This is a genomic window from Arthrobacter sp. GmRoot5-12, from assembly GCF_059739365.1.
On record NZ_AP046056.1, the window covers coordinates 454242 to 683590 of the forward strand.

199 protein-coding genes, 2 tRNA genes and 1 riboswitch (2 of these 202 cut by a window edge) are annotated in these 229349 nt (G+C 66.6%); of the genes, 90 read left to right on the forward strand and 111 right to left on the reverse strand.

All coding sequences use genetic code 11. The annotated features are described in order from the left end of the window. The 4 genes from AC6JAM_RS02045 to AC6JAM_RS02060 all read left to right on the forward strand — a co-directional run. A protein-coding gene (locus AC6JAM_RS02045) for an acyl-CoA carboxylase subunit beta (RefSeq protein ID WP_018770091.1) crosses the window boundary here: on the forward strand, window positions 1-1397 show its 3' portion. Its footprint begins 187 nt before the window's first position; the window shows 1397 of its 1584 coding nt (coding positions 188-1584); its start codon lies off the left edge, out of view; it ends in the stop codon at window positions 1395-1397. After that, window positions 1397-1648, forward strand: coding sequence for an acyl-CoA carboxylase subunit epsilon (locus AC6JAM_RS02050; RefSeq protein ID WP_018770092.1), 252 nt, complete (start codon window positions 1397-1399; stop codon window positions 1646-1648). Before AC6JAM_RS02045 ends, AC6JAM_RS02050 begins: the two co-directional genes overlap by 1 nt. A gap of 68 nt (window positions 1649-1716) precedes the next feature. Next, on the forward strand, window positions 1717-3402 hold the full coding sequence (locus AC6JAM_RS02055; RefSeq protein ID WP_497933901.1) for a DUF885 domain-containing protein: 1686 nt from the start codon (window positions 1717-1719) through the stop codon (window positions 3400-3402). A 182-nt stretch (window positions 3403-3584) separates the two neighbouring features. After that, window positions 3585-5033, forward strand: coding sequence for a dicarboxylate/amino acid:cation symporter (locus AC6JAM_RS02060; RefSeq protein ID WP_018770094.1), 1449 nt, complete (start codon window positions 3585-3587; stop codon window positions 5031-5033). A 93-nt stretch (window positions 5034-5126) separates the two neighbouring features. Here AC6JAM_RS02060 and AC6JAM_RS02065 read toward each other — a convergent pair whose 3' ends face one another. Beyond that, complete coding sequence (locus AC6JAM_RS02065; RefSeq protein ID WP_497933902.1) at window positions 5127-5687, reverse strand: hypothetical protein; 561 nt, start codon at window positions 5685-5687, stop codon at window positions 5127-5129. 162 nt (window positions 5688-5849) lie between these two features. Here AC6JAM_RS02065 and AC6JAM_RS02070 point away from each other — a divergent pair, with 162 nt between their 5' ends. From AC6JAM_RS02070 to AC6JAM_RS02095, 6 genes are all read left to right on the forward strand, one after another. Then, entirely contained in the window at window positions 5850-6524 is a 675-nt protein-coding gene (locus tag AC6JAM_RS02070; protein WP_056393552.1) for a TetR/AcrR family transcriptional regulator, read from the forward strand. 18 nt (window positions 6525-6542) lie between these two features. Beyond that, window positions 6543-9065 (forward strand): MMPL family transporter, encoded by a 2523-nt coding sequence (locus AC6JAM_RS02075; protein WP_497933904.1) that lies wholly within the window; start codon window positions 6543-6545, stop codon window positions 9063-9065. Window positions 9066-9074: 9 nt separating this feature from the next. Then, a complete protein-coding gene (locus tag AC6JAM_RS02080; RefSeq protein WP_497933906.1) occupies window positions 9075-9719 on the forward strand; it encodes a Maf family protein in 645 nt (214 codons plus the stop codon). Between the two features lie 129 nt (window positions 9720-9848). After that, window positions 9849-11660: an acetyl/propionyl/methylcrotonyl-CoA carboxylase subunit alpha gene (locus tag AC6JAM_RS02085; RefSeq protein WP_051081389.1), complete on the forward strand. Its 1812-nt coding sequence runs from the start codon at window positions 9849-9851 to the stop codon at window positions 11658-11660. An 18-nt stretch (window positions 11661-11678) separates the two neighbouring features. Continuing rightward, a complete protein-coding gene (locus tag AC6JAM_RS02090; RefSeq protein WP_018770100.1) occupies window positions 11679-12116 on the forward strand; it encodes a YybH family protein in 438 nt (145 codons plus the stop codon). Between the two features lie 43 nt (window positions 12117-12159). Next, window positions 12160-12891 carry a glutamine amidotransferase gene (locus AC6JAM_RS02095; RefSeq protein ID WP_497933909.1) on the forward strand — a complete coding sequence of 244 codons (732 nt, stop codon included), beginning with the start codon at window positions 12160-12162 and terminating at the stop codon, window positions 12889-12891. Between the two features lie 58 nt (window positions 12892-12949). On the opposite strand, the gene AC6JAM_RS02100 is transcribed toward AC6JAM_RS02095, so the two are convergent. Continuing rightward, a complete protein-coding gene (locus tag AC6JAM_RS02100) occupies window positions 12950-14359 on the reverse strand; it encodes an MFS transporter (protein WP_018770102.1) in 1410 nt (469 codons plus the stop codon). Between the two features lie 278 nt (window positions 14360-14637). Between AC6JAM_RS02100 and AC6JAM_RS02105 the strand changes: the two genes are divergently transcribed. Genes AC6JAM_RS02105 through AC6JAM_RS02115 form a run of 3 tightly spaced genes read left to right on the forward strand, consistent with a single transcriptional unit; the run spans window position 14638 to window position 19815 of the window. Continuing rightward, the gene (locus AC6JAM_RS02105; protein ID WP_018770103.1) at window positions 14638-16050 is read left to right on the forward strand and encodes an MFS transporter; all 1413 of its coding nucleotides are present in this window, start codon (window positions 14638-14640) and stop codon (window positions 16048-16050) included. Between the two features lies 1 nt (window position 16051). Then, window positions 16052-18259 (forward strand): molybdopterin oxidoreductase family protein, encoded by a 2208-nt coding sequence (locus tag AC6JAM_RS02110; protein ID WP_497933912.1) that lies wholly within the window; start codon window positions 16052-16054, stop codon window positions 18257-18259. After that, entirely contained in the window at window positions 18256-19815 is a 1560-nt protein-coding gene (locus AC6JAM_RS02115) for an FAD-dependent oxidoreductase (RefSeq protein ID WP_497933913.1), read from the forward strand. The genes AC6JAM_RS02110 and AC6JAM_RS02115 overlap by 4 nt, the downstream gene beginning before the upstream one ends. A 20-nt stretch (window positions 19816-19835) precedes the next feature. Here the strand turns inward: AC6JAM_RS02115 and AC6JAM_RS02120 are convergent, their stop codons facing one another. Beyond that, entirely contained in the window at window positions 19836-21251 is a 1416-nt protein-coding gene (locus AC6JAM_RS02120; protein WP_056393538.1) for an NAD(P)H-quinone dehydrogenase, read from the reverse strand. A 103-nt stretch (window positions 21252-21354) separates the two neighbouring features. Here AC6JAM_RS02120 and AC6JAM_RS02125 point away from each other — a divergent pair, with 103 nt between their 5' ends. Together AC6JAM_RS02125 and AC6JAM_RS02130 are read left to right on the forward strand one after the other, a co-directional pair. Then, entirely contained in the window at window positions 21355-22173 is an 819-nt protein-coding gene (locus tag AC6JAM_RS02125; RefSeq protein WP_018770111.1) for a purine-nucleoside phosphorylase, read from the forward strand. A 56-nt stretch (window positions 22174-22229) separates the two neighbouring features. Then, a complete protein-coding gene (locus tag AC6JAM_RS02130; protein WP_056393535.1) occupies window positions 22230-23978 on the forward strand; it encodes a phospho-sugar mutase in 1749 nt (582 codons plus the stop codon). A gap of 71 nt (window positions 23979-24049) precedes the next feature. Here the strand turns inward: AC6JAM_RS02130 and nirD are convergent, their stop codons facing one another. Beyond that, window positions 24050-24430, reverse strand: coding sequence for a nitrite reductase small subunit NirD (gene nirD / locus AC6JAM_RS02135; RefSeq protein ID WP_018770113.1), 381 nt, complete (start codon window positions 24428-24430; stop codon window positions 24050-24052). Window positions 24431-24702: 272 nt separating this feature from the next. Here nirD and nirB point away from each other — a divergent pair, with 272 nt between their 5' ends. The 6 genes from nirB to AC6JAM_RS02165 all read left to right on the forward strand — a co-directional run bounded on the left by nirB (window position 24703) and on the right by AC6JAM_RS02165 (window position 31783). Next, the gene (nirB, locus tag AC6JAM_RS02140) at window positions 24703-27345 is read left to right on the forward strand and encodes a nitrite reductase large subunit NirB (protein WP_018770114.1); all 2643 of its coding nucleotides are present in this window, start codon (window positions 24703-24705) and stop codon (window positions 27343-27345) included. A 2-nt stretch (window positions 27346-27347) separates the two neighbouring features. After that, window positions 27348-28379, forward strand: a complete 1032-nt coding sequence (gene cobA / locus AC6JAM_RS02145; protein WP_018770115.1) for a uroporphyrinogen-III C-methyltransferase — start codon at window positions 27348-27350, stop codon at window positions 28377-28379. Between the two features lie 14 nt (window positions 28380-28393). Then, window positions 28394-29560, forward strand: coding sequence for a uroporphyrinogen-III synthase (locus AC6JAM_RS02150; protein ID WP_497933917.1), 1167 nt, complete (start codon window positions 28394-28396; stop codon window positions 29558-29560). A gap of 225 nt (window positions 29561-29785) precedes the next feature. After that, entirely contained in the window at window positions 29786-30658 is an 873-nt protein-coding gene (locus tag AC6JAM_RS02155; RefSeq protein WP_026265906.1) for an FAD-dependent oxidoreductase, read from the forward strand. An 89-nt stretch (window positions 30659-30747) separates the two neighbouring features. After that, a complete protein-coding gene (deoC, locus tag AC6JAM_RS02160) occupies window positions 30748-31467 on the forward strand; it encodes a deoxyribose-phosphate aldolase (RefSeq protein ID WP_018770118.1) in 720 nt (239 codons plus the stop codon). Window positions 31468-31519: 52 nt separating this feature from the next. Beyond that, on the forward strand, window positions 31520-31783 hold the full coding sequence (locus AC6JAM_RS02165; protein ID WP_018770119.1) for a hypothetical protein: 264 nt from the start codon (window positions 31520-31522) through the stop codon (window positions 31781-31783). A gap of 81 nt (window positions 31784-31864) precedes the next feature. Here the strand turns inward: AC6JAM_RS02165 and AC6JAM_RS02170 are convergent, their stop codons facing one another. Both AC6JAM_RS02170 and mfd read right to left on the reverse strand, forming a co-directional pair. Then, the gene (locus AC6JAM_RS02170) at window positions 31865-32677 is read right to left on the reverse strand and encodes a metal-dependent hydrolase (RefSeq protein ID WP_018770120.1); all 813 of its coding nucleotides are present in this window, start codon (window positions 32675-32677) and stop codon (window positions 31865-31867) included. 6 nt (window positions 32678-32683) lie between these two features. Then, entirely contained in the window at window positions 32684-36448 is a 3765-nt protein-coding gene (gene mfd, locus AC6JAM_RS02175; protein WP_497933919.1) for a transcription-repair coupling factor, read from the reverse strand. A 296-nt stretch (window positions 36449-36744) separates the two neighbouring features. Here mfd and AC6JAM_RS02180 point away from each other — a divergent pair, with 296 nt between their 5' ends. Genes AC6JAM_RS02180 through AC6JAM_RS02190 form a run of 3 tightly spaced genes read left to right on the forward strand, consistent with a single transcriptional unit; the run spans window position 36745 to window position 39017 of the window. After that, window positions 36745-38250, forward strand: a complete 1506-nt coding sequence (locus AC6JAM_RS02180; protein ID WP_056393527.1) for an SDR family oxidoreductase — start codon at window positions 36745-36747, stop codon at window positions 38248-38250. 44 nt (window positions 38251-38294) lie between these two features. After that, window positions 38295-38792 (forward strand): DUF2505 domain-containing protein, encoded by a 498-nt coding sequence (locus AC6JAM_RS02185; RefSeq protein WP_018770123.1) that lies wholly within the window; start codon window positions 38295-38297, stop codon window positions 38790-38792. A gap of 3 nt (window positions 38793-38795) precedes the next feature. Next, entirely contained in the window at window positions 38796-39017 is a 222-nt protein-coding gene (locus AC6JAM_RS02190; RefSeq protein WP_056393524.1) for an SCO4848 family membrane protein, read from the forward strand. Between the two features lie 90 nt (window positions 39018-39107). Here AC6JAM_RS02190 and sufU read toward each other — a convergent pair whose 3' ends face one another. The 9 genes from sufU to AC6JAM_RS02235 form a co-directional block, all read right to left on the reverse strand. Continuing rightward, entirely contained in the window at window positions 39108-39557 is a 450-nt protein-coding gene (gene sufU / locus AC6JAM_RS02195; RefSeq protein WP_018770125.1) for a Fe-S cluster assembly sulfur transfer protein SufU, read from the reverse strand. Window positions 39558-39580: 23 nt separating this feature from the next. Beyond that, the gene (locus AC6JAM_RS02200; RefSeq protein ID WP_026265910.1) at window positions 39581-40906 is read right to left on the reverse strand and encodes a SufS family cysteine desulfurase; all 1326 of its coding nucleotides are present in this window, start codon (window positions 40904-40906) and stop codon (window positions 39581-39583) included. A gap of 542 nt (window positions 40907-41448) precedes the next feature. Next, the gene (locus AC6JAM_RS02205) at window positions 41449-44022 is read right to left on the reverse strand and encodes a helix-turn-helix domain-containing protein (RefSeq protein WP_235509879.1); all 2574 of its coding nucleotides are present in this window, start codon (window positions 44020-44022) and stop codon (window positions 41449-41451) included. A 70-nt stretch (window positions 44023-44092) separates the two neighbouring features. Further along, the gene (locus tag AC6JAM_RS02210; RefSeq protein WP_082581843.1) at window positions 44093-46729 is read right to left on the reverse strand and encodes a helix-turn-helix transcriptional regulator; all 2637 of its coding nucleotides are present in this window, start codon (window positions 46727-46729) and stop codon (window positions 44093-44095) included. Window positions 46730-46937: 208 nt separating this feature from the next. Then, window positions 46938-47543, reverse strand: a complete 606-nt coding sequence (gene pth / locus AC6JAM_RS02215) for an aminoacyl-tRNA hydrolase (RefSeq protein ID WP_018770129.1) — start codon at window positions 47541-47543, stop codon at window positions 46938-46940. A 108-nt stretch (window positions 47544-47651) separates the two neighbouring features. Further along, on the reverse strand, window positions 47652-48266 hold the full coding sequence (locus tag AC6JAM_RS02220; RefSeq protein ID WP_018770130.1) for a 50S ribosomal protein L25/general stress protein Ctc: 615 nt from the start codon (window positions 48264-48266) through the stop codon (window positions 47652-47654). A 225-nt stretch (window positions 48267-48491) separates the two neighbouring features. After that, the gene (locus tag AC6JAM_RS02225) at window positions 48492-49472 is read right to left on the reverse strand and encodes a ribose-phosphate diphosphokinase (protein ID WP_018770131.1); all 981 of its coding nucleotides are present in this window, start codon (window positions 49470-49472) and stop codon (window positions 48492-48494) included. Between the two features lie 2 nt (window positions 49473-49474). Further along, on the reverse strand, window positions 49475-50953 hold the full coding sequence (glmU, locus tag AC6JAM_RS02230; RefSeq protein WP_018770132.1) for a bifunctional UDP-N-acetylglucosamine diphosphorylase/glucosamine-1-phosphate N-acetyltransferase GlmU: 1479 nt from the start codon (window positions 50951-50953) through the stop codon (window positions 49475-49477). 104 nt (window positions 50954-51057) lie between these two features. Beyond that, window positions 51058-51129, reverse strand: a tRNA-Gln gene (locus AC6JAM_RS02235). A 132-nt stretch (window positions 51130-51261) separates the two neighbouring features. Here AC6JAM_RS02235 and AC6JAM_RS02240 point away from each other — a divergent pair. Next, a complete protein-coding gene (locus tag AC6JAM_RS02240) occupies window positions 51262-51888 on the forward strand; it encodes a TetR/AcrR family transcriptional regulator (RefSeq protein ID WP_018770133.1) in 627 nt (208 codons plus the stop codon). 108 nt (window positions 51889-51996) lie between these two features. Here the strand turns inward: AC6JAM_RS02240 and AC6JAM_RS02245 are convergent, their stop codons facing one another. The 5 genes from AC6JAM_RS02245 to AC6JAM_RS02265 form a co-directional block, all read right to left on the reverse strand. Further along, on the reverse strand, window positions 51997-53820 hold the full coding sequence (locus AC6JAM_RS02245) for an ABC-F family ATP-binding cassette domain-containing protein (protein WP_018770134.1): 1824 nt from the start codon (window positions 53818-53820) through the stop codon (window positions 51997-51999). Between the two features lie 37 nt (window positions 53821-53857). After that, the gene (locus tag AC6JAM_RS02250) at window positions 53858-54835 is read right to left on the reverse strand and encodes a 4-(cytidine 5'-diphospho)-2-C-methyl-D-erythritol kinase (protein ID WP_056393518.1); all 978 of its coding nucleotides are present in this window, start codon (window positions 54833-54835) and stop codon (window positions 53858-53860) included. Next, window positions 54832-55704 carry a 16S rRNA (adenine(1518)-N(6)/adenine(1519)-N(6))-dimethyltransferase RsmA gene (rsmA, locus tag AC6JAM_RS02255; protein ID WP_018770136.1) on the reverse strand — a complete coding sequence of 291 codons (873 nt, stop codon included), beginning with the start codon at window positions 55702-55704 and terminating at the stop codon, window positions 54832-54834. The genes AC6JAM_RS02250 and rsmA overlap by 4 nt, the downstream gene beginning before the upstream one ends. Window positions 55705-55817: 113 nt before the next feature. Then, the gene (locus tag AC6JAM_RS02260) at window positions 55818-57011 is read right to left on the reverse strand and encodes a resuscitation-promoting factor (protein ID WP_497933921.1); all 1194 of its coding nucleotides are present in this window, start codon (window positions 57009-57011) and stop codon (window positions 55818-55820) included. Between the two features lie 257 nt (window positions 57012-57268). Beyond that, on the reverse strand, window positions 57269-58174 hold the full coding sequence (locus AC6JAM_RS02265) for a TatD family hydrolase (protein WP_018770138.1): 906 nt from the start codon (window positions 58172-58174) through the stop codon (window positions 57269-57271). Window positions 58175-58338: 164 nt separating this feature from the next. Between AC6JAM_RS02265 and AC6JAM_RS02270 the strand changes: the two genes are divergently transcribed. Genes AC6JAM_RS02270 through AC6JAM_RS02280 form a run of 3 tightly spaced genes read left to right on the forward strand, consistent with a single transcriptional unit; the run spans window position 58339 to window position 63485 of the window. Next, entirely contained in the window at window positions 58339-59439 is a 1101-nt protein-coding gene (locus AC6JAM_RS02270) for an AAA family ATPase (RefSeq protein WP_018770139.1), read from the forward strand. Window positions 59440-59448: 9 nt separating this feature from the next. Further along, window positions 59449-60960, forward strand: coding sequence for a DUF58 domain-containing protein (locus AC6JAM_RS02275; protein WP_268002820.1), 1512 nt, complete (start codon window positions 59449-59451; stop codon window positions 60958-60960). Next, on the forward strand, window positions 60957-63485 hold the full coding sequence (locus AC6JAM_RS02280) for a transglutaminase TgpA family protein (RefSeq protein WP_495635487.1): 2529 nt from the start codon (window positions 60957-60959) through the stop codon (window positions 63483-63485). Before AC6JAM_RS02275 ends, AC6JAM_RS02280 begins: the two co-directional genes overlap by 4 nt. 60 nt (window positions 63486-63545) lie before the next feature. Here AC6JAM_RS02280 and AC6JAM_RS02285 read toward each other — a convergent pair whose 3' ends face one another. After that, a complete protein-coding gene (locus AC6JAM_RS02285; RefSeq protein WP_478222128.1) occupies window positions 63546-65045 on the reverse strand; it encodes an NAD-dependent succinate-semialdehyde dehydrogenase in 1500 nt (499 codons plus the stop codon). A 181-nt stretch (window positions 65046-65226) separates the two neighbouring features. Beyond that, window positions 65227-66102, reverse strand: coding sequence for a 16S rRNA (cytidine(1402)-2'-O)-methyltransferase (gene rsmI / locus AC6JAM_RS02290; protein ID WP_056393510.1), 876 nt, complete (start codon window positions 66100-66102; stop codon window positions 65227-65229). Window positions 66103-66148: 46 nt separating this feature from the next. Here rsmI and AC6JAM_RS02295 point away from each other — a divergent pair, with 46 nt between their 5' ends. Continuing rightward, complete coding sequence (locus tag AC6JAM_RS02295) at window positions 66149-67876, forward strand: dolichyl-phosphate-mannose--protein mannosyltransferase (RefSeq protein ID WP_497933923.1); 1728 nt, start codon at window positions 66149-66151, stop codon at window positions 67874-67876. A gap of 67 nt (window positions 67877-67943) precedes the next feature. Next, on the forward strand, window positions 67944-69773 hold the full coding sequence (locus tag AC6JAM_RS02300) for an AMP-dependent synthetase/ligase (RefSeq protein ID WP_495635486.1): 1830 nt from the start codon (window positions 67944-67946) through the stop codon (window positions 69771-69773). Here AC6JAM_RS02300 and AC6JAM_RS02305 read toward each other — a convergent pair. Both AC6JAM_RS02305 and AC6JAM_RS02310 read right to left on the reverse strand, forming a co-directional pair. Continuing rightward, window positions 69764-71092, reverse strand: a complete 1329-nt coding sequence (locus AC6JAM_RS02305) for a TIGR01906 family membrane protein (protein WP_497933924.1) — start codon at window positions 71090-71092, stop codon at window positions 69764-69766. The genes AC6JAM_RS02300 and AC6JAM_RS02305 overlap by 10 nt on opposite strands. A gap of 124 nt (window positions 71093-71216) precedes the next feature. Then, the gene (locus AC6JAM_RS02310) at window positions 71217-72209 is read right to left on the reverse strand and encodes a stage II sporulation protein M (RefSeq protein ID WP_497933925.1); all 993 of its coding nucleotides are present in this window, start codon (window positions 72207-72209) and stop codon (window positions 71217-71219) included. Window positions 72210-72297: 88 nt separating this feature from the next. Here AC6JAM_RS02310 and AC6JAM_RS02315 point away from each other — a divergent pair, with 88 nt between their 5' ends. Beyond that, complete coding sequence (locus AC6JAM_RS02315) at window positions 72298-73098, forward strand: RDD family protein (protein WP_056393501.1); 801 nt, start codon at window positions 72298-72300, stop codon at window positions 73096-73098. Window position 73099: 1 nt separating this feature from the next. Here AC6JAM_RS02315 and AC6JAM_RS02320 read toward each other — a convergent pair whose 3' ends face one another. The 4 genes from AC6JAM_RS02320 to AC6JAM_RS02335 all read right to left on the reverse strand — a co-directional run bounded on the left by AC6JAM_RS02320 (window position 73100) and on the right by AC6JAM_RS02335 (window position 76636). Further along, the gene (locus AC6JAM_RS02320) at window positions 73100-74338 is read right to left on the reverse strand and encodes a L,D-transpeptidase (protein WP_134164538.1); all 1239 of its coding nucleotides are present in this window, start codon (window positions 74336-74338) and stop codon (window positions 73100-73102) included. A gap of 63 nt (window positions 74339-74401) precedes the next feature. Next, complete coding sequence (gene ahcY, locus AC6JAM_RS02325; protein WP_134164539.1) at window positions 74402-75868, reverse strand: adenosylhomocysteinase; 1467 nt, start codon at window positions 75866-75868, stop codon at window positions 74402-74404. A gap of 75 nt (window positions 75869-75943) precedes the next feature. Further along, the gene (locus AC6JAM_RS02330; RefSeq protein ID WP_018770151.1) at window positions 75944-76171 is read right to left on the reverse strand and encodes a Trm112 family protein; all 228 of its coding nucleotides are present in this window, start codon (window positions 76169-76171) and stop codon (window positions 75944-75946) included. Between the two features lie 78 nt (window positions 76172-76249). Then, on the reverse strand, window positions 76250-76636 hold the full coding sequence (locus AC6JAM_RS02335) for a DUF3499 domain-containing protein (protein WP_026265913.1): 387 nt from the start codon (window positions 76634-76636) through the stop codon (window positions 76250-76252). A 117-nt stretch (window positions 76637-76753) separates the two neighbouring features. Between AC6JAM_RS02335 and AC6JAM_RS02340 the strand changes: the two genes are divergently transcribed. After that, window positions 76754-77266: a metallopeptidase family protein gene (locus tag AC6JAM_RS02340; RefSeq protein WP_018770153.1), complete on the forward strand. Its 513-nt coding sequence runs from the start codon at window positions 76754-76756 to the stop codon at window positions 77264-77266. A 19-nt stretch (window positions 77267-77285) separates the two neighbouring features. Here AC6JAM_RS02340 and AC6JAM_RS02345 read toward each other — a convergent pair whose 3' ends face one another. From AC6JAM_RS02345 to AC6JAM_RS02355, 3 genes are read right to left on the reverse strand one after another with little or no spacing between them, the layout of a single operon-like run. Continuing rightward, entirely contained in the window at window positions 77286-79010 is a 1725-nt protein-coding gene (locus tag AC6JAM_RS02345) for a DUF5719 family protein (protein ID WP_134164541.1), read from the reverse strand. After that, complete coding sequence (locus tag AC6JAM_RS02350; protein WP_134164542.1) at window positions 79003-82371, reverse strand: glycosyltransferase family 2 protein; 3369 nt, start codon at window positions 82369-82371, stop codon at window positions 79003-79005. The genes AC6JAM_RS02345 and AC6JAM_RS02350 overlap by 8 nt, the downstream gene beginning before the upstream one ends. A 29-nt stretch (window positions 82372-82400) precedes the next feature. Then, entirely contained in the window at window positions 82401-82934 is a 534-nt protein-coding gene (locus tag AC6JAM_RS02355) for a WhiB family transcriptional regulator (RefSeq protein WP_018770156.1), read from the reverse strand. A 392-nt stretch (window positions 82935-83326) separates the two neighbouring features. Here AC6JAM_RS02355 and AC6JAM_RS02360 point away from each other — a divergent pair, with 392 nt between their 5' ends. Then, complete coding sequence (locus AC6JAM_RS02360) at window positions 83327-84028, forward strand: TIGR03089 family protein (RefSeq protein ID WP_018770157.1); 702 nt, start codon at window positions 83327-83329, stop codon at window positions 84026-84028. 14 nt (window positions 84029-84042) lie between these two features. Here the strand turns inward: AC6JAM_RS02360 and AC6JAM_RS02365 are convergent, their stop codons facing one another. Next, a complete protein-coding gene (locus AC6JAM_RS02365) occupies window positions 84043-84603 on the reverse strand; it encodes a GtrA family protein (RefSeq protein WP_134164543.1) in 561 nt (186 codons plus the stop codon). A 174-nt stretch (window positions 84604-84777) separates the two neighbouring features. Between AC6JAM_RS02365 and AC6JAM_RS02370 the strand changes: the two genes are divergently transcribed. The 4 genes from AC6JAM_RS02370 (at window position 84778) to manA (ending at window position 89541) form a co-directional block, all read left to right on the forward strand. After that, entirely contained in the window at window positions 84778-85974 is a 1197-nt protein-coding gene (locus AC6JAM_RS02370; protein ID WP_497933926.1) for a 5-(carboxyamino)imidazole ribonucleotide synthase, read from the forward strand. Next, window positions 85971-86555 carry a 5-(carboxyamino)imidazole ribonucleotide mutase gene (gene purE, locus AC6JAM_RS02375; protein ID WP_018770160.1) on the forward strand — a complete coding sequence of 195 codons (585 nt, stop codon included), beginning with the start codon at window positions 85971-85973 and terminating at the stop codon, window positions 86553-86555. Before AC6JAM_RS02370 ends, purE begins: the two co-directional genes overlap by 4 nt. Window positions 86556-86565: 10 nt before the next feature. Beyond that, a complete protein-coding gene (locus AC6JAM_RS02380) occupies window positions 86566-88215 on the forward strand; it encodes an LCP family protein (RefSeq protein WP_018770161.1) in 1650 nt (549 codons plus the stop codon). 81 nt (window positions 88216-88296) lie between these two features. Further along, complete coding sequence (gene manA, locus AC6JAM_RS02385; RefSeq protein ID WP_497933927.1) at window positions 88297-89541, forward strand: mannose-6-phosphate isomerase, class I; 1245 nt, start codon at window positions 88297-88299, stop codon at window positions 89539-89541. Window positions 89542-89619: 78 nt separating this feature from the next. Here manA and AC6JAM_RS02390 read toward each other — a convergent pair whose 3' ends face one another. After that, window positions 89620-90675, reverse strand: a complete 1056-nt coding sequence (locus AC6JAM_RS02390) for a lipid II:glycine glycyltransferase FemX (RefSeq protein WP_018770163.1) — start codon at window positions 90673-90675, stop codon at window positions 89620-89622. An 88-nt stretch (window positions 90676-90763) separates the two neighbouring features. Continuing rightward, window positions 90764-91786: a class II fructose-bisphosphatase gene (glpX, locus tag AC6JAM_RS02395; RefSeq protein ID WP_018770164.1), complete on the reverse strand. Its 1023-nt coding sequence runs from the start codon at window positions 91784-91786 to the stop codon at window positions 90764-90766. 225 nt (window positions 91787-92011) lie between these two features. On the opposite strand from glpX, the gene AC6JAM_RS02400 reads away from it, so the two are divergent. From AC6JAM_RS02400 to AC6JAM_RS02420, 5 genes are all read left to right on the forward strand, one after another. Next, window positions 92012-92692, forward strand: coding sequence for a DUF4245 domain-containing protein (locus tag AC6JAM_RS02400; RefSeq protein WP_497935878.1), 681 nt, complete (start codon window positions 92012-92014; stop codon window positions 92690-92692). A gap of 9 nt (window positions 92693-92701) precedes the next feature. After that, complete coding sequence (locus AC6JAM_RS02405) at window positions 92702-93316, forward strand: carbonic anhydrase (RefSeq protein WP_018770166.1); 615 nt, start codon at window positions 92702-92704, stop codon at window positions 93314-93316. Window positions 93317-93403: 87 nt separating this feature from the next. Further along, window positions 93404-94831: a class II fumarate hydratase gene (locus AC6JAM_RS02410; RefSeq protein ID WP_018770167.1), complete on the forward strand. Its 1428-nt coding sequence runs from the start codon at window positions 93404-93406 to the stop codon at window positions 94829-94831. A gap of 129 nt (window positions 94832-94960) precedes the next feature. After that, entirely contained in the window at window positions 94961-95626 is a 666-nt protein-coding gene (locus AC6JAM_RS02415) for a TetR/AcrR family transcriptional regulator (RefSeq protein ID WP_488314878.1), read from the forward strand. Beyond that, entirely contained in the window at window positions 95623-97344 is a 1722-nt protein-coding gene (locus AC6JAM_RS02420; protein ID WP_488314879.1) for an MDR family MFS transporter, read from the forward strand. The genes AC6JAM_RS02415 and AC6JAM_RS02420 overlap by 4 nt, the downstream gene beginning before the upstream one ends. A 22-nt stretch (window positions 97345-97366) precedes the next feature. Here the strand turns inward: AC6JAM_RS02420 and AC6JAM_RS02425 are convergent, their stop codons facing one another. Together AC6JAM_RS02425 and AC6JAM_RS02430 are read right to left on the reverse strand one after the other, a co-directional pair. Then, entirely contained in the window at window positions 97367-97837 is a 471-nt protein-coding gene (locus AC6JAM_RS02425; protein ID WP_056393485.1) for an NUDIX hydrolase, read from the reverse strand. A 42-nt stretch (window positions 97838-97879) separates the two neighbouring features. Further along, entirely contained in the window at window positions 97880-98425 is a 546-nt protein-coding gene (locus AC6JAM_RS02430; RefSeq protein ID WP_478222141.1) for a prepilin peptidase, read from the reverse strand. Window positions 98426-98484: 59 nt separating this feature from the next. Between AC6JAM_RS02430 and AC6JAM_RS02435 the strand changes: the two genes are divergently transcribed. Both AC6JAM_RS02435 and AC6JAM_RS02440 read left to right on the forward strand, forming a co-directional pair. Then, entirely contained in the window at window positions 98485-99285 is an 801-nt protein-coding gene (locus AC6JAM_RS02435) for a hypothetical protein (RefSeq protein WP_056393483.1), read from the forward strand. 36 nt (window positions 99286-99321) lie between these two features. After that, entirely contained in the window at window positions 99322-99969 is a 648-nt protein-coding gene (locus AC6JAM_RS02440; protein WP_497933928.1) for a GNAT family N-acetyltransferase, read from the forward strand. Window positions 99970-100326: 357 nt separating this feature from the next. On the opposite strand, the gene phoH2 is transcribed toward AC6JAM_RS02440, so the two are convergent. Both phoH2 and AC6JAM_RS02450 read right to left on the reverse strand, forming a co-directional pair. Beyond that, window positions 100327-101745 (reverse strand): RNA 5'-3' helicase PhoH2, encoded by a 1419-nt coding sequence (gene phoH2, locus AC6JAM_RS02445; RefSeq protein WP_018770175.1) that lies wholly within the window; start codon window positions 101743-101745, stop codon window positions 100327-100329. A gap of 239 nt (window positions 101746-101984) precedes the next feature. Beyond that, window positions 101985-102746, reverse strand: a complete 762-nt coding sequence (locus AC6JAM_RS02450) for an isoprenyl transferase (protein WP_018770176.1) — start codon at window positions 102744-102746, stop codon at window positions 101985-101987. 148 nt (window positions 102747-102894) lie between these two features. Here AC6JAM_RS02450 and trhA point away from each other — a divergent pair, with 148 nt between their 5' ends. Next, window positions 102895-103638, forward strand: coding sequence for a PAQR family membrane homeostasis protein TrhA (trhA, locus tag AC6JAM_RS02455; RefSeq protein WP_497933929.1), 744 nt, complete (start codon window positions 102895-102897; stop codon window positions 103636-103638). A 41-nt stretch (window positions 103639-103679) separates the two neighbouring features. Here the strand turns inward: trhA and AC6JAM_RS02460 are convergent, their stop codons facing one another. Together AC6JAM_RS02460 and mca are read right to left on the reverse strand one after the other, a co-directional pair. Further along, on the reverse strand, window positions 103680-104021 hold the full coding sequence (locus tag AC6JAM_RS02460) for a hypothetical protein (RefSeq protein ID WP_026265917.1): 342 nt from the start codon (window positions 104019-104021) through the stop codon (window positions 103680-103682). Window positions 104022-104119: 98 nt separating this feature from the next. Beyond that, on the reverse strand, window positions 104120-105025 hold the full coding sequence (gene mca, locus AC6JAM_RS02465) for a mycothiol conjugate amidase Mca (protein ID WP_497933931.1): 906 nt from the start codon (window positions 105023-105025) through the stop codon (window positions 104120-104122). Window positions 105026-105153: 128 nt separating this feature from the next. On the opposite strand from mca, the gene AC6JAM_RS02470 reads away from it, so the two are divergent. Both AC6JAM_RS02470 and greA read left to right on the forward strand, forming a co-directional pair. Then, window positions 105154-105612, forward strand: a complete 459-nt coding sequence (locus AC6JAM_RS02470; RefSeq protein WP_134164548.1) for a DUF4307 domain-containing protein — start codon at window positions 105154-105156, stop codon at window positions 105610-105612. Between the two features lie 152 nt (window positions 105613-105764). Beyond that, window positions 105765-106259, forward strand: coding sequence for a transcription elongation factor GreA (gene greA / locus AC6JAM_RS02475; RefSeq protein WP_018770181.1), 495 nt, complete (start codon window positions 105765-105767; stop codon window positions 106257-106259). 131 nt (window positions 106260-106390) lie between these two features. Here the strand turns inward: greA and AC6JAM_RS02480 are convergent, their stop codons facing one another. Genes AC6JAM_RS02480 through AC6JAM_RS02495 form a run of 4 tightly spaced genes read right to left on the reverse strand, consistent with a single transcriptional unit; the run spans window position 106391 to window position 110590 of the window. Then, window positions 106391-107008 (reverse strand): rhomboid family intramembrane serine protease, encoded by a 618-nt coding sequence (locus AC6JAM_RS02480; RefSeq protein WP_497933932.1) that lies wholly within the window; start codon window positions 107006-107008, stop codon window positions 106391-106393. 9 nt (window positions 107009-107017) lie between these two features. Next, the gene (ilvA, locus tag AC6JAM_RS02485; RefSeq protein ID WP_018770183.1) at window positions 107018-108256 is read right to left on the reverse strand and encodes a threonine ammonia-lyase; all 1239 of its coding nucleotides are present in this window, start codon (window positions 108254-108256) and stop codon (window positions 107018-107020) included. A gap of 3 nt (window positions 108257-108259) precedes the next feature. Further along, window positions 108260-109591, reverse strand: coding sequence for an AI-2E family transporter (locus AC6JAM_RS02490; RefSeq protein ID WP_200953198.1), 1332 nt, complete (start codon window positions 109589-109591; stop codon window positions 108260-108262). A 36-nt stretch (window positions 109592-109627) separates the two neighbouring features. After that, complete coding sequence (locus AC6JAM_RS02495; RefSeq protein ID WP_497933934.1) at window positions 109628-110590, reverse strand: aldose 1-epimerase family protein; 963 nt, start codon at window positions 110588-110590, stop codon at window positions 109628-109630. A 98-nt stretch (window positions 110591-110688) separates the two neighbouring features. Between AC6JAM_RS02495 and galT the strand changes: the two genes are divergently transcribed. Continuing rightward, complete coding sequence (galT, locus tag AC6JAM_RS02500; RefSeq protein WP_497933935.1) at window positions 110689-111846, forward strand: galactose-1-phosphate uridylyltransferase; 1158 nt, start codon at window positions 110689-110691, stop codon at window positions 111844-111846. After that, window positions 111843-113033, forward strand: a complete 1191-nt coding sequence (gene galK / locus AC6JAM_RS02505; RefSeq protein WP_056393473.1) for a galactokinase — start codon at window positions 111843-111845, stop codon at window positions 113031-113033. Before galT ends, galK begins: the two co-directional genes overlap by 4 nt. 106 nt (window positions 113034-113139) lie before the next feature. Here the strand turns inward: galK and AC6JAM_RS02510 are convergent, their stop codons facing one another. The 28 genes from AC6JAM_RS02510 to AC6JAM_RS02645 form a co-directional block, all read right to left on the reverse strand. After that, window positions 113140-114057, reverse strand: a complete 918-nt coding sequence (locus AC6JAM_RS02510; protein ID WP_056393472.1) for a Bax inhibitor-1/YccA family protein — start codon at window positions 114055-114057, stop codon at window positions 113140-113142. 151 nt (window positions 114058-114208) lie between these two features. After that, window positions 114209-114922 (reverse strand): ABC transporter ATP-binding protein, encoded by a 714-nt coding sequence (locus AC6JAM_RS02515; protein WP_018770189.1) that lies wholly within the window; start codon window positions 114920-114922, stop codon window positions 114209-114211. Then, on the reverse strand, window positions 114909-115856 hold the full coding sequence (locus tag AC6JAM_RS02520; RefSeq protein WP_018770190.1) for an ATP-binding cassette domain-containing protein: 948 nt from the start codon (window positions 115854-115856) through the stop codon (window positions 114909-114911). The genes AC6JAM_RS02515 and AC6JAM_RS02520 overlap by 14 nt, the downstream gene beginning before the upstream one ends. Next, on the reverse strand, window positions 115853-117100 hold the full coding sequence (locus AC6JAM_RS02525; RefSeq protein WP_018770191.1) for a branched-chain amino acid ABC transporter permease: 1248 nt from the start codon (window positions 117098-117100) through the stop codon (window positions 115853-115855). The genes AC6JAM_RS02520 and AC6JAM_RS02525 overlap by 4 nt, the downstream gene beginning before the upstream one ends. Beyond that, window positions 117097-118104 (reverse strand): branched-chain amino acid ABC transporter permease, encoded by a 1008-nt coding sequence (locus AC6JAM_RS02530; protein WP_018770192.1) that lies wholly within the window; start codon window positions 118102-118104, stop codon window positions 117097-117099. The genes AC6JAM_RS02525 and AC6JAM_RS02530 overlap by 4 nt, the downstream gene beginning before the upstream one ends. Window positions 118105-118260: 156 nt before the next feature. Further along, window positions 118261-119493 (reverse strand): branched-chain amino acid ABC transporter substrate-binding protein, encoded by a 1233-nt coding sequence (locus AC6JAM_RS02535; protein ID WP_056393470.1) that lies wholly within the window; start codon window positions 119491-119493, stop codon window positions 118261-118263. Window positions 119494-119735: 242 nt separating this feature from the next. Continuing rightward, window positions 119736-119809: transfer RNA gene (locus AC6JAM_RS02540), tRNA-Leu, on the reverse strand. A 110-nt stretch (window positions 119810-119919) separates the two neighbouring features. Further along, complete coding sequence (locus AC6JAM_RS02545) at window positions 119920-121386, reverse strand: NAD(P)/FAD-dependent oxidoreductase (protein WP_134164553.1); 1467 nt, start codon at window positions 121384-121386, stop codon at window positions 119920-119922. 34 nt (window positions 121387-121420) lie between these two features. Further along, the gene (locus AC6JAM_RS02550; protein ID WP_018770195.1) at window positions 121421-122830 is read right to left on the reverse strand and encodes a S8 family serine peptidase; all 1410 of its coding nucleotides are present in this window, start codon (window positions 122828-122830) and stop codon (window positions 121421-121423) included. A 3-nt stretch (window positions 122831-122833) separates the two neighbouring features. Further along, window positions 122834-123781, reverse strand: coding sequence for a Ppx/GppA phosphatase family protein (locus tag AC6JAM_RS02555; protein ID WP_497933936.1), 948 nt, complete (start codon window positions 123779-123781; stop codon window positions 122834-122836). After that, window positions 123778-124449 (reverse strand): DUF501 domain-containing protein, encoded by a 672-nt coding sequence (locus tag AC6JAM_RS02560; protein ID WP_018770197.1) that lies wholly within the window; start codon window positions 124447-124449, stop codon window positions 123778-123780. The genes AC6JAM_RS02555 and AC6JAM_RS02560 overlap by 4 nt, the downstream gene beginning before the upstream one ends. A 27-nt stretch (window positions 124450-124476) precedes the next feature. Further along, window positions 124477-125157: an FtsB family cell division protein gene (locus AC6JAM_RS02565; protein WP_488314883.1), complete on the reverse strand. Its 681-nt coding sequence runs from the start codon at window positions 125155-125157 to the stop codon at window positions 124477-124479. 137 nt (window positions 125158-125294) lie between these two features. Next, window positions 125295-126575, reverse strand: a complete 1281-nt coding sequence (gene eno / locus AC6JAM_RS02570) for a phosphopyruvate hydratase (RefSeq protein WP_018770199.1) — start codon at window positions 126573-126575, stop codon at window positions 125295-125297. A gap of 118 nt (window positions 126576-126693) precedes the next feature. Then, entirely contained in the window at window positions 126694-127266 is a 573-nt protein-coding gene (locus AC6JAM_RS02575; RefSeq protein WP_018770200.1) for a MazG nucleotide pyrophosphohydrolase domain-containing protein, read from the reverse strand. A gap of 61 nt (window positions 127267-127327) precedes the next feature. Continuing rightward, window positions 127328-128464, reverse strand: a complete 1137-nt coding sequence (locus AC6JAM_RS02580) for an adenosine deaminase (protein WP_018770201.1) — start codon at window positions 128462-128464, stop codon at window positions 127328-127330. A 53-nt stretch (window positions 128465-128517) separates the two neighbouring features. Next, on the reverse strand, window positions 128518-129243 hold the full coding sequence (locus tag AC6JAM_RS02585; protein ID WP_018770202.1) for a DedA family protein: 726 nt from the start codon (window positions 129241-129243) through the stop codon (window positions 128518-128520). Between the two features lie 134 nt (window positions 129244-129377). Further along, the gene (locus tag AC6JAM_RS02590; RefSeq protein ID WP_018770203.1) at window positions 129378-130007 is read right to left on the reverse strand and encodes a DedA family protein; all 630 of its coding nucleotides are present in this window, start codon (window positions 130005-130007) and stop codon (window positions 129378-129380) included. Window positions 130008-130013: 6 nt separating this feature from the next. Then, entirely contained in the window at window positions 130014-131330 is a 1317-nt protein-coding gene (locus AC6JAM_RS02595) for a thymidine phosphorylase (protein WP_144600472.1), read from the reverse strand. Next, complete coding sequence (locus AC6JAM_RS02600) at window positions 131327-131734, reverse strand: cytidine deaminase (protein ID WP_144600474.1); 408 nt, start codon at window positions 131732-131734, stop codon at window positions 131327-131329. The genes AC6JAM_RS02595 and AC6JAM_RS02600 overlap by 4 nt, the downstream gene beginning before the upstream one ends. 5 nt (window positions 131735-131739) lie before the next feature. Continuing rightward, window positions 131740-133065, reverse strand: a complete 1326-nt coding sequence (locus tag AC6JAM_RS02605; RefSeq protein WP_497933937.1) for an ABC transporter permease — start codon at window positions 133063-133065, stop codon at window positions 131740-131742. Then, window positions 133062-134456 (reverse strand): ABC transporter permease, encoded by a 1395-nt coding sequence (locus tag AC6JAM_RS02610; protein ID WP_056393460.1) that lies wholly within the window; start codon window positions 134454-134456, stop codon window positions 133062-133064. Before AC6JAM_RS02610 ends, AC6JAM_RS02605 begins: the two co-directional genes overlap by 4 nt. Beyond that, entirely contained in the window at window positions 134449-136020 is a 1572-nt protein-coding gene (locus AC6JAM_RS02615) for an ABC transporter ATP-binding protein (protein WP_018770208.1), read from the reverse strand. Before AC6JAM_RS02615 ends, AC6JAM_RS02610 begins: the two co-directional genes overlap by 8 nt. A gap of 179 nt (window positions 136021-136199) precedes the next feature. Next, complete coding sequence (locus tag AC6JAM_RS02620; RefSeq protein WP_018770209.1) at window positions 136200-137309, reverse strand: BMP family lipoprotein; 1110 nt, start codon at window positions 137307-137309, stop codon at window positions 136200-136202. A 254-nt stretch (window positions 137310-137563) separates the two neighbouring features. Beyond that, a complete protein-coding gene (locus tag AC6JAM_RS02625) occupies window positions 137564-138580 on the reverse strand; it encodes an NADP-dependent oxidoreductase (protein ID WP_268002802.1) in 1017 nt (338 codons plus the stop codon). Continuing rightward, entirely contained in the window at window positions 138577-139008 is a 432-nt protein-coding gene (locus tag AC6JAM_RS02630) for an organic hydroperoxide resistance protein (protein WP_018770211.1), read from the reverse strand. Before AC6JAM_RS02630 ends, AC6JAM_RS02625 begins: the two co-directional genes overlap by 4 nt. A gap of 43 nt (window positions 139009-139051) precedes the next feature. Next, window positions 139052-139486 carry a MarR family winged helix-turn-helix transcriptional regulator gene (locus tag AC6JAM_RS02635; RefSeq protein WP_497933938.1) on the reverse strand — a complete coding sequence of 145 codons (435 nt, stop codon included), beginning with the start codon at window positions 139484-139486 and terminating at the stop codon, window positions 139052-139054. Window positions 139487-139630: 144 nt separating this feature from the next. Next, window positions 139631-140848: an amidohydrolase gene (locus tag AC6JAM_RS02640; RefSeq protein WP_018770213.1), complete on the reverse strand. Its 1218-nt coding sequence runs from the start codon at window positions 140846-140848 to the stop codon at window positions 139631-139633. Window positions 140849-140947: 99 nt separating this feature from the next. After that, window positions 140948-142081: a mannose-1-phosphate guanylyltransferase gene (locus AC6JAM_RS02645; RefSeq protein ID WP_018770214.1), complete on the reverse strand. Its 1134-nt coding sequence runs from the start codon at window positions 142079-142081 to the stop codon at window positions 140948-140950. A gap of 276 nt (window positions 142082-142357) precedes the next feature. On the opposite strand from AC6JAM_RS02645, the gene sdhC reads away from it, so the two are divergent. The 5 genes from sdhC (at window position 142358) to AC6JAM_RS02670 (ending at window position 146759) form a co-directional block, all read left to right on the forward strand. Further along, window positions 142358-142738 carry a succinate dehydrogenase, cytochrome b556 subunit gene (gene sdhC, locus AC6JAM_RS02650; protein WP_081620212.1) on the forward strand — a complete coding sequence of 127 codons (381 nt, stop codon included), beginning with the start codon at window positions 142358-142360 and terminating at the stop codon, window positions 142736-142738. Between the two features lie 3 nt (window positions 142739-142741). Continuing rightward, a complete protein-coding gene (locus tag AC6JAM_RS02655) occupies window positions 142742-143203 on the forward strand; it encodes a succinate dehydrogenase hydrophobic membrane anchor subunit (RefSeq protein WP_018770216.1) in 462 nt (153 codons plus the stop codon). 108 nt (window positions 143204-143311) lie between these two features. Further along, on the forward strand, window positions 143312-145111 hold the full coding sequence (sdhA, locus tag AC6JAM_RS02660; RefSeq protein ID WP_497933939.1) for a succinate dehydrogenase flavoprotein subunit: 1800 nt from the start codon (window positions 143312-143314) through the stop codon (window positions 145109-145111). 1 nt (window position 145112) lies between these two features. Beyond that, a complete protein-coding gene (locus AC6JAM_RS02665; protein ID WP_134164564.1) occupies window positions 145113-145895 on the forward strand; it encodes a succinate dehydrogenase iron-sulfur subunit in 783 nt (260 codons plus the stop codon). A gap of 90 nt (window positions 145896-145985) precedes the next feature. Further along, window positions 145986-146759 carry an alpha/beta hydrolase family protein gene (locus AC6JAM_RS02670; RefSeq protein WP_018770219.1) on the forward strand — a complete coding sequence of 258 codons (774 nt, stop codon included), beginning with the start codon at window positions 145986-145988 and terminating at the stop codon, window positions 146757-146759. 25 nt (window positions 146760-146784) lie between these two features. Here the strand turns inward: AC6JAM_RS02670 and AC6JAM_RS02675 are convergent, their stop codons facing one another. After that, window positions 146785-148086: an ABC transporter substrate-binding protein gene (locus AC6JAM_RS02675; RefSeq protein ID WP_134164565.1), complete on the reverse strand. Its 1302-nt coding sequence runs from the start codon at window positions 148084-148086 to the stop codon at window positions 146785-146787. 304 nt (window positions 148087-148390) lie between these two features. Between AC6JAM_RS02675 and AC6JAM_RS02680 the strand changes: the two genes are divergently transcribed. Beyond that, the gene (locus tag AC6JAM_RS02680) at window positions 148391-150679 is read left to right on the forward strand and encodes a hypothetical protein (protein WP_497933940.1); all 2289 of its coding nucleotides are present in this window, start codon (window positions 148391-148393) and stop codon (window positions 150677-150679) included. 45 nt (window positions 150680-150724) lie between these two features. Here AC6JAM_RS02680 and AC6JAM_RS02685 read toward each other — a convergent pair whose 3' ends face one another. The 10 genes from AC6JAM_RS02685 to glyA form a co-directional block, all read right to left on the reverse strand. Further along, a complete protein-coding gene (locus AC6JAM_RS02685) occupies window positions 150725-151696 on the reverse strand; it encodes a YihY/virulence factor BrkB family protein (protein ID WP_018770222.1) in 972 nt (323 codons plus the stop codon). 58 nt (window positions 151697-151754) lie between these two features. Further along, window positions 151755-152459, reverse strand: a complete 705-nt coding sequence (locus tag AC6JAM_RS02690) for a 2'-5' RNA ligase family protein (RefSeq protein ID WP_081620213.1) — start codon at window positions 152457-152459, stop codon at window positions 151755-151757. Between the two features lie 4 nt (window positions 152460-152463). Then, window positions 152464-153507: a tryptophan--tRNA ligase gene (gene trpS / locus AC6JAM_RS02695; RefSeq protein ID WP_018770224.1), complete on the reverse strand. Its 1044-nt coding sequence runs from the start codon at window positions 153505-153507 to the stop codon at window positions 152464-152466. 15 nt (window positions 153508-153522) lie between these two features. Continuing rightward, window positions 153523-154356, reverse strand: coding sequence for an exodeoxyribonuclease III (locus AC6JAM_RS02700; RefSeq protein ID WP_018770225.1), 834 nt, complete (start codon window positions 154354-154356; stop codon window positions 153523-153525). Between the two features lie 10 nt (window positions 154357-154366). Continuing rightward, window positions 154367-154930: a hypothetical protein gene (locus tag AC6JAM_RS02705; protein WP_026265924.1), complete on the reverse strand. Its 564-nt coding sequence runs from the start codon at window positions 154928-154930 to the stop codon at window positions 154367-154369. A 77-nt stretch (window positions 154931-155007) separates the two neighbouring features. Next, window positions 155008-155853 (reverse strand): ABC transporter permease, encoded by an 846-nt coding sequence (locus AC6JAM_RS02710; RefSeq protein ID WP_144600486.1) that lies wholly within the window; start codon window positions 155851-155853, stop codon window positions 155008-155010. Then, a complete protein-coding gene (locus tag AC6JAM_RS02715; protein WP_497933944.1) occupies window positions 155850-156734 on the reverse strand; it encodes an ABC transporter permease in 885 nt (294 codons plus the stop codon). Before AC6JAM_RS02715 ends, AC6JAM_RS02710 begins: the two co-directional genes overlap by 4 nt. Further along, window positions 156727-157668: an ABC transporter ATP-binding protein gene (locus AC6JAM_RS02720; RefSeq protein WP_497935880.1), complete on the reverse strand. Its 942-nt coding sequence runs from the start codon at window positions 157666-157668 to the stop codon at window positions 156727-156729. The genes AC6JAM_RS02715 and AC6JAM_RS02720 overlap by 8 nt, the downstream gene beginning before the upstream one ends. Before the next feature lie 161 nt (window positions 157669-157829). Next, window positions 157830-158732 carry a bifunctional methylenetetrahydrofolate dehydrogenase/methenyltetrahydrofolate cyclohydrolase gene (locus tag AC6JAM_RS02725; protein ID WP_018770230.1) on the reverse strand — a complete coding sequence of 301 codons (903 nt, stop codon included), beginning with the start codon at window positions 158730-158732 and terminating at the stop codon, window positions 157830-157832. A gap of 3 nt (window positions 158733-158735) precedes the next feature. Continuing rightward, the gene (gene glyA, locus AC6JAM_RS02730; protein WP_056393445.1) at window positions 158736-160034 is read right to left on the reverse strand and encodes a serine hydroxymethyltransferase; all 1299 of its coding nucleotides are present in this window, start codon (window positions 160032-160034) and stop codon (window positions 158736-158738) included. A gap of 146 nt (window positions 160035-160180) precedes the next feature. Beyond that, window positions 160181-160266, reverse strand: a riboswitch (ZMP/ZTP riboswitch). 43 nt (window positions 160267-160309) lie between these two features. On the opposite strand from glyA, the gene purU reads away from it, so the two are divergent. Beyond that, on the forward strand, window positions 160310-161170 hold the full coding sequence (gene purU / locus AC6JAM_RS02735; protein WP_018770232.1) for a formyltetrahydrofolate deformylase: 861 nt from the start codon (window positions 160310-160312) through the stop codon (window positions 161168-161170). 98 nt (window positions 161171-161268) lie between these two features. Further along, a complete protein-coding gene (locus AC6JAM_RS02740) occupies window positions 161269-161787 on the forward strand; it encodes a gamma carbonic anhydrase family protein (protein ID WP_018770233.1) in 519 nt (172 codons plus the stop codon). A 16-nt stretch (window positions 161788-161803) separates the two neighbouring features. Here AC6JAM_RS02740 and AC6JAM_RS02745 read toward each other — a convergent pair whose 3' ends face one another. Together AC6JAM_RS02745 and AC6JAM_RS02750 are read right to left on the reverse strand one after the other, a co-directional pair. Then, window positions 161804-163540, reverse strand: a complete 1737-nt coding sequence (locus tag AC6JAM_RS02745; RefSeq protein WP_497933946.1) for a flavin monoamine oxidase family protein — start codon at window positions 163538-163540, stop codon at window positions 161804-161806. Beyond that, on the reverse strand, window positions 163537-164967 hold the full coding sequence (locus AC6JAM_RS02750) for an amino acid permease (RefSeq protein ID WP_018770235.1): 1431 nt from the start codon (window positions 164965-164967) through the stop codon (window positions 163537-163539). Before AC6JAM_RS02750 ends, AC6JAM_RS02745 begins: the two co-directional genes overlap by 4 nt. Before the next feature lie 214 nt (window positions 164968-165181). Between AC6JAM_RS02750 and AC6JAM_RS02755 the strand changes: the two genes are divergently transcribed. Continuing rightward, window positions 165182-166801 carry a PucR family transcriptional regulator gene (locus AC6JAM_RS02755; protein ID WP_134164626.1) on the forward strand — a complete coding sequence of 540 codons (1620 nt, stop codon included), beginning with the start codon at window positions 165182-165184 and terminating at the stop codon, window positions 166799-166801. A gap of 6 nt (window positions 166802-166807) precedes the next feature. Here AC6JAM_RS02755 and AC6JAM_RS02760 read toward each other — a convergent pair whose 3' ends face one another. Then, window positions 166808-167665 (reverse strand): nitrilase-related carbon-nitrogen hydrolase, encoded by an 858-nt coding sequence (locus AC6JAM_RS02760; protein WP_497933947.1) that lies wholly within the window; start codon window positions 167663-167665, stop codon window positions 166808-166810. Between the two features lie 239 nt (window positions 167666-167904). Between AC6JAM_RS02760 and AC6JAM_RS02765 the strand changes: the two genes are divergently transcribed. From AC6JAM_RS02765 to AC6JAM_RS02780, 4 genes are all read left to right on the forward strand, one after another. Next, complete coding sequence (locus AC6JAM_RS02765) at window positions 167905-169095, forward strand: ROK family transcriptional regulator (protein ID WP_018770238.1); 1191 nt, start codon at window positions 167905-167907, stop codon at window positions 169093-169095. A 131-nt stretch (window positions 169096-169226) separates the two neighbouring features. Further along, window positions 169227-170789, forward strand: a complete 1563-nt coding sequence (gene mmsA, locus AC6JAM_RS02770; protein ID WP_018770239.1) for a multiple monosaccharide ABC transporter ATP-binding protein — start codon at window positions 169227-169229, stop codon at window positions 170787-170789. A gap of 44 nt (window positions 170790-170833) precedes the next feature. Then, on the forward strand, window positions 170834-172120 hold the full coding sequence (mmsB, locus tag AC6JAM_RS02775) for a multiple monosaccharide ABC transporter permease (protein WP_018770240.1): 1287 nt from the start codon (window positions 170834-170836) through the stop codon (window positions 172118-172120). A 46-nt stretch (window positions 172121-172166) separates the two neighbouring features. Continuing rightward, window positions 172167-173261 (forward strand): substrate-binding domain-containing protein, encoded by a 1095-nt coding sequence (locus AC6JAM_RS02780; RefSeq protein ID WP_026265927.1) that lies wholly within the window; start codon window positions 172167-172169, stop codon window positions 173259-173261. A 173-nt stretch (window positions 173262-173434) separates the two neighbouring features. Here the strand turns inward: AC6JAM_RS02780 and AC6JAM_RS02785 are convergent, their stop codons facing one another. Beyond that, complete coding sequence (locus tag AC6JAM_RS02785) at window positions 173435-174469, reverse strand: AAA family ATPase (RefSeq protein WP_497933950.1); 1035 nt, start codon at window positions 174467-174469, stop codon at window positions 173435-173437. A 145-nt stretch (window positions 174470-174614) separates the two neighbouring features. Here AC6JAM_RS02785 and AC6JAM_RS02790 point away from each other — a divergent pair, with 145 nt between their 5' ends. The 7 genes from AC6JAM_RS02790 to AC6JAM_RS02820 all read left to right on the forward strand — a co-directional run bounded on the left by AC6JAM_RS02790 (window position 174615) and on the right by AC6JAM_RS02820 (window position 182699). Continuing rightward, window positions 174615-176075: an ABC transporter permease gene (locus tag AC6JAM_RS02790; protein ID WP_497933951.1), complete on the forward strand. Its 1461-nt coding sequence runs from the start codon at window positions 174615-174617 to the stop codon at window positions 176073-176075. 2 nt (window positions 176076-176077) lie between these two features. Continuing rightward, complete coding sequence (locus AC6JAM_RS02795; protein ID WP_497933953.1) at window positions 176078-176785, forward strand: ABC transporter ATP-binding protein; 708 nt, start codon at window positions 176078-176080, stop codon at window positions 176783-176785. A 120-nt stretch (window positions 176786-176905) separates the two neighbouring features. Next, window positions 176906-177976 (forward strand): Gfo/Idh/MocA family protein, encoded by a 1071-nt coding sequence (locus tag AC6JAM_RS02800; RefSeq protein WP_134164573.1) that lies wholly within the window; start codon window positions 176906-176908, stop codon window positions 177974-177976. A 208-nt stretch (window positions 177977-178184) separates the two neighbouring features. Next, the gene (locus tag AC6JAM_RS02805) at window positions 178185-179153 is read left to right on the forward strand and encodes a hypothetical protein (protein WP_497933955.1); all 969 of its coding nucleotides are present in this window, start codon (window positions 178185-178187) and stop codon (window positions 179151-179153) included. 88 nt (window positions 179154-179241) lie between these two features. Continuing rightward, window positions 179242-180639 carry a hypothetical protein gene (locus tag AC6JAM_RS02810; RefSeq protein ID WP_497933957.1) on the forward strand — a complete coding sequence of 466 codons (1398 nt, stop codon included), beginning with the start codon at window positions 179242-179244 and terminating at the stop codon, window positions 180637-180639. A gap of 282 nt (window positions 180640-180921) precedes the next feature. Continuing rightward, the gene (locus AC6JAM_RS02815) at window positions 180922-182190 is read left to right on the forward strand and encodes a serine/threonine-protein kinase (RefSeq protein WP_497933960.1); all 1269 of its coding nucleotides are present in this window, start codon (window positions 180922-180924) and stop codon (window positions 182188-182190) included. Beyond that, window positions 182187-182699: a hypothetical protein gene (locus AC6JAM_RS02820; RefSeq protein WP_495635465.1), complete on the forward strand. Its 513-nt coding sequence runs from the start codon at window positions 182187-182189 to the stop codon at window positions 182697-182699. The genes AC6JAM_RS02815 and AC6JAM_RS02820 overlap by 4 nt, the downstream gene beginning before the upstream one ends. A 93-nt stretch (window positions 182700-182792) precedes the next feature. Here AC6JAM_RS02820 and AC6JAM_RS02825 read toward each other — a convergent pair whose 3' ends face one another. Beyond that, window positions 182793-185012, reverse strand: coding sequence for an NADP-dependent isocitrate dehydrogenase (locus AC6JAM_RS02825; protein WP_497933961.1), 2220 nt, complete (start codon window positions 185010-185012; stop codon window positions 182793-182795). A 328-nt stretch (window positions 185013-185340) separates the two neighbouring features. Between AC6JAM_RS02825 and AC6JAM_RS02830 the strand changes: the two genes are divergently transcribed. Both AC6JAM_RS02830 and AC6JAM_RS02835 read left to right on the forward strand, forming a co-directional pair. Continuing rightward, complete coding sequence (locus tag AC6JAM_RS02830; RefSeq protein WP_018771793.1) at window positions 185341-186306, forward strand: trypsin-like serine peptidase; 966 nt, start codon at window positions 185341-185343, stop codon at window positions 186304-186306. Beyond that, a complete protein-coding gene (locus AC6JAM_RS02835; RefSeq protein WP_497933963.1) occupies window positions 186290-186463 on the forward strand; it encodes a hypothetical protein in 174 nt (57 codons plus the stop codon). The genes AC6JAM_RS02830 and AC6JAM_RS02835 overlap by 17 nt, the downstream gene beginning before the upstream one ends. A 61-nt stretch (window positions 186464-186524) precedes the next feature. Here the strand turns inward: AC6JAM_RS02835 and purH are convergent, their stop codons facing one another. Continuing rightward, window positions 186525-188210 (reverse strand): bifunctional phosphoribosylaminoimidazolecarboxamide formyltransferase/IMP cyclohydrolase, encoded by a 1686-nt coding sequence (purH, locus tag AC6JAM_RS02840; protein ID WP_497933965.1) that lies wholly within the window; start codon window positions 188208-188210, stop codon window positions 186525-186527. Window positions 188211-188353: 143 nt separating this feature from the next. On the opposite strand from purH, the gene AC6JAM_RS02845 reads away from it, so the two are divergent. Beyond that, window positions 188354-189706 (forward strand): MFS transporter, encoded by a 1353-nt coding sequence (locus AC6JAM_RS02845; protein ID WP_018771795.1) that lies wholly within the window; start codon window positions 188354-188356, stop codon window positions 189704-189706. Window positions 189707-189769: 63 nt separating this feature from the next. On the opposite strand, the gene AC6JAM_RS02850 is transcribed toward AC6JAM_RS02845, so the two are convergent. Beyond that, a complete protein-coding gene (locus AC6JAM_RS02850; RefSeq protein WP_497933966.1) occupies window positions 189770-190720 on the reverse strand; it encodes a putative endonuclease domain-containing protein in 951 nt (316 codons plus the stop codon). Window positions 190721-190840: 120 nt separating this feature from the next. Next, window positions 190841-191434: a phosphoribosylglycinamide formyltransferase gene (gene purN, locus AC6JAM_RS02855; RefSeq protein ID WP_497933968.1), complete on the reverse strand. Its 594-nt coding sequence runs from the start codon at window positions 191432-191434 to the stop codon at window positions 190841-190843. A 39-nt stretch (window positions 191435-191473) separates the two neighbouring features. Here purN and AC6JAM_RS02860 point away from each other — a divergent pair, with 39 nt between their 5' ends. Beyond that, window positions 191474-191905: a hypothetical protein gene (locus AC6JAM_RS02860; RefSeq protein ID WP_497933969.1), complete on the forward strand. Its 432-nt coding sequence runs from the start codon at window positions 191474-191476 to the stop codon at window positions 191903-191905. Window positions 191906-191919: 14 nt separating this feature from the next. Here AC6JAM_RS02860 and AC6JAM_RS02865 read toward each other — a convergent pair whose 3' ends face one another. Together AC6JAM_RS02865 and AC6JAM_RS02870 are read right to left on the reverse strand one after the other, a co-directional pair. Then, on the reverse strand, window positions 191920-193236 hold the full coding sequence (locus tag AC6JAM_RS02865) for a cell division protein PerM (protein WP_497933971.1): 1317 nt from the start codon (window positions 193234-193236) through the stop codon (window positions 191920-191922). Window positions 193237-193672: 436 nt separating this feature from the next. Continuing rightward, window positions 193673-194527, reverse strand: coding sequence for a DUF2382 domain-containing protein (locus AC6JAM_RS02870; protein WP_056393412.1), 855 nt, complete (start codon window positions 194525-194527; stop codon window positions 193673-193675). Window positions 194528-194785: 258 nt separating this feature from the next. On the opposite strand from AC6JAM_RS02870, the gene AC6JAM_RS02875 reads away from it, so the two are divergent. Continuing rightward, window positions 194786-195943 carry a glycosyltransferase family 4 protein gene (locus tag AC6JAM_RS02875; RefSeq protein ID WP_497933973.1) on the forward strand — a complete coding sequence of 386 codons (1158 nt, stop codon included), beginning with the start codon at window positions 194786-194788 and terminating at the stop codon, window positions 195941-195943. Then, window positions 195940-197310, forward strand: a complete 1371-nt coding sequence (locus tag AC6JAM_RS02880; protein ID WP_497933976.1) for a UDP-glucose dehydrogenase family protein — start codon at window positions 195940-195942, stop codon at window positions 197308-197310. The genes AC6JAM_RS02875 and AC6JAM_RS02880 overlap by 4 nt, the downstream gene beginning before the upstream one ends. An 18-nt stretch (window positions 197311-197328) precedes the next feature. On the opposite strand, the gene AC6JAM_RS02885 is transcribed toward AC6JAM_RS02880, so the two are convergent. Next, window positions 197329-198192 (reverse strand): HAD hydrolase family protein, encoded by an 864-nt coding sequence (locus AC6JAM_RS02885; RefSeq protein ID WP_056393407.1) that lies wholly within the window; start codon window positions 198190-198192, stop codon window positions 197329-197331. Between the two features lie 276 nt (window positions 198193-198468). Here AC6JAM_RS02885 and AC6JAM_RS02890 point away from each other — a divergent pair, with 276 nt between their 5' ends. From AC6JAM_RS02890 to AC6JAM_RS02905, 4 genes are all read left to right on the forward strand, one after another. Next, window positions 198469-198738 (forward strand): GlsB/YeaQ/YmgE family stress response membrane protein, encoded by a 270-nt coding sequence (locus AC6JAM_RS02890; protein WP_056393405.1) that lies wholly within the window; start codon window positions 198469-198471, stop codon window positions 198736-198738. A 203-nt stretch (window positions 198739-198941) separates the two neighbouring features. Beyond that, on the forward strand, window positions 198942-201074 hold the full coding sequence (locus AC6JAM_RS02895) for a putative bifunctional diguanylate cyclase/phosphodiesterase (protein WP_018771806.1): 2133 nt from the start codon (window positions 198942-198944) through the stop codon (window positions 201072-201074). A 227-nt stretch (window positions 201075-201301) separates the two neighbouring features. After that, window positions 201302-204211 (forward strand): response regulator, encoded by a 2910-nt coding sequence (locus AC6JAM_RS02900; protein ID WP_497933977.1) that lies wholly within the window; start codon window positions 201302-201304, stop codon window positions 204209-204211. After that, a complete protein-coding gene (locus AC6JAM_RS02905) occupies window positions 204208-205116 on the forward strand; it encodes a GGDEF domain-containing response regulator (protein WP_056393401.1) in 909 nt (302 codons plus the stop codon). The genes AC6JAM_RS02900 and AC6JAM_RS02905 overlap by 4 nt, the downstream gene beginning before the upstream one ends. A gap of 3 nt (window positions 205117-205119) precedes the next feature. On the opposite strand, the gene AC6JAM_RS02910 is transcribed toward AC6JAM_RS02905, so the two are convergent. Beyond that, window positions 205120-205524 carry a hypothetical protein gene (locus tag AC6JAM_RS02910; RefSeq protein WP_018771809.1) on the reverse strand — a complete coding sequence of 135 codons (405 nt, stop codon included), beginning with the start codon at window positions 205522-205524 and terminating at the stop codon, window positions 205120-205122. Between the two features lie 222 nt (window positions 205525-205746). On the opposite strand from AC6JAM_RS02910, the gene AC6JAM_RS02915 reads away from it, so the two are divergent. Continuing rightward, window positions 205747-206298 (forward strand): dihydrofolate reductase family protein, encoded by a 552-nt coding sequence (locus AC6JAM_RS02915; RefSeq protein ID WP_018771810.1) that lies wholly within the window; start codon window positions 205747-205749, stop codon window positions 206296-206298. A gap of 2 nt (window positions 206299-206300) precedes the next feature. On the opposite strand, the gene AC6JAM_RS02920 is transcribed toward AC6JAM_RS02915, so the two are convergent. Both AC6JAM_RS02920 and mmuM read right to left on the reverse strand, forming a co-directional pair. Beyond that, the gene (locus tag AC6JAM_RS02920; protein WP_497933980.1) at window positions 206301-206651 is read right to left on the reverse strand and encodes a DUF3846 domain-containing protein; all 351 of its coding nucleotides are present in this window, start codon (window positions 206649-206651) and stop codon (window positions 206301-206303) included. A 54-nt stretch (window positions 206652-206705) separates the two neighbouring features. Further along, window positions 206706-207650, reverse strand: coding sequence for a homocysteine S-methyltransferase (gene mmuM, locus AC6JAM_RS02925; protein ID WP_497933982.1), 945 nt, complete (start codon window positions 207648-207650; stop codon window positions 206706-206708). Between the two features lie 117 nt (window positions 207651-207767). On the opposite strand from mmuM, the gene AC6JAM_RS02930 reads away from it, so the two are divergent. Genes AC6JAM_RS02930 through AC6JAM_RS02940 form a run of 3 tightly spaced genes read left to right on the forward strand, consistent with a single transcriptional unit; the run spans window position 207768 to window position 209770 of the window. Beyond that, window positions 207768-208217 (forward strand): hypothetical protein, encoded by a 450-nt coding sequence (locus tag AC6JAM_RS02930; protein WP_497933983.1) that lies wholly within the window; start codon window positions 207768-207770, stop codon window positions 208215-208217. Further along, window positions 208214-208963, forward strand: coding sequence for a cyclase family protein (locus AC6JAM_RS02935; RefSeq protein WP_497933985.1), 750 nt, complete (start codon window positions 208214-208216; stop codon window positions 208961-208963). Before AC6JAM_RS02930 ends, AC6JAM_RS02935 begins: the two co-directional genes overlap by 4 nt. A gap of 30 nt (window positions 208964-208993) precedes the next feature. Continuing rightward, entirely contained in the window at window positions 208994-209770 is a 777-nt protein-coding gene (locus tag AC6JAM_RS02940) for an IclR family transcriptional regulator (protein ID WP_497933987.1), read from the forward strand. A 7-nt stretch (window positions 209771-209777) separates the two neighbouring features. Here AC6JAM_RS02940 and AC6JAM_RS02945 read toward each other — a convergent pair whose 3' ends face one another. Next, on the reverse strand, window positions 209778-210551 hold the full coding sequence (locus AC6JAM_RS02945; protein ID WP_497933989.1) for an IclR family transcriptional regulator: 774 nt from the start codon (window positions 210549-210551) through the stop codon (window positions 209778-209780). 153 nt (window positions 210552-210704) lie between these two features. Continuing rightward, on the reverse strand, window positions 210705-212150 hold the full coding sequence (locus AC6JAM_RS02950; RefSeq protein ID WP_497933991.1) for an amino acid permease: 1446 nt from the start codon (window positions 212148-212150) through the stop codon (window positions 210705-210707). A gap of 285 nt (window positions 212151-212435) precedes the next feature. Between AC6JAM_RS02950 and AC6JAM_RS02955 the strand changes: the two genes are divergently transcribed. Together AC6JAM_RS02955 and AC6JAM_RS02960 are read left to right on the forward strand one after the other, a co-directional pair. After that, complete coding sequence (locus tag AC6JAM_RS02955; protein ID WP_497933992.1) at window positions 212436-213488, forward strand: homoserine dehydrogenase; 1053 nt, start codon at window positions 212436-212438, stop codon at window positions 213486-213488. Next, on the forward strand, window positions 213481-214899 hold the full coding sequence (locus AC6JAM_RS02960; protein ID WP_497933993.1) for an aldehyde dehydrogenase family protein: 1419 nt from the start codon (window positions 213481-213483) through the stop codon (window positions 214897-214899). The genes AC6JAM_RS02955 and AC6JAM_RS02960 overlap by 8 nt, the downstream gene beginning before the upstream one ends. On the opposite strand, the gene AC6JAM_RS02965 is transcribed toward AC6JAM_RS02960, so the two are convergent. Next, window positions 214883-215398 (reverse strand): Lrp/AsnC family transcriptional regulator, encoded by a 516-nt coding sequence (locus AC6JAM_RS02965; protein WP_144600536.1) that lies wholly within the window; start codon window positions 215396-215398, stop codon window positions 214883-214885. The two genes, AC6JAM_RS02960 and AC6JAM_RS02965, sit on opposite strands and share 17 nt — an antisense overlap. A gap of 125 nt (window positions 215399-215523) precedes the next feature. Here AC6JAM_RS02965 and AC6JAM_RS02970 point away from each other — a divergent pair, with 125 nt between their 5' ends. Beyond that, entirely contained in the window at window positions 215524-216159 is a 636-nt protein-coding gene (locus tag AC6JAM_RS02970; RefSeq protein ID WP_268002777.1) for an HAD hydrolase-like protein, read from the forward strand. Between the two features lie 100 nt (window positions 216160-216259). Further along, window positions 216260-217387 (forward strand): 23S rRNA (uracil(747)-C(5))-methyltransferase RlmC, encoded by a 1128-nt coding sequence (gene rlmC, locus AC6JAM_RS02975; RefSeq protein WP_268002776.1) that lies wholly within the window; start codon window positions 216260-216262, stop codon window positions 217385-217387. Between the two features lie 12 nt (window positions 217388-217399). On the opposite strand, the gene AC6JAM_RS02980 is transcribed toward rlmC, so the two are convergent. Further along, window positions 217400-218023, reverse strand: a complete 624-nt coding sequence (locus AC6JAM_RS02980) for an FMN-binding negative transcriptional regulator (protein WP_478222177.1) — start codon at window positions 218021-218023, stop codon at window positions 217400-217402. A 19-nt stretch (window positions 218024-218042) separates the two neighbouring features. Next, a complete protein-coding gene (locus AC6JAM_RS02985; RefSeq protein ID WP_056393382.1) occupies window positions 218043-218969 on the reverse strand; it encodes a DMT family transporter in 927 nt (308 codons plus the stop codon). On the opposite strand from AC6JAM_RS02985, the gene AC6JAM_RS02990 reads away from it, so the two are divergent. Continuing rightward, window positions 218968-220377 carry an aminotransferase-like domain-containing protein gene (locus AC6JAM_RS02990; RefSeq protein WP_268002774.1) on the forward strand — a complete coding sequence of 470 codons (1410 nt, stop codon included), beginning with the start codon at window positions 218968-218970 and terminating at the stop codon, window positions 220375-220377. The two genes, AC6JAM_RS02985 and AC6JAM_RS02990, sit on opposite strands and share 2 nt — an antisense overlap. 131 nt (window positions 220378-220508) lie before the next feature. Then, window positions 220509-221288 carry a hypothetical protein gene (locus AC6JAM_RS02995; RefSeq protein WP_268002773.1) on the forward strand — a complete coding sequence of 260 codons (780 nt, stop codon included), beginning with the start codon at window positions 220509-220511 and terminating at the stop codon, window positions 221286-221288. Here the strand turns inward: AC6JAM_RS02995 and AC6JAM_RS03000 are convergent. The 3 genes from AC6JAM_RS03000 to AC6JAM_RS03010 all read right to left on the reverse strand — a co-directional run bounded on the left by AC6JAM_RS03000 (window position 221285) and on the right by AC6JAM_RS03010 (window position 224214). After that, window positions 221285-222115 (reverse strand): SDR family NAD(P)-dependent oxidoreductase, encoded by an 831-nt coding sequence (locus AC6JAM_RS03000; RefSeq protein WP_056393378.1) that lies wholly within the window; start codon window positions 222113-222115, stop codon window positions 221285-221287. The genes AC6JAM_RS02995 and AC6JAM_RS03000 overlap by 4 nt on opposite strands. A 114-nt stretch (window positions 222116-222229) precedes the next feature. After that, window positions 222230-223633, reverse strand: a complete 1404-nt coding sequence (locus tag AC6JAM_RS03005; protein ID WP_018771829.1) for a GntP family permease — start codon at window positions 223631-223633, stop codon at window positions 222230-222232. A 35-nt stretch (window positions 223634-223668) separates the two neighbouring features. Further along, on the reverse strand, window positions 223669-224214 hold the full coding sequence (locus tag AC6JAM_RS03010; protein ID WP_056393373.1) for a gluconokinase: 546 nt from the start codon (window positions 224212-224214) through the stop codon (window positions 223669-223671). Between the two features lie 192 nt (window positions 224215-224406). Here AC6JAM_RS03010 and AC6JAM_RS03015 point away from each other — a divergent pair, with 192 nt between their 5' ends. After that, window positions 224407-225141, forward strand: coding sequence for a FadR/GntR family transcriptional regulator (locus tag AC6JAM_RS03015; protein WP_497933998.1), 735 nt, complete (start codon window positions 224407-224409; stop codon window positions 225139-225141). A gap of 57 nt (window positions 225142-225198) precedes the next feature. Here AC6JAM_RS03015 and AC6JAM_RS03020 read toward each other — a convergent pair whose 3' ends face one another. From AC6JAM_RS03020 to AC6JAM_RS03045, 6 genes are all read right to left on the reverse strand, one after another. Then, on the reverse strand, window positions 225199-226155 hold the full coding sequence (locus tag AC6JAM_RS03020) for a plastocyanin/azurin family copper-binding protein (RefSeq protein WP_134164598.1): 957 nt from the start codon (window positions 226153-226155) through the stop codon (window positions 225199-225201). Window positions 226156-226594: 439 nt separating this feature from the next. Then, on the reverse strand, window positions 226595-226798 hold the full coding sequence (locus tag AC6JAM_RS03025; RefSeq protein ID WP_009372930.1) for a cold-shock protein: 204 nt from the start codon (window positions 226796-226798) through the stop codon (window positions 226595-226597). Window positions 226799-226999: 201 nt separating this feature from the next. Beyond that, window positions 227000-227347 (reverse strand): PRC-barrel domain-containing protein, encoded by a 348-nt coding sequence (locus AC6JAM_RS03030; protein ID WP_495635449.1) that lies wholly within the window; start codon window positions 227345-227347, stop codon window positions 227000-227002. After that, the gene (locus AC6JAM_RS03035; protein ID WP_495635448.1) at window positions 227334-227744 is read right to left on the reverse strand and encodes a hypothetical protein; all 411 of its coding nucleotides are present in this window, start codon (window positions 227742-227744) and stop codon (window positions 227334-227336) included. The genes AC6JAM_RS03030 and AC6JAM_RS03035 overlap by 14 nt, the downstream gene beginning before the upstream one ends. After that, entirely contained in the window at window positions 227741-228967 is a 1227-nt protein-coding gene (locus tag AC6JAM_RS03040) for an Nramp family divalent metal transporter (RefSeq protein WP_497933999.1), read from the reverse strand. Before AC6JAM_RS03040 ends, AC6JAM_RS03035 begins: the two co-directional genes overlap by 4 nt. 10 nt (window positions 228968-228977) lie before the next feature. Next, window positions 228978-229349 carry the 3' portion of a hypothetical protein gene (locus tag AC6JAM_RS03045; RefSeq protein WP_497934000.1) on the reverse strand. It continues 168 nt past the right edge of the window, so 372 of the gene's 540 nt are visible here — the last part of the coding sequence; its start codon lies off the right edge, out of view — the gene reads right to left on this strand; the stop codon is at window positions 228978-228980.

The following is a 229349-nucleotide window of genomic DNA, read 5'->3' on the forward strand; positions in this document are numbered from 1 at the left end:
TGCACCGCTCCACCGCCTTCGGCATGGAGAAGAAGAAACCCCTGGGCGATGGCCTGGTCTCCGGCTACGGCACCGTCGACGGCCGGCTGGTGGCGGTGTACAGCCAGGACTTCACTGTCTACGGCGGATCGCTGAGCCAGGTCAACGGCGAAAAAATCGTCAAGGTGCAGGAGTTCGCGCTCCGCAACGGCTGCCCCGTCGTCGGCATCCTGGACGGCGGCGGCGCCCGCATCCAGGAAGGCGTGGCCTCGCTGGCCATGTTCGCGGACATCTTCCGCAACAACGTCCACGCCAGCGGCGTGGTGCCGCAGATCTCCCTGATCATGGGGCCTTCCGCCGGCGGCGCCGCCTACTCCCCGGCCCTCACCGACTACGTGGTGATGGTGGACAAGACCTCGCACATGTTCATTACCGGCCCCGACGTCATCAAGACCGTCACCGGCGAGGATGTGGACATGGAAACCCTGGGCGGCGCCCGGCAGCATAATGCCACCACCGGAACGTCCGCCTACCTGGCCTCGGATGAGACCGACGCCATCGAGTTCGTGCGCGAACTGCTGGACTTCCTGCCTTCCAACAACCTCTCCGAGGCACCGGTGCTGGGGCACCAGCAGGAGCTGGAGGTCGACGACGACGACCTCGCCCTGGACACGCTGGTTCCGGATTCCGCCAACCAGCCCTACGACATGCGCGCCGTCGTCGAACAGATCGTGGACGACGGGCACTTCCTGGAGATGCAGGCCCTGTACGCCCCCAACGTGATGATCGGCTACGGCCGGGTGGAGGGCCACACCGTGGGCATCGTGGCCAACCAGCCGCTGCAGTTCGCCGGCACCCTGGACATCGCGGCGTCAGAGAAGGCCGCCCGGTTCGTGCGGCACTGCGACGCCTTCAACATCCCCATCATCACCCTGGTGGACGTCCCCGGGTTCCTCCCCGGCAAGGACCAGGAATTCCAGGGCATCATCCGCCGCGGCGCCAAGCTCCTCTACGCCTACGCCGAGGCCACTGTTCCCAAGCTCACCGTCATCACCCGCAAGGCCTACGGCGGCGCCTACATCGTGATGGGCTCCAAGAAGCTCGGCGCCGACCTGAACCTGGCATGGCCCACGGCCCAGATCGGTGTGATGGGCGCGCAGGGCGCGGTGAACATCCTCTACCGGCGCGACCTCGCCGCGGTCGCCCAGGACGGCGGCGACGTTGAGGCCCGCCGCGCCGAGGTGATCCGCCAGTACGAGGAAGAACTCCTCAACCCGTACCAGGCAGCCGAACTGGGTTACGTGGACGCCGTCATCGCCCCCTCCGATACCCGGATCCAAATCATCAAGGGACTGCGTGCCCTGCGCGACAAGCGCGCCAGCCTCCCCGCCAAGAAGCATGGGAACATCCCGCTGTGATGGCCACCGAAAATACCGGGACCGGGCCGGCCGCCGACGCCGCCGAAGCGCTTGCCGCCCCGCTGCTCTCTGTGGTCAAAGGACAGCCGAACGCCGAGGAACTGGCCGCACTGACCGCCGTCGTCCTCTCCCTTGGCGGCGCCGAACCTGCACGTGCGGACAAACCGACCGTTCGGCACTGGGTGCGCCGGCAGCAGCTCAAGCTCGAACCCACGCCCGGTCCCGGCGCCTGGAAACGAAGCCGCGGCTGAGTCCCGGGCGTGGATCCCCGGCGGCGTGGGCCCAGGCCTCGGCGCAGTCCGGGCGATAGTCTCGTCATGTGACTACAGACACTGCACCCGCCGCGCGCCCGCACACCCGGATCGACGCCGTCGCGGACAACTACACGGACACCCTCATCAGGCTCAACCCGACCTTCGCCACCACCCTTGGCCTGCCGGGCCATGAAACGGAGTACCAGGATTTCTCCCCCGCCGGCATTGCCGGATTCGCGGAGGCGGCGCGGGAGGCCCTGGTTGCCCTGGAGGGCCTGGAACCGGAAGACGACGTGGACGCCGTCACCCTGGACGCCATGCGGGAACGGCTCGGCCTGCAACTGCTGATCCACGCCTCCGGCTGGGAATACGCGGACCTGAACAACATCGCCTCCCCGGCCCAGGACATCAGGGCCATCTTCGACCTCATGCCCACCGGCACCGAACAGGACTGGGAGCACATGGCCGGGCGCGCCCACAACGTGCCGGCCGCCATCAGCGGCTACACCGAATCCCTGCGCATGGCCAGGGACTCCGGCCGGGTGGCCGCTGCCCGCCAGGTGCGGACCGTCATCGAACAGGTGACCAAGTACGCCGCCCCGGACGGCTTCTTCGCCAAACTGGCCGCAGAGGCCACCACGGCTGACGGGCCACTGCCCGCTGCGCTGCAAACTACGCTCGACGCCGGTGCTGACGCCGCCCGGGGTGCCTACGCCCGGCTGGCAGAATTCCTGCGCACCGAACTGCTCCCCGCCGCGCCTGAGAAGGACGCCGTGGGCAGGGCCCGCTACGCCCTGGCCTCCCGCTCCTTCCTGGGGGCGGAAGTGGACCTGGAAGAAACGTACGCCTGGGGCGTCGAGGAACTGGACCGCCTCATCGCGGAACAGGAGCGCGTTGCGGACACCATCAAGGCAGGCGCCACCATCGCCGAAGCCAAGGACATCCTCAACAACGACCCCTCCCGGCAACTGAAAGGCACCGAGGCGCTCCGGGAATGGATGCAGGGCCTCTCCGACAAAGCCGTTGCCGAACTCGCCGGAGTGCACTTCGACATCCCCGACGTCATGAAGAAACTCGAGTGCCGGATCGCTCCCACCGACGAGGGCGGCATCTACTACACCGGCCCGTCCGACGACTTCAGCCGCCCCGGCCGCATGTGGTGGTCCGTCCCCGCCGGCGAGGACACGTTCACCACCTGGGCAGAAACCACCACCGTCTACCACGAGGGCGTCCCGGGCCACCACCTCCAGGTGGCCACCGCAACCTACCGCCGCGAGCTGCTGAACAAATGGCGCCGGAACGTCTGCTGGACCTCCGGCCACGGCGAAGGCTGGGCACTCTACGCGGAAAAGCTCATGCAGGAACTGGGCTACCTCAACGATCCCGGCGACCACATGGGCATGCTGGACATGCAGCGCATGCGCGCCGCCCGCGTGGTCTTCGACATCGGCGTGCACCTCGAACTCGAGATGCCCCAACGCTGGGGATCCGGCACCTGGACCGCGGACAAGGGCTACGGCTTCCTCAAGGAAAACCTCCCCATCAGCGAAGGCCAACTCAACTTCGAGTTCACCCGCTACCTCGGCTGGCCGGGCCAGGCCCCCTCCTACAAAGTAGGCCAGCGCCTCTGGGAACAGATCCGCGCCGAACTTGAGGCCCGGCCCGGGTTCGACCTCAAGGAGTTCCACACCAAGGCCCTCAACATCGGCTCCGTTGGACTCGACACGCTCCGCCGGGCGCTGCTCTCGTAGTCTCCCCCCTTCGGGGGGAGGGCAACAGGAGACATTAAGCACACCCGGGGCGGGAATAAGTAACATAGGCCGCCGCCTGCCTTGTGTTTGCTCGGTTTGCCGGCTTCCTGCGTGAGCGTGGGCGCGTAATATTTCTCAATGTTCGTTCGTCGTGGTATGCGGGGTGGCTCTAGCGTAGTCGGGTGAGCACTCAGACAAGCACCCCGTCCCCCGCAGGGAAGACCGGATTCCAGCTGCCCAGGTGGGCGGGCTCGTTCGGCTTCCAGATCATCGCCGCCCTCATCGTGGGCCTTGGCCTCGGCCTGCTGGCCAAGTACACCGGCAGTACCAAGGCCAACCCCAACGCCCTCGGCGCCACCCTGCAGACCATCGGCTCAAGCTATGTGTCCCTGCTGCAGACCGCCGTGGTCCCGCTGATCTTTACCGCCGTCGTCAGCTCCATCTCCAACCTGCGCCAGGTGTCCAACGCCGCCAGGCTGGCCTGGAACACGCTCCTGTGGTTCGCCATTACGTCCCTGATCGCCGTGCTGATCGGCATCGGCCTGGGCGTGCTGCTGCAGCCCGGCGCCAACACCGGCATCAGCGGGGAAGCCAAGTACACCGGCAAGTCCGGTGACTGGTGGGCCTTCCTGGTGGGCCTCTTCCCCAAGAACTTCCTGGGCCTGGGTGCCAGCTCCACGGTCGGCGATTCCGGCGCCGTCACCACCTCGGTCAGCTTCAACGTCCTTCAGATCCTCGTGATCGCCATCGCCGTGGGCGTCGCCGCGCTCAAGGTGGGCAAGGCTGCGGAGCCGTTCCTCAACCTCAACGCCTCAGCCCTTGCCGTGATCCAGAAGGTCCTGTGGTGGATCATCCGCATCGCGCCGCTGGGCACCGTTGGCCTCATCGGCAACGCCGTGGCCGTCTACGGCTGGGACACCATCGGCTCGCTTGGCAAGTTCACCGTGGCCATCTACGCCGGCCTGGTCCTGGTGCTGTTCGTCGTCTACCCCATCCTGGTCCGCAGCCACGGACTGTCCATCAAGCAGTACTTCTCCGGCGTGTGGCCCGCCGTCCAGCTGGCCTTCGTGTCCCGCTCGTCCGTGGGAACCCTGCCGCTGACGCAGCGCGTCACCGAACGCAGCCTGGGCGTCCCCCGCGCCTACGCCTCCTTCGCCGTGCCGCTGGGCGCCACCACCAAGATGGACGGCTGCGCAGCCATCTACCCCGCGATCTCGGCAATCTTCGTGGCCCAGTTCTTCGGCATCCAGCTGGACTTCAGCCAGTACCTGCTGATCGCACTGGTTTCCGTCCTCGGTTCCGCCGCAACCGCCGGCACCACCGGCGCCGTGGTGATGCTCACCCTGACGCTCTCCACGCTGGGACTGCCGCTGGCCGGCGTCGGACTCCTCCTGGCCATTGATCCCATCCTGGACATGGGGCGCACCGCTGTGAACGTGGCCGGCCAGGCCCTGGTTCCCACCATCGTGGCCAAGCGCCAGGGCATCCTGGACGAATCGCTGTACAACGCACCCCGCAACGGGACCCCGTTCGTGGATGACAGCGACGCCGATGCTGCCGCCGGCGAAACCGCTACCGACGGCACCAGCGCCGACACCGCACCCCGCGAACTGCAGGATGCAAAGGCGTAAGGCACAGCAGCAAGGAAAGGCGTCCCCGGGAGATTCTCCCGGGGACGCCTTTTTGCAATCAGGGCTGCGCGTATCGCTCAACAACAGTGATGGTCAGTGCCAGCCACCTCCGATTACCCCGTTCTGGATGGCTTTCGTCACGGCGTCGGCTTCAGCCCGGGTCAGCTTTCCATCCGCTACAGCCTTGTCCAGGCGGGACTTGAGTCCGGCTGCATGTTCGGCCTCTTCCTCGCTGCGGATCTCCTGCAGCGCTGCGGTCACCTTCGCTTCATCGATGCCCAGCGATGCAGCAAGGGACTTGGCGAGTGCAGCCTCGCGGGCGGCAGGATCCGGCTTCTGGCCCTCGGCCGGCGGCGTGGTGGGCTTGCTGGCTTCGCGGAAGGCCTTCAAGGCGTCGGCCACCTTGGCTTCATCAACGCCCAGCTTCGCTGCCAGCGCCGAGGCCTGCTCCATCCCATGGCCGCCGCGGCCGCCGTGCCTGCCCATGCCATCGGGGGCGCTGCCGGTAGTTCCGTCAGCGGCAGCACTGGAACCCGCGCTGGGTGTGGGAGTGGGAGTCGTGGTCGCGGATGCCATGCCGGCCACGCCGATTCCGGCACCAAGCGCCAGCGCTGCGGCCGTTAGGCCCACGGTCATCTTCTTCGTGCGTCTCATGTCGTGTCTCCTGATTCGCCGTCAACTGACGGCTCCTGGGATTCGCCTCGGGCGAGGCATACCAAGCATCCGGCGCAAGGATCAGGAAGGGCTGTCGGGAAGCTATGGTTCTCCTGTGAATTTAAGTTGCATTGAGTGCAAACTTGCACGTAGTGTAAGTGCGTGACATCACCCGTTGCCCCGCCGGACGAACCCGCCGCACCTTCCCGGCGCGAGCTGAACAAGGCCGCCACCCGCCAGGCGATCACCGACGCCGCACTGGAACTCCTGCGCTCCAAAGGCCCCGGAAACTTCACGGTGGAAGACATCGCCGACGCCGCGGGGATCTCGCGCCGCACCTTCTTCAACTACTTCAGCAGCACCGACGCCGCCCTGGCCTCCATCGTCCATGGCTTCCTGGACAACGCGATTCAGCAGTTGCGCCTCCGCCCGGCGGACGAGCCCATGCTGGAATCCGCCCAGGCCGCGCTGATGGCCCTTGCCGACCCCAAGGCCGTGGCGCCGCTGGCGGAACTGTTCACGCTGACCCAGCAGAGCCCGCTGATGTCGCACCCGGAACTCGAGGCGTGGGACCACTGCCGGGCGCAGGTCTTCACCGTCGCCCGCGAACGCCTCGCCGGCACCCCCGGCGCCCAGGACGAGCTTTATGTCCACGCCCTGGCCGGCTCGATCATCTCCTGCGGAAAGGCCGCCATGGAGGTGTGGTTCAGCCGCCGCGGTCCGGACCTGACACCCGCATCCCTGGCCGAGCTCCGGCAGTTGCTCATCGATGCCATGGCCCTGCTGGCCACCGGCTTCAACACCCCCGCTCCACCATCCGCCACCCGTTCCTCCTGATCAGATCGGTTCACCCGCATGGCATTGCTCCTCTACCGCCTCGGCAAGTTCTCCTACCGCCGGCGCTGGCTTGTCATCTCCCTGTGGCTCGCCGTGCTGGTGGCCGTGGGCGGCTCGGCCGCGGCATTCCACGGCACCCTGTCCAACAACTTCCAGATTCCCGGGACCGAAACCCAGCGGATTGCGGACAAGCTCAAGCAGGAGCTGCCCTCGGCCTCCGGCGGCAGCGCCACGATCGTTTTCGAAGCCCCGGACGGCGGCTTCACGGCCCAAAGCCGGACGGCCGTGACGGAGGCGCTGAAGAAGCTCCAGACCCTCCCCGAGGTGCGTGGCACGGTGGACCCGTTCGCCACCCAGGCACAGGTGGACCAGGCCGGCAAGGCCATCACCGACGGCGAACAGCAGCTGGCAGCCGGGCAGGCACAGCTGGACGCCTCCCGGGCCCAGCTTGAAGCCGGCAAGGCGCAGTTGGCGGCAGCCGAGCAGCAGCTCACCGCCGCCGGGGCGCCGGCAGCACTGATTGAAGCCCAGCTTGGCCAGCAGAAGGCAGCGCTGGCCCAGGGCCAGGCCAAGCTGGACGCCGGCGCCCAGGAACTGGCGGCCAACAAGGCCAAGCTGGAACAGGGCAAACGGCAGGCCCAGGCAGCATCAGCCATCCGCTTCGTGTCCGGGGACAACAAGGCCGCCGTGGCACAGGTGCAGTTCAAGACCTCCATCAACGGGCTGGCCCCGGCCGTGCGCAAGCAGGTGCAGGAGATCGCCCATGAGACCTCCGCGGCAGGCGTCACGGCGCTGGCCAGCAAGGAAATCACCGAGGACATTTCGGCACTGTTCGGCACTGCGGAAATCGTCGGCATCGCCGTTGCGGCGCTGGTCCTCATCCTCATGCTGGGTACGCTGATCGCCGCCGGGCTGCCCCTGCTGATGGCCATCATCGGCGTCGGCGTGGGCGTCGGCATCACGTTCGCCCTTTCCGGCCTTTTCGACATGAGCTCCATCTCGCCCATGCTGGCCCTGATGCTTGGCCTCGCCGTCGGCATCGACTACTCGCTGTTCATCGTCAACCGGCACCGCACCCAGCTCCTTGCCGGCATGGATGCGGAGGAGTCTGTTGCCCGGGCCAACGGCACGTCCGGCAACGCCGTGGTCTTCGCCGGCCTGACCGTGATCATCGCCCTTGCCGCCCTGGTGGTCCCCGGGCTGCCCTTCCTCGCCGTCATGGGCCTTGCGGCAGCGGGAACCGTGGCCGTTGCGGTGCTCGTGGCCATCACCCTGACCCCTGCCATGCTGTCCCTGATCGGACGGCGCATCATCTCCCGGCGGGCCTGGGCCAAAGCCGAAGCCCACAACGCCGAACCGGACCACGAAACGGCCGACCTCGCCGCCGATAAGGAACGCAGCACCCGCGGGTGGGGCGGCCTGGTCACCCGGCACCCGTGGGTGGCACTGATCGCGGGCATCCTCCTGCTGGGCACCCTTGCGCTGCCCGCCACCCAGCTGCAGCTGGCCCTGCCGGACGGAGGCTCCGAACCCGTGGAGTCAGAGGCCTACCAGGCCTACGACCTCACCGCCCGCAGCTTCGGCGAAGGTGTCACCGGACCCATCGTGGCCGTCGGCGAGTTCCCCGCGGACCTGGACGAAGCCCAGGCCCGGAAGCTGCAGTACGACATCGCGGACAAGCTCCGTGCCGTGGACAATGTGGTGGCAGCCGTGCCCGTCGCCCTCAGCGGGGACCGCCGGACCGCCGTGTTCCAGGTCATCCCCAAGGAGGGCCCGGCCAGCGCCACCACCGTCAAGGTGGTCTCCGAGCTCCGCGGCCTCAACGGGGAGATCCAGTCCGACTACGGCGTGCTTATGGGACTGACCGGGCAGACCGCCGGCAACGTGGACGTCTCCACCAAGCTTGGCGACGCCCTGCCGCCCTACCTGGCCATCGTCGTCGGACTTTCCCTGATCCTGCTGCTGCTGGTGTTCCGGTCCATCGTGGTCCCGCTGCTGGCCACGGGCGGCTTCCTGCTGTCCCTGTCCGCCGCCTTCGGTGCCGTGGTGGCGGTATACCAGTGGGGCTGGCTGGGGAACATCTTCGACGTGGCCAACCCCGGCGCCGTGCTCAGCTTCCTGCCCATCATCCTGATCGGCGTGCTGTTCGGCCTGGCCATGGACTACCAGGTGTTCATCGCCTCCGGCATGCGCGAGGCATACATGCACGGATCGTCCGCCAAGGAAGCGGTCAGGGTGGGCTTCCGGCACGCGGCCGCCGTAGTCACCGCGGCCGCGATCATCATGGTCAGCGTGTTCTCCGGCTTCATCTTCAGCCACCTCACCATGGTCCGGCCGCTGGGCTTTGCCATGGCCTTCGGCGTACTGTTCGACGCCTTCGTGGTCCGCATGACCATCGTCCCGGCCGTAATGTACCTGCTGGGCGCCAGGTCCTGGTGGCTGCCGCGGTGGCTGGACAGGATCCTGCCGGACGTGGACGTGGAGGGCGCCAAGCTCAACAGGGGCCAGGCAGCACCCGCCTCCGGCGAGCTGGTCCACTAGGCTGAAGCCGTGCTCCATCTGATTCTCGCCTCCCAGTCCCCCGCCCGCACCAAGCTCCTGGCCGAGGCCGGCATCCGGCACACCGTGCTGGTCTCCGACGTCGACGAGGCCGCAGTGCAGGCGCGGTACGGCGTCACGGACCCGCACGACACCGCGCTGCTGCTGGCCCGCGCCAAGGCCGAGGCCGTCGCGGCGCTGCCGGAAGCGGACGGCGCCCTGGTGCTGGGCTGCGACTCGGTCTTTGAATTCGACGGCGAGGCGCACGGCAAGCCCTACAACGCCGACGTCGCCCGCGAGCGGATGCTCCGGATGAGCGGCAGCGCGGGAGTGCTGCACACGGGCCACTGGCTGGTGGACTGCAGGGACACGGACGACGACGGCGGCAGCGGCCGCGGCTCGGGCGCCACGGTGGGGGCGGTCGCCTCAGCCGAGGTTTCCTTCCTGGAGATGGACCCGGCAGAGATCGACGCCTACATCGCCACCGGAGAGCCGCTCCACTGCGCGGGCTCCTTCACCATCGACGGCCTGGGCGGCGCCTTCATCCGGAAGGTCGACGGCGACCCGCACGCCGTCGTCGGCCTTTCCGTCTCCACCCTGCGCGGGCTGCTCGCGTCCGCCAACGTGCGCATTACGGACCTCTGGCCCCGGCGGTAAATCGCCCGGTTTCCACACTGCTTGTAGCTTCCCTACAAAGGACGGCCGGTTTACACGCGGATTCCGCAAGTAATATCGGCGGAACCTCCAAAAGCGCGCTAGGCTCCCTGAAGGAAAGAAGGAGACGCCTTGTCAGCAAATTTGGAGCAGTCCGCAGGTACTACACAGCCGAGCCTCACAAAGGTGCTGATCGCCAACCGCGGCGAAATCGCCGTGCGCATCATCCGGGCGGCCCGGGACGAGGGCATTGCCTCCGTGGCCGTTTACGCAGATCCGGACCGGGACGCGCTGCACGTCCGGCTGGCTGACGAGGCGTACGCCCTGGGTGGCACCACCGCGGCGGAGTCCTACCTGGTGATGGACAAGATCATTGACGCCGCCCGCCAGTCCGGCGCCGACGCCATCCACCCCGGCTACGGCTTCCTGGCCGAAAATGCCCAGTTCGCCGCACGGGTGATCGAGGCCGGCATCACCTGGATCGGCCCCTCCCCGGAGGCAATCTCCGCCTTGGGTGACAAGGTCCAGGCCCGGCACATCGCCGAAAAGGTGGGCGCCCCGCTGGTTCCGGGCACCGCCGACCCCGTTGAGTCCGCGGACGAAGTCCTGGACTTCGTGGACCGCCACGGCCTGCCCGTGGCCATCAAGGCTGCCTTCGGCGGCGGCGGACGCGGCATCAAGGTGGCCCGCACCCGGGAAGAAATCCCGGAACTGTACGAATCCGCCGTCCGTGAGGCCACCGCAGCCTTCGGCCGCGGCGAATGCTTCATCGAGCGCTTCCTGGATGCCCCACGGCACGTGGAAACCCAGTGCCTGGCCGACGCCTACGGCAACGTGGTGGTGGTGTCCACCCGCGACTGCTCCCTGCAGCGGCGCAACCAGAAGCTCGTGGAGGAAGCCCCGGCACCGTTCCTCACCGAGGACCAGAACCGGCGCCTCTACGAATCCTCCAAGGCCATCCTGAAGGAGGCCGGCTACCTCGGCGCCGGAACCTGCGAATTCCTGGTAGGCCAGGACGGCACCATCTCCTTCCTCGAAGTAAACACCCGCCTCCAGGTGGAGCACTGCGTGTCCGAGGAAGTCACCGGCATCGACCTGGTGCGCGAACAGTTCCGGCTGGCCAGGGGCGAGGAACTGGGCTACGGCGATCCCGAGGTCCGCGGACACTCCATCGAATTCCGCATCACCGGCGAGGATCCGGGCCGCAACTTCCTGCCGGCCCCCGGCACGGTCCGCGTCCTGAAGAACCCCACCGGTCCCGGCGTGCGCGTGGACTCGGGCGTGGAACAGGGCGACGTGATCAGCGGGAACTTCGACTCCATGCTGTCAAAGCTGATCATCACCGGCGCCACCCGGCCGCAGGCCCTCCAGCGTGCCCGCCGCGCCCTGGAGGAGATGGTGGTGGAGGGCATCCCCACCGTCATCCCGTTCGACCTCGCAGTTGTGTCGGACCCCGCTTTCGCCCCGGCCGAGGGCCCGTTCAAGGTCCACACCCGGTGGATCGAAACCGAATTCAGCAACAACCTTCCTGCCTGGACGCCGGATGCCCCAACCGATGCAGACGGCTCCGCAGAAGACCGCCAGCGCGTCGTGGTCGAGGTGGGCGGCAAGCGGCTGGAGGTGGTCCTCCCCGCATCCCTGGGCACGCCGGGCACTGCAGCAGGCGCCGCCGCCAAGCCGGGCAAGTCCAAGAAGCGGTCCCGCTCCGCCGGTCCCGCGGCTGCCACCGGCAACGCCCTGACCTCCCCCATGCAGGGCACCATCGTGAAGGTGGCCGTGGCGCACGGGGACGTTGTGTCCGAAGGTGACCTGGTGGTGGTCCTCGAGGCCATGAAGATGGAGCAGCCCCTCACCGCACACCGGTCCGGGACCATCACCGGCCTGACGGCAACGGCGGGCGAAACGGTGTCCGCGGGCGCCATCATCGCCACCATCGAAGACTAGAAAGCAGTCCCGGCAGCCATGCTCGCACCCAGCTTCCAGGAAGAAGTGGACCGCTACCACCAGGCGGTTCCCGAAATCACCCGGGGCAACCCGGCCCCCATCAAGGAGCTCTACTCCCGCCTTGACGACGTCACCCTGGCCAATCCCTTCGGCGGCATAGCGCGCGGCTGGGCCCAGGTGGAGGCCCGGCTTGACCAGGCGGCGCGGCAGTTCCGCGACGGCGAGATGCTGGGCTTCGACACCGTCACCTCCTACACCGCCCGCGACACCGCCTACCTGGTGGAGACCGAGCACTTCCGGGCACGGCTGGACGCGGCGGCCGCCACCGAGGAATTCGCGCTTCGCGTGACCAGTATCTTCCGGCGCGAGGAAGGCTACTGGAAGCTGGTGCACCGCCACGCCGACCCCGCAGCCCGGCCACAGTCCCGCCGGTCGCTAACCCAGCCCGCCGGCTGAGCCGGTGCTGGCAGGGGGCGCCGCCAGGATGCAGACTTAGCTCATGCTGCCTTTCCTGCTCCTCGCCTCCCGCCCGGAAGACGCTGCCGCGGAGGAGGAATATGCCGCCTACCTGAGGTACGGCGGGCTTGAGGAACGGGAGCTGCGCCGGGTCAGGCTCGAGGCCGCTCCCCTGCCCGCGCTGGATCTTGCGGATTATTCCGGCGTCATCGTGGGCGGCAGCCCGTTCACGTCCAGCGATCCGCCGGAGCAGAAGAGCCCGGTCCAGCACCGGGTGGAGCGGGAGTTGTCCGGCCTCCTGGACCAGCTGGTGGCCCGCGACTTTCCCTTCCTGGGCGCCTGCTACGGGGTGGGGACGCTGGGCCGCCACCAGGGCGCGGTCATCGACAGGACCTACGGCGAGCCTCTGGGCGCCGTGGAAATCGAGCTGACGGATGCCGGGCTGCAGGATCCCCTGCTGCAGGGCATGCCCCGGACCTTCACGGCCCTGACCGGCCATAAGGAAGCGCTCAGTTCCCTGCCACCGCACGCGGTGCTGCTGGCGCGCTCAGCCACCTGCCCCGTGCACATGTTCCGGGTCAAGACCAACCTTTATGCCACCCAGTTCCATCCCGAACTGGACACCGACGGGCTGGTGACCCGGATCGACATCTACCGGCACGCCGGCTACTTTCCGCCCGAATCCGCCGAGGAGCTGATGGCGGCCGCACGCCAATTCACGGTCACCGAGCCCATGGCCGTGCTGAAGAACTTCGTGGCGCGCTACGCACGGTGAGCATGAAAATGCCCGGCGGGCCGGATGGCCGCGCCGGGCATTTTCGGCACCCGAAGCGTCAGGCCACGTTGTTCTCGTAGTCCAGGTCGCGGGTTTCGCGGGTAAGGAACAGCGCAATCAGGGTGAGCACGGCCATGGCCGTCAGGTAGACACCCACCAGGACAGGGCTGCCCTTGGCCGCTTCCCACAGGGCCACGGCGATGAACGGTGCCACCGCAGCGCCCAGGATGCTGGAGAAGTTGTAGCTGATCGCCGAGCCGGTGTAGCGGACGTTCGTGGGGAACAGCTCCGGCAGCAGCGCTCCCATGGGCCCGAAGGTGAGGCCCATGAGGGAGAACCCGAGGATCAGCAGGCCCATGGTGCCCACAAAGCCACCGCTGAACAGCGGAACAAACAGCAGGCCGAACACGAAGATGCCCGCGGTGACGGCGAGGAGCATCTTGCGCCGGCCGTATTTTTCGGCCAGGGGTCCGGAGACCAGGGTGAAGATGCCGAAGAAGACGACGCCGGCAATCAGCATCCAGAGGAAGTCGTTGCGGGTGTAGCCGAGGCCTGGAACGAACGCGGCAGCAGCGGCGTCAGACATGGGCTTTCCGGCCTTTTCGGCCGCGGCCTTGGCACCTTCGAGGGTTGGCTTGGTGCCGTAGGTAAGGGTGAACGTGGTCATCAGGTAGAAGAGCACGTACGTGGCCAGCATGATGAAGGTGCCCAGGATCAGCTGGCGCCAGCTGGTCTTGAAGACGCGGCCAAGCGGCAGCTTGGCCACCTCCTTGGATTCCAGCACCTTGGTGAAGGCGGGGGTTTCGATCAGCTTGAGCCGTACGTACAGGCCCAGGATCACCATGACGGCGCTGAGCAGGAACGGGACGCGCCAGCCCCACGCCTGGAAAGCTTCCGGCGTCAGGGTGTAGCTCGCAACCAGGAAGATGACGTTGGCGATGATGAAGCCGATCGGGGCGCCCAGCTGCGGGAAGGTGCCGTAGATGGCCCGCTTGTTGGCAGGGGCGTTCTCGGTGGCCAGCAGCGCGGCCCCGCTCCACTCCCCGCCGAGCGCAAGGCCCTGGGCGAAGCGCATGACCACCAGCAGGGCCGGTGCCCAGAATTCCCAGCCCGGAACCAGCGCGGTGGGGAGGCAGCCGATGAGGAAGGTGGCAATACCCATGGTCAACAGCGACGCCACCAGCGTGCCCTTGCGGCCGAACTTGTCGCCGAAGTGCCCGAAGACGATGGAGCCGAGCGGCCGGGCGATGAATGCCACGCCAAAAACGGCGAAGGAGCTCAGCAGCTGGGTGGTTTCGTTCGCGCCCGGGAAGAAGAGCTTCGGGAAAACGAGCACGGCGGCAGTGGCATAGACGTAGAAGTCGTAGAACTCCACTGTGGTGCCGATCAGGCTGGCCACGATGACGCGGCCGCGGGAGTTCACCGGCTGGTGCGAACCAGGCACCGTGGTGGTATCGGTGGATGACATAGGTAAACGCTTTCGTGAGACCGGCCGGGCACAGGCAGGGCTGCCTCCCGGCTCGAATAGTTAGAGTTCGATCTTACTTCGCCACGTCCAGTCAATGGACGAAACGTCCACCATTCGGACGTGTGTTGCATGTCTCACACTGCGGTCCGGCAGGCCGCCTCACGCCGCCGGGCCGGACCGGATAGGCAAAAGTCACAGCGCGTTAACAAACATCGACCGTCCGTGAAACGCGCCGTCCCTACCTTTGAGGAACAACATCCCCCTGAAGGAGGTAACCCGTGACTGTTGACCGCACCGTCGATGCCGGCGTACAGCCCGGCTCTACCCGCACCACAGACACCCCTGCCCTTGAATTCCGCCCCGGCCGCTGGATCGCCAACTGGGATGCCGAGAACAAGGAGCAGTGGGAAACCGCCGGCCGCGCCATCGCCCGCCGCAACCTGAACTGGTCCATCTTCGCCGAGTTCCTCGGCTTCGTTGTCTGGCAGCTGTGGTCCATTGTGGTGGTCCAGCTGCCGGCCGCCGGCTTCACATTCTCCACCTCGGAGATCTTCTGGCTCATCTCCATGCCCAGCCTCGTGGGCGCCACCCTCCGCATCCCGTACACCTTCATGGTTCCCCGGTTCGGCGGACGCAACTGGACCATCGTGTCCGCCCTGCTGCTCCTGATCCCCTCCACCGGCCTGGCGCTGTGTGTCTCCAACCCGGAGACGCCCTTCGGCGTCATGCTGCTCGTGGCCGCACTGGCCGGCTTCGGCGGCGGCAACTTCGCCAGCTCCATGGCGAACATCACTTTCTTCTACCCGGCCAGGGAAAAGGGCTGGGCGCTGGGCCTGAACGCCGCAGGCGGGAACCTGGGCGCCGCCGTCGCACAGCTTGCCGTTCCCATCGTGATCACCCTGCTGGCCGCCGGCACCGTCAACCTTCCCATGGCCGGCTGGATGTGGGTTCCCTTCATCCTTCTCGCAGCGTTCGGCGCCTTCAAGTACATGAACAACCTCACCAGCGCCAAGGGTGACGTGGCCGGCTCGGTCGCTGCGCTCAAGGAACCGCACCTGTGGATCATGGCGCTGCTGTACATCGGCACCTTTGGCTCATTCATCGGCTTCGCCGGCGTGTTCCCCAAGCTGATCAAGGACTACTTCCCCGCGTTCTCCTCCATCGGAGTAGGCACCGTGGCCCTGTCCCTTGCATTCCTGGGCCCCCTGGTGGGCTCGCTGGCCCGCCCGTACGGCGGACGCATGGCGGACCGCATGGGCGGGGCCCGGATGACCGTCACAGCCTTCGCTTCCATGGCCGTCATCACCCTCACCATGATCTGGACCCTGCCGCTGAAGAACTTCTGGCTCTTCCTGGTCCTCTTCCTGATGCTGTTCACCGCCAGCGGCTTTGGAAACGGTGCCACCTACCGGATGATCCCCGTCATCTTCGCCACCTCCAGCCGGGCCGCACGCAACGGCGCCAGCTCCGTGGCAACCCAGCGCCTGGCGTCCTCGGCACTCGGGCTGATCTCAGCGATCGGCGCCTACGGCGGCTTCGTCATCCCCCAGGTCCTGAACGCTTCCAGCACCGCCAGTGGCTCCTACACCCCGGCCTTCTACGGATTCGTTGCCGCCTACGTGGTGATGCTGCTGGTCTGCTGGACCTGCTACATCCGCAACGCCGGCCGGAACGCGATGGGACACGTCTAACATGACCAAAAGCGCCGACACGCACTGCCCCTACTGCGCCCTGCAGTGCGCCATGACGCTCACGTCCCCTGCGGACCTGGCCCCGGCTGCCCAGCCGGGGCCAGGCCCCGTGCCTGCACCGAATCCCGCGCCCGCACTGGAGGTTGCAGGCCGGGACTTCCCCACCAACCGCGGCGGCCTCTGCCGCAAAGGGTGGACCTCCCCCACGCTCCTGAACCACGCGGGCCGGATCACCGAGCCGCTGCTGAAGGGACCCGACGGCGTCCACCGGCCCATCGGCTGGGACCAGGCCCTGGACCTTGCCGCCCAGGCAGTGAAGGACGCCCGCGCACGCCACGGCGCGGACGCCGTCGGCGTCTTCGGCGGCGGCGGACTCACCAATGAGAAGGCCTACCAGCTGGGCAAGTTCGCCCGGCTGGCCCTGGGCACCTCACGGATCGACTACAACGGCAGGTTCTGCATGTCATCCGCCGCGGCCGCCGGAATGCGGGCGTTTGGCGTGGACCGCGGCCTGCCCTTCCCGCTCGAAGCCCTGGACACCGCCAACACCATCCTGATGCTGGGGTCAAACGTTGCCGAGACCATGCCCCCGTTCGTACAGCACCTGCGCGGAGCCCGCGACGCCGGCGGGCTGGTGGTGGTTGACCCCCGCCGCTCCGCCACGGCAGCCTTTACGGCGGACGGCGGCGGCCTGCACCTCCAGCCGCTGCCGGGCACCGACCTTACCCTGCTGCTGGGCCTCTCCCACGTGGTCATCCACGAGAACCTGGTGGACACCGCCTACATCGAAGAGCGCACCTCGGGCTACAGCGCCGTAGTCCGCAGCGTCAACGCCTTCTGGCCCGAACGCGTCCAGTCGTTGACCGGCGTCCCCGCGGAACTGATCCGGCAAACCGCCCGCATGCTCGCTGCCGGGGCACGGGAAGGCGGAAGCTACATCCTCACCGGACGCGGCGTGGAACAGCACGTGGACGGCACCGACACCGCAACCGCGGCCATCAACCTCAGCCTCCTCCTGGGCCTGCCGGGCTCCGCCCGCAGCGGGTACGGGACCCTTACCGGCCAGGGCAATGGCCAGGGCGGCCGCGAGCACGGCCAGAAGGCGGACCAGCTCCCGGGCTACCGCAAGATCACCGACCCGGCTGCCCGCGCACACGTCGCGGCCGTCTGGGGCGTTCCGGAGGAGACCATCCCCGGACCCGGCCTGCCCGCCGTGCAGCTGCTGAAGTCACTGGGAAAGCCCGACGGCGTCCGGTGCCTTTTTGTGCATGCCTCCAACATCGCGGTGGCAGCTCCCGACGCCAACGCCGTCATCGAAGGGCTGCGGAGCCTGGACTTCCTGGTGGTCTGCGACTTCTTCATGTCCGAAACCGCCGCGGAGGCGGACCTTATCCTTCCCGTGCTGCAGTGGGCGGAGGAGGAGGGGACATTGACCAATCTGGAGGGCCGCGTCCTGCGCCGCCGCCGTGCCATCTCACCTCCGGCTGGTGCCCGGAGCGAGCTGTGGATCATGGCCCGCCTCGCCGAGCGGCTGGACGCCCCGTCCACCTACAGCGAGGATCCGGAGACGGTCTTCGAGGAACTGCGGCGTGCCTCCGCCGGGGGCCTGGCAGACTACTCGGGCATTGACTACGCCATGCTGGACCGCGGGGAGGCCGCCTACTGGCCCTACCCGGCCGGCAGCAGTGGAACGCCGCGGCTGTTCGCCAGCCGTTTCGCCCACCCCGACGGCAAGGCCGTGATGGTCCCGGTGGTGCCGCGCCGCCGTCGTATTTCTGCCGGCGATGGCGGGACCTCCGGAGACCCCGCCGGCAAAGCCATGACCCTCATCACCGGCCGGCTCCTGGAGCATTACCAGTCAGGGGCCCAGACGCGGCGGGTGGCCGAACTCGTCGCCGCACAGCCCGAGGCGAGGGTGCAGATCCACCCCTCGGCGGCAGCCGCCATGGGCATCGCCGCCGGTTCGCTGGTCTCCGTGGCGAACGTGCGCGGCGAGGTGGTGTGCCATGCGGAGCTGAGCACAGCCATCCGCCCGGAGACAGTGTTCCTGCCCTTCCACTTCCCCGGCTCCGAAAGCGCCAACCGCCTCACCGAAGCCGCCACTGATCCCATCTCCGGGATGCCCGAATTCAAATTCAACACCGTATGGGTCCGGCCCGTGGCCGCACCCGATTCCGCCCGCATGCTGCAAACGACGGAGGCCTCATGAGCGAGCAGATTGTCATCGTGGGATTCGGCCCCGTGGCCGCCAGGCTGGTGGACGAGCTCCTGCCCGCCGTGCGCGCAGGGCAGGTCCAGGTCACCGTGCTCGGTGAGGAACCCGAGGCAGCCTACAACCGCGTCCTGGTGGCCGACCTCGGCGTCGGCCGGACCACCGCTGACGCACTGGCCCTTGCCGATGCCGCCGAGCTGGCCGCGGACGGCGTGGACGTCCGCCTGGGCGTGCGGGTCAAGCGCGTGGACAGGCCACGGCAGCAGGTCCTGCTTGCTGAAGGAGCACCCGTGCACTACGACCGGCTGGTGTTCGCCACCGGATCCCGGCCTGTCATTCCCAACCTCACCGGCATCAACCCGGATCCTTCCTCCCCCGTGCTTCCCGCCGGCGTCACCGCGCTGCGGGACCTTCGCGACGCCGCTGTCCTGCGGCAGGCGGTGGACGGCGGCAAGCGCGTAGTGGTCCTGGGCGGCGGCGTCCTGGGCCTGGAAACGGCGCTGGCCGCAGCGGAGGAAGGCGCCACCGTCACGGTGGTCCACAACGGCCCGCACCCCCTGGGGCGCAGCATCGACCGTGCCGGCGGGGCCGTCCTGGCTGCAGGGCTGCGGCGTTGCGGGGTCCGGGTGGCGGGCAACGCCCGTTCCACCGGCGTTGAGCACAACGCGCCCGACGGCGGTTTCTCGGCTTTGCTGCTGGACGACGGGCAGGCGATTGACGGGGACCTCCTGGTCATTTCATGCGGGGTGCGTCCCCGGACGGAGCTGGCCGACGGCTGCGGGCTGGCCACTGGCACCGGGATCCTGGTGGACCACCGGCTGCGGGCGCACCACGAACCGCATATCTTTGCCATCGGCGACTGCGCGGAGGTCCACTGCCCCGATCCGGGCTGCGCCGCATGCCGGAACGCCACGGGGCCCTCCGGCCTGGTGGGCCCTGGCTGGCGGCAGGCCGAGTGGCTGGCGGGCTACCTGATCCTGCTGTCCTCCGGTGGGGTGGAGGAGGCGGAACTGCTGTCCGCGCTCCCGCCGGAACAGCCCGGCGTCGTGGTGCTGAAGGCCCGCGGCCTGAACATGGCCGTGGCCGGGGACAACGACGCGGATCCGTGGGACGAGGAAGCGCTCACGGCGGGCGCGGCCAACGGCAGGGCTCGCCTGCAGGTGGCCCAGTGGGCTGATCCTGAGCACGGCCGGTACGTCAAGATGACCACCCGAGGCGGAGTGCTCGAAGGCCTGGTGGCGGTGGGCATGCCCCGCACGGCGGCCGAGCTGGTGGGACTCTTCGAACGCGGCGCCGAACTGCCTGCCGACCGGTCGCTCCTCCTCCGCCTGGACGGGCCGGACCAGCTGCCGGGCGCAGCCGCGGACCCGGCCGGGACCGTGTGCCGGTGCGCCGGAGTCAGCGGGTCCACCATCACGGGCGCCGTGGCCGACGGCTGCTCCACGGTGGCGGACGTTTCCAAGGCCACCCGGGCGGGCACAGGATGCGGTGGCTGCCATGAGGACATCAAGGGCCTCATTGAACGGCATTTCCGAGCGGTGCCGGCAGCCTGACCGGGGCTGCCGGCCCCTCGTTACATGTGGACGTGCAGGCGGCGGGCGGCTTCGGAGATGGATCCGGTCAGCGACGGGTACACCGTGAAGGTGCTGGCGACGTCGTCAACGTGCAGCTTCTGCTTGACCGCGATGGAGATCGGGAAGATCAGCTCCGAGGCGTTCGGCCCCACCACCACGCCACCGATCACCGTGCCGGAACCCTTCCGCGCAAAGATCTTGACGAACCCGTCCTTGGCGTTGCGCATCTTGGCGCGGGCGTTGCTGCGCAGGGAGAGCTTGACGACGTCGGCCTGGTACTTGCCGGACTCGATCTCGGCTTCGGATACGCCAACGTTGGCGATTTCGGGCGAGGTGAAGATGTTGGATGCCACCTGGTGGAGCTTGAGCGGGGTCACGCCGTCGCCCATGAAGTGCGCCACCGCGATGCGGCCCTGCATGGCGGCCACGGAGGCCAGCGGCAGGACGCCCGTGCAGTCACCGGCGGCGTAGATGTTCGGGGCCGTCGTGCGGGAGACGCCGTCCACCTTGATGTGGCCGCTCTCGCTGACGGCGACGCCGGCCTCCTCGAGGCCCAGGCCTGCCGTATTGGGGATGGACCCCAGGCAGAGCAGGCAGTGGCTGCCGGTCACCGTGGAGCCGTCGGAAAGGGTCACCACCACGCCGTTGTCGGTGCGTTCCACGGTCTGGGCACGGGAACGGGACAAAACCCGGACCCCGCGGCGTTCGAAGACTTCCTCCAGGACCACGGCGGCGTCAACGTCGGAGCCGGGCAGCACGCGGTCGCGGCTGGACACCAGGGTGACCTTGGAACCAAGGCCGTTGTAGGCGGAGGCAAACTCCGCGCCGGTAACACCGGACCCCACCACGATGAGCTCCTCGGGCAGCTCGTCCAGGTTGTAGATTTGCGTCCAGTTCAGGATCCGCTCACCGTCGGGGCGGGCGGTCTCCAGCTCGCGCGGGTGTGCGCCCACGGCCAGCAGGATGGTGTCCGCCTCTACAGTCTCGGTGCCGTCCACCGTCATGACCTCGATGGTGTGGGTGTCCAGCAGCCGGCCGGAACCCGCAATAATCCGCACGCCCAGCTTTTCCAGGCCGTCCCGGATGTCCTGGGACTGGTTGCGGGCAAGGTTGAGGAGGCGGTCGTTGATGTGCTTGAGGTCTGCTCGCATCACCGGCACGAAGTCGCCGCCGTCGACGTCGAACTTCACTCCCAGCTCGCCGGCCTCTGCCACGCGGGTCATCAGGTCGGCCGTGGCAATGAGGGTCTTGGAGGGAACCACATCGGTCAGCACGGCGGATCCACCCAGGCCCGCGCGTTCGATGATGGTGACCGTCGCCCCGAGCGAGGCGGCCACCATGGCGGCTTCGTATCCGCCGGGACCACCTCCCAGGATTGCGATCCGGGGGGAGCTGAAATCTGGATGCGTAGTCACAGTCATCCATTCTCGCCCATTTGCCGCTGACCACCAAGAAAACAGGGCGCTCTCCGGGCCGGCCGTGACGGGGGCAACACGGGCGGCACGATAACTTGTACTGGTGAGTACAACAGACTTCCTGAACACGGACCCGTTTGCCGCCGCACGCGCCGCAGCGGACTACATCGCCGAAGAGACAGGCGTGGACCGGCACGACACTGCCCTGGTCCTCGGCTCCGGGTGGGGCGAGGCCGCCGACCTCATCGGCGAAACCACCGCCACCCTGTCGGCCGAAGAAGTCCCCGGCTTCCATGCCCCCGCCGTGGAAGGCCACGTGGGCACCATCCGCTCCATACTGACGCCCTCGGGAAAGCGCGCCCTGGTCCTGGGCGCCCGCACGCACTACTACGAGGGCAAGGGCGTCAGGGCAGTCGTCCACGGAATCCGGACCGCGGCGGCCGCCGGGTGCAGCACCCTGGTCCTCACCAACGGCTGCGGCGGACTCAACGAGGACTGGGCCCCCGGCACCCCGGTGCTGATCAAGGACCACATCAACCTCACCGCGTCCTCACCGCTGGAAGGCGCCACCTTCGTGGACCTTACCGACCTGTACTCGCCGCGCATCCGCGGGCTGGCCCGCGAGGTGGACCCCACCCTGGACGAGGGCGTGTATGCACAGTTCCCCGGCCCGCACTACGAAACACCGGCCGAGGTGCAGTACGCCAAGCGGATCGGTGCCGACCTGATCGGCATGTCCACGGCGCTGGAAGCCATCGCCGGGCGGCACTCCGGGATGGAAGTGTTCGGAATTTCGCTGGTCACCAACCTCGCGGCCGGGATCAGCCCCCAGCCGCTCAGCCACCAGGAAGTCATCGAATCCGGCCAGGCAGCCGGCCCGCGCATCTCCAGGCTGCTGGCCGATATCATCGCCCGGCTCTAACGGATCAGGCGCCAGGGTGCGTCACGGGCACGGGCAATGACGATAGCGTTAGGCCCATGACGTCTTCCGATGCCGAACTTCGCCTGCTCACCGAAGCCCGCGAATGGGCTGCCCAAGACCCGGATCCCGCAACGAAGGCGCTGCTCCTTGAGCTTGTCCGCCTTGTTGAGGACGGCGATCCCGCGGCCCGGCAGGAACTGGAAGACAGCTTCCGCGGAACGCTCCAGTTCGGCACGGCAGGGCTGCGCGCCGCCCTGGGCCCGGGGCCGAACCGGATGAACCGGGTGGTGGTGCGCCGCGCCGCAGCGGGACTCGCGGCCTTCCTGGGGGACGCCGCAGCCAAGGCCGCCCCCGGCACCCGCCCGCGCGCCGTCGTCGGGTATGACGCCCGGCATAACTCGGATGTCTTCGCGGCCGAAACCGCGGCAATCTTCACCGCGGCCGGCATCGAAACCTTCCTGCTCCCGGCGCCCCTCCCCACTCCCCTGCTGGCGTACGCCGTCCGCGCCCTGGACTGCGACGGCGGCGTCATGGTCACCGCCAGCCACAACCCGCCCCAGGACAACGGGTACAAGGTGTACCTGGGACGGCATGCTGTGCCGGCAGACGGCGACGGCGCCCAGATCGTGGCGCCCTACGACGCGGAAATCGCTGGCCGGATCAGCGCCGTGGGGCCGCTGGAATCCATCACGCTGGCAGAGGGCGGCTGGACCGTCCTGGACGGTTCGCTGGCAGCCGGGTATGAGCGGGCGACGGCGGCACTGGCCATGGCGGACCGCTTCCCCGCCCGGGACCTGCGGATAGTCCTCACCCCGCTGCACGGCGTCGGCGGCGGGACTGCGCTGGACGTCCTGGAAGCGGCAGGTTTCAAAGATGTCACCGTGGTGGCTGAACAGGCCGAACCGGACCCTGATTTTCCCACCGTAAGTTTCCCCAACCCGGAGGAACCCGGCGCACTGGACCTGGCCCTCGAGGCGGCCGCGCAGCTGGACGCCGACCTCGTGATCGCCAATGATCCCGACGCCGACAGGGCAGCCGTGGCGGCAAAGGACCCCGATACGGGCGCCTGGCGGATGCTCCGGGGCGACGAAGTGGGTTCCCTGCTGGGCGCCCACATGGTGGCCCGGCTCGCGGACGGCACCGCCGGCGCGGACGCTGACGGCCGGGGCGTCTTCGCCAATTCGATCGTTTCCTCACGGCTGCTGGCCCGCATCGCCGCCGCGGCCGGCTTCGCCCATGAGGAAACACTGACCGGGTTCAAGTGGATCTCCCGGGTTCCCGGGCTGGTCTACGGCTACGAGGAGGCGCTGGGGTACTGCGTTGCCCCGGAGCTGGTGAAGGACAAGGACGGCATTTCCGCCGCCGTCCTGATCGCCGAACTCGCGGCAGCGGCCAAGGCCGCAGGCAAGACGGTCTTCGACACCCTGGATGAGCTGTACCTCCAGCACGGCCTGCACGCCAGCGACCAGCTAAGCATCAGGGTTGCGGACCTGGGACTCCTGGACGCCATGATGAACCGCCTGCGGGTTTCGCCGCCGGAATCGTTCGGACAGTCCGCTGTGGAGGTCTTCACGGACCTGGCTGAAGGCAGCGCGCACCTGCCGCCCACCGAAGGGCTGCTCTACATCACCCGAAACCTGACCCGTGTCATCATCCGGCCCAGCGGCACCGAGCCCAAGCTCAAGTGCTACCTCGAGGTGATCCACCAGGTGGGGTCCGCCGCGGAACTGCCGGCAGCGCGCCAGGCCGCGCGTGCCTCGCTGGACGAGGTCCTGCACGACGTCAGCGAAGCGCTGGGCCTTTAGGAACTGCCGGTTAAACACCAAAGGGCGCCTGGGCCACTGAAGGCCCGGCGCCCCCTTAAGGGGTGCGGGTGTTACAGCTGCACCTCGACGATGCCGTCGGTGACCCGGGTGCTGAATGCTGCCAGGCGCAGGCCCGGTGTGGTGAAGCATTCGCCGGTCTCAAGGTCGTAGACCTCCTTGTGCAGGGGGGAGGCGATGGTGGGCCGCGTTCCCTTCGAGCCCAGGATGCCGCGCGCCATGACGTGGGCTCCGGTGGCCGGGTCCTCGTGTGCCACGGCGAAGACTTCGCTGGGGCCGGTGCGGAACAGCGCCACCTGCCGGCCTGCCACCAGTGCAGCCTCGCCCCAGGCTGGTTCGAGGTCCTCCACCGCGCAGACACGGTGCCAGCCGGTGTGGAATCCAGCGATGTCAGATTCGGCGGCGAGCGCCCCAAGTTCCAGTGTTGCCGTCATGTCCGGCTCCTTTCCCTGTGCCTGTTGTCCTTGCACGGCTGCTTTTGCGGCCGTTTCCAACGCTAGGGTCCGGGTGTTTCAACGGGGTGCGGTGAATGTGTCCGGCGCGTAAAAGAGACCTAACCCGCCCGGAAATGCGCTCGTGATGCAGAAGTTAAGTTGGCGAAACAAATGGGAAACTGAAGCGAAACTGCGTCTCCCTAGTCTGGATGGACAGCTCGTCAGAGAAGGCTGCAGGAAAACTGCCTGCGGCCCATGCGAAAGGCCCATCAGTGACCGAACAGACTTCAAGCACAGAGACTCCGCGCCGCATCGTCGTCGCCGGCGGCGGCCCCGCGGCCCACCGTTTTGCGGACGCAATGCATGCCCGCGGCCTCGATGGCTGGCATGTTACGGTCCTCACCGAGGAAGTCCACCTCCCCTATGACCGGGTGGCGCTGTCCAAAGCCCTCACCGACAACGACGTCGACCTGACGCTCGGCACGGCGTCCATGTGGGACCACGCCGGCCTGGACCTGAAGACCGGCGAGCGCGTCGTAAAGATCAACGCCGAAGCGAAGACGGTGGAAACCGCCGCCGGCAACAGCTACCCCTACGACGAACTCGTAGTCGCCACCGGCTCGAATGCGGCCCGCCTGCCCATCCCCGGCGCGGAGCACACGCACGTCTACCGCACGCTTGAAGACGTCTGGGCCATCAACAAGGCCATCGCGGAGCTCACGGAGAAGCTCGGCCGCAAGGTCAACGCCGTCACTATCGGCGGCGGGCTCCTGGGCCTCGAGTCAGCTGCCGGCACCGAGCAGCTCGGCGCCAACCCGATCGTCATCGACGGTTCCCAGTGGCTGATGGCCACCCAGCTCGACGAGGGCGCGGGCCAGGCCATGGGCAGGCTCATCAAATCCAAGGGTTTCGAAGTCCACGGCGGGGTCTTTCCCTCGGAGGTACTTTCCGACGACGACGGCCAGGTCACCGGGGTGCTGATGGCCGACGGCCGCGTCATCGACGCCGACATCGTGATCGTCGCCATCGGCGTCCGTCCCCGCGATGAACTCTTCCGCGCCGCCGAGGGCGAGGAACAGGTATTCAGCCTGGGTCCCCGCGGCGGCGTGGTCATCAACGACTACTGCGAAACCGAAGTGCCCGGCATCTGGGCCATCGGTGAAGTGGCCAACTACGGCGGCATGTGCCTGGGCCTGGTGGCGCCGGCCAACACCATGGCGGAGATCGTGGCCGACCGGCTGCACGGCGGGGATGCCACCTTCCCGGGCTTCGACACCGCCACCAAGCTCAAGCTGTCCGGTGTGGACGTGGCCAGCTTCGGTGACGCGTTCGCCAAGACCGAGCACGCCCTGGAAATCGTCTATGCCGACCCGGCCCGCGGCGTCTACCAGAAGATCGTGACCACGGATGACGCCAAGACCCTCCTGGGCGGCATCTTCGTCGGCGATGCCTCCCCTTACATGAGCCTGCGCCCGCTCCTGGGCCGCGAGCTCCCGGCCGAACCGGGCGCCTTCCTGAGCGCGGCCGGCGGTGGCGAGGCGCCGGAGACCGAACTGCCGGATGACGCCACGCTGTGCTCCTGCAACAACGTCACGGCCGGAACCATCCGTGACACCATCAATGCCTGCGGCGCCTGCGAGGGCAACGCCCCGGTCCAGGAACTGGGCGAGTTGAAGGGCTGCACCCGGGCCGGCACCCAGTGCGGCTCCTGCGTCCCCATGCTGAAGAAGCTGCTGGAAACCGAGCTGACCAAGTCCGGTGTGGAGGTCTCCAAGGCCCTCTGCGAGCATATCGAACTGTCCCGCCAGGAACTGTTCGACGCAATCCGCGTCCTGGGGCTGACCTCCTTCGAAGAGATCATGGCCAAGTACGGCACCGGCGCCGGCTGCGACATCTGCAAGCCGACGATCGCCAACATCCTGGCCAGCCAGAACAGCGCCTACGTCCTGGACGCCGGCCGCGGCACCCTGCAGGACACCAACGACCGCGCCCTGGCCAACATGCAGAAGGACGGCACCTACTCGGTGGTCCCCCGCATCGCCGGCGGTGAGATCACCCCCAAGAAGCTGGGCGTCATTGCGGCCGTGGCCGAGAAGTACGGCCTGTACACCAAGATCACCGGCGGCCAGCGCATCGACATGTTCGGCGCCCGGCTGGAGCAGCTGCCGGAGATCTGGAAGGAACTGGTGGACGCCGGCTTCGAGTCCGGCCAGGCCTACGGCAAGAGCCTGCGGACCGTGAAGTCCTGCGTCGGTTCCACCTGGTGCCGCTTCGGCGTCCAGGATTCGGTGGCCATGGCCATCAAGCTGGAACTGCGCTACCGCGGCCTGCGCAGCCCGCACAAGCTCAAGATGGGTGTTTCCGGCTGTGCCCGCGAATGCGCAGAGGCGCGCGGCAAGGACGTGGGCGTGATCGCCACGGCCGACGGCTGGAACCTGTACGTGGGCGGCAACGGCGGAGCCACCCCGGCCCACGCCCAGCTCCTGGCCAAGGACCTGGACGACGAAACCCTGATCAAGTACATCGACCGCTACTTCATGTACTACATCCGCACCGCGGACCGCCTGCAGCGCACGGCCCGCTGGCAGGAGGAGCTCGACGGCGGCATCAAGCACGTTGAGGACGTGGTGGTGAAGGACACCCTGGGCATCGCCGAGGACCTTGAGGCCGCCATGGCCAAGCACGTGGACACGTACGTGGATGAATGGGCAGACACCCTCAAGGACCCCGAACGCCTGCGCCGGTTCCGCTCCTTCGTCAATGCCCCCGACCAGAAGGACGACTCCATCACCTTCGTCCCGGACGAGCGCGGCCAGATGCGCCCCGCCACTCCGGAGGAAAAAGGCAAGGTCCTGATCGGGGCTTCCATCCCGGTCCGCTCCGCCACCACGGAAACCCCTGGAAACGAGGCATAGCCATGCAGCTCAGTATCGACCTCACCGGCCGGAACGTCCTGGTGGCCGGCGCCCCCGACGCCGCGCGGCAGGCGGTGCGGCGGTACCAAGCCGCGGGCGCCGTCGTGCACCGCCTTGGCAGCCCCGAAGAGGCGCGGCTCGTCCACCTGCCGGAGCGGCTGTTCCTGGTCGCCGCCGTCGAGGACGGACAGCCCGGCTGGGACGCCTTCCTGGACCGCTGCCGGAAGACCGGCATCCCGGTCGCGGCCGAGCCTGCTGCGGGACCCGCCGGACACGTCACCCTGGTGGGCGGCGGCCCCGGCACGAGCGACCTGCTCACCGTGGCGGCGGTCAAGGCACTCCGCGATGCCGACGTCGTGTTCTACGACCGACTGGCGCCGTACCAGGAACTGCCGCGGCTGACCTCCGCGGAACTCGTGGACGTCGGAAAGAAGCCTGGCCACCACAAGGTCAGCCAGTCTGACATCGAAAAGCTGATGGTGGAAAGTGCCCTTGCCGGCAACAACGTGGTCCGCCTCAAGGGCGGGGACCCCTACGTCTTTGGCCGCGGCGGCGAGGAAGTTGCCGCCTGCGTGGCAGCCGGCGTCAAAGTGCACGTCATCTCCGGCGTCACCAGCGCCATCTCGGTCCCGGCCGCAGCAGGCATCCCGGTGACCCACCGCGAAGTCAGCCACATGTTCACCGTGGTCTCCGGGCACGCCCCGCTGACGGAGAAGGAGCACCACCACCTGGCCGGTCTGGGCGGCACCATCGTGGTGCTCATGGGCATCGGCACCCTCCACCAGCTGGCGGCAGGTCTGCGCCGCGCCGGGATGCGCCCGGACATGCCCATGGCCGTGGTGGAGCGGGGCTACCGGCCCGGCCAGCGCACCACCATCGCTGACCTCGGCACCATCACCTCCGCCGCTGCCGGCTGCAGCAACCCGGCAGTGCTGGTCATCGGCGAGGTGGTGCGGGTGGCTGAAGCGAACCGTGACCACGCCGGTGCCGCCGCAGACCTGGACAGGCTGGCGGCCTCGCTGCTGGGATCATGAAAGGATTGACCCCCATGACTGCACTTGCACCGGCTGAACCAGCCCAGGCCGCACCGACGACGCAGGCCGAAGAAGCCACCGATGCCGCGGAGTCGCCCTTGGAAGGGTTCCGCATCGGCGTCACCTCGGACCGGCGGTCGCGCGACCTGATCGAGGCCCTGGAGCGCCGGGGTGCCGAAGTGCTGCATGCGCCGGCGCTGAAGATCGCCCCCGTCCAGGAGGACATGCACCTCATCGAGGACACGCGGGCCATCATCGCCGCCAAGCCGGACCTGTGCATCGCCACCACCGCCTACGGCATGCGCCGGTGGTGCGAGGCCGCTGACTCCTTCGGGATCGGCGACGAACTGCTGGAAACGCTGGGAAACTGCCGCATGTTCGTCCGGGGGCCCAAAGCCCGCGGTGCCGTGCGCGCGGCCGGCCTTGCCGACGTCGGCATCAGCAGCGACGAAACCACCGCCACGCTGGTGGACATGCTGCTCACCGAAGGCGTCCGGGGCAAGACCGTCGCCATGCAGCTGCACGGCTACACCGACGTCCGCCAGATTGAACGCCTGCGGATGTCCGGCGCCACGGTCCTCACCGTCACGCCCTACCGGTGGGTCAAGCCCGACGGCGAGGACAGGCTGCCGCGCCTGATCGAGGCCGCCTGCAGCGGGAACCTGGACGTCCTGACCTTCACCAGCGCCCCAGCCGTGGACGCGATGTGGAGCACCGCCCACGAAATGGGCCTGTACAAGCAGCTGGTGGAAAGCCTGAAACTGAACGTCACCACCGCCGTGGTGGGTCCCGTGACGGCACAGCCACTCCTGGACGTGGGCGTGACGCCGCTCATCCCGGAACGTTTCCGCATGGGGGCCCTCATCCGGCTGGTGTGCGAGCACCTGGCCCTGAACCATGTCCGGCGGCTGGACACCCGCTCCGGGAACATCGAGCTTCGCGGCCGCAGCCTGCGGATCGACGGCCAGGCGGTGGAACTGGCACCCGCTCCCCTGCTGCTCCTGCGCGCCCTGCTGGGTGCCGGCGGCGCTGTCCTGTCCCGTGAATCCCTCTCCGACCTGCTGGAACTCCGGGGTTCCGTGCACGCACTGGACATGACGGTCAGCAGGCTGCGTTCGTCACTGCCGGACGGAAAGCTCATTGAAACGGTAGTCAAGCGCGGGTACCGGATCCGCGTCTAAGGAACGCCTGTGCCGGCCACTTGTGCGCCGGGAATGGCGGATTGTGTCCGCCGGCCGGTGAATGAGAGGTGGGTCACGGGTTCTGTTACCGGCCGGTAAATACTGGCGAACACGGGCCCGGTAAACAGCAATGGGTGGGTAACACAACCGAAAAAGCAGGCCCCTACGCTGGGTTCCATCATGAAGTTCCGGCCGGTTCCCGGCCGCCAGCGAAAGGGCCAGCACATGTCCGCTCCGGCACCCTCAACGTCCACCTCCGCCGCAACCCGCATCGTCATCGCCGGCGCCGGCCCCGCCGCCCAGGCCCTGGTGGCCCAACTGGACCGGGCACGGTTCGCCGGCACCATCACCGTGCTGAGCAACCGCGATGACACCCCGGCGGAACTGCTGGAGCTGGCCATGCTCCCCCAGGTCTCCGTCCGCTTTGGCCAGCCGGCCAGCCACATCGATGCTGCCAAGCGCACCGTGGCAACCGCCGACGGCATGGAATTCGCCTACGACCAGCTGGTCATCGCCACCGGTTCGGCACCCGTGGCCAACCCGGTGGACGGCGCCGCGCAGTGCCTGAGCTACTCCACCATCGATGACGCCCCGCGCATTGCGGACGGAGTGCAGGAAGTCACCCGCGAGCTGGGCCGCCGCCCCGTGGGGATCCTGGTGGGCACCGGGGCAGCGGCAGGGCAGGCCGAAGCGGTACTCCGGGCCAAGGGGGTGCGGCCAATCCGCACCACCGCCCGGCCCGCGGCCATCATCCCCGCCGTCGTTTCCGGAGGGGCCGGTTCCCCCCTCGCCGCCTCCGCCGTGGTCTTTGAAGACGGCAGCAGCATGACCGGCGACCTGGTGGTCCTGGCCGAGGAGCGGGTATCCCGGGACGGCCTCGCCGCCAGCGCGGGCCTGCGGACGGCCGCCGGCGGCGGCATCGAGATCAGCAGGGACTTCCGGACGTCCGTGCCGGGGATCTGGGCGATCGGCGACGCAGCAGCGTTCGACGGCGTGCGGCTGGGGCTGCTGGTGGCCGCCGCGTCGGCGGCAGGTGCCTGTGCCACCCAGTTGCTGACTGCCGCGGCTGCAGCGCCGGTTCTTCAGGCTGCCGCCTGAGCGGCCGCCACCGGCGCCGTGCGCTGTGACAAGATGGTTCCCGAAACCGAGTCAACGCCGGGCCCACAAGGCCCTTCGAGAGGACCATCATGAGCAACGAAGCCACCGTTCACGCAGGAACCGCTGATCCGGCCGGGACCGCGAACATCGCCTCCTACATCGACCACACACTGCTCAAGCCCGAAGCCTCGGAAGCTGACGTGCTGAAGGTCTGCGCGGAGGCAGCCGAGTACCGGTTCAAGTCGGTCTGCGTCAACCCCATCTGGGTCAAGACCGTCACCAAGGCGCTCAAGGGCTCCGGCGTCCTCACCTGTTCCGTGGTGGGCTTTCCGCTGGGGGCCACCCCTACAGACGTGAAGTCGTTCGAGGCCCGCGGCGCCGTGCTGGACGGCGCGGACGAGGTGGACATGGTGATCAACATTGCCGCCGCGAGGGCCGGTGACCAGGGCGCCTTGACCGAGGACATCGCCGCGGTGGCCGAGACGGTGCACGCCGGCGGCGCCATCCTGAAAGTCATCATCGAAACAGCCCTGCTCACGGATGAGCAGAAGGTGCTGGCATGCCGGGCGGCCGTTGAGGCCGGGGCGGACTTCGTGAAAACCTCCACGGGCTTCAACGGTGGCGGCGCCACCGTTGAAGACGTGGCCCTGATGCGCCGCGCGGTGGGCCCTGACCTGGGGGTCAAGGCCTCCGGCGGCGTACGGTCCCTGGCCGACGCGCAGGCTATGATTGCAGCAGGTGCAACACGAATTGGTGCCAGCTCCGGGATTGCCATCGTCAAGGGTGAACAGGGTTCAACCGCTTACTGACCGGACCCGGAAGCGGCCGCAGACCAAGCCCCGCGGGGCCGAGGAGGAACATATGTCCAGCCAGATCAACGCGTCCAGCCGGGACTCGGCGTCGAACCAGGACTCCGTCCGGACCCCGCAGAACGAGAACAACCTCGCCACCAGCGTCATCCTGTTCGCGGTCTGCTTCGTGCTGTTCCTGGGCGCCATCTACTCGCTGTCCTTCCTCAGCCTGGGCAACCCGTGGCCCATGGCCGCCTGCCTGGCCCTGTTTGCGCTGGCCTTCTGGATCCCGCAGACCATCCTGGGCCGGTCCGACTCTGCGGGCGAGCACTAACACCCACTCCATACAGCAAACAACGGACCGGCGGACTTTTCCGCCGGTCCGTTGCTGTTTCCCGCTGAAGGGTGTTGCCTGCTAGAACCAGAGCCTGATCCAGGCGCCCGCGGCAGCCGCCGCACGGCCCCAGTGCTGTTGGGCGATGGCCCAGCCGGCCATCGACATGCCCACCATGGCGTACGCGCTGACCGGGATCAGCACCAGCCACTCCCGCTTGGAACCGGCACGCCCCAGCAGGGGAAGGGACAGGGCGCCGTTGGCCCGCCAGACGTTCCGCAGCAGGGGCAGCCGGCGCAGTATTTTCGGCGGCCGGACCACCAGCGGCCACAGCAGCGGCACTCCTCCGGTGGTGATGAGGTCGCCCACGATGTGCACCACCACCCCGATCAGCATCGAGGTGGGCAGCCAGGTCCACTGCCCCGGCGCGTATACGGTGACCAGGCCCGCCATGACCAGCGCGAAGATCCAGTTGGAGATAAAGCCGCTTTTGGGAAAGAGCTTCAGCGCCTTCGCCGCAATGTTGATCAGGAACATGCACAGCAGCCCGGCCCCCACGGACAGGCGGCCCCAGCCGGTGTCCAGGTGCACCTGCGATGCCAGGCCGGCGAGGAAGACAAAAACCGCGGCACCAAGGATGGAGTGCGTTCCCTGCCGGTGGCCCCCGCTGGCGTTCTCGATGCCGCGCGCAATCACGTTGGACAGCGGCGGCAGCGAGTGGGCCACCGTGCTTGCCCGGTGGTCCCAGTCGCACACCAGTGCCGTGCCCGCGGTGGCCATGCCGCCGATGAGGATGCCCGTGGGATCCAGCGGGTACCAACCCAGGGTGTAGGGGCCGGTGGACGCAACAGCTACCCACGCCGCGGCTCCAGACGCGGCGTGGTGTCCTCCCATCACGTGCTAGCCGCTGACTGCCGGGGCGGCGAGCGGGGCGTCGGAGAAGATATTCCGGATCACGCCGTTGGCCCATTCCAGGATCTCGGCGTCCTGCAGATCCCGTCCGCCGATCCGTGCCGTCTTGGGCTTGGGGATGAGGACGGCGTCGAGTGCGGGTTTGGACTGCGATCCGGGGTACATCCGGTTCAGGCGCATGATCTTGGATTCCGGGAGCGAGGCCGGGGAGAACTTGATGAAGTTGCCCTGCAGAGCGACGTCGGACAGGCCGGCTTCGCGCGCACCAACACGGAAGCGTGCCACCGCCACCAGGTTCTGGGCGGGCAGCGGAAGTTCACCGTAGCGGTCAACGAGCTCGGCCTGGACCTCGTCGATGGCCTCATTGGTGATGGCCGCCGCGAGCTTCCGGTAGGCCTCCAGGCGCAGCCGTTCGCCGGGGACATAGTCGTGCGGCAGGTGGGCGTTGACCGGCAGCTCGATCTTCATCTCCGCGGCCTTTTCTTCGGCCTCGCCCCGGTAGTCCGCCACGGCCTCGCCCACCAGCCGGATGTACAGGTCAAAGCCCACTCCCTGGATGTGGCCGGACTGTTCGCCGCCGAGCAGGTTGCCGGCACCGCGGATTTCGAGGTCCTTCATGGCCAGCTGCATGCCGGCGCCCAGTTCGTTGTGCGCGGCCACGGCCTTGAGCCGTTCCAGCGCCACCTCGCCCAGCGGCTTCTCTGACGGATACAGGAAGTAGGCGTAGGCGCGTTCACGGCCACGGCCCACGCGGCCGCGGAGCTGGTGCAGCTGGGACAGGCCGTACTTGTCCGCGCCGTCCACGATCAACGTGTTGGCGTTGGAGATGTCCAGGCCTGTCTCGATGATGGTGGTGCACACCAGCACGTCGAAGCGCCGCTCCCAGAAGTCAACGATGATCTGCTCCAGGCGGCTCTCCGACATCTTGCCGTGCGCCACCTCCACCCGTGCCTCGGGCACCAGCTCGCGGATCCTGGCGGCCGTCCGCTCGATGGTGGACACCCGGTTGTGGACCAGGAACACCTGGCCTTCACGCATCAGCTCGCGGCGGATGGCGGCCGAGGTCTGCTTGTCCGTGTACGGGCCCACGTAGGTCAGCACGGGGTGCCGTTCCTCCGGCGGGGTGGCCAGGGTGGAGGTTTCCCGGATGCCGGTGAGGGACATCTCCAGGGTGCGGGGAATCGGGGTGGCACTCATGGCCAGGACGTCCACGTTGGTGCGCATCTTCTTCAGCGCTTCCTTGTGCTCCACGCCGAACCGCTGTTCCTCGTCCACGATCACCAGGCCCAGGTCCTTGAACTCAAAGTCCTTGGCCAACAGCCGGTGCGTGCCGATCACCACGTCCACGGCACCGCTCTTCACACCCTCCGCCGTCTCCTTCGCTTCCTTGGCGCTCTGGAACCGGGACAACGGCTTAACCCGCAGCGGGAAGCCGGAGAAGCGTTCGGTGAAGGTCTCGTAGTGCTGCTGGGCCAGCAGGGTGGTGGGCACCAGCACCGCCACCTGTTTGCCGTCCTGCACCGCCTTGAAGGCAGCGCGCACCGCGATCTCGGTCTTGCCGTAGCCCACGTCGCCGGACACCAGCCGGTCCATGGGAATCTCCCGCTCCATGTCCGCCTTGACCTCGTTGATGGTGGTCAGCTGGTCCGGCGTCTCCACGTACGGGAAGGCCTCCTCCAGTTCCCGCTGCCAGGGCGTGTCGGGTCCAAACGCGTGGCCACGGGAGGCCATGCGGGCAGAGTACAGCCGGATCAGTTCGCCGGCGATCTCCTTGACGGCTTTGCGGGCCTTGGACTTGGTGCTGGCCCAGTCCGCGCCGCCCATCTTGCTCAGCACGGGGGTTTCGCCGCCCACGTAGCGGGTCACCTGGTCCAGCTGGTCCGTGGGGACGAACAGCCGGTCGCCGGGTGCGCCGCGCTTGGCCGGCGCGTACTCCAGCACCAAGTATTCCCGGACGCCGTCGCCGCCGCCGGCCACCTTGCGCTGGATGAGTTCCACGAACCGGCCAATGCCGTGCTGTTCATGGACCACGTGGTCCCCCGCCACCAGTTGCAGGGGATCGACGGCGTTGCGGCGCTTGGAGGGCATCCTCCGCATGTCCTTGGTGGACCCGGCGGAGGTCCGTCCCAGCAGGTCGGCTTCGGTGAGCAGGCCCAGTTTGAGGCCGTCCAGGACAAAACCACGGCCGACGGCGGCAGTAGTCACCTCGATGATGCCCGGCTGGGGTTCGTGGTCCAGGCTGTCCACCCGGGCACAGGGAATGTCGTTCTCATGGAACAGCTCGGCCAGGCGCTGGGCCGGCCCGGGCCCTTCCGTGGCCACCACGATCCGCCACTGGTCGCGGACGTGCGAACCGATGAACTCCATCATTTCCGCCACGTCGCCCTGGTAGCCCCGCGGCTCCCGGGCATGCAGGTTCAGCACGTCGATCTCGGGCAGCAGCTCCGCGTCCTGCGCCAGTGACGTAATCGACCACCAGGACACGCCGTGCTCCAGCGAGGAGGTGCGCGTTTCCGCCAGGGACCGGAAGCTGGCAGAGTGCAGCGCCGCACTCGCCTGCGAGCTGAGGTCCAAAGGTGCCGCACCGCCGTCGGACGCGGTGGACCATGCCGCTTCGAGGAACTCCTCGTTGGTGGCGGCAAGGTCGTGGGCCCGGGTGCGCACCTTCTCCGGCTCGATCAGCACGGCGATGGAGTCGGCAGGCAGCTGGTCAACGAACGGAACCATCGCATCCACCAGCACCGGCGCCAGGGATTCCATGCCCTCCACGGCGATTCCGCCGGCGATCTTCTCCAGCATGTCCGCGGCGGCCGGAAGCTGGGACTTCAGCGTGGCGGCGCGGGACATGACGGACGGGGTGATGAGGATTTCCCGGCACGGCGGGGCATGCAGTTCGGTGGGGTGGTGGACGCCCGGGGCGGACAGCGAGCGCTGGTCGGCCACGGCAAACCAGCGCATCTGGTCCACTTCGTCCCCGAAGAACTCCACCCTGATGGGGTGGTCCTCGGTGGGCGGGAAAACGTCGATGATGCCGCCGCGGACGGCGAACTCACCGCGGTGCGTCACCATGTCCACACGGGCGTACGCGGCGTCGGCAAGGCTCTTCACGACGTCGGAGAACGGCACCTCCTGGCCCACCTTCAGCGTGACGGGAACCAGGTCGCCCAGGCCCGCCACCACCGGCTGGACCACGGCGCGGACCGGCGCGACGACGACGCGGAGCCGGCCCGCCGTCGAGCCTTCCGGGTGCGCTGGATTTTCCGGATGGGCCAGGCGGCGCAGCACGGACAAGCGGCGGCCTACGGTGTCCGAGCGCGGCGACAGCCGCTCGTGCGGGAGGGTCTCCCAACTGGGGAACTCGGCCACCGAATCCGCGGGCAGGTAGGCGCGCAGGGCCGCAGTGAGGTCCTCCGCCTCCCGGCCGGTGGCAGTGACGGCCAGCACCACGCCCGGCTCCATACCGCCCGCCTGTTCCGCCTTGGCCGCCAGCCCGTCAGCCATCTCCGCGAGCAGCACCGGACGAAGTCCCGGAGGAGCGCTGATCTGGTAGTCCTGTCCGCGGACGGCGAATCCCCGGGCAGCCTCGGCGCGGACCCGGGCGAACGTCTGGTCCGGCGCCAGGGCACGGCGCAGCCCGTCCAGCGACGGGGCGGTACTGGTCTTGGCGGGCCGGGCCGTGCCTGTCCTGGACGTGCCCGTGCTGGATGTGCCTGTGCTGGATGTGCCGGCGGCGGACTGGCCGGGAAGACTCATGGCAGAAGCTCCTGTGGTGTTCATCGAGGGTCGCAGGCAACGCGAAAACCCGAAATTCGCTGCGAATCCCGGGTACTCCCAGCCTACAGCGCAGGAACGACATGGCAGCGCGGCGCCCACAGGCCTAGGCTGGCAGGGCCGGACAGTTGCCTTTTCGGAGCCCCTTAGTTCGGAGCCCTGTTGTTTGGAGCCGGGTAGTTCGGAGCCGCCGCCCGTCCGGACGGGCCGCGGCTCCGAACTACCAAGAACCAAGCCAGGCCGGTACGAACAGGGGCCAGGACCATACAGGAGCCAGCATGACTGCAATGAGCGCCCAGCCAGCACCAAAGACTGTCCTTGTCACCGGGGCCACCGGTTACATCGGCGGCCGCCTTGTGCCCCGGCTTTTGGAAGCAGGCCACACCGTCAAGGTGCTGGTCCGCTCGCCGGACAAGATCGCCGGCGTGCCCTGGCGGGACAAAGTGGACGTGGTGGAAAGCAGCCTGGACGACGGCGACGCCCTCCGCGACGCCCTGGCCGGCGTCGAGGTCTTCTACTACCTGGTGCATTCGATGGCCGCCGGCGCGGGATTCGAAGCCAAGGAAAAGGCCATGGCCAGGACGGCCGCGGATGCTGCAGCGGCCGCGGGGGTCCGCCGGATCGTCTACCTTGGCGGCCTGCACCCCCAGGGGGTGGAGCTGTCCACCCACATGCGGTCACGGGAGGCGGTGGGCAAGGTCTTCCTGGACAGCCCGGTGGACGCCGTAGTGTTCCAGGCAGGCGTGGTGATCGGCTCCGGCTCCGCCTCCTTCGAGATGATCCGGCACCTCTCCGAAACGCTGCCCCTGATGCCGGCGCCCAGCTGGGTGCGCAACAGGATCGAAGCCATCGCCGTGCGTGATGTCCTCTACTACCTGGTGTCCGCAGCGTCGCTGGAGGGCCCCATCAACCGCACCTTCGACATCGGCTGCCGGCAGGTGCTGACCTACGCGGGGATGATGCAGGAGTACGCCGCCGAAGCGGGCCTGCCCTACCGGGTGGTGCTGGCGCTGCCGGTACCGGCACCCAAGCTGGCAGGCATGTGGGTGGCCCTGACAACACCCATCCCGCTCTCCATGGCCGTGCCGCTGGTCCAGTCCCTGCAGCATGACGCGGTGGCCAACGAACACGACATCGACCAGTACATTCCCCAGCCCGACGGCGGCCTGACCCCCTACCGCACGGCGGTGGCCCTGGCGCTGGGAAAGGAGCGGGACGGCCAGGTGGAGACCACCTGGGCCAACGCCGGTGCCGACTCCGATCCGCTTCCCAGCGACCCCGATTGGTCGGGGCACAAGGTGTACATCGACGAGCGGACCTTCCACGGCGATGTGGACCCGGCCCACGTCTGGACGATCATCGAGGGCATCGGCGGGCGCAACGGCTGGTATTCCCTGCCCCTGGCCTGGCAGGTCCGCGGCTGGCTGGACAAACTGACCGGCGGCGCAGGCCTGCTGCGTGGCCGGCGGCACCCGCACACCCTGGCCATCGGCGAAGTGGTGGACTGGTGGCGGGTGGAGCAGATCGACCGGGGCAGGCTCCTGCGGCTGCGGGCCGAGATGCGGGCGCCGGGACGGGCCTGGCTGGAGCTTTCCGTGGAGCCCGACGGCGCGGGCAGCCGCTACCGGCAGCGCGCCATCTTCTTCCCCAAGGGATTGAGCGGACGGCTCTATTGGCTCGCCGTGCTTCCGTTCCACAGCCTGATCTTCCCGGCCATGGCCCGGAACATCACCGCTGCCGCCCAGAAACTTGCCGATGCGGAGCCCTCGCCGGTCACCCCGTAGGATGTTGGAGGCGTAAATCCTTTCCCCAAATCCCAGGAGGACCCATGGCGCTGAGCGCAACCACAACCCTTCCGCACTCCGTTGACAGCGTTGCTGCTGTGCTGGTGAACGAAGATTTCCAGCGCCACGTCAGCCAACTGGTAGGCGGCACCCTGGAGTCCTTCAGCGTGGACGGTGACATCGCAGGGGCCTTCAACGCCACCTCGGTGCGTACCCTCCCCACCACGCGCCTGCCCGAGATTGCCCGCAAGTTCGTGGGTGAGCACCTGAAGGTGACGCAGGTTGAAAACTGGGAGGCCCCGGCCGCCGACGGCTCCCGCCAGAGCAACATTTCGCTGAAGATCGCCGGCGCCCCGGTGGATGTCACGGCCGTCCAGCGCCTGGTGGCCGATGCCGGTGGAACCCGGGTGGAGCTTGAGGGCGCCGTTAAGTCCTCTGTTCCGTTCCTGGGCGGCAAGATCGCCGACGCCGCCGAACCCATGGTGGCCAAAGCCCTGAACCTGCAGGCCGCACAGGCTCAGGCCTGGCTGGAAAGCCACTAACCCATGCAGCTTCCCGTCCTCGCAGCGCTGGTCCTCATCGTCGCCGGCGTCTGGTCGCTGGTGGTCTGGCCGCAGTTCCTGCGCCGCGTGATGAAGGATCCCCGCGCCCGCGATGCGGCAGGAAAGGCCACCAAATTCCTGACCGTGCACGTGGTGCTGGTGAGCATCTCCATGGTGCTGGGACTCGCCACAGCGGTGATCGGTGTTCTCGGCCTGCTGGGCTGAACCAGCCGTTCCACGGCGCGAAAACAGCCCGGACCTTACTCCTGTTGGAGCAAGGTCCGGGCTGTTTCCGTCTGGCCTGGGTTGCCTGGCCTAGGCTGCCTGGTTAAGCGCGTCCTCCGCAGCAACCCAGGAGATCATGGCGCACTTGACCCGGGCTGCGTAGCGTGCCACTCCTTCGAACGCTGCCGCATCCCCAAGCAGCTCAGGATCAGCATGGACCTTCCCACGGGACCTCAGCACCTCCCGGAAGCTGTCGATAATTTCGTGCAGTTCAGCCACGGTCATGCCTTCGGCGAGGTCGCTGAGGACGGACGCCGAGGCCATGGAAATGGAGCAGCCGGCGCCGTCCCACGCCACCTGTGCCACTTTCCCGTCCTGGACGGCGAGCCGGAGTGTGACTTCGTCGCCGCACACGGGGTTGAGCTGGTGCGACTGCCCGGTGGAGGTGCCTTGGGGCGCTTCGGTCGCGGCGAGCCCGCTGCCGTGGCGGGCCTTCGAATGGTCCAGGATGATCTGCTGGTACAGCTGGTCAAGGCTCATGGTGTCACCTTTCGTCTTCTCCGCTATGCGCGGAAGTAGGCCCGGACGCCGGCAACGGCTTCAAGGAAGCGGTCCACGTCGTCCGTGGTGTTGTAGAGGTAGGCGCTGGCCCGGGTCGTGGCGGTCAGTCCAAGCCTGCGGTGCAGCGGCTGGGCGCAGTGGTGTCCCACGCGGACGGCGATTCCCCGGGAGTCCAGGAACTGTCCCACGTCATGGGCGTGGACGCCTTCGACGTCGAATGCGGCAAGGCCGATCCGTTCCTTTCCGGCTGCCGGGCCCAGGACCCGGACGCCGGGAATGGATTCCAGCCCCGCCACCATGCGCTGGCCCAGTGCGGCCTCCCACGCATGGATCCGGGCCAGCCCGGTTTCCGTCAGGTAGTTCGCTGCGGCCGCCATGGCTACCGCCTGGGAGATGCGCTGGGTGCCCGCTTCGAAGCGCTGGGGCGCCGGGAGGTACTCGGCCCGCTCCATGGTGACGGTAGTGATCATTGACCCGCCGGTCAGGAACGGCGGGAGGATGTCCAGCAGCTCCTGCCGCCCGTACAGCACGCCAATCCCCGTGGGGGCGAGCATCTTGTGGCCGGAGAAGACCGCGAAGTCCACGCCGAGTTCCTTGACGTTCAAGGGCAGGTGGGGAGCCGACTGGCAGGCGTCCAGGACAACCAAGGCGCCGGCCGCATGCCCGAGGGCCGTCAGTTCCGCTACCGGGTTGATGATTCCCAGGACGTTGGAAGCGTGGGTGAAGGCCAGGACTTTGGTACGCGGGCCGATAATCCCGGCGGCCTGGTCCATGCGAAGGCTGCCGTCATCTCCGATGGGGATGTACCGGAGGGTGGCTCCTGTGCGGAATGCCAGCTCCTGCCATGGAATCAGGTTGGCATGGTGTTCCATCTCGGTCACCACGATGTCATCCCCGGGCCCCAGGGACAGCTCCCCGAGCCGCTGGTCGCCGCGGCCCTGGGCAGCCCACAGTCCGGCATTGGACAGCGCATAGGAGAGGAGGTTCAGTCCCTCCGTCGCGTTCGAGGTCCAGATGGTTTCCTCGTAGTCCGCACCGATGAAGTCGGCGATGGTTTGGCGGGCGTCCTCGAAGACTTCGGTGGCCTCAACCGCAAGATGGTGGGCGCCCCGGTGCACGGCAGCGTTGCGCTGCTCATAGAATTCCTGCTCGGCTTCGATGACGCTCACGGGGTTCTGGGATGTGGCCCCGGAGTCGAGGTAGACCAGCGGCTGTCCGTTCACCAGTTGATTGAGGACCGGGAAGTCATTGCGGATGCGCAGCACCTCGGCGTTGTCCATGACAGGTACGGCACGTTCCAGTGTGGCTGGCGTTGATACTACGGCCAAAACGAACTCCTTGGGCTGCCCATGTCTGACAACCCAATTGTCCCACACACGGCTGTGGCGGCCGCCCGGAAGGGGCGGCCGCCACCGCTGCCCCGGGCTTCGGCCGAGGGAGTAAAGGGCCGGCGACGGCTGGGGGGAGAGTCTCGGTCTCAGAAGACTCTGACGTCGCCGGCCCCGTCTTGACCCGGTCCCTGGGGACCGGAAGTTGAGAGGGCCTCACTGTCCTGATTGGCTGCTCTTCGGCTTCCGGCCTGCCGCTTTGCTTTGCCTCCTTAAGTAAATCCCGTGGGGCCCTTACGTACACGAGTAGGGTGTACTCGAATCCAGGCGGGTGCACTACCGGGTTGGCGCTCCTGCGCACCCTCCGGGCGGGATGGTTGGCGGGCTTGGGTACGACGGCGTCCCGGCGGTGCTTCCCGGGTGGAAACACCGTGGGCAGCGGGTGGCCGGGGGCAGGGATTTCGACGTCGGGCGGTCAGCAGGGATTCCGATGCCCGACTGGCAGCACGGAGGCACGGCAAGGCCGGTTTGGGAGGCCAGGCCTACTTTGGCAGGGCCGCTTCCAGCTCATCGCGGCTGCGGACGCCGAGCTTGACGTAGGTGCGGTAGAGGTGGCCCTCCACGGTCCGGACGGAGACCATGAGCCGCTGTGCGATCTCGCGGTCGGTCAGGCCCTGCACGGCCAGCTCCACGATGTCCTGTTCGCGCCTGGTGAGGCGAACGGTGGGCGCCGCGGCGATGAAGCGTCCTTCACGGAACCGCTCGCCCAGTTCGTGGTCGCACTTTTCGCGCTGGGCCACGGCCTGGCGTGAGCGCCGGCGTTCACCGGCCTGCTCCAGCACCGTGCTGGCACGGGCATAGGCTTCGCGGGCCAGGTTGACAAAGCCTGCCTCCTCCAGCGAGGCAGCTGTTGCCATGAGGGTGTCGCCGTCGGCATTTTCCCAGGCGGTGGCCAGCGTCAGAAGAGCTTCTGCCCACCGGCCTTCCACGTCCCGGGCCGCCGCCTGCACCATGGGCACCACCGAGGGGTCGCCCAGGTCCCAGCACATGGCCAGGACCTGGAGCAGGTTTCCCTTCCGTGCGGAGGCCTGGGTGGTGGTCATCAACGTCTGCAGTGCGGCCAATCCCTTGCCGTCGCGGGCCAGGTATTCGGCGGCAGCGGCCATGTAGGCCTCTGCCAAAAGATCATGCGCCGGCCAGCCGGCGTCGGCGTCCTTGTGATCCTGTTCAAGGCGCTGTGCCTGTTCCGTGTCGCCCAGCCGGGCCGCGGCGTAGAAGCCGAGGGCCGTGCCGAACCGGTACAGCTGCAGCGGGTCGTTGAGCCTCAGCGCCTCAACAGCGGGCAGCAGGACCTGATAAGCGCGTTCCATCCTCCCCTGCCGCAGCAGCGAATACCCCCGCAGCAGCTGGAGGCTCCCGTTGAAGGTGGCCGCGCCAAGCGTGTGTCCGGCCGCGTAATGGTCGATCTCGCGCTCTGCCGGCTCCCATTCACCCATGGCCAGGTAGTCGGAGACGAGCCTTCCCAGCACGAACTCAGGGAAGAAGAACAGGCTGCCTTCGAGCGGGGGAAGTTCCGAGGCTGCCAGCAGTGCGGCCTCCAGCCCCTGCACGGGGCGTCCCGCCGAGCCGAGGGCGTGGGAGAGAAGGCCCTCAGCCAAGGCGCGGAGCGGTTCTCCGGCTTCTGCCGGGGGGCGCTTCCGCATCGTGTCCACTTCGTCGTTCAGCGCCGGGAAGTTCACCTCGGCACCGAGGTGGAGCAGGTGCAGGAGCCCTTCCTGCCAGCTCCTTTCGCCGTCGCTGGAGAGCGGGACGTTCTTTTCGACGTCGTCCGCGATCATCCCCAGGGGATGGCCGATGGCCAGGTGGGCCGAAACCCGGAGCAGCAGGACGGCCGGTCCCTGGGGATCATCGGCCAGCCGGAGCCAGCACTCGTCAAGGAGTGCCGCGGCCCCGGTATAGGCGCCCTCGTTATACAGGGCCCGCGCCTGGATGGCCTGGGCAAGCGGAACCATGGCGGGGTCGTGGATACGGGACGCAATGGACCGTGCACTGTCGTTGCGGAACCGCAGCAAGGCTTCCTTGGCCGCGGCCAGCATCTCGTCGTCGCTGACCCTGACGCCGCACTCCAGGGCCCACTCCACTGCCCGCAACCGGCCCTCCCCGCGCAATTGGGTGGGGTCCTGGTGGGCCCTAACCTTCTCCAGCAGCTGGAGGCTGCGGGAGACCGACACGGTGTTCCGGATGGCGCCGGCGAAGAGTCCGTTCCAGATGGAAAGCTCCGCCGGGATGCCGGGGGCTTCGACGATGATCTGCTGGTCCAGCAGGGACCGGACCACGGCTGCCCCGCTGATGTCTTCGATGACCTTCCTGCCCACCGGCCCGGCAAGGGCAATGAGCTTCAGTGCTTCCTGCTCTTCGGTCCGGCGCCGGAGATGGTCTTTGGCCACCACGCCTGCGAGGCGGTCCCCATCCGCGGGCAGCGGGCCCAGCAGCATCCAAATTCCGTTGCGCTTGGCGAGGACGCCGGCCTCGGCGGAGTCGTGCAGCAGGGCGTCGAGGATCCGGGGATTGCCGCTTGATGCGTTCCAGATGGAGTCCACCGTTGCAGCCGGCACGGTCCCGTCGAGGACGTGGTCCAGGACTTCTTCAATCTGTTCACGGTTGAGGGGCCGGAGGTCCACGCGTTCGGCCAGGCCGTCGTACCAGAGCTGGTCGAGCGGCTGTGGGAGACCCGGCCGTGGCCGGGCGGCAGCGAGCACCGTTGCCCATCCGGCTGAAATCACCTCGGCCAGCACCCCCGCGGAAGCATCATCGAGGTGGTGGGCATCGTCCACCGCCAGCAGGACCGCTCCCCCGCTGCCGGCCTTGAGCTTCTCAAAGTAGGACCACATGGAACGCAGCACCGCGACCGGCGAGACGGACTCCTCGGCGCTGAGTTCCCCCGTATAGGGTGTCAGGACTCCGAATGGCACTCCGGCCAGGGCCGAACTGGCGTGGATGCGCAGGATTTTCATGTTTCCGGCCAGGCGCTCGGTCACGGCGTCAGTGACGGCCGACTTTCCGATGCCCGGGCCGGCCATGATGAAGACGGCCCGGTGGGTTCCGTTCCGGACCATGGTGCAGATGCGGTCCACCGGCTCGCGGCGGCCGGTCAGGAGCCGGTGTGCAGTCGCCGGCTTGTGGCCATTAGACGAGTCCAGTCAGATCACCCCTTGAAGTTACGCCAAGCTTGGTGAAGACCTGGTACAGGTGGCCTTCCACGGTGCGCACGGAAACACCCATTTCCATGGCGATGTCACGGTTCGAGACGCCGCGGCCGGCCATGCGGGCAATCTGCCGTTCCCGGCTGGTCAGCAGCGGGCTTCCGCTGCTGGGAACAATGGGAAGGTTGGCCACGGTGGCAGCCAGGATGTCCAGCCGGGCCTGCGCAGTCCTCGCCGAAAGGGCATCCCCGTCCTGCCGGGCAAAGTCCACTGCCAGCGCCATGCACCTGGCCTCGACCGCATCGAGTTCGAGCGTGGCTGCAATTTCACCGCCGGCAAGGAGGGTTTTGGCATCCTTTGTCCTGCTGCCGACTGCGATCAGCCGCGAGACATCGGCCAGCGGTCCCTGCCGGCGGCCTGCGATCTCCTCCAGGAGGCGGAAGTCGGCGTCGCTGCCGTTCACCGTTGCTGCCAGCAGGTAGATGCCGGCCACTGTGTGCCTGCCCGCCTCCAGGTTCCGGCGGGCCCCTTGTTTCAGCGCTGCCACTGCCTCGGAGTCGCCCAGCCAGCGCCCCGCCACGAGCGAACAAAAATCGATAATGCTCTCCGTGGCAAATCCTGCCTTGCCCGGCGCCCTTTGCAGTTTGGTGAGGTACTTGCGGGCGAACGCGGCGTTGCCGGTCTGGGCGTACGCCAAAGCCGTGGCTGCGTAGGCGGTACGCAGTGCGGCCTGGACAGGCTGCAACTCCAGCTGGGCGGCGGCCGAGATCAAAGGCTCCAGGGCGGTCTCGCCGCGCCCGGAAAATACAAAGGCCACGCCTGCTGCGAGTTCGGTGGCGGCGCTGCGGTATGGAAGCCGGTGGGGTTGGCCCGTGCTGAATGGGCTGAGGAGGTCGATGCAGCGGCGCCACTGGCCAGCCATCAGTGCGACGAAGTAGGCCTCCCTGGCGTAGCGCTCGCGCAGGCCCACGACGTGCGAGGCGTCCGTGAGCTGGCCGCCGAGCTTTCGCATGAGGCCCAGCGCGTCCATCTCGCGCCCGGTCATGGCCAGCGCGCCCATCAGGATGATCGCGCACTGGAGCCGGAACCCGGTGTCCGGATTGCCTGCGGGATCGGCAGCCCGCTCGAGCGCCGGGATCATGGCGGCGTAATCGCCGGCATGGGCCTGGTATTCGAATTCACTCAACGAGATACGGTTTGCCGCCACCGCTGCCGCTGCCGGCCAGGAGGAGTTGTTGTCCGCTTTCCCGAGCCGTTCCCGCGCCGCGGCGAGCAGTTCCCGGACTTTGCCCGCACGCTCCGGAATGCAGAGCATGACCCGCGCTTTGGCGGCCACCACTTCGGCGTACTCCAGGGGATCCAAAGCCTCGAGTTCAGGCTGGGAGATGCCATCCAGGGCGGAAAGCGCCTGGACCGGCATGTCCAGCTGCAGGTACGCCGCAGCCTTTTGCCGCTGCGCCGATGCCCACCCGGCGTCGGTCCTCTGCACCATCTCCGCGTACGTCAGGGCAAAACGGGGGTCGAAGAGCTGGACTGCGGCCTGGGCGGCCGCGAGTGCCAACTGCGGGCTCAGCTCGGCCTCGCACTCATGGGTCCACGCGGCGAAAGACATCAATTCTTCCACCGTCATGGCTGCCGGGTCCGGCTCCTGGCCGCCCAGCAGGACGCTGCGCAGCTCCCGCCGGCGGGAAATGCTCAGCCAGGTCCGGACTACGTCACCGATGTACTTCTCCCGCAGCGACACCCAGCGGTGCTCGGAGTCGTCGATCTCCAGCAGGCCGCCGTCTTCCATGTCCGCAACCACGTCCGCGCCATAGATGGCGGTAAGGGCGGCCAGTTCCACCCGCCGGGCACAGGAAAGCATTTCGATGACGTCCCGGGTTTCGGGTGTCTCCCGCGACCAGCGGGACCGGACGATGTCGTCAAGGCTGGCGGCGCCGTCGAGCACCACTTTGTCCCGCAGCGTCCAGACCGAATCGGACAGGACCAGGTTTCCGGAGAGCTGCTGTTCGGTGACCAGCGCTTTGAGCAGCAAGGGATTTCCACCCACCATCTGGTGGTAGGTGGTCACCAGGGAAGAGGCGACGCGGTGGCCAAGCAGGGAAAGGAGCACCTGCCGGGTTTGGAGTTCGTTGAGGTTGTTGAGCCGCACTTCCGTGAGCTTCCGCTCCGTCAGCAGCCAGTGGAAGTCTGCCGGCAGGTCGCTGGCGTTGGGGGCCACAGCGATGATCTTTGCCGTGCCGGTCAGCAGGACATTCAACAGCACCCCCGCACTCATGTCGTCGATGCAGGCCGACGTGTCCAAAGTGATGACGCAGGGCCTGCCGGCGGCGTCGCTGCGGATCAGGGAGGTTATGCCACGGAGGATGGCGGTGGGCGAGCCCATGTAGGCCTGCGGGAGCCGGGCCAGCAGGAAGGAGAGGCAGCCGTACGGGGTGCTGGGACCGGAGGGGCCGCTCCGGAGTTGCAGCGACCAGACATCGGGACCCAGGTCCGCAACGGCAGCGCGCGCCAGGGAGGACTTGCCCACGCCTCTGGCTCCGGTGATGACAACGCCCAGGGAGTTTTCGCTGGTCAGTGCGGTGCGGACAGCATCCAGGTTGGCGCTTCGTGCAGGCATGGACCATTGCTGGCCCTCCGGCGCCGCGGAGGTTGGTGTGGGCAGCCTGTCACCCTGAGGTGTTGACCCACGTCCCCAGCTGAGTGGCTCGATTGACATGAACTTTTCCCCTACATCCTGCAATAGCGGGATGTAGCCCCATTGCTCCCCCGCATAGGAAGAAGAGTACCCCCTGCCACAGACAAGGAAACAGGGTCAAAAGGAACTTTTACGATTCCAGCTGTTGTGATCCCGATTTGGCCGGGTGGAACCTCTGCTGGGCAGCCGTCAATCCATCGCGCAACAGGGACTCGACGGCGTCGGCGGCATCGTCCAGCAGGAAGGGCAGTTCCTTGTGTTCCGCGGTGCCGAAATCACGCAGCACGTAATCGGCTGTGTCCATCCTGCCAGGCGGCCTTCCCACCCCCACGCGGACCCTGAGGTAGTCCTTGGTACCCAGGGCCTTGGAGATGTCCCGCAACCCGTTATGGCCGCCCTCGCCGCCGCCGAGCTTGAGCTTGACGGTGTTGAACGGAATATCGATCTCGTCATGGACAGCCACCACGTGGTCTGCGGGGATCCCGTAGAAATTGGCCAGGGCGGAGACCGGGCCGCCTGAAACATTCATGTAGCTCATCGGTTTCGCAAGGACCACGCGCGGGCCGCCGATCCCCAACCGGCCTTCAAGGACCTGCGCGCGGGCTTTGTGGGTCTTGAATCCGGCGCCGATGCGGCCGGCCAGTTCATCGAGCACCATCTGGCCTACGTTGTGCCTGTTGCCTTGGTACTGGGCGCCTGGGTTGCCGAGGCCAACGATCAGCCAGGTATCTGTCATGGAGTCAATCCTATTGGGGGCGGTTACGCGGAAATGGAACGGCGGTGTGCGGACATGACAGTGGCCGGACCCGTGGGGGTCCGGCCACTGTCGTGAATTGCGGAGAAATTACTCTGCTGCGGCTTCTTCTGCTGCGGGAGCTTCTGCTGCTTCGCCGGCAGCTTCGGTTTCTGCTTCCTCGGCGATTTCGATGGCTTCGGAGATGTTCACCACGAGGGCTTCGGGGTCGGTCAGCAGGGCGGAACCCTTGGGCAGGACCAGGTCGGAAGCGTGGATGTGCTCGCCGGCGGCGCGGCCTTCGATGCTGACGACGACGGACTCGGGCAGGTGGGTTGCCTCGGCCTCGAGGGACACAACCGTCAGTTCCAGGTTGTGGACGGTGCCGGGAGCGGTTTCGCCTTCGACGTGGACCGGAACGTCAACCGTGACCTTCTCGCCCTGGCGGACGGTCAGGAGGTCGATGTGCTCGATGATCTGCTTTACGGGATCGCGCTGGACGTCCTTGACCAGGGCCAGGTGGCCCTCGCCGTTGATGTCCAGGGACAGCAGGGCGTTGGCGGTGCGGACGGCCAGGGTGGTGGCCTTTGCCGGCAGGGTGACGTGGATGGGCTCTGCGCCGTGGCCGTAGATGACGGCGGGGATCAGGTTGTTCATCCGGGCGCGGCGGGCGTAGCCCTTGCCGAATTCGGTGCGCAGTTCTGCTGCGAGCTTCTGCTCAGACATGGATATCTCCTTGAAGACTAAACGGTGTTCAGCAAGGGCGGAGGTCTGGTGTGACCTTCAACGCCGGGCGCCGGAGGGCGGCCCTTCAAGAAGGCAGTCCTTCAACCGAAGGACTGATCAGACCCAGTCGATAACGGAGGCTATGCCCTCCCTCGCCAAGGTATCGCTGACCAGCTTACCAGCGCCGGGGCCGTTTCCTGAAAACGTCCCCGGCCTGGTGCGGGGCTATGCCTTGCCGTCGAAGAGGCTGGTGACCGAGCCGTCGTCGAACACTTCGCGGATGGCCCTGGCGATCAGCGGTGCGATGGAGAGCACTGTCAGCTGCGGGAAGCGCTGGGAGGACGTCAGCGGGAGGGTGTTGGTGACCACCACTTCGCGTGCGCCGGACTCGGAGAGACGGCGTGCGGCCGGATCCGAGAAGACGGCGTGCGTGGCGGCGATGATGACATCCTTGGCGCCGGCGTTCTTCAGGACCGTGACGGCGCCGGAGATGGTTCCGCCGGTGTCGATCATGTCGTCGATCAGGACGCAGGTGCGTCCCTCGATCTGGCCCACCACGGTCTTGGAGACAGCCTGGTTGGGGACGGTGAGGTCACGGCTCTTGTGGACAAAGGCCAGGGGCGCGCCACCCAGGCGCTCAGCCCACTGTTCCGCGACCCGGACCCGTCCGGTGTCCGGGGAGACAACGGTGATGTTGTCGGCAGCGACACGGGTGCGGATGTAGTCGGCCAGGAGCGGAATGGCCATCAGGTGGTCAACCGGCCCGTCGAAGAAGCCCTGGATCTGGGAAGTGTGCAGGTCCACACTCATGATGCGGTCCGCGCCGGCGGTCTTGTAGAGGTCGGCAACGAGGCGGGCGGAGATGGGCTCGCGGCCACGGCCCTTCTTGTCCTGCCGGGCATAGGGGTAGAACGGCGAAACCACGGTGATCCGCTTGGCGGAGGCCCGCTTCAGCGAATCGATCATGATCAGCTGTTCCATGAGGTGGTTGTTCAGCGGTGCGGGGTGCGCCTGGATCACGAACGCGTCGGTGCCGCGTACGCTCTCGCCGGCCCGGACATAGATCTCGCCGTTGGCGAAATCGTAGGCATCAACGGGAAGGAGGTCAGTGCCGAGTTCCTTGGCGATCTCCCGGGCAAGCTCCGGATGGGCCCGCCCAGTGGCGAGCACCAGCTTCTTCTCGCCGTGCGCCGTAATTTCACTCATGGTTACTTGCCCTCTTCTGTAGATGCCGGGGTACTTGAGGAGTCATTGATGGCCGCCTGGGCCAGTTCAGCGGAGCGGGTTCCCGGGCGGTGCGCGGGGACCCAGCCTTCGGCGTTGCGCTGGGCGGCAACGCTGAGCACCAGCGCGCCCGCCGGCACGTCCTTGCGGATCACCGCGCCGGCGCCGCTGTAGGCGCCGTCCCCCACGGTGACCGGGGCAACAAAGACGGTGTTGGAGCCTGTACGGACGCCCGAGCCGATGACCGTGCGGTGCTTCTTCTCGCCGTCGTAATTGGCCGTGATGTTTCCACAGCCGATGTTGGTGTCCTCGCCGATTTCGGCGTCGCCTGCATAGCCCAGGTGGGACAGCTTGGAGCCGCGGCCGATGGTGACGTTCTTGGTTTCGTAGAAGGCACCGATCTTGCCCTTTTCACCAAGCACGGTGCCGGGGCGAAGGTACGTGAAGGGGCCGACGGCGGCGCGCGGGCCGATCACGGAGCCGGAACCGTGGGTGCGGATCACCGTGGCACCCTCGCCGACGGTGACGTCGGTCAGGGTGGTGTCAGGGCCGACGACGGCGTCCCGCGCCACGGAGGTGGCGCCGTGCAGCTGGGTGTTGGGCAGGAGGCGGACATCCTCGTCCAGGGTGACGGAGGAATCGATCCAGGTGGTGGCCGGGTCGACGACGGTGACGCCGGCCCGCATCCAGGCTTCCACCGTGCGCCGGTTCAGCTCGGCGCCGAGCGCGGCAAGCTGGACGCGGTCGTTGGCGCCCTCCACCTGCCACCGGTCCGCAGTCACGACGGCCGCGACCCGGCCGCCTGATTCGCGGGTCAGCCCCAGTACGTCGGTGAGGTATTTCTCCCCCTGCACGTTGTCAGTGGTGACCTTCCCCAGTGCCCCGCGGAGCACCGCGGCGTCAAAGGCGTAGATCCCGGAGTTGACCTCCCGGATCAGCCGCTCTGCCTCGGTGGCGTCCTTGTGTTCGCGGATGCCGGTAACGGAGCCGTCTTCGCCGCGGAGGATGCGGCCGTAGCCGGTGGCGTCGTCAAGGACTGCCGTGAGGACGGTGACGGCGTTGCCGTCGCGTTCGTGGGTGGCGACGAGTTCGGTGAGCAGTTCCCCGGACAGGAGGGGCACGTCACCGTAGGTGACCACGACGGTGCCTGACAGTTCCTGTTCGGCGTCCAGCGCCTGCAGCGCGGCCTCCACGGCGCGGCCGGTGCCGGGGATGTCGTCCTGGTCCACGATGACGGCCTGCGGATCCAGTGCTGCGACGTGTCCCTCCACCAGGTCCCGTTCGTGGCGCACCACAATGGCGAGCCGTTGCGGGTTGATGCTGCGGGCGGCGCGGAGGGCGTGGCCCACCATGGACAGGCCGCCGATCTCGTGGAGGATCTTCGGTGTACGCGACTTCATCCGGGTACCGGCGCCTGCTGCCAGGACGATTACAGCGGCCGGGCCGGTATTCTCGGGGATCACGTAACGGGTTCTCCTTGCTTGGTTGTGCTTGCGCTTTGCGGCAGCCGGCGGGCCAGCCCGCCGGGCACCGGGTGCCATCCTCATGATCGCTCCTTGCGCAGCAGTTCCGCCCATAGGATTCGAACCTATACTCCACGGCTCCAAAGGCCGGGGTGCTGCCGTTACACCAGAGCGGACCGTGCCGAAAGACTCGAGGCCCGGGCACAAGTCCCTATTTTGCCATGGGTTCAGGCCACCGCGCGACACGGGGCGTTGGGTCCTGCCGGTCCCGCGGAATCCCGTCCCCGGCGGTGAGGCATGATGGGAAGGTGAGCAACAACCTTCCGCGGACGCGGATGACTGGCCTGCAGCGCCGGAGCCAGCTGATCGACGTCGGGCGCGGCCTTTTCGCCGTCCGCGGCCTGGACGGGACCACCATCGAGGAAATCGCCGCCTGCGCAGGAGTGTCCAAGCCGGTCATCTACGAACACTTCGGGTCCAAGGAAGGCCTGTACACCGAGGTGGTGGACGGTGAATTCCACATTCTCCTGGACTCGATCAACGCGGCCCTCACCGAGGAAGCCAAACCCCGCGTCCTCGTCGAACGCGCCGCGCTGGCACTGCTCACCTACATCGAGGAACGCACCGAAGGGTTCAGGATCCTCATGCGCGATGCTCCCCCGTCCCAGCCGGAGGGCGCCTTCTCCACCCTCCTCTCGCACGTGACCGCGCGCGTGGAACACATCCTCTCCGACGAATTCTCCCGCCGCGGCTTCAGCGGCGAGGACGGTGCCATGTACGCCCAGATGCTTGTGGGCATGGTGGCCATGACCGGCCAGTGGTGGCAGGACAGCCGCCAGCCGGACAAGCACACGGTCGCCGCGCACCTGGTCAACCTGGCCTGGAACGGCCTGACCGGCCTCAAAAAGGAGCCGGAACTGCAGTCTGAACTCTAGGCCTCGCCGTGGTTGCGTCCGCGGCGAAGGGGGTCATCCTCTGCATGCTGGCTCGTTCCTCGCCTCTGACGCATGCTGCCGGATAACCCCCCTCCCCGCTTGTGAGGGTCAGTCGCCCAGGAGTTCCGAGGCCTCGAGCCACTCCATTTCCAGGGCATCTTTTTCGTCGGCCAGGTCCTTGAGCTGCTTGTTCTGTTCGGCCAGGGCGTCGAAATCGGACTTCTCCGTGCTTTTGACCATGTCGTCGTGAAGCTTCTTTTCCTGCTGGTCCAGCTTCTTGATCTGCCGTTCGATCCTGTTGAGGGCCTTGCGGGCGTCCCGCTTCTCGGCCTCGGACGGGCCGGTCCCGGTGGCCGGCGCCTGGCCCGCGCTGGTGACAGGGTTTCCACCGCCGGTGACGGTGGAACCGGCGAGGGCGGCTTCGCGCAACTCGAGGTACTGGTCCACGCCGCCGGGGAGGCCGCGGAGCTTGCCGTCGCCCAGCAGCGCCATCTGGTGGTCGGTGACGCGTTCGAGCAGGTAGCGGTCGTGGCTGACCACCACCAGCGTGCCGGGCCAGCCGTCCAGGACGTCCTCGACGGCGGCGAGGGTGTCGGTGTCAAGGTCGTTGGTGGGCTCATCGAGCATCAGCACGTTGGGTTCACCCACCAGCAGCCGGAGCAGCTGCAGGCGGCGCCGCTCACCGCCGGACAGGTCCCTGACCGGTGTCCACTGCTTCTCGTTGGTGAAGCCGAGCTGCTCCACGAGCTGCCCTGCGCTGAATTCCTTGCCGCCGACGTTGAAGGAACGCTTCTCCCGCTCGATGACCTCGATCACGCGCAGGTCCGAGACGTCGTCGAGCTCCTTGACCTCCTGGGTGAGCACAGCAGTGACCACCGTTTTGCCCCGCTTCAGCTTGCCCGCATCGGGTGTGATCTCGCCGTTGAGCAGCTTCAGGAGGGTGGTTTTTCCGGCACCGTTGACGCCCACCAGGCCCAGGCGCTCCCCCGGAGCCAGGCGAAGGGTGATGTTGTCGAAAAGCTTCCGGCCGTCGTCGGCGCCCTGGAAGTTGAGGGACACGTTCTCCAGGTCCAGCACGTCCTTGCCCTGGCGCGCCGTGGCCATCTTGCTCAACGCCATGGAGTCGCGCGGGGCGGGAACGTCCTCAATGAGCGCGTTGGCGGCCTCAATCCGGAACTTCGGCTTGGCCGTGCGGGCCGGGGCGCCCCGGCGCAGCCAGGCGAGCTCTTTCTTGACCAGCTGCTGGCGTTTGCCCTCCACCACGGACGCCATGCGGTCGCGCTCCGCGCGGGCCAGGACGTAGGCCGCGTAGCCGCCTTCGAAGGGGTCCACGATCCCGTCGTGCACCTCCCAGGTCTTGGTGCAGACTTCGTCCAGGAACCAGCGGTCGTGGGTCACCACCAGGAAGGCGCCCTGGTTGGGCCGCCAGCGCGTCTTCAGGTGCCGGGAAAGCCAGGCCACGCCCTCGACGTCGAGGTGGTTGGTGGGCTCATCCAGCATGATGACGTCGTGGTCCTCGATGAGCAGTTTGGCGAGGGCCACCCGCCGTTTCTGGCCGCCGGAGAGGGCGTGGACGTTGGCATGCCAGTCGACGTCGGACACCAGGCCGCCCATGATCTCGCGGATCTGCGGGTTGCGGGCCCATTCGTAGTCGGCCTGGTCACCCACGATGGCGGCACCCACCGTCAGGTCGCCGTCGAGCACGTCGCTCTGGTCCAGGTACCCCACATTGACGTCGCCGCGTTTGGTGACGCGGCCGGAGTCCGGGGTGGAGCGCAGCGCCAGCAGACGCATGAGCGTGGACTTGCCATCACCGTTGCGGCCCACCATGCCGATCCGGTCCCCCTCCTCCAGTCCCAGGGTGATGCCGTCCAGGACGGTGCGGGTTGCGTAGGAAACCGTGAGGTTCTCGCCGCCAAGAAGGTGTGCCAAAGGGAACTGCTTTCTGCTGCCGGACTGGAAGTCTTAATTAAAGGAGGATGTCGGAGATGATGCGCGCGCCGGGGACCGGGCCGTGGACGGGAAGGGCTGTCAGGCCGTAGCGCCGCAGGTCCTCCGCCAGCGCCTCCGCAGCAACGGAATCATCAGCCAGCAAAGCCACGGTGGGGCCGGAACCCGAAACGATTCCGGCAATGGCCCCATGGGATTCGCCGATTCCCAGCGTATCGCGCAGCGCCGGCGACAACTCAATGGAAGCCCGTTGCAGATCGTTGACCAGCACCCGGCTCAAGGATTCGGCATCCCCGCCCCGCAGCGCCGTCAGGATTTGTGGATCCACTCCGGTGGGCTCACTGGCCTCCACCCCTTCGGCCTCACGCAGCCGGTCCAGCGTCCGGTACACCTCGGGGGTGGACAGGCCGTAGTCGGCCACCACCAGCACCCAGTGGGTCTGCGCCTTGGCCAGCGCCGGAGAGAGTTCATCGCCCAGGCCAAGGCCGACGGCGGTCCCGCCCAGGAGCGAGAAGGGGACGTCGGCGCCGAGTTCGGACGCCAGGTGCGCCAGTTCCTCCCGTGACAGCCCGCTGTTCCAGAGTGCGTCACAGGCCAGGAGCGTGGCGGCGGCATCGGCGGATCCGCCGCCCATCCCGCCGGCCACCGGGACCCGCTTGGTGATCTCCAGGTGCACCCCCGTGGCGTGTTCGGAGACGTCAGCCATGATGGCAGCCGCCTTATGGGCAAGGTTGTTGCTGTCCAGGGGAATATCGACCGCGTCGAGGTCCAGGGTGCTTTCGGGGCTGAGGCTGATGGTAATCCCGGGCTCGGCGGTGCTGGTCGCCGCCACTTCCTCGTAGAGGGACACCGCGAGGTAGACGCTGGCCACGGAATGGTAGCCGTCCGGCCGGAGCGGACCGACGGCCAGGGAAACATTGACTTTGCCGGGCGCCTTGACGCGGACCGTCCTGGCGGCGAACCGCCCCCTGCCTGCCTTGTCCAGTCCCGCGCTCACGGCCGGTTTTCCCGGGCTTCGGCGATCCTGGCGAACGCGGCGATGTCGATGACCTCGCCGCGTGCGGTGGGGTCGACGCCGGCTGCGAGCAGGCAGCGCTCGGCCTCCGGGGCTCCCCCGGCCCAGCCCGCCAGGGCGGCCCGGAGCGTCTTGCGGCGCTGCGCGAACGCGGCATCCACCACGGCAAACACCTGCTCGCGGGTGGCGGTGGTGGCGGGCGGTTCGCGGCGGGTAAAGGCCACCAGCCCGGAATGGATCTTCGGTGCCGGCCAGAAAACGTTCATGCCGATCACGCCGGCCTTGCGCATCTGGCTGTACCAGGCGGCCTTAACGGACGGCACCCCGTAGGTCTTGGATCCCGGGCCGGCTGCCAGCCGGTCAGCCACCTCGTCCTGCACCATCACCAGGCCGTGCCGCAGGCTTGGGAAATACTGCAGGAGGTGCAGCACCACCGGAACCGCCACGTTGTAGGGCAGGTTGGCCACCAGTGCTGTCGGCTCGACAGGCAGCTCGGTGACCTTCATCGCATCGGCATGCACCAGGTGGAAGGAGTTGGCGGCGGCCGGCCGCCATTCCTGCACGGTTTCGGGCAGCTTCGCGGCAAGGACAGGATCAATTTCGACGGCGACAACTGCCGCCGCGGCGTCGAGCAGGCCCAGCGTGAGGGACCCCAGCCCCGGGCCCACCTCAAGCACCGTTTCATCCGGTCCCACGCCCGCCGCGGCGACAATGCGCCGGATGGTGTTGCCATCGATGACAAAGTTCTGCCCAAGGGTCTTGGTGGGCCTGATCCCGATTTCCTCTGCCAGCCGGCGTATGTCGGAGGCACCGAACAACGGTGCGGGCACGGCGGGGATCGGTTCAGTCACCTAGGTATCCTATCCCGCGCGGCACGTCCGCCCTGCCGGGTTAACGGCCGTGGCCGGGCCCGGGTACCCCGGGCCCGGCCACGGCCATTGACTCTGCGCTTATGTCCGGTAGATCAGCTGGTTGCTGCCCAGCCGCAGCCCCAGGGCGACAGGCCGCGCTGCGCGTAGACGCGGTTGGCGATGTCGATCTGCTGCGCCTTGGTGGCGAGGCTGGCGTTAGGGGCGTAGGCGCCGCCGCCGGCTCCGATCCAGGTGCGGATGTCGAACTGGAGGCCGCCGTAGTAGCCGTTGCCGCTGTTGATGCTCCAGTTTCCACTGGATTCGCACTGGGCAATCTTGTCCCACATGGCCTCGTTCATCATGGCCGGTGCAGCTGCGCCGGTGTTGGCGCCGGCAGCGGCCGCAGGTGCGGCCTGGGGTGCAGGCTTGGCCTTGGTGCCAACGGTGACTTTCTCGGTGACCGGCTGCACGGCCACCTTCTCGGACACCAGCGTGCGGGACGCTTCCCGTCCGTCCACGAGTACCAGCTTGAAAGTGCGTTCCAGCTTTCCGGCGGCGCCCGCCTGGGTCACTTCCTTTTCACCCTTGAGCATGTCTGCGCTTTCGGCGGTAACGGTCTCGAAGGGCACGTCTTCACTGGTGACCGTGGTCTGGCTGGTGTCCACCCGGGACACCTTGATGACCATGTTGTTCACCACGTTGGCGTTGGCCGGCTGCGAGGTGCGGTCGTTGGCGGCGAGGGTCACGCCGGAATCCTCCAGCACCTTGCCAACGGTGGGGGCCGTGGTGGTGGCGGTGTTCACTTTGCCGTCAGCCACAATGCTGACGGTCTTGGGCGTGGAGATCGAGACGTAGGAACCTGCCAGCGAAAGGGTGGCATCCTTGGGCGCTGAAACGGACGAGGCACTGGCGACGCCGAGTTCTGTCACCAGGTCTTCGACATCCTGGGCGGTGGTGTTCACCGTCTTTTCAGCCCCGTCAAGGCTGACTTTGACTTCCTTGGCCTGGTTGATGTTGATGACGGCGCCGTTCTGGACCGTCGCGTCGAGGGAAGGCGACACGCGGTCGCCGGGCTTCAGTTCCAGGTTGGCACTCTTGACCACCTGTTCCACTGTTCCGCCAAAGGACTGCACGGACGACGCTTTGCCGTCCACGTTGAGCGTGACTGTTTTGTTATTGCCCACGAAGGCTACGAGACCTGCGACCAGGCCGCAAAGCACCAGCAGCTGGGCGCCAACTTTGATATAGCTGAACTTGCCGTCCGATGTGAAGAACTTGATCACGATTGCCCGTAACTCTCGGTCCATCCGGGCACGGGGAAACGCGCAATAAAATGCCCGGAGCAACCTTGAAAAGGACAGTCCGGGCACCGGTGCGCCGCCACACTCCGCGCAGCGGCATGGCCGGATACTGGACAAGCCGGGCCGGCTGCGAATGAAGTGAAATTACCCGTTGGCCTTCCCCGACCCCGGCTAATAGTTTCCCACTGTAACCGTAGCGTTATAAAGTGGCCAACATTTTTGCATACCAGATATGCATTTGGCAGCCGGCAGGGGAAGGAGTGTCAGGCCCAGGATCCGTATGCCCGTACGGTATTTTCGCTGATTGCGCTGCACAGGCCGGCCAGGTCGGAGCCTGTCAATTCTGCCATGGCCCGCACGGTGTACGGGACCGTGTAGCTCGCGTTGGGACGCCCCCTGTGCGGGTGCGGGGTCAGGAATGGAGCGTCCGTTTCCACCATGATGAGCTGCCGGTCCGCGACGGCGAGCGCGGCGCGCAGATTCGTGGCGTTCCTGAACGTCAGCGTGCCGGCAAAGGACATCCACCAGCCCTGGTCGTTACAGGTTTTGGCCAGGTCCTCGCCACCGGAGAAGCAATGGAACACCACCCTGTCCGGCGCGCCCTCTTCCTGAAGGACGCGCACCACGTCGCTGTGCGCGTCCCGGTCATGGATCTGGAGGGTGAGGTCCAGGCGTTTGGCAATGTCGATATGCCGCCGGAACGAGTACTCCTGGTGCCGCAGCCCCTCTCCCTCGGTGCGGTAGAAGTCCAGTCCGGTTTCGCCGATGGCCCGGATCCGGGGATGCCCCGCCAGGCGTTCGATTTCGGCAAGGGCCGCTTCCAGTTCACCGCGGGCAGCATAATGCGGCGCGTCATTGGGGTGCAGGGCCACGGCGCCCAGGAGCCGTTCGTCCCGGTCCACCGCCTCCACCGTGAACCGTGAGGATTCGAGGTCGCAGCCCACCTGCACGGCGCCCTGGACTCCCACGGCCGCCGCTGCATCCAGCGCAGCCTTGATCCCCACCGGCCCCTTTCCGTCCGGGAAGTCCAGGTGGGTGTGGTTGTCCATGACTGGTACCGGCAGGGGCTCCGGCGCGGGCGGAAAATCCTTCCGGCGGCCGGCGGCCTGGTCCGGAGTCTCCTCGTCTGCAGGTACCCGGTAAGCGGCGGGAATTGACGAATTGCACATCCACCCAGACTATCGGCCGAAAGGTACCCCCATATTTGCCGGAACTCTCTGTCAGGCACGGCAGTTGTGTTAGTAGTCTGGAACGAACACACGCGCACGCCCACCAAGGGGCGAAGGCAGGCTTGCTGTCCCGTCCAGGTGAAACCCGGGCTGAAAGGTTGCCGATGGAACCCCACCGACGCACTGCCAACAATGGAAGCGCACCGAACCTTAACCTGGCCGGCGTCGCTGATTCCGTCAGCCACCTGAACGGGCACCGGCCTGCGGCCATGGACCCGGTGTCCTTCCACGCCGCGGCGCAGCGCATCCTCACCACGGTCAATACCGTCATCGACGGCAAGTCCGATGCCGCCAAGCTGGCGCTCACCGTACTCCTCGCACAAGGCCACCTGCTGCTCGAGGACGTGCCCGGCGTCGGGAAAACCCTGCTCGCAAAGACCCTCGCCCGGACCATCGACTGCACGGTCAACCGCATCCAGTTCACCCCGGACCTGCTGCCCTCGGATGTCACCGGGGTGTCCATCTACAACCAGGCCTCAAGGCTGTTCGAGTTCCGGCCGGGTGCGGTCTTCGCCAACATCGTCATCGGTGATGAAATCAACCGCGCATCCGCCAAGACGCAGTCCGCCCTGCTGGAGTGCATGGAGGAGCATCAGGTCACCGTGGACGGCACGTCCTACAAGCTCGATGAGCCGTTCATGGTGGTCGCAACCCAGAACCCCATTGAAATGGAAGGCACCTATCCGCTGCCGGAGGCCCAGCGGGACCGGTTCATGGCCCGGATTTCCATGGGCTACCCGGACAAGGCCGCAGAGATCGAGATGCTCGAAACCCACCAGGCGGTCTCGCCGCTGGCCAATGTCTCCCCCGTGGTCACCGCGTCCGACGTCGCGGCCATGACCGCCACTGTCCAGCAGGTCTATGTCTCAGACGCCGTGAAGGAATATACGGTGGCAGTGGGCAGGGCCACCAGGGAAAGCCCGCTGCTGCGGCTCGGCGCCAGTCCCCGTTCCATGCTGCAGCTGCTGCGTGCCGCCAAGGCCACAGCCGCCCTGGAGGGCCGCGACTTCGTCCTGCCGGACGACGTGCGGGACGTGGCCGAGGCCGTCCTGGCGCACCGCATCATCCTGGACCGGAAGGCGGCGGGCGCAGGCGAGACACCCCACAGCGTCCTGCGGGGCATCCTGTCCAGGCTGCCCGTGCCACAGGCCCAGCCGGGGCAGCCCAACCGGGCCGCGGCCGCCGCCGGCAGCAGGAACCGCTAGGCACGGACCATGGCCCTGCTGGATAAGCTTCCGCGGCACCTGTTCACCAGGCGCGGCTGGGGCATGCTCGCAGCCGGGGCGTTCACGCTGGCCGCGGCCCAGGTCATGGGGCGCCGGGACCTCCTGACACTTGCCATCTTGCTACTGGTCCTGCCGCTCGTCTCCCTTGCCGGCGTCAGGCTGGTCAAGCCGCGCTTCCGCGTCTACCGCGAATTCAATCCCTCCCCTGTGGAAACCTCCGCCCCGGCGACGGTCCACCTTGCCGTGGCCAGGACGGGCCCGGGCAGCGGACGGGTTGCCATGGAGGAGCGGCTGCCGGCGCACTTCGGCCACGCGCCGTCCTTCCGGTTCCCGTCCCGTTCGGCCACCGGCGGCACAAGCCGCTACGAATACCACCTCACGTCCAGGTACCGGGGGCAGTTCAGGATCGGCCCGGTCACGGCCGAGTTCACCGACCCTTTCGGCCTCTCCCTGCACCGGCAGGCGATTGACGACGGCGACATCCTCACCGTGACGCCGGCATCCGTCGTCCTGCCTGCCGCCGGGCTGGCGGGAGCGCGGGGGAACGACGGCGTCACCGCCACCCGTGTCCGGGCAAACCCGAGCGACGACGACATCATGACCCGGGAATACCGCCACGGTGACCCGATGCGACGGGTCCATTGGCCTGCCACGGCACGGCATGGGTCCTTGATGGTCAGGCAGGAGGAGTCCGTGACCACGCCGGAAGCCACCATCATCCTGGACCATCGGGCCAGTGCGTTCGGCGGGGGCTCCGGCACGTCGATGCCGGGCCTGCCCGTGCCGGAGGGGCATGCGCCGGCCACCAGCGACACCTTCGAGTGGGCTGTTGTTGCCACCATGTCCGTCAGCGCACACCTTGCCGAGCGCAACTACAGCCTTCGGGCGCTGGACACGGGCGGGGAACCGGCGTTCCTCCACTCCCCCTCGTCCCCGGAACCGGCGGTGGAAGAATTCAGCGGATCATCCGGCCTGCAGTCCATTGCCGAAAGCCTTGCCGCCATCCACCTGTCCGGGGCGCCCCACCCCCGCCGGGAAAGCACTCACCGGGACAGCACTCGCCGGGACGATGTGCAGCGGGGTGTCATGCAGCTGAGTGTCATGGCCAGGAACGCGCCGCGCCCCGGTGCCCCGAAAGTGCGGACACAGGGAAGCCCGGAGCAGGGACTGCCGGCCTTTGACGACCACTTGATGGACAAGCTGTCCGCCCATCGGATGCGCGGGCCACTGATCGCTGTCCTGGGTCGCATCACGAGGGAGGAAGCCGCAGCATTGGCCCCTGCCGCTTCGTACGGCACCAACGCGTTCGCCATCCTGGCCGTGGAACGTCCCATGGAGTCCCAGGATGTCCTGGAAGTGCTGCGGCAGGGCGGCTGGCGGGCGGTGGCCGTGGCGCCCGCGACGCAGCTTGCCGCCGCGTGGCGCCAGTTCGACCAGGACCCGGCCCTGCCGGTGGTTACGGCGGCAGAGGTCCGGCGGGGAGCGGGGGTGGCCACATGACCATGGCGCCGGCCCGGCCAACGGGTGCGGGCCACGAGGCACAGGCACAGCATGAAATGCCTGCGGGACGCCTGCGCGCCGGCGCCTACCCGTGGGCCATGGGGGGATCCATCACCGTGGCCGTCTGCGGCGCTGCCCTGTCCTTGAACGGTGTCCTGCGGGGCTGGAACTGGTACTGGCCGGTGATGACCACCGTGCTGGTGGTGGCATTCACGCTTGCCGCGCTGCGTTCCGTCCGGGCCCAGCCCCTGCTGGTCACCGCAGGCGGATTCGTGGCACTGGGCGCCGTCCTGACGTTGACGTTCTTCCGCGGCTCCAGTTTCCTGTGGGTGGTCCCTACAGGTGCCACGCTCCCGGACCTGGACCGGCTGATCCGGCGGGCCAGCGAGACTGTCCTGGCAGAGACTGCACCCGTGGCGCCCAACGCCGGGATCGTCATGGTGGTCTGTGCCGTGCTTGGCCTGGCTGTCATCCTGGTCGATGCACTCGCGGTTCCGCTCGGGATGCCGGCCGCCTCCGGCACAGGCCTGCTTGCGCTGCTGGTGGTTCCGGCCATGATCAAACCGCAGAGCGTGGGGGTATGGAGTTTCGTTGCCACCGTAGCGGGCTACCTGCTGATCCTCGCCTGCAGCCAATGGTTTGCCCCGGACGGGAGGTTGCAGGGCGGCTCGGCCCGAAGCCCGGGCCTGGTGCGCAGGGCCGTGCTGACGGGCTCCGTGGCGCTGGCAGCCACCCTGGTGCTGCCCCTGGCGATTCCCGGCTTCGACACAGGCACGTTCCCGCAGGGTTCACGGCTCAATCCGTGGGGTGCCGCCACAGGCCTGAATCCGATGATCACCCTGGGCAACAGCCTTCGCACACCGGACGGAAGCGGCAGGATCACCTACGCCACCACGTCGCCCAACCCCCTCTACCTGCGATCGGTCACCGTGGACAATTTCGACGGCGATTCGTGGGGACCGGACGACCGCACCGCCTCCAGGGTGCCCCTTGACGGCCGGATCGACCCCGGGTATCCGGTCCTGACCGATGAGCAGGTGCGGCTGGTGACAGCCATCGACACCGGGTCCTTCACCAGTCCCTACCTGCCGGCGCCCTATGCGCCCGAGACCGTCCGCGGACTGGGCGGACAGTGGACCTGGGATCCGGCCACGCTGAGCATCAAGGGCACTGACACCACCACCCGGCGGCAGGAGTACGTGGTGACCTCCGCGGTGCCCAAGCTTTCCGCGGCGCTCCTGGCCCAGTCCTCAGGGCCCGCACGGGGCATCCCCGACATTTTCACCCGCATCCCGGGCAACGTCCCGGACATCGTCAAAACCACGGCACAGACCGTTGCCGGGGGTGCGGGGACGCCGTACCAGAAGGCCCTGGCCATCCAGAAGTACCTGCGCTCGTCCGAGTTCACATATTCACTGCAGTCCCCGGTGCAGGGCGGCTATGACGGTAACGGCCTTTCCGTCCTTGCTGACTTCCTGCAGCAGAAGAGCGGTTACTGCATCCATTACGCATCGGCGATGGCGGTGATGGCCCGCCTGGAAGGAATCCCCAGCAGGATCGCCGTGGGCTATGCCCCCGGCAGGCTGACCGGGGCGACGGTCTCCGTGTCCGGCCAAGGCGCCCTCCCGGAGTACGAGGCAGATGCGCGCGACGCCCACGCCTGGCCGGAATTGTACTTCCAGGGCCTGGGCTGGGTACCGTTCGAGCCGACGCCGTCGCGGGGGGTGGTCCCGGACTACGCAACCGAGGCCTCAGCGCCTTCGGTCGCGGATTCCCTGGGCAACAACGACGGCCTCATCCCCGATACGGCCCCGGTTCCCGCCCCATCCCCCAGCACCACTGCCCAGGCCGTCCCCGGCGCCGGCAGCAGCACAGGCGACTCCGCGCAATTGACCCCCTGGTTCCTTGGTGCAGCCGCATTGGTGGGCTTGCTTCTCCTGGTGGCCGCCCCCCACCTGGTTCGGAGGGGTATCAGGTCACGGCGGCTGCGTCCAAGGCGACCGGACCTGGCCGTACCGTCGGCATGGAATGAGATCAAGGATCTTGGCGCCGACTACGGCCTGCCCCCCGCGGACAGCGAGACGCCCAGGGCATATTCATCCCGGTTCCGGGCTGAACTGCTGGGTGAGCCCGGAGGTATGGACCAGGAGGCGCACGGGGCAGTGTCGCGCTTTACCTCGGCGTTCGAACATTACCGGTACGGCCGCCCGGGCGGCACTGGTTCCCAGGGCTCCGGCCCCGACCCGACCGAAGGCGACATTGCAGCCGGGGTTGCGGCCGTGGAAGCGTCCCTTCGGGCAAACGCCACCCTGCGCAGGCGTTTGACGGCGGCATGGCTTCCGCCGTCGGTCACCCGCCGGCTGGGCCAGCTGCTCAGGATGCCGTTCATTGCGGCCGGCAGGACCATCCGCACAGCACTTCACGCTGCAGCGCGCCTACGCCCCGGGGCGCCCGGGCATCCGTCGGCAGGACGGCGTTCCAAGGCGGGGGCGGCCGACGGCGGCCGCGGGGCCGGGCAGGGCTGAACGGCAGGTGCCGGCCGGGGAAACCCCGGCCGGCACTTGATTTCTGCGAAACTTCCGGAACTAGCCGGCGTAGGGGTCGGCGATGCCGATGTACTGGGTGTATAGGTATTCCTCGATGCCTTCGAGGCCGCCTTCGCGTCCCAGGCCCGACTGCTTCACGCCGCCGAAGGGCGCCGCGGCGTTGGAGATGACGCCGGCGTTCAGGCCGAGCATGCCGGTTTCGAGTTTCTCGCCCATCCGGATGCCGCGGTTGAGGTCCTTGGTGAAGACGTAGGCCACCAGCCCATATTCGGTGTTGTTGGCCAGGCGGACGGCTTCGTCCTCGGTGGAGAAGGTGATGATCGGAGCGACGGGGCCAAAGATTTCCTCGGAGAGGATCCGGGTGCCTTCGGTGACGCCGGAGAGGATGGTGGGCTGGTAGAAGTAGCCCGGTCCCTCTACCGGTGCGCCGCCCAGGACGGCCTTCGCGCCGGAGGCGACGGCGTCGGAGACCAGTTCGTGGACTTTGTCCCGGCTCTTGGCGTCGATCAGCGGCCCCACCTTGGACTCGGGCTCGGTGCCGCGGGCGGTGGTCATGTCCTTCATCTTCGCGGCGAACTTCTCCGCGAACTCCCCGGCTACGGACTCGTGCACGATGAAGCGGTTGGCTGCGGTGCACGCCTCGCCCATGTTCCGCAGCTTGGCCAGCATGGCGCCGGTAACGGCCGCGTCCAGGTCAGCGTCCTCAAAGACCAGGAACGGGGCGTTGCCGCCCAGTTCCATGGAGGTCCGCAGCACGGTTTCGGACGCATCGGCCAGCAGCCGGCGTCCCACCTCGGTGGAACCGGTGAACGACAGCTTGCGCAGGCGCGAATCCTTGATCAGCGGCCCGGTGGTGGCACCGGCCGTTGAGGTGGGGATGACGTTCAGGACACCGGCAGGCAGCCCGGCCTCCTGCATCACGGCAGCGAACAGCTGGGAGGTCAGGGGCGTCAGGTTGGCCGACTTCAATACCATGGTGCAGCCGGCGGCGACGGCCGGGGCGATCTTGCGGGTGGCCATGGCCAGCGGGAAGTTCCACGGGGTGATCAGCAGGCAGGGGCCCACCGGCTTCTTGGTGACCAGGAGGCGGGACTTGCCGTCCGGCGAGACCGAGTACCGGCCGAAAGCCCGGACTGCTTCCTCGGAAAACCAGCGCAGGAACTCGGCGCCATAGGTTACTTCGCCGCGGGCCTCGGCCAGCGGCTTGCCCATTTCCAGGGTCATCAGGAGGGCGAAGTCTTCTGCACGTTCGGTGACCAGGTCGAAGGCCCGGCGCAGGATCTCCCCGCGTTCGCGCGGCGGCACCTTTGCCCAGGATTCCTGGGCAGCCGCGGCAGCATCGAGGGCTGCCGCACCATCCTCGGGGCCGGCGTCGGCAATGCTCAGCAGCACCTTCCCGGTGGCGGGATCCTCGACGTCGAACGTCTTGCCTGAGGCGGCGTCGCGCCACTCACCATTGATGAGCAGCCCGGTGGGAACGGAGGCCAAAAGCCGGGTTTCGCGCTCGGCCGAAACGGCCGGCTGTGCAGTGACAGTCACGATGACTCCCTCGTCAGTAGGGTTGTGGCAGCCCATCGCCGCGGCCGGAGTGACCGGGATCATGGGGCTGATTAACAGCCAGACTACTGCGGGGCATGGCTATGGTCTACGCCGATGCGCACTGCGGAATCGCGGCTTCGCTGTGCACCTGCACAGGCGCCGAAAGCGGACCGTGGCCCGGCTAGCGGGCCGCCAGGACGGCCGAGTAGAGCTCCCTCTTGCTGACCCGGACGTCTTCGGCGACGGCGGCGACGGCCTCCTTGAGCCGGATGCCCTGGGACACCAGCTCATTGACGGCAGCCACATGGTCCTCCGGGGTGCCGGCCGCCTGCTCAGGAGCCCCGCCGAGCACCACGGCGATCTCGCCGCGGACCTCCGTGTCCTCGGCCCACTGGAGCAGTTCGCCAACAGTGCCGCGGATGACTTCCTCGTACGTTTTCGTCAGTTCCCTGCAGACTGCGATGGGCCGGTCCGGCCCGAACCTCTCGCGCAGCGCACGCAGCATGGCTTCGAGCCGGTGCGGCGCCTCGAAGAACACCATGGTGCGCCGCTCCCCGGCAAGGTCCGCCAGGCGGGAGGCCCGTTCGCCGGCCTTGCGGGGAAGGAATCCCTCAAAACAGAACCGGTCCGTGGGCAGGCCCGACAACGCAAGGGCCGTGAGGACCGCGGACGGTCCGGGAACCGCGGTGACGGGAAGTCCCGCCGCAATGGCGCCTTCCACCAGCCGGAAGCCGGGGTCGGATACCGACGGCATCCCGGCGTCAGTGACCATCAGGAGCGTGCTGCCGGAGCGCACGTGGTCAAGGAGCTCAGCGGTCCTGGTGGCCTCATTGTGCTCGTGGTAGCTGATGACGCGGCCCGCCACGTCAATGCCCAGGCTTTGGACCAGACGGTGGAGGCGCCGCGTGTCCTCAGCGGCCACAATGTCTGCAGTGCCCAGCAGTTCCACGAGGCGGGCCGAGGCGTCTCCGGTGTTCCCGATGGGAGTGGCGGCAAGGACGATCCGTCCCGCGGTCGCAGGGCCGGGTTCGGAAAGGGGGCTGGGGTTCGGGTCCACCCACCAAGCCTACTGCCGCCGGGTCTCCGCAGCCGCAAAAGGTAGCATGGGGCTCGTGACGCAGACCTCGACGCGGCCCACGGGGCCCGGGAAACCCAACGCCGCGGGATCCCCGGCCGAAGCCGGGGCAACCGGGACGGCACCCGGCGGCAAGGCCGCCCGCCCCTGGATCAGCCGGCCTGATGAGGCGTTCACGGTGGAGGCACTGCGGGCAAGGCTCATTGGTACCGGCATGTCCTGGCGGGATTATCCGCCGTCGCTCCGGCTGTGGTTCGTCCTGGTCCCGGTCCTGACGGCGGTGGCCGGCGGCCTCCTCCGGTTCATCCGCCTGGAAGTGCCGCACAAGCTGGTGTTCGACGAGACGTACTACGTCAAGGACGCCTACTCCTACCTCGTGAGCGGCTATGAGCGCAGTTGGCCGGACAAGGCAAATGATTCCTTTAATGCCGGCAATCCGGACGTCCTGCTGAACACTCCCGAATACGTCGTCCATCCACCGGTGGGCAAGTGGATGATCGCGGCCGGGATGTGGCTGTTCGGGCCGGAGAATCCCTTTGGCTGGCGCTTCGCCGCAGCCCTCACCGGCACCCTCACGGTGCTGCTGGTGTCCTTGATCGCCCTGAAACTGTTCCACTCGCTTCCGCTCGCGGGTGCCGCGGGGCTGCTCCTCGCCGTCGACGGCCACCACCTGGTGATGTCCAGGACGTCCTTGCTGGACATCTTCCTCACGTTCTGGATCCTTGCCGCGTTCGGCGCCCTGCTGATGGACCGCGACGACGGGCGCCGTCGCCTGGCCGCCCGGCTTGCCCATGCCGCCGCCACGAACGGCGGACAGCCCCCGGCCCGGGCGCTGCTGGCCGGACCGTGGCTGGGCGTGCGCTGGTGGCGGGTGGCCGCGGGGGTCTGCCTGGGCCTGGCCGTGGGCACCAAGTGGTCCGGCCTGTTCTTCCTGGCGGGCTTTGGCCTCCTGACCGTGCTGTGGGACCTCAACGCCCGGCGGGTGGCGGGCATCCGCGGCTGGATCAGCGGCGGCGTGATCCGGGACGGAATTCCCGCCTTCGCGGCCACCGTGCCCGTCGCAGCCATTGTCTACTCGGCCACCTGGACCGGCTGGTTCCTTTCGGCCAATGCCTACTACCGTCACTGGGCGGAGAGCAACCCGTCAGCGGAATGGGGCTGGCTGCCCGACTCCGTCCGGTCCCTTGTCCACTACCACCTGGAAGCGTACAAGTTCCACCAGGGCCTGAGCTCCGAGCACCCCTACCAGGCCAGCGCCTGGAGCTGGCTGGTGATGGGACGGCCGACGTCGTTCTTCTATGAATCCCCGCCCCAGGGCACCCCGGGCTGTGACGTGGAAAAGTGCACCTCCGCCATCCTGTCCGTCGGTAACCCGCTGATCTGGTGGGCAGCAGCCATCTCGCTGGTGGTCCTGCTGTTCTGGTGGGTGGGACGCCGGGACTGGCGCGCCGGGGCAGTGCTGGCCGGGGTGGGCGCGGGCTACCTGCCATGGTTCATGTATCCGGAGCGGACCATGTTCTACTTCTACGCGGTGTCCTTTGAGCCGTTCCTGGTCCTGGCCCTGGTGTACTGCCTGGGGCTGGTCCTGGGCCGGGCCACGGATCCGCCGTGGCGCCGTCGCTCCGGCATGTATCTGGTGGTCCTGTTCCTGGCGGCGGCGCTCCTGCTGTCGGCGTTTTTCTACCCGATCTGGACCGGCGAGGTCATCCCGTACGTCGACTGGAAGGTCCGGATGTGGATGCCATCCTGGATCTAGGGCAGGATGGCAACAGAGACCTGAAGGAGCCGCTGCCGCGGCATGGCAGCGGAAACGGAGACCTGCTGTGAGAGAAGCGAGCACGGAACTGCTGGTTGAGCTTGAGGCCAACAGCAACGTGACTGACCTGCTGCTGGAGCAGCACGCCGCCAACCCGGCCCACGCCCTGTACCGGCGGAAGGGCCCCAACGGCTGGGTGGATATCCCCGCGCAAAAATTCCTCCAGGACGTCAGCGCCCTGGCCAAGGGGCTCATCGCCGGGGGCCTGGAGCCCGGCGACACGGTGGCCGTGATGTCGCCCACCTCGTACGAATGGACCCTGGTGGACTTCGCCATCTGGTTCGCCGGCGGTGTGACGGTGCCCATCTACGAAACGTCCTCGGCCAGCCAGGTGGAGTGGATCATCCAGGACGCAGGGGTCCGCCGCGTCTTCGCCGGTGACCGGGCCACGGTGCAGCTGGTCAGCGGAGTGGTGGCCGGTTGCGCCGAGCTCAGCGACCGCCTGGTCAACGTGGTGCGGATGGATTACGACGGCGAGGCCCCGGACCTTGCCAGCCTCGCCGCTGCGGGCACCGGAGTCAGTGATGCTGAACTGGAGCGGCACCGCAGCCGCGCGGGGTTGGCCGACCTCGCCTCCCTGGTGTACACATCGGGCACCACGGGCAAGCCCAAAGGGTGCGAGATCACGCACGGGAATTTTGCCCTGGTGGCCAAGAACATCGTTGCGTTCCTGCCCGAGATCCTGCAGGAGGACCAGGCCCGCACCCTGATGTTCCTGCCGCTGGCCCACGTGCTGGCCCGCGCCGTCCAGGTGGTATGCCTTGCCGCAGGGGCAACGCTGGGGCATACCCCCGGGGCCGCCCAGCTCCTCGAAGACCTCGGCACGTTCCGCCCCACCTTCCTGCTGGTGGTGCCGCGCATCTTCGAAAAGGTCAGGGCCACGGCCGCCCACAAGGCCGCTGTGGCAGGCAAGGGCAGGCTCTTCGACGCCGCAGCGGCCGCCGCCATCGAGTACTCACGCGAACAGGACCGGCACAGCCGCGGCGAGGGGCCTGGTCCGGGCCGGTTGAGCCGGATCAGGCACGGGATCTATGACCGGCTGGTCTACCCGCGGCTGCGCCAGGCGATGGGTGGCGAGGTGGGATACACCGTGTCCGGGGCCAGTCCCCTGGCTTCCGAGGATGCCCATTTCTTCCGTGGCGTAGGCATTCCCGTCCTGGAGGGGTATGGGCTGACCGAGACCACGGCGCCATGCACCGCGAATACGCCTTCCCGCACCAAAGTGGGAACGGTGGGCATTCCCATCCCGGGCACCACCATCCGGGTGGCCGAAGACGGCGAAATCCTGGTCAAGGGAATCGGTGTTTTCCGGGGCTACCATTCCAATCCGGAGGCTAACGCCGAGGCGTTCGTGGACGGATTCTTCCGTACCGGAGACCTCGGTGAACTCGACAAGGACGGTTTCCTTACCGTCACGGGACGCAAAAAGGACCTCCTGGTCACGGCCGGCGGCAAGAACGTGGCGCCCGGGCCGCTGGAGGAGAAGATCCGCAGCCACCAACTGGTGGCCCACGCCGTGGTGGTGGGCGACGGCAAACCGTTCGTGTCAGCCCTGCTGACCCTGGACCCGGAGGGCGTTGCCAACTGGCGGTCCGAACGGGGCCTTCCTCCCCTCCCCCTCAGCGAAGCCGCGAACGATCCCGCCGTCCTGGCTGCGGTGCAGGAGGCAGTGGACCTGGCCAACCGGATGGTGTCCAAAGCCGAATCGGTGCGCACGTTCAGGCTTCTGGACGCCGAGTTCAGCGTCGAGTCCGGGCACCTCACACCGTCCCTGAAGCTGAAGCGTTCCGCAGTGGTCCAGGAGTTTCAGGCGGAGATTGCCGGAATCTACGGCTGATCCGCCGTGGCCGGCCCCGTCTTTTCCCGGTCCGCCTTGTCCCGGCCCGCCTCGTCCTGATCCGCCCTGGCCGGCTTTGCCTGCTGCGCAATACCGCGGCGGCGTCGAGTGGGCCAGGTGAGGACCATCGTCACAATGGATGCCAGGAGCACCAGGCCCGCGATGGCGATGCCGGCGTCGATCCAGAACTGGCTGGGGAACAGCCGGATCAGGGTGTCATCCAGGCTGAAGGTCCAGGACCCGGCGGCGAAGAAGACCCGGTGGAATTCGGTGAAGAACTGCTGCCAGCCCAGGGCCGCCAGCGTGCCGAGGCCCAGGATCAGTGCCAGCGTGATGATGGAACCGGCGAAGAGGCCGCGCCGGATCCCGCCGGTGCTGCGTTTGCGCAGGTACAGGATGGCGGTCAGCGCCAGGAGGAGCAGCAGTGCACCGGCACCAAAGGTGGACAGGATGACAACCTTGACGTCGGCCATGTGGCTGACTTCGCCGTCCTTGAAGAGCTTTTCGCCGCCGCGGTGCACCAGATCGCCCAGGTACCTGGGGCCCGCCCAGTTGCTCAGGTAGTCCACCGCATAGGAGCCGTACGTCATTCTGTCGTCGGTATTGAAGCCGTACCCGTCACCGGGGAACCCGGGACGGTTGTACTCCACCCAGAGAAAAAGCGGGCTGGTCACCGCCCGGACGGCCAGGATCAGCAGGATTACCGGGTAGGTGATGGCCAGCAAAACCTGCATGACACGCGGTGCCACGGGTTTGGCGTTCGCGGCGCTTTCGCGCTGGGCGTTGCGGCGCTCCACTTCCTCCTCGGGGGGACGGACGTGCAGTGCTGACGTGGGAAGGGGTTCCTTGAAGACCGGCGAACCGGTGCCGGGCCCGGCCGCGGCGGAGCCCGCAGTGGAAGTGTGCTCCGCGGGCCTGCGGGAGGCGGCAGCTGCGGCGGCTGGGGCTCCGGCGGTGGAGGAGCCGTTGGCGGAGGATCCGACGGCGGCTTCCGCGGCCTTGCGGTCGGCCCGGCTTCCTGGCTGGGCGGCCTTGCTTCCTGCCGCTGCCTGGTTCCGGCCGGCGTGTCCGCCGGGCTCGTCGGGGCCGGTCCTATTGATGCCGGGCTTGTCGCCGGCTGGCTTTTCTCCGCCTGGCTTGCCAGCGGCAGGTTTGTCCCCGGCCGGTTCGTTCCCGGCCGGTTTGTCCCCGGCCGGTTTGTCCCCGGCAGCGGGCGTCAGCCAGGAAAATGCGGGCTCGTCGGAGTCCCCGGACGTGTCCAGGAACGGCTCCGGCTGCGGCGTGGCGCTTTTGGCGCGGGCCGGTGTCTCGTCATTCACAGCAGCGTCACTTCCGTTGGGTTCCGCACCGGTCCCAGTCAGCCGGTGCGATTCATTCTGCAGTCGAGCCTACCGTCCGGAAGTTCCGCCGGGCGAGGAACCACCCCGGCAGGATTACAACGATTCAGGCAGCGATTTCCGTGTAGCCGGCATCCTCGCGGCGGAGGTCGCCGCGCTCCCCTGCAAGGCAGGCGCGCCTGCCCCACACCAGGACGTAGACCCAATACGCGCTGAGAACCGCCACCCCGATTCCGATCCTGGCCCAGGCTGGCAGCGGACTGGGGGTGACGAACCCTTCCACCAGGCCTGAGACGAACAGCACCACCACGAGCCCCAGGGCCACCGTAATCAGTGACCTGCCCTCTTCCGCGACGGCGCGGCCCCTGGTCCGTGGTCCGGGTGCGACCATTGCCCAGAAGACCCGAAGGCCTGCTGCGGAGGCAACGAAGACGGCGGTGAGCTCCATGAGCCCGTGCGGCAGGATGTAGCTGAAGAAGACGTCGGACTTGCCGGCAGACGCGAAGATGCCCGCTGCAATGCCCACTCCCTGGGCATTGCTGAACAGGATCATTGGCACCCACACACCGGTGATCCCCAGGGCCACGGCCTGTGCGCTGATCCAGGCATTATTGGTCCAGACGGCACCGGCAAATGACGCTGCCGGGTTCTCCGAGTAGTAATTGACGAAGTCCTCGTTCACGTACTGGGCGGCAGCGGCTTCCGAGGCCACGGCCCGGAGGGCTTCGGGGGACGTCCCGATCCAGATGGCGTACGCGGCAGCGATGAGCACGAAAGCGGTGCCGCAGGCCAGGGTCAGCCAGGTCAGCCGGTACAGGGCCGCCGGCAGGGCCACGACGAAGAACCGTGCAAGGTCAGCCAAGGCATTCGAGCGGGCGCCGGTGAAGCGGGTCCGTGCCTGGGCCAGCGTGGCCGAGAGGGACGCGGAGAGTCCGCTTTCCGGCGCCATGGAACGGACCAGCGACAGGTGGCCGGACGTGGACTGGTACAGCGCCAGCAATTCGTCGGCTTCGGCTCCGGTGAGCCTGCCCTTGCCGGCAAGCTTACGCAGGCGCGCCCACTTGTCCGCATTGACGGCGGCGAAGGCATCCATGTCCACCGCTACAGCCTAGCGCCCGGCATTAGAATTTGACCGTCTGCACCATTTGATCGTTCGAACCACCAGAAGCGAAGGGCAGGGATGCAGTGTGAGCCCGATAATCACCGGCGAGGCAGTGGTGCTGGAGCTCCGGCCGGCGAGCTTCGCCGCCCGGGCCCTGGGCCTGTTTATCGACGCAATCGTCCACGTAGTCCTGCTGGTGCTGGTCATGATTGGCCTGTCGGCCGCAGGCGCGGACCTCGACGGGGCAGCCGCGCGGGCCCTGGGCCTGGCCGCCGTCGTGTTCTGCCTGGTGGTGGTGCCCGTGGCCGTCGAGACCCTGAGCCGGGGCCGGTCGCTGGGGAAGCTGGCCACGGGCCTGCGGGTGGTCCGTGAGGACGGCGGCGCCATCCGGTTCCGGCATGCGGTGATCCGCGGCCTGACCGGGTTCCTTGAGATCTATCTGACGTTCGGCGGCCTTGCCCTCGCCGTGGCGCTCTTCAACGACAAGTCCAGGCGGCTCGGCGATTTGCTCGCAGGCACCTATGCTGTCCGCAGCCGGGTACCTGCGGACCAGGCCCTCCGGGTCTTTGTTCCACCCCATCTGCAGTCGTGGGCTGCAGCGGCGGATATTGGCCGTATTCCGGATGCCACAGCCCGCAGGGCCGCCCAGTTCATCCGCCAGGCCGGCCGGATGGCACCGCTGTCCCGGGCGGGCATGGCGCAGGCCATCGCCGCTGAACTGTCCGCACACGTGGCTCCGCCCCCGCCTCCGGGCACGGGCGCCGATGACTATCTGGCCGCCGTCGTGGCTGAACGGCGGCAGAGGGAGTTCACCAGGCTGTCGCTGTCACACCGGCGGAACACGGAGATCGGGGAACGGCTGCAGCGTCTGCCGTTCTCCACCTGACCTAGTTGTCGTATTCGCTCCACGGGATATTCCAGTCGCCGAACCCGTCGGTATTCGCCGCGTAGTCACCCTCGGTGTTGATGATCTGGACCACGTCGCCGGTTCCCATGTTGTCGAACACCCACGCCGCCCCGTCGGGCAGGAAGCCGATGCACCCATGGGACACGTTGGCGTTCCCGATGTATGGAAAGGCCGATTCAAGGGCCTGGTGGATGTAGGCGCCGCTCAGGGTGAGACGGATGGTGTATTCGACGTCGGCCTCACCGTAGTAGGCAGGATCGTCGGGCTTCAGCCCGATGCTTGCCGCCCTGAAGTGGTCAAAGCGGTTCTTCTCCATAAGCACTGCGTATCCCTTTGCCGAGGGGAAGCGCTTATCCCCCATGCTGACGGGCAGGGTCTTGACGGGCTGGTCGTTGACGCTGAGCGTGAAGGTATGCGCGGTGGCATCGGCGACGGCCACCTTCTTGTCTCCGATCGAGACATTCACCTTTTTGTTGAAGTTCGCGATTTGGCCGTTGCCCAGGTCAACCCCGAAGAGCTGCATGTCCATGGTGACGGTGGAGTTCGCTGCCCAGAAGTTCTCCGGGCGGTACCGGACCATGGTGTCGCTGTACCAATGGAATGCTCCGGCCTGTCCCGCCGTCGTGGTGATCTTGATGGCCTTTTCCACGGCGGCGCGGTTGGTCACGGGTTCGCTGAAGATGATCTGCAGGGGCTGCCCCACGCCCACCTTCATGCCGTTCAGCGGGTAGACGGCGGCGTCGGCCTCGTGGGAACTTGTCACCGTGTTGAAGGACTGCGTCGTGCTGGTCTCGCGTCCGGCGGCGTCCTTGACCACGTAGGTGTAGCTGTACTCGGTGTTGAATTCCAGGGGCCCGGTGGCGGACCACGCCGTCCCACTGGCATCGATGCTGCCATCAATGGTCTTCCCCGCCGTACTGGCGAGCGTGACGCGCTGGATGGTCCCGTTGCCCACTTTCAGGGACACCGGGGCCGCAGGGTTCACCTGCTTTGCACCGTTGGCCGGCGCCGCGTCGAAAGTCACGGGCGGAACAACGGGGGAAGCGATGCCCGGCGATGTCCGCAGTGCGGAGCCTGCTTCGGATTCAAGCGGGCCGCCGGCAAGGCCCGGGGCGACGGCGGCGAAAACCCCGCCCAGGGCAGCCAGGACACACACGGCTGCCACGGCAAGGATTTTCTTGGCAGTCCCCCGCCGGCGGGGCTTTACATCAGGCTCCATGTTTCGATCCTAGGTGCAGAAAATAACGGCCCGGGCGCTCGATGGCGCCCGGGCCCTTACGTCTCAGTAACGATAGTGCTCGGGCTTGTACGGACCGGCGACGTCGATGTCCAGGTATTCCGCCTGGTCCTTGGTCAGTTCCGTAAGTTCAACGCCCAGGGCGTCCAGGTGCAGCCGGGCCACCTTTTCGTCCAGGACCTTGGGCAGCACGTAGACCTTGTTCTCATACTCGTGCTGGTCCCGCTTGGTCCACAGCTCGATCTGCGCAATGGTTTGGTTTGCGAACGAGTTGCTCATCACGAAAGACGGATGGCCGGTTGCGTTGCCAAGGTTGAGCAGGCGGCCCTCGGACAGGACGATAATGGAGCGCTCCGCCGCCGTGCCTTCCTCAAAGACCCATTCGTGGACCTGGGGCTTGATTTCGACCTTTTTGACGCCGGGGATGCGGGCCAGGCCGGCGATGTCGATTTCGTTGTCGAAGTGGCCGATGTTGCCCACAATGGCCTTGTTCTTCATGCCGGTCATGTGCTCGGCCATGATGACGTCTTTGTTGCCCGTGGTGGTAATGAAGATGTCGCCCTGGGCCAGGACGGATTCCAGCTTGGCCACCTGGTAGCCGTCCATGGCAGCCTGCAGCGCGCAAATGGGGTCGATCTCGGTGACAATGACGCGTGAACCCTGGCCGCGCAGCGCCTCGGCCGCGCCCTTGCCCACGTCGCCGTAACCGCAGACGACAGCGACCTTTCCGCCCATGAGCACATCCGTGGCCCGGTTGATGCCGTCGGGCAGCGAGTGGCGGATGCCGTACTTGTTGTCGAACTTGCTCTTGGTGACGGAGTCGTTGACGTTGATGGCCGGGAAGAGCAGCTTGCCCTGGTCAGCCAGTTGGTAGAGGCGGTGGACACCGGTAGTGGTCTCCTCGCTGACGCCCCTGATCGTGGCTGCCGTTCGGGTCCACTTCTGCGGGTCCGCGGCAAGAGAGCGGCGCAGCACGTCCAGGAAGATGCCGTATTCCTCGGAATCCTCGGCATCGGCGGACGGCACGTTGCCGATGGCCTCGAACTCGACACCCTTGTGGACCAGCATGGTGGCGTCGCCGCCGTCGTCCAGGATCATGTTCGGACCCAGCTCGGGGTTGGACTCGGCGCCGGGCCAGGTGAGGATCTGCTCGGCGGTCCACCAGTATTCCTCAAGGGTCTCGCCCTTCCAGGCGAACACGGGTACTCCCTTGGGGTCCTCAACGGTACCCTTGCCCACCACCACGGCCGCGGCGGCCTCGTCCTGGGTGGAGAAGATGTTGCAGGAGGCCCAGCGGACCTCGGCGCCCAGCGCGGTAAGGGTCTCGATCAGCACCGCGGTCTGCACCGTCATGTGCAGGGAACCGGCGATCCGGGCACCCTTGAGCGGCTGGGTGGGGCCGAACTCCTCGCGGAGGGACATCAGGCCGGGCATTTCGTGCTCCGCCAGGCGGATCTGGTGGCGGCCGGCTTCCGCCAGGGAGATGTCGGCAACTTTGTAGTCAAAAGTCATGGGTGGTCCTTTGCTTGGTCCGGGGCCTGGTCCAGTCCCCGTTCTGCTGTTTCTGTGCGGGCGGATACAGGTGAACTAGAGCCCTGCCGCGGCGTGATCGTGCTGGTCCGAACCTGCCGATGCTGCTGCAGCCAGCAGTTCCGGAGGCAGCAGCAGCGGGATCCCGTCTTCGATGGCGTACCGGTTCCTGATCCCCGTATCCCCGGCGGCAGTGGCCACCAGTTCTTCGCCCTCCTGGACCAGCGGCGAGCCGGTCACGGGGCAACGCAGGACGGACAACAGCTCGGGACTGATCTTAGGCATTTGTTCATGCTCCCTGGCGGGCGCGCTCGCGCCGGTAGCGGAAAGATGTGCAGCTTCCAGCCTACCGCCAGATGGAGGTCAGGAAGGTTCCCGGAGGACCCGCAGGTGCCCCCGGCGTACCCCTTCGGCGCCCGCAGGAGCTTCAAGGGCGGAATGGTGGCCGCGCTGGGCGCTTGGCTGGGCTTCCGGGGGGAGGGCAGCGGCGTCCCGTACGGCGTTGGCGAGCGCCAAAAGGTCATCCGGCCCTGGCTGCTGGGGGGTCGACGGCATGGCCAGGCGCAGCACTTCCCAGCCGCGGGGAACGGTCAACGAGTCAGCGTGTTGCTCGCAGAGGTCGTAGCAGTGCGGCTCCGCATACGTGGCCAGCGGACCCAGGACTGCGGTGGAGTCTGCATACACGTACGTCAGGGTGGCTACCGCCGACTGGCGGCAGGCTGACCTTGAACACTGACGGATAGCTCCCACGACATCACAGACTACCCCTTGGCTGCGCAAAAACCGCGCATTGGCGCACGGGCCGACGCGTCTCCGCAGCCACAGGGATGTATCGCGTAAATCCTCCCCCGGGTTTAGAGTCGATGTATGCAGTCATCGAACCATGAATCAGGCTTTTCGGTCCGGTTGGCTGACCCGGATGCCAGCACGGCAACGGGCGTGGAGACTGCCGGCAGGAGCTTCTTCAGGCGGCGCCGGAACCGCCACGGGCGTGGCCTTCGCGGTGAGGTGATGCTGCCCACGCACCCCGGATACCGGACGCGTGCCGACCGCTTTGACGACATGGTGCTGGATTCAGCCCAGCGGCTGCACGATATTTGGGGCAAAACACTGGACGGCGTGCGCTTTGGTGTGGACGAGATCCCGCCGGACCTTGAGCAGCTGGCCGCCCATGCCACCACGCCGCCGATGGGTTCCTACACACCCGCTTCCGGTGATGACGGGCCCATGATTACGGTGTACCGGCGGGTTGTGGAGCAGGCCTGCTCCAGCGTGGAAGAGCTCCAGGACCTGGTCCACGATGTGGTGGTGGAACACACGGCCGAGATGCTCGGCGTGGCTCCGGAGACCTTGGATCCCGTGTACCGCCGCCGCTATTGATAACGGCAGCCGGGAACCTTTAGTAGCCCAGCGTGACCGGGACTGTTTCCCGCCCGGCCGCAGCAGCGAGGAAAGCCAGGGAGGAAACATCGTTCCGACCGTCCTGTCCCACGAGCACCGCTCCATAGGCTGCGCCGCCTGACGCGGACACGACATAGCCCACGACGTCGGCCCCGTCGGCCTGTGCCGGAATGCTGATGGAGGCGGTTGTCCCCCCGGCGATGTCCGCGGTGGCCGCCGGCCGCACCTTTCCATCAGCCGTGATGGGTGCGTAAGTGATGGTGGCCCGGGCGTCCAGGGCGCCGAAAACCAGCTGGCGAAGTCCTCCCTTGGGAACGGGAACCACGTGCTGGCTGCCGAGCCGCACGGCGGACGCCGCCCATGCCACGTCCAGGGGCTGCCCCGCCTGGAGGCCGCGGCCCATGCGTGCTGCCGCAACGAAGGACACGTCGGATGAGGCCGCGACGGTGTACTGGCCGGCAGGAACCCCGGCCAGGGATACTTCCGTGGTTGACCCGGCTTTCGCGGTGATAACACCGCCGGAGGGAAGCGCATGCTGGCCGTCCCGACCGTACAGCTTGATCTCCACCACGGCGTCGGAGGCGCCGGGAACGGTCAGCTCCAGGGCGGGGCCCGCGTCCCGGTACCCCGGCTGCCCGGTCAGTGCAGCGACACCGGCCGGATCCTGGATGTCCACCCCCGTCATTACCTGGCGGACTGCGGGCGCAGCCCCCGGGCTAATGAAATCCACGCCGCCCGGGGTAAGGCCGCGCAGGACACTTTGCTGGATTGACGCGGCAACCGGGCCACCGGCGCTGCGGACATGCACGCTGAGCTGGGACTCGTTGGGCGCCAGCCCTGCGAGGACTACGCTGCGCGTGGTGCCGGGGGCAACCAGCAGTCCGCGGCTGCCCGGAGCCTGGATCTGACCGCCCGCCCCGAACAGCTCCAGGCTCACGGTGGCAGGAGTGCTGGAGGCGTTGGTCAGCGCCAGCACGGAGGTGCGGCCAAGCGTGGTGGCGGCACCTGCAAGCCACTGGTCGTTGGAGGGTTGCGCGCACGTCGCCGCGGCACTGCCCTGGAGGTCGCCGTCGCTGGCGGTGTACTTCATGGCACCCGCAGCCGATGCGTTCTGGTTTGCCAGGGCGTTGGCACTGAGGACATTGACCTGGTCCACCGCGCGGTCGGCAACTACTCCGGCAAGGAGCTCCTGGGGGGTGCCGGCAGTGGGCGCCGCGCCGGGGTCCTTGGCGATTTCGACGGCGGCCGTTCCGTCCAGTCCTGACAGCCGGCTCCCCGGCAGCACGCCGCCCGCGCCAAGCACAGCGGCGCTGACCCTGGTTGCGGCCGTGGCTGACTCGGGCCGGAACTGGGCGTCAGTGCCCGCGTCGGTGCCTTCCAGCAGCCGCGCAGGCCCGGGGCAGACTCCGATGCTGGCTCCTGCGGGAACAGCGGCTTCCGCGGCCGGCACAGTCCGGCTGGTTTCCGGATGCGGCGTCAATGACCCCGCGGCCACCACGGCACCGGTGCCGGCAAGGATGAGGACGCCTGCCGCCACTCCGGCCGCGGATGCTGCGCGGCCCTTGGCGCCGGGCAGCCGGGTAGCGCCGCGGCCGGATGCCTTCCTGCCTGTCCCGGTCCCGGTCCGCTCCGGGGCCGGCTTTTCGCCTGCGGCCGGCTGCTTGGTTGCGGGCTGCGTTCCGGCATCGGACTGCGCCGTGGCCGGTGGGGTGTGGTCATGCATGTTGGTGTTCCTTACGCAAGGAGCCCTCGTCACGGGAGAGGCCGGTCCGCGGCCGTCGGGCCGGCATGGGGATGGCAAGGATGACTGTCAGTCCGATCACCGTGATCTGGGCGGCGGCAGTCCAGAAGGACCACGGGTTTTCGTACCGGACGGTAAGCCGGCCTCCCGATGCCGGAAGGGTAAACGCCTGGGACCAGCCTGAGGTGGTGGAGGTCAGCTTCCGCCCATCGAGCCAGGCAGTCCACCCGGGATCGGCGCGTTCGGCAAGCACCACCAAACGGCCTTCGGCACCTGCCGGGACTGCGGCGTCGACCTCATCAGTTCCGGATGCCACCAGCGCCGTGGCCGCGCCGCGGGGATCGACAATGCGGACACGGTGGGCAACATCGGCGGCCTGGATGACCGGCTGGTTCAGCGGGCTGATGCGCCACAGCCAGCCAACGTCGGTCTGTCCCACGGCCACCAGGCCGGGAACTGCATCCATCCGGCTGGCGGTCAGCTGGGCTGCGGTGTCCGCGGAGCGGAGCACCACGAATCCGACACCGAGTTGTTCCAGGTCCGTCCGCGGGTCCACGCCCTGCCCGGCAACCAGGGTGGCTGCAACGCGTCGAAGCGCAGCGGTGACGTCGTCGTCGCCACGTACCTCTTCCGCGCCGGGAGCGCCAATGATGTTCCGTGCGGAGGCGATGGCAGACAAGCTGTCCAGGGTGGTGCCGCTCCCGCGCATCAGGGATGCATTGAAGGTACCGTCGTCGCCGGTACGGAGCAGGAGGGTTCGTGTCTGCTCGGGTCCGATCCCCCTGTCAATGGCGGTGGCGGGAAGGGACCGTCCGGCAGTGGCTTCCACCAGCCGCGGCGCGCCCAGGGCTCCCCCGGCCCCGGGAGGGGCTGGGCTGGTGGCATCTCCCAGCGTGGCCACTGAAGGCGCGGCCGTTGCTCCGGCCGGGCGCAGCAGGTTTTGCGCGGACCAGGCGGCCATTCCGGCCAACGGTCCTGCCAGCAGTACCACCAGGCCCAGTGCCAGGCCGGCGCGTGTCGCAGTCCGGGTCTTGGCCCCGGTACCGGAAGCCCGTGCCGCAGCGGACAGCAACTGCTCGGCTCCGAGGAGGGCTGCCGCGAGGAGGGCAAAGGACGCGGCAGACACTGCCGGTCCGGTGAAGGGCGTTACTAGGACGTCCTCGTTCAGGCCCGTGGCAACGTGGCTGGCCAGCCATCCACTGGCAAGGAAGATCACCGCGGCAACCCAGAACCATCTGGCAGTCCCGGCACGCCGCCCGGGGCCCAGGAGACCCACTACGGCAAGGACCAGCACGGGCACGGCGACCAGCAGTGCCAGCAGCAGGGCCCACGGCATCGGTCCGCCCGCGAAGGCCGCCAGCCCCTGTATGCCGCCAGCAGGGTCGAATGACAGGGGCTGGCCCAGGATCTGCTGCCAGAGTGGGGCAGCGTCGAATCCCAGCGGGAGTCCGGGGTCGGCCAGGAGTGCCCTCGGCCGGTCAAGCGTCGACAACGCGAAGGGGACAAACAAGGCCGCACTGGGCAACAGCGCCCACCACACTGTCCGCCCGCGCCGTCCCAGCAGGACCCCGCAGAGCACGATGACCGCGGCCGCAGGGACAAGCAAAGAGGGCGCCGACGCCGTTGTGACCGCCAGCGCAAGGCCGGCAGCTGCGGCGGCCGTCCATGAGGGCACCCCGTTGATGCCCGCCTTGGCCGGCGGCAGTTCGGCCGGCCGGTCGTCAAGGGCTGACGCGGGGTTGAAACGGCCGTGGCCTACCGCCGAGCCGGTAGCGCGCAGCAGGCCCAGGACCACCAGCGGCAGCATGATGTGCGCGATCAACGCACCGGCGCGGCCCTGGTTCAGTGCCACCTGGAGTGCTGGAGCAGCAGCCCAAAAGATGGCCGCCACGAACCTGAGCCGGCGGCGCACTGTGACCCCGCCCGCGGCGAACCACGCGGTGAGTCCGGACAGCGGGGCCCCGAGCAGGAGCAGCCACGCCATGGCGGGGTTGGCGTCACCTCCGCCGAGGACGCCGATGATCCAGAGCACGTAGTCAAAGGGATCGCCGTGCCCCGGGAGTCCCGCCCCCAGGCTGATCCACCAGCTCGAGGCATGGTGCCAGATATCGCCCAATTGGGCGGAGACAGGAATCAGGGCGCCCCCGGTTACGGCCCCCGCGCGGAACAGCCCCGCCAGGGCCAGGAGCGAGGCGACCGCCGCAATAATGACGGCAGCCAGGGCGCCGTTACCCACCCATCCGCGTTTGCTGGTGGCCAGGGCGGCGAAATCGTCCGCGGCATCGCCGGTTGGCTGGTGCGCGAGCGGATCCTGCACGAGGTGGTCTGCGCCCGACCCGTCGGATCCCAGGGCCTCCATCAACGACCTGCGGTGGCTCCACACCTCGCGTCGGGGCGTTTGGAGCTTGCGGATCACGGACCGGCGGATGCGCCGTGTGCGTTTGGCTGTCCGCCGGGCCCTCGCCACGGCCCCGGGCCGGCCAAGGGCAGCGCAAGTGGCAAGGAGTTGGGAAATGCCGTGGCCGGGATCCTTGACCACAACGCTCAGGACAAGTTTGAAGAGGCTGCCCAGCAGTGCACCGATGCCGTGGAGGGGCACCATCCAGAGCGGGCTGTGCTTCAGGCGCAGGTGGACCTGCGCTTTCCGGGCTGCGGACGGGTTTCCAAGGGCGTGCGGGCGGTGCGCCACATGGAACATGCGGGCTGCGGGGACCACCACGACGCGGTGGCCTGCCAGCCGGTTACGCCAGCAGAAGTCGACGTCATCGCCGCTGCCGGGCAGGGCGGGATCGAAACCGCCCAGGTGTTCCCAGATGTCCCGCCGGACAAGCATGCCTGCGGAGTTGACGGCGAAGGTATCAGTGCGGCCGTCGTACTGGCCCTGGTCCATTTCGTCAGCGTCGATCAGGGTAAGCCGCTCCGCCCACCGGCTGGTGGACAAACCCACATCCATCAACTTCCGCGGCGAATGCCAGTCCAGCTGTTTGCAGCCGGCAACAGTCACTGAAGGCGCACGCTCCACGGCGCCCAGGAGTTCAGCCAAGGCCTCTGGGGCGGGCGCGGCGTCGTCGTGCAACAGCCAGACCCACTCCGTACCCGGACCGTCGACAGTTGCCTCGAAGGGCGCCAGCGCGCCAAGCGCGGCGGAGACGGCGGCGCCCATACCGCCCTTGCCCCGGGGGTGGCTGACAGTGGCGGCCTCCCCCAAGGCTTCCTGAAGGAGGCTGTGCGAGTCGTCGCGGGATCCGGTGTCCACGCCAATGGCGCGGTCCACGGGCCTGGTCTGGGCCGCCAGGGCCGAAAGGGTTCTGGGCAGATAGGCACTGCCGTTGTGGGCGACCACAACGGCAGTGACATGGACATCCTGAAGAATCAGATTGCTCGCTTCCTTAGCCGCCGGCGCTCACGCTCGGAAAGGCCTCCCCAGATGCCGAACCGTTCGTCATTGGCCAGCGCATACTCCAGGCACTGGGACCTGACGTTGCAGGCACCACAGACCTTCTTGGCATCGCGGGTGGAGCCGCCCTTTTCCGGGAAGAATGCTTCCGGATCCGTCTGGGCGCACAATGCGTCCGTCTGCCAGCCAAGTTCGCCCTCGTCGTCGAAGTCCTGCTGGAGCGGAAGTCCAATCCATACCGGCTGGGCGGTACCGGGCGCTGCCAGCTCCATGGGCGGATCCAGGTCGTCTTCCGGCTCGGCGCCGCCGTCAAGGAGGGCCTCGTGTGCCGCAAGGAACGCGGTGGCCTGGTCCTCGAGGATGCTGCCGGAATTCCTGTTGTACCGCTCTGCGGCATCAGGATCGGCGGGGTCAACATACCAATCACTCGGCACCCCCCGCGCACGGTATTTTGCCGTTGCCTGACCGGCCACGACGGCATCTTCCTGGATACGCTCTGCTTGCCCCACGGCGACCCTCCTGATGTTTCAGCCACTGCCTGGATACGTGGACACTCGGTTGTGTGCCGGTATTTACGCAATTGCTTTAGTTACCTAATTACACGTGTGTAACTAGGGCGAGTCAAGCCGTTGCCGGGATAATAGACAGTCCAACCTGGGAAGTTTGCGCACGCCACGCCCGGGATTTCCATTCACCCGGGCGTGGCGGATGCCGCGGGGTGCCGACAAGGGCCAAACAGACCGCAAATTCTCCGGATCCGCGGGGAAAATACCCGGTCCCCGCCGAAATAGCAAGCACGCTTAGCAGTGTGTGTGATTATTATCACCCTGGGAGCCGGCAGGAAACTGCCGCCAGGAAATGGGCACCGCCGGGAGACCCGGGAAGGTGGCAGGATGAAGCCATGACGACAATCCCCGCCATAGACCTGATGGGCACCCTTCGCTCCGGAAATTCCACGGCACCCCGCCTGACCTGGTACGGGCCCGACTCGGAACGGGTGGAACTGTCGGGACGGGTCCTGGACAACTGGGTGGCCAAGACCAGCAACCTGTTGCAGGACGAGCTGGATGCGGAGCCGGGCATGCGCCTGCGGCTCGCGCTGCCGGCCCATTGGAAGGCTTTGGTCTGGGCCCTGGCCGGGTGGCAGCTTGGACTGGAAACCGTGCTCGACGGCGGCCCGGCAGATTTCCTGGCCACGGACGATCCCGCCGGCGCCGGGGAACAGGACGACGCCGTTATTGCAGTTGCGCTGCCCGCCCTGGCCATGCGCTGGACCGGGGAGCTTCCCGCCGGCTGCCTTGACTACGCCGCGGAGGTGCGGTCCCACGGGGATGTGTTCATGCCGCACGCCGACCCGGATCCTTCAGCCTGCGCGCTCCGGACTCACGATGGGCGAACCATCCTGCACAGCGAACTGACCAGCAGTTTCGCCCTGCCGCACTCGGAAGGAGCCAGGGTGCATGTTGCTGCAGACCAGGGACTGGAATCCGCGTTGGCCAACGCGCTGGGGGCCTGGCGGCAGGGCGGCTCCGTGGTGCTGACCCATCCTGACGTGGCGCTTACCGACAAACTGCTCGCAGACGAACGGATCCACGGCAGTTAATCAGGTTTCACAGCCTAGGCCTGCGGACCGCCGTCGGCCGGGGTGGGAGCCGGGCGTTCAGCGGCATGTGCGTGCTCCCTGTGCGGGTGGGCTTCGATGATCTCGTGGTCGTGGGAGAACTCCGGCTCCTGGTCCAGTTCCTCGTTGAACACCAGGAAGCGGTACGCGAAGAAGCGGACCACCGTGGCGACCAGGATGCCGGCCACACCCGCCAGGAACAGCAGGTTCTTGTCGTCGATGCCCATCCAGTATTTGGCCAGTGCCGTGAATCCGGTGGAGATACCGATGCCAATGCCATTGATGATGGCGAACATGACAAATTCGCGGAGGATGTTGGCCTGGCGGCGGTGACGGAACGTCCAGAAACGGTTCGCCACCCATGAGAAGACGGTAGCGACAGTGGCACCCACAAAGCGGGCCTTCGCCTCGCTGTCCGACATGGGACCGTGCATCAGGTAATACGTCAGCCCGTTGTCGATGACGAACGCCACACCGCCCACCGCACCAAATTTGGCCACCTCGCGCCAGAAGAGTGAGGCGAGTCCCCGGATACGATCTGAAAGTGCGCTAAACATGACCCTCCATGGCCGTCCGAACTGTGGGCCACACGGCCAAATGCCCATTTTAGCCCCCAAAGCTTTGAGCATGTGTTGCCGGCCAGCAGACCGGGTAGCCCAGCGGCGTAAAATCTGCGTCCCCCGCCGGGCGGGAAAAGCGGGATCGGGCCCCTCTTCGGTAGGCTGGCAGATGTGACTTTCCCAGTGATAGGCGTGGTTGGCGGCGGCCAGCTCGCGCGAATGATGGCCCCTGCCGCTACCGCACTCGGCTTTGAACTCCGCGTCCTGGCCGAGGGCGACGACGTTTCCGCAGTGTCGGCCGTACCGGCCACGCCGGTGGGCGATTACAAGGACCTGCAGACGCTCCTGGAATTTTCCAAGGGCCTGGACGTGATGACGTTCGACCACGAGCACGTGCCGACGGACCACCTTCGAGCCCTCCTGGAGGCCGGAGTCAACGTCCAGCCCGGACCGGACGCCCTGGTCCATGCCCAGGACAAACTGGTCATGCGTGCCGCCATCGACCGGCTGGAACTGCCCAACCCGGCCTGGGCGTCGGTCGCGGACGTGGACGCGCTGGTCCTCTTCGGCGACGAAACCGGTTGGCCTGTCGTGTTGAAGACCCCACGGGGCGGCTACGACGGCAAGGGGGTCCGGATCATGGGCTCAGCAGACGAGGCCGCTGAAGCCGGGGACTGGTTTGCCGCCATGAGTCCCCTCCTGGCAGAGGCGAAAGTCGAGTTCACCCGCGAGCTCTCCGCCCTCGTGGCACGCACGCCCGACGGCGAGGCACGGGCCTGGCCGGTGGTCCACACCATCCAGGTGGACGGTGTCTGCGACGAGGTGATTGCTCCCGCGCTGGACATTCCGCTGGAGGTTGCTGCCGCCGCGGAGGACGCCGCCCTGCGCATCGCCGCCGAGTTGGATGTGACCGGCGTCCTTGCCGTGGAACTCTTCGAAACACCGGGCAGCGGTGCCGGATTCCTTATCAACGAACTGGCAATGCGTCCGCACAACACCGGCCACTGGACCCAGGACGGTTCAATTACCAGCCAGTTCGAACAACATCTTCGCGCCGTCCTGAACCTGCCCCTGGGCGCCACCGATGCGCTGGCGCCCGTCGCGGTCATGAAGAACTTCCTGGGCGGGGACAACCAGGACCTGTACTCCGCCTACCCCATGGCTCTCGCCGCCGAGCCGGCCGCCAAAATCCACTGCTACGGCAAATCAGTGCGGCCCGGACGTAAGATCGGCCACGTCAACCTGCTGGGATCGTCAACCGCGGAAGTCGACGCGGTGCGCCGGCGGGCCACGGCCGTGGCAGGCATCATCCGTGATGGACGGGTTGGCACCGAAGAACCTTCCGCAATATTCGAGGAGAATGCATGAGCGCCGAAGCAACCACAGCCGCCGGTTCCGGCGCCGGTCCCCTGGTGGGGCTGGTCATGGGCTCCGACTCGGACTGGCCCGTCATGGAGGCTGCGGCCGACGCCCTGGCCGAGTTCGGCATCCCCTTTGAAGCGGACGTCGTATCGGCCCACCGGATGCCCACCGAGATGATCCGGTACGGCCAGACCGCCCACGAACGCGGCCTGCGGGTCATCATTGCCGGCGCAGGCGGCGCCGCCCACCTGCCGGGCATGCTCGCCAGCGTCACGCCGCTGCCCGTGATCGGCGTTCCCGTTCCCCTGAAGACCCTTGACGGAATGGACTCCCTGCTGTCCATCGTCCAGATGCCGGCCGGCGTGCCGGTTGCCACGGTATCCATCGCAGGGGCGCGGAACGCCGGGCTCCTGGCCGTACGGATGCTGGCCTCCGGCACAGATGAGCTTGCCTCTTCATTGCGGGCGGACCTCCTGGATTTCGCCGCCGACCTCAACGCCGTCGCCTCCCGCAAGGGGGCCAGCCTGCGGCAAAAAGTCAGCGAAGTCTTCCCCGGCGGCTCAAGCGCTCTCCGGGGCAGCCGTTAGGGCGGCGGGCATGGCCAGCAGCAGCAGCGTGCTCAACACCGGCTCCGGCGCCTCCATGACGGACCCGGTACGCTATCCGGTCAGTGCTTCCCCCGCGGTCCGTACCAAGCGTGCGTTCGTGCTGGTCCTGTTGACGCTCCTGGTACCGGGCAGCGCGCAACTCGTCGCCGGGGACCGGAAGCTGGGGCGGACTGCCCTGCGCGTAACGCTCTGCGTGTGGGCACTCCTGGTACTGACAGTGGCCATGCTGCTGCTCAACCGGAGCCTGGTCATCAATATCCTCACCAACCCGATCACGTCGATGGTGCTGGTGGTCCTGCTGGCGGCGCTGGCGCTCGGCTGGGCCTTCCTCTTCCTGAACACCCTCCGGCTCATCCGGCCTGTCCTGCTGGCTCCGCGGGCGCGTCCCGCCGTCGGCATCGCCCTGGTGCTCGCGCTGGTGGTGGGAAGCGGCTCCCTGGGCTACGCCGCCTACCTGCTGAACGTGGGCCGCAACGCGATCGGCAACATCTTTTCCTCCGGCCCGGCCATGGAGCCCGTGGACGGACGCTACAACTTCCTCATGATGGGCGGCGACGCCGGCGACGACCGCACCGGACGCCGGCCGGACAGCCTCTCCATCCTGAGCGTGGACGCCCAGACGGGGCAGACCGCCATCATTTCGGTCCCCCGGAATTTCCAGAATGCACAGTTCAGCGCCGGCTCCCCCATGCGCGCCCTCTACCCTGACGGGTACAACTGCGGTGACGAATGCCTGATCAACGCCATCAATACCGAGGTCACCAACGAACACGCCGACCTCTACCCCGGCGTGGCAGACCCCGGCGCCCAGGCGACCATGGAGGCCGTTTCCGGCACCCTGGGCATGCAGATCCAGGCCTACGTCCTGGTTGACATGGAGGGCTTCTCGACGCTCATCGACGCCATGGGGGGTATCCGGATCAAAGCCGGGGGCTGGGTTCCCATGAGCGGCTATTTCGACGAGGCCACCAAGACCCACGGCATGCCGCTGGGATGGATCCCCGCCGGAGACCAGACGCTCAACGGCGCCCAGGCACTCTGGTACGGGCGCTCCCGCGAGTACGTGGACGACTATTCCCGCATCCAGCGCCAGCAGTGCGTACAGCAGGCCATGTTGAAGCAGCTGGATCCGGCCACCCTGCTGTCCAAGTTCGAGGACATCGCCCGGGCCGGAACAAAGGTGGTGGAGTCCAACATCTCCTCCGCCCAGCTGGGCAGTTTCCTGGACCTCGCCATCAAGGCGAAGGGCAAGGACGTCAAGCGGCTCACCATCGGACCGCCCGACTTCGACCCCTCGTTCTCCACCAACCCTGACTTCGACCAGATCCATGAGCGCGTGGACCAGCTGCTGGCATCAGCATCCGCCAAGGGTGCCCAGTCGGCCGGAATTCCCGACGACGGGATCACGGTTCCCCAGGCCGGCGCCGGCCACGTCCAGGCTGGCGGGGCCGTCCCCGCCAGTCTGCCCGCCGCGGGCAATGCCGCCCAGCAGCCCTCGCCGTCGGACTTCACCCCCGTGACCACGACGCCCGACGGGGAGCCGATCACCGAGGAGATGCTGACCCAGCTCAAGCTCGCGGGCGACGAAGAGGCCATCCGCCAACTCGTGGCGACCAACGGACAGTGCGCCCCGCTGTAACCTTCAGCCCCATCGGGCCAAACACCCAGTGCCCAGCCATCAGGGCCACACATCTGCCCACCCATAAGGAACGGAACGGTTTTGTACGAGATTGAGAACGTCCTCCGGGACTACGCCTGGGGTTCGACGACGGCCATCGCCTCGCTGCTGGGCCGTCCCGAGTCAGGGCGCCCGGAGGCCGAGCTGTGGATCGGGGCACACCCTGACTCTCCCTCGGTGGCCCACCTGCCCGAGGACGGGTCCCGGAGCCCGCTCGATGCCCTCATCTCCTCTGACCCTGAGCATTTCCTGGGCGCTGAATCCGTCTCCGCGTTCGGCCCCCGGCTGCCGTTCCTGGCCAAGATCCTCGCGGCAGCCCAGCCCCTCTCGCTCCAGGTCCACCCGAGCCTGGAACAGGCGCGGGAGGGGTTTGCGCGCGAAAATGAGGCCGGGATCGATCCCCATGCCGCCCACCGGAACTACAAGGATGACAACCACAAGCCGGAGATGATCCTGGCACTCACACCTTTCGAGGCGCTGTGCGGGTTCCGGCCGGCTGCGGAGACCCGGAAGATTTTGCAGCACGTTGCGGCTGCCTTCCATGGCGGCGGACAGGCGCCGGAGCTGCTCCGGGCCCTTCTTGGCGACCTCGACGGTCCGGATGAGGGTGCGGCGCTCCGCCGGGCCTTCGAACGGCTGATCACGGGCGGCACGGACGTGGCAGAGGAAACGGCCCTGGTGGTGGCAGCCCTGGTGTCCGGGGCTCCGCTTGAGCCATACCAGGCAGAGCTGGATACCGCCATCAGCCTCAACGAAAAGTACCCCGGCGATCCCGGCGTCCTGATTTCGCTCCTGCTGAACAGGATCTCACTGAAGCCGGGCCAGGCGGTCTACCTTCCTGCCGGGAACGTGCACGCGTACCTGCACGGGCTGGGCGTGGAGGTCATGGCTTCCTCGGACAACGTCCTGCGCGGCGGCCTGACGCCCAAGCACGTGGATGTGCCCGAACTCCTGCGCACCATCGACTTCCATCCCGTGGCCGTGCCGATGCTGGACGCCGAAAAGACGGTGCTGGACCAGGACATCTTCCGCCCGCCGTTCCGGGAATTCCAGCTGCAGCGCATCGAACTGGGCCCTGACGCCGGTCCCGTTCCACTGGCCCAGGCCGGACCGGCCGTGATCATCGTGGTGGCAGGTGACGTGTACCTCGACTCCCCCAAGGGGGACCTGCAGCTGTCGCGCGGCGGCAGCGCATTCATCGCCGCTGCGGAAGCTCCGGTCAACGTCCACCGGGCGGCAGGCAGCGACGGCACGGCGCTGGCATTCGCGGTGACCACCGGTCTTTAGCAGGGCCGCGCCGGCAACAACAAAGGGCGACGGCGGCACCCACCCGGGTGCCGCCGTCGCCCTCCTGTCATAGTGCGGTCAGCTGGCCGGCCGCAGCTTCCGGACCAGGGGCACGACACGGCCAGCTGCGGTCTTCACCAGCCGGCGCCCCTGCTGGAGGCCCTTGCGGGCCAGCGGCATGGCTGTGGCGTATGCGGGGTAGAACGGCGACAGCGGCCTGTCCCAGGTGCCCAGCAGCATGTTTTCGTGTTTGGCGAACTGCTTCTTGAAGTCGGAAATGCCGTCGTTGAGCAGGCCGTTGAAGTCGTACCGGCTGCAGCCGTCCTCGCGCATGGACTGCAGGGCCGCCCACTTCACGCCGTAGTTCACGCGCTGCTTCTGCCCCTCGGCAGAGACCCCGCCGTAGAGCTCGAACGCGGTGGCACCGCTGCGGGACAACCACGTGAAGGCAAGCATCTGCTCGCCGTCGAACGCGGCGATGATCGGTGAGGCGTCGCCGAGGTTGCGGAAGATGTCGCGGTAGTACTGGTCTTCGTGGATCCCGAAGCCCGCCCGTGCCGCAGTGTCGTGGTAAATGGCCAGCACCTGTTCCAGCTCGGAGTCGTTCTTGACCTTGCGGAATTCCACGTCGCTTCGCATGGCCTTGCGGATGTTCGCCCGTGTGGACTTGGACATCTCCGCCATCAGTTCGTCGTCGGAACGGGTGAGGTCCAGGATGAGCGTGCGCGGGATGAGCACGGTGTTGGCGGACTCGCGGAAGCCGGCAGCCGCGACGGCGCCGGCAAAACCTGAGTCGCGGTCCCAGTCGGGTTCGATGCTGAGGGCCACGCCGCGGTGGCGGAGGGCAGCGTGCTCGGCCAGCCGGTTCAGGACCACCTGGGCGTTCTCCACGGAGCACATGGGGCCGCGCGGAATGTAGACCAGCGCCCGGAAGGGGACGGGAAGCCTGCGGACCAGCAACTGGGCGCAGCCAATGATTTCCTCGCCGGCCTTGACCAGGACCCTGTCCACGGACCAGCCGTGCGTTGCCTTGGTCTCGCCCCAGCCCCACAGCTGTTGCGGATGCCCCTGGAACCGGTCGACGTATTCGTCCCAAAGGGCGCGGTCAGTACAGGGCACAACAGCAGGAATCATGGCTTAAACCCTATACCAAGGCATTAACGGCAAAGCCCCGGTGCGCACGCGGCGCCCCGGGGCCCTGACATCCTGCAGTGGCTGCGGATCAGCTCTTGCGGGCGTAGCCTTCCCACTTGTCGGCGCGGTGCTCGCCATCGACGAAACGGATGGTGCCGGACTTGGACCGCATGACGATGGACTGGGTGAGGACCTTGTCCTTGGAGTAGCGGACGCCCTTCAGAAGGTCACCGTCGGTAATGCCGGTGGCGGCGAAGTAGCAGTTGTCGCTGGAGACCAGGTCGTTGGTGGAAAGCACGCGGTCGAGGTCGTGGCCGGCGTCGATTGCCTTCTGCTTTTCCTCGTCGCTGGTGGGCCACAGCCGGCCCTGGATGACGCCGCCCAGGGACTTGATGGCGCAGGCGGCCACGATGCCTTCCGGGGTGCCGCCGATGCCCATCAGCGCATCCACGCCGGTGCCGGAGCGGGCCGCGGCAATGGCGCCGGCGACGTCGCCGTCCATGATGAACTTGGTGCGTGCACCGGCCTCGCGGATTTCCTCCACCAGCGGCTTGTGGCGGTCGCGGTCAAGGATCATCACGTTGAGCTGGTTAACCTTCACGCCCTTGGCCTTGGCGATCAGGTGCAGGTTCTGCTTGACCGGCAGGCGCAGGTCCACCATGTCCGCGGCCTCGGGACCGGTGACGAGCTTTTCCATGTAGAACACGGCAGAGGGATCGAACATGGAGCCACGCTCGGCAACGGCAAGGACGGCCAGGGCGTTGTTGATGCCCAGTGCAGTCAGCCGCGTTCCGTCGATGGGATCAACGGCCACGTCGCATTCGGGGCCGGTGCCGTCGCCGACGCGTTCACCGTTGAACAGCATGGGGGCTTCGTCTTTTTCGCCCTCGCCGATCACCACAACACCGTTGAAGTGGACGGTCTGCAGGAAGGAACGCATGGCGTCGACAGCTGCGCCGTCGGCGGTGTTCTTGTCGCCGAAACCCACCCAGTGGCCGCCGGCAATGGCCGCGGCCTCGGTGACGCGGACAAGCTCAAGGGCGAGGTTGCGGTCCGGCTCGTCGTGGCCCACCGCAAGGGACGATGAAATCGTGGAGTACTTCTGGGTCATGGACGCTGGTGACACGTGAACCTCTTCTTCGAGTGGCGATCATTGAACCCGCCCGCCGGTGCAGCAGGACGGTGATTCCTCTGCTATCGATCATAGTCGCGGCACCGCGCCGAGGGCGGCCCATGACGCAACCGCGCAATGTGCACCGCAGCCCCCCTCGCGCCCCGGGACATGGCCGAATGGAAGTCCGGCTCCGGGATGGGCGACTATAGAGGGGTGAATGACATGCAGGAAGCCACCAGTCCCAGCTCCGGCCAGGCACAGCCCGAGGGCCGTTCCGGCCCCGCCGGCAGCAGTGCGGACACCCCGGCTAAGCCCGTCATTCCGGCGGCGGCCGCCAAGCGCGCCAACGCCTCCGTGATCGGCATGATCATTGCCCTGGTGCTCAGCATCGCGGCGTTCCTGCCCGTTGTCCTCATGAATCCCCAGCCCAAGGGCGATGGCTACCGGCCGGACATCGATGTTGCCTCGGTGGCACGCAACGCGGCGGATGTGGCGGGATTCACACCCATTGCCCCTGATACCGGCAATGCCTTCCGCCCCAACTACGCCCGGTGGGAAGCCGGCACGGGCAGCGGCGTGCCCACCTGGGAGGTTGGCTATGTGACCCCCAAGACGTCCTTCATCAGTTTGGTGCAGACCAGGAGCGCCAACCCCACCTGGCTCCTCCAGCAGACCAAAAACGCCCCCGTCACCGGCTCGCGGAACGCCGGCGGCAAGGAGTGGGAACTGCGCGACACCGGCAAGGGTGAAAAGTCGATGGTGCTCAACTACAGGGGCAGTACCATCGTCCTCTCCGGCGCCGCGCAACTGGACGAATTCGCAACGCTCGCCGCCGCCGTCGTCAACTCCCTTGAAGGCAGCCCCGCCGTCACAGTTTCACCGTCGGGTGCGCCTACGCCGTAAGGTGGGGCCGTGACGACTAACCTGACTCCTGCACTGGCCTGGCGCCGCCTGCGCGAAGGCAACGAACGTTTCGTACAAGGCCAGTCCTCCCATCCGAACCAGAATGCCTCCCACCGCTCATCGTTGGTGGAGACACAAAACCCCTTCGCGGTGATCTTCGGCTGCTCCGATTCACGGCTCGCCGCAGAGATCATTTTCGACGTCGGCCTCGGCGACGTTTTCGTGGTCCGCACCGCCGGCCAAGTGATCGACGACGCCGTCCTGGGCTCCCTGGAGTACAGCGTCGGCGTGCTGGGTGTACCGCTGATCGTGGTGCTTGGGCACGACAGCTGCGGTGCCGTGACGGCCACCAAGGATGCCGTTGAGACCGGCGACATGCCTGCGGGGTTCATCCGCGACCTCGTGGAGCGCATCACACCCTCGGTCCTGACGTCCCTGCGGAATGACCAGCCTGAGGTCAACGACATGGTGGTGGAGCACGTCAAGCAGACATCGCAGCGGCTGGCGGACAGCTCGCGTGTGATTTCCGACGCAATCGAGGGCGGCCGCACCGCGGTCATCGGGCTCTCCTACCGGTTGGCAGAGGGCCGCGCCGACCTTGTTTCCGGAATCGGCGAGCTCTAGGACCCACGTGCCGGCGGTCCACTGGACCGCCGGCAAAGCTCCCTTAACGGTTTTCGATGGGGCGCCGGATCGCCATAAGCTAGCCCCATGACTTCCACTGAAGAGTTCCGCATTGAACATGACACGATGGGCGAAGTCCGCGTCCCCGTGAACGCACTGTACCGCGCGCAGACGCAGCGGGCAGTGGAGAACTTCCCCATTTCCGGCAAGACCCTTGAGCGCACCCACATCGAGGCGCTGGCGCGGGTCAAGAAGGCTGCCGCCCAGGCCAACGCAGAACTGGGCGTGCTCGACGGCGAGCTGGCCAAGGCGATTGCAGACGCTGCCGATGAGGTGGCCGCCGGCAAGTACGACGGCGACTTCCCCATCGACGTTTTCCAGACCGGCTCCGGCACCTCCTCGAACATGAACACCAACGAGGTACTGGCCGAACTGGCTACCCGCGCCCTGAAGGCCGCCGGCAGCGACAAGGTGGTCCACCCGAACGACCACGTCAACGCCTCGCAGTCCTCAAACGACGTGTTCCCCACCTCGGTCCACGTAGCTGCCACCTCGGCCCTGATCAACGACCTCATTCCCGCCCTGGGCTACCTTGCCGAGTCGCTGGAGCGCAAGGCTGTTGAGTTCAAGGACGTCGTCAAGTCCGGCCGCACCCACCTCATGGACGCCACCCCGGTGACCCTGGGCCAGGAGTTCGGCGGCTACGCCGCGCAGGTCCGCTACGGCATCGAGCGCATCAACGCTTCGCTCCCCCGTGTTGCCGAGGTTCCGCTGGGCGGGACCGCCGTGGGCACCGGCATCAACACCCCTGCCGGTTTCCCTGAGCGCGTCATCGAGCTGCTGGCAACGGACACCGGCCTGCCGCTGACCGAAGCCCGCGACCACTTTGAGGCGCAGGCCAACCGCGACGGCCTGATCGAGGCGTCCAGCCAGCTGCGCAACATCGCCATCTCGTTCATGAAGATCAACAACGATCTCCGCTGGATGGGTTCCGGCCCCAACACCGGCCTTGGCGAAATTGCCATCCCCGACCTCCAGCCGGGCTCGTCCATCATGCCCGGCAAGGTCAACCCGGTCATCTGCGAAGCGTCCATCATGGTCGCTGCCCAGGTCATCGGCAACGACACCGCCATCGCCTGGTCCGGCACCAACGGCGCCTTCGAGCTCAACGTGGGCATCCCGGTCATGGCCGCGAACCTGCTGGAGTCCATCCGCCTGCTGGCCAACACCAGCCGGGTCATGGCCGACAAGATGATCGACGGCATCACGGCCAATGTGGAGCGCGCCCGCTTCCTGGCCGAGGCCTCCCCGTCCATCGTCACCCCGCTGAACAAGTACATCGGGTACGAGAACGCCGCCAAGATCGCCAAGACCGCCGTCAAGGAGGGCCTGACCATCCGCCAGGCCACCGAGAAGCTCGGCTTCGTCGGCGACGGCGACGGCAAGGTTTCCGAGGCCGACCTCGAGAAGGCACTGGACGTCACCACCATGACGTCCCCCGCCCACAAGGCCTGACGAACCACCGCCCAAAAGTACGACGACGGCCGGTACCTTTCCTGCGAAAGGTGCCGGCCGTCGTCGTACTGCTATTAAGGCCTCTTTCATAAGTTGCACGGATAACTGAATAGTGCAAAACTTTACTCCATGAGTTTGAGTGCAAGTTCGGAGGGCCTCAGGGAGCGGAAACGTGCAGCCACCCGCAGCGCCATCACGTCAACCGCCCGCGCCATGACCGCCGAGCGGGGCCTCAACGGCTACACCGTGGAGGAAGTGTGCGACGCCGCCGGAATATCGCGCCGCACCTTCTTCAACTACTTCCCCACAAAGGAAGACGCCATCATCGGGCACGCCGAAGACGACATCCCGGCCGAAGCCATCGACGAGTTCGTTGCCGGCGGAGCAGACTCTCCCGCCGGCGAAATCTCCCCCACACTCTTTCGCGACCTCATCCGGCTCTCGCTCCGCCTGGCCGAGGGCATGTCAGCCTCCGAAGAGGAAACCCGGCAGCTGATTGGCGTCGTCCACAAGGAGCCCCAGCTCATCCTCCGCATCATTGGCGTCACGGAGCAGCGCGAAGCCCAGTTCGCCATGGACGTGGCCCGCCGCGAAGGAGTGGCCCCCGACCACCCCGTGGTGCAAATGGCCGTAGTGCTGCTCAGTACCATCGCCCGCAAGAGCAGCATGGCCTACTTCTCCGACGGCAACACCCGCAGTTACCCGGACCTGCTCCTGGAGAACATCTCCGCAGCCAGCGTCCTGTTTTCCCAACCCTTCGATATCCCGGACACTGCCGCAAAAGGACAACCATGAGCACCGCCACCACCAAGGCACCGGCAGGACCCCTGCTGCTGACGCAAAAACGCATCTGGATTATCTTCTCCGCACTGATCGCGGGCATGCTCCTCTCCAGCCTGGACCAGACCATCGTTTCCACCGCCATGCCCACCATCGTGGGCAAGCTGGGCGGCGTGGAGCACCAGGCGTGGATCACCACCGCCTACCTGCTGGCCACCACCATCGTGATGCCCATCTACGGCAAGTTCGGCGACATCCTGGGCCGGCGCAACCTCTTCCTGGTGGCCATCGCGCTCTTCACCCTGGCATCTGTTGGATGCGCACTGGCCACCGACTTCTGGGGCTTCGTCATCTTCCGCGCCATCCAGGGCCTGGGCGGCGGCGGCCTCATGATCCTGTCCCAGGCGATCATCGCCGACATCGTTCCCGCCAAGGAGCGCGGCAAATACATGGGCCCGCTCGGCGCCATCTTCGGGCTCTCGGCCGTAGCCGGACCGCTGCTGGGCGGCTTCTTCGTGGACCACCTCACCTGGGAATGGGCCTTCTATATCAACATCCCGGTTGGCCTTGCTGCGTTCGCCATTGCCTGGTTCGCCCTGACCCTTCCCAACAAGAAGGCAGAAAAGCGGATTGACGTGCTGGGCGTTGTGCTGCTGTCCGCGGCCACCACCTGCCTGATCTTCTTCACCGACTTTGGCGGCAAGAAGGACGAGGGCTGGGATTCACCCCTCACCTGGGCCTTTGGTGCCGGACTGCTGGTTTCCGCCGCCGCTTTCGTGATGGTGGAGCGGCGGGCTGAGGACCCCATCATTCCGCTGAGCCTGTTCCGGAACCGGATCTTCATCAATGCCACGGCCATTGGCTTCACCCTTGGCCTGGGCATGTTCTCCGCCATCGCGTTCGTCCCCACCTTCCTGCAGATGTCGTCCGGCACGTCGGCAGCCGAATCCGGTTTGCTGATGCTGCCGATGATGGCAGGCCTGATGGGCACGTCCATCTACTCCGGTATCCGGATCTCCAGGACCGGAAAGTACAGGATGTTCCCCATCCTCGGTGCCGTGCTCACCATGGCCGCCATGCTGTGGATGACCACGCTTGCCGCCAGCACCCCCATCTGGGTGATCTGCGTCCAGCTGTTCCTGTTCGGGGCCGGCCTCGGCCTGATCATGCAGGTGGTGGTCCTGGTGGTCCAGAACTCCGTTCCGGCCGACCAGATCGGCACCGCCACCAGCACCAACAACTACTTCCGCGAGGTGGGCGCAGCCATGGGCGTGGCGGTGTTCGGCTCGATCTTCACCACCCGCCTTTCGGAGGCCTTGACCAACGCTTTCACGGGGGCAGGTGCTACCGCTGAGCAGGCCGGGCAGTCCACCCGGACCCTGGACCCGCAGGCACTGAACCAGCTCCCGGAGCAACTGCGTGACGCTATCGTAAATGCCTACGCCGACTCGCTGGCACCGGTGTTCTGGTACCTGCTCCCCTTCATCGCCGCGGCACTGCTCCTGGCCCTCACGCTGAAGCAAATTCCGCTCTCGGACACGGCCGGGATGGTGGCCCGCGGCGAGGCAGTGGGCGGCGAAGAAGCCGAGCGGCTCGCCGCCGGCCTCGCCGGAGCTCCCGCAGGCGCCGCCGGCACCAAGGCGGACACTGGACGGGACACTGATTATGACGCAGGTGGGCGCGGGGACCACGTGAAGGACGACGACGGCGAGCTGGTTTCGCCGGGCCGCTGACCGCCGTCGGATACCCGCTTTTTCAGGGCTCGAAGTGGACGGCTCCGGAGGGCGCCAGTGCCTGGCGGATGCTGGTGAGGTGGCCGGGCATGAGTTCGGGAAGGTCGTCCATGCTGAACCAGCCAACAGCCAGGGATTCGTCGTCATTGACCCTGGCTTCGCCGGAGACGTAACGGCACAGGAACACCACGTCCAGGAACTCGCAGATGTCACCGTTGGGATAGGTAACCGGCCCAACCGCGCCCACGGACACCACACGTTCCGCTTCGGCCACCACAGCTGTTTCCTCGAAGATCTCCCGGATGAGCCCCCGTGCAGGCTGCTCCCCCGGGTCCAGCATGCCGCTCACCAGCGCCCACTGCCCGTTGTCTGCCCGCTGGGCCAGCAGGATACGGCCCGCATCATCCACCACGACACCCCGCACCCCGGGGACCCAGATGGGATCGTTGCCGATCTTCTCGCGCAGCTTCAGGACGTATTCAGGTGCAGGCATACCGCCAGCCTATCGAACAGCCCGGGCAACATCGCAGGCAACTCACGCGGGCAGCAGCATCGCGGCGGCGGCGCCGGCGAGCATGAACGGGCCGAACGGGATGGCGGACTTCAGGGTGCCCCGCCGGGCCGCCAGCAGGGCCAGTGACCACAACCCGCCCAGCAGGAACGCCAGGAACGTGCCCGCGAACAGATGGCCCCAGCTGAGGTAGCCAAGGTACATTCCCAGCACTCCCGCCAGCTTGACGTCGCCAAACCCCATCCCCGGCGGATAGATGAACCGGAGGACAAAATAGAACAGCCACAGGATCGCGGCGCCGGCCACAACGCGGAGGGCAGGGATGGCCAGGATCCCGCCGGTGTTCCCTGCAGTCGGCACGGGACCGGCCCAGGCAACCGCGGCCGCCGCCAGGAGGAGCGCACCGGCCACCGCATAGGACGGGAAGACGATCCTGTTGGGCAGGAGGTGGTGCCGGACATCGATAATGGTGAGCCGGACCGCCATCACCGCAAAGTAAAGGCAGGCCGCCAGTACCAGCCAGAAGGCCAGCGGGGTGTGCTGCCAGAGTTCGCCGAGTCGTCCGATCACCCCTCGGATGCTACTGGATCCACCATTCCGCCCGTAGCACCCCCGCGTAAAATGTGGATATGTCGACCTGGGACTCCCGGCGCCGGGCGGTTCCGGGCCCTCCTTCCATCCCCGCGGACCTGGCCGCGATGTTCCGGAACCTTTGCCGGTCTTCCCCCTGGAAGTGGCAGGCGCTGCGTTTTGAGTACTGGGACCAGGCCTTTGCGTCAGCTCCCACGCCCGGTGCACCCTTCGTCCGTGCGTGGCTCCGCCGGCCGGGGGCGCTCCGCCTTGAAAGCCCCGAGGGCCTGGTCCTTCACAGCACCACAGGCATCAATGACTCCCGCGACGGCATCTACGTCAGCGCCACCCGTAAGTCCTGGCTGCTCCCTCCGCACCTGGTCACACCCGTGTACGACGACGCCGGACTGGTCCGCCGCCGGCCGGAAGCCGCCTACGGCGAGCCCGGGTTCGGAAATGGACGCTTTTCAGCCGCCCTGGACCCCGTGGAATTGGCCGGGAACGCCCCCGTGCCCATCGAGTTCCCGGGCAGCAACGCCCTGGACATCCGGGACACCCGCTTCGCCGAGCACGAAGGCCGGCCGGTTTTGGAGGCGGTGGTGGCCCCCAGCGCCGCCTACCGCCCGGGCGATCCTGCCGCCCCCCTCTGCCTTCCCGGAAGTTCACTCCTGCGGGTGGACATGGGTACCGGCGTCTGCGTATCCAGCCAGTCACTGGAGCAGGAAACCGGGGAGTATGGCCACTGGATCCGGATCCTCGCCGTGGATGAGTACATGCTCGATGACCTCTTCCTGGCACAGTCCATGAATCTCACCGACGTCCGCCGGCACATCAGCTGGGACATCGCCGCCAAGGCGTGACAACCCCGCATGCCACCGATCGGCTAGGCTTCGCGGATGACTACCCTGGGCTCCATCTGGCCGCTGTTCGACCTCACGCTGTCCACGCCGCGGCTCGAGCTGCGCCCCATCACCGACCAGGACATCCCCGCGGCCGTGGCGGCGGCCCGGGGCGGAATCCATGACGCCGGCAGGAACCCCTTCAGCACTCCCTGGACCGAGCTGCCCGACGAGGAGCTGGGCCCCAACATGGCCCGCTGGTACTGGCGCTGCCGGGCCGAATGCACGCCCGAAAGCTGGACGCTGCTCCTCGGCATCTGGCACGAAGGCCAGTTCGCCGGCTGCCAGGACGTTGGAGCCAAGGACTTCGCGGCCCTCAGGACAGTCACCACCGGATCCTGGCTCAAGCAGTCCGTTCAAGGCCGCGGCCTGGGCAAGGAGATGCGTGCCGCCGTCGTCCTTTGGGCCTTTGACCGGCTGGGGGCAGAAGTCGCCGAATCCGAGGCAGCCATCTGGAACAGCGCCTCCCTTGGCGTGTCCCGCTCCCTCGGCTACGAACTCAACGGCACCACCCGCAAAGCCTGGGGCCCCAAAATCGAAACACTCCAGCACGTCCGCGTCACCCCGGAGACCTTCAAGCGCCCCGACTGGGAGCTGAAAGTAGAAGGCCACGAGGCTGTGGCCAAGTTCCTCAAGGTCACCTGATTGCCTTACCGTGGCAGGATTCGTCCGCCCCGAGTCCTTCGCCGTCGCTTAGACACCTCCCGACGCATTGCTCCGTTCGGCGATGCGCTCCTCCACGAAGGACTCGAACCGGACGTGTGCCAGGGCGCGCCTTCTGAACACCTCCGGTAGGGATCCCGCTCGAGCGGGGCTGCGGTCCTTCTCGTAGGAGCGCATCGCGACGCATCGGCCGCCGGAGGTCGCCCAGCGACCGGAGACGGCCCTATGCGTTGTGTCTAAGCGACGGAGAAGGGCCGTGGCCCCGCGAAGCCAACCACTGCCACGCACGAAAAGGGCCGTGGCGGGACGAACCCGGCCACGGCCCTCAGCGAGGTGTCGCTAACCTTCCAGAAGTTCGGTGACCAGGGCGGCGATGGGCGAGCGTTCGGAGCGGGTCAGGGTGACGTGGCCGAAGAGGGGGTGTCCTTTCAGGGTTTCGACGACGGCGGCGATTCCGTCGTGGCGGCCGACCCGCAGGTTGTCCCGCTGGGCGACGTCGTGGGTGAGGACGATCTTGGAGTTCTGGCCGATGCGGCTCATGACCGTCAGGAGCACGTTCTTTTCGAGGGACTGTGCTTCGTCGACGATCACGAAGGCGTCATGCAGGGAACGTCCGCGGATGTGGGTGAGGGGCATGACCTCGAGCATGCCGCGGTCCATGACCTCCTCCACTACTTCCTGGCTGACCAAGGCCCCGAGGGTGTCGAACACGGCCTGCGCCCAGGGGTTCATTTTCTCGGACTCCGAACCTGGCAGGTAGCCCAGTTCCTGTCCGCCAACCGCGTAAAGGGGCCGGAAGACGATCACTTTGCGGTGTTCGCGGCGTTCCAGCACCGCCTCGAGGCCGGCGCAGAGGGCAAGGGCAGACTTGCCGGTGCCGGCGCGGCCACCAATGGAAACGATGCCGACGGCGGGATCCATCAGCATGTCGATGGCCAGCCTCTGCTCGGCGGACCGGCCGTGGAGGCCGAACACGTCGCGGTCGCCCTTGACCAGGCGCACCTGCTTGTCGGCGCCCACCCGGCCGAGCGCGGAGCCGCGGTTGGACAGCAGGACCAGCCCGGTGTTGACGGGCAGCTCGGCGGCCGCGGGGATGAAGACGGGCTCGTGGCCGTACAGGGTGGAAATCTCCTGTTCGTCCGCTTCGATTTCGGCAACACCCGTCCAACCGGAGTCCTTGACCAGTTCGTTGCGGTACTCGTCGGCGGTAAGTCCCATGGCGGACGCCTTGACCCGCATGGGCAGGTCTTTGGACACGACGGTAACGTTGCGTCCTTCGTTGGCAAGGTTTTTGGCGACGGCGAGGATGCGGCTGTCGTTGTCCCCGCTGCGGAAGCCCAACGGCAGCACCTCGGACGAGATGTGGTTGAGTTCCACCATCAGGGTCCCGCCCTCGTCGCCGATGGGAAGGGGCTGGTTCAGGCCGCCGTGCTTGACCCGGAGGTCGTCCAGGAGCCGCAGGGCTTTCCGTGCGAAGTAGCCGAGTTCGGGGTCATGCCGTTTGGCCTCGAGTTCGGTGATGACCACGACGGGAACCACTACCTCATGCTCGGCAAACCGCAGGAGTGCGCGCGGATCCGAGAGGAGGACGGAGGTGTCGATGACGAAGGTGTGGATGTCGGCTTCCCTTCCGGAGACAGCAAAACCGGCCGCAGCATCAGTTGCTGCGCCGGTTTCAGAGGTAGCTCGCTCGGCGCGAGAGGTAGCTTTTCCACCCAGTCCAAACAGGACCTCGGGCAGTTGTTCAGAAGTAGCCACATCGACTCCAGCCCCGGGCGCCAGCCCGGAATTGTTATTGGTGAGGCGGCTCGGCCAAGAGGCCGGGTCCGGCCTCCCATACAACCGGTGCGATGTTTCGCTCCATGTACTGGCCTCCCCGATCAGCCGGCGGTTTTGCCTGCTGATGGATATAACGTAAATCCACCCGGGGTAATTTCCGCAACCATTACGCGGCGATTTCTCTTGCAGGTGTGTGAACTTGTTATGAACCGGGGGTTTCAGGTGCCAAAGCGCCGCTGGCGGCCGGCGTAGTCGCGCAGGGCGCGCAGGAAATCCACTTTGCGGAAAGCAGGCCAGAGGGCCTCGCAAAAGTAGAACTCGCTGTAGGCGCTCTGCCACATGAGGAAGCCGGATAGCCGCTGCTCCCCCGACGTCCTGATCACCAGGTCCGGATCCGGCTGTCCGCGCGTGTACAGGAAGCGCGAGATGTCATCAACGCACAGGTCATCGGCAAGCTTGGAGATGTCCATGCCCTTGGCGACGGCGTCGTGCAGGAGTTCCCTGACGGCGTCGACGATTTCACGCCGGCCCCCGTAGCCCACCGCCACGTTGACATGGATTTTTTCCCGGACGGGTGTCCTGGCGGTGAGCTTGTTAAGGCGCTCGGCCAGGTAGTCCGGGAGCAGCTCAGGTGCGCCCATGGCGTGTACCGAGATGTTGGCGTCCTCGTCCAGCCGGTCCAGGGTGTTGGCGATAATGCCCATCAGGAGGTCCAGTTCCTCGCTGGAGCGGTTCATGTTGTCCGTGGACAGCATGTAGAGCGTCACCACTTTTACGCCGAGTTCCTGGCACCAGCCGAGGAATTCGTGGATTTTGTCCGCCCCGGCCTGGTGGCCCTGGCTGGTGGGTGCGTTGAACTGCTTGGCCCAGCGGCGGTTGCCGTCCACCATGACGCCGATATGGCGGGGGATCCGGTCGCGGGGAAGGTCCCTAAGCAGCCGGCGTTCGTAATAGCCATAGAGGAACCCGGGCAACTCCACGCGTCCACTCACCTGACTTTCCTGCCGTACGTACATCCACATCCTAGGCTACCGCCCGTGGCCGGCTGGCACGGCCAGTACCCCGGGAACATCAAAGCAGGGATGTTACCCGCGGGTAACTTACCGGCCCGTAAGTTATTCTGGTGGCATGAACAGCGACTCTCCGCACGCCTCCCGGGACCCCCAGCCGGAGGAGCGGAATACCGCCGCGGAACCAGGGCCCAGCGCCATGGATGACGCCGCCGTCCGCCTCGCGGAACTACTCATGATCAAGCCCAAGTGGCGGGGGTGGATCCACACGGTCACGGCCCCGCTCGCCCTTGCCGCCGGGATTATCCTGGTTGTCATTGCCCCCACCACGGACCGCCGGATCACGTCCGCCATCTACGCCGCCACAGGTGTTTTGCTCTTCGGCGTCAGCGCCGTCTACCACCGCGGCAACTGGTCCCCGCGCGTCAAGCTCGTTTTGAAGCGGCTGGACCACACCAACATCATGCTGGTGATCGCCGGCACCTATACGCCGCTGGCATGGACTCTCCTGGAACGCCAGCAGGCGGTGATCCTCCTGTGGGTCATCTGGTCCGGAGCCATCCTCGGCGTGCTGTTCCGGTTGCTGTGGACTGAAGCCCCCCGCTGGCTCTACGTGCCCATCTACATCGCACTGGGCTGCGGCGCGCTGTTTTACCTGCCGCAGTTCTTCCAGGCGAGCATCCCGGCGGCCGTGCTGATCTGCGTGGGCGGCGTCCTCTACATTGCGGGCGCAATTTTCTACGCGCTGAAGAAGCCCAATTTCAGCTACCGCCACTTCGGCTTCCACGAACTATTCCATGCGTTCACCGTGCTCGCCTTCGCGGCACACTTCGCGGCGATCGCCATGGCAGTCCTCGACTAGAACCCCTTCACTCCGGAGCCGGCCCGGCCGAAGGGACAGCCCTATTCGCGCGGCTGCGGATGTCCCCCGGCAGTGCCGTTTCCGTTGGCATCAGTAGCTTCCGGAGGCGTCCCGCCGTCGCGCCCGTCCTGGACGTCCGCGGCGTCAACATCTGCGGCAGCTGCAGCGGCCAGGCGCTCTTCCTCCACCTGGGCCCGGTAGCGCACCCTGCGGATCCGACGCACCATATCCACAATGAGCAGGGCAGTCGCCACGACGAAGAACGCCGTCATGATGAACCCCAGCAGGCCCGGCGTCACCTGGTCCTCGGAAATCCCCTCCCGCAGTGTCGGAGTAGGCAGCGGGGTCGGCGTGGTGGCGAGGCTGAGGAGCAGAGATTGCACGGTTAATACCTTCTGGTGGAGCGGATGCAGCAGGAAGCGGACGGGACCGGCCGTCGCCGCGCCTGTCTTCTACGCAAGATAGAAATAGCCTGCCGTGTCTATCTTAGCCCGGCGAACAGGTCCTTCTCGGGGAGCTCGGAGGGCACCCTGGAATGGATCAGCGAATAGTCCTCCCACGGCCAAACCCGGCGCTGCATGTCGGGCGAAACGGCGAAGAAGAACCCCAGCGGGTCCACCTGCGTCCGGTGCGCGCGCAGCGCATCGTCGCGGACTTCGAAAAAGTCCCCGCAGTCAATCTGGGTGGTGGTGGGGTGCGCGGCCGGCGGCGGGGTGTGCCCCTCGGCGTCGGACTCCAGCCAGGCGGCCAGGCGCTCGGCGTACGGTGACTGCAGCCCTGCCTCCTCCAGCGCAAAGTGCAGTGCCCGGAACCGCTCAGGGCTGAAGGCGCGGTCGTAATAGAGCTTGCCTGGCTCCCATGGCTCCCCCGCCTCCGGATAGCGTCCGGGATCGCCTGCGGCCTCGAAGGCTTCCACGGCCACCCTGTGCGCCATGATGTGGTCCGGGTGCGGGTAGCCGCCGTTCTCGTCATAGCTGAGGATGACGTGCGGCTTGAAGGAACGCACCAGCCGCACCAGGGGCGCCGCGGCCTGGTGCAGGGGCAGGGTGGCGAACGATCCGGTGGGGAGCGGCGGCAGCGGGTCGCCTTCGGGAAGGCCCGAGTCCACAAATCCAAGCCACCGCTGGCGGATCCCGAGGATGGCGGCAGCCTGCTGCATCTCCAGCCTCCGGGCACCGGCCATATCCCGCTTGGGGTGGGGTTCGTCTTCCACCGCAGGATTTTGGATGTCGCCGCGGGAACCGTCGGTGCAGGTTGCCACCAGCACGTCCACACCGGCAGCCGCATACATGGCCATGGTCGCAGCACCCTTGCTTGATTCGTCATCCGGGTGGGCGTGGACCGCGAGCAGCCGCAGCGGCACCTGGGAGTTGCTGGACGCTGTCATGGAAGGGACGGCTCCTAATTCTTCTTTTGCGGCTCGTGGCAGCTTTCGGATGGTGTCGCGGGTGCGCTGCCTCGCCGGCAGCTGCAGCCACCGCAAAGCGCCGGCGGAAAGGGAACTAAACTGGTCTGGTGACTTCCCCGGACCAGCCGGCCCGCCCCGCGCCCGCAGACACTAGCCTAGCCAATCGGTATGGTGCTAAAAAGCGCCGGCTCTCCCCTAAGGCCACCCGGGCCGCGATCGGCCTGGCGCTTGCCGCGGGAATCGGGTTCCTGGCGTGGGTGACCACATCGAATTCGCTCTCCGGAGTGACGTTCAAGGACGTGGGTTACAGCACCACCGATGCCACGCTCGCCGAGGTGGACTTCCAGGTGACGCGGGAACCGGGCAAGCCCGTGAAATGTGCCGTGAAGGCGCTGGATTCCAAGTTCGCTGTGGTGGGCTGGAAAGTGGTGGACATCCCGCCTTCGGTGGCGGATGGAACGGCCGACGGCGGCAGGACGGTGGCCCAGCGCGTCACGTTGCGCACGGAGTCGGAGTCGGTATCGGGCGTGGTGGACAGCTGCTGGATTCCAGCCGGGGCGTCCTGAGCAGTGTGACGTGGAACGCTTCCCTGTTGGGTTATCTCCAGAGGATTGACTACAATGGGGAGATACCTTTACCCCGCTGAGCTGGTTGCTGTTCCACAAGTGGCCACCGTGGCGGGGTCTTTTGCATTGTAGGACCACTAGAGGAGAAGTCCGTGTCTACCACCAACAGCGCATCTGCAGCCTGGCTCACCCAGGAAGCTTTTGACCGCCTGAAGGCAGAGCTGGACCACCTTTCCGGCGCTGGCCGGGCGGAGATCGTCCAGAAGATTGAAGCAGCGCGGCAAGAGGGGGACCTCAAGGAAAACGGGGGCTACCACGCGGCCAAGGAGGAGCAGGGCAAGATTGAGGCCCGCATCCGCCAGCTGACGGCACTGCTCCGGGATGCCCATGTGGGTGAATCGCCTGCCGATGACGGCATCGTGGAACCCGGCATGATCGTGGTGGCCAGGATCGCGGGCGACGAGGAGACCTTCCTGCTGGGTTCACGTGAGATCGCGGGCGACTCAGACCTGGATGTCTTCAGTGAAAAGTCGCCGCTTGGCGCTGCCATCCTGGGCCACAAGGAGGGCGAGACCCTCAGCTACGTGGCGCCCAACGGCAAGGACATCAAGGTGGAGATCCTCTCCGCCAAGCCCTACGCCGGCTAGCTCCGCGCATGGCTTGTACGCGCAGTGCTCCGTAACAGGACAGCGCGAAACCGGGAAGCGTGGCCGTCCCCCCAGGGGACGGCCACCGCTTTCCGTTAAGGCCTTGTGCCGGGCCTACTTCAGGCCGGCTGCTATGACTTCGCCGGCATCCCAGGCGCGCGCGGACGAAGCAGCAGCGCCGCCACCACGCCGCCAACGGCCCCGCCAAGGTGCGCCTGCCAGCTCACGTATCCGGACACGAACGGCAGGGCGCCCAGGAGGATGCTGCCGTAGCCCATGAAAAGGACCACTGCGAGCAGGACCTGGCGCCAACTGCGGTTGAAGAAGCCCCTGACCAGCAGGAACGCAAAGAGCCCGAACACCAGGCCTGAAGCGCCCACGGTGATGCCGTTCCCGATCAGCCACACCGTCAGCCCGCTGCCGAGCCAGCTGAGGGCAAGGGCGGTGAGGAACACGCGCAACCCGGAGAGGAACACCAGGAAGCCGAAGACGACCAGGGGCAGGCTGTTGGAAAGCAGGTGGTTCAGGTTGGCATGCAGGAGCGGGAACGTGAAGATGTCCAGCAGCCCGTCGGCACTCCTGGGCCGCAGGCCGAAGGTCCGGGTGAGGGCCCCCATCATCAGTGTGTTGACCACTTCGATGGCGAACAGCACAGCCACAAAGCCGCCCAGCACCACCAACCCGCCCTTCGCGCGGGACGCGATGGCCTGCCGCCCGGGGAGGCGTCCGTTGCCCGTCAGTCCTGCCAAGGCCCGTTCCTAGTGCACGACGATCGGCTGGAAACCCTCGGCACGAAGTGCGCTGAGGACCTGCTCACCGTGCTGGTGGCCCTTGGTTTCCAGGTTCACGGTGATGGAGACGTCGCCCATGCTGATGGAGCCTCCCACCCGCGTGTGGTCCAGGCCGGTGACGTTGGCATCGTTTTCGGCAATGATGCGGGCAATGGTTGCCAGTGAGCCGGGGCGGTCATCAAGCATCATCCGCACCGTCATGTAGCGGCCTGCGGCGGAGAGGCCGCGCTGGATCACCTTGAGCATCAGCATGGGGTCGATGTTTCCGCCGGAGAGCACGGCCACGGTGGTTCCCGGGTTCTCGATCTTGCCGTCCATGAGGGCTGCAACGCCCACCGCCCCTGCAGGTTCAACCACCATCTTGGCCCGTTCCAGCAGGAAGATCAGGGCGCGGGCCAGGGAGTCTTCACTGACGGTGACCACATCATCCACCAGCTCGCGGATGATGCTGAAGGGCAGCTGCCCCGGACGCCCCACGGCGATGCCGTCCGCCATGGTGGAAACCTTCTTCAGCGGCACCAGCGCGTCGGCGGCCAGCGAGGGCGGGTAGGCGGCGGCGTTTTCCGCCTGGACGCCAATGATGCGGATCTCCCGGCCCAGTTCCCTGGCGCGGGCCTTGATGGCGACGGCGACCCCTGCCAGGAGCCCACCGCCGCCCACACCCATGAGGATTGTGTCAACGTTGGGGACCTGCTCGAGGATTTCCAGGCCCACGGTGCCCTGGCCGGCCACCACGTCCACATTGTCGAACGGGTGGACGAAGACCATGCCCGTTTCGTTGCTGTAGCGCTGGGCTTCGGCGAGCGCCTCGTCCACGTTGTGCCCGTGCAGGACCACTTCGGCGCCATGGCTGCGGGTGGCGGCGAGCTTGGGCAGTGCCACGCCCAGCGGCATGTAGATCCGGGCCTTGATGCCCAGGCTCTTGGCGGCGACGGCAACGCCCTGGGCGTGGTTGCCGGCGGAGGCTGCCACCACTCCCCGCTTTTTCTCGTCCGGGGAGAGCCGCGCCATCCGGACGTAGGCCCCGCGGACCTTGAACGAGCCGGCGCGCTGCAGGTTTTCGCATTTGAAATAGACGTCGCCGCCTACCATGGTCCCCAGCGCCCGCGACGATTCCACGGGAGTGCGCGCGATAATCCCGTCAAGCAGCTTCTGCGCCTCAAGGACATCGTCCAGTGTGACGGGAAGGGTTTCAAGGATCTTCACGGACTACTCTCCTCTGGGTTCTGCCCCGGTGCCTTCCGGGGAGGAATCACGGGCATCGCGGTGTTCGGCTGGAGTGCCGGACGCCGTGTCCTTCCCCGCGCCAGGTACAGACGGCGGTTCAACGTCCTTGATGGTGTTGTCCCCGCCTGCTCCGGCCGTGATGGGCTTCCCGGCAATTACCGGCACCTGTTCATGTTCCCACGTTCTTGCGGCGATGTAGCGAACAGCCGAATTTGCTACGGCCAGGATGGGTACCGAGAACAGCGCTCCGGGGATGCCGGCAAGGTAGGAACCGGCCGCAACGCTGAGGATCACAGCCACCGGGTGCAGCGAGACTGCCTTGCCCATGACCAGGGGCTGCAGGATGTGGCCTTCAAGCTGCTGGACCAGCAGGACGATGGCCAGCATGATCAGGGCGTTGATGGGGCCGTTGGCCACCAGCGCCAGCAGGATGGCCACGATACCGGTCAACAGGGCGCCCACCACCGGAATGAAGGAGCCGAGGAAGACAAGCACGCCCAGTGGAAGCGCAAGCGGGACTCCGATAATGGCGGCGCCCACGCCAATGCCGAGCGCGTCCACTGCTGCGACGAACATCTGGATGCGCGCATAGCTGACCATGGACGCCCAGCCCCTGCGGCCGGCGCCGAAGGTGGCGGCCCGGGCTTTGCGCGGAAGCATCTTAACCAGGAACGCCCAGATCCGGTCACCTTCCAGGAGGAAGAAGATCAGGATGAACAGCGACAGCAGCATGCCGGCAGCGAAGTGCCCCGCGGTGCTGCCGAAGGACAGGGCGCCGCTGAGGATGCTGCTGCTGTTGTTCTGCAGCGCGTCGGTGGCTTCCCTGATGTACTGGTCGATCTGGGCGGCCGTGAGGTGCAGGGGGCCGGCAGAGAGCCAGTCCTGGACCTGCCGGACGCCTTCAAGGGCCTGGGAATAGAGCTCGCCGAATCCCACCGCCAATTGCCTGCCCACCAGGGCCAGGGCACCGACAATGACACCGATGAACCCGAGGACCGTCACGGCGACGGCAAGCCCCGCAGGCAGCCCGTGCCGCTTCAGCCACACCGTGACCGGGCTCAGGAGACCGGCGAGGAGGGCGGCCACCATAATCGGGATGATCAGGAGGGTGATGTGGCTGAGCAGCCAGACCAGCGTCCCCACCATCAGGAGAATCAGGCCCAGCCGCCACGACCAGGACGCCGCTATGCGGATGCCGTAGGGTATGTCCTTGTCCAGCTCACGGTCCGTCAGGACCCGCAGCGGCGCAGCGGAGGCGGGCGCCGGCGCTGAAACCGGGCGGGCCAGGGTAACGTCGTCCTCGTTAGGCGTCATATGCCAATACTTCCCCAGCTGCGGCCCGATGGGAAACTACTCCCCCGCCGCGCCGGGCTTGTAGTCGATGCCCCATTGCATGCTGAAGGACTCCCCCGGAGCCAGCCACCGGAGACCGTCGCCGGAGTTGAACGCGTTGGCCGGTCCCGTCATCGGCTCCACCGCCACTGCACGGCTACGGCCCGGGTACACCGTGCTCACGAAGATGTGGACGTAGCGGCAGGCCTCGTCCTGCCACAGCGACACCTCCCCGCCGTCGGACGCCGCGAGGGTGTGCCGCGCCTTGCCCCCTTCGAAGCTGAGGTCCGTCAGGGCCACGTCCACCGCCAGGTCCGCGATGTGCCGCCCGGACCGAAAATCCACATCCCCGGCTACAGGGGCCGAACTGCGGGGAATCAATCGCTCATCGGTCACCAGTTGGGTGCCGGCGGCAACGGTCAGCTGCAGTTTCTCAACCGGGGTGTCACCAAGCCGCAGGTAGGGGTGGGCGCCCAGAACGAATGGGGCGGCCGCCGCCGAGTCGTTCGTGAGGGTCTGCCTGACCTGCAGCCCCAGGTCTTCCGAAAGCCGGTACTCCACCCTGTGGCGCACCAGGAACGGATAGCCGTGCTGCGGGAAAACTGTGGCCTCCAGTGCCACGGCGTCCTGCGACTCCGCAACCGCCGCGTAGCCGGTATTCCGAAGCAGGCCATGGCTGGCGTTGTTGCGGGACACTTCGGTGATGTCCAGCTGCTGCTTCCGGCCGTCGAGGAACCAGACCCCGTCCTCCACCCTGTTGGCCCAGGGCGCCAGGGTGATGCCTGCCCCACCGGGGGCGATCTGATCATCGCCGTAGGTTTCGGTCAGCAGGACCCCGCCCCGGCTGAAGGAGCGGAGCCCTGCAGCGAGCTCAGTGACCACGGCGACGGCGTCGCCCCGGCGAAGCTCGTATTGCCGGCCGGTGGCGCAGGACAGGGCGGATGAGCGGGTGGAGGTTCCGTGTTCGGAAGAGGCTGTCATGGGCATTACCGTACATGGCACGAATGGCCCTTCCATCTCCCTTTGTTACTTTTTGTTGTTAACTATTCATTCTTGATCGTTTATGCAAGACTTTTTGTATGACAGGGATTACCAGTACCAGACTCTCCGATGGGCGGGAGCTGATCTACTTCGACGATGACAGCACCAGCACGTCACGCGCCGGACACCTCACCACCGACCACCGCGGCCTGCCCCCTCGCGGGGAGCCGGGCGAGGTGCGCTTCGATGCCCTGACGGACGAATGGGTGGCTGTCGCCGCGCACCGCCAGGCCCGCACCCACCTGCCGCCGGCAGACCAGTGCCCCATCTGCCCCACCACGCCCGCCAACGCTTCCGAGATCCCTGCCCCGGATTACGACGTTGTGGTCTTCGAAAACCGGTTCCCCTCGCTGGGACCGGCCCTGGGGCCCGTGCCTGACAACGCCGCATGGGGAACGAAAGGCCCGGCGTACGGCCGCTGCGAAGTAGTGTCGTTCACCCCCGACCACACCGGGTCCTTCAGCGGCCTCAGCGGGGAGCGGTCCCGCACGGTTATCGAGGCCTGGGCGCAGCGTACCGCTGCCTTGAGCGCCATGGCCGGCGTCAAGCAGGTGTTCCCGTTCGAAAACCGCGGCGCGGACATCGGCGTGACACTGCATCACCCACACGGGCAGATCTACGCTTACCCCTACATCACCCCGCGGGCCGGCACCCTGGGGGCGGCCGCCCGGAAGTACTACGACGCGCAGGACGGCAGGGACACCCTGACCGGTTCCCTGCTGAGGGCCGAGCGGGAAGACGGCAGCAGAATGGTCCTCGAAGGCACGCATTTCAGCGCCTATGTGCCCTTCGCGGCCCGTTGGCCGCTGGAGATCCACCTCGTCCCCCACCGCCGGGTGCCGGACCTGGCTGCACTGGGCGGAGAGGAAAAGGACGAGCTGGCACACGTCTACCTCGACCTGCTCAAGCGGGTGGATGCCCTGTACCCCACGCCCACTCCCTACATCTCCGCCTGGCACCAGGCGCCGCTGGATGACTTCCTCCGGCCGGCGGGCTACCTCCATCTTCAGCTCACCTCCCCGCGCAGGGCGGCCGATAAGCTGAAGTACCTGGCCGGCTCCGAAGCGGCCATGGGCGCTTTCATCAACGACACCACCCCCGAAATTGTGGCGGAACGGCTGCGCAGTGTTGCGGTCCCGCCGTCGTCCATGCCTGCCGCCGCCATGGCGGCCACCCCGGAAGGAGCCTCCGCGTGAGCACCCAGGATCCGGCCAAGGCCGCACCCGCATCCGCACCCGCCGCCCAAAGTCTCGGCGCCCGCTTTGAACTCGAGTTCGGAGGCGCTCCCGACGGCATCTGGCAAGCACCGGGCCGGGTTAACCTCATCGGCGAACATACCGACTACAACGAGGGCTTCGTCCTCCCCTTCGCCATCGACCGCACCGCCCGGGTGGCCATCGCGGCCCGCCCGGATTCAACCGTGCGGCTCCTGTCCACGTACGGCGACCAGGGCGTGGTCACCACCACCCTCGGCACCCTGCGGCCGGGAACAGCCAAGGGCTGGACCAAGTACCCCCTCGGCGTCATGTGGGCCCTCCGGGAGCGGGGCATCACCGTTCCCGGGCTGGACCTGCTCCTGGACTCGAACGTCCCGCTCGGTGCCGGCCTGTCGTCGTCACACGCCATCGAATGCGCAGTCGTCACGGCGCTCAACGACCTCACGGGTGCCGGGCTGTCGGCCCAGGACATGGTGCTGGCAACCCAGCGTGCGGAGAACGACTTCGTGGGTGCGCCCACCGGGATCATGGACCAGTCAGCGTCCCTTCGCGGCTCGAAGGGCCACGCCGTCTTCCTGGACTGCCGGGACCAGAAGGCAAGCCTGGTTCCTTTCGAGACCGAACCCGCAGGCCTGGTGCTCCTGGTGATTGACACCAAGGTGTCGCACTCCCACGCCGACGGGGGCTATGCGTCACGCCGGGAATCCTGCGAGCTTGGGGCGGAAGTGCTGGGGGTTAAGGCACTGCGGGACGTCGAGGTGGCTGACCTTGAGGAGGCAAGCGGCCTGCTGGATGAGGTGACGTTCCGCCGGGTGCGGCACGTTGTCACCGAAAATGACCGCGTGCTCCAGGCCGTGGAGCTTCTGGGCGGCCCCGGTCCCAGCGCCATCGGTCCCCTGCTGGACGCCAGCCATGCCTCCATGCGCGATGATTTTGAAATTTCCTGCCCGGAATTGGACTTGGCCGTGGACACCTCGCGGGCCCATGGGGCCATTGGTGCCCGCATGACCGGGGGCGGCTTTGGCGGAGCTGCGATTGCGCTGACCCCGGTGGACGCCGAGCAGAAGGTGCGCGCCGCCGTCACCCAGGCTTTTGCCGACGCCGGCTTCAAGGCGCCGGACATCTTTACCGTTTCCCCTGCCGCCGGCGCCCTGCGCATTGCCTAGGGACGCCGCGGCAGCCTGATGCCGTCAGCCCTTAACGGCCGTGGGCCCCACCAGTCTGGTGGAGCCCACGGTTTTTGGTTTACGACGGCGGAAGCTGGCCGGGTGCCTAGTCGTCGCCGCGCAGGATGGCCAGCAGGCGGATGATCTCCACATACAGCCAGACGAGGGTGACGGTCAGCCCGAATGCAGCCGTCCAGGAGAAGCGCTGCGGGGCTCCGCTGCGGACCCCTTCCTCGATGCTGGTGAAGTCCATGATCAGCGAGAAGGCGGCGAGGCCGATGGCGAGCAGGCCGATGAAGACGCCCAGCGGGATCCCGAAGATCTCGACGCTGCGCAGGCCGAAGGGCTGCTGCAGGGCGCCGGTCCACATCAGCACCATGTTGACCAGGGCAAACACGGCGTAGCCGATGATGGCGATCATGAAGAACCGCATGGCCTTGGGGGTGGCCCGGACCTTGCCGCTCTTGAAGAGCACCAGGGTCACGGCAAATACGGACAGGGTACCGATGACCGCCTGCAGCCCCACACCGGGGAATTGGGTGTCGAGGATCCTGGTGAGTCCGCCGAGGAAGAGGCCCTCCAGCGCCGCGTACGCAAGGATCAGTGCCGGCGAAGGCTGCTTCTTGAAGGTGTTGACCAGGGCCAGCACGAACCCGCCCAGGGCGCCGACAATCATCAGCATTGACGCCAGCGGCAGGCCCACCGTGAGGGTGATGGCTGCGCCCACCAGCACGGCGCCGAGGCAGGCCGCGGTCTTCATGATGACGTCGTCGAACGTCATCCTGCCGGTGTCTGCGGGGCCGGCCGAGGGCTGGCTGTACATCTGCCGCAGCTGCTCGTCGGTCATGCTCTGGGGTTGCGTGCCCCAGCCCTGCTGGCCGTAGGGCTGGCGGCCGTACGGTGCCTGGCCGCCATAGGGCTGCTGGCCGTAGGGAGCGCCGTAGGGAGCCTGCGGGACAGGCGGTGCCTGGGTGGCTCCACGGAAATTCTTTCCGTTGAAGATCGGGTTGCCGCCAAGTGCCATTGCGGGATTCCTCCATGTGGATGTGGGTGATGAGCTTTTTGTTACGCTACCAATTCCCACGCGGAGGCAGCCGGGAAAGTTCCCTTGGGGCCCGGTTGCAACCGAACCGTGACCGTTGCACCTTTCCAGGCACCCGGCCCCGTGCGGCGAACTACCCCACCCCCAGGTAGGCCTCCTTGATGGACGGGTCGTCCAGCAACTGCTTTCCTGTTCCGCTGTGGGTGATCTCCCCGGTCTCCAGCACGAAGGCGCGGTGTGCCCCGGCCAGGGCCTGGTTGGCGTTCTGTTCCACCATCAGGACGGTGGTGCCCTGGTTGTTGATTTCCTTGATGATCTTGAAAATCTGGCGGATGAACTGTGGTGCCAGGCCCATGGAGGGCTCGTCCAGGAGCAGCAGCTTCGGGTTGGACATCAGGGCCCGCCCAATGGCCAGCATCTGCTGCTCGCCGCCGGACATGGTGCCCCCGTACTGCTTTTCCCGCTCCTTCAGGCGGGGAAACAGGTCGAACACGCGGTCCAGGTCCTTCCCCACCCCGCTTCTGTCCTTGCGTCCGAAAGTGCCCATATCGAGGTTTTCCATGACGGTCATGCCCGGGAAGATACCGCGGCCTTCGGGGGCCTGGGAGATTCCGTGGACCACCCGGATATGGGCCTTCATCTTGGTGATGTCCTGGCCGGCGAACATGATCCGGCCTTCCGAGCAGTTCAGCAACCCGGAAATTGTCCGCATCGTGGTGGTTTTGCCGGCACCGTTGGCGCCGATCAACGCCACGACTTCACCTTCATCCACGGTGAAGGAGATGTTCCGCAGGGCCTGGATGCGGCCGTAGTGCACGGAAACGTCCTTAAGTTCAAGCAACGTCATCTTCGGGCTCTCCTAGGTAGGCGGCAATAACGCGCGGGTCCTCGCGGATCTCGCGCGGCAGTCCATCCGCAATCTTCTTCCCGAATTCCAGCACGACGATCCGGTCCGTGACGCCCATCACGAGCTTCATGTCGTGCTCGATCAGCAGCACGGTGTAGCCCTCATCCCTGATGGTGCGGATGAGCGCCATCAGTTCTTCCTTTTCGGCAGGATTGAATCCGGCCGCAGGCTCGTCGAGGCACAGGACCTTGGGATCGGTTGCCAGGGCCCGGGCAATCTCCAGGCGGCGCTGGTAGCCGTACGGCAGTTGCCGGGACAGGACATGCGCGTGGCTGCCGATGCCAACGAAGTCCAGCAGGGCCATGCCCCGTTCGATGGCGGACTTCTCCTCCCTGATGTGGGTGGGCAGGCGCAGCAGCGCCCCGCCGACGCTGGTCCGGTGCCGGGCGTCCAGGCCCACCACCACGTTTTCGAGGGCGGTCATCTCACCGAACAGGCGGATGTTCTGGAAGGTGCGGGACAGGCCCAGGCGGGTGATCTTGTGCTGCTTGATGCCGTTCAGGACCTGGCCTTCCAGCACCACCTTCCCGCTGGTGGGCTTGTAAACGCCGGTCATCGCGTTGAAGCAGGTGGTCTTGCCGGCGCCGTTGGGCCCGATGAGGCCAAGGATCTCGCCCCGCTTGATGTTGAAGCTGATGTTGTCCAGCGCCACGAGGCCGCCGAACTTGATGGTCAGGTTCTGGACTTCCACGATGTTGTCGCCCACTTTGACCGCGATGTCGCGGTCCGGGGCCACCTTCTCGGCAAGTTCCGGGTCCACGCCGGCCTCTGCCAGGGCTTCGATGTCGATCTCGGGCGCAACAGCCGCGGAGCCATCACTTGCCGGCTGTTCCTCCACGCTGCTGGAGCCGCCGTGCCTTTCCTCGGAGCTCATGCCTCCGCTCCTCTCTGTCCGGCCGCCCGGGTGTCGGGACCGGCTGGTGGATTGTCCGTGTCCTTGGGCTGGGTGACCTCGCGGGTGACCACCTTGTTCAGAGCAGTCCGTCCGTAGGCGAGCAACCGCTGCCGTGCCGGGAGCAGTCCCTGGGAACGGAAGATCATGATCAGCACCAGGGCAATGCCGAAGATCAGGTACTTGTATTCGGCAATGGCCGTGAACCTCAGCGGGATGTAGCTGACCAGGGCGCCGCCAAGGATGGCACCAACCTTGTTGCCCGCTCCGCCAAGCACGACGGCGGCGAGGAACAGGATGGACGTGGTGACGTCGAATTTCTGGTTGTTGACGAACCCCACCTGCCCGGCGAAGAGGGCGCCGGATAGTCCGCCGATCGCTGCGCCGATGGCGAAGGCCCACACCTTGTATTTGAAGGTGGGAACGCCCATGATTTCGGCGGCGTCCTCGTCTTCACGGATGGCGATCCAGGCGCGGCCAACCCGGCTGCGTTCCAGGTTGCCTACCAGGAGGGTGACGATGATGATGATGGTCAACGTCAGCCAGTACCAAGGCACGCCGTTCGAGTTGGAGAAGATGGGCGTTCCGTCAGCCTCGGTACCCGGCGGGTGGCCAACGTTCTGGAAGCCCACCTGGCCCTTCATTGCCGGGATGATCGTGGCCAGGATGCGGACGATTTCGCCGAATCCGAGCGTCACGATGGCCAGGTAGTCGCCTCGAAGGCGCAGGGTGGGGACGCCCAGCACTACGCCGAAGAACATGGTGACGGCCATGGCGATCGGAATGGTCCACAGGTATGGGATATGCAGGAAGGGCGAGTCCGGACTGGTCAGCATTGCTGCGCAGTAGGAGCCCACGGCAAAGAAGGCGACGTATCCCAGGTCCAGGAGGCCGGCGTATCCCACCACCACGTTGAGGCCGACGGCGATCAGTGCGAACCGGGCCATGTCGAAGCAGGCCAGGGCGAAGTTGTTGCCGGGCTCGGTGGTGATGATGGGCGGGTTCATCAGCGGGAGCAGGTAGGCCAGGACGACGACGATAATCAGGAACGCCCACTGCTGTTGCCGGGACAGTGCGTGCCACCGGTCGGAGAAGTACCCGGACTTGCGTCTGCCCCGCTGGCGGAGGTCGCTCTTTCCTGCGGCCTTCGAGGAAGCTTCGCGGTCCTCTGCTGCCTGTTGGGCCGCCGCTGTCTGCAGCGGTGTGGGGCCGTCCGTCATGCTCATGCTTTGCTCCTTCCAAGGGAGGTTCCCAGGATGCCTTCGGGCCGCAGCAGCAGCACGAGCACCAGCACCACGAAGGCCACGACGTCAGTCCACTGCGAGTTGCCCAGCAGGATCTGGCCGTAGTTGCCGATCAGGCCGAGCAGCAGGCCGCCCAGCAGGGCGCCGCGGACGTTGCCGATGCCGCCGAGCACAGCGGCCGCGAAGGCCTTGATGCCCAGGACGAATCCGCCGCTGTACTGGACACCGGACGGGATTTTCATGACATAGAACAAGGCGGCGGCTCCTGCGAGCAGGCCTCCGATGACGAAGGTGGTAATAATGATGCGCTCTTTGTTGACGCCCATCAATGTTGCGGTATCAGGATCCTGGGCAACGGCCCGGATGCCGCGGCCGGTGCGGGACTTGCTGATGAACCTGTCGATGCCCACCATCATGATCACCGCGGCGATGATGATCACCAGCTGCTGGGAATCGATGATGGTGCCGAAGACGTCGAAGATGGGGGTGGGCCGGAACATGGTCAGGGCAAGCTCGGGGCTGGGACCACGCCACAGGTAGATCAGGTACTGGATGGTGAAGGAAGCACCAATGGCCGTGATCAGGAAGACCAGGCGGGGGGCGTTGCGTCGCCGAAGGGGTTTGTATGCGATGCGTTCCAGCAGGAAGGCTGTGACGGCCGAGGCAACCATGGCCAAAACCAGCGCCAGCAACAGGTTCAGGATGATCGCCCAGATGTCGAGCCGGGGAACCGAGGGGCCGAAGCCCAGGCTGCTGAGGGTGAAGAAGACTGCGTAGCAGCCGACGATGAACACTTCCGAGTGGGCGAAGTTGATCAGGTTCAGCACGCCGTAGACCAGGGTGTAGCCCAGCGCTACGAGCGCGTAGATGGCCCCGAAGGTGAGGCCGTCAAAGGTGGCACTCCAGAAGTTCTGGGCCAGGGACGGTATGTCGAAGGTGATCCAGTCGTTTTCAGTCGGGAGTAGTGGGACAAGAGAGGGAAGCATGGGAACATCCTGATCCAGTTGCACGCGGCCTTGTGGGCCCGGCCGTGGGACTTGTGTCTATTGACGTAGTTTGGTCCTGGGCTGCTGCCAAGCGAAGAAAAGGCTGTGGGGGCCTGCTGATGCTGGCCCCCACAGCCATTGTCTTGCGCCGGGCTGCTACTCCCCGATGGGGCCGATGGGAACGATCTTCCCGTTTTCCACCTTGTAGCCGTACACGGTCGGGGCCTGGAGCTCGCCCTTCGCATCCCACTTGTAGTGCTTGCTCAGGCCGTCCTTGTCGTAGGCCTTGACCCAGGCAAGCAGGTCGGCGCGGTTCTGCTTGCCGGCGTCGATCCCGGACAGGAGCACGGTTGCGGCGTCGTAGCCCTCGATGGAGTACGTACCGGGTTCTGCACCCTTGGCGATGTCCTTGTAAGCCGATGCAAAATCAGGAATCAGCTCACCGGGGATGCAGGGGCAGGTGAAGTAGGCGTTGTTGGAAGCGTCGCCTGCCTGCTTGATGAACTGGTCATCCTTGACGCCATCCGGTGCCACGAACGTCCCCGTGAACCCCTTGCCGACCAGCTGCTGGTCGAACGGGGCGCCCTCTGCGTAGTAGCCGGCGTAGAAGACGGCGTCCGCCTTGGCGTTCATGATCTTGGAAATGACTGCCGAGAAGTCCTTCTGCCCGGTGGTCACCTTTTCCGTCCCGGCCAGTGCGCTGCCCAGGCCGGCAGAGGTGGAGGTTCCCAGGCCGATGCCGTAGTCGGAATCATCCTGGACCAGGTAAACCTTCTTGGCGCCAAGCTTCCCGGTGAGGAACTTGGCGGCCGCCGGACCCTGGACGGCGTCATTGCCGAGGCCCCGGAAGAAGGTGGTCCAGCCGTTGTTGGTCAGGCCCGGGTTGGTGGCCGACGGCGTGATGTGCACCAGGCCCTTCTGCTCGAAGATGTTGCCCGTGGCTTTGGACTCACCCGAGAACGGGAGGCCGACCACACCCAGGATGTCCGGCTCGCTCACCAGCTGGGTGACGGGGCCGGTGGCCTTGTTGGGGTCGCCTTCGGTATCGAACTTCTTGAACTGCACCTGGCAGCCCGGGTTGGCCTTGTTGTGCTGGTCGATGGCCAGCTGGATGCCGTTGAAAATGTTGACGCCGAGCTGCGCGTTGGGGCCGGTCTGGGCGCCGGCGTAGGCCAGCGTGGTGGTGGACGGGCAGGTCGCCTTGCCGTCGCCGGCGGGCTTGACCGCGCCGGAGGGAACGTCCACTTTCGAAATGGCGGGGATGTTCACTTTGTTGGACGAGCCGGAGCTCTCGGTGTTGCTGGGGCCTGCTTGGTTGGCGCAGGCCGACAGCAGCATGCTGAACGTGGCTGCCGCTGCCAACGAAGTGAGGACTTTCTTTCGGTACATTAATCTGCCTTCCGAAACAGGACCGTGCGATGCGGGTGCGGAACGGGCGCTGTGGCGCCCGGAGCGGGACCAGGTATTCCTGATTTAGCTTCAAGCTAGTGCATAGACGCCAGCGAACCTAAGTGACTGAGGTCACAGCCTTATAACAGTAGTTTCCTGTGGGGCATTAAACGCCGAAAGCCGCCTGCTGGGCAGGCGGCTTTCGGAACGCCGGGACGGCAGCGCCGTGCCGGGACAGTCTGTACCCCAGGTGGGACTCGAACCCACAACACGCGGATTTTAAGTCCGCTGCCTCTGCCAATTGGGCTACTGGGGCGCCGGGGTCAATGGTACCTGTGAATGGCACGTTGGCTGGAAACGCCGACGGCGGCCGGCCCCGCAAAGGGGACGGCCGCCGTCGGACGCTGTAAAGCGGGAGCAGACGCACTACTTGGCGTTGGCCGCCACCGTTTCCTTGGCAGCGGTGGTGGCGGTTGAACCAGAGCCGCCGGCCGGAACTGCCGCTGGTGCGGCTGCCGGCTTCGGGGCGGGGGTAGCTGCCGCGACGAAGGCGCCGCGGGGGTTGTCCAGGTCCATGAGCTGGGTGGTGTCCCGGCCGGCGAAGAAGCCGATGATCCAGTTGAAGATCACGCGGAACTTGCGCTCGAACGTGGGCATGGCCATGCCGTGGTAGCCGCGGTGGGCCAGCCACGCCAGCGGGCCCTTGAGGCCGATCCGGCCCAGGAGGTTGATGTTGGCAACGCCCTTCCATTCGCCGAAGCCGGCCACCGCACCAAGGTTCTTGTGCTTGTAGTCAGCCAGCGGCTTGTCCCAGCGCGAAGCCCACAGGTTCTTGGCAAGGCGCTTGGCCTGGCGCAGGGCGTGCTGGGCGTTGGGGACGCAGGTGCCGTCAGGCAGGCCCTTGCCGGTGAGGTCCGGAACGGCGGCGATGTCGCCTGCGGCCCACGCGTTCTCCACGATGCCTTCGTCCCCGGCAATGCGCAGGTCCGGCAGGACGCGGACGCGGCCGCGGGGCTCGAGCGGGAAGTCGGTGGAGCGGACCATCGGGTTGGCCTGCACGCCGGCCGTCCACACCAGGGTGTCGGCTTCGAATTCCTGGGCGGGGGTTTTGTCCGGAAGGTTGATGAGCTTCAGGGTGCCTTCGGCGCTGTCCAGCGAGGTGTTCAGGAGGACCTCGATGCCGCGGCTGCGCAGGTGGTCCACAACCCACTCGGCCTGCTTGGCGGTGACCTCGGGCATGATGCGGCCCATGGCTTCGACCAGGACGAAGCGGACTTCCTCCTGCTTGATGCGGGGGTTGTTGCGCACGGCTGCGCGGGCGAGGTCTTCCATCTCGGTGATGCACTCGATGCCGGCAAAGCCGCCGCCGACCACCACGAAGGTGAGGGCGCGGGCGCGTGCGGCGGGGTCCGTCATGGTGGAGGCAACCTCGATGCGCTCCAGCAGCTTGTTGCGCAGCGCAACGGCTTCCTCGATGGTCTTCAGGCCAATGCCCTTGTCCGCGAGGCCCTTGATGGGGAACGTGCGGGTGATGGCGCCGGCTGCGAGCACGACGTCGAAGTACGGAATTTCAAAGTTTTCGCCGCCGTCGGCGGGAGCCACCACAGCTGTGCGGTTTTCGTGGTCGATCGAGGTAACGCGGCCCTGGATCAGTTCCGTCTGCTTGAGGTGCTGGCGGTGGGACACCACCGCGTGGCGGGCCTCGATGTTGCCGCCGGCCACCTCGGGGAGGAACGGCTGGTAGGTCATGTAGGGCAGCGGATCGACGACGGTGACGATGCCACCGGCATTCGCGATCTTCTTCTGCAGTTTCAGTGCTACGTACAGGCCGACGTACCCGCCGCCGACGACGAGTACCCTGGGACGGTCCTGGAGCTGTGGGGTGGTTGCCATAGTTTAAGGATAGCGCAGTTTGTGAAAATCTTCACTAACTTGCCCCCCGGTCCGTAACGTGCGGATTACTGCGCGATTGCACCTGTTCCACTACCCCTGTCTCCGGCTCCTCCCGGGCAAGGGCCGGGTTCCGGGCAGCCCTCCGGAGCGAGATGCCGGCAGCAGCGATGATCGCCACGAACAGGACGGCAAAACCGATCACGACGGCGGCACCGATGGCAGTGTCGCGCTGAGAGGGTGCCTTGGCGGCCGGGACGGTGGCGTCCGGCAGCGTGGGTGCCGCGATGGGCGCTGAGGTGGCGGTGGGCTGGGGAGTTGCAGGCGCGGCGTTGCCGCGCCGGTGCACGCGGATCCATTCGGCTACGGTGCCCAACGGGTTCACCGACACCTGGGGGACGTCGGCCTTGAGCGCGGCCTCGGCGTTCAGGATGCCATAGCCGTACAGCGGGTCCTTGCCCGGAGGGCCGGCATCCTTTGCCGTGGAGACGATCCTGTTGATCACCTGTTCGGCGCTCATGTCCGGCCACTTGGACCGGATCAGGGCGGCGACGCCGGAAACGATGGGCGTGGACCCGGAGGTCCCGGCCCACTCCGCGTAGCTCCCGCCGGGGAGGCCGCCCAGGAGGTTCTCTGCGGGGGCAGCCACCCCGATGCTGATCCCCTGCGATGAGGCGTCCACGCTGGCCACGTTCTTCCGGTCCAGGCCCGCCACGGTGAGTACGCCGGGGATGGTGGCGGGGGCGCCCACCTGGGTGTTGCCGCCCACGCGGTTGCCCGCGGCGGCAACGATGACCACGTCCTTTTGTTCTGCGTACAGGAACGCGGCGTCCCAGCTTTGCGGCCACTGCGGGGTGGTGCTGCCCAGCGAAATGTTGATCACCTTGGCGCCGTTGTCCACGGCCCAGCGGACGGCCTCGGGAATCTGGTCCTGGTCGCTTTTGCCCGAGGGGTTGGCCGAGCCCAGCCAGGTGGAAACGGACAAAAGCTGGGCCTCCGGCGCCACGCCCATGATCCCGTCCGGCGGAGTGCCGGGCTGCCCGGGACCCGGGCTGGGGCTTGCACTGGCCGGCTGGTGTCCGCGGCCGGCCAGCATGGTGGCCACCAAGGTGCCGTGTTCGGGTTTGGAGCCGACGCTTTTCTGGCCGTCGGGCTGGCCGGAGCCCGAGGCGTCGTAACCGCCGACGACCGCGCCTTTGAGGTCCGGGTGCTGGGCGTCGATGCCGCTGTCAATGACGGCCACCTTGACGCCGGCACCTTTTGACACCTCCCAGGCCTTGGTAATACCGGAGTCTGCCAGCCAGTATTCCTTGTCGCGCCATTCGTCGGCGTTTGCGGCGGGTGCAGTGAAGAGGCCGGCGCACAGGCAGGACGCTGCCAGGAGGACGGCTACGGCGGCGGCCGCCGCACGGGGCAGGAGCGGGATGGAAGCTGGGGTGGAGTGCATGGCCTAACCGATGCTCAGCGCGATGCCGTCGAGGATGTCGTGCTCGCTTGCGGTGGCCGCGGTGATGCGCCCCCCGGTCAGCTCCCCCATCCGTTCCAGGATGCGGCGCCATACCAGTCCCCCGGCGCCGATGACGTCCACGCGTCCCGGGTGCATGTACGGCAGTGCCGCGCGGCGCGCCCGGGTCATGCCCAGCAGGTCGGTGGCGGCGGCGCGGACTTCCCCGATGGGGAGTTCGGCGCCGTGGATTGCGGCGGGGGAATACCCGGGCAGGCGGAGCGCGTGCGCGGTAATGGTGGTGACGGACCCGGCAACACCGACGACGGCGGTGGCGCGTTCCAGCGGTACGTCGCGCCCGGCGCGGACCATGGCAGCGTCCACGTCGGCTTCCGCGGCAGCGATCTGTTCGGCGGTGGGAGGATCGTTGCGCAGGTGCCGTTCGGTGAGCCGGACACAGCCGATGTCCACGGACTTTGCCGCGGTTACCCCGGCTGCGGTGCCGAGGACGAATTCGGTGCTTCCACCGCCGAGGTCCACCACCAGCACCTGGTGGCCGTCGAGGATGGGCAGGACGCTGCTGGCGCCGGCGAATGACAGTGCCGCTTCCTCGTCCCCCGAGATCACCTCAGGTTCCACTCCCAGCAGGTCCCTGATGCCGTCCACGAAGACGTCCCGGTTGCGCGCATCGCGGCTTGCGGAGGTGGCCACAAAGCGGATCCGCTCCGCGCCGTGCTCCTTAATCAGCCGGGCGTAGTCAGCCGCCGCGGCAAAGGTCCGGTCCAGCGCCTCCGGGGCCAGTTCGCCGGTAGCATCCACGCCCTGGCCCAGCCGGACCACGCGCATCTCCCGGACGACGTCGGTGAGGTTCGCGGCGCCGCTGCTGCGGTCGATGTCCGCAATCAGCAGCCGGATGGAGTTGGTGCCGCAGTCGATGGCGGCCACGCGGGTCATTCGGCGGCCTCTGCGGCGCCGGCGGACTTCCGCACGGGGGCAGGGCGCCCCACGATGTCCGGCAGGCCCTGCGGTCCGTGGCGGCTGAGGTCCCTGGACGGTGCCTCGCCTGTGGTGTCCCAGGCACCGTCGCAGTAGCACCTGTCCGCCGTCCACCATTCGCTGATCATGTCAAGCGCCTGGTCGCCCAGGGGATTGACGCCGCTGCCTGCCGCCAGGGAGTGGCCCACCAGGACGTGCAGGCATTTGACGCGCGTGGGCATCCCGCCGGCGGAGACGCCGTCGATTTCAGGCACAGCGCCGATGCCCGAACGCTCCCCGATGGCCGCACGGGCAGCGAGGTACTCCTCGTGTGCTGAGCGGTAGGCAGCCGCGAGCCCGGCATCGCCTGCCAGTTGTTCATTCATGCTGTTCATGACGCCGGCCGCTTCAAGCCTGGAAACCGCGGACGTGATCACCGGGTGCGTCAGGTAGAAGGTGGTGGGAAAGGGGGTGCCGTTGCTGAGACGCGGGGCGGTGGCAGCCACCAGGGGGTTTCCACAGACGCAGCGCGCCGGAATCTCCACGACGTCGCGGACGGGGCGTCCCAGCTGCCTGCTCAGTACTTCAAGGTCGTGTGCTGTCGGTTGGCGGGATTCGTCCCGGGCGGCTGCCGTGTTGTGTTCCATGTTCGCGGGCCGTCCTTCCTGTGCGGTTCAGTCTGTGGCCGCGCGCCTGATGGACTCCCACAGGGAATCCACCCACGGCAGATCGGCGGGGTCTTGTGCTGCTGCGCCGGCGGGGCTACTGCTTTCTCCGGCCGGCTCATCGCTGCCAAAAACCCAGTAGCCGGTTTCGCCCGGCATAACCATGTTAATGCGGTCGCGGGCCTGCTGTTTGACGTAGTTGGGGTCCTGCCACCGCGAAACCTGCTGCCGGAGGGCATCGCCTTCCGCCTGGCGTGCGGCGATATCGGCATTCAGCGCGTCGATTTCGGCCTTTTTGTCGAAGAAGATCTTCACCGTGGGCGCCAGCATGATGGTGATGGCAATCATCACCACGGCCAGCGCCAGCATGCGGCCGGAGAACGCCTTGGCGGGGACAGGGTGCTGATCCTCATCGCCGTCCCGGACGCTCTTGCCGTCAACGGAACTGCTGCCCTTGCGTGCGGCGGAAGGCCCGGACTTGGCTGCCTGCGATGCCTTCGCCGCGGCCTTGCCCGCAGTTCCACGCCCCGGGTTATCGCCCGCCGGTGCTTTGCCCGTCGTAGCGGCGCCCTTGCCCGGCCGGAAATCCGCCCGGATGACCTCGGCACCGCCGGCGGATCCGTCGTCGGCCGTTTCCCTGGCTGGACGGGCGGGGGCGACCTTGGGAACTTTGGGGCGGCGGGTAGCCATGACACTCCTGAAACGCAGCCTGCCTGGGCAGCCACTATCTGTGCTGGACAAACACTGCTGAAACAAATGCTGCTGGAAACAACAGCGGTGGCTATGGTCTTTCAACCATAGCCACCGCGGATGGGTTTAGGCGGTTACTAGCCCTTGAAACGCGGGAACGCGCTGCGTCCGGCGTAGCGTGCGGCGTCGTCGAGTTCCTCTTCGATGCGCAGCAGCTGGTTGTACTTGGCGACGCGCTCGGAGCGGGCCGGGGCGCCGGTCTTGATCTGGCCGGCGTTGGTGGCCACCGAGATGTCGGCGATGGTGGTGTCCTCGGTTTCGCCGGAGCGGTGCGAGGTGATGGTGGTGTAGCCGGCGCGCTGGGCCAGGCTGACGGCGTCCAGGGTCTCGGTCAGGGAACCGATCTGGTTGACCTTGACCAGCAGGGAGTTGGCGGTCTTGGTGTCGATGCCGCGCTGCAGGATGGAGGGGTTGGTGACGAACAGGTCGTCGCCCACCAGCTGGACCTTGTCGCCGATGGTGTCGGTGAGGGTCTTCCAGCCTTCCCAGTCGTTCTCGTCCAGCGGGTCTTCGATGGAGACCAGCGGGTAGTCGGCCACGAGTTCGGCGTAGTAAGCGCTCATCTCGGTGGCGGAGAGCGCTTTGCCTTCGAACTGGTAGGCGCCGTCCTTGAAGAATTCGGAGGAGGCAACGTCCAGGGCCAGGGCGATGTCCTTGCCCGGGGTGTAGCCGGCGTTCTTGATGGCTTCCTGGATCAGGTCCAGTGCTGCACGGTTGGACGGCAGGTTCGGGGCGAAGCCGCCTTCGTCGCCGAGGCCGGTGGACAGGCCCTTTTCCTTGAGCACGGACTTGAGGTTGTGGTACACCTCGACGCCCCAGCGCAGGCCCTCGGAGAAGGTCTCGGCGCCGATCGGGGCGATCATGAATTCCTGGATGTCGACGTCGGAATCGGCGTGGGATCCACCGTTGAGGATGTTCATCAGCGGCACGGGCAGGACATGCGCGTTGGGGCCGCCCAGGTACTTGTAGAGCGGCAGGTCGGCAGAGGCCGCGGCTGCGTTGGCGACCGCCAGGGAGACGCCCAGGATGGCGTTGGCGCCCAGCTTGCCCTTGTTGGGGGTGCCGTCCAGGTCCAGCATGGCCTGGTCGATGCTGCGCTGGTCGGTGGCGTCGAAGCCGGTCAGGGCGGGGGCAATCTGGTCGATCACGGCGTCGACGGCCTTCTGCACGCCCTTGCCGAGGTAGCGGCCCTTGTCGCCGTCGCGCAGTTCGACGGCCTCGTGCTCGCCGGTGGAAGCGCCGGAGGGAACGGCCGCGCGGCCGATCTGGCCGTCGGAAAGCAGGACTTCAACTTCTACGGTGGGGTTGCCACGGGAATCGAGGATCTCGCGGGCGTGGATGGCATCGATAAGCGCCATGAATTTGCTCCTTATGGGCGATTAACGGGGGGAATCAGGCAAAAAACTCGACGTACTCGTCAGGGACTAGCGTAGTCGAGAGTGGTCCGGGTTACTCAAACCGGCCGGGGCCGTGACGTCATGATGGCGCGTGGCCGCCTTGGTAACGGCGGACCGCGGCACGGAGGGCACGCTCAGCGTCCATGCCGTTGTCACGGGCGGAACGCACGACGGCGAGCAGCAGGTTTCCGAGTTCCTCCTCGCTTTGAGGGACGGCAGCGCCGTCGGGAAGCCCGAGGCCCGCGCGGGCGGCGCGGTCCAGCGACTTTTGGGCCTTGGCCAGCGCCGGGAGGGCCTCCGGGATGCCCTCAAAGGCGCTGGGCCGCTCCGGGCGTTCGGCCCGCTTGACCTCGTCCCACTTCTGCTCGATCTCCTCAACGGTGGCCGGGAAGCTCTCCTGCAGGGAACCGTCAGGTTGGAACACGTGCGGGTTCCGGCGGATCATTTTGGCAGCCAGGCCGCGCGCCACGTCGTCGAACTTGAACGCACCGCGTTCCTCGGCCAGCCGGGCGTGCAGCACCACCTGGAGCAGGACGTCGCCCAGCTCGCCCTGGAGTTCGGCGTCGGGGTGGCCCTCCTCGATGGTTTCGGCCACCTCGTACGCCTCCTCCAGGAGGTACTCCACCAGCGAGGCGTGTGTCAGGGCGCCCATCCAGGGACAGTGCTCACGCAGCTGCCCTATGACAGTGACGAGCCTCCCGACGGGCGCCTGGTCAGCCAAGGTTGGCGTAGGCGTCGTTGATGTATTCCACCAGCGCTTCCTTTTCCTCCAGGGGCAGGAAGGACGCTTCGGCGGCATTGAGGGTCAGCTCCAGCAGGTCGTCGAGGTCGTAGTCGAAGGTTTCCACCAGCAGGTTGAACTCGTCGGTCAGGGTGACGCCGCTCATCAGGCGGTTGTCCGTGTTGATGGTGACGTTGAAGCCCAGCTGGTAGAGCATGTCCAGCGGGTGGCTCTCGATGCCCTCACCGAATTCTGCAATCGCGCCGGTCTGGAGGTTTGAGGACGGGCAGATTTCCAGGGCGATGCCGCGGTCGCGGATCCAGCTGGAGAGGTCCCCGAGGGTGACCAGGCCAACAGTGTCCCCGGCTTCCCCGTCGTCGTCGAATTCCACCATGATGTCCTCGGCGATCCGGACGCCGTGGCCCAGGCGGAGGGCGCGGCCGTCCACCAGCGCGGACTGGATGCTCTCCAGCCCGGCCGCCTCGCCGGCGTGAACCGTGGCAGGGAAATTGTGCTGGGCCAGGTAGGTGAAGGCGTCCCTGAAGCGGCTGGGCAGGAAGCCGTCCTCGGCCCCGGCGATGTCAAAACCCACTGCGCCCTTGTTGCGGTGGCGGACGGCCAGTTCGGCGATCTCCTGGCCACGGTCGGCGTGCCGCATGGCGGTGATCAGCTGGCCCACCTGGATTTCGCGGCCACTTTCGGACACGGCTTCGACGCCGGCCTCCAGGCCATCCTGAACCGCTTCCACGGCTTCATCAAGGCTCAGGCCCTTCTGGAGGTGCTGCTCGGGGGCCCAACGCACTTCGCCGTACACCACGCCGTCGTCGGCGAGGTCCTCAACGAACTCCTTCGCGACGCGGAACAGACCGTCGTAGGTCTGCATCACGGCAACGGTGTGGTCGAACGTCTCCAGGTAGCGGACCAGGGATCCGGAATCCGCTGACTCCCGGAACCACTGCCCCAGGGCCACCGGGTCGGTCGAGGGGAGCGTGTGGCCTACGGCCTCCGCCAGTTCGATGATGGTGGCCGGACGGAGTCCTCCGTCCAGGTGGTCGTGAAGGGAAACCTTGGGCAGGCTCTTCAGGTCAAAATCGATGGCAGGGGCAGCGTCAACAATAGGCTCAGTCACGTTCCCACCTTAGGGTGGGCCAGAGTTCAAAGCCAGCCGTTCAAAGCCCGGCGCTACTTGGCCGCGGGACCGGCCTCTGCCGACGGCATTACAAGGGCCTGGGTGCCGGGTCGTCCCTCGTGGCCGGAGCCGGAGGTTTCATCGCTCCACCCGTCCGCGTCAGGTGCGTCGTTCCGGCCCAGCCGTTTGTGCCACCAGCGCAGCAGGTGGTCAATGACGATGCCCAGGACAATCGCGAACACGACGGCGATACCCGCGCTCAGCAGTGGGTTGTGGTGCAGCCAGGGGAACGAGCTGGCCAGCACGCCGATGCCAAGGGAGTAGCCCACCCAGGTGACGCAGGCGAAGGCGTCGAAGACGAAGAACCTGCGGTGCGAGAAGCCGGTGCTGCCGGCGACGTAGTTGACCGCCACCCGGCCCCAGGGGATGTAGCGGGCGGTGAAGATCAGTACGGCACCCCGCTTTTCAAGCTCATACCGCGCCCAGGCGAAGACCTTCCGGACTTTGGGCCGGCGCATCCACCCCCACCGGTCCAGGCCAATCTTCCGGCCGAGCATATAGGCCATGTTGTCGCCGCAGATGGCGCCGACCAGGGCCGTCAAGCCCAGGATCCAAAGATTGGGCTCGCCGCTGTGACGGGAAAAAGCCGCCAGCGCAACGATCAGCGTCTCACTGGGGACCACCATGGCGAAGCCGTCCACGAAGAAGAACACCAACAGGACGGGGTAAATCCACCATTGGCCCGCTGCATGGAGCACGGCCTCATTAATAAACTCCACGCGGTGTTGCTCCTGTATAAAAAATGACACAGCCAAAGTGCCGCAGCCAAAGCGGAAATCGTTCCTAAGTGTCCCATGCGGGAGCCGCAATGCGCTACGCCCCGAAGCCCGGAATTACAGGTTAAACGCGCCGGTCAGGCACCGGGTTCCCGGATCCGCTCCACGACGTTGGGTTTGCCCCGGAATTTGTTGATTACCAGGTCCACCACAATGCCCAGGGCCACGGCGCACACGATGGCGATTGCCGCGCCCAGGAGGTGGTTGTCCTCGAACCACTGGCCGAAGAAAAGCCCGATCGCCACCGAGTAGCCGGCCCAGAGGCTGGCCGACAGGATGGTCAGGCCCACGAACCGAAGATGCGGGTAGTGGGTGACGCCGGCGGTCAGGTTGACCGCCACCCGCCCGATAGGGACAAAGCGGGCCACCAGGATCAGCGAGGCGGGACGCTTCCGCAGTTCGCGGCCCGCCCAGCGGAACGCGCTTTGCATCCGCGGGCCGCGCATCCAGGCCCAGCGCCCGGTGCCCACCCGCCGGCCCAGGAGGTAGGCGATGTTGTCACCGGAGAAGGCACCGGCGGCCGCCACCAGGGCCAGGAGCAGCGGGTTGGGCACATCGGCGGTGGCGGCGACGGCTGCAAGGCCCACCACCACGGATTCGCTGGGGACAGGCGGGAAGAAGCCGTCAATGATGCAGCAGGCCAGCACCAGTACCAGCACCCAGGGCTGCCCGGCTGCGGCGAGGATGAAGTCATTGATGGCCTGCATTGGTGCCTATGCTATGCGGTCGATGATGAGCTGCTGGGCAGGCCGCGAACCTTCCGGAGCGATGACCACGGCATGTTCAAGGGCTTCCCTGGCCCGCGCGAACCGCTCAGGGGTGTCCGTGAGCAGGGTCATCAGGGGTTCCCCGGCGCGCACTGTGGCGCCGGGCTTTGCGTGCATGCGCACTCCCGCCCCCGCCTGGACCGCATCCTCCTTGCGGGCACGTCCGGCGCCCAACCGCCAGGCGGCCACCCCTACGGCGAGTGCATCCAGTTCCACCAGCACACCGTCCGCCGGAGCGTAAACGACGTCGGATTCCCTGGCCACCGGCAGCGCGGCCCGGGGGTCGCCTCCCTGGGCGGCGATCATCCGGTTCCAGACGTCCATGGCCCGGCCGTCCTTGAGGGCAGCAGCGGGGTCGGCGTCATGCACTCCTGCGCAGGCGAGCATTTCCTCGGCGAGCCGGACGGTCAGTTCCACAACGTCATCGGGACCGCCGCCCGCCAGCACCTCCACTGATTCCTCCACCTCGATGGCGTTGCCGGCGGTGAGCCCCAGCGGGGTGTTCATGTTGGTCAGCAGCGCCACCGTGTTGACCCCCGCATCCTTGCCCAGCGCCACCATGGTCCCGGCGAGTTCGCGGGCTTTGGCCTCGTCTTTCATGAACGCGCCGCTGCCCACCTTAACGTCCAGGACCAGCGAGCCGGTGCCCTCGGCGATCTTCTTGCTCATGATGGACGACGCGATCAGCGGGATGGCCTCCACGGTGCCGGTCACGTCGCGCAGGGCGTAGAGCTTCTTGTCCGCCGGCGCCAGGCCCGCTCCGGCGGCGCAGATCACAGCCCCCACGTCCTGGAGCTGGGCCAGGATCTCGTCATTGGAGAGGTTGGCCCGCCACCCGGGAATGGATTCCAGCTTGTCCAGGGTTCCGCCGGTGTGCCCCAGCCCACGGCCTGACAGCTGCGGAACGGCCACGCCGAACACTGCGACGAGCGGAGCCAGCGGCAGGGTGATCTTGTCCCCCACACCGCCCGTTGAATGCTTGTCCGTGGTGTACTTCAGGCCGCCATCGGGGCGCCGGAGGCTGGAGAAATCCATCCGTTCGCCGGAGGCAATCATTGCGGCGGTCCACCGGGCAATTTCGGCGCGATCCATGCCGTTGAGCAGGATGGCCATGTTCAGGGCTGCCATCTGTTCATCCGCGATCGCTCCGCGGGTGTAGGCATCGATGGTCCAGTCGATCTGTTCGGGGCTCAGCGTTCCCTTGTCCCGCTTGGTGCGGATGATGTCAACGGCGTCGAACGCCTCAGTCCTGCTCTCGTTCACCGGGTCTCCTCCAGGTGTTCGGGACCAAAGGCGTCGGGCAGCACCTGGTCCATGGTTTTGATGCCCTGGGTAGTCATGAGCTGCATATCCGGGGCGCGGAATTCGTACAACAGCTGCCGGCACCGGCCGCAGGGCATGAGGATGTTCCCCGCCCCGTCAACGCAGTAGAACGCTCGGAGCAGGCCTCCGCCGGTCATGTGCAGGTTTCCCACCAGGGCGCATTCCGCGCAGAGCGTCAGCCCGTAGCTGGCGTTCTCCACGTTGCAGCCGCTGACAATCCGGCCATCCCCGGTCAGGGCCGCGGCTCCCACCGGGAACTTCGAGTACGGGGCGTAGGCGTTCTTCATGGCGGCGACTGCGGCCGCCTCCAGGGCGGCCCAGTCCACCGGCTGCGTGCCGGCCATGGCCGTCATCCCTTGACGTAGGGGATGCCGCTGGCGGCCGGGCCCCTGGATTTGCCTACCAGGCCGGCGACGGCGAGGACGGTCACCAGGTAGGGCAGCATGGCCATGAACTGGCTGGGCACCGGGGTGCCGATGATGGTCACGATGCTCTGCAGGTTGTCGGCGAAACCGAACAGGAGTGCCGCGAAGAAGGCGCCCACCGGGTTCCAGCGGCCAAAGATGAGGGCGGCCAGCGCGATGAAGCCGCGGCCGCCGGAAATCTCCTTGGTGAAGCTGTCGATCGCTACCAGGGTGAAGAAGGAGCCGCCAATTCCGGCGACGGCACCGCCCAGGGTCACGTTCCAGAACCGCGTGGCGTTGACGTTGATGCCAAGGGTGTCTGCGGCCTGGGGGTGCTCCCCCACTGCCCGGACGCGCAGGCCCCACCTGGTCTTGAACAGGCCTACCCAGACCACCGCGACGGCCACATACATGAGGTAGCCCACCAGCGACTGCCGGAACAGGATGGGGCCGATGATGGGGATGCTGGAGAGGATGGGGATGTCGATGACGTCCAGCCCCGGCGGTGAGTTGAACTGGGCTTTGTTGGCCTGCATCACGGTGCTGAAGAGGAAGCCCGTCACCCCGGAGACCAGGACGTTGAGGACGACGCCAACGATGATCTGGTTCACCAGGTACTTGATGCTGAACAGCGCAAGGACCATGGACACGACCGCCCCGGCAATGGCCGCGGCCAGCAGCCCGATGAAGGCGTTCTTTGTCATGCTGGCAACGATGGCTGCGGTGAATGCGCCGCCCAGGAGCTGTCCTTCAATGGCGATGTTGACCACGCCCACCCGCTCGCACAGGACACCGGACAATGAACCGAACACGAGCGGAACCGCAAGCGTGACGGACCCGGCGATGAGCCCCGCCAGCGAGATGGCGGGGGTGCGGGCCCCGCCCACCACCGAAATAAGGAAGGCCGCCACGAAGATCACGATGAAGGTGACCGCCAACCAGCCCGGAGCCGGCTGGTTCTTGGTCTTCAGGTAGACGGCGTATCCTGCCAGCGCCATGAGCACTACCGACAGTACGATGCCGCCGGCAAACGCATTGATCTCCAATGCAGGCAGCTGGAAGAAGTCGCCGCCGGTGGAGATGCCAAAGCTGGCCGTCTGGCTGGGCGCCAGGAATCCGAAGAACACCAGGGAGACCAGGGCGAAGACAGCGAGCAGGACGGGAGTCTTCCAGCTGACGGGTTTGCCGGCCGGCGCTGCGGAAGGGGCGTCCGCCTTGGGCCCTCCGGGCTGGGGTTTGCCCGGCCTGGACGATGAAACTGTTGTGCTCATGCGGCACCTCCGGTAGTGGCTGCCTGCCCGGACTTGGCTGCGCGCGCGGGCTTCCTGCGCCGCGGGTTCAGTCCAAAGACGGCCCGCACCAGCGGCGGCGCGGCAATGAAAAGGACAATCAGGGACTGGACCACCAGGACGATGTCGATGGGGGTGCCGGTCTGGATCTGCATCTGGACCGCCCCGGCGCGGAAGGCGCCGAACAGCAGGCCGGCAGCGAAGGTGCCCCACGGCGTCGAACGTCCCAGCAAGGCGACCGTGATGGCGTCAAAGCCGTACGTGGCGGCGACTCCGTCCGTGAGCACCTTCTCCGTGCCCGCGACCTGGGCCACGCCTGACATGCCTGCGAGCCCGCCGGCGATGGCCATGACCAGGATGGTGGAGCGGGAGACGTTGATGCCGGCGGTCTGGGCTGCCTTGGGGTTGGCGCCCACGGCACGGAACTCGAAGCCCACCGTGGACCGGTTGAGGAGCCACCACACCAGGACTGTGGCCGCGATGGCCAGAATGAAGCCCAGGTGCAGCCGGTACTGGCTGCCCAGGATCTGGGGGTAGACAGCGCTGGGATCCAGGATGGGCGAAATGGGGTTCGACTCCCCCGGCCGCTGGAACGCCGGGGTATTCAGCAGGTAGCGCAGGAAGTACAGCGCGATGTAGTTGAACATAATGGTCAGGATGACTTCGTGGGCTCCGGTGCGGGCCTTCAGCAGGCCGGCGAGGCCGCCCCAGAGGGCGCCGCCAATGATGCCGGCCACCAGCACCAGCAGCAGGTGCAGGCCGAACGGCAGGTGCAGGGCGAAGCCCACCCAGGCCGCCAGGATGCCGGCCACGATGATCTGCCCCTGGGCGCCGATGTTGAAGAGCCCGGCCCGGAACGCCAGCGCCACGCCCAGGCCGGCCGTGATGAGCGGCGTGGCGATGGTGAGGGTCTCCATGAAGGGTGCGAACTGTGCGGCCAGCCCATTGCCGCGGGGGTTGAACACCGAGCCTTGGAACAGCGCTATGTAGGAGCGCGTGGCAGCATTCCATACGGCCGTCAGCATGTCGGTGGGCCGGGCGAAGAAGTAGCCGGCGGTGGTGGCCACCTGCTTGTCGGTGCTCGCGATGAGCAGGCCGCCAATGATCAGCGCCAGCAGCACTGCCAGCACGGACACCATGCCGCTTCCGGTGAAGATCCTGCGCAGGACGGTGTCGGAGCCGCCGGGAAGCAGTCCGCTTTGGGCCGTGGCTGGAACAGCCGAGGGCTGCATCGCCCCGCCGGCGGTGTCGACGGCCACTACTGCGGCCGTTTCCTCCGCAGCATCCTGGCCGGCGGCAGACCCGGCGCCGGGCTGTTCGTTGTCGACGTGCCGGCTTTCGTCTGCGTGTTTGGGGGAAGGCTGGTCAGGCATGGTCGGCTCCCTCGGCGTTGGAGGTGGCGGCCGGGGTGCCGGCCTGCGGGGTGTGTGCGTGTTCTTCCGGCGGGATGCCAGCCATCATGAGGCCAAGGACGTCCCGGCTGGTTCCGGCGGGGACAGTGCCCACCAGCTTGCCTTTGTAGAGCACCGCAATGCGGTCCGCCAGTTCCATGACTTCGTCCAGTTCGGTGGAAATGATCATCACCGGGGTCCCTTGGTCACGCTCCGCGACAATCCGCCGGTGCAGGAACTCGATGGAACCCACGTCCACGCCGCGGGTGGGCTGGGAGGCGATGAACAGGCGCAGTGGACGGGAAAGTTCGCGGGCCATCACAAGTTTTTGCTGGTTGCCGCCGGACAGGGTCCCGGCGGCGGCTGCGGCGGAGGGTGTGCGGACATCGAATTCGCCGATGCGCGCCTTGGCATTCTCCATGATTTTCGCAGGGCTCATGCTGATCCCCTTGGCGAAGGGCGGCTTGTCATAAAGATCAAGGATCAGGTTCTCCGCCACGGAGAAGGTGCCCACCAGCCCGTCCACCTTGCGGTCTTCGGGAACGAACCCGACGCCGGCCTGCAGGACTTCCTTGACGGACCGGCCCACGAGCTCCTTGCCGTCCAGGACAATGGAACCGGTGACCCGCTCCTGCAGGCCCAGGATCGCTTCGGTGAGTTCGGTTTGCCCGTTGCCCTGGACGCCGGCAACGGCCAGGATCTCGCCGCGCTTGATGTGGAAGCTGAGATGGTCCACGACGTGCTGGCCGTTGGGCGCGATGACGGTGAGGTCGCGGACTTCGAAGGTGGTGTCCTTGGGCTGGGCCGGAGCCTTGTCCAGGGTCAGGCTTACGGCACGGCCCACCATCATCGAGGCAAGTTCGGTGGTGGAGGCGGCGGGATCGGCCGTGCCCACTACCTTGCCCCGCCGGATCACGGTGATGGTGTCCGAGACTTCCTTGACCTCGCGCAGCTTGTGCGAAATGAAGACGATGGAGGTTCCGCGCGACTTCAGCTGGCGCATGATATCCAGGAGCTCGTCGGTCTCCTGCGGAGTCAGCACGGCGGTGGGCTCATCCAGGATCAGCACCTTGGCGTTGCGGACCAGTGCCTTGATGATCTCCACCCGTTGCTGCACGCCCACCGGCAGGTCCTCCACCAGGGCGTCCGGGTCCACATCGAAGCCGTATTGGTCCGAGATTTCCTTGATGCGCTGCCGGGTCTGGTCCAGGTTGAGGAACCCGGCCGCCTTGGTGGGTTCGGCGCCCAGCGCTACGTTCTCGGCCACGGTGAAGACCGGCACCAGCATGAAGTGCTGGTGCACCATGCCGATCCCTGCCGCCATTGCATCGCCCGGGCCCCGGAACGTGACGGGCTTGTCATCGATGAGGATTTCGCCTTCGGACGGCTCATACAGCCCGTAGAGCACATTCATCAGGGTGGATTTCCCCGCCCCGTTTTCACCAAGGAGGCAGTGGATCTGTCCCGGCTCAACCACCACGTCTATGTGGTCGTTGGCCAGGAGCGTGCCAAAACGTTTGGTGATCCCTCTGAGTTCAAGTTTCAAAACTCTGACCAATCTCGAAGCGTCCGGTGATCGACCGGACGGGATATATGGCTGCAGCACCAGCCTAGTGGCTGCAGTCCCGGGAGGAGCCGGCCGGGCGCTGTAAACGTTCGGCCAGCAAAAAGCGCCACCGGCCGGCCAGTGGGTGACGGACCGGCGGTGGCGCTTCCTGTGGTGGATCAGGCCTTGGGGCTGGCTGCGGACTCGACCTTCAGCTTGCCGTCGACGATGTCCTTCTTGATCTTCTCGAGGTCGGACTTCACGTCGGCGGGGACCTGGGAGTCGAGGTCGTGGAAGGGTGCCAGCTGCACGCCGTCGTTGGCAAGGGTGCCAACGTACGGGGTGTTGTTGAACTTGCCGTCCTTGTCCTCAGTGACAACGGTCTCCACGGCCTCGCCCATCTGCTTCATGACAGAGGAGAGCATGATGCCCTTGTAGTCCGGGGCGGTGAGGTAGCCGTCCGAGTCAACCCAGATCAGCTTGACGTCCTTGCCGGCAGCCTTGGCCTCGTTAAGCGCGGCTCCGGCGCCCTTGCCCACGGGACCGGCCACGGGCATGACGATGTCCGCACCCTGGTCCAGGAAGTTCTTGGTCAGCTGCTTGCCCACGTCCTGCTTTTCGAAGTCGCCGGTGAAGCTGCCGTCCTGGGCATCCTTGTTCCAGCCGAGCAGCTTGACGTTCTTGCCCTTCTGCTGGTTGTAGTACTTCACGCCGTCGGCGTAGCCGTCCATGAAGATGGTCACGGTGGGGATCTTGATGCCGCCGAAGGTGGCCACGGTGCCGGTCTTGGTGGTTCCTGCAGCCAGGTAGCCGGCGAGGAAGGCCGCCTGCGCGGTGTCGTAGATGATCGGCTTGACGTTGCTGATGGGCTTGTCGTAGCCAAAGTCGATGATGGCGAAGTGCTTGTCCGGGTTGGCGGTGGCCTGGGCCTTGGTGGCGTCGCCGAGCAGGAAGCCCACCGTGATGGTCAGGTTGCAGCCGGCCGTGACCATGGCCCGCAGGTTGGGTTCGAAGTCGTTATTGGTCTTCGACTCGATCTGGTTGACCTTGATGCCAAGGTCCTTCTCGGTCTTCTTCAGGCCCTCGTAGGAGGACTGGTTGAAGGACTGGTCGTCGAATCCACCGGAGTCCGACACGATGCAGCCCGTGTAGTCGCTGGCACCTGCGGATGAGGTGCTTCCGGCTTCGGGGGCTGCACCGCAGGCGGTGAGCACAAGCGCGGACGCACCGAGGGTGGCCACTCCGGCCATTGAACCGCGCTTGAAGCTGGCACGCAGTGATTTCTTCAATTTTCCTCCAGGGATGATGCGAGTGGCGCTACGGGCTGGAATTCAATGAGTGTCCGTTTCGGCGCTGAAATTCTGTTTTCACTGAAGGCACGCAGCACTGCGCCGGAGCGCACTGATGGCACTTACTTTAGTGGTCTGCGCCACGTCCCCATAGCACGCCAGGAGCCCATCCGGGAGATTGTTTACAAGTTGTTACCAAGCAGTAGGGACACCGCGGATGCGGTGTCCCTACTGCTTGTGCGTGATGGTGGCGGCTACAGCCGGACGAGCATTTTCCCGGTGTTTGCACCGTCCAGGAGGTCCATGAAGGCCTGCGGCGCGTTCTCCAGTCCGTCAACGATGGTCTCGTCGTAGCGCACGGTCCCGTCCGCCAGCCAGCCGGCCATCTTCTCCGCAAACTCCGCCGCGTGCTGGCGCTGCCCGCCCACCAGGAAGCCCCGGAGGGTGAGCTGCTTCCCGATAGCCTGCATCAGGTTGTGGGGTGCAGGAGTGGGTTCGGTTGAGTTGTACTGCGCGATGGCGCCGCACATTGCCACCCGGCCGCCCACGTTGAGGACCGACAGGGCTGCCTCGAGGTGCTCGCCGCCCACGTTGTCGAAGTAGACGTCAATGCCGGCCGGGCCGGCCGCCTTTTCCAGTTGCCCGACAACGGGACCGTCATGGTAGTCGAACGCGGCGTCGAAACCGAGCTCCAGGAGCCGGGCCACCTTGGCGGGCGAGCCGGCCGAGCCGATGACCCGGGAGGCGCCCATGGCTTTGGCGATCTGTCCCACCAGCGAGCCCACGGCACCCGCCGCGCCCGAAACGAACACGGCGTCGCCCGGCTTGAATTCGGCAACCTTCAACAGACCGGTGTAGGCCGTCAGCCCGGTCATGCCCAGGGCACCCAGGAAGGCGGACGCCGGGGCCAGGTCAGTGCGGGCGGGGGTGGCAGAAGCGCCGTCGACCACCGAATACTCGCGCCAGCCAAGCGGATGCACGACGACGTCGCCCTCCTGGTGTGCGGACGACCGGGACGCCATCACCTCGCCCACCGCCCCGCCGTCGAGCGCCTTGCCCACGGCGAAGGGCGCGGAGTAGGACTTGACGTCATTCATCCTGCCCCGCATGTACGGGTCTACGGACATGAAGAGGTTCCGCACCAGGATCTGGCCGTCTTCGAGTGCGGGCAGCGGAGACTCGGCAAGTTCGAAGTTCTCATTGGACGGGCGTCCCTCGGGGCGCGAAGCCAACCGGATTTCGCGGGTGGTGGTTGCAAGGGCTGTGCTCATGCTGCGTACTCCAGGATCTTGAGGTCGACGTTGATGTTGCCGCGGGTGGCGTTGGAATAGGGGCAGACCTGGTGCGCCTTGGCCACAAGGTCTTCCGCCGTGGCGAGGTCCAGGGCGGGCAGGGCGATTTCCAGTTCGGCGGCCAGCCCGAAGCCGGCTCCGCTCTCCAGCTGCCCCAGGTGGATTTTCGCTGCCACTGCCGAGTCCGTCAGGTCAGCGCCTGCCTTGCGGCCGACCAGGCGCAGTGCGGAATGGAAGCAGGCGGCATACCCGGCGGCGAAAAGCTGTTCGGGGTTGGTGCCGTGGCCGCTGCCGCCGAGTTCGACCGGGCTGGCGAGATCCACTGCGAGCCTGCCGTCGTTGCTGCGTGCAGCGCCGTCGCGCCCTTCGCCCGAGGCCAGCGCCTCGGCGGTGTAGAGAGTCTTCACGAAAAAAATCCGTCCTGTAGATGGGATGGTGCAGTATTCGGGTTCACAGCGATTCATGCAGGGCAGCCGTGAGCTTGCCCAGGGTGGTCCGCAGCTGTTCGAGTTCGTCCAGCGAAAGTCCTGCGGCATCGGCCAGCCGCTGCGGAATGGCGCTGGCCGCGCCGCTGAGGTTCCGCCCGGCATCCGTCAGGTGGATGGCGACGCGGCGTTCGTCCTCGCCGGACCGCCGCCGTTCCACCAGCCCCAGGGCTTCCAGGCGCTTAAGGAGCGGCGACAGGGTGCCGGAGTCGAGGCCAAGTTCCCCGCCGAGTTCCTTCACGCCCCGGGGTTCGCTTTCCCACAGGACCAGCATCACCAGGTACTGCGGGTAGGTGAGCCCCAGTTGGTCCAGCACGGTCCGGTAGACGGCGGTGGCGGCACGGGAAGCTGAGTACAGGGCAAAACAAACTTGCCGGTCCAGGCGGGGTGCTTCGGTCATACAGAAACGATAGCCCACAATTAAGTTGTGCACAACTTACTGCAGGTGGGGCAGCCCCTGTTGCGCCGCAGTCGGCATGCGAACGACGGCGGCAGGGCACCTTTCCGGCCGGGCTCTGCCAGGCGCGCCCCCAGGCCAAAGAGGTTACGGAAGCGGTGCCTGCTCGAGGTCCCGGATGGTCCGCAGCGCCGCTGCGGTGAGGACCCGGATGCCCAGGCCAAGGGCGCGCTCGTCCAGGATGTAATCGCCGCGGTGGAGGTCGTAGTCCTCACCGCCCGGCGTCTTGGTGCCCAGGCGCATCATGGCTCCCGGAAGTTCCGCCAGGAACCAGGCAAAATCCTCGCCGCCCATGGACTGCGGCGTCAGCACCACGGCGCTCTCGCCGATTTCGGCCCGGGCGGCAGCTTCGATGATGGCTGTCTCGTGTTCCGAGTTCACCACCGGCGGCACTCCCCTGGTGTGCTCCAGGTGGACGTCCACGCCGTACGGTGCGGCCACCTGGTGGACCACTTCGTCAAGGAGTTCGCCGGCAGCGTGCCAGGCGTCGCGGTCCAGGCAGCGCATGGTCCCGGCCATGTAGCCGCTGCCGGGAATCGCATTGGGTGCCGAGCCCGCGGTGATCTGGCCCCACACCACGGAGACGCCGCTGCGGACGTCCACCCGGCGGGACAGCACGGCCGGTACGTTCACGGCGATCTGGGCCAGCGCGAACACCAGGTCCTCGGTGAGGTGCGGGCGCGACGTGTGGCCGCCACGGCCGGAGAGTTCGATCCGGATGGTGTCCGAAGCCGAGGTAATGGCACCAATCCGCGTTCCCACCTTCCCCACCTCAATCCGGGGGTCGCAATGCAGGGCCAGGATCCGGGGGACGCCCTCCAGGACGCCCTGTTCGATGCAGGCGTGCGCGCCGCCGGGCATCGTTTCCTCGGCAGGCTGGAAGATGATCCGGACGGTGGCCCCGAGGGGTGCCTCCTGGTGCATCCGGTTCAATACCAGGGCGATGCCCAGCATGGTGGTGGTGTGCACGTCATGGCCACAGGCGTGCGTGACGCCGTGATTCTTCGACGCGAACGGCAGGCCCGTCTCCTCGATGATGGGCAGGGCGTCAATGTCGCCGCGCAGCGCCGTGGCGATGGGACCTTCGCCCACGTCCACGGTCAGCCCGGTGCCTTCCAGGCGGCGGGGACTCAGGCCGGCGGCTTCGAGCCGCTCGGCAAGCTTGTCCGTGGTGCGGAACTCCTTGAAGGACAGCTCCGGGTGCGCATGCAGGTCCCGCCGGAATTCGATCAGTTCCGGCAAAAGCGGTTCGAGCCAGGGAGCCACCAGGGCGGTGGGCTCGGCTTCAGTAGTGTAGTTGCGCACTGTTTCACTCTAGCGAGGGTGCCGGCTTTAGTGCCCATTCACTGACGCCTCATTACATTCCGGAGACTGCCGGCACCGGTGGCGCCGGCAGGTTCCGGGTCAGAGGACGTCCGTGTCGCCGCTTGCCTTAAGTGCGTCGACGGCAGCCTTGACGCGCTGGGAATTGGCCATGGTGGTCACCAGCAAAGCGTCCGGGGTATCCACGATGACCACGTCCTGGATGCCGATCAGGGCGATCACGCGCTTGGTGTCGGTAACCACAACGCCGCTTGAGTTCTCGGTGAACACGCGGGCACCTTCGCCGAGGACGGTGACGTCGTCCACTTCCTTGGCACTGTTGAGGCGGCCAACGGAGGCGAAGTCGCCAACATCGTCCCAGCGGAAAGTTCCGGGAACGACGGCGACGTCCCCGGCTTCGGCGGCGGGCTCGGCCACTGCGTAGTCGATGGCGATCTTCGGCAGGGTGGGCCAGATGCGTGCCGTGACCTCGTCGCGCCGGGGGGTGTCCCACGCCCGGGCGATTTCCTGCAGCCCCTGGAACAGTTCGGGCTGGTTCGCCTCAAGGTGCTTGAGCATCAACGCCACCGGTGCCACGAACATGCCGGCGTTCCACACGTAGTCGCCACTGTCCACGTACTGCTGGGCCACCACTTCGTCCGGCTTTTCGACGAACTCCACCACGTCGTGGGCGCTGGGCGCGCCTTCAATGTGCAGGGCCTTGCCGGAGCGGATGTAGCCGAAGCCGGTGGACGGGTGCGTGGGCTTGATGCCGATGGTGACGATCTTGCCGGTGGCAGCGGTGTGGATGGCTTCGCGGACGGCCTGCTGGAACAGATCATCCGGGCTGATCACCTGGTCGGCTGCGAAGGAACCCATGATGGTGTCGGGATCGCGCTCGTGCAGGATCGCCGCCGCAAGGCCGATGGCGGCAGCGGAGTCCTTTGGCTCTGACTCGAGGACAAGGTCGGCGTCCTGCACCTCGGGCAGCTGGCGGCATACGGCGTCGCGGTGCGCCCGGCCGGTCACCACCAGCATCCGGTTGCCCGCCAAAGGGTGCAGCCGGTCATAGGTGGCGCGCAGCAACGTGCTGCCCGATCCCGTGAGATCGTGAAGGAACTTGGGAGCTGCTGCACGTGACAGGGGCCAGAGGCGGGTCCCCACTCCGCCTGCCGGAATCACCGCGATGAAGCGGTCAAGGGGTGAAGCCGGGCTTGTCACTTTGTCTGTACTCATCACGGCTACTTTAGCGGAACGGCCCCAACCGGCTCCTTTGGCGACACATCAGACCTGCGTTTTGCGGCGCCGTCGTACCCAAAAGCCTGCAGGGATGTGGCGTTCGTCTCATTTCCCCGGAAAATCCGCTCCAGTACTGGGCACCAAGAATCTCCGAAATTGAATAAGCTGTTAGCGGAGCCTAGATTTAGGCCTGAGCTACGAGTGCTCTCGCAGCAGGCGTTCCCCCCGCATGGATCTCATGCCAGCGCCGCTGTGTTGCAGGGAGGTTTATCAGTGCCGACAAAACCAGCTGGCACCTTGTACCGCGGCCGTGAAGGCATGTGGTCCTGGGTAGGACACCGCATTACCGGTGTAGTGATCTTTTTCTTCTTGTTGGTCCACGTCCTGGACACCTCCTTGGTGCGTGTGTCACCGGAGGCCTACACCGCTGTGATCGGCGCCTACAAGAACCCCCTGATGGCGCTGGGCGAGACCGGCCTTGTTGCCGCGATCGTGTTCCACGCCTTCAACGGCCTGCGGATCATTGCGGTCGACTTCTGGAAGAAGGGCGCAAAGTACCAGCGGCAGATGCTGTGGGCAGTCCTGGCCCTTTGGGTCGTGACCATGGTCGCCTTCTCCATCCGCCACCTGTCCCTCGCCCTCGGAGGTCACTAAGCCATGACTGCAACGATCGAGAGCCCCCGCAGCGGGCGGATCGCCCCCCAGTACCGCCGCAGCAGCGGCTCACGGGGCAACTTCGAGATGATCGCCTGGCTGTTCATGCGTCTCTCCGGCGTAGTGCTGGTGGTCCTCATCTTCGGCCACCTGTTCGTGAACCTCATGGTGGGCGAAGGCATCCACGCCATTGACTTCGGCTTCGTGGCCGGCAAGTGGGCAGACCCGTTCTGGCAGTTCTGGGACCTGGCCATGCTTTGGCTGGCAATGCTGCACGGCACCAACGGCGTCCGGACCATCATCAACGACTACGCAGAGAAGACGTCCACCCGCCGCTGGCTGAAGACCGTCCTCTACGCGGCCGCCGTCGTCATCATCCTCCTCGGCACGCTGGTCATCTTCACCTTCAACCCGTGCCCCGTGGTGAACGGCGTTGCCCTTCCGGGTGGATTCTGCCCTGCCTAGAACTGGCACAACCCCGGGCCCGCGGGCTTTTCCGCGGGCCCTGTTTTGCGGAGCAGGCAAAGCCGCCCCGTTGTTTTATAGCGAATTTTGAGAGAAAGAGCGTCTGGTATGCAGGTCCATAAGTACGACGTCGTCATCGTCGGTGCCGGTGGCGCTGGCATGCGCGCCGCGATCGAGTCCGGTCAGCGCGCGCGCACAGCAGTACTGACCAAGCTCTACCCCACCCGCTCGCACACCGGTGCGGCCCAGGGTGGCATGTGCGCAGCCCTTGCCAATGTCGAGGAAGACAACTGGGAATGGCACACGTTCGACACTATCAAGGGCGGCGACTACCTGGTTGACCAGGACGCCGCGGAGGTCATGGCCAAGGAAGCCATCGACGCCGTGCTGGACCTGGAAAAGATGGGCCTGCCCTTCAACCGCACCCCCGAGGGCCGCATCGACCAGCGGCGCTTTGGTGGCCACACCCGCGACCACGGCAAGGCTCCGGTCCGCCGTGCATGCTACGCCGCGGACCGCACCGGCCACATGATCCTGCAGACCCTGTACCAAAACTGCGTCAAGCACAACGTTGAGTTCTACAACGAGTACTACGTTTTGGACCTGCTGACGGTCGAAGAGGATGCTGTCCGCGAAGACGGGACGCCCTACAAGCAGAAGCGCGTGGCCGGCGTCGTCTCCTACGATCTCGCCTCCGGTGAACTGCACGTGTTCCAGGCCAAGTCCGTGGTGTTCGCCTCCGGTGGCGCCGGCAAGGTCTTCAAGACCACGTCCAACGCCCACACCCTGACCGGTGACGGCATGGGCATCGCCTTCCGCCGCGGCATCCCCCTGGAGGACATGGAGTTCTTCCAGTTCCACCCCACCGGCCTGGCCGGGCTGGGCATCCTGCTGTCCGAGGCCGCCCGCGGTGAAGGTGCCATCCTCCGCAACTCGGAGGGTGAGCGCTTCATGGAGCGCTACGCCCCCACCATCAAGGACCTGGCACCGCGCGACATCGTGGCCCGCTCCATGGCCAACGAAGTCCGCGAAGGCCGCGGCTGCGGCCCGAACAAGGACTACGTCCTCCTGGACCTGACCCACCTGGAGCCGGCGCACATCGATGCGAAGCTGCCGGACATCACCGAGTTCGCCCGCACCTACCTGGGCGTGGAACCGTACACCGAGCCGGTGCCCGTGTTCCCCACCGCGCACTACGCGATGGGCGGCATCCCCACGAACATCGAAACCGAAGTGCTCCAGGACAACGACACCGTGGTCCCCGGGCTCTACGCCGCCGGCGAGGTGGCCTGCGTGTCCGTCCACGGTTCCAACCGCCTTGGCACCAACTCGCTCCTGGACATCAACGTGTTCGGCAAGCGTGCCGGCATCGCTGCCGCGGAATACGCCAAGACCGCCCAGTTCGTGGAACTGCCGGAGAACCCGCTGGCCTACACCACCGAACTGCTGGACATTGCCCGCAACGGCACCGGCGACGAAAAGGTGGCGCAGATCCGCAAGGAACTGCAGGACACGATGGACGCCAACATGCAGGTGTTCCGTACGGCGGACACCCTGAACCAGGTGCTGCGCGACATCGCATCCTTCGAGGAGCGGTACAAGCGCATCAATGTCCAGGACAAGGGCAAGCGCTTCAACCTGGACCTGCTCGAGGCCGTTGAGCTCGGCTTCCTGCTGGAACTGGCCAAGGTCATGACCGTGGCCGCCCTGCACCGTGAGGAATCCCGCGGCGGACACTTCCGCGAGGACTTCCCCGAGCGTGACGACGAGAAATTCATGAAGCACTCCATGGCGTACAAGGATGACCATGCGCCGGCTGACGGATCGGCGGAGTCAATCGCCGGTATCCGCCTCGCCACCAAGCCGGTTGTCTTTACCCGCTACGAGCCGATGGTGAGGAAGTACTAAGATGACCGCTGAAATCGCTGAGCCAGCCTCAAAGGTTGAACTTCCTGCCGGCGTTGGCGGGGGCGGGGAAATCCCCACGTTCGACGTCCACATGCGGGTCCGCAGGTACAACCCGGAGGTTTCCGAGGAAGCCACCTGGGATGATTTCCACCTGACCATGTACGGCACGGACCGTGTCCTGGATGCCCTGCACAAGGTGAAGTGGGAGATGGACGGCACCTTGTCCTTCCGCCGCTCCTGCGCCCACGGTGTGTGCGGCTCTGACGCCATGCGCATCAACGGCCGCAACCGCCTTGCCTGCAAAACGCTGCTGAAGGACCTGGACACGTCCAAGCCCATCACCGTGGAGCCCATCAAGGGTCTGCCGGTGGAGAAGGACCTGATCGTGGACATGGAGCCCTTCTTCCAGTCGTACCGCGAAGTCATGCCCTTCCTGATCAACAAGGGCCACGAGCCCACCCGGGAACGCCTCCAGTCCGCGGAGGACCGGGAGCGCTTTGACGACACCACCAAGTGCATCCTCTGCGCCGCGTGCACGTCCTCCTGCCCCGTGTTCTGGACGGACGGTCAGTACTTCGGCCCCGCCGCGATCGTCAACGCACACCGCTTCATCTTCGATTCCCGTGATGATGCCGGCGACATGCGCCTGGAGATCCTCAACGACAAGGAAGGCGTGTGGCGCTGCCGCACCACCTTCAACTGCTCCGAGGCATGCCCCCGCGGCATCCAGGTCACGCAGGCCATTGCGGAAGTCAAGCAGGCCATCCTGGCCCGCAAGATCTAGGCTCGTTCACCAACAGATATAACGGCCGACGGCGTCGCTCACCACACGTGGTGGGGGCGCCGTCGTCGTTTCAGCAGAAAGGGGTCCTCCTTGTCCCGCTCCGAAAAAGTGTCCTTTGCCGGTTCCACCGGCGAGATGCTGTCCGGCATCATTGACGTCCCGGAGGGCCCCGTCAAGGGCTGGGGTGTCTTCTCGCACGGTTTCACGCTGGGCAAGGACAGCCCCTCCGCAGCGCGGATGTGCAAGGCGCTGGCGGACAGCGGCATCGGCATGCTGCGCTTCGACAACCTGGGCCTGGGCGGCTCCGCCGGGGAATGGTCCGCCGGCTCGTTCAGCCACAAGGTGGCCGACACGGTGAAGGCCGCGGAGTTCATGCGCAGTCAGGGCAAGGAGATCTCCCTGCTGGTGGGCCACTCGTTCGGCGGCGCCGCGGTTCTTGCCGCAGCGCGGGAGATTCCGGAGCTCGACGCCGTTGCCACCGTGGGAGCGCCCTTTTCCCCCAAGCATGTGGCCCACGTTTTCGATGCCGCGCTGGACAGGATCCTGAGCGAGGGCAGCGCCGAAGTTGACCTCGGAGGCAAGCGGGTGGAGATCCGCCGGCACTTCGTGGAGGACCTGGAGAACGCGGACCTGACGGACTGCATCAAGCAGCTGCACAAGCCCCTGATGGTGCTGCACTCCCCCACCGACAACACCGTGGGGATCGAGAATGCCAGCACCATCTTCCAGACGGCCAGGCATCCGAGGAACTTCGTGTCCCTTGAGGGCAGCGACCACCTGCTCACCGGCAAGGGCCAGGCCGCACGGGCGGCCAGGATCATCGCCGCCTGGGCGGACCAGTACCTCGACGCAGCACCTGCCTGACCCTCCCCGGCCAGTTTGGCCGGCCCTACTTGCCGATAGCCGCCTTGCTCTCGCTGATCCACTGTTCGGCTGCCTTGTCCGGCGTGACCCGCTTGAAAAGGACGTCCGTGTTGATCCGGGCGGTGATCTCCGAGACGGCGGTTGACCCGGTGGGGCCGATGTACGTTGGGGCGAAATCCATCTTGCCGATCTGGTTGATGTACTCCGCCTCCACCTTGCCCTGAGGGGTGAGCATGTCCTGGATGGCGGCGCGCATGTCGGAGTTGCCAGGGATGCCCCGGTCGCTCTGGATGATCCTGGCCGCCGCCGGGTTGTTGACCAGGAAGTTCACGAGCTTGGCGGCAGCGTCCGTGTGCTTGCTGCGTGCGGAGATGGTGTAGAACTGCGAGGACTGCAGCCAGATCCCCGGGGTGGGCTTCTCCCCCGGTAGCTTGAGCAGTTTCAGGTCTGCGCCGGAGGCCTTGCTGAGGGCGGTCAGTGAATTGCTCCACGTGAGCATCATTGCGGCCTTGCCCATGCCCATGAGGGTCTGCTCAGTGCTGACATTGAGCTTCTCCACCGTCTCCGAAGCACTCGGAGCGGCACCGGATTCACTAAGCTTCAGCGAGTAGTGGAAGTAGTCCTGCACCGTTTGCTTGCCCAGTCCCAGCTGTCCGTCCTGGGTGTACAGGGATTCGCCGCGCTGGCGGGCGAAGGCGTCCAGGGAGTCATGGGTGAGCACGGTTGCAGTTCCGTAGGTGCCCTGGGGGCTCTTGGCGGTGATGTCACCGGCAATCCTGGCGAAGTCGTCCCAGCTCCAGCTGCTGTCATCTGGCAGCGGAACCCCTGCCGCCGCGAAGACGGCGGGATTGGCCACAATGGCCAGTGCGTTGGCGCCGGTGGAAACGCCGTACTGTTTGCCCTTGACCTGTCCGTTTTCCAGGGCGCCCTGGTCGATCCTTGACAGGTCCAGTGAGCCCTGCACCGTGGTCAGGTCCAGCAACGCGCCGCGGTTTGCGTATTCGGCGGGGTAGGCGCCCCCCATGGTGATGACATCCGGCGCGTCGTTGGCGGCCATCTGGGTTGCGAGCTTGTCGAAGTAGCCGCTGATGTCGCCATATTCCGGCTTGACCTTGATGTTGGGGTTGGCGGCCTCAAACTCAGCAATGGCCTTGTTGGTCAGCTCGGCCCGGCCGGCATTGCCCCACCAGGAAAAGCGGATCTCCACGGGCCCGTCCCCGGCCTTGTTGGACGACGGGCTGGAACAGCCGGCCGTCACGGCCAGGAGGGCTGCGGCTGAGAGGACGGCAAGGGATTTACGGATTGTTCCGGTAGCAGGGCGCGTCATTGGGCAAGCTTCTTCCTTGGTGAGAAGGGTGGGTGAGCGAGAGAAAGCGGTTTCGTGAAACGTATCAACGGCGGGTAAAGCCCGTCAATAGGATCCCGTCATGGTTTCCGTACCGGTTATCGACCTGGACTTCTCGGTGCACGATTTCACATGGCGGCCCCTTGACAGCGCTGTGGAACCCGCCAAGGATGGAATCGCCAGAAACCGCTTTCTCCCCGGTGCCGCGTTTCCGGGGAGGCGCGCTGGCCATGCCCGGACATTTCGCGGCATCAGTCACCACACACCTGTAAGGAGGGCGTGCACCGTGCACAGCCACGCCAGCACCGTACGGCCGGAGGCCACGACCACGTCCCACCGGCGGCACAAGCAGATTGACAGGAAGGCGCTGGTCCGGCGGCACAACGTTCGTCAGCAAAGTCTTGATCCGCGAAGCCCTGTCTCAGTGGGCAACGGGGAGTTTGCCTTCACCATGGACCTCACGGGCCTTCAAAGCCTGCCAGCCGAGTACCCCGTGGGGCCCCGTGAGGACTCGCTTCCCCCGGGAACGCTGCTGGGCACCCAATCCACCTGGGGCTGGCACTCCATGCCTGGCGGCGATCGTTACAGCCTGGCAGGTTCCACGGTCCTCTACGACTCCCCACGTGGTCCGGTGCCGTACGTGGACATGGTGGGGGACATCGTCAATGACCGCGAGACAGGCACCTCAACGGCCGAAGCATGGCTGCGGGCAAACCCGCACCGCCTGGATCTGGGACGCATCGGTTTCCAGCTGCTGCAGGACGGAACCAGCCGGCCCATCAGCAGCAGCGAGCTTTCCCACGCCAGCCAGATTCTTGATCTTTGGACGGGCATCGTCACCAGCACCTTCGCCATCGCCGGCCACCAGGCCACGGTCACCACAGCCTGCCATCCGGACCGCGACGAACTAGGCATTCGGGTGGAGTCACCCGCGCTGGGTGACGGCCTGGTGATCGGCATCGACTTCCCGTACGGCTCCGAGGCGTGGCACAACGGCGCCGGGTGGGATCTGCCGGGCGCCCACACCACCATCCTCAACGGACCGCAACCTGCAGTGTCCCATGCAGGGGCCAGCAGCTGGACGGTGGACCGCGAACTGGACAACGCGCGCTACCGCGTGGTGATCACCGGCCAAGGCCTGGTCGTGGAACAGACCGGGGCGCACCACCTGCGCATACGGCCGGATGTCCACTCGAGCACCGAGGCGCTGGACCTGTCCATTGAGTTCATATCCGCCGCGGACGGGGACTGTATCCCCCGGGGCGGTGCGGGCCTTTCCAGAGTGGCAGGCAAGGCGGGCGTTGGCCGCCATGCGGGTCCCGCCGTCGGGCCTTCCCCTTCAGCGCCGTCGGTTCCCAGCGCAAACCAGCCCGGCAGCAACGTTGCAGCCGCCTCCATGGACCGTTGGCCCAGGTTCTGGTCGTCCGGAGGTGCCATCGAGCTGGCTGCCACGCGGGACCCACGGGCCAGGGAGCTCGAACGCCGGATTGTCCTCTCCCAGTACCTGACGGCCGTCAACTGCTCCGGATCGCTGCCGCCGCAGGAAACAGGCCTGGTGTGCAGCTCGTGGCGCGGCCGCTTCCACCTGGAGATGCATTGGTGGCACGCCGCCCATTTTGCGCACTGGAACCGAACGGAGCTCCTCCTCCCCTCCCTGCGCTGGTACTCAACGGTGCTGGAAACGTCGCGGGAAACCGCCAGGGCGCAGGGCTTCGACGGCGCCCGCTGGCCCAAGCAGGTAGGCCCGGACGGCAGGGAGAGCCCCAGCCCGATCGGGACGTTCCTGATTTGGCAGCAGCCGCATCCCATCCATTTGGCCGAGCTGCTGTACCGGGCCAATCCGGGCCCTGACGTGCTGGAGGAGTTCGCTGACATCGTGTTCGAAACCGCCGCGTTCATGGCGGGCTTCGCTCATCGCACCCCGAGGGGTTTCGAACTTGGGCCGCCGCTCATACCCGCACAGGAGAGCTATGGGTCCATGCGGGCGAAGATCAAAAACCCGACGTTCGAACTCGCTTACTGGCAGTGGGGCCTCAGGACTGCCGCCGCCTGGCGGGAACGGTTGGGCCTCGAGCCCGTTGCATGCTGGCAGGAGGTTGCTGACGGGCTGGTGCGCCCGCGCGTAGTCGACGGCGTCTATGCGGCAATGGACGTGGAGCCCTTCACCATCAGGACGGACCATCCCTCGATGCTCTGCGCACTGGGCGTCCTGCCGCTGACAGACCTGATCGATGAGGCAGTCATGCGGGCCACCCTTGAGGATGTCCTGGCCGACTGGGACTGGACCACCACATGGGGGTGGGACTACCCGGTGATGGCGATGACCGCTGCCCGGCTCGGGGACCCGGAGTACGCCGTCGACGCGCTCCTGCAGGAGGCCGGTAAGAACACAGTCCTGACGAACGGTCACAACCGGCAGACGGACTCCTTGCCGTTGTACCTTCCAGGCAACGGGGGGCTCCTTGCCGCGGCCGCGCTGATGGCTGCCGGCTGGGACCACGGCCCGGACCGCCACGCTCCGGGCTTTCCGCCCGGCTGGACCGTTGCGTGGGAAGGTCTGGTGCCGGCCCCCTGACGTCGCTGTGCTGGAGGGCCGGACAATTCTACGGCCGGGCGCGCGTCAGGTTTGGGGCGTGGTTCGGCGTGCGCCGAGTATCGTCTTGCGCGGAGGAGCGTCCGACTCCAGGTCCGCTTCACGGACGGCCGCCCATCCTGCCGAGACAAGGTAGACCTGGCTGACGAGGTTGAACCAGATGAGCAGGCCGATGATGATGGCAAACGGCGCCAGGATGGGATTGCGGCTGGCCCCGCCAAGAAGTTCAGTGCTGAAGATCTGCAGTATGGTGGTGCCCACGGCTGCCAGGCCGGTGCCCTCGACCAGTGCCTGGCGGGACAGCTTGAGCCCCGCGGCCAGCCGGAACATGATCAGCGCCGTGACCCAGTTCAGGACCAGCGGGACGACGATTTTGACGGAGGTGGTCAGCGGGCCGGCCAAGGCGTCGCTGAGGTGCAGGAAGTCCGCTACCCAACCCGCCAGCGTGCCGAACACCAGCGATGCACCGCCGCTGATCACCAGGGCCACGCCCAGCAGCAGCAGGGTTCCGGCGTCGCGCAGCTTCATCACGATGGGATTGACGATCAGCGGCGGCAGCTGCAGGACGCCGCGCAGGCCGTCCCGGAGGCCGTTGATCCAACCGAGTGATGTGACCACCGTTACCAGCGCACCGATGACCGCGGTCCAGCCGAGGCCGTTGGGATCCAACATGTCCTTGGGGTCCACCAGCCCCGGTCCGCCGTTGACTTTCAGTAGGCCCGGTGCGCTGGCGGCCACGCTGCCGATAACGGTGTCCAGCAGCGCCGGCTGGCCGCTGAGGACCAGCCCGGCGATGGAGAAGCCGGTGGCCAGCAGGCCTGTGACGGAGAAAAACATGTTGAAGCCAATGCCGGCGCTCATCAGCGGCCCGTAGTGGAGGGTGTAGTGCCGGAAGGCGCGCATGGGGCGCAGGACGTTCAGGCGGGCGGTGAGCCACTGAACCAAGGCCATCAGGGCACCGAATTTTTTGCCGGACCTGCGCGCCCGATTCCATTCCATCCGCTTTTGGATGACCTCCAGCTTCAGCCTGGCCTGCTCGGTGGGCAGCGGCTGCTGGTTACCCTGCGTCGGTTGGGGTGTCCGCGGCAGCGTCCGTGAACCGGGTGCCGGCGTTGTTGTCAGTTTCGGTCCCAAAATCCAGCTCTTCCCGTAGCTGCCAGATGCCGTCGGCATCGTGCTCGTAGAGTCCCATGCTAACCACAGGGAAGGTGGCCTTGTAGTTCTTCAGCACCGTTTCGGCCTCGTCAAGGCTTTCCGGGGCGACATCGTGGGCGATGGTGACGTGCGGATGGTAGGCAAAGGGCAGTTCACGGTGGAGTGGGCCCTGCTGGAGCTTGCGGTGCAGGTCCACGCAGTGCTCGAACCCGTCCTCCACATTGATGAAGACTACGGGGGAAACGGGCCGGAAAGTTCCGGTCCCGGCGATGGTCACCATGAACGGGCTCTGGCAGCGGGCCACTTCGCGGACATGCCGGAGGGTCGCTTCCCAGTCCTGGGTGGGGGTGGTGGTGACCAGCGTAATGTGGGCCGGTACCACGTCCGCCAGCGGGTCACCGAACGACGCCCGCCAGCGCTGCAGCTCTTCGGCGATGTCTGCTGGAAAGCCCAGGATGACGCCCACGCTGACCTCTTCGCTGCGGGCCACCTCATGGTTCGCCGCCGCATTCCGGCCTGGCTGGTCTCCCAAGCGGTCAGCCAGGGTCTGCTCCACCTGGCCGGCAGAGCAGGCACCTCCCCTGGCGGTGACTTTTCCCGAAGACATGGCGCTAGCGGACTCCCGCGAGGCTGAGGGACGGCAGGAAGCCCATGCGCTCGTAGACCTGGGCCAGGGTGACGGAGGCGATCTCGCGGGCCCGCTCAGCGCCAAGGGCCAGCAGCCGGTCAAGCTCGGCGGGATCTGCCATCAGCTCATTGGTCCGGTTGCGCAGCGGGGTGATGAAGTCCACCACAACTTCGGCGAGGTCAACCTTGAGGTGGCCGTACATCTTGCCCTGGTACTCGGCTTCAAGCTCCGCCACGGACTTGCCCGTCAGCGAGGAGTAGATGGTCAGCAGGTTGGACACGCCGGGCTTTTCCTCAGGGTCGAAGCGGATGTCCGTGCCGGCGTCGGTCACTGCCGACTTGATGCGCTTGGCTGCGATCTTGGGATCCTCCAGCAGCTGGATGGCACCGTTGGGCGACTCCCCCGTCTTGGACATCTTGGCGCTGGGATTCTGGAGGTCGTAGATCTTGGCGCTTTCCTTGACGATCGTGGCCTCCGGAACCGTGAAGGTGTGGCCGAACCGGGTATTGAAACGCTGCGCCAGGTTCCGCGTCAGTTCCAGGTGCTGCCGCTGGTCCTCGCCGACGGGCACGAGGTCGCTCTGGTACAGGAGAATGTCCGCGGCCATCAGGGTGGGGTAGGCGAACAGGCCCAGTGTTGCGGAGTCCGCGCCGGACTTCTGGGTTTTGTCCTTGAACTGGGTCATCCGGGAAGCCTCGCCAAACCCGGTAATGCAGTTCAGCGCCCACGCAAGCTGCGCATGCTCGGGAACATGGGACTGGACGAAGAAGATGCTCTTGTCCGGGTCGATGCCGGCCGCGATGTACTGGGCAGCCACAATGCGGGTCCGCTTGGCCAGCTCGGCGGGGTCGAAGTCCACTGTGATGGCGTGCAGGTCCGGGATGAAAAAGACGGCGTCGTACTCCGCCTGCATGTCCACCCAGTTGCGCACGGCACCGATGTAGTTGCCCAGGTGCAGGGAGTCGGCGGTGGGCTTGGCACCGGAAAGGATGCGCTTCTTGGCAGTGGAGGAAGTCTGGCTGGTCATGGAAAACTTTCGGGCTTAGAGCTGGTAATCCACTACCAGCGGGGCGTGATCGGAGAAGCGGGTGTCCCAGGAGGCTGCACGGTCCACGACAGCCGAAATGGCGGAGGCCGCCAGTTCGGGGGTGGCCATGTGGTAGTCGATGCGCCAGCCGGTGTCGTTGTCGAATGCCTTGCCGCGCCAGGACCACCATGTGTAGGGCCCGTCGACATCCCCGGCCAGGGTCCGGTGGACGTCATGCCAGCCGATCTCCTCACCGAAGAACCGGTCGAAGTAGGCACGTTCCTCCGGCAGGTGCCCGGCCTTCTTGAGGTTGCCCTTGGAGTTCCTGATGTCACGGGGGGTGTGCGCCACGTTGAGGTCGCCCACCACCAGGGCGTGGTCGCTGTGCTTGGTCAGTTCCGGCAGGCGGGTGGTCATGACGTCCAGGAAGCGGAACTTGTCATCCTGCTTGGGCGTCCCCACTTCACCGGAATGCACATAGGCGCTGGCAACCGTGAGCTGCACGGGGTTCCCTGCGGCGTCGGGGACGCGGAAGTCGGCTTCAACCCAGCGCCCGGCGGTGGCGAAGTAGTCGTCACCGATGCCGTTCCTGGTGGCCAGGGGCTCCTGGCGGGAGGCAATGGCGACGCCGGCACGGCCTTTTGCTTCCGCTTCCGCGTGCAGGATATGCCAGTCCTCCCCCAGCAGTTGCCGGACGACGGCGTCAGGGGCTCGGACCTCCTGCAGGCAGAGGATGTCCACTTCCCGCGGCTCAAGCCAGGCCGCCATTCCGTTCTTGTAGGCAGCCCGGAGGCCGTTTACGTTGACGGATGCGATGCGAAGGTGGTCCTTGTTCAATGCCGAGCTCACCCGCTCCACTCTAGTCGATGATGGTTCCGGTCACCGGCTCCCCGCTGCCGCCGGAGGACTTGATCATGTCCCGGGCGTTGGTGGCTGTGATTTCGATGGTTTCAAGGGCGCGGTTGATCGTGTCCTGGTTGGCGGCGGCGCCCTTGGCCCGCTCCTCCTCCACCACGCGGACCTGCACCTGGACGATCTTGAAGGAATGGTCCAGCTTCAGGTCGCGCACCTCGTCTGCCTCGGAACGTTCGTAGACCACCCGGGTGCCGCCGTGGTCGGCGGAGGTGCGGGCCGGTACGCGGCCGGTGACGGTGTTGAAGGCGCTCTGGGCTTCGGACAGCTTTGCGCCCGCTTTCCTGGCGGCCCGCTGGATGCTGAAGACCACAAACGCAGCCAGTGCCAGCCAGAAGGCGGCGATGATGGCGACAACCCAGCCCACCACGTCGTTCTGGTTTGCGGCGAAGATCACGGCCACAATGAACGCCGTCACCAGGACCATCAGGCCCGGCCCGCTGATCCGGAACATGGAAAAACCGCCCCGGGCGGGTTTGGAAGATGACGAGGAGCTGCCCAAAGTTCGCATGCAGCCATTGTCTCAAACGGCGGACTGTGCTCCCGCCGCCTTCCACCCCCGGCGAACAGGGCAGCTGGCCGGGCAGGCTATTTCAGGAACAAACTCCGCAGGCGCAGCGTGGTCAGCAGCATGCCGACGGCGGTCATCACCAGGTAGTAGCCAACATGCAGTGGCGTGGCAGCCGTAAAAGTGCCCACACTGATCTGCCGCAGCAGTTCCACCCCGTGCCAGAGCGGCATGGCCTGGATGAACCACTGGATGGGCTGTGGGTAGACGCTGAGCGGGTAGAACGTGGCGCTGAACAGGAACATGGGCAGCAGGATGAAGTTGATCCAGTCCATCTGCTGGAAGGTCTTGAGGAAGCTGGTGATGCCCATGCCCAGGCTGGCGAACCCAAAGGCGATCAGCACCGAGGCGGGGATCATCAGCAGTGCCCAGGGCGTGGTGATCAGTCCCATGATGCCCATGACCGCAGTGAAGCCGGTGGCGTAGAGCATCCCCCGCAGCAGGGCCAGGAAGATCTCGCCAAGCGCCACGTCCAGCGGGCCCAGGGACGTATACAGCATGCCCTGGTAGAGCTTGGCGAAGTTCATCTTGAAGAAGACGTTCCAGGTGGAGTCATAGACGGCGCCGTTCATCGCGGAGACGGCCAGCAGTGCCGGTGCGATGTAGGCCGCATAGCTGATGGTGGTTCCGTTGGGTCCCTGGACGCTGCCAACGATGGCGCCCAGTCCCACCCCCATGGAAAGGAGGAACAGCACCGGCTCAAAGAACCCGGACAGCATCACCAGCCAGTTGGTGCTCCGTGTGGCCATCAGCCCACGGGCAATGACTGCCCTGGCATTGCCTGAATAAAGAGGCCCGAAAGTGCGGCTGCGGGCTTGCTCCGCGGCGCTCCGGGAGGCGCCGGCGGGACCGGAAAATGTGCTCACTGGCCCATCCTCAGGGCAAACCGGCGCCGCGTCAGGACCCAGCCGGTGACTGCCAACGCCGCCAGGACGGCCGCATGGAGCACGCTGAGGATCGCCGGTTCGCGGTATCCGAAGCTGAGCACCCGGCCCAGTTCGGTGCCATGCCAGATGGGCGAAATCCAGCCCACCCAGCGGACCGCCAACGGCAGGTTGTCCAGCGGGAAGAACGTCCCGGAGAACAGGAAGAGCGGCATCACGATGAACCGCATCACCAGTGCGAACTGCCCCTTGTCTTCGGTGATCGATGCGGAATATGCCATCAGCGGCAGCCCGAAGGCCAGCCCTGTCAGGGTGGCCACCAGTATCCCGGCCCAGCCCCAGCCCGACGGCGAGGCACTGAACAGTGCCACGGCCGCGAAGTAGATGGCCGACTGCAGCACCAGGCGCAGCGTCACGGCCATGACCTGCCCGGCGGCGATCTGCTGCGGCGTCAGCGGCGACGCGTGCGGGCCGTAGTAGACCCGGCGCCATTTGAACCCTGCCATGATGGGAAAAGTGAACTCGTTGGCTGCCGTCATCACGGCGGCGGACACCAGCAGCGCCGGGGCGATAAAGGCGAGGTAGGACACGCCGCCAAAGGCCGCGTTGCCGGTATCCACCAGGGTGGCCAGTCCCACCCCCATGGCGAAGAGGTACGCCACCGGTTGGCCCACGCTGTACATCAGGATGGACCAGCTGTAACCCTTCATCACCCGGAGCACCTGCTCGGCATAGTAGAAGGAGCCCCAGCGCCGCGCCCTTGCCGCCGAAACCGCCGGCGCATGTGCGCTCAGGCCGCCCGGCTGCGCGGCCCCTGCCTGCCCTCCGGTCGGCTGCCGCCCGGACGCCTGCCTATCAGTCAATGAGGCTCCTGCCGGTGAGCCGAAGGAACACATCCTCCAGCGACGACCGCCGGACCAGCGATGTCAGCGGCCTCAGGCCGCGGGCCGACACCTGCTCAAGGGCTGACTCGCCGTCGTGCGCGTACATCAGCACCCGGTCCGGCAGCACCTCAAGCCGTTCCCCGATGCCTTCCAGCCGGGACGCGATTGCGGCGTTCCGCTCGGAACCAAACCGCAGTTCCACCACCTCCCGGGTGGAATGCCCGCGGATCAGCTGCGCGGGCGAGCCCTCAGCCATGATCCGGCCCTTGTCCACCACGATCAGCCGGTCGCAGAGCTGCTCGGCCTCATCCATGTAATGGGTGGTGAGGATCAGCGTGACGCCCTGCTCCTTGAGCCGGAACAGGCGGTCCCACAGGATGTGCCGGGCCTGGGGATCCAGGCCCGTGGTGGGCTCGTCCAGCAGCAGGATCTGCGGCTCGTTGATCAGGGAACGGGCGATGATCAGGCGGCGTTTCATGCCGCCGGAGAGCGCGTCCACCTTGGATCTCGCTTTGTCCGTCAGCTGTGCGAACTCCAGCAGTTCATCGGCCTTGGGCCTGAGGTAGCTCATGGGCAGGCCGAAGTAGCGGCCGTAGACCAGGAGGTTGTCGCGGACGCGGAGTTCCTCGTCCAGGTTGTCCTGCTGCGGAACCACGCCCAGGTGGGCGCGTACCTCGGGTCCGTGCGTGTCCGGGTCCAGGCCCATGATGGTGAGCCGGCCGGCGGACCGGCGGGTCACGCCGCCGATCATCTTCATGGTGGTGGATTTGCCCGCCCCGTTGGGCCCCAGGAGGCCGAAGGACTCCCCCGCTTGCACGGTGAACGAGATGCCGTCCACGGCGGCCACGTCGCCGTAGGTCTTGGCCAGGTTTTCGGCGGAGATGACGGTGCCGGACGGCGGGCCCCCGGTCATCGTGCCGGAGGGGGTAAGGGCGTGGTTGTGCACCTGTGCAGACTAGTGGAGGCGCGGCGCAGGTGGAAGTGTGCTTGCAGTTACGTTGAAACGGACGACGGCGGCACGGCGCCTTCCCTGCGGAAGGTACCGTGCCGCCGTCGTGCACTTAGTGCCGGGGACTAGTGCGCGTTGGCTGCCGCGCGTTCGGCGGCCTCCACCACGTTGGTCATCAGCAGCGCCACGGTCATGGGACCGACGCCCCCGGGGTTCGGCGAAATCCAGCCGGCCACATCGGCGGCGGCGGGATCGATGTCGCCGTAGACGCGGCTCTTGCCGGTGTCCGGATCGGTCTCGCGGGTAACGCCGACATCCAGCACCGCCGCGCCCGGCTTTACGTCCGCGGCCTTGACGATGTGCTTCACACCGGCCGCGCCCACGATGACGTCCGCCTGCCGGAGCAGTTCTGACAGGTTCCTGGTCCCGGTATGGGTCAGGGTCACGGTGGCGTTCACCTCGCGCCGCGTGAGCAGCAGGCCGATGGAGCGGCCGATCGTGACGCCGCGCCCCACCACCACAACGTGCTTGCCTGCCAGGCTGTATCCGTTGCGCTCCAGGAGCTCGATGACCCCGCGGGGGGTGCACGGCAGCGGCGTGGTGATCTTGTTGTTGACGTTCAGCACAAGCCGGCCAAGGTTGGTGGGGTGCAGGCCGTCGGCATCCTTGGCGGGATCGATGCGCTCCAGGATGGCGTCCGTGTCCAGGTGCTTGGGCAGCGGCAACTGCACAATGTAGCCGTGGCAGGCCGGGTCCGCATTGAGTTCGTCAATGAGGGCCTCCACCTGTTCCTGCGTGGCATCGGCCGGAAGCTCACGCTGGATGGAGTTCATCCCGATCTGCTCGGACTGCTTGTGCTTCATGGACACGTACAGCTGCGAGGCGGGGTCCGCTCCCACCAGCACAGTGGCGATGCCGGGCGTGACGCCCTTGGCCTTGAGTGCGGCCACTCGTTCGGTCAGCTCGGCCTTGATGGCGGCGGCGGTAGCCTTGCCGTCAAGGATCTGTGCGGTTGTGGTTTCAGCCATCGGTTACCACTGCTCGTGCTGCGGGTAGAGCGGGAAGTCGGCTGCCAGCTTGTCCACGCGGGCCTGCAGGGCCTCGACGTCGGCGCTGGTGCCTGCCTTGAGGGCGGTGGCGATGATCTCGGCCACCTCGGTGAATTCGGCGGCACCGAAGCCGCGGGTGGCCAGGGCCGGGGTGCCGATGCGCAGGCCGGAGGTGACCATCGGCGGGCGGGGGTCGAACGGCACGGCGTTGCGGTTGACGGTGATGCCAACCGAGTGCAGCAGGTCTTCTGCCTGCTGGCCGTCCAGCTGCGAGTTGCGAAGGTCCACGAGCACCAGGTGGACGTCCGTGCCGCCGGTGAGGACGGAGACGCCGGCCTCTGACACGTCGGCCTGGTTCAGGCGGTCGGCGATGATCCGGGCGCCTTCCAGGACGCGCTCCTGGCGCTCCTTGAATTCCTGGGTACCGGCGATCTTGAAGGCCACGGCCTTGGCGGCGATGACGTGCATCAGCGGCCCGCCCTGCTGGCCCGGGAAGACGCTGGAGTTCAGCTTCTTGGCCCACTGCTCCTTGGCGAGGATCACGCCCGAGCGGGGCCCTGCCAGGGTCTTGTGCACGGTGGAGGTGACGACGTCGGAGTGCGGCACCGGGCTCGGGTGCAGTCCGGCGGCAACCAGTCCGGCGAAGTGTGCCATGTCGGTCCAGAGCAGCGCGCCAACCTCATCGGCGATGGAGCGGAAGGCGGCGAAGTCGAGGTGGCGCGGGTAGGCGGACCAGCCGGCGATGATGACCTGCGGCTTTTCGGCGATGGCCTGCTCGCGGAGCTTGTCCATGTCGATGCGGAAGGTATCTTCCTCGACCTGGTAGGCGGCCACCTGGTACAGCTTGCCGGAGAAGTTCAGCTTCATGCCGTGGGTCAGGTGCCCGCCGTGGGCCAGGGACAGGCCCAGGATCTTGTCGCCCGGGGTGATCATGGCGGAGAGGGCGGCGGCGTTGGCCTGCGCGCCGGAGTGCGGCTGGACGTTGGCGTATTCGGCGCCGAACAGTGCCTTGACCCTGTCGATGGCCAGCTGCTCTGCGATGTCGACGTATTCACAGCCGCCGTAGTAGCGGCGGCCCGGGTAGCCCTCGGCGTACTTGTTGGTGAGGACGGAGCCCTGGGCTTCCATCACGGCGCGGGGCGCAAAGTTTTCGGAGGCAATCATCTCCAGGGTGCCGCGCTGGCGGCCGAGCTCCTGGTCCAGCACTGCTGCAATTTCGGGATCGAGCTCAGCCAACGGCTGGTTGCTCACGGCTGTGGTTGAGGTGGCTGTAGTAGTCACGGAGAACTCCTGGCTAGGGATATGGGCACTGCTTAGGTCAGGCTACCGGGTGGCGCACTTTCGCACCGCGTTGATGACAGGGCGTGAAAGCTCGGCATGGCACTGCTGCGCTGACGCGGGTGCAGCCCCATTTCCGGCAAAACATGACCCTCGGCCCAGGCGTACGATCCGTGGTCTTCGTGATTGCCGCTCCCTGGTGGTTAGCCACCCAACGCCAGTTGCGACCATCCCAGCCTACCAAAACCGGCGCCCCCGGCGCGGGTAGGCTATTACGCGTGAATGAAGAGCAGCTGAACCAAGCGTACGTTGTAACCCTGTCCTGCCCGGACCGTCCCGGAATCGTCCACGCGGTGGCCGGAGCGCTGCTGGTGGCGGGGTGCAACATCACGGATTCGCAGCAGTACGGCAGCCCTTCAACCGGGAACTTCTTCATGCGCGTTGAGGTGACCACGGCAGCCCCCAAGTCGGAGCTCCGTGCCGCGCTGGAGCCAGTGGCGGAGGCCTTCTCCATGCAGTGGAACCTCAATACTGTTGGCGACAAGGTGCGCACCCTGGTGATGGCCAGCACTTCTGCCCACTGCCTCAACGACCTGCTGTTCCAGCAGCGCTCGGGCACCCTGCCCATTGAGATTCCCGCCATTGTGTCCAACCACCAGGATCTCGCCGGGCTGGCCGAGTTCTACGGCATCCCCTTCCACTACATCCCGGTGACCAAGGACGCCAAGGTGCAGGCGGAGGACAAACTTCGCGCCATCATCGCGGAGCACGATATCGAGTTGACCGTGCTGGCCCGCTACATGCAGATCCTCTCCGATGAACTCTGCACCGAGCTGACCGGCAAGGCCATCAACATCCACCACTCGTTCCTGCCCTCCTTCAAGGGCGCCAAGCCGTACCACCAGGCACATGCCCGCGGCGTGAAGCTGATCGGTGCCACGGCTCACTATGTGACGGCCGCCCTGGATGAGGGGCCCATCATCGAACAGGAAGTCATCCGGGTGGACCACGCCCGCACCCCTGAGCAGTTCGTGCAGATGGGCCGCGACGTGGAGGGGCGCACGCTGGTCCAGGCCGTGCAGTGGCACGCCGAGCACCGCGTGCTCCTGGACGGCAACCGAACAGTGGTCTTCAACTGACGCGGTCTTCAACTAGGTAGCAGTAGATGCCGTTTTGGGGCCTCGAAACGGCATCTACTGCGAGTCAGTTGGGTGCAGGGGTGGCTTAGGGTGAAGCCATGGCCCCTCTGTACCCTTTCGCCGGAAATTCCCCGGCTGTCCATGACTCAGCGTTCGTAGCCCCGTCGGCCTCGATCATCGGCAACGCCAGCCTGGGACCGGATTCCAGTGCCTTCTACGGCGTCTCCGTCCGCGCCGACACCGCTGCCATCACCGTGGGTGCCGGCAGCAACCTGCAGGACAACGTGGTGCTGCACGCCGACCCCGGCTTCCCCTGCACGGTGGGCGAACGGGTCAGCGTGGGGCACGCCGCCGTCGTCCATGGCTGCACGGTGGAGGACGACTGCCTGATCGGCATGGGCGCCACCGTCCTCAACGGCGCCGTGATCGGCGCCGGCTCGCTGGTGGCGGCCGGCGCCGTCGTGCTTGAAGGAACGGTGGTTCCGCCCCGGTCGCTGGTGGCGGGCGTGCCCGCCAAGGTGCGCCGCGAACTCACGGATGAAGAGTTCGACGGCGTCCGCGCCAATGCGGCGCGCTACGTGGAACTCGCGGCGAAACACCGCGAGCTCCACGCCTGACCCAGTCCGGCCTGCATCAGTCCAGGCTGATGGGCCCGAACTCGTCCAGCAGGTCGCCCGGGCCGGGGTTGCCCGGCGCGGAGGACCCGCCCAGGTGCTTCACCACGCCCCACACCGCGTTCAGCCCCGTGGTGACGGCGCCTTCCGCCCAGCCGGCGGTGAAGGAGACGTCGTCGCCGGCCAGGAAGATGCCGCGCTGGGACTCCGGCAGTTTGTCCTGCTTGAAGTGGGCGAACAGCCTCTGCTGGTAGCGGTAGTGGCCGGGGAGGTTGGCTTTGAAGGCACCCATGAAGTTGGGGTCCGCCTCCCAGGACACGGTGATGGGCTGGCCCACGATGTGCCCTGCGATGTCCACTCCGGGGTAGATCTGTTCGAGCGAGTGCAGCATCAGTTCCACGCGTTCGTCGGCGTCAAGGGCCAGCCACTTCAGCGCGTCGTCGTTCCAGGTGTAGGAGAGCAGGATGACGGCGGGCTGGTCCGGGCCGTTGTCCAGCAGGTAGGTGGCGCGGTTCAGCCTGTCGGTCAGCGTCATGGACAGGACCTCGTTGCCGGTGTCCGGGTCGATGTCCTTCCAGAACGGCCGGTCCACCATGACGAACGTCTTGGAGGACTGCATGTAGTGCGAGCGCTCCATCGCGGTCCACAGCTCGGCCGGGAACAAGGCCTCCTCCGTGTGGATCCGGGTGGACAGCAGCCAGGACTGGCAGGTGGTCACCACCGCCGGGTAGCTGGCCTCGCGGCCCCAGCGTTCACGGATCCGCAGGTTCCCGTCCGGGTCGCGGCTGATCCTTCCCACTGCACCGCGGGGCGATCCGGAGTGCAGCGAGGAAAGGGAGGTGCCGGCGGGCCAGTGCACCATGTCCGACGGCGCGTGCTGCCAGAGTGCCTCGGGCAGGCGCTGTGCTCCCCCGCGGATCAGCCGGTGCTGGTCGTCCGCGTCGGTGTAGACCACGCGAAGGATTTCCAGGATGGAGTTGGGGAAGTCGGTGTCCCAGCCGCCGGTGCCGAACCCCACCTGGCCAAAGGCCTCCCGGTGGGCGAAGCCTGCCTTCTTGAAGGACTCGCTGGCTGCGATGAAGCCGTAGAAGGTCTGCTCGTCCATGAGCGGCAGCAGTTCGTTCCAGAGGTCCTTGATGCGGGCCATGTCCCGGGCCCGGATGGCGTCCTGCATTTCGACGAACTTGGCGCCGTCATTGACCGCGGCCTTCCAGGCGTCGGCCACCTCGCGGAAGAACGGCGGAAGGTCGCCCGGCTTCTCCGCATAGTGCTTCTTGCCGGCCAGCTCGATCACGGTGCTGGACGTGGCCTCGGCGAGGGGGTTTGGGAACTCCTGGGTCTCCAGGCCCAGCAGGTCCACGTAATGGTAGAAGGCCTTGCCCGACACCGGGAAGCGCATCCCGCCCAGGTCCGCCACCACTCCGGGCGCTGCGGGGAAGGCGGCGGTGCGGAGCCGCCCGCCGATCTGGTCCGCTTCATAGACCACGGGCCGCAGTCCCAGTTTCATCAGTTCATAGGCGGTCACCAGGCCGGAGAGGCCGGCGCCGATGACGGCAACTTCCGTGCCGTAAAGCTCCGGCGGGACGGAACCCAGGCCATCGGGGTGGGCCAGGTAGTGGTCGTAGCTGAACGGAAAGTCGGGGTTCAGCATGGTGATGGGGGCCGCGTTTCCGGCGATGCCCCGTCCGGCGGCGCCTGCGGGAGCCGCTGAGGTGCTGGAGGGGTCGAAGGCCGGCAGTTCGGTTGCGGTTGTCATGATAGTTCTGCTTTCACAGGTTCCTGGCGTGGGGCCTTGGCGGTCAGTTCACGGTAGTCGAGCTCACTGAGAGCCGCTACCTTCGAGTTCCGGCGTCCATAGCCGAAGTAGATGGCGATCCCCACCAGCATCCAGGCACCAAAGACAACCCAGGTATCGGCTCCAAGGTTGGCCATCAGGTAGGCGCACATCAGCGTGCCCAGCACGGGAGTCAAGGGATACAGCGGCACCCGGAAGCTTCGCTTGAGGTCCGGCCGGTTGCGCCGCAGGTAGATGACGGCGACATTGACCAGCGCGAAGGCGAACAGGGTTCCGATGCTGGTGGCATCGGCGAGGGCGCCGAGCGGGACCAGGCCCGCGGTGAGTGCGACGGCGGTGCCGACAATCAGGGTTCCCGCGGCCGGGGTGCCGGTCCGGGCGGAGACGCGTCCAAAGACCTCGGGCACCAGGCCGTCCCGGGACATCGAGAGCAGGATGCGGGTTTGGCCATACAGGACCGTGAGCACGATGCTGGCGATCGCAAGGACAGCGCCGACCGAAAAGACCAAGGCGATCCACGGCTGGTTGGTGGTCTCCTCCAGGATCTGGACCAGGGCGGCTTCGGTGCCGTCGAACCAGCCCCAGGGCCGGGCACCGATGGCGGCGACGGCCACGAGGACGTAGATGCTGGTGACGATCACCATGGACAGCAGGATGGCGCGGGGAAGATCGCGTTTGGGGTTCCTGGCCTCTTCGCCCGCAGTGGATGCCGCGTCGAAACCGATGTAGGAAAAGAACACCCGGGAAGCGGCCGCGGACACACCTGCGGCACCCATGGGAAGGAGCGGTTCGAAGTTGCCGGCGTTGAAGGCAGTAAAGGCAACAGCGCAGAAGAACAGCAGGATGCCGATCTTGATGATGACGACGGCGGTGTTGATCCAGGCGCTTTCACGGGCGCCGCGGACCAGCAGGACCATGGCCAGCACCACGATGGCCACCGCTGGGATGTTCACCAGTCCGCCGTCCCCGGGCGGCTGCGACATGGCATCGGGCAGCACCTGGCCGAACGCTGCCAGCGCCTCGTTGACGTACTGCCCTGCCCCCACAGCTACGGCAGCGACGGAGACGGCGTATTCAAGGACAAGGCACCACCCGCAGATCCAGGCCATCCCCTCGCCCATAGTGGCGTAGGAGTAGGAGTAGCTGGAGCCCGCCACGGGGACCAGGCCTGCCATTTCGGCGTAGGACACCGCGGAGAGCAGCGCGGCCAGGCCGGCGATGACGAAAGAGATCCAGATGGCCGGGCCGGCCAACGGAACCGACTCGCCAAGGATCACCAGGATGCCGGTCCCCAGGGTGGCGCCCACGCTGATCATGGTCAGGTGGAGGATGCCGAAACTGCGAACCAGTCCAGTGCCGTCCTGGCCTGTTCCGGCCTCGCTGACCATCTGGCCGATCGGTTTACGGCGCAGCAGCTGTGTCCGGAGGCTGGGCCGCACGCCGCTTGGCACAAGAGTTTGTTCGGTGGTCACAGGCACAGTCACCGTTGACGTCCCTTCAGAGTAGTTGTCGGTTTCCCCTTCCCAAGGTTGGCATGTGAGCCAACTCTCAGCGCGGTGCAAAATGACTTATAGTGATCCACCATGAGACTTAATGCACATGATGTCCGCTGAGCCGGCCACGTCAGGACGGCTGAGCTTCGTCACCCTCCAGCAGTTCCTCGACCAGCTGCCGCCGCTGTTGACAATGCTTCACGACGGCGGCAGCGGCGGCCGGCTGCTGCGGTGGGTTGAGCCCAGTGAGCTGGAGGACCCCACGCCCTACCTTCCGGAGGGGGAATTCCTGCTCACCGCCGGCCTCCCCTTCCTTGGTGACGGGGGATCACCCGCCAGCGTGGACGCCTATGTCCGCCGGCTGGTGGAGGCCAAGGTGGCGGCCCTGGGCTTCGGGATCAGGCCGTACTTCGACGCCGTCCCGGAGGTGGTCCTCGACGCGTGCCGGCGGCACAACCTCACCTTGTTCGAGGTGCCCGAGTCGCTTCCCTTCGCGGCGATCGGCCTGCAGTTTTCCCAGCTCCTGGAAACCGACAACGCCAGGGTCTTCCGGCAGCTGGCAGAGACCAACCGGCAGCTCATGCGCGCCGTCCTCTCCCCCAAACCGGAGCACGAACTGCTGGCTGCGCTGGTCCAGCGCGTGCCCGTGTGGGCCGTGATGGTGGGAGCGGACGGCCGGGTCCGGGCCCGGGGCACCAGCGCCGGCGGGAGCACCGCCGTCGAACTTTCCCTGCTGGAACCCATGCTGGAACGGCTGCTGTCCGGCCGTGGCCCCCGGGTGGAAATGGACGGCTTTGACCAGCCCGGCTCGGCGCTGGTGGTGGGCCATCCGCTGCGGAGCACCAGGGACGCCAACCTCGGTGCCCTGATCCTGGGCTCGGACGATCCGCTGACCCCCGCCCAGAACAACGTGGTCCAGTCCGCCGTCGGACTGCTGGAGCTGCTGGTCCGGCAGCGAACCAGTGGCTCGCTCGCCCCCAGCCAGCTGGCCACCGCCGTCCTGCTGCACCCCGAGAGCCTCACCACCGGCGGGAGCAAGCACGTCAACGGGCTCAAGGACCTGCTGGCGCAGAGCCTGTCTTCCACCCGGTCCGCGCCCATCCGCGTGCTTCAAGGCGTCAAGGTGGATGCCCCGGAGTGGCCGGCGGGAGACAGCCCCGTCAGGGAACTGCTGCAGTGGCGGCGCATGTTCGACACCAAGCTGGTGGAGATCACCGACTACGGGTTCGCCGCGCTGACCCGGCTCAAGGTGGACGACGCGCTGCTTGCCGACGTCGAGAGGCTCGGCTGGCGCCTGGTGATCGGCGAACCCACCGAGCTGACTAGCCTTCCCGCCGCGTACCAACGGGCCACGTCCCTGCGCAGCCGGGTCCAGCGAAGTGGACAGAGCCTGCGGGCCGACGAGGTGTCCTGGTCGGTCACGGGCCTGCTGGGCCGTGAGGCCGGAACCTTGCTGGCCGAGCGGCTCCTCCATCCTGTCCTGGCGCTCGAACCGGACCGGCGCGATCCGCTGCTGGCCGTCCTGCGTGGCTGGCTTGGCGAAAACGGCAGCTGGGATGGTTCCGCCAAGCTGCTGGGGCTGCACCGCAACAGCGTGCGGCGGCAGATCGGCGTCATTGCCGACCTGCTGGGGATGGACCTGAACCAGGCGCAGGTGCGGGCTGAGCTCTGGATTGCGCTGCAGTACACCGAAGGGCTGACCGGCGGGGCGGCGGGAAACGGCGCCTGAAGGCAGTTATCCGCCCTGCTGGCCTGCTTCCCGCGCCAGGCCGGCCTCCCACTCCCGGTAAAGCTCCGGCCGGCGTTCCCGCAGGTACGGCACCTCGTCCCTGGCTGCGCGCACCGCATCAGGGCCTATCTCCGCGAAAAGCACTGCAGGGGTGTCCGCTGCTTCGGCGAGGAGCCTGCCGTCGGGTCCCGCCACCACGCTTCCGCCGCCGAAAGTGTAGGCGTCCTCGACCCCACAGTGGTTGGCATAGGCAACATAAAGTTGGCTTTCCAGCGCCCGCGCCCGGATGAGTACCTGGGGCACGGCCTCGTAACCGGCCGACAGGGCAGTGGGGACCAGGAGCAGTTCCGCGCCGCGGGCCGCCGCTTCCCGGGCGGCCTCGGGGAACTCGATGTCGTAGCAGATCAGCAGGGAGGTGCGGACACCCTCGAAATCCACGACGGCGGGAGGTTGCGCGGCTGCCACGAACGCCTTGCGTTCCTCATTGCCGAACAGATGCACCTTGGCATACCTGAGGAGTTCGGTGCCCGTGGCATCAACCAGGGTCGCTGTAATGTGCCACGCGGGGCTGCCGGCGACCCCAGCGCCCGCACCGTCCCCAGCCGCTTCGGCGGGCAGGCTGTAGACAAGGGCAATCCTGTTACGGCGGGCGATATCAGCCAGCCGTTCGCGGACAGCGGGAAAGGTTGCCGGGTCCAGGTCGCCGCGCACCCGCAGCGGGGCGTAGCCCACGGGGAAAAGCTCCGGCGTCAGGAGCAGGTGGGCACCGGCACGGGCAGCCCGGGTGGCGGCGTCGTCGATGGTCCGAAGGTTGGCCTCGACGTCCAGGACCACGGCGTTCGCCTGCAGGACGGACAGCAGCATCGTTACCACCTTCTGTATCCCCGTCCATCTGAAATGGCTGGGCCCGACTGATCTCTCGTTCCAGCCTAACCAGCCGCCAGCGGAGGATTGTGGGTCGTTTGGACCCGGGCGCCCGCGCGCCGGGACGGAATGCACAGATGCCGCGGAGGGTACTCATGACGGCCGATTTCCTGCATGCCCGTACAGGCCATGCGTTAACTTCTTGACTACAAGAGCAGCGATAGGGCAATCTTCTTAGCATGTCCGCAACCACGCGCTCAACGAGGAGCAAGCCCAAGAATCCGGGGTCCCAGTCCGCCCTGCGGCAACTGAACCAGCAGCGGATTATTGAGGCACTCATGGGCGGCCCGTCCACGCAGGCGGAGCTCGCCCGGCAGACGGGGCTCTCCACCGCCACCGTCTCGAACATCGTCAAAATCATGCTTGACTCCGGCCTGGCATCCACAGAGCCGATAACCAGTTCAGGGCGCCGGGCGCTGAATGTGCGACTGAACAGCAACGGCGCCGTGGCGGTCGGCATCGACTTCGGCCGGCGGCACCTGCGGGTGGTCCTGGCCTCGCTCAGCTACCACGTCATCGCTGAAGAATCAGTGCTGCTCCCGCTGGGCCACCAGGCGGATGAGGGCATCCATGCAGCGGTGGAACTACTGGAGAAACTACTCCGGGAAAGCGGGGTGGAACGCACCTCCGTGGTGGGCGCCGGCGTCGGTATTCCGGGCCCCATTGACCGGCGGACCGGGACCGTGGCCCAAGGGGCCATCCTTCCCGAATGGGTGGGCATCAACATCCTTCAGCACCTGGAGGAAACGTTGAGAATCCCCGTATTCGTTGACAACGACGCCAATCTGGGCGCATGGTCCGAGGTGACCTGGGGGCAGCACTCCGGCGTCAGCAACCTGATGTTCCTGAAGATCGGTTCCGGCATCGGCGCCGGCTTGATCCTCAACGGTTCGCCGTACTACGGCAACGTTGGAATCACCGGCGAAATAGGCCATGCCACCATCCACGAACAGGGCCTGGTGTGCCGCTGCGGCAACCGTGGATGCCTCGAAACCATAGCATCCACCACCACCATGATTGAGCTCCTCAGCCGGGGCGAGGACCGGCCGTTGACGCCGGCGGATATTGTCCGCAAGGCCCTGAACAGGGACTCCGCCACCCTGCGTGTGGTGGACGATGCGGGACTGGCGGTGGGCCGGGCGCTGGGCAATGTTGCGAACCTGATCAACCCCGAGGTGATCGTGGTGGGCGGGCCGCTGGCAGGCCTGGGGGACATACTCCTGGACCCAATCCGGAGGGGGCTGATCCGGCATGCGGTGCCGGTCATCGGGGAGACCACCACCCTCACCATGTCCTCCCTGGGTGACCGGGCAGAGGCCCTCGGCGCGGCCGCCCTGGTCTTCCAGCATGCCGGGATCCGCAAGCCGTAGACCACATCGTTACCCAGCAATTGCGTTAAAGACTTGACGACAACAGCTGTGATCCAGTTTACTTTTGGTTCAGACGGCCCTGCGCTTTGCCGGCCGGACAAAGAAGTCATTGCATTGGAGGGTTAGGGTTCATGACGTCCCAGACCACGCATACGGATCCGATCATTCTCGAGATGCGGTCCATCACCAAGGAATTCCCCGGCGTTAAAGCCTTGTCGAACGTGAGCCTCCGGGTTAAGGCCGGCGAGATCCACGCCATCTGCGGCGAAAACGGCGCCGGCAAGTCCACCCTCATGAAGGTCCTGTCCGGCGTTTACCCGTACGGAAGCTACGACGGCGACATCGTCTACCAGGGGCAGGTTCAGCACTTCCGGGACATCAGGGCCAGCGAACACGCCGGCATCGTGATCATCCACCAGGAACTCGCGCTGATCCCCGAGCTGTCCATCATGGAAAACATCTTTCTGGGCAACGAACCCACAAAGCGCGGGGTGATCGACTGGGCTGAAGCCCGGCTGCGGTCCCTGGACCTCCTGGCGCGCGTGGGCCTGCGTGATGACCCCGACACCCCCATCAAGGAAATCGGCGTCGGCAAGCAGCAGCTGGTGGAGATCGCCAAGGCCCTGAACAAGTCCGTGAAGATCCTTATCCTGGACGAGCCGACAGCCGCCCTGAACGAGTCGGACTCACAGCACCTGCTGGACCTGATGCTGGGCCTGAAGGCCAAGGGCATTACCTCAATCATCATTTCCCACAAGCTCAACGAGATCGAGCAGATCGCCGACTCCATCACCATCATCCGTGACGGCCAGTCCATCGAGACCCTTGACGTCAAGGCAGACGGGGTTGACGAGGACCGGATCATCAAGGGCATGGTGGGACGCACCCTCGAGTCCCGGTTCCCGGAGCACACGCCCAAGATTGGGGAAGTGTTTTTCGAGGTCAAGGACTGGACCGTGGGCCACCCGGCCATCCAGGACCGCCTCGTCTGCAAGGGATCCAGCTTCTTTGTCCGCCGGGGCGAAATCGTCGGGTTTGCCGGCCTCATGGGCGCAGGGCGGACCGAACTGGCACGCTCCGTCTTCGGCCGGTCCTACGGCAGGTTCATCAGCGGCCACATCTACAAGGACGGCCGCGAGGTCACCCTCAAGAACGTCCGGCAGGCCATCGATGCCGGGCTGGGCTACGTCACCGAGGACCGGAAGTCCCTGGGCCTGAACCTGCTCGACGACATCAAGACCACCACGGTTGCGGCCAACCTGAGAAAGATCAGCCACAACTACGTGGTGGACCCCAACCAGGAGTTCACGGTTGCTGAGCAGTACCGCAAGTCGCTGCGCACCAAGACGCCGTCCGTGGAGGAAGGCGTGGCCAAGCTTTCCGGCGGCAACCAGCAGAAGGTGGTGCTCGCCAAGTGGATGTTCACCGACCCCGACCTGTTGATCCTGGACGAGCCCACCCGCGGCATCGATGTCGGGGCCAAGTACGAGATTTACGGCATCATCCAGCAGCTGGCCAACCAGGGCAAAGGGGTCATCGTCATCTCCTCGGAGCTCCCCGAACTCCTGGGACTGTCTGACCGCATCTACACGATTTTCGAAGGCGCCATCACGGGCGTCCTTAACAAGGACGAGGCCACTCAGGAAAGCCTGATGAAACTGATGACCTCCGCCGCGCCCCGAAAAGCCGCCTGACCCACTGGCCATTCCAGAACCTTCCGGACACAAGGACTGACACCATGAACGCCCTCAAAAAGCTGTTTGGCGGAAACACCCGCCAATTCGGCATGATCTTCGCCCTGGTGGCCTTGATCATCTTCTTCCAGATCGCCACCAGCGGCCGGACCCTCACCCCCGGCAACGTCATCAACCTCTTCAACGGCAACTCCTACATCCTCATCCTGGCCATCGGCATGGTGCTGGTGATCATTGCAGGACACATCGACCTGTCCGTCGGCTCTGTCGCGGCCTTCGTCGGCGTCACCGTGGCCCTTGCCATCCGTGACTGGGGCATCCCCTGGTACGCAGGGGTCCTGCTGGGTCTGCTGCTGGGCGCGGTGATCGGCGCCTGGCAAGGCTGGTGGACGGCGTACGTCGGAATCCCGGCGTTCATCGTGACGCTGGCCGGCATGCTCCTGTTCCGTGGTTTCAACCAGTTCGTTGGCAAATCCAACACCATCCCGGTCCCCGCCGATTTCCAATACCTTGGCTCCGGCTACCTCCCCGAGGTGGGGCCCAACTTGGGCTACAACAACCTGACCCTGCTGCTTGGCCTTGCCGCCGCCGTCTTCGTGGTTGTCAGCGAGCTGCGGTCCCGCTCCAGGGCCAATGCCCTCGGTGCCGAAGTTCCCGAAATGTGGGTTACGGTCCTGAAGCTGGTCCTCGTCTGCGCCGCCATCCTGTACGCCACGTACCTGTTCGCCACGGGCCGCCCTGGTACTTCCTTCCCCATCCCCGGCCTCATCCTGGCCGTCCTTGTCCTGATCTACGGCTTCATCTCCTCCCGGACGATCATCGGCCGCCACGTCTACGCAGTGGGTGGCAACCGCCATGCGGCAGAGCTGTCCGGCGTCCAGTCCAAGAAGGTCAACTTCCTGGTGATGATGAACATGTCCATCCTGGCCGGCCTGGCCGGCATGATCTTCGTTGGCCGTTCCACTGCATCGGGTCCCTTCGACGGCGTCGGTTGGGAACTTGATGCCATCGCCGCAGTGTTCATCGGCGGCGCGGCCGTTACCGGCGGCGTGGGCACGGTGATCGGGTCCATCATCGGTGGCCTGGTCATGGCCGTCCTGAACAACGGCCTCCAGCTTCTCGGCGTCGGCGCAGACCTGACCCAGATCATCAAGGGCCTGGTGCTCCTGATCGCGGTCGCATTCGATGTTTACAACAAGTCCCAGGGCAAGACGTCGATCATTGGCATGCTGACCAGGAACTTCAACCGCTCCTCCGGCGGCGGCCCCAGCAACCCTCTTCAGCCCGACGAAACCACCTCCACCAAGGAAGCGATCGCCAGGGAAGCCTGAGCTCTGCGACCTGACCTTTTAACACCAAATAGAGAGAGAACCAACAATGCGAATGATTGGTAAAGCAGGAAAGGCCGCGGCAGTCGCTGCCATCGCAGCACTGGCGCTGACGGGTTGTGGACGCTCCGAGTCCGGTGGCGGCTCCAGCGGCAGCGCAGGCGGATTCCCGCAGGACTCGTCCATCGGCGTGGCATTGCCCCAGAAGACCAGTGAAAACTGGGTTCTGGCAGAGAAGCTCTTCAACGACGGCCTCAACGGCGCCGGTTTCAAGGCCGATGTCCAGTTCGCCAACGGCGGCGTTTCGGAGCAGCAGAACCAGATCAGCGCCATGGTCACCAAGGGTGCCAAGGTCATTATCGTGGGCGCCATCGACGGCTCCCAGCTGGGAACCCAGCTCAAGCAGGCCAAGGACAGCGGCGCCACCATCATCGCCTACGACCGCCTGCTGCTGAACACCGAGAACGTCGACTACTACGTGGCCTACGACAACTTCAAGGTCGGTGTCCTCCAGGGCCAGGCCCTGCTCGACGGCATGAAGGCCAAGAAGCCGTCCGGTCCGTACAACATCGAACTGTTTGCCGGTTCCCCTGATGATGCCAACGCCAAGGTGTTCTTCGACGGCGCCATGAGCGTCCTGAAGCCGAAGATCGACGACGGCACCCTCAAGGTCCTGTCCGGCCAGACAGGTTTTGAGCAGGCTGTAACCCAGGGCTGGAAGGCAGAGAACGCCCAGCGCCGTGCCGACACCTTGCTCACGGGCAGCTATGGCAGCGCAACCCTGGATGGCGTGCTCTCCCCCAACGACACCCTGGCCCGCGCCGTCCTGACCTCGGTCAAGGCAGCTGGCAAGCCGATTCCGGTCATCACCGGCCAGGACTCCGAGGTTGAGTCCGTCAAGTCCATCCTGGCGGGCGAGCAGTACTCCACCATCAACAAGGACACCCGCAAGCTCGTTGAGCACGCCATCACGATGGTCAAGGACCTTCAGGCAGGCAAGAAGCCGGAGATCAACGATGACAAGTCCTACAACAACAAGGTCAAGACCGTTCCGGCATACCTGCTGGAGCCGGTCATCGTGACCTCTGCCAACGTCAAGACGGCCTACAAGGACGATCCCGTACTGGGCCCGATCACCAAGTAGCACAGGGCAGAAACAGCCGGTACACCCGGGGGCCGGGAAGCCCGGCCCCCGGGTGAACTGCTCCCCGTAAGTTGGACTGAAGATTCCGTTCCGACTTACGGGGAGCAGTTTCGTGTTTAAGGGCAGTCGGTTGTCCGGGGAGCAGCCCGAAGCCGCGGCGCCGGCAGATCCGGTCAGACCAGCCAGCGCCACCAGCGTGGCTGGTCCTGTTCCGGCGTGGGTTCCGGCTCCGGCTCCTCGCCCAAAGCCAGCGCGGCCCCCACGATGTCGTCCGCGGTGAGCGTCATGACGGCCTCACGATCGAGCGCGTCAAGACTTTGTTCCTCGTCGAGCGACAGCCGCAGCGCCTGACGGTTGAGCGCCTGCTCGAACAATGTGCGGGCGAACCGCGCGTTGCCGGAGTCCTCGCCCGCGTGCAGCCCGGTGAAAATGCGGCGCAGCATCTGGTCCGCACCCGGCTCCAGCCTGTACTCGTGCTGGGCCAGCATCCGGTGGAAGATCGTCTGGAGTGCGTCGACGGAGTAGTCGGGGAACGTGATTTCACGGGCGAACCGGGAGCGCAGTCCGGGGTTCGAGAGCAGGAAGGACTCCATCAGCCGCGGGTACCCGGCCACTATCACCACCAGGCGGTGGCGGTGGTCCTCCATCCGCTTGAGCAGGACCTCGATCGCCTCGGGGCCGAAATCCATCCGGCCGTCCTCCGGGGCCAGCGCGTAGGCCTCGTCAATGAACAGGACGCCGTCCAGCGCGCGCCGGATCACCCGGTCTGTCTTGATGGCGGTGGTGCCGACGTACTGCCCCACCAGGCCCGAACGGTCGACCTCGACCAGATGGCCTTTCTGCAGCAGGCCGACCGCGCGGTACATCTCGGCCAGGAGCCGCGCCACGGTGGTCTTGCCCGTGCCCGGGTTTCCGAGGAATACCAGATGCTGTGATGTGGCCACCTCCGGCAGGCCGTGCGCCTTACGGCGGGCCTGGACCTGGAGCAGTGCGACGAGCGCCCGCACCTGTTCCTTCACTGTCTCCAGTCCGACCAGGGCGTCGAGCTCGGCCTGCAGCTCGGACAGCGGCCGCGCCGGCCCGGGCCTCGCAGCCATGAGATCGCCCACCAGGTCGTCGACGCGCTCCGAACCGGGCAGCTTGAGCTGATCGGCCAGACGGCCGATGGTTTCGCGCAGGTCGTCAAGCGGATTGCGGCTGGCAGCCATGCATCCACTGTAGTACCAGCACTCGATTCCCGGCCCTGCCCTTCACAGCCCAGACACAGGTGGGGCCGGATTGCTGCACAGGATGCCCAGCGAGGGTTGATGCGAAGCCGGCCCTCCGCGCCGGCACCTGAGTCATAGGAGTAACGTGAGCGTCCTTGCCCGAAGCGTAGGCAATGCCTTCAGAAACAAGGTCCGCACCGCAGCTGTTGTCGCGGTGCTGGCCGTCGCCATTGGCCTTGCCCTGGCCATGCTGGTAGCCAACCAGGCGGTCGGGGCGAAAGTGCAGGAGCTCAATGAGTCCGTCGGCACCGTCCTGACCGTCAACCCCGCCGGCGGGCAAGGTTTCGAAGGCGGCGGTGAGCCGCTCACCACCAGCCAGGCAGCCACGGCCGCCGGCGTGCCCAACGTCAGTGCCGTCGTCGGGACATCCTCCCTGCGGCTGCGCAATGCCACCGAAGCGGCCGCACAGGCCGCGGCCGGGCAAACGGGACAGACCGGGCAGGCAGGGCCCGGAGGCCAGAACGGGCAGGGCGGCCCCGGCGGCCAGGCGGCAGCCACACTGACCACCAGCCTCACGGCGGCGGTGGACGCAGGCACCCTTGGCAACCGCAACCAGCAGGCCAACGGAAGCACGGGCTCCACCGGAACCACGCAGCAGCCCGTCCGGTCCCTGCCGATCACCGCCACCGGCATTGGCGCCGAAGTCGACACCACCGGCAAGGCACTGAACATCACGCAGGGCTCCGGGCTCGGCGACTACTCGGCAGCATCCACCAGTGCCCTGCTGGGCACCACCCTGGCAGGGAAGAACAACCTCACGGTTGGCTCCACCTTCACCATCAACGACCAGACCTACACGGTCTCGGGATTGTTCGACGCCGGCACCACCTTTGGCAACAACGCTGTGTATGTCACCCTCCCCACCGCCCAGACCCTGGCAGGCACACCGGGTGAACTGTCCAGCATGATCGTCACGGTCAACTCCATGGACAACGTGGCCAGCACCAAGACGGCCCTGCAGACGGCTCTCGGCACGGACAAGGCCGATGTCACCCAGGGCCAGAACCTGCAGACCGCGGTCAGTTCGCTGGACAGCGTCAAGAACATTTCCTTCATCGCCTTCATCGCCGCCCTGGGCACCGCAGGGCTCATCATCCTGCTCATCATGGTGATGCTGGTCCGCGAGCGCCGCAGGGAAATCGGCGTGCTGAAGGCGATCGGCGCGCCCAACCGCACCATCGGCCTGCAGTTCGTCCTCGAGGCACTGGTCCTGGCAGCCCTGGGCAGCGCCGTCGGTGCCGCCATTGCATCGTTCGCCAGCGGCGGCATCGCCTCGGCACTGATCAGCAGCAACACCACCAGAACCACCGCCGCCACGGGCCGCGGTGTCCCGGGCGGGGCCGGTGGTGGCGCGGGCTTCCCGGGCGGCCAGGGCGGACCCTTCGGCGGCGCTTCCCAGCTGTTGAACTCCGTGACCGCCAGCGCCTCACCGGGGGTGATCGCCGGTGGCATCGCTGCTGTGTTCGGTGTCGCCATCATCGGCGCCCTGGTTCCCGCGCTGCTCACCGCGCGCATCCGTCCCATCGAAGTCCTGCGAGGAGAATAGCCATGATAGAAGTCAAGAACCTGGTCCGCACCTTCAACTCCGGTGACCGCACCATCAAACCGGTCAACGACGTCAGCTTCGCCCTGGACCAGGGCACCCTGGCCTCGATCGTGGGCAAGAGCGGCAGCGGCAAGAGCACCCTGTTGTCCCTCCTTGGGGCACTGGACAAGCCCACCAGCGGAGACGTCGTCGTGGACGGCGTCAGCCTGGCGAGCCTGCCGGACAGCAAGCTGACGGAATACCGCCGCCGGGACATCGGATTCGTGTTCCAGCAGTTCAACCTGATCCCCAACCTGTCCGCCGTGGACAACGTCATGCTCCCCATGGAATTTGCCGGGGTGCGCAAGGCCGCCCGGCTGGAGCGCGCCAGGGAATTGCTGGAGCAGGTCCAGCTGGATCCGTCCAAGCACGAACGGCGCATCAACCGGCTTTCCGGCGGCGAACAGCAAAGGGTGGCCATTGCGCGGGCCCTGGCCACCGAACCGAAGCTCATCCTCGCCGATGAGCCCACCGGCAACCTTGACGAACAGACCGGCGACCACATCATCGAACTCCTCAGCTCGCTGAGCCGCGACCACGACACCACCATCCTGGTGGTCACCCACGACCGGGCCCTGGCGAACAAGACGGACCGCCGCTTCCGCCTCCAGCAGGGCAAGCTGACGGAGGAACCGGTCCGCGGCCGGACCGCCGTCGCCGCTTCCGCCTGACCTCAGCCAAGGGGCCAACGGTGGGGGACATCCCGTCCCCCACCGCTGGCCCCTTTATTGCTTGTCCCCGTCGCCGGCACGTCCCCGGTCCTCACCCGCCGCTGTGACAGGATTGCAGCTATGACTGCTCCCATCGCCACGCCATGGCTTTCCAGCCAGCCTGACCAGGATCCCCGCTCCGCCACCGGGGCTCCCCTGCGCTGGGGAATTATTGCAACGGGCAGCATCGCCCGCGCCGTGTCCCAGGATCTCGCGCTGCTTGAAGACGCCGAGCTGTACGCGGTCAGCTCCCGGGCACAGGACAGCGCGGACGCTTTTGCCGTGGCCTATGACTTCGCAAAAGCCTATGGTGACGACGGCGGTGTCCCCGGCTACCAGCGGCTCCTCGCCGATGACGCCGTGGACGTTGTCTACGTCGCCACGCCGCACGCGCAGCACCACGAGATGGTTCTCGCCGCCCTCAACGCCGGCAAGCACGTGCTCTGCGAGAAGGCGTTCACCATCAACGCCCGGGAAGCATCCGAGCTCATCGATGTTGCCCGCAGCCGAGGTCTCTTCCTCATGGAAGCCATGTGGAGCCGGTTCCTGCCCTCGATGCAGCGCGCGTTCCAGATCGCAGCTTCGGGTGAACTTGGCGACATCCACTGGATTACCGCGGACCTGGGCTTCCCCGCCCCCTACTCCCCCACGGCCAGGTTGTGGGCGCGGAAGGACGGCGGAGGGGCGTTGCTGGACTTGTCCGTCTACCCACTCCTGTGGGCGCTGGGCACCCTTGGCTTTCCCCACACCGTGAGCGCCACGGGCTTCGTCAACGACGACGGCGTGGATTCGCAGAACGCCATGACCCTCGGCTACGGCCACGCGGCCCAGGTCCAGCTCACCTCCTCACTCCTGGCACACGGTCCGCGCACGGCGACCGTCGCAGGGAGCCTGGGCTTCATGCAGAGCGTGGGCTCCATCAACAACCCCCGCGAACTCCTCATCACCAAGGGGTGGGAAGACCGCCGGACGGAAACCTTCGACGTTGTGGGCAAGGGGTACACCTACGAGCTGCGCGAAGTAATGCGGTGTGTCCAGCAGGGAGTGACGGAGAGTCCGGTGATGCCGCTCGAAGACACACTGAACACCATGCGGCTTTTCGATGGCGTTCGTGCCCAGCTCGGTGTGACCTACCCCAACGACGGCCATTAGCAAGAGGCGCCGCGAAAGATGCTCGACGTCGGCAAGGCGGCTTTCGCGGTGAGGTTGGGGCATGTGACTTCCTGCTTTCGCCCTTGACACCTTCAGTGCTTGTTCCCGCCCTTTGTAAAATCCCTTTAGCAAAGTCTGGACTTGCGGCAACAAGGAGTCATAGGCTTTAGCCAGCATTGATTGCACAGCTCACTGGGGGGTGGTACGCATGGCTAGCATGAGTTCGCCATGGCGTGCCCTGCGACCAGCGCTCCTTGCCGGGGCAGCCGCAGTTACTTGGCTGGCGCTTTCGTCAACTTCAGCATCCGCCGACGCCGGGCCTGACTCCCCTTCCCTGCTCGGCAGCGTCACCGGCTCGGCCTCATCCTTGGCCTACGAACTTGCGGACACTGTTTCACTGGCTCCTGCTGCCTCCCCGGCCGGACCTGCTGCAGGCACTGGACTGGTGCAGCCTGTCGTAGCCCAGGTCGCCGGCGTTGCCGACAAGCTCATTAACTCCGTTCCCGTGCTGGACCAGGTGATTCCGGCGGGAACCCTTTCCACTGTCTCCGCTCCCGTTGGGGAGATCGCCGACACCGTGACGGCCGGGGTGGTGCAGGTTGTTGTAGCCCCTGCAGCCGAGGCCGTCCCGGTACTTGAACCGGCGCTGCAGCCCGTTGCCGATCTTCTGACCGGCACCGCTCCACTTCCGCTTCCCGCCCCGGCCGTTGACGCCGTGCCGGCAGATCTTCCTTCCGGGGTTGTCCCTGGTCCCGCGGCAGCTCAGCCCGTGGCCTTGGAAATCCTTCCGGATGGGGCCGGAACGGGGCTGGAACCGGGGCAGGAACCGGATGCGTCGCCCACGGCGCCGGTTGCCGGCGGCAGCGTGGCCTTGGCAACGGTACGCAGTGCAGCCCTGGCCAACACGTCCTCCCCGTGGGATGGCATGTCTGTCCCGGCTGACCCCGCGTCGGGGCAGCCCCTTCCCGTCGAGCCGGCACCGCTGCCTGCCCAGGTTCCTGCCGCACCGGGATCCGGCACCGGCAGCGCTGGATCATCCGGCGGTTCATCCGGTGCCGCAGCATGGCTTAGCCCTGCCTATTTTGGTTTTGAGCGGCCTGGCGCTGTTCCCGCCGGCGAGGCCTCCGAGCACGCCCCTGCGCCGGTGTCGTTCGACCCCGGTTCTTCCCCTGACTAGTTGAGGCCGTCTGCCCCCAACGGGCAGCACGTGGCTTTACGGGCAGCTGATAAGCGCCCGAACTACCTCAACTTCAGGAGTAACCATCATGAACTGCACCCTTCGCAGGGGGCTGCTTAGCACCCTCTTTGCCGGCGGCCTTCTGGCCTTCGGCTGCGCTGCCGCAAACGCAGCGGACACCACCAGCGGGACGGATCTTTCCGCTTCCGCCCTCATCTCGGCGGCGGCGCCCGCTGACTCGACGTCGTTGGGCCTGCTGGGTGACCCAACGCCGGCCGGCTCAACAGGCGTCGCCGCCGCAGTGGACGTAAACCTCGGCCTCGGAAGCACCGGCACCACCACCACGGACGCCACCACGGCAAATCTCGCCGTCGACGCAGCCGCAGACCTGGGACTCGGCGGCGTGAGTGCCGGCGATACCAGTGGGCTCGGCACTACCGACCTGGCCGCCGCAGTGGACGTAAACCTCGGCCTCGGAAGCACCGGCACCACCACCACGGACGCCACCACGGCAAACCTCGCCGTCGACGCAGCCGCAGACCTGGGACTCGCCGGCACCACCGACCCCACAACAACCGGCACCACCGACCTGGCCGCCGCAGTGGACGTAAACCTCGGCCTCGGAAGCACCGGCACCGACACCGGCACCACGGACGGCACCACGGCAAACCTCGCCGTCGACGCAGCCGCAGACCTGGGACTCGCCGGCACCACCGACCCCACAACAACCGGCACCACCGACCTGGCCGCCGCAGTGGACGTAAACCTCGGCCTCGGAAGCACCGGCACCACCACCACGGACGCCACCACGGCAAACCTCGCCGTCGACGCAGCCGCAGACCTGGGACTCGGCGGCGTGAGTGCCGGCGATACCAGTGGGCTCGGCACTACCGTTGAGGCAGTTCTCGACCTCACCATCGGTGGCGTCACCAGCAGTGATACATCGGGGGGAGTCGACGCAGGCATCGACCTTGGAGCCGGTGTGGACACCGGAACTGCGGACGCTGGCGGCCTGGATGCCGTTGTCGACCTTGGCATTGACCTGGGTATCGGACTCGGTAATGACAGCGGAACCAGCACTCCGGGCACCAACACACCCGGCACCGCTGACCCGGGAACCACCACCCCGGGAGACGGCACCACCGGAGACACCGGCACCCTTGATCCCGGAACCAGCACTCCGGGGTCAGGCGACCCTGCCGGCAACGGCGGCTCGACTTCCGGCAATGGCTCCACAAGCGGTACTGGTACTGCAGGAAGCGGCAACTTCACCGCTGCACCGGCAGGCTCCACCGCAGTGAGCGGGGCCATCGCCCCGGTCACCACACCGCGGAGCACTCCGACTGGCGGCAATCCTGCCCTTGCCAACACCGGCTCAGCCCACACCCGCCTGGCCAACACCGGCTGGGACGGAGCGCTGGTTCCCCTGGCGCTGGTGCTTCTGGCAGGCGGACTCCTGATGCTCCGCAAGCGCAAGGTGTCCTGAGGCCTGAGTCCTGTAAGGAAACCGCCCGCGCACGCGCCTGAAGCGGCAGCACCCGGCGGGCTGACGAGAGGAGGACACCCACCCAACAACCAAGTAACAGTACAAAACATGTCATCAGCACACATGTCCTTGTAGCCAATGGTCCGGCGGCGAACGTGTTTGAAATCGCCGCCGGGCCGTCGGCGTGTCGCAACGCGAAACCCTAGGTCAATCGCTGGTTCCGCCGTCCCGCCCGTATAATTTGAGGTACGACAGTGCCGCAGCGCACCGGGAGGAACGGTCATGGTGGCGGAATCGCCTAGCTCCATCAAGAATGAAGTTGTCGGCGGTCGCTATCGTTTAGGTGAGGTCATAGGCCGCGGCGGGATGTCGTCGGTGTACTGCGCACGGGACGAAAAGCTGGGCCGTGACGTGGCGTTGAAACTCTTCGCCCCGCAGGCTCCGGATGCGGACGAGCTTAAGCGGCAGGAAGCCGAAATCCAACTTCTGGCCACCCTGAACCACCCCGGCCTGGTGACGCTCTTCGACGCCGGAATCGATGACCGCATTCCGGACGAGCCCCGGCCCTTCCTGACCATGGAACTCGTCGAGGGCCAGGACCTGCGCAGCCGCATCAGGCACAGCCGGGTACCCCTGGAAGAGCTGTCCGTGATCGGAGCCGGCATCGCCGACGCTCTGGCGTACGTTCATGGCCTGGGCATCATCCACCGCGATATCAAACCGGCGAACATCCTGCTGGTCCAGATCCGCCCGGGTGAGCCGCTGCGGCCCAAGCTCACGGATTTCGGCATCGCCAGGATCGCGGATTCCACCCGGCTCACGGCCACGGGCACCATGGTGGGCACGGCTGCCTACCTCAGCCCCGAGCAGGCCCTTGGCAAACCCCTTTCGTCAGCCACGGATATCTACTCCCTTGGACTGGTGCTGCTTGAGTGCATCAAGGGCACCGTGGAGTACCCCGGCAGCGCAGTGGAATCCGCCGTTGCCCGGCTCCACCGCGCCCCGGAGATCCCCGACGACGTTCCCCCGGAATGGGCGGACCTCATCCGTTCCATGACTGGCATCGAGCCGCTGGAACGCCCTGCGGCCGCCGACATCGAAACGGCACTCCGCCAGGCACTGGTCTCGCCGGCTTCAACGCCGGGAGAACTGGCACCGGAAACCACGCGGGTGCTTCCCGCCATGCCCTTCCACCCGCCCTCGATCACCGCTGAGGAATCGGTGGATGATGTGCGCGAGGCAGCGGCCTCTACAGAGGCTGCCGATCCCGCATCAGCCGCCCAACCTGCTGCATCGCCGGCTGGTTCCGGAGTGGCAACGAGCGGAGTGGTTGCCGGTGCATCCGCAGGCAAGGCTCCCCGCACACCCCGTCTGTCCCGGAACCAACGGATCTGGCTGGTCGTCGTGCTTGGTGTCCTTGTCATTGCTGCAGCCGTGGCTGCGGTGATGATGAGCATCTCGGCCCGGCCCGCCGACGTCGTCCCTTATCCCACCGTGACCGGCGTCCTGGGCGACCATCTGCAGGAGCTGCAGAAAAGCGTGGAGCCGTGACGCCGCGGCAGACAATCCCGGGCCGGCTGGTCCTGGCTTTCTCGGCGGCCTTTCTGGCGGCAGGCTTCCTCAGCGCCTGCGCGGCGCCGGGAAACGGCCTTCAGCGCGAAGCTGCGGCACAGCTCCAGGCACGCGTGCTGGAAGTGACGCAGGCGTCGTCCCAAAACGATCCTGCGTCGGCACTGAAGGCGCTGGAAGGCCTTGAAGCCGACCTCACTTCACTGCAGGCAAAGGGCAAGGTCTCGGAGGAACGGCGCCGCAGCATCACCACCGTGGCCTCCGCTGTCCGGGCAGACCTGAACGAGGTTGTCGCCGCACAGCAGGCTGCGGCCAAAGCCGCCGAGGATGCCCGGAACGCCGCGCAGGCAGCTCAAAGCCCATCCCCCACCGCCGAGGCACCCGCGCCCCAGCCGGCTCCCGCCCCGGCACCGGCCCAGGGCAACGCGGGCGGCTCCGGCGCGGACACCGGCAAGAACAGCAACGCCGACAAAGGCAAAGGCAAGAACTAACCCGCCCATACTATAAAGAGCACAAAGAGAGGCGGTGCCCGGAACGATCCGGGCACCGCCTCTCTTTGTCAGCTGCCGCAGCAGCGGCCGGTGCTAGGCCAGGCCGGCGATGACCTGATTAAGGGTGGCGGAAGGACGCATCACCGCGGAGGCCTTGGCATCCTCGGGGCGGTAGTAGCCGCCAATGTCCACGGGTGAGCCCTGGACCTCGGCCAGCTCGCCCACAATGGTCTCCTCCTTGGAGGACAGCTCCTTGGCGACGGAACCGAAAGCGGCGGCCAGGTCGGCGTCGTCCGTCTGCTTGGCCAGCTCCTCCGCCCAGTAGCGGGCCAGGAAGTAGTGGCTGCCGCGGTTGTCCAGCTCGCCCACGCGGCGGCTCGGGGACTTGTTCTCCAGCAGGAACGTGCCGGTGGCGCGGTCCAGGGTGTCGGCCAGGACCTGCGCGCGGGCGTTGCCCGTGGTGGTGGCCAGGTGCTCGAAGCTGACGGCCAGCGCCAGGAACTCGCCCAGGCTGTCCCAGCGGAGGTGGTTTTCCTTGAGCAGCTGCTGGACGTGCTTCGGCGCGGAACCGCCGGCACCGGTTTCAAAGAGTCCGCCGCCGTTCATCAGCGGAACGACCGAGAGCATCTTGGCGCTGGTTCCCAGCTCCAGGATGGGGAACAGGTCCGTGAGGTAGTCGCGGAGCACGTTGCCCGTGACGGAGATGGTGTCCTCGCCCTTGCGGATGCGTTCCAGGGTGAAGGCGATGGCCTTGACCGGGGACATGATCTGGATGTCCAGGCCGTTGGTGTCGTGGTCCTTCAGGTACTCGTTGACCTTGGCGATGAGGTTGGCGTCGTGGGCGCGTTCCTCGTCCAGCCAGAACACGGCCGGGGTCTGCGAGGCACGGGCGCGGGTGACGGCCAGCTTGACCCAGTCGCGGATGGCGGCATCCTTGGTCTGGCAGGCGCGCCAGATGTCGCCCTCGGAAACCTCGTGTTCGATCAGCACGTTGCCCGAGCCGTCCACGATCTGGATCCGGCCGGCTTCCTGGATCTCGAAGGTCTTGTCGTGGCTGCCGTATTCCTCGGCTGCCTGTGCCATGAGGCCAACGTTCGGCACAGTGCCCATGGTGGTGGGGTCGTAGGCACCGTTGGCGCGGCAGTCATCGATGACCACCTGGTAGATGCCGGCGTAGGAGCTGTCCGGCAGGACGGCCAGGGTGTCCGCCTCCTTGCCGTCCGTGCCCCACATGTGGCCGGAGCTGCGGATCATGGCAGGCATGGAAGCGTCCACGATGACGTCGCTGGGGACGTTCAAGGTGGTGATGCCCTTGTCCGAGTCCACCATGGCCAGGGCGGGACCGTCTTCCAGGCCCTTCTTGATCAGGTTCTGCACGCCGTCGCGCACATCCGCGGGAAGGTCCTCAAGGCTGCTCAGGATGGCGGCAAGGCCGTTGTTGGGGCTGATGCCGGCTGCCGAGAGCTGCTTGCCGTAGGTTTCGAAGAGTTCGGAGAAGTAGGCCTTGACCACGTGGCCGAAGATGATGGGGTCCGAGACCTTCATCATGGTGGCCTTCAGGTGTGCGGAGAACAGCACGCCTTCTTCCTTGGCGCGGGCCACCTGGGCCTTCAGGAATTCATCCAGGGCGGCGGCGCGCATCACAGTGCCGTCGATGACCTCGCCGGCCAGGACCGGGAAGGCCTTCTTCAGGACCTTCACCGAGCCGTCCTCGCGGACCAGCTGGATGGCGATGGTGCCCTCGGACTCGATGACCACGGACTTCTCGTTGGACCGGAAGTCATCCTGGCCCATGGTGGCCACGTTGGTCTTGGAGTCAGGGGTCCAGGCGCCCATGGAGTGCGGGTTCTGGCGGGCGTAGTTCTTGACTGACAGCGGGGCCCGGCGGTCCGAGTTGCCTTCGCGCAGGACCGGGTTCACGGCCGAGCCCTTGATCTTGTCGTAGCGCGAGCGGACGGCGGTTTCCTCGTCGGAGGAGGGGTTGTCCGGATAGTCCGGCAGCGCGTAGCCCTGGCCCTGCAGTTCGGCGATGGCGGCCTTCAGCTGCGGGATGGAGGCACTGATGTTGGGCAGCTTGATGATGTTGGCTTCCGGCGTCTTCGCCAGCTCACCGAGCTCAGCAAGGGCGTCACCGATCTGCTGCTCGGGGGTCAGGTAGTCACCGAACTGGGCGATGATGCGGCCGGCGAGCGAAATGTCGCGGGTCTCCACCTCCACACCTGCTGTCGAAGCGAACGCCTCGATGATGGGCAGGAACGAATAGGTAGCCAGCATCGGCGCTTCGTCGGTGTGGGTGTAGATAATCTTGGACATGCGCGGGCGTCTCCCTGTGGGTCGGCTTGGTTGTGAAAATTCGGTCTATTTCACCATGTACAACTTACCCGAGGACACCAGTTTGAAGCGTACCGGAGGCCCAGCGTTACCCCTGCCCCGGGCAGGATTACAGCGATGGAGAACGGCCGACGGCGGCAGGAAACCGGGTGCCCGCCGCGCCCGGGCACCCGGCCGCCAGGGCTCCATCCCGGGACAATGCAGGCCATACATGATACGTCACTACTATTTACAAATCTGTCATGGAGGGATAAATTCGCAGGGTCACACTTGGCATTCCCACGCCTTTCCCCGTTCAGACAGGACAACAATGACAAGCACCAGGTCTCTGGCTTCCGCCCTCCTGAGCCTCTCCGCGGCCGCCGTTCTGGCTTTCACCAGTGCAGGTGCCGCCACCGCAACACCAGCAGCCGCGGACGACCACACGAATCCGTCCGTTACCAGTGCTGTCCTTGACGCGGCGGGTGCTGCCGACTACTGGACACCGGAGCGGATGCAGAGCGCCATCCCCGGCGATACCCTTGCCGGCAAGGCGCTGGAACGCGGCAACCGCTCCAGCGCAGCCGTCGTGGAGAAGGGCAAACCGTCTTCCACCAAGGGCACCAAGAGCACCGGCAGCACTGCCAAGAGCGAAACGCCGGTCAGCCACATCGGCAAGGTCTTCTTCACCCTGGGGGGCGCCAACTATGTGTGCTCCGGCAACGCTGTCTCATCGACCAACGGCAGCACGGTTGCCACAGCGGGACACTGCGTTAACGAGGGGCCTGGAGCGTACGCCACCAACTTCGTCTTTGTTCCTGCCTATGAGAATGGCGCAGCACCGTATGGCAAGTGGTCTGCACGGGCCCTGTACGCGCCGAGCCAGTGGGTCTCAAACGGTGACATGACGTACGACACCGGCTTCGCCGTCATGAACCCCCTGAACGGCAAGAACCTCACCGCTGTGGTCGGAGGCTCGGGCGTGGCCTTCAACCAGGCCCGGGGCCTGACTTACAAGTCCTACGGCTACCCCGCCGCTGCCCCGTACAACGGTGAGACCCTCAAGAGCTGCACCGGCACGGCAACCAATGATCCGAACAACCCGCAGTTCAACAGCCAGGGCATCCCCTGCGACATGACCGGGGGTTCCTCAGGCGGCCCGTGGTTCATCGGGACCAGCTCCGATGGCGTGCAGAACTCCATCAACAGCTACGGCTACAACCGTTCTGCCGTGATGTACGGCCCATACTGGGGCTCAGTCATCCAGGCAACCTACGCCAGTGCAGCAAAATCCTAAGGAACCCGGGCCCGACGAGGATCCTGTCAGCCACGTTGACCTGACCCAGTCACACGAGGAAGTCCTCGAGTACTGGACAAAGCAACGAATGGCAGAGGCCAGGCCCCGGGAGATCCAACTTCCGGAGCCCGGCCCCGGTTCAGCTGACCAGGACTAAGCCGGCACAACGACGACGGCGCCCGCCCCCTTTGCTCAGGGGGCGGGCGCCGTCGTTTGTCCTAGTGGAAGAAGTGGCGGGCCCCGGTGAAGTACATGGTGATGCCGGCCGCATTGGCTGCCGCGATCACCTCTTCATCGCGCACGGATCCGCCCGGCTGCACGACAGCGCGGACGCCGGCGTCGATCAGGATCTGGAGGCCGTCGGCGAACGGGAAGAACGCGTCGGAGGCAGCCACGGCGCCGCGGGCCCGCTGCGGTGCCCCGGCAGCGCTGGCGTTGGAGGCACCGCCGGCACCTTCGACGTCGGACTCCACCGTGACGCCCAGCGTGTTGGCCCGCTCCACGGCCAGGCGGCAGGAGTCGAGCCGGTTGACCTGGCCCATGCCGATGCCCACAGCTGCGCCGTTCTCGGCGAGGAGGATGGCGTTGGACTTGGCGGCCCGGCAGGCTGTCCAGGCGAAGGCAAGGTCCGCGAGGGTCTTCTCGTCCGCTGCTTCACCGGCTGCGAGGGTCCAGTTGGCGGGGTTGTCGCCATCGGCGTCCACCTTGTCGCTTACCTGGACCAGCATGCCCCCGGAGACCTGGCGGAACTCCGTGGGGTAACGGCCGTAGCCCTCGGGCAGGGCGAGCAGGCGGATGTTCTTCTTCTTGGACAGGATCTCCACGGCTTCCGGCTCGAAGCCGGGGGCGATGACCACTTCGGTGAAGATGTCCTTGACGGTGTTGGCCATGCCTGCGGTGACGGGGCGGTTTGCGGCGATGACGCCGCCGAACGCGGAGACGGGGTCGCAGGCGTGGGCCTTGGCGTGCGCGTCGGCGATGGGGTCTGCGGCGTCCTTGGAGCCGACGGCCACACCGCAGGGGTTGGCGTGCTTGATGATGGCGACGGCGGGCTCGCTGAAGTCGTAGGCAGCGCGCAGGGCGGCGTCGGCGTCCACGAAGTTGTTGTAGCTCATGGCCTTGCCGTGCAGCTGGTCCGCCTGGGCGATGCCCACCGGGGCGGCTTTGTCCACGTACAGTGCAGCCTGCTGGTGCGGGTTTTCGCCGTAGCGGAGGACCTCGGAGCGTTCCAGGGACAGGCCGGCGTAGGCAGGCCAGTCGATGACGCCGTCGCCGTCCTCGTCCAGGAACTGGCTGGCGGTCCAGGTGGCCACTGCATTGTCGTAGGCAGCGGTGTGGGCGAATGCCTTGGCCGCGAGGCGGCGACGGGTCTTCAGGTCGAAGCCGCCTGCGGCGGCGGCCTCCACCACCTGGCCGTAGAAGGACGGGTCCACCACAATGGCGACGGCGGCGTGGTTCTTGGCGGCCGAACGCACCATGGCGGGGCCTCCGATGTCGATCTGTTCGACGACGTCATCCTGGGCGGCGCCGGACTTGACGGTCTCCACGAACGGGTAGAGGTTCACCACCACCAGGTCGAAGGCTTCGATGTCCATGCTGGCAAGGGTTTCCATGTGGGCCGGAACGCGCCGGTCCGCCAGGATGCCGCCGTGCACACGCGGGTGCAGCGTCTTGACGCGGCCGTCCAGCATTTCGGGGGAACCGGTGACTTCCTCCACCTCCTGCACGGGGATGCCCGCGGCGGCGATCTTCTTTGCCGTGGAGCCGGTGGAGACGAGCTTCACGCCCGCTGCGTGCAGGCCCGTGGCGAGCTCCTCCAGACCGGTTTTGTCGTAAACCGAGATCAGGGCCCGGCGGATGGGTACACGGTCAATGGATACGCGCTCATGCTGCGTGAAGCTCACAAATGTCTCCGTCTTATCTCGCGGTACAGGGCCGCGGTTGGTGGGGATAGGGCCAGTTTATCGCGAAGGGCGCGGTTGCCCGGCGTGGACGCCGGAGTGTGAACGGGCTGGGGCCGGGCTAAAGTTTTGGACAGGAGGCGGCGATGAATACATACACCACTGTGCCCAGCGGCGAACAGGTGGTCCAGGAACTGCCCTGGCGATGGAAAGTCCAGGGCAGGATCTTCCTGATCGGAGGCCTCGGCTTCATGTTCGATGCCTGGGATGTAACCCTGAACGGCATCCTGATTCCGCTGCTGTCCAAGCACTGGTCCCTTTCCGCGGGGGAAGCGGCCTGGGTGGGCACGGCGAACCTGGTCGGCATGGCGCTGGGCGCCTTCATCTGGGGAACCATCGCGGACACCGTTGGGCGCAAGAAGGCCTTCACGGCAACCCTCCTGCTCTTCTCCGTGTTCACCGTGTGCGGCGCCTTCGCCCCCGACTTCATCTGGTTCTGCGCCTTCCGGTTCCTGGCGGGATTCGGCCTGGGCGGCTGCATTCCCGTGGACTACGCACTGGTGGGTGAGTTCACGCCGCGGAAGCAGCGCGGCAAAGTGCTTACGGCCATGGATGGCTGGTGGCCAATCGGCGCTGCCCTGGCGGGATTCGTCTCGGCCGGGCTGGTGGCCCTTTACGGCGACTGGCGGCTAACCATGCTGGTGATGGTCCTGCCGGCGCTGCTGGTTTTCTGGGTCCGGCGCAGCGTGCCCGAGTCCCCGCTGTTCCTGATCCGGAAAGGCCGGCGGGAGGAAGCGGCCCGGATCATCGACGGACTGGTGGAAGCAACCGGGGCAGAACCGCGTGCCTACAGCCTTCCGGACGCCAGGGATGTCCCGCGGCTCTCCGCCGGCAGCGCCTGGACGCAGCTGCGCTCAGTGTGGCAGTTCAGCTGGAAGATCACCGCCGCCGCATGGTCCCTGTTCTTCAGCATCCTGCTGGTTTACTACTTGTCCCTGACCTGGATGCCGCGCATCCTCATCGGCGCAGGGTTCGCCGAGTACAAGGCTTTCGTCACCACAGCCTCCATGGCCGCCGTCGGCTTCCTTGGCGTGGTGGTGGCAGCGCTCCTGGTGGAGCGTGTGGGCCGCAAATGGATCCTGGCCATCACCGGCCCGCTGTCCGCTCTTACGCTGGTGATTGTGGCTTTCGTGGTGGACATCCCCACGGCCGCGGTGTTCTGGCTGCTGGTGTTCGGCTTCGTGGTGCAGGTGGCCATCCCCGTGCTGTATGCCTACGTGTCCGAGCTCTATCCCACAGAACTGCGCGGCACCGGCTTCGGCTGGGCATCCACGTTCTCGCGCCTCGGCGCAGGTTTTGGGCCGCTGATCTTCGCGAACTACTTCTGGCCGGAACTCGGGCTTGCAACGTCGTTTGCACTGGCGGGAGCCCTGGTACTGGTCTCCGTTTTGTGGATGGCGTTTTTCTCCCCCGAAACCCGCCAGCGCCGGCTGCAGTAGACGGCTCCCAACTGACTCGCAGTTGCTGTCGTTCTCGCACGTCAAAACGGCATCAACTGCGAGCTACTTTGGTACCCAGCCTCTGCTGAGAAGCGCCCCGCGCACTTTCGAGAGGGCGGACAACGCCTGGTTTTGCATGTGGCGCTTTGAGATCCTCACGAGCAGCCATCCTCCTCGGCTGAAATCCTCCTCGCGGTCGATATCCCTAACGATCTGTTGTGGCTCGGAATGGCCGTCGCCGTCGTATTCCACCGCAATCCTGTACTCCGGATAGCTCAGGTCAGGCTGACGAATGACGCCGGGGCGAAGTTCGATGGGCATGTTCAGCATCGGCTCAGGCAGGCACGCGGCGTTCAAGGCAAGCCGAAGCCGCGTCTCCGGCGCCGAGTCCGAACCAACCCGCGCCAACTCCAGGGCAAGTCTTGCCTTCCGGATGCCGGGTGTACCTTTGTGTCGATCCAACATGTCGGACAACTGCCCAAGGGTACAAAACGGCTCCGTCCTGATTTCGAACGCAGCCCTCGGCACCCGCAGAAGATGGTCCGCCACTACTGTCAGCTCCTCAACGCTCATCCTTCGGGCATTGTCCAGCCATGTCCGGGGCCTGCTGGTTACCAGCACCCCTTCCACGTGCACGATCTCGTCATCGAAGAACTGTCCTACGTGGCCGACAACGCCCTTGCGGCGGGGAATAGCCCTGGTGTCCGGACGGGAGATATGGATCAGCGGGTCCTCTTGACCGGGCAAAAAACCAGGAAAACTCCAGAACGTGAAGGCCGTGGCGTGGGACACCGCCGAAAACGAAGTGATCCTCGTAAACGGTCTCAAGGCTTCAGACAGGGCCGTGCCCTCTCGACCCTGGCCCGAGCCGTCCTGCGGGACCCTGATGCCGCGGCTGGGTGCGTCCAGCTCTCCGTGGCGCAGCCGCCTAAGAGTTACGCCGGCGTCGACCGCTTCCTGGCACGTAAACGGCACCCGGGCGATCTCGGCGGGAAGTGGACGAGGCGTCTTCACGCGACCATAGTCGCAAACACTTCTGCCATCTGCCGGAGTTATCCACAGCCAGCTGCGGCGATGATTAAGTGACTCGCAGTTGTTGTCGTTTTGACGGGTCAAAACGACAACAACTGCGAGCTAGTTGGGGGGCTGGGGGGACGTGAACGAGGGGTCTGCGGCGAGGGCCGCCAAGGTGGAGACCAGGAGCCGCCGCTCCACCACCTTGATGCGTTCGTGCAGCGTTTCCTCGGTGTCTGAGTCCTCGATGCTCACGGCCTCCTGGGCAATGATGGGGCCGGTGTCCACGCCCGCGTCCGCCCAGTGGACGGTGCAGCCCGTGACCTTCACCCCGTATGCCATCGCATCCCGCACGCCATGGGCCCCTGGGAACGCCGGCAGCAGCGCCGGGTGCGTGTTGAGGTACCTGCCGTTGAACGCGTCGATGAAACCGGGGCTGACAATCCGCATGAACCCTGAAGACACCACCACGTCCGGCTTGTAGGCGGCCACGGCTTCGGTCAGGGCGGCATTCCAGTCGGCACGGTCCGGGTAGGCCTTGAAGTCCACCACGAACGTGGGGATGCCGGCGGCAGCGGAGCGTTCGACGCCGTACGTTCCTTCGCGGTCCGCGCCCACCGCAGCGATTTCCACAGCGAGCCCGCCCGCCTTGACGGCGTCGATGACTGCCTGGAGATTGGACCCGGTGCCGGAAACGAGGACGACGATACGCATTGGTCCAGCTTAGGTGCAGGCTCGCGTACGCTGGAAAACATGAACAGCGAACCGGGCCGGAGCGGGCAGCAGCAGGTCAGGCCCCCGCTCAGCGAGGCGGCAAAAGCGTCCCTCGCCAAGACCCAGACCCTGTTCCGGATGTTCGTGGTCTCGGTGCTCGGCGCGTTCTTCGTCTACCAGCTGGATGTGGGCTACCTCTGGCTGACCACGGTGCTCACCGACTCGGGCCTGGTCCTGGGAATTGTCCTGCTGGTCCGTGCAGTCCGGTTGAAGGAATCCAAGCTGATTCTCTTCGGCACCATTTCCGGCCTGGTGGTCGCTGCCGTCATGGTGCTGCTGATTGTCACCACCATGGTCCTCTTTGACCAGGTCCGCGAGTACCAGGCCTGCCTTGGCCGTGCGCTGACGGACCGGGCCACCCACGCCTGCATGGTGCAGTTCCAGGACGTCCTGCCCACCAAGGTGCGCTAGGCCCCGCGCAGGTCCTAGTGGACCAGTTCCGCGTCCCGTTCAACAGCCGTGCTTTTCTCGCGTTCCAGCCATGGTCCGGCCGCGTAGCCAATCACGACGCCGGCAGCCACCTCGGCGGCCACCCACAGTCCCGTCCACAGCGGGTCAGGTCCAATGGCGGTCAGGCGGCCCACCCCGGCTGAACCCCTGGCAACCCAGGCCAGGCACAGGGTCGGCAGCCCCGCGGCCACGCCGGCCAGCGCGCCAAGGGCGAGGGTGGAAACTGTCGCCGTGAACCAGCGGGCGTGGACCTTGATGGCAAGCCACTCATCAAAGTGGTTCTCTCCCTCCCGGAGGAACCACCACCCCGCCATGACACCGGCCAGCACCGGAACGATCATGGCCACGAAGGCGTAATCCAGGGGGCCCGAGGGGATGGCGGCCAGGACGGGGATGGACGGAAGCGGACCCACGGCGGTGCCCAGCGGACCCACCTGGGAGCCCACGCCCATGGCGAAGCCGGCACCGGATGTCCAGGCGAGGGCGAAGACCACAAGGTTGGGCAGGAAGCCGAGCTGCGCGATGGTGAGGGCGGCACCTCCCACCGGGCCGGCGTCGAGCGCCTCATAGACAGACACCACAAGGTTCCAGTGGATGAACAGGTCAACTGCGAGCAGCGCTGCTGCCAACGCAAGCGCGGACACCACCGCCACGAATCCTGCCTTGGCCACCGACGCGAAGTAGGAACCGGCCCAGCGCGAATGCTGGCTGGTGCGCGAAATCCAGTCCACCGCGTCAACCCCGATGAGCCGGCTCCAGGATCCTGCTTCCCTGCGCGCGCCGATCACCATGCCCAGTCCGTAGGGAACCAGGGGAACCAGCATGGCGTACCAAAGATTGATGACGACGTCGGCATTGCGGCAGACGAACCCGGTGGCGGCGCCGAAAGCCCCGTAGACCACCCAGGATCCAAGCAGCGCCTGCCACAGCTGGTCCGTGTAGGAAGCACGGGCCAGCCGGCGGCCAGCCCGCCAGGCAAGGAGGAACGGGATCAGGGTCAAGCCCAGGGGAATCAGGCTAAGGACGCCGGTTCCGCCGTGCGTGGCCGCCTGCGGTCCCGCACCCGCCAGTTCCAGCGGCACGCCGTGTACCAGGAGCCAGGACTGGCCTGCCAGCCGGGCCAGGACCTCGAACTGCCCGTTCTGGAAACCGGCGGTGGCCCAGACAGCCACGATGGGCGCCACCACCACCAGCGCGGAAATGATGGCCGCCTGCGCCGTTTCAAGGGCTCCCTGCAGCCACAACGGCATGGGAAGGCCACGGTCTCCGGTCTGGTCAGCGCGCAGTTTCATCGTGCTCCATGGTGTCACGCCGGGTGGGCTCTGCCCGCGAACGACAGGCTCCACGGGGGTGCGGATGATCAATCAAATGACCGGGACGCCGGCGCTTTTTCCTGGAGGCCGCCGTAAAATTGGTAGAAACCAACACCCGCTGCCCCGCCGAGGGCGTGCTGCGATTTCTGCTGGCCGCCGCCGTGACCCGGCGCCAGTTCGATGACCCGGATTCCGTAAACCGGGAAAACAGGAGCCGCGAATGAGAGATGAACCGTAAGTTCTGAAGATATTCGTCCTACTGGCTGGTGCAGCCACGTTTATGCGCGGCTGCACCAGCGTTTAAAGAGTGCGGCGCCGGGAGCCTCCAAGTAGGCTCCCGGCGCCGTTCACCGTGTCAGGGCCGCTGTTTCAGCCAGCCTGCCCGCGGAACGTAGGGACGAGTCCCCCGCACCTGTCAGCGGCGGCTGCCGCCGTCTGTTTCGATGTTTTCCTTGCGGACTTCCTCGTTGACCGTGACGTCGTCGCGGACAACATCCTTGTCCAGCCGGACCCGCTCCACGGGGACGGCTTCCTTCTCCACCACCGGGCGCTCCTCATGGAGGACCATTTCGTGCTCTTCCTCGCTGATGGCCGGTCCGCCCATGGCGGCACCGCGGTTGGCGTCCGTGATGGGCTCGCGCTCAATGCGGACTTCTTCGCGCTCCACCGGGATGGTCTTGGTGACGTTCTCGGTTGTGACGTACTTGCGCAGCCGCGCGCGGCCGGTGGCCTCACGCTCCGTGCCCACGTGAAGCTGTTCCTCCGACCGCGTCATGGCGTCATCGGTGGTGGGGCCGGAGGTGTCGTGGCCGACGGTTCCCCGTGTGGTGTCGCGGTCGGAGGTGCCGTGGCCTGCCGCCAGGCCTGCCGTGGGGGTGCCGGCGTTCAGGTCGGCGTCGCCCTGCAGGTCAACGTCCCGGTCAGTGCCGGTGGTTGCCTGCGTGTAGGTCCGGGCACCGCGTTCGTAGTAGGTGTAAAGCCGGTCCTCTTCCTCGGGGGTGAGGTGGCCGTCCGCGTCCACGCGGGGCGCGTCCTTGACGTGCTCCTTGGTGTAGGGGACTACCAGGTCGTCGTCCTGGTGGCGTGCGCCTTCGACCGGGATGAACGATTCGGAGGTGCCGAAAAGGCCGGTCTTGACCGTGACCCAAGTGGGCTCACCCGTGTCGTCGTCTGCGTACAACTGGCCAATCGAACCGATCTTCGTACCATCGGAACCGACGACGTTGCCGCCCTTGGTGAGCAGGTTTTCAAGATTTTCCCTGTTGAGCATGACTCTCCTTGGATGTGTCGTTGCACTGGGTCTGCCAGCAATGGATGTCCTTGCGCGGGATGTCCCCGACGCCCGGTTTCCGCCCCGGCTGCTTGAGGCTCTGCGCTGACTACCCCCCTACCGTAAGCATGCTTAGCATCGAATGCCAAGCCTACTTAGTAATTTTTTTCGGGACTGGGTCCAGTTGTTCACCGGGCCTTTGCCTCCGGGTAATGCCTACTCCCCCGCCATTTCAGGGAAGCCGCGCACGGTTGAGGGGTGAGGATCGCAATCGTCGCCGAATCATTTCTGCCGTTGATGAACGGCGTCACGCACTCAATCCTGCGGGTCCTGGACCATCTGCAGGAGCGGGGCGACGACGTCATGGTCATTGCCCCGTCCGCGCACGACGGGGAGGCCGCGGTCCACGTCAACGGTGCCGAGGTCCACCGGCTTCCAGCGGTTCCGCTGGCAGGCTATACGAACGTGCGGGTGGCCGTGGGAGGTGTGTACCGGGTCAAGCGAATCCTTGCCGAGTACGCGCCCGATGTGGTGCATCTTGCCTCGCCGTTCGTGCTGGGCTGGCGCGCCGCCCAGGCTGCCGCGCAGCTGGGCATTCCCACCGTGGCGGTCTATCAGACCGAGGTCCCCAGCTATGCCGCCCGGTACGGTGTGCCCTTTTTGGAGAACTGGGCATGGAACCGGGTGGAGAACATTCATTTACTGGCCACCCGAACCCTCGTGCCCTCCACGTTCGCGCTGAACCAGTTGCGCGGCCGGGGCATTCCGCGGGTGCGCATGTGGCGCCGCGGCGTGGACACCGCGCGGTTTTCACCGGAAAAGCGCGACGGCGGGTGGCGGGCTTCGGTGGCCCCGAACGGTGAACGGATCATCGGCTACGTGGGCAGGCTCGCCGTGGAAAAACAGGTGGAGGACCTGGCCGCCCTCTCCGGCCTCCCCAACACCCGGCTGGTGATTGTGGGCGACGGGCCCCAGCGCACGGCGTTGGAGACGGCACTCCCCGGCGCGGTGTTCACCGGGTTCCTGGGCGGCGAAGAACTGGCCCGGGCGGTGGCGTCCTTCGACCTGTTCGTCCACCCCGGCGAGTTCGAAACCTTCTGCCAGACCATCCAGGAGGCCATGGCATCGGCTGTACCTGTGGTGGCCACGGGGCGGGGCGGTCCGCTGGACCTGGTGGAGAATTCGCGGACCGGGTGGCTTTACGAACCGGGCGACCTGGCGGCCATGCGCGCCAGGGTGCAGGACCTGGTGGGCGACGACGCCAAGCGCCGGGCGTTCGCGGCGGCAGCCCACGCGTCGGTGCAGGACAGGACCTGGCCAGCGCTGTGCGCCGAACTGGTGCAGCACTACCGGGACGTCACCGCGGCGGTTCCCGGTCCCCCGCGGAAGGCGTCAAAGGCAGGAGCACCGTCATGAGGATTTCTGTAATAGGCTGCGGCTACCTGGGCGCTGTTCACGCGGCGGCCCTTGCATCCATGGGGCACTCGGTGGTGGGCATCGACGTCGATCCCGGCAAGGTGCAGCAACTGGCGCAGGGGGTGGCGCCATTCCACGAGCCCGGGCTTGACGAGCTGCTCCAGGACGGCCGCGCTACCGGAAGGCTGCGGTTCGCCACCGACCCGGCAGAGGCAAGGGGCGCGCAGGTTCATTTCCTGTGCGTGGGGACGCCGCAGGACAAGGCGTCCGACGCCGCCGACCTCACCTTCCTGGTCTCCGCCCTGGAAAGCCTGCTGCCGCACCTGGCCGCGGGCGCCGTCGTCGTGGGCAAATCCACCGTGCCGGTTGGCACCGTGGACATGCTGCGCGGCATCCTGGCGCAACGGCCCGACGTACTGCTCGGCTGGAACCCCGAGTTCCTACGGCAGGGCACCGCCGTCAAGGACTCGCTGGTGCCGGACCGGCTGGTTTACGGCGTGGAGGGCGGCCGGCCCGCTGCCTTCAACCCGGCAACCGGCGCACCCCTTGGGGTGGCGGCAGCACTGGATGCCGTCTATGAACCGCTGCTGGCCGCCGGGATCCCCCGCTTGGTCTGCAGCTTCGCCACGGCAGAGCTGATCAAATCGGCCGCGAACGCGTACCTGGCCACCAAGGTCAGCTTCATCAATGCAGTGGCAGGGCTGTGTGATGCTGCCGGCGCGGACGTGACGGAGCTCAGCGCGGCGATGGGGCTGGATCCGAGGATCGGCAGCAGGTACCTGCACGCGGGGCTGGGATTCGGAGGCGGCTGCCTGCCCAAGGACATCCGCAGTTTCCGCGCACAGGCCGCCACACTCGGCGTGCCCGCCGTGGAGGACTGGATGCGGCTGGTCGATTCGGTGAACGTTAGCCAGCGTGAACGCACTGTCGGCCTCGCCAGGGAGCTGTGCGGCGGAGCGCTGGCCGGACGCTCGGTCACTGTTTTGGGCGTCTCCTTTAAGCCTGATACGGACGACATCCGGGATTCGCCGGCGCTGGATGTGGCGGACCGGCTGGCCGCTGCCGGGGCGCACGTCACCGTCACCGACCCCAAAGCGGTCAATCTTGCCTGGCGCCGCTACCCGCGCCTGCGCTTCGAGGCGTCCACCGGGCGGGCACTCCAGGATGCCGAACTGGTGCTGCTCCTCACCGAATGGGACGAGTACCGGCGGCTGTGCCCCGCCGTCACCGGACAGCTGGTACGACGGCGGGTGGTCCTGGACGCGCGGAACGTGCTGGACGCGGCAGCGTGGCGGGAGGAAGGCTGGCTGGTGCGCGGCCTTGGCACCTCCGCCGGCACCTTGGCCACGGCAGGCGCGGTGGGCTGACGCCCGACAGGGGACGGCCTAGCCGAGGAGCCCCAGCTCAGCGAAGGCCAGGGCCACGCCGTTGCCGGCGGGTGCGGCAGTGGTCCTGTCCGCCACGGCAAGGACGGCGGGGTGGCCGCCTTCCACGGCGATGCCGACGGCTGCGTACTCAAGCATTTCGATGTCGTTGGCGCTGTCGCCGATGGCAATGATGTCGGCCCGGTCCAGGCCGAGCCGGGCTTCCACCACCTGGATGCCCACCGCCTTGTGCGTGCCGGCCATGAAGATTTCCCCTGCACGGTCGCCGAGCGCTGACAGGGAGCTCGGGATCAGCCCAACCTCCGGCCCGAAGGCCTCCAACAGGCGGGTCAGCGGCACCGGTGCATCGAAGCAGGAGATCTTGGCGTAGGAGGTGGCGCGGAGGTCATCGCCGTAATGCATTGGCCCCAGGATGTCCTCGAGCGGATCCACGTCCGTGCTGAGCACTCCGTCGTGGCGTGGACGCCCGGCGAAGATGGGGCCCAGCACCTCCCTCAGCCGCCGGTCCACACCGGTGCGGCCATGCAGGGCTTCCGGGGCCTCCAGGATGTAGGCGGCGTTGTGGGCATCCAGGGCCTCAACGATGCGTGCGGCCAGGCCGGGTTCAAAACGGGCATCCTTGAGGATCTCCCCGTTGACCTCCACCCTGGCGCCGGCGCCTGTGATGGTGCCGTCAAACCCAGCGTCCAGGATGTGGCCGGGGACCATGGACAGCGGGCGTCCGGTACAGACAAAGACGAGGTGGCCCCGTGCCCGGGCGGTCCGCACCGCGTCCACGTGCGCTGCCGGAGCCAGGCCGTGGTCGGCGTAGGTTCCGTCGATGTCGAGGAAGATGGCACGGGGCCTGGCGGTCTGGCTGGGCATGCCTGCGCTCCTTGGTCTGTTCGGGGACTTGCCATCCTATCGGCGGACGCCAGGCAGGCCGCACCCGAGAATGAACGGTTCACGGGACGCCAAAGCCAGTCCATACGACGGAGAACCAAGGACCGTCAGGACACCGATTGATAAAAGCACGGCATTCCGCCTGAAACTGACAGTCATCCTGTGATATTCAAGGCCTTGCACAGTAGTAAGCCTGCTGATTGAATGATGGAACCGGAAATGGGGGCCCGGCACAACTTACTGACAAGGAGTGGCAACATGGGCATTATCGGATTTCTCATTTTGGGCCTGATTGCTGGAGCCATTGCAAAGGCAATCCTGCCGGGTCGCCAGGGCGGCGGCTGGGTAGTGACCCTGGTCCTCGGCGTCGTCGGAGCCATTCTGGGCGGCTGGATTGGATCGCTCATCTTTGGCGGCGGACTGGCCGAATTCTTCGACCTCAGGACCTGGCTGCTGGCCATCCTCGGCTCCATCGTCGTTCTGTTGATCTACGGAGCAGTCACCAACCGCAGCAGCCGCCGGGTGTAGCCGCAGCACCTGTTCACCTAAACAAGAAGCGCCGGACTCCCCAAAAGGAGGACGGCGCTTTCTCTGTTCCACGCCGCCTAATTTGCCTTCCCTGGTGCGCACCCAATTCCTGCCAATGGCCTTTATGATGGCGAAGGGGTGGTGTAATGACCAGTTTTATGGGCCGTGGCGATGATGTGGCATTACAAACTTTTGGCGTGGTCATGGATGCCAGCCCGGACGCACTGCTGGCTTTGACCGCGGACGGTATTATCCTTGCGGCCAATTCTGCTGCGTCAAGGCTCTTCGGCTTACCGAAGGAAGCTTTTGCGGGCCTGGACCACCGCCCACTGATTGCCGAGGATTTCCGCGACGAGGTAGGCCAGTTGTTCCTCCAGCTCCTTGCAGAGCCGGAAGGGCATCCGCTGCCCCGCGAGATCAGGGGACTCCGTCACGACGGCAGCGAGATCCCCATCGAAGTGGCGGCCGCACTCCTCCCCCAGCCAACCGCGGACCACGCCCGCGCAGAGCGCGGACCCGAAGGGCAATCGGAAGAACGGGCAGGGCAATCCGGAGCGCGGTTGCTGCTCTCCGCCCGTGGCACGGCACACCGCAAGGCGGCGGACGAGGATCTGCGCGAGGCCATGTCCTTGTTGACGGCCACCCTTGAATCCACTGCCGACGGCATCCTGGTCATGGGCAATGACGGCAGGGTGGCTGGGTTCAACGAACAATTCCTTGCCATGTGGCGCATCCCGCCCGAGTTGATGGAAGCGGACAGCGGAGAACCGGCCATGCAGCTCATCGTGGAGCAGGTGGCAGACCCAGCGGCCTTCACCGCCCGGCTGGGCGAACTTCAGGAAGACCCGGCCGCCGAGAGCCACGACGTGGTCGAGTTCAGGGACGGCCGCACCTATGAAAGATATTCCCGCCCCCAACGGGTAGAGGAAAAGATCGTTGGACGGGTGTGGAGCTTCCGCGATGTCACGCCCCGGCGAAAAGCGCAGGAGCAGGCGCACAGGGCCATGATGGACCTGGCCGTCCAGGCCGAAAAGCTGCGGGCCATGGCGTTCCAGGACCCCCTGACCGGGCTCGCGAACAGGGCCGTGTTCAACGACGCCCTGGCCGAAGCACTTCAGGAAGCCCGGCTGAAGACGGTGGATGTCCTGCTCCTTGACCTGGACGACTTCAAGGAGGTCAACGACATCCTTGGCCACCAGGCGGGTGATGACATGCTCATCGAAGTGGCACGCCGGCTTCGCGGCTGCGTCCCTACAGCTGACGTCGTTGCACGATTGGGCGGGGACGAGTTCGTGGTGCTGTTGACGGCGTGCCCGGATGCCGACGCCATCGCGGCGTGCATCGTGCGCTGCCTGCACGTCCCCGTGACCATCGACGGCACTGTCCTCCGGCCGAGCCTCAGCCTGGGCCTCGCCTCGTTGGGGCAGGACAGCGTTGGGCCCTCGGAACTCCTGCGGCATGCCGACATTGCCATGTATGCGGCCAAGGCGGCAGGCAAGAACCGGTTCCTCCGCTTCCACCCGGACATGATGCAGGCACTGGTGCAGCGCACCCACATGGAGGGCGGGCTGCGGCTGGCTGTTCCGCGCGGCGAAATCACCGTGGATTTCCAGCCGATCGTGTCGCACCGCATGGGGCAGGTGGTCCAACTCGAGGCGCTGGCCAGGTGGGACCGCGGCGGCGAGCGGGTGCCGCCGTCGATCTTCATCCCCCTTGCCGAGCGCACCGGGCTGATCGGCGAGATCGGGGCCGAGGTAATGGCCTCCGGCATGGTGCAGCTGGCGCGATGGCTCAGCGAGGATCCGGCGCGGTCCCTGGCGGTGAACGTCTCCGGGGTCCAGCTCCAGGAACCGGACTTCGCCGAGACCGTCCTAAGGCTGGCGGCAGCCAGCGGCGTGGCCCCCTACCAGCTGGTCATGGAAGTTACCGAGAGTGTGTTTTTCGACGCCGACTGCAGCCTGATCCGGCAACTCAGCACACTGCGGGACGCCGGGGCCAGGGTGGCACTGGATGATTTCGGCACCGGCTACTCCTCACTGGGCCGGCTGCAGGACCTGCCCGTGGACACGGTCAAGATCGACAAGTCTTTTGTGTCCATGGTGCGGACCGGCAACGAGCGCCTGCCGATCCTCAGCTCCATGATCAACATGGCCCACAGCCTGGGGCTGACCGTCACGGCTGAAGGGATTGAGACGGCGGCGCAGGCGGATTACCTGGCCGCGCTGGAGTGCGATTCGCTGCAGGGGTACCTGTTTTCCTTGCCGGAGCCCGGTGAGCGGCTTGGCCACGCATTGCAGAACGCGGAAGAAGCCCTCAATGCCTTGAAGGGGCGGTAATTTCCGGCCCATTCCAAGGATGCGCGGGATATTATGAGGGGGCGTCTCCGCCGTGGTCTCCGGCGGCTCCGCCCCTGTTTTGGGGCATTGGGCGCAATTAGGGGGAAGGGGTCTCCGTGTCCCAGTCTGGTCTCTTGGAACACCGTGTCAACAGCGGTAGGTTGCGGCTGTGGCCGCAGATCGTGGCGGCAGCGTTGGTCCTCCCTGGACTCGGGGTGTTTTTGGCAGTGAACAGGGGCACTCCGGCCGCCCTTGTTACCGGCGACTTCCTCATTTTGGCCGCGTCCCTGGTGGCCGGGGTGAGCTGTGCGCGAGCCGGTGCCCGAGGTGGTGCGAACGCGAAGGCCTGGACCTATATGGCTGCGGCGTCCTTCGTCTGGGCAGCCGGAATGGCGCTCTACGCGTTTTACGGCCTTCTGAACGACCATGTTTACCCCTTTCCCTCCCTGGCAGACGCCCTGTTCCTTGGCTACTCGGTGCCCGCTGTCGTGGCGCTGTTCTCGTTCAAGCGGCGCGCCGGCACTCCCGTGGCGCTGTTTCGGGCGGTCATGGACGCCGCCGTCATTGCCGGCTCGGTGCTTGTGGTCAGCTGGTACACGGCCCTTGGCCCCGCCTTCAACGCTGTTGGGGACCCACTGACACGCCTTACCGGGATGGCCTACCCCGTGGTGGATCTGGTGATCACGTCCCTGGTACTGGTCCTGGCCATGCGGCGTCAGCCGGGCGAGCGCCTGCCCTGGCTCTGTTTCGGTGGCGGCCTGGTGGTGCTGGCCGTTACGGACAGCATTTACGTGCGCATGACGTTCGACGGCGTGACGGGAACCACCGGATCACCGCTTGCCTTGGGCTGGATAGGCGCCTTCCTCATCATCGCCATGGCTCCTGCTGCACCGTACGTGGAGAACACAGGCCCGGACCGGAAGGGATACACGCTTGCACTGGAACTGCTCCCATACGTTCCCCTCCTCCTGGCTGTACTCCAGTTCGCCGGCCCGCACCTGCAGGAGCTCGATCCGTTCCTTCTCGTAGTGGGAGCCACTGTCCTTGTCTCCGTGCTGGTCCGTCAGGTGCTGATCGTCTTCGAGAACATCAGCCTGACCGGCGGACTCGAGGATGAAGTGGCTGCCCGCACCGTGGAACTTGAGGCGGCCCGGGAGGCGGCGTTGGAATCCAGCCGTCTCAAATCCGAATTCCTGGCTACCATGAGCCACGAAATCCGCACTCCGATGAACGGGGTAGTCGGCCTAACCGGGCTCCTTCTGGAAACCGGGCTGGACGAGACGCAACGTCAGTACGCCCAAGGGGTTAAGGGTGCGGGGGAATCGTTGCTGGCCCTTATCAATGACATCCTCGATTTCTCGAAGCTGGAGGCCGGAAAGGTGGACTTGGACGTCCGTCCCTTCGACCCCAGGGTCCTCGTCGAAGAGGTGGCCGCCCTGCTGGCCGAACCTGCACTGGCCAAGAACCTGGAGCTGATCGCCTACTGTGAGCCTGACGTTCCTGCCCGTTTGCAGGGCGACTCCGGCAGGATCCGGCAAATATTGCTCAACCTTGCCTCCAACGCCGTGAAGTTCACGGCATCCGGGGAGGTCTCCATCCGGGTCACGGCCAAGGACCCGGGCTACGGCCCGGGAAGCACCGCGGCAATTGAGTTCGAGGTCCGCGACACCGGCATTGGCATCAGCCCGGAACATCACGGCAAATTGTTTGAATCCTTCTCGCAGGCGGATGCTTCCACCACCCGCCGCTACGGCGGTACGGGTCTTGGCCTGGCCATCTGCAGGCGCCTGACCGCTGTGATGGACGGTGCCATCGGGATGGACAGTGCACCGGGCCAGGGCAGCACATTCTGGTTCCGGCTGCCGCTGCCCATAGCACCCCCGTCCACGGATCCTGTGCCGGCCGCCGGCTTCCTCACCGGTCTCCGCGTCCTGGTGGTGGATGACAATGCCACAAACCGGCTGGTCCTCGAATCCCAGCTCCGCGGCTGGCGCCTTGAACCGCAATCCGTTCCGGACGCGACGGCCGCTTTGGAAGTGGCCCGCGCCGCGCGGCAGGCCGGGACACCCTTCCATCTCGCCGTTTTGGACTACTGCATGCCCGACACGGATGGCCTGGAGCTGGCCCGGCGCATCAAGGCCGACGCAGCACTTGCGGGCATGGAACTGATCATGCTGACCTCGACCATGCAGGTAGACCCGGCAGAGATTGCCGCCGCGGGTGTGCGTGAGTGGCTGATGAAACCCGTCCGCAGTTCCGAGTTTTACAACCGGCTGGTCCGCCTGATCTCGACCCGCGAGCCCACACCGGAATCCTGGAGCCGCCCAAGGCCCGCCCGAACCGCGCAGGCTGGGCGCGGCACGCCGCGCCGCGGGCAGATCCTGGTCGTTGAGGACAATGAGGTGAACCAGTTGGTGGCACGCGCAACAGTCGAAAAGTTCGGCTACGCGGTGGATGTGGTTTGCAACGGTGCCGAAGCGGTGGCGGCCGCGGCCGCGACAAGATACTCCGCCATCCTGATGGATTGCCACATGCCGGTGATGGACGGCTTCGAGGCAACCCGCGAGATCCGCCGCCTGCCCTCTGCAATCCGGGTGCCCATCATTGCCATGACCGCAGGCGCCCTCGATGGAGACCGGGAACGCTGCCTCGCCGCGGGCATGGACGATTACCTGTCAAAACCCGTGGACGCGGCTGCCCTGGAAGCTGCGTTGTCCCGCTGGGTTCCCGTGCAGCTCCCGCAGCCTCTTGCCGTCACCGGAGGTCCTTCCGCCGGAAGCCCCGGGCCCGCACTGGACCCGAACCGCCTCGCCGTCCTTAGGGACCTGGGCCAGGATGACGGAGGGGCATTGTTGCGGGCAACGCTGGAGGCGTTCCGACGGGAGAGCCAGGTGCGCGTGGCGGCGCTTCGCGCAGCGGTTCCTGGCGACAGCCAGGTCCTGGTGCAGGCTGCCCACGCCCTGAAGGGGTCCGCGGCAAACATCGGAGCCTCCGGCGTGGTTTCGGTCTGTGCCGAGCTCGAAGAGCTGGGCCGCAACGGGCAACTGGGCAACGCCGAGGGACTCGTCAGCCGGCTCGAGGCTGAACTGCAGCGGTTGGACGCCGAACTGGAGGCCGCAGTGAAGGGGGACCATTGAGAGTTCTCGTAGCGGACGATGATCCGGGGTCGCTCCTGGTGGCCAGGGCCGCCGTCGAACGTTCGGGGCATGACTGCATGACGGCTGCGGACGGTGGCGAGGCATGGGCCCTGTTCCAGGCACACCGGCCGGATGTGGTGGTCACCGACCGGATGATGCCCGTGATGGACGGATTGGAACTCTGCCGGGCCATCCGTGCAGAGGAGCCTGAGCTGTACACCTACATCGTGCTGCTGACCTCGCAAGGATCGCGCGACGACGTTCTGTCCGGGCTCGAGGCCGGCGCCGACGACTACGTCACCAAGCCGTTGGACCCCTTTGTCCTGCACACCAGGCTCCTAGTGGCGTTGCGGATCACCACGCTTCACGCGGACCTCGCACACTACCGGAAAGTCCTCTCGGAGCAAGCGCGCACCGATCCCCTGACCGGACTTCACAACCGGTTGAAACTTTCAGAGGACCTGGAGCAACTGCACGCCCGGAGCGCCCGCCATGGCGAGGGGTACAGTGTGGCGCTGTGCGACGTGGACAATTTCAAGAGCTACAACGACCTCTACGGTCACCAGGCCGGCGATCTGGCCCTTCGGGCGGTGGCATCCACCCTCGCGGCAACGGCACGACGGACTGACGGTGTCTACCGGTTCGGGGGCGAGGAGTTCCTGCTGGTGCTTCCCCGACAGGGCGTGATCGGGGCCAGGGCCCTTGTGGAACGGGCGTTATGCGCCGTACGTGACCTGGCCATACCCCATGCCGGCGACCCATCGGGCCAGTTGGGGTTCAGCGCTGGAGTCTCCGGGTTCTCCGCGGGGCATGTGGTGAGTGCCGAAATGCTGCTGAATGAAGCCGACGCAGCCCTTTACGCGGCAAAGGCCGCAGGGCGGAACCAGGTGATGCTCGCACCGTAGGCGCTATGCTGCCTTTTTCCCGCCAGACTTCTTCTGCGGGGCCTTCTGACCGGACGGCCGCTGCTCAGCAACGGCTGCCGCATTGGCGGGTGTTTCTGCCGGCCGGCCAGCGTACGGCGTCACGGCCGTTGCGGAAGCAGCAGGTTCAGCGTGCACATCGGGTGCGGCGGCGCGGTTGCGGCGCCAGCGGCGGACCAGGTCGACGGCGGCCAGCAGGCCTGCGAGGGGGGTCAGCACAGCTGCCGCGTAGACGAACAGCATCCAGGTCAGGGTGGTGAGCGGTGGCTGGTTGTTGTTGAGCAGGGACAGTCCGCCCAGCATTCCAACAACCCAGAACAGCACTACGGCCGTCAGGACAGCGCCGGCAGGAAAATACTGGTTGGTCACGACTTTTTTCAGGGTTTCCATGCACTTCCTCCTGCCTGGCCGGGGGGACGGCGAAAGCCGCTCAAAAACAAGTATGGGGCCCGGCCGGCGCGAAACCGTGCAAGACGACACGGCGAGTGATCAAGCTAACGTAACCATCCGCCGTCGTCCGAATTCCCGGGCCAAAATAAGGTCCGGCGCCCTTCCCGGAAAGGCCCTGGGCGCATACCGTAATGCCTGTCCGCTCGAAAACTGGAGGTTCCCATGCGCAAAGTCACTGCCGGCCTGTTCCACTCCGTGGACGGGGTGGTGTCCGAACCCTTCAAGTTCCAGTTCGACAGCTTCGACGACGAACTCGGCGCGGGCCTGACCAAGATGATGAACACCGTGGATACCGTGGTCCTGGGCCGCGTCAGCTACCAGGAGTGGGCTGGTTACTGGCCCACCGCCTCGGCAGACCAGGACTTTGCCGCGTTCATCAACCCGGTGGAAAAGTTCGTTGCGTCACGCACCCTGACCGGGCAGCTGGAATGGCAGAACTCTCAGTTGATGGACGCTCCGCTTGAGGAGTTCGTTGCCGCCCTGAAGGACCGCGACGGCGGCGAGATCGCCGTGTGCGGGAGCATCTCGGTGGTGCGGCAGCTGCTGTTCGCCGGGCTGCTGGACTCGCTGCAGCTGATGACGCACCCGGTCATTGCCGGCAGCGGCCGCAGGCTGTTCCAGGACGGTGACCCGCTGACCCGGCTGGTGTTGCTTGACCAGTCCACCACCAGCAAGGGCAACGTGCTGAGCACCTACGGGGTCCGCGGGGACTAAGCCTACGCGGCCAGCGGGGCCCCGAAAAGCTCCTCCGCAAGCCGGGACAAGTGGTCCGGGATGTCCGCTTCGGCCCCGTGCTCGCCGCGGCCGAGGAAGACCGCGGTGCCACGGATCCCGTCAAGGTCCAGGCCGCATTCGTGCATCAGCTGCCCGGCGCGGAAGTTGACCGGCAGGAGCATGGTGACGCTTTCGGCGTTGAGGTAGACATGCCAGTCGCCGCGGATCACCGACTCCAGCGGACCGCCCACCAGGGCTTCCAAGGCCTGCAGGTCTGCCGGCACCTGCTCGATGCGCATGGGCTCGGAATTGCCGGCCGGTACAACAAGTGCTGTGAAAGTTCTGTTGTTCATCGTTCATTTCTCCTTAGGTTTTAACACCCGTGGAGACGGCAGTGTTCCCGGTAACTATGCCTTCCCGGCCACCGCTGCGATGTCGGCGGGCGTGGTCCGGCAGCAGCCGCCCACGATGCGGGCACCAAGCTGCCGCCACCCAGGGGCACCTGTGCCGAGGCTGGAGGGAGCACCGCTGCCGGAAGCCGCCCGGTCCTGGCTCCACGTCTTTGTCACGGGATGGTAGGTCTCCCCCGAATTGGGATAGGCCAGCAGCGGCTTGTCCGTGTGCAGGCCCAGTGCTGCGAGCGCGGGAGCGACCAGGTTGAGCGGGACGCAGTTCACACCCACGGCGGCGACGTGGGGCTGTCCGTCAAGGAGCCGGGCCACGTCGGCGAGCGGGGTTCCGTCGCTGATGTGCCCGCCGTCGCGCAGGGAAAAGGAGAACCAGGTGTCGACGCCGTGTTCCCGGCTGAGTGCCAGGAGGGCTTCGGCCTCAGCGAAGGAAGGCAGCGTTTCCAAGGCCAGGAGGTCCACGCCGGCGTCCACCAGCGCGGCGATGCGGGGGCCGTGGAAGTCCTGGAACTCTTCTGCGGTGAGGGCGTAGTCCCCCCGGTACTCCGAGCCGTCCGCAAGGTAGGCACCGTAGGGACCCACGGAACCGGCGACCAGCAGCGGCCCGGCGTCCGGGTGGTCCTCCAGATGCTGCCGCCGCGCTTCATCCGCCAACCGGGCGGACAGCGCAACGAGCTCCAGGGCTTCCCGTTCGCCCATCCCCCGCGCCGCAAACCCCCGGGGCGTGGCCTGGTAGCTGGCGGTGGTGGCGATGTTCGCGCCGGCGGCGAAGTAGTCCCGGTGCACGTCCCTGATCAGCTCGGGCTGCTCCAGGAGGACCTTGGCGGACCACAGTGCGTCGTTCAAATCGCAGCCACGGGCCTCCAGTTCGGTGGCCAGGGCGCCGTCAGCTACGAGGCCTGCGCCGGCGTCAAGCAGGGTGGACAGGGAACGGCGGCTAGGCATCGCACCTCCGGTCGATTGTTGGCTGTTTTGTTCATTATAGGCAAGTTTCCATGCTTGTAATGCATATCACTGTGTGCCACGATGACTGCAGCAACGACCATTACAGGAGGAATATTCGTGAGTGTGCACCTGAACAGTGTCCGCAAGCTACGGGTCCACTGGCCCATCAGTGCGGAAACCTTCGGCCGGATAGCCGCCGGAGACGCCAACGCCGTCCAGCAGGATCCGGGGCTGGCAGAACTCCTGCACACCGTTGGGCATTACCCGGACCTCGGTGATTTCGGGAACTACAAGCACGTCTTCGAATCCGGCATCGGATTCGAAGGATTCTCGTGCGGCGAAGGGGCGTCGCCCACGCTTGGCAGGGTGGGCGAGCAGACCCTCTCCCCCACGTTCGTCTTCACCACCTATTTTGATGCCACCCTGGACGAGGCCGTCCTGGAACGGGTTATGCAGGAACTGGTGGCCATCCACCCGTGGGAACTGCCTGTCATCGAGGTGACCGGTCCCGTGAGCGTGGCCGGTGGGCTGAACCGTAAAACCCCCTCGGCGGCGGCAGCATCATGACACTCACCACCACTGCCGCCTGGCCCGCGCTTCAGTCCGCCCTGGCAGGCAGGACGTTCACGGACCTCACCCATGCCTTCCATCCAGGCCAGCCCCGTTTCGCCGCCTTTCCGGACGAAACCCGGGAGGCTCTTTTCGACCTTGAAAGGGGCGACGGGTTTACGGCCCACCGGTATTCGATCGTTGGCCAGTGGGGCACGCATGTGGATCCGCCTTCCCACTTCATCCGGGGTGGACGCACCCTTGACCGGATTCCAGTCCAGGACATGATTCTTCCCCTTGTGGTCCTGGACATCACCCGGCGGGTGGAACGGGATCCGGATGCAACCCCCACCCTGCAGGATGTGCACGGATGGGAAGACCGGAACGGAAGAATCCCGGCTGGATGCTTCGTTGCCCTGAGGACCGGCTGGAGCTCACGGTGGCCGGACGGAGATGCCATGGCCAACAAGGATGCGGACGGAGTCAACCACACTCCCGGGTGGTCCCGTGAGGTGCTGTCCTTCCTGGTGGAGGAACGCTGGGTTTCGGCCATCGGGCACGAGCAAACGGACACCGATCCGGGGCTGGCAACCTCGCAGGGGGACTTTGGCCTGGAAACCTACATCCTGGCGAAGGACCGCTGGCAGATAGAACTGATGGCTGATTTGTCCGGCCTCCCTGAATCGGGTGCCGCAATCGTGGCCAGCTGGGCCAAACCCTCCGAAGGGAGCGGCTTCCCGGCCCGCGTCTTCGCCATCTCCTGACCCGGGCGGGCGGTCCTCTAGACTCGGACCATGTCGAGGACTTCAAGCATGGGACGTGGCGTCATGGCCGTCCTGGCGGCCGGGGAACGCCACCTGCGTGGCCTCCCCGGCGGCACGGTTGCAGAGATCGCTGCGGACCTGGGCAGGGACCGAAGCCAGGTTTCCAGAAGCCTGCGGACAGCTGAAGGGGAAGGTTTCCTGCGGAGAACCCCCGAACGCACCTTCGCCCTGGACTGGAGCGTCCTGACCGACGCCCTCCTGCTGACCCGGCGCCGGCTGGCAACCGACGGGACCGCCGCCCTGGAACGCCTTTCGAGGGAGACTGATGAGGGGTGCTTCCTGGGGGTCCTCAGCGGCAGGAGCACCGTAACGGTGGGCGAAAGCGTCCCGGCGAGCAGCCGGCTGGTGGGCTCGTGGCTGGGCCGGCCCTACCCGGCCTACTGCAGCGACGCCGGGCAGGCACTTTTGTGGGAGACTCCGGACGATGAGGTCCGCAAAATCTTCGCGGGCGTCCAGTTCCAGCAGCACGGCCCGAACACCCCCGCGGACGTCGAGGATTTCCTGGCACGGCTCAGGGACGCACGGGTCCGCGGCTACTCCATCGTCGACGAGGAAGCGGAGCCCGGGCTCTACTCACTGGCCGTACCCATCAGGGATTTCAGGGGCGACGTGGTGGCGGCCCTGCAGGTGGTGGGCCTGAAGGGCCGCCTTGAACCCAGCCGGTCCCGGCACGCCGAAGCGCTCGTCCGCCAGGGCCGCTGGCTGGAAGGCATGCTGGGATGGCGGTCTCCGGACAGCAACCCCTAAGGGCCGCCTACCCCTCCGGCCCGGGATGGACCGAACCGAGCCTTGCCGCGGCCTCCGCGAGCACATCCGCCAATTCCCCTGCGCGGGGTCCAACGTCCGGCTGCCGGCCCAGCACACTCAGCGAAGCGACGATCCCACCGCCCGGATCCCGGACAGGCACGGCCACCTCCACGATGCCGTGTTCGAATTCCTCGGTCGCGACAACGAAACCATGGGGCTTGTCTTTGGCCATGAGTTCCCAGGCCTCCGCGCTGGAATGCGGGGCGCCGGGACCACCGACGCCGACAAAATTCACGTCGGAAAGCAAAGCTTCAAACCCGCGCCGCTTATGGTCCCACAACAGCGCCCTGCCCGATCCGGTACACCACACAGGCGTCACCATGCCGGGCTGGACGAAGCTGCCCGCCTGCGAATCGTTGCTGGACGCCAGGAGCAGGATGACCCGGTAGCCGTCGCGGACCGAGACCCGGGCGCGCCGCCCGGTAGTGGCCACCAGCGCCTCCAGTTCCGCCGCCGCATGCCGGATCCACCCCGTATTGAGGGTGGCGGCAAGGCCGAAGAAGCCCGTCCCTACGCGGAACGGGCCGCGTTCGCGGCGCTCCAGCAGGCCAAGCTCACAAAGCTCCTGGGTCAAACGGGAGACGCGGCTTTGGTCCATGTCCAGCTCGGCGGCCAACTGGGAGACACCCATAAGCTGCTTCCCCGTCTTTTCCCGGTCAATGACCAGGCGCACTATCCGCAATCCCTGCGCCAGCGACGCCGCCTCCGGGGAGTTATCCACCCTGCTGCTCCTTCCGACCGGCAACCAGCCTATCCTCACACGTTGCGGCACCGCCCAGCGGGAAACACCAATCCCCCGGAAGCAACGCAGTCCCGGTCACGGCGATGGCCTGGCGCGGACGTTCGGCCGTCCGCGCCAGGCCATGGAAACGGTTCAGCCCTGCGCCGTCTTTTCGGCTGCGGCCCGGCGCCCGTACCTGATGTGGAAGTAACCGTAGCAGGCGGCGACGAAAGGAATCCCAAAGTACAGCGCCGCCACTTGGGCCGGATCGAAAGCGATGCCGACCAGAGAGACTGTGCAGAGAGTGAATGCCAGGACCGGCACCAGTGGGAAGAGCGGCGCGCGGTAGGACAAGGTGGACACGTCCCCGCCGTTCCGGACAAAAGACCGCCGGTGGAAGAAATGCGAGGCGGTGATGGACATCCAGACTCCCACCACTGCGAAGCCCGCTACCGATACCAGCACCAGGTAGACGGTTTCCGGAGCAACCACGCTGCTGATGAGTGAGGCCAGCCCTCCGAGCATGCTCACCGAGAGCGCGGTCATGGGAATGCCGCGCTTAGTCAGCTTCTTAAGCGCCCGGGGTGCGTGGCCTTCGTCGGCCAGGGAGTACAGCATCCTGGCGCACGAGAACAGGCCACTGTTGCCTGCAGACAGCAGCGCCGTGATGATGACGAAGTTCATCAGATCGGCGGCAAAGGGAACACCCGTCGCCGTGAACACCGTCACGAACGGGCTTTCGTCGAGCCCAACTTCCTGGTACGGGATCGTGGCGGCGATGACGGCGATGGCTCCGACGAAGAACACCAGGAGGCGGATGACCGTACTGCGCATCGCTTTGGGAATGCTGGTGGCGGGATCCTTCGTCTCCCCCGCGGCGACGCCGATCAGTTCAGAGCCTGAGAAGGCATAGAAGACTGCGAGCGCCGTCACCAGAACGCCGGTGAAACCGTTGGGAAACAGCCCTCCCTCGGTGTTGAAGTTTTCGAACAGGAAGGGATGGTTGCCCGATGCGCTGAGCGGGTGGAAGCCCAGGAGGGCTGCCCCGCCCAGGACGATGAGCCCGATGATGGCGCCCACTTTGATGATGGCGAACCAGAATTCCGACTCACCGAAGAACTTGGATGACACGGCGTTGAGGCCGAACAACGTTGCGGCGAAGATCAGGCACCAGACCCAGACATCAACGCCCGGGAACCAGCGCTGCATCAGCAGGCCCGAGGCTGTGAACTCCGATCCGATGGCGACCGCCCAGCACAGCCAGTAGAGCCAGGCGGTGGCGAATCCCGTGGCGGGACCAATGGACCGGGAAGCATAGATATGGAACGCACCGGAGACGGGGTAGGCGATGGCGAGCTCCCCCAAGCAGGCCATGACCAGGTAAACCACGAAGGCACCGACGAGGTAGGCGAGAACGGCACCAAGCGGGCCGGCCTGGGAAATGGTGTAACCCGAGCTGAGGAACAGTCCGGAACCAATCACGCCGCCCATGGCGATCATGACAAGGTGCCGGGGCCCCATGGAGCGGCGGAGCCCTGATTCCGTTGACGGCGGTGCGTCCGGCTCCGGCTTGAGGGTGAGGGGGGTCGAAGATTCCAAGTGGTGCCTCCAGTGGGGGATGGTCGGAAGGACGGCCGCGGTTCGGGTGCCGGTCCATGAAAGCTTTAAGCGCGTCGACAGTGACGAAAGTAACACAAACTGGCATTTTTAGTCATCAAAATCATATTCAAATGCGAATGTTGCACGTTTATTGCTGTTACTCCGTATGTCGATTTGCCCTTCAGATGGTCGTTTCGCCTCCCCGGCGGAGCGTTTGGACATGCCTCAACGGACACCGGGTGGGCACAGGATGGGAGCAACAACAACCACCTCAAGGGAGCAGCAATGACCACCTACGACATCGCGCTGATCGGGTTCGGCGGCGTCAACCGGACCCTGGCCGAACTGATTGCCACCAGAGGGGATGCGCTTGGCCGCACCCTCGGCTTTGACCTGCGGGTGGTTGCCATTACGGACCTTGGGCTGGGTTCCCTGGTCCAGGACGGGGGGATCGATCTTGACATGGCCTTGGGCCTGGATCCCGCCGTCGCGACATTTGCAGCGTACGGCGGGTCAGCGGACCCGGACAACGAGCGCGTGATCCGGACCTGCTCCGCAGGGATCATTTGCGAAGCAACGTTCACCAACCCTGCAGACGGCGAGCCTGCGGCTTCACACGTTCGCTGGGCGCTGGAGTCGGGAAAGAGTGTCTGCACCACCAACAAGGGTCCGGTCGCCCTGCATGGCCAGAAGTTGAGCCGGCTCGCGGAGCTTAAAGGGCTGCATTTCGAATTCGAGGGCGCGGTGATGAGCGGGACACCCGTCATCCGTTTGGCCAAACAACTGTTCCCCGGACTGGCGCTCAATGGCTTCGAGGGCATCCTCAATGGCACCAGCAACTATGTCCTGGGCAGGATGGAAGAGGGCCTCAGCTTTGAGGAATCGGTCCTCGAAGCCCAGAGCCGGGGGTACGCAGAGGCAGATCCCACGGCCGACATCGAGGGCCACGACGTCCAACTGAAAGTCCTGATCCTGGCCAATGAGCTGCTGGGGGCGGACATCACGCTGGCGGATGTGCGGCGCCAAGGGATGTCAACGCTGTCGCCCGAGGACATCAGGCGCGCCAGGAACGAGGGGCGGCGGTGGAAACTGGTGGGCTCCGCGCGGCGGAACCTGGATGGAAGCATCAGTGCCGGAGTTGCCCCCGTGGCGCTCCCCCTGGCCCACGGCCTCGCCGGGGTTTCGGGTGCCAACAATGCAGTGTCGTTCAACACCGATCTCCTCGGCCCGGTGACGGTGTCCGGACCCGGGGCCGGGCGGGTGGAGACAGCGTACGCCCTGCTGTCCGACATCATCGCCATGCACGCCGCACGGAACCAGGTGGCTGCAGATGCGTGAATCAACCCTTGCACCGCTGGATCACGCAACGGCCGCGATCCGGGAGGTGCTCAGCCCCTACGACGGCCGGGTGGTGGGAGCCGTGGCCCTGACCAGGGCGGAGTCCGTGGACGCGATTATCCGGGCTGCCAGGTCCGGGGCGGCGCAGGCACGCGCGTTGTCCCGCCATGCCCGGGGGAAGCTGCTGGACGCGGCTGCCGCACTAATCGACGCGCGCCACGCGGAATTCGCCCAGACCATCACAGCCGAGAGCGGCAAAACCATCCGCCAGGCACGAAAGGAGGTGCTGCGGGCAGTCAACACCCTGCGCCTGTCCGCCGCGGAGGCGCGCCGGAACGCCGGCGAGATCATTCCCTTTGACTCCTATGAAGGCTCCGAGGACCGCATGGGGTGGTACGCACGGGAACCGCTGGGCATCATTGCGGCCATCACCCCGTACAACGACCCCCTTAATCTGGTGGCACACAAGGTGGGCCCGGCAATCGCCGGAGGCAACGCCGTCATCCTCAAGCCGTCCGCGCTGACGCCCCTGTCCGCGCAACTGCTTGCCGAAGTCTTCGCCGAAGCTGGCCTGCCTGCCGGCGTCCTCACAGTGGTCCACGGGGACACGGACGTGGCGGAGGCGATCGTGCGGAGCCGGGAGGTCCGCATGGTGTCCTTCACCGGCGGATTCACGGCCGGCGAGGCCATTGCCAGGACCGCAGGCCTGAAGAAGCTGTCCACGGACCTTGGCGGGAACGCCCCGGTCATCGTCATGGATGATGCCGACTTGGATGCTGCCGTTTCAGCCTGCGTCTCCGGAGCCTTCTGGGCAGCCGGACAGAACTGCGTGGGGGTTCAGCGCATCCTCGTGGCCGCCTCCCGCTACCACGACTTCCGTCGGCGCATCCTGCAGGAGACGTCACGGCTGGTGGCGGGCGACCCCGCCGAGGAAGCCACCGACGTCGGTCCCATGATCAGTCCCGCCGCCGTGGATCAGCTCCAGGCCAAGATTGAGGCGGCGGTTGCCTCCGGCGCCGTGGTCCTCGCCGGCAACACCAGGGTAAACAACGTGCTGCATCCGACGGTCCTGGAGAGAGTGCCCGCCGGCAGCAGGCTGTGGACGGAGGAGGTGTTCGGGCCGGTCGTCATGCTGCAACCCTTCACAACCTTCGACGAAGCCGTGGGGACCGCCAACGCCATCGACTTCAGCCTTCACGCCGGGATCTTCACCGGCTCGCTGGACACGGCCCTGGACGCCGCGGGCCGCATCGACGCAGGCGGCGTCATGGTCAACGACTCATCGGACTACCGCTTCGACGGCATGCCGTTCGGGGGATCCAAGTATGGCGGCATGGGCCGCGAAGGGGTCCGGTTCGCCTATGAGGAGATGACCCAGCCGAAAGTGGTGTGCATCAAGCGCCAGGGCTGATCACCGGAAGCGGAGCCTGGTCGAGAGCGTTTCCCGGCTGGGCCGGCTTCGCTGCCGCATCCCGGCGGATGTAGTTGGACAGGGTCATCGCCGTCACGGTGTCCGTCACGCCGGGCGTGGCCGCTATCTGCTCCCAGATCTCCTGGATGCGTTCAAGCGACCGTGCTTCCACCCGCACCAGCAGGTCGAAGTCGCCGCTGACCACATCGCACAGGACCACCTCCGGGATCGATTGCAGCACGGCGATGACGTCCGATCCGCGCACCCTGTCCTTCCGGTAGACCATCAGGAAAGCAGAGACTGTGCCGTGCCCCGGGGCGCCGGTCACCACGGTGTAGCCCTGGATGTACCCCTGCCGTTCCATCCTGTCGATGCGTTGCCGGACCGCATTGCGGGACAGCATCACCTTTGCAGCCAGCTCCGCGTGGCTGACCCGGGCATTGCGGGTCAGCTCCGCCAGGATGCCCTGGTCGATCCGGTCAAGACTCGCCCGATCCATGTTTCACCCTTCACCGCATGACTTCACAACAGCAGACACGAGTCGGCCCGGCTCCAGAACGAAAGCACACAGAGATGATACTTCGGCAGCAGCCACTACGGAGTCAGCGGAGAGCCTTCAGCTGCGTGCTGTTGGACATGGACGGGACGCTGCTGGATTCGGCGGCAGGCGTGACGGCGAGCGCCGCCCGGGCGCTTGCCGCCGTGGGGGCCGCTGTGCCACCGGCCGGGGACCTGGTCCGGCTGGTGGGGCCGCCCATGCTTGAGTCCTTCCGCGAGCACCTGGGACACGATGAGGTCCTTGCCCGGCTGGCGCTGCGGCATTACCGGAAGGCTTACGCGGATCACGGTGCACACCAGTCCGTTCCGTACACCGGGATCAGGGAACTGCTGGAACAGCTCCATCGTGCGGGCGTACCCATGGCGGTTGCCACCTCGAAGGCCGAAGACCAGGCGCTCCGGATGGCCCGCCTGTTTGGGATTGACCATTACTTCTCCGCCGTCTGCGGCGCATCGGACCAGGAAGCCAGGTGGAGCAAGGCAGATGTCATTGCCGAAGTGCTGGACAGGCTGAGGGCAGCCAAGGTGGATGTCGCTGCCCCGCTCATGGTGGGTGACCGCAGCTACGACGTGGCCGGGGCAGCCGTCCACGGCATTCCCACCGTCTTCGCCGGTTGGGGCTACGGCTCTGCAGGGGAAGAAGCAGGAGCCGCCTTCGTTGCGCCCTTCCCGGATGGGGTGCTGCCGGTTGCGCTGCCCTGACGGTACAGCCCTGAAAGGTACGACGCCGGCACTTCCCCAAGTGCCGGCGTCGGACCTGCACGTCGTGGCGGGGAAGGCAACCGGGTAAACTTGTCCGGTCATGCGCTGTTCCTACTTTGATGCCGGTACCTGCCGCTCCTGCACCCACATGGGCGTGCCCTACGGTGAGCAGCTGGCCGGCAAACAGCTGCACTGCCAGACCCTCCTGTCCGGTCACACCGAACTCGAATGGCTGCCGCCGGTGGCCAGCCAGGAGTCCGGCTTCCGCAACAAGGCCAAGATGGTGATCGGCGGGACCGCTCAGAATCCCACCATCGGGATCCTGGACGCCGATGGCCATGGCGTGGACCTGCGCAAGTGCGGCGTCTGCTCACCCGGCCTGCTCGCCTGTTTCCCCGTGCTGGCGAATTTCATCCGCCGGGTCCGTCTGACGCCCTATGACGTTCCCCGCCGGACCGGTGAACTCAAGCACGTCATCCTCACCGAATCCCCGGACGGCGAGGTCATGCTCCGGCTGGTCCTGCGCTCGGACCAGGTGGTGCCGCGCATCCGGAAGCACCTCCCGGACCTCCTGGCCGCCCTGCCGCAGGTGAAGGTGGTCTCGGTCAACCTGCATCCGGAACACAAGGCCGTGCTGGAAGGCGACCGGGAGATCCTGCTGACCGGCGAGTCCACCCTGAACATGCGGGTCAACGACATCAACCTGCACCTCCGCCCGCAAAGCTTCTTCCAGACCAACAGTGAGATGGCCGCGGCCCTGTACCGCCAGGGACGCGAGTGGGTCAACGAACTGGCGCCGGCCTCGGTGTGGGACCTGTACTGCGGCGTGGGCGGGTTCGCCCTGCACAGCGCCGCACCGGCCCGCACCGTCACGGGCATTGAAACCAGCAGCGAAGCGATCGTGTCCGCCCGCCTCAGCAGTGACGAGGCAGGCCTGAAGGGGATGGAGTTCCAGGCCGGGGACGCCACCGCGTTTGCCCTGGCCAGCAAGCAGTCGCCGGACCTGGTGATCGTGAACCCGCCCCGGCGCGGCATCGGCAAGGAGCTCTGCGGCTGGCTGGAAGCCTCGGACGTGCAGCACGTCGTGTACTCCAGCTGCAACGCGCAGTCGCTGGCCCGGGACCTGGCCGCGCTCCCGTCGTTCACCGCCCGGCGTGCCCGCGTCCTGGACATGTTCCCGCAGACCACGCACTACGAGGTGATGGTGCTGCTGGAACGGGCGGCTTAGGGCCCATAGGCGTCAGATCCGGCGCGCGCGTTCGACGGCGGCCGCGCCGGCTTCACGCCCCCCGGCCCGGAGACCCGCTGCCACTCCTTCAGCATCGGTGTCGGAGCGGTTCTGGCTCAGTTTTTCCTTCGCCTCGATCCGGCTGATCACCAGCTCTACGCCCACGATCGCCCGCAGTTGCCCGGCAATGAACTTCTCCGGCGCGTCGTCCACGGCCCAGGGGTCTGCCCGGCCGTCCTCGTGCAGTCCGGTCAGGTGCCGGACATGCCATGCCAGCCAGCCGGCGTCGTCATGGAAAACCAGCTCGCCGTACACGTGCGCGGTGCTGTAGTTCCAAGTGGGGACCACGCGCCCGTGCTCGGCCTTGGCGGCGTACCACGACGGCGAGATGTAGTCGTCGGGGCCCTGGATGATGGCCAGCGCCTCTCCGGCCGGCGCGGTGGACCACTGCGGGTTGGTGCGCGCCATGTGGGCCTGCAGCGCGCCGCGCTCCCCCACCGCCGGGTTGAAGGCGAAGGGCAGCAGTGTTGCCAGCAGGCCGTGGTCCGTCATGGTCACCAGGTTGGCGGCGCCGGGAGTCGTGAGGAGGTGCCGGACGGCATCGGGGCCGGCAGCAAAGTGGGCGGGAATGTACATGGGAAGTCCTTTCAGCAGTTCAGGGGGCCGGTTTGAGCCGGACGCGGACGGCCGCAGCGGCACAGAGGATCACGGCGAGGGCGCCGATCAGGGTGGTCCAGGTGAGCGCCTCCCCCAGCAGCAGCGCGGCCCAGCCGATGCTGAGGACGGGCTGGAGCAGCTGGATCTGGCTCACCTGCGCCATGGGGCCAATGGCCAGCCCCCGGTACCAGGCGAAGAAGCCAAGGAACATGCTGACCACGGCGAGGTAGGCGAAGGCAGCCCACTGGACGGGTGTGGCCGACGGCGGCTGGTCCAGGACTGAAACTACGGCGAGGACCAGCATGGCCGGCGCGGCAAGGACCAGCGCCCAGGCGATGGTCTGCCACGAGCCCAGCGTGCGCGCCAGCAGGCCGCCCTCCGCGTACCCCACCGCGGCGCAGGCCACGGCGCCGAGCAGCAGGAGGTCCGCCCAGTGCAGGTGCCCCACGCCGCCTGACTGGAGGAAGGCGAAGGAGATGGCTGCCAGCGAGCCGAGCGCCATCACCACCCAGAAGGCGGCCGGGGGCCGCTCAGCGGCGCGCAGGACCGCCACCGTTGCGGTGGCGGCCGGCAGGAGGGCGATGACCACGGCTCCATGTCCCGCCGGTACGGCAGTGAGGGCATAGGACGTCAGCAGCGGAAAGCCGACGACGACGCCGCCCGCCACGAGCGACAGGCGCAGCCAGGTGCGGGGCGGGGGCAGCCGCTGGCGGGTGATGGCAAGTGCTGCGATGGCGAGGGCAGCGGCCACGACGGCCCGGCCGGAACCGATGAGCAGCGGCGGGATGCCTGCCACGGCCACGCGGGTGAACGGAACGGTGAAGGAGAAGGCCGCCACGCCGAGCAGGCCCCACCAGATTCCGGTGGCCTTTCGCGGCGATATCACTGGGCGATTCAGGACAGTAGCGCTACTATGTTCTTTCATGAATAACGATAGCAGTTCGCGGATCGTTGCGGCACTCCGGCAATGGGTCGGCGGCGCGGGTCCGGGGGCCCGGCTGCCGTCCACCCGGCAGCTCGTTGCCGAGTACCAGGCCAGCCCGGTGACAGTGCAGAAGGCGCTGCAGGCGCTGACCGCCCAGGGGCTGATTGAAAGCCGGCCCGGCGTTGGAACGTTCGTGCGTGCCGTGCGCACCGCCCGTCCGTCCGACTATGGCTGGCAGACGGCTGCGCTGCGGTCGCCGTCGTCCCCGCTGCCGTCGTCGTCGGGCACCATGCGCAACGTTCCCGGCGATGCCATCTGGTTCCATTCCGGCTACCCGGACCGCGAACTGCTGCCGGAACGGCTGGTCCGCGCCGCGCTGGCCCGGGCTGCCCGGGGCGACGCCGCACTGTCGCGGCCGCCGGCGGCGGGCATGCCGGAGCTGCAGCAATGGTTCGCGCAGGAACTGGGGTCGGCCACCCCGGTGGGAATCACGCCTCCCACCCCGAATGATGTGGTTGTGCTGCCCGGAAGCCAGAGCGGGCTCAGCTCCATCTTCCGTGCGCTGGTGGGCGCGGGACAGCCGCTGCTGATGGAGTCGCCGTCGTACTGGGGCGCCATCCTTGCCGCCGCGCAGACCGGGGTGCGGGTGGTTCCGGTGCCCACCGGCCCGGACGGGCCGGATCCCGCGGACGTGGACCGCGCCTTTGCCGAGACCGGGGCGCGGGCGTTCTACGTGCAGCCCAACTATTCGAATCCCACGGGCGGGCAGTGGGCGGCAGGGCGCGGCGACGAGATCCTGGACGTGGCCCGCCGGCACGGCGCCTTCCTGGTGGAGGACGACTGGGCACACGATTTCGGCATCACCTCCGACCCCGTTCCGCTGGCAACCCGCGATGATTCCGGGCACGTGGTGTACATCAGGTCCCTGACCAAGAGCGTGTCCACCGCCATCCGGATTGCTGCCGTGATCGTCCGGGGACCGGCGCGCGAACGCATCCTGGGCCAGCGCGCCGCCGAGTCGATGTACGTCAGCGGGCTCCTGCAGGCCGCCGCGCTGGACGTGGTGACGCAACCCGGGTGGCAGACCCACCTGCGGAGCCTCCGGCAGCAGCTCCAGTCACGCCGCGACCTGCTGGCCACCAGCATCCGGGAGCACCTCCCCCAGGCGCACCTCGATGTCCTGCCGAAGGGCGGCCTGAACCTGTGGTTGCGCCTGCCCGACGCCACGGATCTGCCGCGCCTGGTGCGGGACTGCGAGGATGCCGGCGTGATCATAGCCGCCGGCACGGAGTGGTACCCGGCCGAACCCGCCGGAGCCTTCATCCGGCTCAACTACTCGGGTCCGAATCCGGGCGCCTACCCGGAGGGTGCGCGGCTGATCGGTGGGGCGCTGGCCAGGCAGGGCTGACCTCCGCACAACCGGGAGCTTCAAGGTTGGTGCAGGAATACATCAAGATTTGCGCTTAAACCGTTCCGGCCATCCCGGCGTAGCTACGCTGGCCGTGCACATCGCATCCAGCACACGCACTTGGGGGAACCATGCCTGCCGTCCAACGCTTTTCCGCGCCCCGCACCCGCCGTCGGGAACCCGCGCTGACCCCAGGAGCCGCCGGGCGGAAGGGCCCGCACAAGGTGCTGGGCGCCGGGGCCGCCGCCGTCGTGCTTCTGCTGACCGGGTGCGGTGCACCCCAGGCCTCCCTGAGCGCCGCTGCCGGACCCGCCAGCGAATTCGCCACCGCAACGCCCATTGCCGGTACGCCGTGCACCGCCGCAAACGGGCAGCAGGTTTCGGCCGGCACCACCTACGTCTGTACCAAGGACGGGTCGGGCAGGCTGGTGTGGCTGGAAGCCGCGGAGTCCAAGCGCGTCACGGAGAAGCTGGCAGCCGCTGCCGCAGCGAAGGCGGCCGCCGACCAGGCCGCGGCGGAAAAGGCAGCCGCCGAGAAGGCGGCAGCTGACAAGGCCGCTGCCGACAAGGCCGCCGCTGACGCAGCCGCTGCAGAAGCTGCCGCCCGGCAGGCCGCCGAGGCGAAGGCGGCGCAGGATGCTGCGGCAGCAAAGGCCGCCGCCGAAGCAGCCGCGAAGGCGGCAGCGCCGCCCGCTCCCGTTGCGCCTCCGGCCCCTGTTGCCCCGGCCGTTCCGGGCACCAATCCCGGCTGCGACCCGAACTACTCAGGGTGCGTCCCCATTGCCTCGGACGTGGACTGCGCCGGCGGAAGCGGCAACGGACCGGCCTACGTCAGTGGCCCCCTCCAGGTTATTGGCAGGGACATCTACGGGCTGGACGCCGACCACGACGGCGTTGCCTGTGAGCGTTAGGGCTGGACGAAGGCCTTGACCAGCTCATCACTCTTGTCCCACAGCCCGCGCGCCAGTTCGGCGTCGTAAGCCTGCGGGTTGGCCTTGGCCAGGGCGCGCTTGGCGTAGTAGGCCCCGGAGATCCAGTCCGTGCCGGGGGTGCCGTTGATGAGCCACAGCATGGTGTCGGCACCCTGGTCCGGGCTGAGCATGAAGCGGTTCAGCAGGGTCTTGTAGGCATGCCGGAAGTGGCTGGTGGAATCTGCCGCGAAGTTGGTGCGGACAACGCCGGGGTGGAACGCCGCCGTCGTGATTCCCCGGTCATGGAAGCGGCGGTGCAGCTCGGACGTGAAGAGGATGTTGGCGAGCTTGCCCGTCCCGTAGGCGCGGTAGGTGCGGTACCCCTGCTCGGCCTTGAGGTCGAAGAGGTCCATCTTTCCCGAGTAGTTTGCGGCGCTGGCGGTGTTGATGATCTTCGCGTTGCTGGCCGCCAGCGTGTCCATCAGCAGGGTGGTGAGCAGGAACGGCGCCAGGTGGTTGACCTGGAACGTCAGTTCGTTCCCGTCCACCGTGAGCGTTCGCTTGCCCATCATGCCGCCGGCGTTGTTCGCCAGGACGTCAATGCGGGGGTACTTTTCCTCAAGTTCCGTGGCCAGGGTCCGGACCTGCGAAAGGTCGGCGAAGTCGGCGAGGTAAAAGTCTGCACCAATCTCCTCCGCCAGGGCGCGGGTCTTTTCAGCGGAACGTCCGACGACGACCACCTGCTCCCCCGCCTTTGCCAGTGTCCGGGCGGCCGCAGCGCCGATGCCGTCGCTGGCGCCGGTGATCACGATGGTGCGAGGAGTCAAGGGGTGTCCTTCGGTTGGCGGGTGGCGCGCATGGAATGCACGCCATGGGGAACAACGACGGCGGGGCGGCCGGTGTTCCCACCGGCCGCCCCGCCGCCAAACCCTGCGTGGCCTTTAGCCCCCTATACCGGCCACCATGAAGATGACCGCGGCGACGGCGAAGCCCATCACGCCGATCAGCGTTTCCATCACGGTCCAGGTCTTCAGGGTGGTCTTGACGTCCATGCCGAAGAAGCGGCCAACCAGCCAGAAGCCGGAGTCGTTGACGTGTGAGACCACTACTGAGCCCGCAGCCACGGCGATGACCAGCGCCGCCACCTGCATGCCCGTCAGCCCCGCGGTGGCCACTGCCGGGGCGATGAGGCCCGCGGTGGTGGTCAATGCGACGGTGGCCGAACCCTGGGCGATGCGCAGGATGGCGGAGATGAGGAAGCCGGCCAGGATCAGCGGGATGCCCAGGTTGCCCAGGACAGAAGCCAGCGCCGCGCCGATGCCCGAGGTGCGCAGGACGCCGCCGAACATGCCGCCGGCGCCGGTAATAAGGATGACAGAGCAGACCGGGCCCAGCGAGGACTCAAGCAGCTTCTCCAGGGCACCGGCGTGGGTTCCGCGGCGGGCTCCGAGGACATACATGGCCACCAGCACGGCGATCAGCAGCGCCACCGGCGTTTCACCCACGGTGCGAAGGAGCTGGAACCACTGTTCCTTCTTCACGGCGTCGGACAGCACGCCGGAGGAGGCCAGGGTGTTCAGGCCGGTGTTGAGGAAGATCAGGACCAGTGGCAGGAGCAGCAGGCCAATGATGGTGCGGAACCGGGGCGGGTGGGACTCGGCCTCCGCGCTGGCGTGGCCCAGGATTTCCGGCACGGGCAGGACCAGCTTCTTGCCGGTCCAGAGGCCATACAGGTAGGCCGTGACGTACCAGGTGGGAATGGCGGTGATGAGGCCGGCGATCAGCACCAGGCCGATGTTGGCGTCAAAGAATGCAGCGGCCGAGACCGGCCCCGGGTGCGGCGGCAGGAAGATGTGCATGACCGAGAACGCGCCGGCGGCCGGAAGTCCATACCGCAGCACGCCGCCGCCAAGTCGGTGGGCTACGGCGAAGACGACGGGCAGCATGACCACCAGGCCGGCGTCGAAGAAGATGGGGAAGCCGAAGATCAGGGAGGCCAGGCCCAGGGCGAACGGTGCCCGTTTCTCGCCAAAGACGCCGATCAGGTAATCGGCCAGGACTTTGGCGCCGCCGCTGGTTTCCACGATGCGACCGAGCATGGCGCCGAGGCCGACGAGCAGTGCCACGGTGCCCAAGGTGGTGCCGAAGCCGTTGATCAGGACCGGAACCACCTGGTTGGCGGGGATTCCGGTGGCGAAGGCGGTGGCGAGGCTGATGAGGATCAGTGCCACCAGCGCGTGCATCTTCAGCCGGATGATGAGGAACAGCAGCACAAGAATTGCCGCCGCGGCGATGAGCAGCAGGGGGCCTGCACCCATCGTCTGGGTCCATCCTTCGATGGTCATGGTTCTCCTTTGAAACAGGGTTGGGGACTACGGAGTCAGGACGCTTTGGGCGCCTGGCCGGCGGGGAGGTTCAGGGCCCGGACGACGGCGGCGACCAGCTCTTCGGGTGAGTGCGAGATATCGAGGCGGAGGCTGCCGGCGTCGAGCTCTTCCTGGCTGAGCGGTTCAAGGGTGGCCAGCTGGCTGGGCAGCAGGGCGGGCGGCATGAAGTGGCCCACCCGGCCCTGCATCCGCTGGCTGATCAGGTCCGCGCCGCCGTCGAGGTGGAGGAAGATGACACGGCCTTCGGCACCGGCGAGCAGCTCCCGGTAGCCGCGCTTGAGCGCGGAGCAGGTGAGGACGGTGCTCTTGCCGGCGGCGGCCTGCGCGGTCATCCAGCTGCGGATCTCATCGAGCCAGGGCCAGCGGTCCTCGTCCTGGAGCGGAATCCCCTGGCTCATCTTGGTGATGTTCGCTTCTGGATGGAACTCATCCGCTTCGGCGCAGGCCCATCCCAGCTGCTGGGACAGTGCGGCCGCCAGGGTGGATTTGCCGGAACCGGCAACCCCCATGACCACCAGGTGCGTGGCTGGATACTGCATGTCATACCTCCGGAGAAGACGTCTTTGGCTTTCGAAGAAGCTCGCTGCGGGTCCGGTGTTCATCGGACCAAGCGATAAGGTATCACCTTTTTGAGTAATAGATACTATCTATTCGTGTCACAAGTCATACCTTTGCCGAGTTGGGGGCTATTCTTGAGGGGCGCACCGGCGCGTAAGGGAACGGGGAAAAGAATGTCGACGGCGACAGTCCAGGACGGCGATGAAGTGCACGACGGCGGGCCTGCCCCAGCCACGCAGGGCCGGGTTATTGAGGCAGTGGGGGTAGCCATAGCCTCCGGGAAGCTGGCCCCGGGCACCCGCCTCACCCTTGAAGGGCTGCAGCACGACTACGGCATCTCCCGGACCGTTGCCCGGGACACCATGAAGGTTCTGGAATCGATGAACCTGGTGTATTCGCGGCGTCGCGTGGGCATCGTGGTGCAGGAACCGTCCCTGTGGAATGTGTTTGACCCCAACCTGGTGCGCTGGCGGCTGGCCTCGGATCGGCGGGACCTGCAGTACAGCAGCCTGACCGAGCTGCGCATCGCCGTCGAACCCATCGCGGCCGCCGGGGCGGCACGCCGGGCCAGCGCAGCAGAACGTGCCCAGCTCGTGGCCCTGGCCGCTAACCTCCGCAAGCTGGGCGAGGCTGGTGATCTTCAGGCCTTCCTGGCCGCCGACATCGCCTTCCACCAGCTGCTGCTGCGAAGCTGCGGCAATGAAATGTTCCGTGCGCTGGAAGGAATGATCGCAGAGGTCCTGACCAGCCGGACCCGGCAGGGGCTCATGCCGTTCAAGCCGAGGAACGAGGCGCTGAAGGCGCACGAGGACGTGGCCTCAGCCGTGGCCGGCGGTGACACGGCGGAGGCTGAACGGGCCATGCACCACATCCTCGATGAGGTGCGGGAGGCCATGGGGCTGCACTGACCCGGAAAACGCAGGTCCGGCCGGGGCAACCGCCCCGGCCGGACCGTGTAGCCGGCGTTAGTCGACCACTCTCACCTTGCCCACCATGCCCATGTAGTCATGGAGTGCGCAGATGTACTCGAACGTTCCTTTGGACTTGAACGTTACTTCGAATGTGCCGCCACCGGGCGGGATGATGCCCGAACTAAGGTCGCCGCCGGTGAAATGCTCCGGGTCGCCGGACGGGGCGAAAATGTTCGCCGGTTCAGTGCCGAAGGTGACCGTGTGGGGTGCGCCCATGCCATCATTGACGAACTCCACCGTCTCGCCCACGTGCACCGTCACGGTGGGCCGCACGAACCGCATGACCATGGCCACGCCGTCGTCACCGCCTGCCATCACCTTGTGGTTGGATGCCTCCTGTGCCAGGGATGCGTCCAGTTGGTGCCCGTCCCGGAGGATGGCCCGCTCCTGCGCCCGTGATGCCTTGTCGTAGTCAGCTTGGCTGTACGGGTAGTCGGTGCCCCGGTCGCGCACGTGCACGGTCCCCTTCATCATCGTGCCGTGGACCAGGCAGTAGTAGGTGAAGTTTCCTTCCCGGGGGAAGGACAGGGTGTAGCTCCTCGCATCCGGGAAGCCAGGGACGTCCACGTTGGCCAGGATGCCGGAGTTGTAGTACGACTTTCCGTCGTAATAATCCTTTCCGCGCTTCTGCAGCTCATCGTCGCTGAACGGATTGAACGGCTGCAGCGACTGGCCTGCCGCTAGGAACGTCACGGTATGTATTTCTGCGGAGTTTGCCTGCCAGGTGATGGTGTCCCGCTCATTGATGTAGATCTCTGAGGGAAGGAAGGCCATCCCCTGGATCTCCTGGTCGCTGGACTCAGAGCCCACCTGTACCTGCCAGGTCCGGTGGCCCCCTCCGTCGGCTGACGCGGGGCCGGCTGCAGCCAGGGAGGCGAGCAATGCGACAGCGAATGCCACAATCAATGCCAGCTTGTTGGATCTCGGTTTGATTCCCCGATAGTGCTTCATGGCGATGCTTTCTTGAACGGCGATCTGTTAAATGCCGATTTGCAGCTGCGGCCGATTCAAACCCATTGCATGACTGGCCCAACCGGCCACTGTTTTTTCGGAGTGAAGGTGCCGGCTGCCGATGCCGGGGAGCGCGGGCAGCCAGTGCCGGCCGGTGATCGGGGCCGGATATGCACCACCCCAACTGGTGCCGCGCAGGTTCAATTCTCTTCCCAGCCAAGGCGCTGGTTCCGCACGTCAGAGGCGTGCGCAGTACAAGAGTGCTCCTGCAATTCACATTTGTCGAGACGGTTCTTCCAAGGAAGATGCTCGCCCAACGCTCAGCCCTGGCGCAGGCCCAACCCGGGGAACTGGCACACATGGGTTAAACAAAAAGCAGGGCCTGCCGATAAACGGCAGGCCCTGCTTGGAAACCTAACGGTCCCGGAACTCTAAGGAATTAGAGAGCCTGGATGTTGGTGGCCTGGGGACCCTTGGGGCCCTGCTCGGTGTCGAAGGAAACCTTCTGGTTCTCTTCGAGGGAGCGGAAGCCGTTGGAGTTGATCGCGGAGTAGTGCGCGAAAACGTCCTGCGAGGAGTCGTCCGGGGAAATGAAGCCGAAGCCCTTTTCAGCGTTAAACCATTTGACGGTACCAGTAGCCATTATTTTTGTCCTTCGTGAAGGTGGAGGGAAAATCCCGACTTTCGGGCCCTCCGGCGTGGGGTGTTCAAAAACCGCTACTTCAGAAGAACACGGACTTTCGACCGCGCGTACTGCCTGAACTACCAACTGCATAAACACAACAACAGTCTCAACACTACAGGAGTTTCCGCCCACACCTAATCCCGCACCGGTTGGGCGCCGCTAAACCTGGCCGCCGCCGTCCAACGCCGTGCTGTAGCGGGTGTATCCCGGCCGGAGCCGGACTGAGTGCGGCCCCACCATCGATATGTCCTCCCACAGCACCAGGAACGAGCCGCGGTGCCGCCACCGGAGGATCCGGGCCAGCAGCCAGGGCCGGGTGAGGCCGTTCCGCTCGTAGCCCAGGAACGATGCGACACTGTGCGGGCTGACCACCAGCCCCAGCAGCCGCGGCTCCGCCATCAGCTGGTGCGGGGCTCCGTCCAGCACGAAACGGGCGTCGGCAACGCGGCCCAGCCGTCCGCCGTCGGCATCGTGGACCGGTGTGCCCAGCAGGTCACCGAGGATCATGGCGGCCTCCCGGTATCCGCGCAATGATCTTGTCCCGCACCCACCGTTCCACCCAGCCGGCGTCCAGCGGCTCCCCGCTCACGCCAAGGCGCACCACCACACCCACTTCCGCCACGTCCTTCCACGGGATGCGGATCAGCCGGGACGACGGCGGCCTGCCGCCAAAGATCCGCGTGCCCAGGACCGCGCCGGTCAGCAGGGCGGTGATGGCCGGCGGTGCCGTCCCCGCCGGAATCTCCACGTCCAAATCAGGCCCGCCCACCTCAAGGTCGTCCACGGTGGTGACCGGGACGCCGTCGTGGTCCAGGACCTGCCGGTCCATGAGGTGCAGTTGCGCGTCCAGGATGCGGCCGCTTACGCGCGGAACCGGCGGCAAAGGACCGGATGGCGACGTCATGAGCCGGCTCCTGTCACAATCATGAGCGGGATGGCGGCAAGCGAGGCCACCAGGATGATCACCAGGTAAACCATTCCCAGCACGTTCACGGCCCGCCCGTTCACATGCTCGCCCATGTACTGGGGATCATTGGCCACGATGAGGACCGGCAGGTACGTGAGCGGCAGGGCGATGGCGGAGAACACCACCGAGTATTCGGTCACCAGCACCGGGTCCACGCCGGTGGCCAGGACGGCCATGCCCACCAGGAGGCACACCATCATCGACAGGTGGAACCGCGCGGCCTCCGCCGGCCGGCGGAACTTCCCCCAGGACCAGCCAAAAAACTGGGCCAGGGTGTATCCGGACGAGAGGGTGGTCTCCAGGGCGGCGCCGAACGTGGCGGCCACAATGCCCACCAGCACAAACGCCAGCCCGACCTTCCCGGCACCCTCCGCCACGGGCAGGACCACCTGGGACAGCGACGTCACCGAAATACCGGCGGGCAGGAGGACGACGGCGGCGCACCCGGCGATCGCCACGGACAGCAGGCCGCCCAGCGGGAAGCCGACCAGGACGTTGATGCGCTCCTGCAGCAGGTCCTTCACGGTCCAGCCTTCCTCGACGGCCCCGGAGGAGAAGAAGAAGACCTCATAGGGGGTCATGGCAGCGCCGAACAGCGCGATCGCGTAGTAGCTGTAGGTCCATACCGTTTCCTGCGCCGGCACGGCCGGCGCCAGCTGCCCGGCGAGCGCACCCCAGTCCGGCTTGAGCAGGAACAGCGCCACCGCAAAGACAATCAGCGTCAGCCCCAGCAGGCCCGTGACGTTCTCCATGATGGAGAACCGCACCCGCCAGATCACCAGCCACACTGCCACCGCGGCCACGGGAATCCACAACAGGTAATACACACTGCTGGCCAATTGCAGGGCCAGGGCCACGCCGCCGATCTCCGCCGTGACCGTCATGAGGTTGATTAGGAACGATGCCGAGAGGTTGGCCAGCCCGGCCCGGGGCCCCAGGCGTTCGCGGATCACTTCGAACGTGGCGCGGCCGGATGCGGCCGCCACCCGGCCGGACATGTTGGCGAAGAGGCAGATGCCCAGTACGCCGACGGCCACCACCCACACCAGCGACAGGCCGAAGCGGGAACCGACAACGGCGTTGGTCACCAGGTCCCCGATGTCCACGAACCCGCCGATGGCGGTGAGGATCCCGAGCGCGACGCCGAGGAGCCGCTTCACGGTTCCGCCCTCATTGTGACCCCACCTTGCCTTCGAGCTGCTTCAGGGCGTCCTGCGCGTCCGCGAGCGCCTTGTCACCGTCCGCGAGGGAGGGGGCGCCGCCGTCGTTCCCTGCCAGGGCGGCGCGCGCCACGGCGAACCCCGCGGCGCAGTGGTCCAGCACGTCCAGTGCCCGCTTCTGGGTTTCGCGGTCCTCCTGCGTTGCCGGCGAGAGGTTGAGGACGGTGTTCCGGCTCCCCTGGACTTCTTTTAGCTCATCGTCGAGGGCGGTGGAGGTGGCGGCGCGGGTCAGCTTGCCGGCCATATCCTGCCGGAGCGCGATCCGGGCTGTGGCCACCGCGGAGGAGCTGTCCTTCACGGCGGTGGCCACCGACTGGCTGGT

Bases quoted from the DNA above. Each gene is read 5' to 3' on its own strand.
- AC6JAM_RS02050 (WP_018770092.1), top strand. From the start codon at position 1,397: ATGGCCACCGAAAATACCGGGACCGGGCCGGCCGCCGACGCCGCCGAA.
- AC6JAM_RS02065 (WP_497933902.1), bottom strand. From the start codon at position 5,687: ATGAGACGCACGAAGAAGATGACCGTGGGCCTAACGGCCGCAGCGCTG.
- AC6JAM_RS02075 (WP_497933904.1), top strand. From the start codon at position 6,543: ATGGCATTGCTCCTCTACCGCCTCGGCAAGTTCTCCTACCGCCGGCGC.
- AC6JAM_RS02090 (WP_018770100.1), top strand. From the start codon at position 11,679: ATGCTCGCACCCAGCTTCCAGGAAGAAGTGGACCGCTACCACCAGGCG.
- AC6JAM_RS02095 (WP_497933909.1), top strand. From the start codon at position 12,160: ATGCTGCCTTTCCTGCTCCTCGCCTCCCGCCCGGAAGACGCTGCCGCG.
- AC6JAM_RS02100 (WP_018770102.1), bottom strand. From the start codon at position 14,359: ATGTCATCCACCGATACCACCACGGTGCCTGGTTCGCACCAGCCGGTG.
- AC6JAM_RS02110 (WP_497933912.1), top strand. From the start codon at position 16,052: ATGACCAAAAGCGCCGACACGCACTGCCCCTACTGCGCCCTGCAGTGC.
- AC6JAM_RS02115 (WP_497933913.1), top strand. From the start codon at position 18,256: ATGAGCGAGCAGATTGTCATCGTGGGATTCGGCCCCGTGGCCGCCAGG.
- AC6JAM_RS02130 (WP_056393535.1), top strand. From the start codon at position 22,230: ATGACGTCTTCCGATGCCGAACTTCGCCTGCTCACCGAAGCCCGCGAA.
- nirD (WP_018770113.1), bottom strand. From the start codon at position 24,430: ATGACGGCAACACTGGAACTTGGGGCGCTCGCCGCCGAATCTGACATC.
- cobA (WP_018770115.1), top strand. From the start codon at position 27,348: ATGCAGCTCAGTATCGACCTCACCGGCCGGAACGTCCTGGTGGCCGGC.
- AC6JAM_RS02150 (WP_497933917.1), top strand. From the start codon at position 28,394: ATGACTGCACTTGCACCGGCTGAACCAGCCCAGGCCGCACCGACGACG.
- AC6JAM_RS02155 (WP_026265906.1), top strand. From the start codon at position 29,786: ATGTCCGCTCCGGCACCCTCAACGTCCACCTCCGCCGCAACCCGCATC.
- deoC (WP_018770118.1), top strand. From the start codon at position 30,748: ATGAGCAACGAAGCCACCGTTCACGCAGGAACCGCTGATCCGGCCGGG.
- AC6JAM_RS02165 (WP_018770119.1), top strand. From the start codon at position 31,520: ATGTCCAGCCAGATCAACGCGTCCAGCCGGGACTCGGCGTCGAACCAG.
- AC6JAM_RS02170 (WP_018770120.1), bottom strand. From the start codon at position 32,677: ATGGGAGGACACCACGCCGCGTCTGGAGCCGCGGCGTGGGTAGCTGTT.
- mfd (WP_497933919.1), bottom strand. From the start codon at position 36,448: ATGAGTCTTCCCGGCCAGTCCGCCGCCGGCACATCCAGCACAGGCACA.
- AC6JAM_RS02180 (WP_056393527.1), top strand. From the start codon at position 36,745: ATGACTGCAATGAGCGCCCAGCCAGCACCAAAGACTGTCCTTGTCACC.
- AC6JAM_RS02185 (WP_018770123.1), top strand. From the start codon at position 38,295: ATGGCGCTGAGCGCAACCACAACCCTTCCGCACTCCGTTGACAGCGTT.
- AC6JAM_RS02190 (WP_056393524.1), top strand. From the start codon at position 38,796: ATGCAGCTTCCCGTCCTCGCAGCGCTGGTCCTCATCGTCGCCGGCGTC.
- sufU (WP_018770125.1), bottom strand. From the start codon at position 39,557: ATGAGCCTTGACCAGCTGTACCAGCAGATCATCCTGGACCATTCGAAG.
- AC6JAM_RS02205 (WP_235509879.1), bottom strand. From the start codon at position 44,022: ATGGTCCGGAACGGAACCCACCGGGCCGTCTTCATCATGGCCGGCCCG.
- AC6JAM_RS02210 (WP_082581843.1), bottom strand. From the start codon at position 46,729: ATGCCTGCACGAAGCGCCAACCTGGATGCTGTCCGCACCGCACTGACC.
- pth (WP_018770129.1), bottom strand. From the start codon at position 47,543: ATGACAGATACCTGGCTGATCGTTGGCCTCGGCAACCCAGGCGCCCAG.
- AC6JAM_RS02220 (WP_018770130.1), bottom strand. From the start codon at position 48,266: ATGTCTGAGCAGAAGCTCGCAGCAGAACTGCGCACCGAATTCGGCAAG.
- AC6JAM_RS02225 (WP_018770131.1), bottom strand. From the start codon at position 49,472: ATGAGTGAAATTACGGCGCACGGCGAGAAGAAGCTGGTGCTCGCCACT.
- AC6JAM_RS02260 (WP_497933921.1), bottom strand. From the start codon at position 57,011: ATGGACCGAGAGTTACGGGCAATCGTGATCAAGTTCTTCACATCGGAC.
- AC6JAM_RS02265 (WP_018770138.1), bottom strand. From the start codon at position 58,174: ATGTGCAATTCGTCAATTCCCGCCGCTTACCGGGTACCTGCAGACGAG.
- AC6JAM_RS02270 (WP_018770139.1), top strand. From the start codon at position 58,339: ATGGAACCCCACCGACGCACTGCCAACAATGGAAGCGCACCGAACCTT.
- AC6JAM_RS02275 (WP_268002820.1), top strand. From the start codon at position 59,449: ATGGCCCTGCTGGATAAGCTTCCGCGGCACCTGTTCACCAGGCGCGGC.
- AC6JAM_RS02280 (WP_495635487.1), top strand. From the start codon at position 60,957: ATGACCATGGCGCCGGCCCGGCCAACGGGTGCGGGCCACGAGGCACAG.
- AC6JAM_RS02295 (WP_497933923.1), top strand. From the start codon at position 66,149: ATGGGGCTCGTGACGCAGACCTCGACGCGGCCCACGGGGCCCGGGAAA.
- AC6JAM_RS02320 (WP_134164538.1), bottom strand. From the start codon at position 74,338: ATGGAGCCTGATGTAAAGCCCCGCCGGCGGGGGACTGCCAAGAAAATC.
- ahcY (WP_134164539.1), bottom strand. From the start codon at position 75,868: ATGACTTTTGACTACAAAGTTGCCGACATCTCCCTGGCGGAAGCCGGC.
- AC6JAM_RS02330 (WP_018770151.1), bottom strand. From the start codon at position 76,171: ATGCCTAAGATCAGTCCCGAGCTGTTGTCCGTCCTGCGTTGCCCCGTG.
- AC6JAM_RS02340 (WP_018770153.1), top strand. From the start codon at position 76,754: ATGCAGTCATCGAACCATGAATCAGGCTTTTCGGTCCGGTTGGCTGAC.
- AC6JAM_RS02345 (WP_134164541.1), bottom strand. From the start codon at position 79,010: ATGCATGACCACACCCCACCGGCCACGGCGCAGTCCGATGCCGGAACG.
- AC6JAM_RS02360 (WP_018770157.1), top strand. From the start codon at position 83,327: ATGACGACAATCCCCGCCATAGACCTGATGGGCACCCTTCGCTCCGGA.
- AC6JAM_RS02365 (WP_134164543.1), bottom strand. From the start codon at position 84,603: ATGTTTAGCGCACTTTCAGATCGTATCCGGGGACTCGCCTCACTCTTC.
- purE (WP_018770160.1), top strand. From the start codon at position 85,971: ATGAGCGCCGAAGCAACCACAGCCGCCGGTTCCGGCGCCGGTCCCCTG.
- AC6JAM_RS02380 (WP_018770161.1), top strand. From the start codon at position 86,566: ATGGCCAGCAGCAGCAGCGTGCTCAACACCGGCTCCGGCGCCTCCATG.
- AC6JAM_RS02390 (WP_018770163.1), bottom strand. From the start codon at position 90,675: ATGATTCCTGCTGTTGTGCCCTGTACTGACCGCGCCCTTTGGGACGAA.
- glpX (WP_018770164.1), bottom strand. From the start codon at position 91,786: ATGACCCAGAAGTACTCCACGATTTCATCGTCCCTTGCGGTGGGCCAC.
- AC6JAM_RS02400 (WP_497935878.1), top strand. From the start codon at position 92,012: ATGCAGGAAGCCACCAGTCCCAGCTCCGGCCAGGCACAGCCCGAGGGC.
- AC6JAM_RS02410 (WP_018770167.1), top strand. From the start codon at position 93,404: ATGACTTCCACTGAAGAGTTCCGCATTGAACATGACACGATGGGCGAA.
- AC6JAM_RS02415 (WP_488314878.1), top strand. From the start codon at position 94,961: ATGAGTTTGAGTGCAAGTTCGGAGGGCCTCAGGGAGCGGAAACGTGCA.
- AC6JAM_RS02420 (WP_488314879.1), top strand. From the start codon at position 95,623: ATGAGCACCGCCACCACCAAGGCACCGGCAGGACCCCTGCTGCTGACG.
- AC6JAM_RS02425 (WP_056393485.1), bottom strand. From the start codon at position 97,837: ATGCCTGCACCTGAATACGTCCTGAAGCTGCGCGAGAAGATCGGCAAC.
- AC6JAM_RS02435 (WP_056393483.1), top strand. From the start codon at position 98,485: ATGTCGACCTGGGACTCCCGGCGCCGGGCGGTTCCGGGCCCTCCTTCC.
- AC6JAM_RS02440 (WP_497933928.1), top strand. From the start codon at position 99,322: ATGACTACCCTGGGCTCCATCTGGCCGCTGTTCGACCTCACGCTGTCC.
- trhA (WP_497933929.1), top strand. From the start codon at position 102,895: ATGAACAGCGACTCTCCGCACGCCTCCCGGGACCCCCAGCCGGAGGAG.
- mca (WP_497933931.1), bottom strand. From the start codon at position 105,025: ATGACAGCGTCCAGCAACTCCCAGGTGCCGCTGCGGCTGCTCGCGGTC.
- AC6JAM_RS02490 (WP_200953198.1), bottom strand. From the start codon at position 109,591: ATGACGCCTAACGAGGACGACGTTACCCTGGCCCGCCCGGTTTCAGCG.
- AC6JAM_RS02495 (WP_497933934.1), bottom strand. From the start codon at position 110,590: ATGACAGCCTCTTCCGAACACGGAACCTCCACCCGCTCATCCGCCCTG.
- galT (WP_497933935.1), top strand. From the start codon at position 110,689: ATGACAGGGATTACCAGTACCAGACTCTCCGATGGGCGGGAGCTGATC.
- AC6JAM_RS02510 (WP_056393472.1), bottom strand. From the start codon at position 114,057: ATGGCACTTGGCGGCAACCCGATCTTCAACGGAAAGAATTTCCGTGGA.
- AC6JAM_RS02515 (WP_018770189.1), bottom strand. From the start codon at position 114,922: ATGACGTTGCTTGAACTTAAGGACGTTTCCGTGCACTACGGCCGCATC.
- AC6JAM_RS02520 (WP_018770190.1), bottom strand. From the start codon at position 115,856: ATGAGCTCCGAGGAAAGGCACGGCGGCTCCAGCAGCGTGGAGGAACAG.
- AC6JAM_RS02525 (WP_018770191.1), bottom strand. From the start codon at position 117,100: ATGAGCATGACGGACGGCCCCACACCGCTGCAGACAGCGGCGGCCCAA.
- AC6JAM_RS02530 (WP_018770192.1), bottom strand. From the start codon at position 118,104: ATGCTTCCCTCTCTTGTCCCACTACTCCCGACTGAAAACGACTGGATC.
- AC6JAM_RS02535 (WP_056393470.1), bottom strand. From the start codon at position 119,493: ATGTACCGAAAGAAAGTCCTCACTTCGTTGGCAGCGGCAGCCACGTTC.
- AC6JAM_RS02545 (WP_134164553.1), bottom strand. From the start codon at position 121,386: ATGGCAACCACCCCACAGCTCCAGGACCGTCCCAGGGTACTCGTCGTC.
- AC6JAM_RS02550 (WP_018770195.1), bottom strand. From the start codon at position 122,830: ATGCACTCCACCCCAGCTTCCATCCCGCTCCTGCCCCGTGCGGCGGCC.
- AC6JAM_RS02555 (WP_497933936.1), bottom strand. From the start codon at position 123,781: ATGACCCGCGTGGCCGCCATCGACTGCGGCACCAACTCCATCCGGCTG.
- AC6JAM_RS02560 (WP_018770197.1), bottom strand. From the start codon at position 124,449: ATGGAACACAACACGGCAGCCGCCCGGGACGAATCCCGCCAACCGACA.
- AC6JAM_RS02565 (WP_488314883.1), bottom strand. From the start codon at position 125,157: ATGGCTACCCGCCGCCCCAAAGTTCCCAAGGTCGCCCCCGCCCGTCCA.
- eno (WP_018770199.1), bottom strand. From the start codon at position 126,575: ATGGCGCTTATCGATGCCATCCACGCCCGCGAGATCCTCGATTCCCGT.
- AC6JAM_RS02575 (WP_018770200.1), bottom strand. From the start codon at position 127,266: ATGGGCGCCCTGACACACGCCTCGCTGGTGGAGTACCTCCTGGAGGAG.
- AC6JAM_RS02590 (WP_018770203.1), bottom strand. From the start codon at position 130,007: ATGCAGGCCATCAATGACTTCATCCTCGCCGCAGCCGGGCAGCCCTGG.
- AC6JAM_RS02600 (WP_144600474.1), bottom strand. From the start codon at position 131,734: ATGGCCGGCACGCAGCCGGTGGACTGGGCCGCCCTGGAGGCGGCCGCA.
- AC6JAM_RS02605 (WP_497933937.1), bottom strand. From the start codon at position 133,065: ATGAGCACAACAGTTTCATCGTCCAGGCCGGGCAAACCCCAGCCCGGA.
- AC6JAM_RS02610 (WP_056393460.1), bottom strand. From the start codon at position 134,456: ATGCCTGACCAGCCTTCCCCCAAACACGCAGACGAAAGCCGGCACGTC.
- AC6JAM_RS02625 (WP_268002802.1), bottom strand. From the start codon at position 138,580: ATGAGCACAGCCCTTGCAACCACCACCCGCGAAATCCGGTTGGCTTCG.
- AC6JAM_RS02635 (WP_497933938.1), bottom strand. From the start codon at position 139,486: ATGACCGAAGCACCCCGCCTGGACCGGCAAGTTTGTTTTGCCCTGTAC.
- AC6JAM_RS02645 (WP_018770214.1), bottom strand. From the start codon at position 142,081: ATGAGTACAGACAAAGTGACAAGCCCGGCTTCACCCCTTGACCGCTTC.
- AC6JAM_RS02655 (WP_018770216.1), top strand. From the start codon at position 142,742: ATGACTGCAACGATCGAGAGCCCCCGCAGCGGGCGGATCGCCCCCCAG.
- sdhA (WP_497933939.1), top strand. From the start codon at position 143,312: ATGCAGGTCCATAAGTACGACGTCGTCATCGTCGGTGCCGGTGGCGCT.
- AC6JAM_RS02665 (WP_134164564.1), top strand. From the start codon at position 145,113: ATGACCGCTGAAATCGCTGAGCCAGCCTCAAAGGTTGAACTTCCTGCC.
- AC6JAM_RS02675 (WP_134164565.1), bottom strand. From the start codon at position 148,086: ATGACGCGCCCTGCTACCGGAACAATCCGTAAATCCCTTGCCGTCCTC.
- AC6JAM_RS02685 (WP_018770222.1), bottom strand. From the start codon at position 151,696: ATGGAATGGAATCGGGCGCGCAGGTCCGGCAAAAAATTCGGTGCCCTG.
- AC6JAM_RS02690 (WP_081620213.1), bottom strand. From the start codon at position 152,459: ATGTCTTCGGGAAAAGTCACCGCCAGGGGAGGTGCCTGCTCTGCCGGC.
- trpS (WP_018770224.1), bottom strand. From the start codon at position 153,507: ATGACCAGCCAGACTTCCTCCACTGCCAAGAAGCGCATCCTTTCCGGT.
- AC6JAM_RS02705 (WP_026265924.1), bottom strand. From the start codon at position 154,930: ATGCGAACTTTGGGCAGCTCCTCGTCATCTTCCAAACCCGCCCGGGGC.
- AC6JAM_RS02720 (WP_497935880.1), bottom strand. From the start codon at position 157,668: ATGACCGGGGGCCCGCCGTCCGGCACCGTCATCTCCGCCGAAAACCTG.
- AC6JAM_RS02725 (WP_018770230.1), bottom strand. From the start codon at position 158,732: ATGGCTGAAACCACAACCGCACAGATCCTTGACGGCAAGGCTACCGCC.
- AC6JAM_RS02740 (WP_018770233.1), top strand. From the start codon at position 161,269: ATGGCCCCTCTGTACCCTTTCGCCGGAAATTCCCCGGCTGTCCATGAC.
- AC6JAM_RS02745 (WP_497933946.1), bottom strand. From the start codon at position 163,540: ATGACAACCGCAACCGAACTGCCGGCCTTCGACCCCTCCAGCACCTCA.
- AC6JAM_RS02750 (WP_018770235.1), bottom strand. From the start codon at position 164,967: ATGGTCAGCGAGGCCGGAACAGGCCAGGACGGCACTGGACTGGTTCGC.
- AC6JAM_RS02755 (WP_134164626.1), top strand. From the start codon at position 165,182: ATGTCCGCTGAGCCGGCCACGTCAGGACGGCTGAGCTTCGTCACCCTC.
- AC6JAM_RS02760 (WP_497933947.1), bottom strand. From the start codon at position 167,665: ATGCTGCTGTCCGTCCTGCAGGCGAACGCCGTGGTCCTGGACGTCGAG.
- AC6JAM_RS02765 (WP_018770238.1), top strand. From the start codon at position 167,905: ATGTCCGCAACCACGCGCTCAACGAGGAGCAAGCCCAAGAATCCGGGG.
- mmsA (WP_018770239.1), top strand. From the start codon at position 169,227: ATGACGTCCCAGACCACGCATACGGATCCGATCATTCTCGAGATGCGG.
- mmsB (WP_018770240.1), top strand. From the start codon at position 170,834: ATGAACGCCCTCAAAAAGCTGTTTGGCGGAAACACCCGCCAATTCGGC.
- AC6JAM_RS02780 (WP_026265927.1), top strand. From the start codon at position 172,167: ATGCGAATGATTGGTAAAGCAGGAAAGGCCGCGGCAGTCGCTGCCATC.
- AC6JAM_RS02785 (WP_497933950.1), bottom strand. From the start codon at position 174,469: ATGGCTGCCAGCCGCAATCCGCTTGACGACCTGCGCGAAACCATCGGC.
- AC6JAM_RS02795 (WP_497933953.1), top strand. From the start codon at position 176,078: ATGATAGAAGTCAAGAACCTGGTCCGCACCTTCAACTCCGGTGACCGC.
- AC6JAM_RS02800 (WP_134164573.1), top strand. From the start codon at position 176,906: ATGACTGCTCCCATCGCCACGCCATGGCTTTCCAGCCAGCCTGACCAG.
- AC6JAM_RS02805 (WP_497933955.1), top strand. From the start codon at position 178,185: ATGGCTAGCATGAGTTCGCCATGGCGTGCCCTGCGACCAGCGCTCCTT.
- AC6JAM_RS02810 (WP_497933957.1), top strand. From the start codon at position 179,242: ATGAACTGCACCCTTCGCAGGGGGCTGCTTAGCACCCTCTTTGCCGGC.
- AC6JAM_RS02815 (WP_497933960.1), top strand. From the start codon at position 180,922: ATGGTGGCGGAATCGCCTAGCTCCATCAAGAATGAAGTTGTCGGCGGT.
- AC6JAM_RS02825 (WP_497933961.1), bottom strand. From the start codon at position 185,012: ATGTCCAAGATTATCTACACCCACACCGACGAAGCGCCGATGCTGGCT.
- AC6JAM_RS02830 (WP_018771793.1), top strand. From the start codon at position 185,341: ATGACAAGCACCAGGTCTCTGGCTTCCGCCCTCCTGAGCCTCTCCGCG.
- AC6JAM_RS02845 (WP_018771795.1), top strand. From the start codon at position 188,354: ATGAATACATACACCACTGTGCCCAGCGGCGAACAGGTGGTCCAGGAA.
- purN (WP_497933968.1), bottom strand. From the start codon at position 191,434: ATGCGTATCGTCGTCCTCGTTTCCGGCACCGGGTCCAATCTCCAGGCA.
- AC6JAM_RS02860 (WP_497933969.1), top strand. From the start codon at position 191,474: ATGAACAGCGAACCGGGCCGGAGCGGGCAGCAGCAGGTCAGGCCCCCG.
- AC6JAM_RS02865 (WP_497933971.1), bottom strand. From the start codon at position 193,236: ATGAAACTGCGCGCTGACCAGACCGGAGACCGTGGCCTTCCCATGCCG.
- AC6JAM_RS02870 (WP_056393412.1), bottom strand. From the start codon at position 194,527: ATGCTCAACAGGGAAAATCTTGAAAACCTGCTCACCAAGGGCGGCAAC.
- AC6JAM_RS02880 (WP_497933976.1), top strand. From the start codon at position 195,940: ATGAGGATTTCTGTAATAGGCTGCGGCTACCTGGGCGCTGTTCACGCG.
- AC6JAM_RS02885 (WP_056393407.1), bottom strand. From the start codon at position 198,192: ATGCCCAGCCAGACCGCCAGGCCCCGTGCCATCTTCCTCGACATCGAC.
- AC6JAM_RS02890 (WP_056393405.1), top strand. From the start codon at position 198,469: ATGGGCATTATCGGATTTCTCATTTTGGGCCTGATTGCTGGAGCCATT.
- AC6JAM_RS02895 (WP_018771806.1), top strand. From the start codon at position 198,942: ATGGATGCCAGCCCGGACGCACTGCTGGCTTTGACCGCGGACGGTATT.
- AC6JAM_RS02910 (WP_018771809.1), bottom strand. From the start codon at position 205,524: ATGGAAACCCTGAAAAAAGTCGTGACCAACCAGTATTTTCCTGCCGGC.
- AC6JAM_RS02915 (WP_018771810.1), top strand. From the start codon at position 205,747: ATGCGCAAAGTCACTGCCGGCCTGTTCCACTCCGTGGACGGGGTGGTG.
- AC6JAM_RS02920 (WP_497933980.1), bottom strand. From the start codon at position 206,651: ATGAACAACAGAACTTTCACAGCACTTGTTGTACCGGCCGGCAATTCC.
- mmuM (WP_497933982.1), bottom strand. From the start codon at position 207,650: ATGCCTAGCCGCCGTTCCCTGTCCACCCTGCTTGACGCCGGCGCAGGC.
- AC6JAM_RS02935 (WP_497933985.1), top strand. From the start codon at position 208,214: ATGACACTCACCACCACTGCCGCCTGGCCCGCGCTTCAGTCCGCCCTG.
- AC6JAM_RS02940 (WP_497933987.1), top strand. From the start codon at position 208,994: ATGTCGAGGACTTCAAGCATGGGACGTGGCGTCATGGCCGTCCTGGCG.
- AC6JAM_RS02955 (WP_497933992.1), top strand. From the start codon at position 212,436: ATGACCACCTACGACATCGCGCTGATCGGGTTCGGCGGCGTCAACCGG.
- AC6JAM_RS02960 (WP_497933993.1), top strand. From the start codon at position 213,481: ATGCGTGAATCAACCCTTGCACCGCTGGATCACGCAACGGCCGCGATC.
- AC6JAM_RS02965 (WP_144600536.1), bottom strand. From the start codon at position 215,398: ATGGATCGGGCGAGTCTTGACCGGATCGACCAGGGCATCCTGGCGGAG.
- rlmC (WP_268002776.1), top strand. From the start codon at position 216,260: ATGCGCTGTTCCTACTTTGATGCCGGTACCTGCCGCTCCTGCACCCAC.
- AC6JAM_RS02980 (WP_478222177.1), bottom strand. From the start codon at position 218,023: ATGTACATTCCCGCCCACTTTGCTGCCGGCCCCGATGCCGTCCGGCAC.
- AC6JAM_RS02990 (WP_268002774.1), top strand. From the start codon at position 218,968: ATGAATAACGATAGCAGTTCGCGGATCGTTGCGGCACTCCGGCAATGG.
- AC6JAM_RS02985 (WP_056393382.1), bottom strand. From the start codon at position 218,969: ATGAAAGAACATAGTAGCGCTACTGTCCTGAATCGCCCAGTGATATCG.
- AC6JAM_RS02995 (WP_268002773.1), top strand. From the start codon at position 220,509: ATGCCTGCCGTCCAACGCTTTTCCGCGCCCCGCACCCGCCGTCGGGAA.
- AC6JAM_RS03005 (WP_018771829.1), bottom strand. From the start codon at position 223,633: ATGACCATCGAAGGATGGACCCAGACGATGGGTGCAGGCCCCCTGCTG.
- AC6JAM_RS03010 (WP_056393373.1), bottom strand. From the start codon at position 224,214: ATGCAGTATCCAGCCACGCACCTGGTGGTCATGGGGGTTGCCGGTTCC.
- AC6JAM_RS03015 (WP_497933998.1), top strand. From the start codon at position 224,407: ATGTCGACGGCGACAGTCCAGGACGGCGATGAAGTGCACGACGGCGGG.
- AC6JAM_RS03020 (WP_134164598.1), bottom strand. From the start codon at position 226,155: ATGAAGCACTATCGGGGAATCAAACCGAGATCCAACAAGCTGGCATTG.
- AC6JAM_RS03025 (WP_009372930.1), bottom strand. From the start codon at position 226,798: ATGGCTACTGGTACCGTCAAATGGTTTAACGCTGAAAAGGGCTTCGGC.
- AC6JAM_RS03030 (WP_495635449.1), bottom strand. From the start codon at position 227,347: ATGATCCTCGGTGACCTGCTGGGCACACCGGTCCACGATGCCGACGGC.
- AC6JAM_RS03035 (WP_495635448.1), bottom strand. From the start codon at position 227,744: ATGACGTCGCCATCCGGTCCTTTGCCGCCGGTTCCGCGCGTAAGCGGC.